The following is a 230686-nucleotide window of genomic DNA, read 5'->3' on the forward strand; positions in this document are numbered from 1 at the left end:
GTCGATTCCGGCACGATCGACTACACGGTGCCCGGGGTGCCCAGCCTGTCGCCGCTCGGCGCGCCGGACGGTGGGGGGGGGGGGGGGGGCGGGGGGGGGGGGCCCCGCCCCGTTTCGCGAACCTTATTCGGCGATATCGACGCCGTCAAAGCGATGGATACCGAGCGGATCCATCGCAAAGCCGGAGACGGTCTTCTGCATCGGCATGAACACCTTGGAGTGGGCGAGCGTCGCCCACGGTGCCTGCTCCTTGAAGATGACCTGTGCCTGTTCGTAGAGCTTGGTGCGCTCGGCCTGGTCGGAAACCGTCTTGGCCTTGTTGATGAGCGCATCGAAGTCCTTGTTGCACCATTCCGCGCGGTTGTTCGAACCGACGGAAGCGCAGCTCAGGAGCACGCCGAGGAAGTTGTCCGGATCGCCATTGTCGCCGGTCCAGCCGACGATGACGGCGCCGTCGTGATCGACCGCGGAAGCGCGCTTGAGGTATTCACCCCAATCGTAGCTGACGATGTTGACGGTGACGCCGACCTTTGCGAAGTCCGCCTGGATCAGCTCGGCGGTGCGGCGCGCGTTCGGCATGTACGGACGCGAGACGGGCATCGCCCAGACGTTCATCTTGAGGTCCTTGACGCCGGCCTCTTCAAGCATCTTCTTGGCCGCGTCCGGATCGTACGGATCGTCCTTCACGTCCTTGTTGTAGGACCACATGGTCGGCGGGATCGGGTTGATCGCCACCTGGCCGGCGCCCTGGAACACGGCGTCGATGATGGCCTTCTTGTTGATGGCCATGTTGAGCGCCTTGCGGACACGCACGTCGTCGAACGGCTTCTGCTGGGTGTTGTACATCAGCGCGCCGACGTTGAGGCCTTCCTGCTCCGCGACCGTCAGGTTCGCATCAGCCTGCAGGCCGGCAATGTCGGCCGGTGCCGGATAGGACATGATGTTGCATTCGCCGGCCTTCAGCTTCTGCGCGCGCACCGCCGGATCGGTGGTGATGGCGAAGACCAGATCGTCGATCTTCTGCTTGCCGCCCCAATAGTCCGGGTTGGCCTTGTAGCGGATGGCGGCATCGGTCTGGTAGTCGACGAAGATGAACGGCCCAGTGCCGATCGGCTTCTGGTTGAACAGTTCAGGCGTCTTGTCGGCCTGCAGCTTGTCGGCATATTCCTTCGAGACGATCGAGGCGAAATCCATGCCCAGCGTCGGAATGAAGGTGATCGCCGGTTCCTTGAGGGTGAACTTCACCGTCAGGTCGTCGACCTTCTCGACCTTGGTGATGTTGTCGCCGAACTGGTCATTGTAATACTGGTAGGCAATGCCCGGTATGTACTGGAACCAGGGGCCATTCTTGTCGACCTGGCGCTCGAACGAGAACACCACGTCGTCGGCGTTCAGGTCGCGGGTCGGGGTGAAGTAGTCGGTGGGCGCGAACTTGACGCCCTTGCGCAGCTTGAAAGTATATTCCTTGCCGTCGTCGGAAATGGTCCAGCTGTCCGCCAGGCCGGGCGAAACCGAGGTCTTGCCGTGATCGAATTCGACAAGGCGATTGAAGACGGTACGCGAGGACGCGTCGAATGTCTGGCCCGCGGTATACGGCGCCGGGTCGAAACCCTCCGGCGACGCTTCAGCGCAATAGACCAGAGTTTTCGCGTTGGCCACGCCGCCCAGGACGCTTGCAGCCAGCAACGCGGCTGCAAAAGTCAATTTCTTCTTCATTGAGCACTCCCTGATGTTCTTCCAAGCCCCTCTATCAGGCTCGCGAAGCGCGCATATAAGCACCGTTTTTCCGGGTTTGGAACACCCCGTTTGCTTACCCCGCGGGAAGCAGGAAAAAAATCCGCGATTTTGCTAAATGGCAGAAAAAATTAGCAGTTTTTTCTATTCACGATATTATTAACGACCGCATTTTTTTATTGATCAGGCGTCAGGCGACAAGGGTGCCGCGCCCAGTATTCATCCGCCGCCGGTGCGGAAAGATGCCGGTTCCGGCCGTGGCCGGCGGGAAAGATTTTCGGCGGCAAATCTTTCGGCATCTTGCCGCAAGGGCAAGACTTGCACCGCCGCCGATAGAGGCAATACATAGATAGACAACTGGCGGCAGCGGAGGGACGTCTCCATCAATCCGGAGGCGGCGCGGTATGGGCCAACGAGAACAGGCGACCAGGGTTGTCGAGGAGGAACGGGTGGCAAAAGCATCGAAGGAGCCGGTGAAAGCGTCGGCCAAGGCGGGGCCTAGGCCAGCCGCCGGCGGCGACGGGCAAGGCAAGGCCGCGACCGCGAAGACGGCGGCCGGCAAGAAAGCACCCGCGGCAAAAGCCGTGGCCACCGCAAGGACCGCCGCGAAGCCGGCGACGAAGGCCGCGCCGGCAAAGGCGCCCGCGACCAAGGCCGGATCGGGCAAGGCCGGAACGGGCAAAACCGCGACGACGAAGAGTTCGCCACCAGTGAAGGCTGCACCGGTCTCGAAGCCAGCGACAGCGGCCAGCCAGCGGCTGCCGAAGGCGCTCACCGAACTCGCCGCCGGCCTGCCGCAAAAGCCCTGGCTCAACAGCTATCCCAAGAACATGCCGGCCAAGATCGGCGCCCTTCCCTACGGTTCCATCGGCGACTTCCTCGTTGGCGCCTGCAAGCAGTTCGCCGGCCAGCCGGCTTTCACGTGCATGGGCAAGTCCATCACCTACGCGCAGCTCGAACAGTCTTCGGCGGCCTTCGGTGCCTACCTGCAGTCCACAGGATTGCAGAAGGGCGCGCGTGTCGCCCTGATGATGCCGAACGTGCTGCAATATCCCATAGCGATGATGGCGGTCGCCCGCGCCGGCTTCACGGTGGTGAACGTCAATCCCCTCTACACGCCGCGCGAACTGGAGCATCAGCTCAAGGATTCCGGGGCGCAGGCGATCGTCATCCTCGAAAACTTCGCCAACACCCTGCAGGCGGTCGTCGCCAGGACCTCGGTCAAGCACGTCGTCGTCGCGGCCATGGGCGACCTGCTCGGCGGCCTGAAGGGCTCGATCGTCAATCTGGTCGTGCGCCGCGTCAAGAAGATGGTGCCGGCCTGGTCATTGCCTGGCCATGTCAAGTTCAACGCGGCCCTCAAGGCTGGCCGTGGCATGGCTTTCAGCCCGGCCACAGTGGCCGCCAGCGATGTCGCCTTCCTGCAATATACCGGCGGCACCACCGGAATCTCGAAAGGCGCGACCCTCTCGCACAGCAATGTGCTGGCCAATGTCGCGCAGAATGCGCTGTGGCTGCAGGACACCTACACCGTCAAGCCAAAGCCGGCGCATCTCAACCTCGTCTGCGCACTGCCGCTCTACCATATCTTCGCGCTGACGGTGAATGCGCTGATGGGCATGCAGATGGGCGGCCAGAACATACTGATCCCCAATCCACGCGACATTCCCGGCTTCGTCAAGGAAATGGGCAAGTATCCGATCCATATCTTTCCGGGCCTCAACACGCTGTTCAACGCGCTGCTCAACAATGAGGACTTCCGCAAGCTCGACTTCAAGCCGCTGCTCTTGACGCTGGGCGGCGGCATGGCGGTACAGAAGGGTGTCGCCGAGCGTTGGAAGGCGCTGACCGGTTGCCCCATCAGCGAAGGCTACGGTCTTTCGGAGACCTCGCCGGTGGCGACGGCCAACAAGTTCAGCTCCGGCGAGTTCACCGGCACCATCGGCCTGCCGCTGCCCTCGACCGAAATCGCCATTCGCGACGACGACGGCAACAACGTACCGCTCGGCGAGGTCGGTGAGATCTGCATCAGGGGACCGCAGGTGATGGCCGGTTACTGGAACCGGCCGGACGAGACCGCCAGGGTGATGACCAAGGACGGCTTCTTCAAGTCCGGCGACATGGGCTTCATGGACGATCGCGGCTACACCAAGATCGTCGACCGCAAGAAGGACATGATCCTCGTCTCCGGCTTCAACGTCTACCCGACCGAACTCGAGGAAGTCGTGGCGGCGCATCCCGGCGTGCTCGAAGTGGCGGCGATCGGCGTGCCGGACGAGCATTCGGGCGAAGTGCCGAAACTGTTCATCGTCAAGAAAGACCCGGCCCTGACCGCCGAGGCCATCACCGCCTTTTGCCGCGAGAACCTGACCGGCTACAAGCGGCCCAGATACATCGAGTTCAGGACCGAACTGCCGAAGACGCCAGTCGGCAAGATCCTGCGGCGGGCGCTGCGCGAATAGTGGGTCTCGCCAACGACGATGCGCCGGACCGGCGCCCGCGCCTCGACCCGGCGGAATTCATCAAGGCGAACATGCGCCTGGCATCGGTGCCGGCGCTTCCCGAAATCTGGCTTTATACCGCCCACCCGGGCAGCGGGCTGAGACGCCTTGTCGATGGCGATGACGCCGATTCGCAGGAGCCGCAACCGCCCTATTGGGCCTATGCGTGGGCAGGCGGTGCCGTGCTGGCGCGCTATGTGCTGGACCATCCGGAGATCGTGGCGGGCCGCCGCGTGCTCGACCTTGGAGCAGGCTCCGGCATTGTCGGGATTGCCGCGGGAAAGGCCGGCGCGCGTGAGGTGATGGCCGCCGAGATCGACCGCAATGGTGTTGCCGCGCTGGCGCTGAATGCAGCGGCCAATGGTGTCACGATCACGATAATGGGGAACGACATCACCACGGGGCAGCCGCCCGCCGTGGACCTGGTGCTCGCCGGCGACGTCTTCTACGGGCAAGGTGTCGCCTTGGGGATGATGCCTTTCCTCGACCGCTGCCTCGCCGCCGGCATCGAGGTGCTGGTCGGCGACCCGGGCCGGGCCTATCTGCCGCGCTCGCGGCTGCGGCTGCTTGCCGAATACAAGGTGCCGGATTTCGGCGAGGCGAAAGACGGTGCGCTGAAGCCGAGCGCTGTCTTTCGCCTCGAGACCGAACCGTCCCTGGCCCTGCCGATCAGACCGTCTCCTTGACCCGCGCCGAAAGGAAATCCGGCAGATCGGCAACCGAATCCAGGATGACATCGGCGATCTCGGCCAGCGTTTCGCGCGTGCCTGTGCCGGAGAGCACGCCGACCGCCAGGCCGCAGCCGCCGGCACGCGCCATTTCGAGATCATGCCTGTTATCGCCGACCATGGCGATCTCCGATGGCTTGAGCCCCGTAAGATCGCAAAAGGCCTGGATGGTGTCGGGAGCGGGCTTGGGGTTGGCCACCGCGTCATAGCCATAGGCGGCTTCGAACAGTTGCGCGACACCCAGCGTGACAAGCGTCTTTTCCGCGCCGCTGGTCGAATCGTTGGTGGCGACGCCAAGCCGGTAGGATCGCCTGTGCAGCAGAGCCAGCGTGTCGGCGATGCCTGGCAGCGCCACCGCCATCGTCGAGCCCTGCACCGAGGTGATCTCGTTGAAACGGGCAACGGCCAGCATCTGGTCTTCGTTGGACAGGCGCGGGAACCACAGTTCGACAACGTCGAGATTGGTGCCGGAGGCAAAGATGGAATCGGGCTTGAAGCGCCGGTTGGCGAAATCGAAGCCCGCGGCCGCGAGCAGCCTGTCGGCTTTCCAGCGGTCGCCGTCGGCCGCGTCCATGGCCATGAAGTCGGCGACGCCGAGCCAGGTCGCGTTGAAGTCGACAAGCGTTCCGTCCTTGTCGAACAATATCCCCTTGATGTCAGCCAAGCGCTTCACTCCGAACCACGCAATTGGTGGATGCGTTCCACAAGGCCCCTGGTCGAGGCGTCCCGGTTTGCGGCGCTTTCCTTGCCTTCCACGACAGGCAGGAGGCCGGTGGCCAATTCCTTGCCGAGTTCGACGCCCCACTGGTCGAAGGAGTTGATGTTGAACAGCGTGCCCTCGACGAAGACGCGGTGCTCGTAAAGCGCGATCAGCCGGCCGAAGGTGCGCGGGTCGAGCTTGCGGTAGAGAATGGTCACCGAGGGCCGGTTGCCGGAGAAGACACGATGCGGCGCGATACGGTCGACATCGGCCGGCTTCATGCCCTTGGCCAGCATCTGCGCGCGCGCCTCTTCCAGCGTACGGCCCTTCATCAGCGCTTCCGACTGCGCCAGGCAGTTGGCGAGCAGCAGGTCATGCTGATGCTTGAGATCAGGCTCGTGGCCGACGGCGGCGGCCAGGAACTCGACGGGGATCAAATCGGTGCCCTGGTGCAGCAGCTGGAAGAAGGCGTGCTGGCCGTTGGTGCCTGGCTCGCCCCAGACCAGCGGCCCGGTCGGCGTCGTCACCGGAGTACCGTCAAGGGTAACGCTCTTGCCGTTCGATTCCATGTCGAGTTGCTGCAGATAGGCCGGCAGCCTGGACAGGCGCTGATCGTAGGGGATGACCGCACGGGCCGGATAGCCGCAGACCACGCGGTGCCACCAGCCGACCAGCCCGAGGAGCGCCGGCAGGTTTTTCTGGAGCGGCGCGGTGCGGAAGTGTTCGTCCATTTCGTGCGCGCCGTCGAGGAAAGCGCGAAAGTTCCTTGGGCCGATGGCGATCATGACCGGCAGGCCGATCGCGCCCCACAGCGAATAGCGGCCGCCGACCCAGTCCCAGAAGCCGAAGACGCGATCCGGCTCGATGCCGAACTTGGCCACCAGGTCGAGCGCGGTAGAGACGGCGGCGAAATGCTTGCCCACGGCCTCCTTGCCGAGCGCCTTCTGCACCCAGTCGCGCGCCGTCTGCGCATTGGTCATCGTCTCGACCGTGGTGAAGGTCTTGGAGGCGATGATGAACAGCGTGGTTTCGGCGGACAGCCCCTTCAGCGTGTCGTGGATGTGAGCGCCGTCGATGTTGGAGACATAGTGGGCGCGCGGGCCGTCATGATAGGGGGCGAGCGCCAGTGTCGCCATCGCCGGACCCAGGTCGGAGCCGCCAATGCCGATGTTGACGATATCGGTGATCTTCTTGCCGGTGGCGCCTGTTGCCTTGCCGGAGCGAATGGCATCGGCGAAGGCGCCCATGGCGTCGAGCACGGATATGACATCCGCCTGGACGTCCTGGCCGTCAACCGTGACGCCCTTGCCGCTCAGGTTGCGCAGCGCCGTGTGCAGAACGGCGCGGTCTTCGGTGATGTTGATCTTCTTGCCGGCGAACATGGCGGCGCGACGGCCTTCCAGATCGGCTGCGGCGGCGAGCTTCTCAAGGAAGTCCATGGTCGTCGCATCGACGGCGCATTTCGACCAGTCGAGCAGGAGGTCGCCGTCAGCGGCGGAGAATGTCTTGAAGCGCTGCGGATCGGCGGCAAAGGCCTGGCGCATGTCGCCCGGGGCCGCGGCGCGATGGTCGCGCAGGGCGGCAAGCTGTTTCTGGAAGGCTGACTGATCCACTGGCGGGGACTCCTGGCTTTTTCGACGCACCATATCAGACCGGATGTTTCCGGCGCGTGTCGTCGCGCCCCAACTATTGAGCCGAAATCCATCCGGTCAATACGCGGCGATGACGCAGCACATCACGATGCGATGACACAATGTATCGAGCAAGGAGGTGGGTATCGAGGAGCGAGGTGGTGTCGAGAGCGAGGGGCCGCGCCTTATTTCGAGCTTGAAGGATCACTGGCATAAATCCCAAAGATCAGAAAAATTGATTGGCGCAACCCCTTGTGCCACGGTTACGTTCGGCTGGTCCAGCCAAGCGAAAAAAGCTGGCCATCGAGGAACATCTTCCATGCCACAGAGAAACGACACGGCGATATGGTCCGGCCTGTTCCGGATTTCGGCCGAATCCGGCCAGACCCTGCAGGCGCAGATCCGCCAAGCCATCGTGGCCGCGATTCTCGACCGCCAGATCGCCGCTTCGATGCCGCTGCCTTCCTGCCGTATCCTGGCCGAAAAACTCGGCGTCGCACGCGGAACGGTGGTGCTGGCATTCCAGCAGCTCGTCGACCAGGGTTTCCTGGTGGCGCGCGAGCGGCGCGGCCATTTCGTCAATCCGGACGTGCTGGCGACACCCGCCAAGCCGCACCAGAAAGCACCCGACCAGGCCAACGAGATCGACTGGAAGGCGCGCCGGCAGATCGCGGCAAGCGACATGCCGCCGCCCGCCAAGCACGAGAACTGGATCAAGTCCTCCTACCCCTTCGTGTACGGCCAGTTCGACCCGGCGCTGTTCCCGACCGCCGAGTGGCGCGAGTGCAACCGCATGGCGCTGGCCGTGCTGGAGATCCGCAACTGGGCGTCCGACATGGTCGACCGCGACGATCCGCTGCTGATCGAGCAAATCCAGGCACGGCTGCTGCCCCGGCGCGGCATCTTCGCCAATCCCGACGAGATCATCGTCACGCTGGGCGCCCAGAACGCGCTCTATATGCTGGCCTCGCTGCTGATGACCAAGGGCTCGAAAGTGGCGATGGAGGATCCAGGCTATCCCGACGCACGCTCGATCTTCCGGCTCGCGGGCGCCGACATCGAGCCGGTGCCAGTGGACCAGTCCGGTATCGTAACCTCTTCTATTCCCAATGATTCCGGCTTCGTCTTCGTCACCCCCAGTCATCATTGCCCGACCATGGTGCCGTTGTCGGCGGAGCGGCGGCAGGATCTTCTGGCGCGCGCCAACCGGCACAACCAGATCATCATCGAAGACGGCTATGACAGCCAGCTTCTCGACGAGGCGCCGCAGCAGGCATTGAAGAGCCTCGACCGTTCCGGCCGCGTCGTCTATGTCGGCTCGATGTCGAAGACGCTGGCCCCGGGGCTGCGGCTTGGCTACATCGTGGCTTCCGCTGGACTGATCGCCGAACTCAGGGCGCTGCGCCGCTTCATGCTGCGCCATCCGCCGGCCAACAATCAGCGCGCCGTGGCGCTCTTCCTGTCGCTCGGCCATCACGAAGCGCTGGTGCGGCGGCTGTCGAGCGCCTTCGACGAGCGGCGCAAGCGGCTGGTCCATGCGATTTCGGCCTTCCTGCCGGAATGGCGCTCGACCGACTCGGCCGGCGGCACGTCGCTGTGGCTGGAAGGGCCCCGCGGCACCGATTCCCGCGGTTTGGCCGAAGCCGCGGCCTCGCGCAGCGTCATCATCGAGCCCGGCGACCGCTTCTTCGACCGCACCGAGAAGCCTTCGCGTTTCATGCGGTTGGGCATTTCCTCTATCGCTCTGCAGCACATCGAGCCCGGCATCCGGGAACTCGCCACCGCAGCCGGACGCAGGCCGGCCGCCGCCTGATCCATCAAGCCGATTTCTCGACCGGAGCCGCTTCTCAGCGGCTCCGGTTTGTTTTAGGTCTGGCACATGTAGCTGGGCCAGCTGGCTCATAGGATGGGCCAGTGCCGGCGGCATAGTCGGCGACAGAGAAGAAGCAGGTTGATGGTGGACCAACCGCCACGAACTCCTGCCGGTAGAGGTGGAGTGCTTCCATGCCAGTGGCTGTCGAAAAGCAGGACATGCCGGCGAACCGTCGTCCACAACGCTCCGGCGACCGCGAAACGGGACGTGCGGTGAAATCAGCCATTCCACCAAACGGGCCACTACACCAAGCCATGGAAGGCGGCAGTTACGGGCCATTGCGCGGAAACGACTGCGAGCGCATTCATGAGGGCGTACTGACGCTTCTGGAAACGGTCGGCTTCGCCAACGCCATCCCGTCCTGCATAAAAGTCCTGACCAAGGCTGGCGCCATCCATGGCGACGATGGCCGCATCCGTTTCCCCCGTGCGCTCATACTCGACACCATCAAGCGAGCCGCGCGGCATTTCACACTGCATGGCCAGGACCCCAAGCACGACATGGTGATCCAAGGCAAGCGTGTCCACTACGGCACGGCGGGTATCGCCGTGCATCTGGTGGATCTCGAAAAGCGCGAGTATCGCGAATCCAAGCTGCAGGACATCTATGACGCCGCCCGCATCGTCGATGGACTGAGCAACATCCATTTTTTCCAGCGGCCGATGGTGGCGCGCGACATCGCCGACCCGCTCGATATGGATTTCAACACGCTCTACGCCTGCGTGATGGGGACATCGAAGCATGTCGGCACGTCCTTCACCGTGCGCGAGAATGTGAAGCCGGCGCTCGAAATGCTCTATGCCATCGCCGGTGGCGAGGAGAATTTCCGCGCCCGGCCATTCGTTTCCAACTCCAACTCCTTCGTCGTGCCACCGATGAAGTTCGCCGAGGATGCCTGCGGCGTGCTCGAGGCCTGCGTCGAAGGCGGCATCCCCATCCTGCTCCTCTCCACCGGCCAGTCCGGAACAACCGCTCCGGCGGCGATGGCCGGCGCGGTCGCGCAGGCAGTGGCCGAAGTGCTGGCCGGCCTGGTGTATGTCAACGCGCTCAAGCCGGGACATCCGGCGATCTTCGGCGCCTGGCCGTTCATGTCGGACCTGCGCACCAACACCATGGCCGGTGGCTCGGCCGAACAGGCGGTGGTAACGGCGGCCTGCGCGCAGATGGCGCAATTCTACGACCTGCCCGGCGGCTCGGCCGCCGGCATGACAGACTCGAAACTGCCTGATATCCAGTCCGGCTACGAGAAAGGCATCACCAATGTGATGGCCGGCCTCTCGGGCCTCAACCTCGTCTACGAATCGGCCGGCATGCATGCCTCGCTGCTCGGCTTCTGCCTGGAAAGCCTGATCATCGACAATGACATGCTTGGCCATTGCTTGCGCTGCGCACGCGGCATCGAAGTGACGGACGAAGCGCTGTCGATCGACACCATCGCCGATGTCTGCCTCAAGGGTCCGGGCCATTATCTTGACAACGAGCAAACGCTCAAGTCGGCCCGGGCAGAGCGTTTTTATCCCGCCTTCGGCGACCGTTCCTCACCGAAGGAATGGAACGAAAAAGGCCGCCCTGATATATTGGCCCGGGCGATCGACGAAAAGAAGCGCATCCTTGCGGAACGATTTCCGCGGCACGTGCCCAAGCTGGTCGACGACAGATTGCGCGCCCGCTTCGGCAACCTGATCCACCTGCCGCGCGCGAGCATGGGCGGCTAGCCAGAAGACCGACATACAGATAGCCACCGACAGAACCAACCATTGGGCAGAACGACAAATGAGCGTCTATCCTATCCAGCAAGCCGCAAATACCGAAGATGCCATCGATCGGCTGGTGGCCTCGCACCGGCCAGGCTACGGCCTGACGCGCCCATTCTACCACGACCAGGATATTTTCGAGCGGGACATGGAACGTCTGTTCCGCCGCCATTGGCACTGCCTGGCGCATGCCAGCGTCATTCCCAATCCCGGCGACTTCGAACTGTTCAAGCTCGGTGACGAGGCGGTCATCCTGTCGCGTGGCATGGATGGCACCGTGCATGCCATGCTCAATGTCTGCCGCCATCGCGGCGCCGAGGTCTGCACCAAAGAGAAGGGCAACGCGAAAGTGTTCGTCTGCCCGTATCATGCATGGAGCTATTCCAATGACGGCTCGCTGCGCGCCGCCAGGCTGATGCCGAAGGATTTCGACCGCACCGCGCACGGGCTGAAGAAGCTCCATGTCCGCGTCGCGACCGGCCTTGTCTTCATCTCCTTCGCCGAGACGCCACTCGATTTTGATCCGATCGAGCAATCTTTGCGCACGAGTTGCGGACAATATGGTTGGGGCGATGCCAAGGTGGCCTATCGCCAAAGCTATCCGCTCGACGCGAACTGGAAGCTCGCCGTCGAAAATTATGTCGAATGCTACCATTGCGGACCGGCACATCCCGAATATTCGCAGACGCACGCGCTGGAAAAGCCCGCGGAGATGATCGAGCAGCTCAATGCCGCGATGGAACAGCGGACCTGCGCTCTCGGTATCGAGATCGGCAGCGGTGATCGCTGGCAGAATTCGGCCGCCGGCCAGGAGGCGATCCACACCTTCCGCTACGCGCTTTACGACGGCGTTTCGAGCGGAAGCCGGGACGGCTCCCCCGTCGCGCCACTGATGGGCCGCTTCACCGACTATGACGGCGGCGTCACCTCCATCCATCTTGGCGGCACGACTTTCCTCGTCTGCTACCCCGACCACGGGATGATCTACCGATTCATCCCGAAAACGGCTCAGACCTGCGAGATGGAACTGATCTGGCTGGTGCGCGGCGACGCTGTCGAAGGCCAGGACTACGATCTGGAAAAACTGACCTGGCTGTGGAAGGTCACCACGGACGAGGACAAGAAGATCATCGAGCATACGGCGCGCGGCGTACGCTCGCACTATTTCGTGCCCGGACCGATCGCGCCGATGGAGTACAACGAGTTGCGCTATATCGGCTGGTATCTCCAGGAGATAAGCCGGGCTTAGAGCGGTTTCAGCGTTTCACGAAAGCGCTCAGTCGGCGCCCAGCCCGAAGCGCTCAACCACCTCGGCGTTGATCAGCTTGGCGTGCAGTGCCATCAGCACGATCTGCGCATCGAGATCGTCGCCGGTTTCGAGAGCGGCCCCGATCCGGCGCTCCGCGTCGAGCCGCTGCTGCGGACCTTGCGCACGCTCGAAGGTTTCCGGTCCGGCGATGCAGTAGCTGAACAGGTTCGCTACCCGCGGATAGGCCTGCGGCGGCGGGCCAGTGGTCCTTCATCAGATTGACGATGGTTAGTTTCACCCCTTCGGGCACAAGGGCGGGATGCAGGTCGGCGCCACGCAAGGCGGCATCGAGCTGCCGCAAATCACCCGAGCGGCCGAACATACCGAGAAAGCCGAGGGAAGAGCGTCGTCCCGCCATTGCTGGTCCAATCCGTTTTCCACCAGTTAGGTGGTTCGGAAGCGGAATACAAAGGAGCCGGAAAATCTAAGCGCGTCGCGTCGAAACGGATTCATGCGACGCGCCTTAGATCTTGTTTCGATGCATGTCGTTTTCCCGAACCGAAGACACTTCCGGGCGACATCCACTAGCCGCCCGTGGCGAGCAGCAACACGCCGGCAACAGCGCATCCCGCAAGCGTCGGCAGCACACCGGTTTTCAACTTCAGGATGGCGACCATGGCGGCCACCGAAAGCAGCGCGGCTCGCCAGTCGATCGACGAAAGCACCGGCACATTCATGCCAAGGCCCGTCATGCGCACTTCGCGGAAGACGACGTGCAAGGCGAACCACAGAGCAAGGTTCATGACGACGCCGACCACGGCGGCGGTGATCGCGCCCAGCGCGGCCGACAGGGCCTTGTTGCCGCGCAGGGCCTCGATGTAGGGCGCGCCGAGGAATATCCAGAAGAAGCAGGGTGTGAACGTAACCCACAGCGTCAGCAGCGCTCCAAGCGATCCGCCAAGCAGCGGATCCAGCGAGCCGGCGTGGCGAAACGCGGCGATGAAGCCGACGAATTGCAACACCAGGATGAGTGGACCCGGCGTGGTCTCGGCAAGGCCGAGGCCATCGACCATTTCACCAGGGGCGAGCCAGCCGAAGGACTGCACGGCTGCCTGCGCGACATAGGCAAGAACCGCGTAGGCGCCGCCAAAGGTGACCACCGCCATGAGGCTGAAGAAGCCGCCAATCTGCGCCCACACGCTGTTTGTCCCGGTGAGCGCCCAGAGCAACAGAACCGGCCCGAGCCAGATCGGCAGCCAGATCGCGATGGTGCGCGGCGCATGCCATCGTGTCGGTCTGGTATGGGCCAGTTCGCCGCGTTCGAACATCAGGTCGACCGCGCCCCTGATATCGGGAGCGTCGTTCTTGCCGTGCGCCGCGCCGGAAAACAGGGCTGGCGCGACACGGTTTCCCACCCATCCCACCGATCCCGCAATCAGGACGATGAGCGGGAACGGGATGGCGAGCACATAGATGCCGAGAAAAGCGCAGAGCGCGATCGCCACCATCAACCGGTTCTTCAAGGCGCGGCGGCCGATGCGGATCACCGCCTCGACCACGACCGCGAGCACGGCGGCCTTGACCCCGAAGAACAGCGCCGCGACCAGCGGGACATCACCATAGAGCGCATAGAGAATGCTCAGGGTGAGCATGACCAGTGCGCCGGGCACCACGAACAGGACACCGGCGACAAGGCCGCCGATCGTCCTGTGCAGCAGCCAGCCGATATAGATGGCGAGTTGCTGGGCCTCGGGACCGGGCAGCAGCATGCAGTAGTTCAGCGCATGCAGGAAACGCTGTTCGCCGATCCAGCGCCGGTCCTCGACCAATTCCTTGTGCATGAGCGCGATCTGACCGGCCGGCCCGCCGAAGCTCAGCAATCCGATCTTCGCCCAGAGTTTCGTGGCTTCGCGGAAGCTCGGGACCGCCGGCGCCTCGACGAGGTCTGCATCATTGCCCGAAATGAGGCTGCTCATGACGGCTTTGCCCCGCCCGGCCAGTTGTGCGTCTCGTCAGTGGCGTCGCGACACCAGCGGAAGAACGCGTCATAGAGCATCGTGCCGGCGTCCAGCTGCTCCAGATCGTCGCGGAACATGCGCGACAGGCCAAGCGAGGCGGCCAGAAATCCGGCTGCCTGGGGAACGAGATCCAGGCGTGCGGTGTCGGCCGCGCGCACGATCGTGGCAAGCCGATCGAGTGCCTGGGATTCCAGCCCGAACTCCTCGATCATCGTGTCGAAGGTGCAGCGCTCGCCGCGATGACTCCAGAACACATTGTCGATGTCGAAAGGCACGGCCTGAAAGCGGTCTGCGACAGCCGGAACTTCAGCGGGTTCGACGAAGAGAAACACCGCGTCGGGATCGATGAAGCGCCGGATCAGCCATGGGCAAGCGATGCGATCGACCTTGGGACGAGCCCGCGTTACCCAGACGGTGCGGCCCTTTTCATCGCGGGACGGTATCTTGTCGGCGCGGACCAGAAGCCCGCCGGCATCGCGCCAGGCTTCGAAGCCGCCTTCGAGGGATTCGGCGGCAATGCCTTCATGCCGCAGCCACGCGGCAACCCCTTGCGAAAGCTTTTGCCCCTTCTGGCAAAGGACGGCCACTTGGCTGCCGGCAAGGTCGTGTGCCCAGGCCGAGACCGTTTTGAAATTGCGCCGGTGAGAGGCCGGCAGCAGGCGCGGGTCGGCGTCGTAGTCTTCATCGATACGGACATCGACGATCAAAGGTGCGCCCGGAAGACCAATCAGACGGGATAGTTGCTGTACGGTGATAGCAGTTGTTGACGGCATGGCGTCCACCTCCTGAAGAAGCCTGGACGCGAACATTGGGCTGACGCCTCACGGGGTCGTCGCGATACACCCCTTGCGATGATGGTGGAATTGTTGGGCTGGCTTGTCAAGGACGGAGCGTTTCCCGGCCTGTGGCGTTGAGAACGGCGGCCTGATCGATCAGGCCGCCGGTCGTCGTCATCCATCATCGCTGATCAGCCAGGAATAATCGATGACTATTCCCGGGAATAATCAATGATTGTCGCGAGGCACTCCCATGGTGTGGGCGACATCCTGATATTTCACCGCCGGCTTCAGCACCATGCCGGTCGAGAACTGGTCGACCATGCCGCGCTGGATCTCCTGCCAGGGCGTCTGGTGCTGGGGATAATGATAGCCGCCATCCTTCTGCAGCTCGGCGCGTCGCCGTGCGATCTCGTCATCGCTGACGAGGATGTTCGCCGTGCCCTTCCGCAGGTCGATGCGGACGCGGTCGCCGGTCTTGAGCAGCGCCAGGCCACCGCCGACCGCGGCTTCCGGCGAGGCGTTCAGGATCGACGGTGAGCCCGACGTGCCGGATTGGCGGCCGTCGCCGATGCAGGCCAGCGCGTGGATACCCTTCTTGATGAGGTAGGCCGGCGGCTGCATGTTGACGACCTCGGCGCCGCCGGGATAGCCGACGGGACCGGCGCCGCGCATGAACAGGATGGTATGCTCGTCTATGCCTTGCGCCGGATCGTCAATGCGGGCGTGGTAGTCCTCGGGCCCGTCGAAGACCATGGCGTTGCCTTCGAAGGCTTCCGGGTCGTTCGGGTTCGACAGATAGCGCTCGCGGAATTCCGGCGAAATGCCGCTCATCTTCATGATCGCCGAATCGAACAGGTTGCCCTTGAAGTTGATAAAGCCGGCATTGGCCTTCAGCGGCTCGGCCACCGTGCGGATGACGTCGGTATTCTCGTTGGCGACGCCATCGCAATTGGCGCCGATCGACTTGCCATTGACGGTCAAGGCATCGGGATGCGGCAGCATTCCGGCCTTCATCAGTTCGGCGACCACGGCAGGCACGCCACCGGCGTGGTGATAGTCTTCGCCCAGATATTCACCTGACGGCTGCAGATTGACGATGAGCGGCACTTTGAGGCCGATGGTCTGCCAGTCGTCATTGTCGAGCGGCACGCCGAGATGGCGGGCGATGGCGTTGAGATGGATCGGCGCGTTGGTCGAGCCGCCGATCGCCGAATTGACGACGATGGCGTTTTCGAAAGCCGCGCGGGTCATGATATCGGACGGTTTCAGGTCTTCGTGCACCATGTCGACGATGCGCTTGCCGGTTTCGTAGGCGATCTGGCCGCGCTCGCGGTAGGGCGCCGGAATGGCGGCCGAACCGGGCAGTTGCATGCCGAGCGCCTCGGCCAGCGAATTCATCGTGGTGGCCGTGCCCATCGTGTTGCAGTAGCCGGTGGACGGCGCCGAGGACGCGACGATGTCCATGAACTCGTCATAGCCGATCTCGCCGGCCGACAGGCGCTGGCGCGATTCCCAGACGATGGTGCCCGAGCCGGTACGCTTGCCCTTATGCCAGCCATTGAGCATCGGGCCGACCGACAGCGCGATGGCCGGGATGTTGACGGTCGCCGCCGCCATCAGCAAGGCAGGCGTGGTCTTGTCGCAGCCGATGGTGAGCACGACGCCGTCGAGCGGATAGCCGTAGAGCACCTCGACAAGGCTGAGATAGGCGAGGTTGCGGTCAAGGGCGGCGGTCGGCCGCTTGCCGGTCTCCTGGATCGGGTGACAGGGGAATTCGAAAGGAATGCCGCCCATCGAGACGATGCCTTCGCGCACGCGCTTGGCAAGTTCGATATGGTGCCGGTTGCAAGGCGAAAGGTCAGAGCCCGTCTGCGCGATGCCGATCAGCGGTTTGCCAGACATCAGCTCGGCGCGTGTCAGCCCGTAATTCAGGTAGCGCTCGAGATAAAGCGCCGTCATTCCCGGATTGTCGGGATTGTCGAACCACTCCTGCGAGCGGAACTTTTTCTTTTTCGTGGGGGCGCCGGCCATCATGGTCTCCGTATTTGTATGACAAATCGATATGACAACGCGCGGATGCAGGCAAGGGGCACGCGTGATCTGAATCCGGACTTTGGTGCGATAGACAGCTATCGAGCCGCACGCTACGACCAATCCGACATCGGCGATGCGGGAGGTTTAGATGGCTTTGGTGATCGAGGGCGAGGAACGTATCGCCGCACCCGTGCAGAAAGTGTGGGAAGCGCTGAACGACCCAGCCGTCCTGAGGGGCGCCATCCCAGGCTGCCAGAGCCTGGAAATGAAATCGGCGACCGAGATGGCGGCAACGGTGGTGCTGAAGATCGGGCCGATCAAGGCCACCTTCAACGGCGAAGTGACGCTCAGGAATCTCAAGCCGCCGCATGCCTACACCATCCAGGGCGAAGGCAAGGGCGGCATCGCCGGCTTCGCCAAGGGCGGCGCCGACGTCACGCTCACCGCCGACGGGCCGGACGCGACGGTCCTCAAATATGCGGCCAAGGCAGAAGTCGGCGGCAAGATCGCGCAGCTTGGCAGCCGGCTGATCGAATCGACGTCGAAGAAACTGGCCGGACAGTTCTTTTCGGCTTTCGGCGAGAAAGTGGGCGGCTGACGCACTCCCCGTGAGGGTTCACTCAAAGACGATACTCGGCACGGCCGCTTCGGCCGCGCCGCGTTCCTCGTTGACCCTGTCCCAGACCTTGGAGGCGATATCGCGGTAGATTCTCGCCTCGGCGCCATCCGGCTTCGAGACGACCACCGGCGTGCCGGCGTCAGAGCTCTCGCGGATCCCCATTTCAAGCGGCACCTCGCCGAGGAAGGTGACGCCCAGCCTCTCCGCCTCGCGGCGCGCGCCGCCATGGCCGAAGATGTCGTAACGCTTGCCGGTATCCGGGGCGATGAAGTAGCTCATGTTCTCGACGATGCCGAGCAGCGGCACATCGACTTTCCTGAACATATTGAGGCCCTTGCGGGCATCGATCAGTGCCAGGTCCTGCGGCGTCGAGACGATGACGGCACCCGCCAACGGCACCTGCTGGGCCATGGTCAGTTGCGCATCGCCCGTGCCGGGCGGCATATCGACGACGAGCACGTCGAGCCGCCCCCATTCAACCTCGCGCAGCATCTGCGTCAGCGCCGACATCACCATCGGCCCGCGCCAGATCATCGGCGTCTCCTCATCGACGAGGAAACCCATCGACATCACCTTGAGGCCGTAGTTCTCCATCGGTTTCAGGATCTTGCCGTCGACCGTCTGCGGCCGGCCATGGATGTTAAGCAGCCTGGGCATCGACGGGCCATAGATGTCGGCATCCAGCACACCGACCCGCAAGCCATTGGCGGCAAGGCCGAGCGCCAGGTTGACGGCCGTGGTCGACTTGCCGACGCCACCCTTGCCTGAAGCAACCGCTATGATCGCCTCGATGCCGGGCACGCCGCGCTTGCCCTGGCTCTGCGAAGCGGGAGCATGCGGAGCCGCCCGCGGTGCCGCAGCGACCGGAGCCGTCGGCGCCGGCCTGGGTGCGGGACGCGATGGAACCGACGCCTCCATGCCGCCGCCTTTCTTTTCAGCCGTCAGCGCGACGACCGCACCGGCGACGCCGGGAATGGCCTTCACCACCCGCTCGGCGGCGGCGCGCAACGGCTCCATCTCCTGAGCGCGCGCGGCGGGAACGGTGATCGAGAAGAACACTTTCGAATCGGCGATGAAAATCTCCGAAACCATGCCGAGGTCGACGATGTTGCCGGTAAAGTCCGGCCCGTTCACCGTCTTCAGGCGCTCGGTGACGATTTCCTTGGTGATGGACATGGCTGTTGTTCCCTGGCGTTCGGCTGCAGCTCACATAGTGCAGATCGCGGACCGCTCCAAGCGCCAGGCATGATGGCGGTCGTCAAGCGGCCTGGGCGACCTATTTCCATGACCAGAGGGAATGACAACCAGGGAAGGAGACGATCATGCTTGCAAACAGCAACGCATCGGTAAACCTCGCCGTGAAGGATCTGGCAAGGGCCAAGGCCCTCTATGAGAGAACACTCGGCCTGGAACAGGTGCACGATGAGGGCGGCGAATTGATCGTCTACAAAAGCGGCGATACCACGATCAATGTCTATCGCTCCGAATTCGCAGGGACCAACAAGGCGACGGCGGTAACCTGGATGGTCGGCGACGCCATCGCCGATGTCGTCGACGCCCTCAAGTCGAAGGGTGTCGTCTTCGAGCATTACGAGATGCCCGGCCTAACGATGGAGGGTGACCTGCATGTCGGCGGCGGCATGAAAGTCGCATGGTTCAAGGATCCGGACGGCAACATCCTCAATCTCGTGGATCGGTAGATCCCGGCGATCGAGGCAGCGCTGCGCGATCGCTTTTTTATGCATGTCGTTGTCCCAAAACCGAAGTCACTTTCGGGCGACATGCATTGGAGGATTGAGCGCGACACCATCTGGCGCGACGCCACCGCGCCGGATAGCTTCCCCCAATGATCGACAAGCTGGAATTCTTCATCGCGCTGGCCAAGGAAGAGCACTTCGGCCGGGCGGCCGAGGCGTGCGGGGTCACGCAGCCGACCTTGTCGGCCGGCATCAAGCAGCTCGAGGGCCAGCTCGGCGTCATGTTGGTCAATCGCGGGTCGCGGTTCCAGGGGCTGACCCCGGAGGGCAAGCAAGTGTTGGTCTGGGCGCGCCGCATCGTCGGCGACTCCAGGACCATGCGCGAGGAGATGCGCGCCGCCCGGTATGGCCTTTCCGGCCGCATCCGGATTGCAGCAATCCCGACGGCATTGGCGATGGTCGCGAGATTGACGACGCCCTTTCGAGACAAGCACCCAGGCGTCACCTTTTCGGTGCTGTCGCGGACCTCGATCGAAGTGCTGTCGCTGCTTGGCAATTTCGATGTCGATGCGGGCATCACCTATCTCGACAACGAACCGCTGGGACGGGTGACCAGCGTGCCCCTCTATGACGAGCGCTACCAATTGATCACCGCAATCGGCAATCCCTATTCCGACCGCGACAAAGTGACATGGTCCGAGATCAGCCAGTTGCCGCTGTGCCTTCTGACGCCGGACATGCAGAACCGCCGCATCATCGACCAGCACCTGGCGGAAGCCGGCGTGCAGGTGCGGCCGACGCTGGAATCGAATTCGATGATCGTGCTGTTCTCGCACATCCGGACCGGCAAATGGTCATCGATCATGCCACTCAACCTTGCGGAAACATTCGGTTTTTCCGAACCGATCCGGGCCATTCCGATCGTCGAGCCCGATGCCAGCCACACAGTCGGGCTGGTCGCCGCGCCGCGCGAGCCGCACACGCCGCTGGTGCAGGCGCTGCTGGACGAGGCGATGGCGCTGGCAGACGATTTCCGCGCCCACCGCTAGGCTAGACAATGCTGAGCGCAGCTCGTCGATAGAAGATTTCTATCGAGCAACGAAACAGCTTTATTGATTTCGCGGGTTTCCTCTGATTTTGTAAAGACTTAGCGATAAAAGCTATCGACCAGGGAGGGCGCTGCATGACGATGCAGCCTGCAAGTACCGAGATCGCATCGCGCACGGCGGCGATTATCCAGGAGTTGAAGGACCTCGAAGGTCCGCTGCTGCCGATCCTCCACGGCATCCAGGAAGAATTCGGCCACGTCCCGCAGGATGCCGTCCCCGTCATTGCCGACGGCCTGAACCTGTCCAGGGCCGAGGTGCATGGTGTCGTGACTTTCTATCATGATTTCCGCGCGCGCCCGGCCGGGCGGCACGTGCTCAAGCTCTGCCAGGCGGAAGCCTGCCAGTCGATGGGTTCGGACGCGGTCGCCGCCAAGGTCAAGCAGTTGCTCGGCATCGACTTCCATGAGACCACGCGTGACGGATCGGTTACGCTGGAACCGGTCTATTGCCTCGGGCTGTGCGCCTGCTCGCCATCTGCGATGCTGGATGGCGAGGTGATCGGTCGGTTGGATGACGACAGGATCGACGAGATCGTCGCCGAGGTGCGCTCATGACCCCCCGTATCTATATTCCCGGCGATTCCGGCGCACTGGCGCTGGGCGCGGAAAAGGTCGCGAAGGCCGTCGCCAAGGAACTCGCGGAGCGCGGCATCGAGGCCAAGATTGTGCGCAACGGCTCGCGCGGCGCCTATTTCCTCGAACCGATGGTCGAAGTGGCGACGGCCAATGGCCGTGTCGCCTACGGGCCGGTGAAACCGTCGGACGTGAAGAGCCTGTTCGACAGCGGTTTTCTCACCGGCGGCCATCACAAGCGCTGGCTCGGCGCACCGGACAAGATTCCGTTCCTGGCCAAACAAACTCGCTTGACGTTTGCACGTTGTGGCATCAACGACCCGCTGTCGCTCGATGCCTACAAATCGCTCGGCGGACTGAGCGGCCTGCGGAACGCGGTGGCCATGACGCCCGCCGACGTCGTCAAGCAGGTCACCGACTCCGGCCTGCGCGGCCGCGGCGGCGCAGGCTTCCCGACCGGCATCAAATGGAAGACGGTGCTCGATACGACATCGGAGCGCAAATACATCGTCTGCAACGCCGATGAAGGCGACAGCGCCACCTTCGCCGATCGCATGATCATGGAGGGCGACCCCTTCGTGCTCATCGAAGGCATGACCATCGCCGGCATCGCCACCGGCGCGACCAAGGGTTTCGTCTATATCCGCTCGGAATATCCGCACGCGGTGGCTGTCATGAACAAGGCCGTCGAGATCGCCCGCAAGGCCGGTGTGCTCGGCGTCAATGTGCTGGGTTCGCCTAACGCCTTCGACATGGAAATCCGCGTCGGTGCCGGCGCCTATGTCTGCGGCGAGGAAACCTCGCTCTTGAACAGCCTGGAAGGCAAGCGCGGCGTGGTGCGCGCCAAGCCGCCGCTGCCCGCGATACAGGGTTTGTTCGGCAAGCCGACGGTGATCAACAACGTCATTTCGCTGGCTTCCGTACCCATCATCATGGACAAGGGCGCCGCCTTCTACAAGGATTTTGGCATGGGCCGCTCGCGCGGCACGATCCCGATCCAGATCGCCGGCAACGTCAAGCAAGGCGGCCTGTTCGAAACCGCTTTCGGCCTGACGCTGGGCGAGATCGTCGACGAGATCGGCGGCGGCACGTCCACCGGGCGCCCAGTGAAGGCGGTGCAGGTCGGCGGACCGCTCGGCGCCTACTTCCCGCGCGCACTGTTCGACACGCCGTTCGACTACGAGGAATTCGCCAAGCGCGATGGGCTGATCGGCCACGCCGGCATCACGGTTTTCGACGATACCGCCGACATGCTGAAGCAGGCACGCTTCGCCATGGAGTTCTGCGCCATCGAAAGCTGCGGCAAGTGCACGCCTTGCCGCATCGGCTCGACGCGGGGCGTGGAAACCATCGACAGGCTCGCCGCCGGTATCGAGCCGGAAAAGAACCTCGCTCTGGTCACCGACCTCTGCAACACGATGAAGTTCGGTTCGCTCTGCGCGCTGGGCGGCTTCACGCCCTACCCGGTGATGAGCTCGATCACGCATTTCCCCGAGGATTTCAAGCCCGCGCCAGCGCGCGTGGCTGCTGAATAGGAGCTGGCAGATGAACATCAAGGCCGACTTCCCAACGCTGATCGAAGAGATTGACTACGGAACTCCGGAGTCGAAGGCGCAAAAACAGGTCACGCTCACCGTCGATGGCCGCAGCATCAGCGTGCCTGAAGGCACGTCGATCATGCGTGCGGCGATGGAAGGCGGGGTGGAGATCCCCAAGCTCTGCGCCACCGACATGCTGGACTCCTTCGGTTCCTGCCGCGTCTGCCTCGTCGAAATCGACGGGCGCGGCGGTACGCCGGCTTCCTGCACGACGCCTGTCGGCGAAGGCATGGTGGTGCGCACGCAGTCGGACAGGCTCGACGCCATCCGCCGGGGCGTCATGGAACTCTACGTCTCCGACCATCCGACCGGCTGGCACGAGAAGGCCGGAACTGGCGCCAGCGAGTTCGATGTGGTGGCGAAGTCCGTCGGCCTGACCGAAAATCGCTACGGCGTTGAGGGCCGCAACCACGTCAAGGAAGAAAATGGCGTCGCGCCGGGCCATGGCTCGCTCGCGGTCGACTACATCGCCCGTGATGAGTCCAACCCCTATTTCACCTATGATCCGGCGCAGTGCATCGTCTGCTCGCGCTGCGTGCGCGCCTGCGAGGAGGTGCAAGGCACTTTCGCGCTGACCATCGAGGGCCGCGGCTTCGAATCGCGCATGGTCGCCGGCATGCACGAGGACTTCATTGCCTCCGAATGCGTGTCCTGCGGCGCCTGCGTGCAGGCCTGCCCGACCGATGCGCTGCGCGAGAAGACCGTGCTCGAAAAGGGCCTGCCGGAGCGCTCGGCCGTCACCACCTGCGCCTATTGCGGCGTCGGCTGCTCGTTCAAGGCCGAAGTGAAGGGCGACGAGGTCATCCGCATGATGCCCTACAAGGAGGGCATGGCCAACCACGGCCATTCCTGCGTGAAGGGCCGCTTCGCTTACGGTTATGCCACCCACAAGGACCGCATCCTGTCGCCGATGATCCGCGAAAAGGTCAGTGATCCCTGGCGCGAAGTGAGCTGGGAAGAGGCGATCGCCCATACGGCCAAGGAATTCCGCCGCATCCAGTACCAGTACGGACGCACCGCGATCGGCGGCATCACCTCCTCGCGCTGCACGAATGAGGAGACCTATCTCGTCCAGAAGCTGGTTCGGCAGGGCTTCCGCAACAACAATGTCGACACCTGCGCACGCGTCTGCCATTCGCCGACCGGCTATGGGCTCGGCCAGACCTACGGCACCTCGGCCGGCACGCAGGACTTCGATTCCGTCGAATTCACCGACGTCGCCGTCATCATCGGCGCCAATCCGGCTTCCGCGCACCCGGTGTTCGCCTCGCGGCTGAAGAAGCGGCTGCGCCAGGGCGCCAAGCTGATCGTGCTCGATCCGCGCCGCACCGAAATGGTCAAGTCGGCCCACGTCGAAGCCGACTACCATTTGCCGCTGAAGCCCGGCACCAATGTCGCCGTGCTGACCTCGCTGGCGCACGTCATCGTCACCGAGGGCCTTTTCGACGAAGCCTTCATCCGCGAGCGCTGCGACTGGGCTGAGTTCCAGGACTGGGCGTCCTTCGTCGCCCTGCCGGAAAACAGCCCCGAAATCGTCGGCAAGCTGTCCGGCGTCGATCCGGAGTTGATCCGCGGTGCCGCCCGTCTCTACGCCAAGGGCGGCAATGGCGCGATCTATTACGGCCTCGGCGTCACCGAGCACAGCCAGGGCTCGACCACGGTGATGGCGATCGCCAACCTCGCAATGGCCACCGGCAATATCGGCCGGCCTGGCGTCGGCGTGAATCCGCTGCGCGGCCAGAACAATGTGCAGGGCTCCTGCGACATGGGCTCGTTCCCGCATGAACTGCCGGGCTACCGGCACATTTCGGGTGACGCGGTGCGCGACATCTACGAAAGCCTCTGGGGCGTGAAGCTCGACGACGAACCCGGCCTGCGCATTCCCAACATGCTGGATGCCGCCGTCGACGGCTCGTTCAAGGGCATCTACATCCAGGGCGAGGACATCCTGCAGTCCGATCCCGACACCAAGCATGTCGCCGCCGGCTTGGCCGCGATGGAATGCGTGGTGGTGCACGACCTCTTCCTCAACGAGACGGCGAACTACGCGCATGTCTTCCTGCCGGGCTCGACCTTCCTCGAGAAGGACGGCACGTTCACCAATGCCGAACGCCGCATCAATATGGTGCGCAAGGTGCTGGAACCGAAGGCGCGCTACGCCGATTGGGAGGCGACGCAGGAACTCGCCCGTGCGATCGGCCTCGACTGGAACTATACCCATCCGTCCGAAATCATGGACGAGATCGCCAAGACGACGCCAAGCTTCGCCAACGTCTCCTTCGACCTGCTCGACCGGGTCGGCTCCGTGCAATGGCCCTGCAACGACAAGGCGCCGCTTGGCACGCCGATCATGCATGTCGACGGCTTCGTGCGCGGCAAGGGCAAGTTCATCCGCACCGAATATGTGGCGACGGACGAAAGAACCGGACCGCGCTTCCCGCTGCTGCTGACCACCGGCCGTATCCTGTCGCAGTACAATGTCGGCGCGCAGACGCGGCGCACCGAAAATGTCATGTGGCACTCCGAGGACAGGCTGGAAATCCATCCGCACGACGCAGAAAACCGCGGCTTGCGCGATGGCGACTGGGTCCGGCTGACCAGCCGTTCGGGCGAGACGACGCTGCGCGCGCTGATCACCGACCGGGTATCGCCGGGCGTGGTCTACACCACCTTCCACCATCCCGACACGCAGGCCAACGTCATTACCACCGACTTCTCCGACTGGGCGACCAACTGTCCCGAATACAAGGTGACCGCGGTGCAGGTCGGCGCTTCCAACGGCCCGTCGGAATGGCAACGCGACTATGACGAGCAGGCCAAGCAGAGCCGTCGCATCGCACCGCTGCAGGCGGCGGAGTAGTCTTGGCCGCGCGCCGCAAAGCGACGACGCAGATATCGCGACTGGCGCACCGCGCCAGCGGCACGGCTGCGGCCAACCGCATGGTGCCGGAAGAGACGCCGGTGGCGTTCTCCTTCGCCGGCACCACGCATGCGGTGATGATGGCGAGCCCCGCCGATTTCGAGGACTTCGCGCTCGGCTTCTCGCTCACCGAAGGCATCATCGCTGCGCCTGATGAGATCGAAGCCATCGAGGTCGAGGATCATGGCGCCGGCATCGACATCCAGATCCGGCTGAAGGACCAGGCCAATACGCGCTTCGAGGCGCGGCGGCGGCGGCTTGCCGGACCGGTGGGCTGCGGGCTGTGCGGCATCGAATCGATCGAGGAAGCGATGCGCTCGGTCGATCCGGTGGGTGCGTCGAAACTTACGCTTGAGGCCGACGATATCACCCGCTCGGTCAAGCTGCTGTCGAAGGTACAGCCGCTGCATACCGAGACAGGCGCCGTGCATGCAGCCGGCTTCTACGTCCCTGGCAAGGGCGTCGTCATGGCGCGCGAGGATGTCGGCCGCCACAATGCGCTGGACAAGCTAGCCGGCGCGCTGGCCAAGGCCAATATCGATGGCGCATCGGGCGCCGTCGTGGTGACCAGCCGTGTTTCGGTCGAAATGGTGCAGAAGACGGCGGCGATCGGTTCAGCCTTCATCATCGCCGTCTCGGCGCCGACGGCCCTTGCCATCCGCACCGCGGAAGAGGCCGGCATGACGCTGGTGGCGCTGGTGCGTGGCGACGATTTCGATGTTTTTACCCACCCCGACCGGGTGATTTCGGGAGTTGCCCAGCATGTCGCATGACGAAGAGCACATCATGAGCACGGGGGAAAAGCTGGTGCGCATGGCCAACCAGATCGCCGCCTTTTTCCACTCCAGGCCACGCGAGGAAGGCGTTGCCGGCGTCGCCGAGCATATCAACAAGTTCTGGGAGCCGAGAATGCGGCGCCAGTTCTTCGAGATGCTGGACAGCGGCGGTGAAGGCTTCGACGAACTGGTCGTGGTCGCTTCGGCCAGGATCAAACGGCCGATCACGCCGGCGGAGGCCGATCTCAAGCTCGGCCTCGCGGCCTCGCCTGGCGACGTCGCCGCGTCGCAAAAGTAACCGCGTCGGCCGCCGGCTACATTCATTTCCGCTAAAATATAAGCTGCCGCAACCGGCGCGGCTCTGCTATGGTTGGCGATCAGAAATCGTCAGGCCGGGCGGACACCCTCGTGAGGCCGATCGAGACCCGATACGCCCTTAGCGGCGAGGTGCGGATCGCCTATCAGGTGGTCGGCCAGGGGTCGTTCGACCTCGTCTTCGTCCCCGGCTTCATCTCCAACCTCGACCTGCACTGGGAAGACGAGGGCTATACCAGGCTCCTGAGGCGGCTTTCGGCCTTCTCGCGGCTGATCCTGTTCGACAAGCGCGGCACGGGTCTTTCCGACCGCGTCGATGTCCATCACCTGCCCAGCCTCGAGACCCGCATGGATGATGTGCGCGCGGTGATGGATGCGGTCGGCAGCGGCCGCTCGGCGATCCTTGGGGCATCGGAAGGCGCGCCGCTGGCGATGCTGTTCGCCGCCACCTATCCGGAGCGGACGCGGGCCCTGGCGCTCTATGGCGGCTATGCGCATTTCCACAAATGGGTGATGCCGCCGGAGCGTCTGGAAGCCTTCATCGCGACGGCCGAGACGGCCTGGGGCACAGGCGCCACCTTGCCCAATTTCGCACCGGGCAGGGTCGACGATACCCGCTTTTCAACCTGGTGGGCGCGCTTCGAGCGGCTGTCGGCAAGCCCTACCGCGGCGGCGACGCTGGCGCGGATGAACGCGGGGATCGATGTGCGCGGCATCCTGGCGGCAATCGGCGCGCCGACGCTGCTGATCCATCGCCGCAACGATGTGCGGGTCGACCTCGACGCCAGCCGCTTTCTGGCCAGGAAGATCCCCAACGCGCGGCTGGTCGAAATCCCTGGACGCGACCACCCGATCTGGACCGGTGATGTCGACCGGGTCGCCGACCTGATCGAGGAGTTCCTGACCGGCGAGCGCGCCGTGGTGGAAGCCGAACGCGTTCTGGCTGCGCTTCTCGTGACTCGGATCTACGACACGGCCCGCCTCGGAGACCGGATGTGGAGCGAACGCAGCCAGCATTTCCATGAGACATGGCGGACCCTTGTGACGCGCCATGGCGGGCGCTGCGCGGACATGCACTCCGAGATGATGATTTCGCGCTTCGACGGCCCTGGGCGTGCCTTGCGTTGCGCGGCGGCGTTGCGGGACGCGGCGCAGCAAATCGGGGTGGCAAGCGCGCAAGGGGCGCATGTCGGCGAGATCGAGTCGCGTGGCCCTCCTGCAGGATTGACGGGCCGCGTGACGATGCAACTCGCCGCTCACGCCGGGCGCGGCGAGATATTGGCGTCGAGGCTGGTCGCCGATCTGGCCGTCGGCTCGGGTCTTCATTTCGTCGATCGCGGGCGTGTGGGCATCGACGAGCTGGACGAGCCGCTGGCGTTTGTGCTTGCGATGTCCGAACAGCACCTGGAGCCGGCCTGCCGGCCCAAGACCAAAGCGGCCGAACCGGCTTGCCTGACCGCGCGCGAGAGCGAAGTCGTGAATTTGATCGCCGACGGCAAGAGCAATGCGGCGATCGCCGCCGAACTCAGGCTGAGCGAGCACACGGTCAAGCGCCACGTCGCCAACATACTGCTGAAGCTCGACCTGCCGTCGCGAGCGGCCGCGGCGGCATTTTCCGCCAGGCAGACTGGCCCGGACGGGCCATGAGAGCCATGGCGCTTTCGGGCGAAGCAGGCACACTGCCATAGGCGCTATCAATCCCCCATGCAGGCCAAGGCGGATATCGCCGGAAAGGCGCTGCGAACGGAGGATGAAATGCCCAAGTCAAAACTGAATGTCAGGTCACTCGTGATCGCGGCGGGCATTGGCGCGCTGTTCACGATCACCCCGGCGAAAGCCGAGGATGCGTCGGCGGCGGCAGCCTACAAGGACATCGAGGCGACGCTCGGCTCGGTGCCGGATATGTTCAAGACACTGCCTGACGTCGCCATCGCCGGCGCCTGGGCCGAGATCAAGGGCGTCCAGCTCAATCCCAAGACCGCGCTCGACGGCAAGACCAAGGAGCTGATGGGGCTGGCGGTCGCGTCGCAGATCCCGTGCCAGTATTGCATCTATTTCCACACCGAGGCGGCCAAGCTCAACGGCGCATCGGACGAAGAGATCAAGGAGACGATCGCGATGGCCGCGATCGTGCGCCACTGGTCGACGATCCTCAACGGCAGCCAGGTCGATCTGGCCACCTTCAAGAAGCAGACCGACGGCGTGTTTGCGGCAGTTAAGGCCAAGTCACAGTGAAAGACACCGCCCGTCGGCGAGCGCCGGGCGACACCTCAAACGCCAAACGCCCGATCTTGAAGACGGGCATAGGGAGGATAAAATGCTGACCAAGACCCAAGCCGTGGATGGCGCGGCGATCAAGAAAGCGATCGAAGGCCGTGACGGCAAGATGCTGTCGAGCTTCTATGCCGATGATGCGCTGGTGCGGGTGATCGACCGCAACAATCCGCCGAGCAAGCCGCGCGAAATCCGCGGGCGCGCGGCGATCACGACGTTCTGGGACGACATCTGCAGCCGAGCGATGACCCACAAGGTCGACACCACCATCGCCCACGGCGACAGCCTGGCATTCACCCAGGCATGCGCCTACCCGGACGGCACCAAGGTGTTCTGCGCGGCAATGCTGGAGCTGAAGAACGGCCTGATCGCGCGCCAAACCGTCGTGCAGGCCTGGGACGAGTAGATCAACCCGCGGCCTGAGCCGCAAGTGATGGAGGAGAACCAACATGTTCAGCGCCAGATGGCAGATCGATGCCAAGTTCGGGCACAAGCAGACGGTGCTCGAGCTGATGCGGAAATGGGAACGCGAGATCGGCTCGCAGGTCGGCCTCACCGAGCTCAAATTCCAGATCATGACCGGATCGATCGGCGCCCGTGAAGCGACGGTCGAGTCGCATCACCAGGTCGAAAGCCTGGCCCAGTTGGAGGCGATGTTCGCCAAGATCGGCAAGATCGACGCGCACGCCAAATGGGGCAAGGAGATGGAGCCCTATGTCGTGTCGGGCACCAGCCTGTGGAACATCTATCGCATCGTGGAGTAGCGGCTGGAGTTCTTCTCCCGTTCACGGGAGGAGATGCCGCAGGCAGATGAGGGGCAGCGCCGGCATCGTAGAAGCTTGCGCTGCCCCTCATCCGGCGCCCGGCCCTTCGCTATGGCTCCGGGCGTTCGTCGCTTCGATCGACAAATCGTTGTCGATTGATCGCCAGCGGCGACCGCTCCTCACCCATGCGCAACCATCACATGGCGCACGGCGGTATAATCCTCCAGCGCATAGAGCGACATGTCCTTGCCGTAGCCGGATTGTTTCAGGCCGCCATGCGGCATCTCGTTGGTCAGCATGAAATGGGTGTTGATCCAGGTGCAGCCATATTGCAGCCGCGCGGCGGTCGCCATGGCGCGCGAGACGTCCTTGGTCCACACGGATGACGCCAGGCCGTAATCGCTGTCGTTGGCCCAGTTCACCGCTTCGTCCACTTCCGTGAAACGGGTTATCGAGACAACGGGGCCGAACACTTCGCGGCGCACGATCTCATCCTCCTGCAGCGCGCCGGCGACGACGGTCGGCTGGTAGTAGAAGCCGGTGCCCTCGCCCGGCTTGCCGCCGGTGGTGATCTCGATGTGCTTCAGCTCCGAAGCACGTTCCACGAAGCTCGAGACGCGGTCGCGCTGGCGCCGCGAGATCAGCGGCCCGATTTCGTTCTCGGCGTCGTCTGATAGATTGTATTTGATGGTCGAGACGGCGGTGGAGAGATCGGCGACAAGCTTGTCGTAGATCTTCTTGCCGGCATAGATGCGGCAGGCGGCGGTGCAGTCCTGGCCGGCATTGTAGTAGCCGAAGGCGCGCAGGCCTTTGACGACGGCGCCAAGGTCGGCGTCGTCGAAAACGATGACCGGCGCTTTGCCGCCGAGTTCCAGATGCGTGCGCTTGACCGATTTGGCGGCGGCCTGCAGCACCTTCTTGCCTGTGGCGACGTCGCCGGTGATCGAGATCATGTTGACCTTGGGGTGGTTGATCAGCGTGTTGCCGACGCTGTCGCCGCGGCCAAGCACGACATTGACGACGCCCTCGGGCAGGACATCGGCCAGGATCGTCGCCAGCTTCAGCGCCGTCAACGGCGTCTGCTCCGACGGCTTGAAAACCACCGTGTTGCCGCCGGCGATTGCCGGCGCCAGCTTCCAGGCCATCATCATCAGCGGATAGTTCCAGGGCGCGATCGAGGCGACGATGCCGATCGGGTCGCGCCGGACCATCGAAGTGTGGCCGGGCAGGTATTCGCCCGCGACCACACCTGGCATAGAGCGCACCGCCCCGGCGAAGAAGCGGTAGCAGTCGACGATGGCCGGGATTTCGTCATTGAGCACCGCATTGATCGGCTTGCCGCAATTCAACGCCTCCAGCGTCGCGAACTCCTGCGCCTCGGTCTCGATGCGGTCGGCGATCTTCAGGAGGTAGCCGGAGCGCTGTGCCGGCGTGGTGCGCGACCACAAGGCGAACGCCTTTTCGGCGGCGCTCACCGCCGCCTCGATCTGTGCCTGGCTGGCCTCGGGCAGATTGAGGATGGTCGCCCCGGTCTTCGGATTGAGGATCGGCTCCTCGGTCTCGGTGCCCTTCTCGAATTTCGAGCCGATCAGCATCTGGGTGTCCATTGGTGTCTCCTTGGGCAGAAGCGAATGGGGTAATTAGTGAGTAGTGAGTAGTTAAAGAGCGGACCAAATCTACTCACTACTCACTACTCACTACTCACTACTTTCATTTGCCCGAACCGGCGATCTGGTCGCCGTCGCGGGTCAAGTAATAGGCAACCAGGATCGGCAGCAGCGTCACCAGCACAACCACCATGGCCACGACATTGGTGACCGGGCGCTGGCGCGGGCGGATCAGTTCCTCCAGCATCCAGATCGGCACGGTCTGCTGCTGGCCGGCGGTGAAGGTGGTGACGATGACCTCATCGAACGAGAGGGCGAAGGCCAGCATGCCGCCTGCGAGCAGTGCGGTGGCGATGTTGGGCAGCACGACATGGCGAAAGGTCTGGAAGCCATCGGCGCCGAGATCCATCGAGGCCTCGATCATCGAACCGGAGGTGCGGCGGAAACGGGCGACCGCGTTGTTGTAGACGACGACCACGCAGAAAGTGGCGTGGCCGAGCACGATCGTCCAGAACGAGAACGGGATTTCGGCCAGCGAAAAGGCCGAGCGCAGCGCGATGCCGGTGATGATCCCGGGCAGCGCGATGGGCAGGATGACCAGCAGCGAGATGGTCTCGCGGCCGAAGAATTTCGTCCGTGACACCGCGGCGGCGCAGAGCGTGCCGAGCAGCAGCGCGATCGCGGTCGAGATGGCGGCGACGCGCACCGACAGCGACAGCGCTTCCCAGACATCGGGCCGGTTCCAGGTGACGGCGAACCATTGCGTGGTCAGCCCGGGCGGCGGCCAGACGAAGCTCTTCTCTTCCGTCGTGAAAGCATAGACGAAGATCAGCAGGATCGGCAGATGCAGGAACAGCAACCCGCAGGCGGCGGCGATCTTCAGGCCGAGGGGAGCGGATTGACCACGGTCAGAGCGCATCGAAAGCCCCCATTCGCTTGGCGCCCCAGAGATAGAAGCCCATGATGACGATGGGCACCACGGTGAAGGCGGCGGCGAGCGGTATGTTGCCGGCGGTGCCTTGCTGCGAGTAGACGGCCTGGCCGATGAAGAGGCGCGAGGTGCCGATGATCTGCGGGATGATGTAGTCGCCCAATGTCAGCGAAAAGGTGAAGATCGAACCGGCGACGATGCCGGGCAGCGCCAGCGGGAATAAGACGTTGCGGAATGTCTGCCCCGGCGAAGCACCGAGATCGGACGAGGCCTCGACCAGATTGCCAGGCACCCGCTCCAGGGCTGCCTGAACGGGGAGGATCATGAACGGCAGCCAGACATACACGAACACGATGAAAGTGCCGGTGAACGACACCGACAGCGAATTGCCGCCGACCACCGGCAGCGACAGCCAGGCGTCGAGCAGCCACAACAGGTTGAGCTTGGCGAGCAGCCAGGTGAGGATGCCTTCCTTGGCCAGGATCAGCTTCCAGGCATAGATCTTGACCAGGTAGCTCGACCACAGCGGCAGCATGACCCCGAGATAGAACAGCGCCTTCCAGCGGCCGCGCGCATAGCGCGCCGCATAGTAGGCGATCGGGAAAGCGATTATGGCGGAGGCAAGCGTGACCAGTGCGGCCATCGTCACCGTACGCAGGATGATGTCGAGATTGGCGGCCTGGAGCAGGTCGCCATAGGTCTTCAGCGTGAATTGGCGATTGATCAGGCCCGAGAACTCGTCGATCGAGAAAAAACTCTGGGCCAGCAGCGCGAACAACGAGCCGATATAGACGATGCCGAGCCACAGCACTGGCGGCAGCAGCATCAGCAGCAGCAGGACTTTTGGCCGGCGCCAGAAGAGGTCGGAGAGCGCACCGCGCATGCCGCCGCTGCCGGGCAGGATGGCGGGCGCCGTGGCACGCGGCATGGTAGCGTCGAGGCTCATACCGGCTCGTCCATCAGGTGCAGATGCTCGCGGTTGAAGGTGAGCATGACCGCCTCACCTTCCGCCGGCAGGGGCGTTCCCGCAGGCACCACGGCGTGCAGTTTCAACCCGTCGGCATCGAGCGCCAGCCTTGTCGTGGCGCCGAGATAGTTGGTCGAGACGAGGCGCGCGGCGACGCCTTCGCCGCTCGCCGCGCGGCCGACACGAATGGATTCAGGGCGCAGGCTGCCCCAGCGGTGCTGGCCGGAATAACGCTGGACGAAATCCGGCGGCAGCACGTTGGAGGAGCCGACGAAATCGGCGACGAAACGCGTGCTCGGCCGCTGATAAATATCCTCGGGCGTGCCGATCTGCATGATCCTGCCATCGTTGAAGACGGCGACGCGATCGGCCATCGACAGCGCCTCGCCCTGATCGTGAGTGACGAAGACGAAGGTGATGCCGAGCGCCTTCTGCAGCGATTTCAGCTCTTCCTGCATGTTTTCGCGCAGCTTGAGGTCGAGCGCGCCGAGCGGCTCGTCGAGCAGCAGCACCTTGGGCTGGTTGACCAGGGCACGGGCGAGCGCGACACGCTGGCGCTGGCCCCCGGAAAGCTGGCCGGGCCGGCGCGCGCCATAGCCAGGCAGCCGCACCAGCGAGAGCGCTTCTTCCGCCGCCTTGTGCCGCTCCGCCTTGCCGACACGCTTGACCATCAGCCCGTAGGCGACGTTGTCGAGCACGTTGAGATGCGGGAACAGCGCGTAGTCCTGGAACACGGTATTGACGTTGCGGCGGTAGGGCGGCACGCCCTCGGCCCGCTCGCCGAAGATCGAGATCGAACCCGCCGTCGGCTGCTCGAAGCCGGCGATGAGACGCAGGCACGTGGTCTTGCCCGAACCGGACGGCCCGAGCATGGCGAAGAATTCGCCGGGCGCGATGTCGAGATCGACAGCGTCGACAGCGCGAACGCTGCCGAAATGGCGCGAGGCTTTTTGAAAGGAAACGGCTGATGTCATGGGGTGTCCTGATCTTTCAGGCTCATCAAATTTTCAGGCGATCGCGCCGCCCCTCGTTCGCCTGCCGGCACCTTCTCCCCGTATAGTGACGAGGAGAAGGAAGCTGGTCGCGATATTGGCGCTTATTCTGCAACGTTGGTAGTTGGCGAAACCATTGATAACAGCGTCTTTCTCCCCGCCTCTATACGGGGAGAAATGTCCGGCAGGACAATGAGGGGCAGCGCCAAGCTCTCAGCAAAGCGCGATTACCGTCCGCCGATGACGCCGATATAGTCCGATACCCAGCGATAATAGGGCACGCACTGGTCGTTCTGGGTGGCGCATTTGGAAACCGGCGTCTTCCAGAACTTGATCTTGTCGAAATTGTCGTAGCCGTTGGTCTTGCAGCCTTCCTCGCCGAGCAGCTCGTTGCCCTTGCAGGCGGCCGGCACGACCGGCAGCGAGCCGAACCAGGCGGAGACATCGCCCTGCACCTTCGGCGCCAGCGAATGCTCGAGCCACATATAGGCGCAGTTCGGGTGTGCCGCGTCGGCCTCCATCATGGTGGTGTCGGCCCAGCCGGTGACACCTTCTTCCGGCACGGTCGAGGCGACCGGCTTCTTGGCGGCGACCAGCGTGTTGACCTGGTACGGCCACGAGCCTGATGCAACGACGCCTTCGTTCTGGAAATCGTCGACCTGGATGGCGGCGTCGTGCCAGTAGCGGCCAACCAGCGTGCGCTGGACGCGCAGCAATTCGAGCGCCGCCTTGTACTGGTCCTCGTTCAATTCGTAGGGATCCTTGATGCCGAGTTCCGGCTTGTGGAACATCAAATAATTGGCGGCATCCGCTATATGGATCGGTCCGTCATAGGCCTGGACGCGGCCTTTGTTGGACTTGCCATCCGGCAGCTTCATCTCCTCGAAGACGACGTTCCAGCTCTTCGGTGCTTCCTTGAAGACTTCGGTGTTGTACATCAGGATGTTGGGACCCCACTGATAGGGGACGCCGTAATGCACCTTGTCGACGGTGAACCAGGGCGCGTCCTTCAGCCGGTCGTCCACCGTCTTCCAACTCGGGATGAGATCGGTGTTGATCGGCTGCACGCGCTTGCCGGCGACGAGCCGCAGCGAGGCATCGCCCGAAGCTGTGACGAGGTCGAAGCCGCCCTCGTTCATCAGCGAGACCATTTCATCCGAGGTGTTGGCGGTCTTGACGTTGACCTTGCAACCGCTCTCCTTCTCGAAGGCGCTCACCCAGTCATAGCCCTTGTCGGTCTCGCCGCGCTCGATGTAGCCCGGCCAGGCGACGATGTTGACCTGACCTTCGCCCTTGCCGAGTTCCTTCACCTGGGCGATGGCCTGACCGGAGAAGGTCAGCGCGACCGTCAAGGCAGTGCACGACTTCAGGAATGAATGCATATCGATCTCCCATTTTGGCACGTGATCCTGAAACCGCTCCGGTTGTCGCCAGATCACGCGCGGACTGAAAAACTTGTCAGCTCGTCCGTTGGACTTGACGCCACTCTGATGGCAGCTTTGGTCCTTCCAACGGAAGGTGCTTTGAAAATCCCGGTTTCGCAAATTCATTTATCAGAAGGCCGATATCGGTTTTTCCGATATACTCCCTCAGGCCAGCGCCGTCACCAGCCAGCAGGCGGCGTTGAAACGAGCCTGACCATCCTTTACGAAAGGGGCGAAGGCAGCAGGCAACACCGTGATAATTTTTTCGGCCGTCGCCTGGTCGGCCTCGCGCAGCGCGGCGGCGAGCGGCCCTAGCCGGGTGGCATACATCATCAGATCCCCTTCGGCGATCTTACATGGTAAGTTCGCCTGTCTGACGTCGATTGACGACCAGCCGCTCGCTTCAAGTATCCGCTTCACCTTGGCGCCGTCGGCAAAGGCAAACTGCCCCGGCGCATCGGGGTCTGGCGCGGGTGCGGTCGGCAGGAAAGGCGCAGCCGCTCGCGCGGCGGTCGTCATGAAATCATTCTCCGCCGGACTGCGCCAGGCAACAAAGGCGAGTTTGCCACCGCGCCTCGCTGCCTGTCTTATGTTGGAGAGCGCGGCCACGGGATCATCGAAGAACATGATACCAAAGCGCGAGACAACAGCGTCGAAGCGACCTGATTCGAACGCATACGTCTGGGCATCGCCCACTTCAAAACTTGCGTTTGCCACCTCTTCCGCCTGCGTGCGTTCTGTCGCCAGAGCGACAAGCGGCTGCGAAATGTCCAGCCCAACACAACGTCCGTTGTTGCCGACGCGGCGCGCCATCGCCAGAGTTGTCGCGCCGGCGCCGCAGCCGATGTCCAGGACGTTGCCCCCTTCCCGGGGATAGCCGGCATCGACTACCAGCCGCTCGAACGGCGCCAGAATCTCGTCAAGGATCGGCTGCATTTCGACCCAGGCCTTTCCGCTGGCGTCGTTCCAGAGCGCGGCTTGCCGTGTGTTTGGCTGTGCGGATCGCGACATAACGGACCTCACTTTTCTGTTGCTCTCACCAATCGTCGCCATCACTTTACGAGTTCAAGCCGACTTGAGGTCAAGCATGAAAGATATGGACATTGCCGAAGTGTCGCGCCGCACCGGCGTACCCGCATCGACACTTCGTTACTACGAGGAGAAGGGCCTAATTGCTTCGATCGGCCGTCGCGGCCTGCGCCGCTTGTTCGATCCGGCTGTCCTGGAACGGCTCGCCTTGATTGGGCTTGGACGCGCGGGCGGATTCGCACTGGACGAGATTTCCGCGATGCTGACGCCCGACGGCCTGCCGAAAATGGATCGGGCGCGCCTGGATGCGAAGGCCAACGAACTGGACCACACCATCCAGCGCCTGACCGCGATCCGGGAGGCTCTGCGTCACGCCGCCCGATGCCCCGCCGCTCGGCCGATGGAGTGTCCGACGTTTCGCCGCGCCGTCAGGCTTGCCGGCGCCGGCCGCTTCGAGGTTGCTCCGCTCGGGCCTTTCAAAGCGGAGCCGGTTCCCGCCACAAAGCGCAAGCGCAAGACTGGCGGCGTCGCCGGGAGCAGACCACACTAGCGGCGCACCGTCCGCTGCGACTGGGCAAGACCCACAAAATCGCGCGCCGCGGCGGCCAAGCCAGATCCCCGCCGCCAGACCATGCCAACCTGCACCACCGGCAAGGAACCGGAAATGTCGCGCGATTCGATGCGGTCGCCCTCCAGCGACCAGGGTCGGTAGACGAGGTCAGGCAGCAGCGCCACGCCGGCCCCGGTGGCGACGAGGCTGCGAACGGCCTCCACGGAACGGGTGCGGAAGGCGACATGCGGCCTGGCGCCGATCGCCGTCAGCAGCTTGCCGGTGTTTTCCTCGATCTCGTCAACGGTCAGCATGATCAGCGGTTCGGAGGCGATATCGCCGATGCCGATAATGTCGGCGCCAGCCAGGGGATGGCCGAGCGGCAGCCACAGCCGGTAAGCCGAGACTTCGAGGATTTCCGATTGCAGTGCGGTGCGGTCGCGCAAATTGGAGGTGACCATGACGGCAATGTCCAGCTTGCCGCCGATCAGGAGATGTTCGAGGTAGTCGCCATTGTCCTCGATGGCCGAGACCTCGACGCCGGGATAGGCGCGGCGGTAGCGTGAAAGCAGGTCCGACAGCACATAGCCGGCGACCAGTGAGGTGACGCCCAGTTGCAGCCGCCCGCCCGCCACGGCCTGCTCGCCGGAAAAAGAACGGCGGGCGTCGGACACATCGGCGAGAATCTTTGTCGCGTGGCGCAGGAACTGGTGACCCTTGTGGGTGATGTTGAGGCCGCGCGGATGGCGCTCGAACAGTTCGACGCCAAGATCGCTTTCAAGTTCCTTGATCGCCTCGGTGACCGACGACTGCGAGATGGAGAGGTTTTGCGCCGCGCGCGATACCGTGCCTTGCTCGGCGACGGCGATGAAGAACTGCAACTGCCGGATGGTGAAGGCCATGGCCGGACTAAACACCGCCGCAACCGCGAAGAAAAGCCGATGGCGACGCTTATCCCATGGCTGGATGTCCCATGGCTGAATGTCTGGCCGTGGCTCAGCCGAGCATCGGCCGGATGCGCCGCCAGCATGCCGGGCCGTAGCGCAAGGCAAGCATGAATGCCGTTTCCAGCGCCAGGACAATAGCGATGATGCGAAAGCCGACGGCGAGCGGGCTCTGGCCGCTGCCATGCAGCGCATAGCCTGTAAGCAGAAATCCGGCATTCCAGAGCGTGGCTCCGGCTACCGTCGCGACCACGAAAGGTAAGGCTGGCAGGCAGAGCGCGCCGGCCGCGATCGGCAAATAGTTGCGCACCGTCGGAATGAACTGCGCCAGCAGGGAAACCCTGACATGGTTGCGGCGATAGGCTTGGCCAAGCTTGCGGTAGGTCTCGGGGCGCAAGAAGACATATCTGCCGAACCGCTCGACCAGCCTGTCGGCGCGATCGATTCCGATCCGGCGGCCGACAGTGTACCAGACGAGACAGCCTGTCGTTGAGGCCAGCGTGGTCACGCCAAGCAGAATTGCCAGCGTCCCATCGTCAGGCGCCGCCGTCATGCCGAGGAACAGCAGCAGCACATGCGAGGGCGGGATCGGCAGAATCTTCTCGGTAAAGGCGAGGCAGAAGACGCCGAACAGGCCGAAGCCGAGAATGGCCGACAATGGTCCCGTCATGCGAAGCGCCAGTCGTAGGTTCCTGACGTCTTGAGCCTGGCGATGCGATAGACCGTCGCCGGCGGGAAGTTGCGAAAGGTGTGGCCAACCCGCGTAACCCCGAGATCGAGCCTGTCGAGCAGCGACTGGTCGAATGGGCAGCGCCGTCCGAGCGTGAACTGGTAGAGCGCTCCGCCGGGGCGAAGGTTGGCGAAAACACCTTCGAGAATGGCAAATGTCCTGCGCGGCGAAATCAGCCGGAAAGGCAAGCCGCTGACGGCGGCGCCAATCGCAGGCCGGTGGAAGAGCGAGAGATGGCGCAGACCGACGGCGTCCATTTCGAAAATCCGGGCAGCAGGAAAACGACGCATGAGCAGTGCGGCGAAATCCGGATCGGATTCGATCAGCGTCAAATCTTCCTCCTTCACCCCGCGCGACAGCAGCGCCCTCGTGAACGGCCCGGTTCCCGGACCGAGTTCCAGCACGGGGCCAGTCTCGGGTCCAATGTCACGGGTCATCAATGCCGCCAGGCTGGAGCTGGACGGCGTGACGGAGCCGACCCTGAACGGCGCGACGGTCCACGCCATGAGAAAAGACAGAGCATCATTTGCGGGCATGGTAACCTCGATCCCGGACAACATCACGCCAACCAGTTTGGTGTGCCCACGTGGTTTCGTTTCAGCGCCATTTGGTTTCGAGCGTCAGGCCCGACCTGTTGCATATTCGGGCCTGACGCCGTCACGTCGGCGCGAGCGATTCGTGCCGACCCGGCGTTGTTTGCCGCGATTGGGTTGCATAGACATTGCGCAATTTCGCTGAGGCAAGAAAGTGCCTGTCGACCGCAGTCCTTCGGCTTTGCCATGTTCACGCAATGTTGGCGCGGTAGCGCCCGACGCGGTGTTCTGAGGGATTGTCGATGCGTATCTTGCTGGTCGAAGACGAACCCGAGATGGTCTCGGCCCTGCGGGCCGCGCTGAAGCGCCACGACATGGTGGTCGATCACGCCGGCACATTGCTGGAGGCGGAGGGGTTCGTTGCCGTCGACAGCTATGACGCCATCCTGCTCGACCGCCAGTTGCCGGATGGCGACGGGCTGTCGCTGGTGCCGAGACTGCGTTCGGCCAGGAACACCACGCCCGTGCTGGTGCTGACGGCGAGAGGCGACACGTCGGACAAGGTCAATGGGCTGGACATGGGCGCGGACGATTATCTGGCAAAGCCATTCGCGTTCGAGGAACTGCTTGCCCGGTTGCGCGCGCTGCTCAGGCGCCCGGCGCCGCTGCAGTCGCAGTTCATCCGGGCCGGCGATCTGGTGCTCGACGTCGGACATCGCGAAGCGTCGATCCGTGCCGAACCGCTCAGCCTGCCGCGCCGCGAACTCCTTGTGCTGGAGGCTCTGATGCGCCGCACCGGCCGCATGGTGCAGCGCGAGGCGCTGATGGAGGCGGTGTTCGGTCTCGACGACGAGATCCAGTCCAACGCGCTCGACACGCATGTCTCGCGCCTGCGCCGCAAGCTCGCCGATGCCAATGCCGGGGTGACGATCAACGGCATTCGCGGCGTCGGCTATCTCCTGCGCGAGACGACATGAGCGCCAAGCGATGAGCCTCAAGCGCCCGCATTCGCTGAAATGGAGCTTGGTGCTGCGCATCGCCTTGCTGCAATGCGCCATGCTGACCCTGATCATCGTCGGCATTCTCGGCGCCATGCTGGCCACCGGCCTTATCCCGCACGATTACGAGGACGGCACGATGGACGTGCTGGCGGATGCGGTGACACGCGATGCCGGCGGCAAGTTGGTTCTGCGCGAGACCTCGGACCTGACGAAGCTGCGGTCGGGTGTTCCCGACCTCTGGTTCATCATTCGAGACAAGCAGGGGCAAAGGCTGCAGGAGGGGACCGTGCCGCCCATCTTCCAGCCTTTCAGCGGACTGCTGGACACGATCAGCGACGCCCGTATCGGCCATGCAATCGGACAAGCCGCGCCGCCGGAGGGAAAGATCCGCTGGACCGACACGATGGCCGGCAACGTCCAGATTTTCAGCGGCACCAAGGGCGGGCTTTCGCTGCTGCGTCTGCTCGGCCAGGCGCCGCAATTCTTCCTGCAGGGCATATTGCCGCTCGCCGGGCTGATGGCGCTGGCCACGCTGTTCGCGACGCCATGGGTGGTGCGTGGCGCTCTGTCGGGCCTTGGCCATGCGGCGGCCGAGGCTGAGCGCATCGACATCGACCAGCGCGGCGTGCAGCTGCCGCTCAAGGACGTGCCGGCGGAAGTGACGCCGCTGGTCAAGGCCGTGAATGCCGCCCTTGCGCGCCTGGACAAGGGCTATGAGCGCCACAAGCGCTTCCTCACCGACGCCGCCCATGAGCTCAGGACACCGGTCGCCATCCTCAACACGCGCCTCGCCTCGCTGCCGGCGACACCGGAGCGGGCACGGCTGCTGCAGGACGCGGCCAGGCTTTCGACGCTGACCGACCAGTTGCTCGACCTGCAGCGCCTCGACCGGCAGACGTCGCCGTTCGAAGCGGTCGATCTCGTGGCGACCGCGCGCGGCGTTATCGTGGACCTCGCGCCGATGGCGTTTTCTGCCGGTTACGAAATGTCGTTCGAGCCGGAACGGGACACGATGTTCGCCACCGGAGACCGCACCGCCATCGAGCGCGCGGTGACCAACATCGTCCAGAACGCCATCGAGCATGGCGGCCGCGCTGGCAAGATCACCGTCGGCGTCACAACGCCCGCCATCATCGAGGTCCGGGACGAAGGCGACGGCGTCCCGCCGGGCGAGCGGGAGCGCATCTTCGAGCCCTTCTATCGGCTGCGCCCGCAGGATCATGGCGCCGGCCTCGGCCTCAATCTCGTGCAGGAAATCATGTATCTCCATGGCGGCCGCATCGATATCCTCGATGGCAAGCCCAGCGGCGCCTGCTTCAGGATGAGTTTTCGCGCTTTACCCGTTTAGCCTTGCCGCCAACCTCGCAAGGCCGCTGGTGCGTTTGACATTGCGGTAAATCGTAACTAACTAAGTTACATGAAGCGCAATAGCCGACTGTCCTCCACTCTGCACATCCTCGTTCACATGGCCGAGAAGCCCGAGCAGGCTCTGACCTCCGAGCAGCTTGCCACCTTCATCCATACCAATCCGGTGGTGGTGCGCCGGACCATCGCAGGCTTGCGCGACGCCGGCATCGTCACCTCGTCACGCGGACATGGCGGCGGCTGGCTGCTCGGGCGCGCGCCCGAGAACATTTCACTGGCCGAGATCAGCCTTGCCCTGGGCGAGACGCTGCTGCCGTTCAGCACCGAGCCGGAAAGCCCGGGCTGTCTCGTCGAGCAAGCGGTGATCGCCGTGCTCGACGATTTTCGCATCGCGGCCGAGAAGCTGCTGGCGGAGAAGCTCAGCCGCATCACGCTGGCCGACCTGACAGCCGATTTTCACCGTCGTTTCGACCTCGTTGGAGTTTCCAGCCATGCAGTATGATCTTGCCGTTATCGGCGGCAGCTTCGCCGGCCTGTCCGCCGCCATGCAGGCGGCGCGGGCGCGGCGCACCGTGCTGGTGATCGACGCCGGCCAGCCGCGCAACCGCTTTGCCGCGCATTCGCACGGCTTTCTCGGCCAGGACGGACGCACGCCTGGAGCGATCCTGGACGATGCAAGGCGGCAATTGCTTGCCTACCCGACGGCCAGGCTTGTGACCGCACGTGCGGACAAAGCCATTGCCAACAGCAGCAGCGATTTCGAAATCACCACCGATGGCGGCGAGACATTCGGCGCCGCACGACTGGTGCTGGCAACCGGCGTGCGCGACATCCTGCCGGAGGTTCCCGGGCTTGCCCAGCAATGGGGCAGAACCGTGCTGCATTGCCCCTATTGCCACGGCTACGAGGTTTCCACCGGGCCGCTCGGCGTGCTCGCGACCGGCCCGATGTCCATGCATCAGGCGCAACTGATTTCCGATTGGGGCGACGTCACGCTGTTCGGCAACGGACTGATCAAGCCCGATGCCGACGAGATGCATGCGCTTGAGAGCAGGAATGTAAGGTTCGAGCCCGCGACGGTCAACGAACTGAGCGATGATGGCTCCGGGGGATTGGTTGTCCATCTCGTCGATGGCCGGAAGGCTGGCGTCAAGGCGATATTCACCGCGCCACGCAACACGATGGCGAGCCCGCTGGCCGAACAGCTCGGCTGCGGCCTCAAGGACGGCCTGCTCGGCCCGATGATATCAGTCGATGACCGGCAGCAAACGACGGTTCCCGGCGTCTATGCCGCCGGTGACGCGGCACGCGCGATGCACAACATCGCCTTCGCCGTCTCGGGCGGCACCTTCGCGGGCGTGTGCGCCCACCAGTCGCTGGTCTTCGGCTAAATTCCGCCGGCGACGCTGAGGCGCGCCCCGGCCTGCGCCAGTGCCGCGGCAATGTCGTGCGGCGGCGCGCGGTCGGTCGCGAGTTCGGAAAAGCCGTCAAAGCCGCAGACCTGGACCAGGCCCTGGCGGCCGAACTTCGTGTGGTCAGTGACGACCAGCGAGCGCTGGCCCCGCGACAGCACCATGCGGGCAAATTCCGCCTCGTCCAGATCAAAGTCCATGACACCCGTCACCGCATCCACGGCGCCGGTGGAGATGATGGCGTGGCTGACCGAGAAGCGGCTGACGAACTCGATGGCCGACGTCCCGAACGCGGCGCCTGAATCGCTGCGCAGCTCGCCGCCGGCCATATAGACCTTGTTGCCGTTGATGGTGGCCAGGGTGCGGGCGATGTCGGACGAATTGGTGACGACCGTCAGGCGCCGGTGGCCGAGCAGTTCGCGCGCCAGGAACGAGGTCGTGGTGCCGGTGTCGAGCATGATCGATTCGCCGTCGCGGATGGTGGCCGCGACCGCGCGGGCAATGCTTCGCTTGGCGTCGGCATGCTCGCGCATGCGCCGTTCGAACGGCGCTTCGCCGACCATCGACGGCAGGCCGACGGCGCCATGCATCTTCAGAACCGAGCCGTCGCCGGTGAGCGGCTTGACGTCGCGGCGTACGGTCTCGAGCGAAACGCCCAACCGGTCGGCCAGGCTGGCGATAGTGACGGTTCCCTCTTCCTGCAGCAGCCGCAGGATCTCGCCATGTCGTTTCGAGTGGTTCATATGGGCATCCCGAAAATGACCGATTCTAAGGCATTCCTAGCGCTTTTAAAGAAATTGCCCATGCTTTCGGACAAAACACCCAAAAAAAGTCACATCTTTTTATTGACAGAAGAGCAACCCCGGCGTGAAATCCATCTTCAACAGGATTCGGAACTGCAGCGGGATGTAATTGGCAGAGCTGCAATTCACTGACCCCAGGCAGCCTGTAACGACTGTGGCGCAAGGAATTTTCAGATCCGCGGGGGCGGATGCCGGGCTCATAAACCTGGCCAAGGGGCTCGTCGGTGCGGTGCGGGATACCGATCCTGGCATCCCGCACCGACGAGATTGTTTGCGTTTCACCCCGCCGTCGTTGCGCCGCCCATGGCGCCATATAGAAGCCCAGCAAACCAGGCCTGCGAACCAGGGATGATCCCGTGATTGCCGAAGACCGCATCCACGCCCTGCCGTGCTGGACGGGCGCCATCGAGATCGCGCCGCTGCCCGGCGGCCTAAGCAACGCCAATTATGTGGTCACCGATGCGGCCGGCAAACATGTGGTGCGTTTCGGCCAGGATTATCCGTTCCACCATGTCTTCCGCGAACGGGAGGTGATGACCGCGCGGGCGGCTCACGCGGCGGGCTTCGCACCGGCGGTCCGTTATGCCGAACCGGGGATCATGGTGACGGCGTTTCTTGGCGCCAGAACCTATCTGGCCGAGGACGTGCGCGCCAATCTCCGCCGCGTCGCGACGCTGATGCGCGGCTTTCACCGCGAGATGCCCAACCATATCTCCGGCGCCGGCTTCATGTTCTGGGTGTTCCACGTCATCCGCGACTATGCGCGCACGCTCGACGAGGGCAACAGCCGCAAGCGCGGTGACCTGCCGCGCTTTCTGGCGTTGGCCGACGAACTGGAGCGCGCCCAGAAATTGCTGCCGATCGTCTTTGGCCACAATGATCTTTTGCCGGCCAACATTCTGGACGACGGCGGCAGGCTTTGGCTGATCGATTTCGAATATGCCGGCTTCAATACGGCGATGTTCGACCTTGCCGGCGTCGCCTCGAACGCGGGCATGAGCGACGAGGAATCCTTCACCTTCCTGACCGCCTATTTCATGAAGGAACCGGACGAGGCGATCCGCCGCTCGCACGCCGCCATGCAATGTGCCTCGCTGCTGCGCGAGGCGATGTGGAGCATGGTGTCGGAGCTCTATCTCGACGCCCCCGGGATCGATTACGTCGCCTACACCGAGGAAAACCTGGCGCGGCTCGACGCGGCGCTGGAAAACTACCGGATAAAATACGGGATCCTGAAATCATGACCTTGCCTAGCCAGGCCGAGATCGTCGTCATCGGCGGCGGCATCATCGGCTGTTCGACGGCCTATCATCTGGCGCGTGACCACAAGGCCGACGTGGTGCTGCTCGAACAGGGCAAGCTGACCTCGGGCTCGACCTGGCATGCAGCCGGCCTGGTCGGCCAGCTGCGCTCGTCGGCCTCGATCACGCGGGTACTGAAATACTCGGTCGACCTCTACAAGGAGCTGGAAGCCGAAACCGGTCTTGCCACCGGCTGGAAGATGACGGGGTGCCTCAGGCTCGCCACCAATGCCGACCGCTGGACCGAATACAAACGGCTGGCGACCACGGCGAAAAGCTTCGGCATGGACATGCAGCTGCTGTCTCCGGCGGAGGTCAAGGCGATGTGGCCCTTGATGGAGACCGGCGATCTCGTCGGCGCCTCCTGGCTGCCGACCGACGGCCAGGCGAGCCCTTCCGACATCACGCAGTCGCTGGCCAAGGGCGCGCGCATGCACGGCGCCAATCTCTACGAGGACGTGCGCGTCACGGGTTTCGAGATGAAGGGCGACCGCATCACGGCGGTGAAGACCAATCAAGGCGACATCGCTTGCGACAAGGTCGTGAACTGCGCCGGGCAATGGGCGCGGCAGGTCGGCGCGATGGCCGGCATCAACGTGCCGCTGCAGCCGGTCAAGCACCAGTATATCATCACCGAGAAAATCGCGGGGCTGGGAACCGACGCGCCGACGCTGCGCGACCCCGATCGGCGCACCTATTTCAAGGAGGAGGTCGGCGGGCTGGTGATGGGCGGCTATGAGCCGAACCCGCAAGCCTGGACGACCAATCTTCCCGGGGGCGACGTGCCCAATGATTGGGAGTTCCGGCTGTTCGACGACGACTACGATCATTTCGAGCAGCACATGGCGCAGGCGATCGCGCGGGTGCCGGCGCTGGAGACGGTCGGTGTCAAGCAGATGATCAACGGATCGGAAAGCTTCACGCCGGACGGCAATTTCATCCTCGGTGTGGCGCCCGAATGCGCCAATATGTTCGTCGGCGCCGGCTTCAACGCCTTCGGCATCGCCTCGGGTGGCGGCGCCGGCTGGGTGCTGGCGCAATGGGTGGTCGACGGCGAGGCGCCGCTCGACCTTTGGGTGGTCGACATCAGGCGTTTTTCCAACTTGCACCGCGACCGGCAATGGGTGAGCGAACGTACGCTGGAAGCTTATGGCAAGCATTACGCGATCGGCTTCCCGCATGAGGAATACACCAGCGGACGGCCGCGCATCGTCTCCCCGCTCTACGACAGACTGAAAGACCATCGCGCCGTGTTCGGCTCCAAGCTCGGCTGGGAACGGCCGAACTGGTTCGCGCCGGAGGGCGTTGAGCCGAAGGACATCTATTCGATGGGCCGGCAGAACTGGTTCGCCGCCGTCGGCGACGAACATCGGCACGTGCGCGAGCATGTCGGTATCTTCGACCAGTCGTCCTTCGCCAAGTACGAGCTGAGCGGGCCCGACGCGGCGGGGGCCTTGGACTGGATCTGCGCCAACGATGTCAGCAAGCCGGTCGGCCGGCTGACCTACACGCAACTCCTCAACTCGCGCGGCGGCATCGAGGCCGACCTGACCGTGTCGCGGCTGGCCGAGGAAAAATTCTACATCGTCACCGGCACCGGGTTCCGCACTCATGATGCCTCGTGGATCAGCGACCATATTGGCCACGGCCTCGATGCCCAGCTCGCCGATGTCACCGAGGATTTCGGCACGCTGTCGCTGATGGGACCGCGCGCCCGCGACGTGCTTTCAGCGGTCACTGATGCGGATGTGTCGAATGCCGGCTTCCCGTTCGGCCATGTGCGCGAGATCACGATAGCCGGTCACACAGTCCGGGCGCTGCGCGTCACCTATGTCGGCGAACTGGGCTGGGAACTGCATGTGCCGATCGCCGCTACCGGCGAAGTCTTCGACGCGCTGATGGCGGCCGGCGGGAAGCACGAGATCCGGCCGGTCGGCTACCGCGCGCTGGAATCGCTGCGGCTGGAAAAGGGCTATCGCGCCTGGGGCTCCGACATCACGCCCAACGACACACCGCTGGAAGCTGGGCTCGGCTGGGCGGTCAAGCTGCGCAAGAACACCGACTTCGTCGGACGGCGCGCACTCGAGAAGATTGGCGGCGCGTCCCTGAAGAAGCGCTTTGCCGGCTTCACGGTCGACGATCCGGAGATCGTGCTCGTCGGACGCGAGACCATCCTGCGCGATAGCCAGCCGGTCGGCTATCTCACCAGCGGCGGCTATGGCTACACGGTGGGAAAGAACATCGGCTACGGTTATGTGCGCAACGCTGACGGAGTAAGCGATGATTTTCTCGCCTCGGGCAGCTATGAACTTGTGGTGGCGATGGAGCGGACGCCGGCTCAAATCCATCTTGAGCCGCTATACGACCCGGCAATGGAGCGCGTGAAGGCTTAACTCACGCGCAAAGCGAGGCCACGGCTGGGGACGGTATCGGCCTCGCCTGGCATTGAGACATATGGTCGTGTTTCCTCGACCCGCGTGACCAGGCCTTGTGCCTCGAGTTCGGCGATGCGCGCGGCAAAACCGTGATCCCACAACGTGTTCTTGACCGTCAGCACGATCACCCCACCCGGCCGGCAGATGCGGATCAGTTCGTCCAGTCCCTCGGCGCCGACATGGCCGGAGGTAAAGACGCCGGCCGAGATGATGCCGGCATAGGTGCTGTCGGCAAATGGCAAGGCGCCGCCGAGCGCCAGACAATGCAGCGCCGAATAGACGCCCTTGCGCGCGGCTTGATCCAGCATGCCTTGCGAGATATCCAGCGCCTCGACCTGGGGATAGCCGCCAATATCGAGCCACTCGCCGATCAGCCCGGTACCGGCCCCGGCGTCGAGCAGCGGGGCTGACCCGCGCGGCAGATGGCGGGCGAGCAAAGCAAGGCAGATGGTCGGGTGGCGGTAGCCGGCTGCCGACATGTCGGCGTCGTAGGTTTGCGACCAGCGGTCGTACAGTGCGGCCACCTCTTCCGGGCGCTTGGCCGCGTAGACCTCGCCGAGCGCGCCTTGATGTTTGCTGTCCGCCACTGTCCACCATCCCTCGTCTCGCCGCGATGATAGCCAAACGGCGAAAATTGTGGAACCGTGCAGCCGAGAAATAACGCGTGGGGACGCAGGCATGGGGACAGACGAGGCGCGGGCAAAACTTGCCGTCATTCCGGTACTGGCCGGCTATACTGGCCCGCTGGAACGGCTCGGCGGCTTGACCAACCTCGTCTTCAAGGCCGGCGATTACTGCCTGCGTATTCCAGGCAAAGGCACCGAGGAATACATCAACCGCGCCAACGAGGCGATTGCCGCGCGTGAGGCGGCAATCGCGGGGGTAAGTCCTGAAGTGCTGCATGCCGACGCCGCCAGCGGCCTGATGGTGACGCGCTACATTGCCGGTGCGGAGACGATGTCGCCGGAGAAGTTCAAGGAGCGGCAGGGCAGCCCGGCCCGAGCGGCCGAGGCCTTCCGCAAGCTGCACGCGTCCGGCGCGGTGTTCCCCTTCCGCTTCGAACTGTTTTCGATGATCGACGACTATCTCAAGGTGCTGTCGACCAGGGATGTCGCCCTGCCCGCCGGCTATCATGACGTGGTGCGCGAGGCCGGCAGCGTACGCTCGGCCTTGGCCGTCCGCCCCTTGCCTCTCGTCGCCTGCCATTGCGACCCGCTGTGCGAGAATTTCCTCGACACGGGCGAGCGGATGTGGATCGTCGACTGGGAATATTCGGGGATGAACGACCCGCTCTGGGACCTCGGCGACCTCAGCGTGGAAGGCAAGTTCGACGCCGCCCAGGACGAGGAGCTGATGCGCGCCTATTTCGGCGGCGAGGCGAGGCCGGCGGAGCGCGGCCGCATCGTCATCTACAAGGCGATGTGCGACCTGTTGTGGACGCTGTGGGGGCTGATTCAGCTTGCCAACGAAAATCCCGTCGACGATTTCCGCGCCTATGCCGACGGCCGCTTCGCCCGCTGCAAGGCGCTGATGGAGACAGAGGAATTTTCGCGGCACCTGGCGGCGGTACGCAAGGGCTAGGCACCAGAAATCTGGCCCCTAGTTCACACCTTTCGGCACGTTCTCCGGCGGCACCGTGGTGTCTACCACCTTCTGGCGGTGGAAGATGAACAGGCCGGCCAGGACGATGATGCCCGAGCCGATCAGGATGCGCGGACCGGGAACGTCGCCGAAGAACACCAGCCCGAACACCACCGCCCACAAGAGCAGCGTGTAGTGCAGCGGCGCCAGCGTCGAGGCCGGCGCCAGTTTCAGCGCCCTGGTGATCATCAGATGCGCCCCGCAGGAAACGATGCCGAGCAGCAGCATGGCGCCGAAATCAAGCGCAGACGGCGTCTTCCAGGCCCCGATGGTGAGGGCGCCGCCGACCGCCAGCGTGCCGATCGTCTGCCATGTCACCAGATTGGTGTCGCTGGTGCCGCGCAGGCGCCGGTTGAGGATGATGGCGAAGGCGAAGGCAAGGCTGCCGACAAGTGCGAAACTCGATGACAGCGAAAACGCGGCAGAGGACGGTTTCAGCATGATCACCACACCGCAGAAGCCGAGCAGGATCGCCACCCAGCGGCGCCAGCCGACCTTTTCGCCAAGCAGGAAATGTGACAGCGCCGCCACATAGATCGGCCCGGCCATGTAGAAGCTCATCACATCGGCAAGCGGCAGGTAGACGACGGCGGCGTAGAACAAGGCGGTGTCCAGTGTCGTCGCCACCACGCGCAGGATCTGCAACCCTGGCCGCTCCAGCTGGAACAGTCTGCCGGCGCCCTGGTTGGCAATCATCGGACCCAGCACGAAGAAAGCGCCGATCGAGCGGATCAGCACCACCTGGCCGACGGAGAAACTGGCGACCAGCCACTTGCCCATCGCATCGTTGAGCGCAAACAGGAAGTCGCCAGCCAGCATCAGCAGGATGCCGGCCAGGAGGACATTCTTGATTGTGGAATTCCGCGCCACGGGTTGCGTCATGCCTGCCCCGATTCCTCCCTCGCCCGAGCCGCGTCGTAGACGGAAGCGCCGGCTTTGACGAGGAGAAATCGGGAAATAGGTAAGACCAGCGTCGGGAATCGGCTGTATCTAGGTGGATATATGCCTGCGATTCACCTGCGACGGCCTGCCGGAGATCGAAAGCCTGGTATCCTGCCTCGTCCGCTCCGCCACCACCTTGCCCCTGGCGATGACGCAGATGCGCTCGGCGCGCAGGCGCAGAGCCTCGATCGGATTGCCGGCATCGAGGATCACCAGGCTGGCGCGCTTGCCGACGCCGAGGCCGAGATGGTCGAGGCCCATGATCGCGGCGTTGACGTTGGTGACCATGTCGAAGCAGCGCGCCATATCGGCTGGGCTCGACATCTGGGCGACATGCAGGCCCATGAAGGCGACGTCGAGCATGTCGGCGGTGCCCAGCGAATACCAGGGATCGAGCACGCAATCCTGACCCCAGCCGACACGGATGCCCAGCGCCAGCATCTCCTTGACCCGCGTCATGCCACGCCGCTTCGGGAATGTGTCGTGGCGGCCCTGCAGCATGATGTTGATCAGCGGATTGGGGATCGCGGAAACGCCGGCTTCGGCGATCAGCGGCAGAAGCTTCGAGACGTAGTAATTGTCCATCGAATGCATCGAGGTGAGGTGCGAACCGGCCACCCTGCCCTGCAGGCCGAGGCGCTGCGCTTCATAGGCGAGCTGTTCGATGTGGCGCGACAGCGGGTCGTCGGTCTCGTCGCAATGCAGGTCGACCATGAGCCCGCGTTTTGCCGCGATCTCGCACAGTTCGGTAACCGAGCGTGTGCCGTCGGCCATGGTGCGCTCGAAATGCGGAATGCCGCCGACGATGTCGACGCCAATGTCCAGCGCGCGAATGGTGTTTTTTCGCGCGGTCGGCGAGCGATAGAAGCCGTCCTGCGGGAAGGCAACCAATTGCAGATCGATATAGGGGGCGACGATTTTCTTGACCTCCAGCAGCGCCTCGACGGCCAGCAGCCGGTCGTCGCAGACGTCGACATGGGTGCGGATGGCGAGCAGCCCCATCGACACCGCCCAGTCACAATAGGCGAGCGCCCGGTCACGCACGGCCTCGTGCGTCAGGAGCGGCTTCAGTTCGCCCCATAGCCCTATGCCTTCGAGCAGCGTGCCCGACGCGTTGATGCGCGGAAGACCGTAGGACAGCGTGGCATCCATGTGGAAATGCGGATCGACGAAGGGCGGTGACACCAGATTGCCATGGGCGTCGACCTCGGTCCGCGCGGAACCGTCGAGCTTCGGCTCGATCGCGGCGATCGTCTCGCCGCTGATGCCAATGTCGGCGATGCCGCCATCCGGAAGCGTGCCGCCGCGCACAATAAGATCGAAATCCATCTGTCATCATCCTGCTTGAAGAATCACTGCCGCATCGTGTCTCAAAAGACACCCCGCCGCAGCGGTTTCTTTCCATGGCGGCGAAAGGTTCCCTCCGGCGGCATCTCCCTCTATAAGCCGCCTTCGTCATCCCGGCATCAAGGATCAGCCGTTGTTTCGCTTCTTCCGCTCGACGGAGAACCAGCGCCTCGTCGCAAGGCTGCTCCGGGAATCGTTCCGGCAACACAGGGCCGGCTACGCCGCCGCCATCCTGTCGATGCTCGTGGTGGCCGGCATGACGGCCGCCAGTGCCTGGATCCTGCGTGAAATCACCAATGAATTCGTCATCGATAAACGGGTCGACCGCGTCAATATGATCGCCGTGGCGGTCGCCGGGATCTTCATCGTCAAGGGCATCGCCAATTTCGTCCAGGCCTACTTCATGAGCCGCGTCGGCAACGCCATCATCGCCGAACGGCAGCGCAAGATCTATGACCGCATCCTGGCGCAAGGCATCGAATTCTACCATTCGACCTCGTCGTCCGACCTGATCACCCGCATGACCAACAATGCCCAGGCGGCGCGCAACGTGCTCGACCTCATCGTCACTTCCTACGTGCGCGATCTGGTGACGCTGGCTGCCCTGATTGGGGTCATGGTCTGGCAGCAGCCGGCGCTGTCGCTGATCTGCTTCGTCGTCGGTCCGTTGGCCATCTATGGCGTCAACCGCATCCTGAAGCGCGTGCGCAAGTTCGCCGCCATGGAGTTCCGGTCGGTCGGCCAGATCGTGCAGGTTATGCAGGAAACCGCGATCGGCGTGCGCGTGGTCAAATCCTTCAACCTCGAAGGCCTGATGCGCAAACGCATGTACAGGGCGGTGGCGGATGTCGAGGATCGGGCCAACAACATCGCCGCGCTGGAAGCGGTGACCAATCCGGTGATGGAAACGCTGGCCGGCCTGGCGATCGCCGGCGCCGTCATGGTCAGCGGCTTGCTGGTCCTGCAGGGCGGCCAGATGCCTGGCAACATCATGGCCTTCATCGCCGCGCTGCTGCTTGCCTATGAGCCGGCAAAGCGCCTCGCGCGCGTCCGTATTTCCCTGGAAAGCGGCATTGTCGGCGTGCGGATGATGTTCGAACTCGCCGACCAGCCGCTGACATTAGCCGAGAAGCCGGATGCAAAGCCGCTTCGGGCCGGACCGGGCGAGATCCGGTTCGACGCCGTCGGCTTCGCCTACCAGAATGGCCCGCCAGTGCTGGACCGGTTCGACCTGACCCTGGCGCCCGGCAAGATGACGGCGCTGGTCGGCCCCTCCGGCGGCGGCAAGTCGACGATCCTGAACCTGATCATGCGCATGTATGACCCGAAGAGCGGCAGGGTGCTGCTTGACGGCCAGGACATTTCCCATGCCACGCTCGCCTCACTGCGGGAAAAGATCGCCTATGTCAGCCAGGATACGTTCCTGTTTGCCGGCACGATCATGCACAACATCCGGCTTGGGCGCGAGGATGCGACCGACGACGAGGTGATCGCCGCGGCCAGGGCCGCCAACGCGCATGACTTCATCGTCGCGCAGGCGAAAGGCTACGAGACGGATGTCGGTGAGAATGGCGGCCTCTTGTCGGGCGGCCAGCGCCAGCGCATCTCGATCGCGCGCGCCATGCTGCGCAATGCCGAAATCCTGCTGCTGGACGAGGCAACCAGTGCGCTCGACGCCGAGTCGGAAGCGCTGTTCCGCGACGCGCTGCAACAGCTGACGGAAGGGCGCACCACAATCGTCATCGCACACCGCCTCTCGACCGTGCACCAGGCCGACACGATCGTGGTGCTGGAAGCCGGCAAGGTGGTGGAAAGCGGGCCGCACAAGATGCTGCTCGGGCAAGGCGGGCTTTACCAGAAGCTGTATGAATATCAGCTGATGCCTTAATGTGGAGCGGCGCAAGTCGAGGACAGGTAGTCCTGCGGAGTTTGTGCCGCAGCGCCTGCCTGACGAGATTCGAACTTTACTCCGGCACGTGCCTTACCGCCCCCTTGTCGGCGCTGGTGGCGAAGGCGGCGTAGGCGCGCAGCGCGGTCGTCACCTTGCGCTTGCGCATTTCCCGCGGCTTCCAGGCGTCCGCGCCCCTGGCCTCCATCGCCGCGCGGCGCGCATCGAGTTCCGCGTCATCGACGGCAAGGCGAATGGTGCGGTTCGGGATATCGATCTCGATCGTATCGCCCTCCTGCACCAGCCCGATCAGCCCGCCTTCCGCCGCTTCCGGCGAAGCATGGCCGATGGACAGGCCCGAGGTGCCGCCGGAGAAGCGCCCATCGGTGACCAGCGCGCAGGCCTTGCCCAGGCCTTTCGACTTCAGATAACTGGTGGGATAGAGCATCTCCTGCATGCCGGGGCCGCCGCGCGGACCCTCATAGCGGATGACGACGACGTCACCAGCCTTGATCTCATTGGCAAGGATCGCCTTGACCGAAGCGTCCTGGCTTTCGAAGACGCGAGCCGGTCCGGTGAATTTCAGGATCGATTCGTCGACGCCGGCTGTCTTCACGATACAGCCGTCGAGCGCCAGATTGCCTTTCAGGACGGCAAGGCCGCCGTCTTTCGAGAAAGGCGTATTGGCCGAGCGGATGACGCCTGTCTCGCGGTTCATGTCGAGCTCGTCCCAGCGGCGGTCCTGGCTGAAGGCGACCTGCGTCGGCACGCCGCCGGGCGCGGCGAGGAAGAAGTCGCGCACATTCTGGCTCGAGGTGCGCGAAATATCCCAATGGTCGAGCGCTTCGCCGAGGCTCGCCGTATGCACGGTCGGCAGGTCGCGGTTGAGCAACCCGGCATTGTCGAGCTGGCCAAGGATCGCCATGATGCCGCCGGCGCGGTGAACGTCTTCCATGTGGACGTCGGACTTGGCCGGCGCCACCTTGCATAGCACCGGCACCCGCCGCGACAGCCGGTCGATGTCTTCCATGGTGAAATCGACCTCGCCCTCGTGCGCGGCGGCCAGAATGTGCAGCACGGTGTTGGTGGAGCCGCCCATGGCGATATCGAGCGTCATGGCGTTCTCGAAGGCGCCCTTCGATGCAATGCTGCGCGGCAATGCACTCTCGTCATCCTGCTCGTAGTAGCGCTGGGCGAGATCGACGATGAGATGGCCGGCCTCGACGAACAGGCGCTTGCGATCTGCATGCGTGGCCAGCGTCGAGCCGTTGCCGGGCAGCGACAGGCCCAGCGCCTCGGTCAGGCAGTTCATGGAATTGGCGGTGAACATGCCCGAACAGGAACCGCAGGTCGGGCAGGCCGAGCGCTCGATGACCTTGACGTCCTCGTCGGAGATCTTGTCGTCGGCGGCCGCAACCATGGCATCGACGAGGTCGAGCGCCTGCGTCTTGCCGGCCAGCACAACCTTGCCGGCTTCCATCGGGCCGCCGGAGACGAAGACGGTCGGGATGTTGAGGCGCAATGAGGCCATCAGCATGCCGGGCGTGATCTTGTCGCAATTGGAAATGCAGACCATGGCGTCGGCACAGTGCGCATTGACCATGTATTCAACGGAATCGGCGATCAGCTCGCGCGACGGCAGCGAATAGAGCATGCCGTCATGGCCCATGGCGATGCCGTCGTCGACGGCGATGGTGTTGAATTCCTTGGCGACACCGCCGGCCTTCTCGATCTCGCGCGCGACGAGCTGGCCTAGGTCCTTCAGATGGACATGGCCCGGCACGAACTGGGTGAAGGAGTTGACCACCGCAATGATCGGCTTGCCGAAATCGCTGTCCTTCATGCCAGTAGCGCGCCACAGGCCGCGGGCGCCGGCCATGTTGCGGCCATGGGTGGTGGTGCGGGAGCGATAGGCGGGCATGAATTTTCCTTGGCTGTCTGGCTGCGCTCGATGCGGAGCGTGGCGGCGCTGAATTTTGATCGCAGGGTTTATAGACCGCCAAGTATGGTCTGGCCACATTTTTGCAATGCGCCAGGTTCTCCTGAAAAAACGAGCGTCTCAGAAAAATTCGATGTCTATGTCGGGTCGGGCGTATCAAGGCCGTCCTTGGGCAGACGGCAAGAAATGGCACCATTCTCGGAGTCAGCCGTTTCATTGTAACAGCAGGAAGCAACCTAGGAGCACGACATGCAAAAGATCACCACCTGCCTGTGGTTCGACGGCCGGGCAGAAGAGGCGATGAATTTCTACGTCTCCATCTTCAAGAATTCGAAGGTTACGAGCGTTCTGCGTTGGCCCGAGGGTCACGCCGATGCGGGCAAAGTGCTGATGACCACGTTCGAGCTCGACGGCGTGCCGTTCCAGGCGCTCAACGGCGGACCGCAATTCAAGTTTAACGAGGCGATGTCACAGTCGATCGACTGCAAGACGCAGGAAGAGGTCGATTACTTCTGGGAGAAGCTTATCGAAGGTGGCGGCGAACCTTCGCAATGCAGCTGGCTGAAGGACAAATTCGGTGTGTCTTGGCAGGTCGTGCCGGAGCAGCTGCCGCGCCTGCTTCTGGATCCGGACAGGGCCAAGGCCGGCCGGGTGATGTCGGCAATGATGCAGATGAGCAAGATCGATATCGCTGAGATCGAAGCGGCGGCCAAGGGGTGATCATAAGAGTAGAGTAGTGAGTAGTTGCTAGTGAGTAGTGCGATGGGAGAACGAGGCGTACCTACTCACTACTCACTACTCACTACTCACTACTCACTACTCACTACTCACTACTCACTAGAATCACGCCGCCTTGTCTCGCACCTGATAATCCTTGATCGTGGCGAAGCGGATCGCCTTCCAGCGTTCGGCTTCGTAGTTCAGCGAGAAGGCGTGCTGGGCGAGGAAGACCGGATCGTTGTCGAGGTCGCGGGCGATGTCGCCGCGATGCGCCTCGATGAAGCGAAGCACCTCGGCCTTGTCGTCGGCCGATATCCAGCGGCAGATGGAAAAGCGCGACATCTCGAATTCGACCGGCAGCGTGTATTCGAAGTTCAGCCGCTCTTTCAGCACATCGAGCTGCAGCGCGCCGACGACACCGACGATGGCCGGCGAGCCGTCTTCCGGCGAGAACAGCTGGACGACGCCCTCCTCTGCCATCTGGTGCAGCGCTTCCTTGAGCTTTTTCGCCTTCATCGCGTCGCCGAGACGGACGCGACGCAGGATTTCCGGGGCGAAGTTGGGCACGCCGCGAAACAGGATTTCCTCGCCTTCGGTCAACGTGTCGCCGATGCGCAGCGTGCCGTGGTTCGGAATGCCGACGACATCGCCGGCAAACGCCTCGTCGGCGGTGACGCGGGTGCGGGCAAAGAAGAATTGCGGCGCCGAGAGTGACATCGGCTTGCCGGTGCGCACCAGCTTGGCCTTCATGCCGCGCTCGAGCTTGCCCGAGCAGACGCGCACGAAGGCGATGCGGTCGCGGTGATTGGGATCCATGTTGGCCTGGATCTTGAAGACGAAGGAAGTCATTTTCTCCTCCGTCGCCTCGATAGTGCGGGTATCGGCCTCCTGCGCGCGGGGCGGCGGGCCAAAGGCGCCAAGCGCCTCGATCAGATCGCGCACGCCATAATTGCGCAGCGCCGAGCCGAAATAGACCGGCGTCAGATGGCCCTCGCGAAAGGCCTCGATGTCGAGCGGACGGCAGGCTTCTCGCGCCAGCTCGAGTTCCTCGATGAAGGCCTCGCGCTCGTTTTCCGGCAGAAGGCCGGCAACGCGGTTGGAATCGGGACCGTTGACGGGGGTGCGTTCCTTCTCGTCATCGCCCTTGCGCACGGCGTTCAGCGCCAGGTGATAGGTACCGGAGAAGGTCTTGCCACGGCCGATCGGCCAGGTGATGGGCGCGGTGTCCAGCGCCAGCTTCTGCTCGATTTCGTCCAAAATCTCGAACGGATCGCGGCTTTCACGGTCCATCTTGTTGACGAAGGTGATGATGGGGATGTCGCGCAGCCGGCAGACCTCGAACAGTTTCAGCGTGCGCGGCTCGATGCCCTTGGCGGCGTCGATGACCATGACGGCCGAGTCGACCGCCGACAGCGTGCGATAGGTATCGTCGGCGAAATCCTCGTGGCCCGGCGTGTCGAGCAGGTTGAAGACGTTGTCCTCATATTCGAAGGTCATCACCGAGGTGACGACCGAAATGCCGCGCTCGCGCTCGATCTTCATCCAGTCGGACCGGGTCTGGATACGGTCCTTCTTGGCCTTCACCTCGCCGGCAAGCTGGATGGCGCCGCCGAACAAAAGCAGCTTTTCGGTCAGCGTCGTCTTGCCGGCGTCGGGGTGGGCGATGATCGCGAAAGTGCGGCGGCGCGCCACTTCCTCTGGGATAGTTTCGGGCATTCTCTTGGGATTTCCGTGTGACAGGCCGGGCTTCTAGCAGCGCAGCGCCGGGCTGTCGACCGGTCCGGCGGCGTGAACACCGCCGGTTGCGGGGCTTGCTCCAGGCTGGCTCGTTCAAGCGGCCTGCCTGAACGACCCCGGAAGCCATCCGGCATGGCACTGCCGCGCCGCGAGATGAAAGGCAAGGGCCGTGCCCCAATCCTGGGCGACCAGCACCATGTCCTGGATGCCGAGCGCGTCGGGGAAGGCATCGAGATAGCGCACATGGTCGAAGAAGCGATGATGTCAAGATGCATAATTTTGCGCTGCCAATGTTGGCAACGGGCCGCCGGAATGGCACTGGGATGAACCGTCCTCCAATCACGAGGCAAAGGAGCGACCATGACCGAGGCGAAACAAGTGATCGTCATCGGCGCCGGCATCATCGGCGCTTCCATCGCCTGGCATCTGACCATTGCGGGCGCGCAGGTGACAGTCATTGCCGAAAGCGAACGCGGCGGCGTGGCGACCCCTAACTCGTTTGCCTGGATCAACGCAAGCTGGGGTAACCCGGAGTCGTATTTCCGGCTGCGCACCCGCGCCATGGCTGAGTGGGCTCGCCTAGCGCGGGACCTGCCCGGCCTGCCGCTCAATTGGTGCGGCGGCCTGTGCTGGGATCTGCCGGCGGCCGACATGGAGACCTATGCAGCGGAGCATTCTGAGTGGGGCTACGGAATCGAGCGCGTCGACCGCGGCGAGGTGGCGCTCATCGAACCCAATCTCACCGAGCTTCCCGATTTCGCCCTGCATGTCGCAGAAGAGGGTGTCGCCGAGCCTGTCGCGGCCACCAAGGCACTGCTGGCCGATGCCGAACGGCGCGGCGCGCGAATCCTCTTCAGCACGGTGACGGCGCTTGTCCAAAGCGTCGGCAAGGTCACCGGCGTGGACACATCGCATGGACTGTTTGCCGCCGACGAGGTGGTGATCGCGGCCGGCGTGGGTTCGCCAGACATTGCCGCGACCGCTGGCATCAACCTGCCGATCGAGACACCGCCCGGGTTGATCGTCCACTCGCGGCCTTACAAGAAACTGCTCAACGGGCTGGTGCTGGCCGAGCGCCTGCACATGCGTCAGACCGCCGAGGGTCGAATCATCGCCGGCTCGGATTTCGGCGGCGCCGATCCCGGCATGGACGCCGAAGCCACGGCGCGTGAATTGTTCGCGGCCATGAAGGCCATGCTGCGCGACAGCGACGGGCTGGAGCTGGATTTCCACACCGTTGGCTACCGGCCGACACCGATCGACGGCTTTCCGATCATCGGCCGCGCCAAAGGCAAGGAGGGTGTCTATATCGCGGTCATGCATTCCGGCATCACTCTGGCGCCGGCCATCGGTCTGTTCGCCACGCGCGAAATTCTTGATGGCAAGCGCGACACGCTGCTGGCGCCCTATGGATTGGATCGCTTCGCTCAATAGCCGGGCGGACGGCGAAAGCCGCTGGTCAAGGGCATCATCGCCCTGGCGATGCCGAGCAGCCGCGCCTCCGACCAGCGTTTGCCGACCAATTGCAAGCCGATCATCACGCTGCACGCCATGATTGAGGTCGTCACTCTACGGCGCCCCCTTTGTCCTGCCGGACATCTCCCCCACGGGTGGGGAGATTGGCAGTTTTCGGCGCTTCGCTCTGTCCTGCAACGCTGGGGATTGGCGAAAGCCATTGAGGCATCCGATCTCCCCCCTTGTCGGGGAGATGTCCGGCAGGACAGAGGGGGGCGCTGTCCCGCGACGTTACTCAATGCGGCGAAAGCCTATCCAACCAGCGCCAGTTTTGCCGCGACCGGAGCGAATGGATGTATGTCGATGCCATCCCTGGTCATGGTGACGAAGCTCGATGGCGGAATCGCCTGCCAGTCGCCGCCCTCGCGATCGAAGGGCTCGGAGACGATGCAGCGGCCGGCCCCTTTGCGGAAAATGGACGTGTAAAGCGTCGGAGCCAGGGCATCGGTGGCATAGCGCACCGCATACAATGCCTGTCCGTCGGAGAAGGCGGCGGTCAGTTTCAGCGCCGGCTCGAAACCGGCACGACGCGAGGCTTCCAGCACCCGGCGGGTGGCGCGCGAGACGGCGCCTTGCGGGTCGGCCGAAAGGCCCTCGTCGATCATGAGCAGAAAAAAGAGTTCGGAATCGGTGGTGCCTTCGCGCTGGTCGAAAACGGCGTCGGACAGCGAGTTCTCCAGCGCGCGGCGGATTTTTTCGAAACCGCCGATCTGGCCGTTATGCATGAACGACCAGCGTTCTGAGATGAACGGATGGCAGTTCATGCGGCTGGTGGCGCTGCCGGTCGAGGCCCTGACATGGGCGAGGAACAGGCTGGACTTGATCTGCCGGCACAAGCTTTTCAGATTGGGATCGGACCAGGCCGGCAGGATATCGCGGTAGAGGCCGGGTTCTGGCCTCTCGCCATACCAGGCAAGGCCGAAGCCGTCGCCATTGGTGGGCGACTTCGCTTCCTGGGCGCAATGGCTCTGGGCGATCAGCGAGTGACAGGGCGCCGTGAGGATGTCTTCGAGAAAGACCGCTTCACCGAGATAGGCCGCCCACCGGCACATCGCTTCTGTCTTCCTTTAGGCGCGATCCGGAAGAGCAGCGGGCTCGTTGATCGCGTGCGTGCCTCTGTTGTGCGTCCGCTCGTAGAGCTCGCGAATGATTCGGCTGGCGGTAGTCTCGAAGAGAAATGGCAAGAAAGCGTGAACAAAAGCTGCTCCCGCCGCCATCAGCAGGCGCGAGGAAAACCAGGCGGCGAAGGCCATATGGCTGAAATAGGTTTCGCCGACCTTGGCCGGATGAGAGGTGAAGATCCTTGCGACCGACATGCTGTTTCCCCTTCAGCGCTTTTCGTTTCGATATGAGTATCCTGACACGCCTCACCGGTTCATTGGTCCCAAAATATCCTTGTATTTTGCTATTCCATGGGACAAATATCCCAATATGAGCTTTGACATCGACCAAATTGATCGAAAACTGCTCGCCGAATTGCAACGTGACGGCACGCTGTCGGTCGACCAGCTGTCGGAGCGGGTGGCCTTGTCGCGCAATGCCTGCTGGCGTCGCGTCAAGCGGCTGGAGGAAGATGGCGTCATCACCGGCCGCGTGGCGCTGGTCGATGCCGAGAAGCTCGGGCTGGGCCTTTCGGTGTTCATCCTGATCCGCACATCCAATCACGACCCCGACTGGCTGCAGAAATTCCGGGCGGCGGTGACCGGTCTTTCCGAGATCATCGGGGTCTACCGGATGTCCGGTGATCTCGACTATGTGCTGCGCGCCCGCGTCGCCGACGTGAAAGCCTATGACCGGCTCTACCAGCGGCTCATCGCCAAGGTGGCTTTATCCGATGTCTCCGCCTCCTTCGTCATGGAGGAGATCAAGGAGACGACGGTGGTTCCTATGGAACTCCGCTAGGCCACAGTAATGCCTGAAAGAAAGCCGTTGATAGCGCCGCGGTCGAGTTGACCGAATCGACATTCGCGCCGATAGGATCGATTTTATGCGCGCAGCCCTTCAAACACCTTCCGTCATCGGTCTCACCGTCGGCTTCGTCAGGTTGCCGCATGGCGAGGGACTTCCGCTTCCCGCCTATGAAAGCGCCGGCGCCGCCGGCATGGATTTGCGCGCGGCGGTGCCTGAAGACCGGCCGCTTCTGATCCTGCCGGGCAAGCGCGCCTTGGTAGCGACGGGGCTGATCCTGGAAATTCCCGAAGGCATGGAAGGCCAGGTGCGGCCCCGCTCGGGCCTTGCCTTCAAACACGGCCTTACCGTCCTCAATTCACCGGGCACGGTCGACAGCGATTATCGCGGCGAGGTGAAGGTGCTGCTGGTCAATCTCGGCGACGAGGATTTCGCGGTGACGCGCGGGATGCGCATTGCCCAGATCGTTTTCGCCGCGGTGACGCAGGTGGCGGTTGAAGAGCGTTCGCTGGCCGGCGGCACGGCGCGTGGCTCGGGCGGATTCGGATCGACCGGCACCGCCTGATGCCTGGCTGTGTTTCGGCACAGTGAACCGTTTTGCCGGGCAGACTGATCCAACATGATTGAAACACGCCCCCTGCCAAAGCTCGTCATCTTCGACTGCGACGGGATCCTGGTCGATACCGAGAACCTCGCCAACCGGCGCCTGGCCGAATGGCTGAGCGACGCCGGTTTTCCAACGACCTTCGAATATTGCCGCAAGAACTTCTCCGGCCGCAGCATGGTCTCGGTGCAGAAGGAGATCGAAGAGACGACCAGCGTCAGGCTCGGCGCCGATTTCGTCGAGCGCTGGAATGCCGGCCTGCCGGATCTGTTCGCTCACGGTGTCGAGGCGATCCCTCATGTCCGGGAGTTCATCGAGGCGGTCCGCGCGGCCGGCATCGCTTATTGCGTCGCCACCTCGGCCAGGATCTCCAAGATGCACATAACGCTTGGCCAGACCGGTCTGTTGCCGCTGTTCGAACATGCCATGTTCAGCGCCACGATGGTGTCGCGCGGCAAGCCGTTCCCCGACCTGTTCCTGCATGCGGCCAAAACGATGGGCTTCCCGCCCGCCGACTGCATCGTCATCGAGGACAGCGTCGCCGGCACGCAGGCCGGCATCGCCGCCGGCATGCGCGTGTTCTCCTATCATGGCGACCCCTATTCGGACCGCGATGGCTTGATCCAGGCCGGCGGCATCCTGTTCGACGACATGCGCGAGCTCGCCGGGCTGGTGCCGATCCACTGATCCGCTGCACTGGACGCCACGAAGCGCTGTGCTACCTTCCGCGCGCCCGACAATGGGGCGCCGCCATGCCAACGTACCTGCTTCGCTTCATCCTCACCTGGGGTGCTGCTGCGGCTTTGGGGATGGCGGCCTCTGCACAAGCCGTCAGCTTCCCTGACCTCGGCAGCGCGCTGCCCGTCACAAGGATGCCACCTCCGTGCCTGTCGAGATGCGCCACATCGACGCTTTCGAGAAATTGGCAGCAGAGAACGAGAAACGCTTCTGAACCAACCGCATTCGTTTGCCCGGCAGCAAACAGCGCGGTAGCATCCGCCCCAACACTCGTTATGGGGGAGCATTCATGGACAAGGGCAAGATTTTTCGCGACCTGCATGCCTCGACCTTCGTCATGCCCAATCCCTGGGATCCGGGCACGACGAAGCTGCTCGGATCCTTCGGCTTCAAGGCACTGGCCACCACCAGCGCCGGCTTTGCCTTTTCGCGCGGCCTGCCGGATGGGGCCGTGACCTTCGACCAGATGATCCATCATTGCCGCGAGGTGACGGGCGCGACCGACCTGCCGGTCTCGGCCGATCTCGAGAAGGGCAAGGGGGACAGCGCCGAGCAGGCCGCCGAAACCATTTTCGCGGCGGAAGCGGCCGGGCTTGCCGGCTGCTCGATCGAGGATCACACCGGCGATCCTGAAAAGCCCATCTACGAGTTTTCGCACGCGGTGGAGCGCGTCGCCGCAGCGGTGGAGGCGGCGCGGGCGCTGAAGCGCGACTTTGTCTTCACGGCGCGGGCCGAGAATTTCCTCTGGGGCAAGTCCGATCTCGACGACACGATCAAGCGGCTGCAGGCGTTCGAAAAAGCCGGCGCCGACGTGCTCTATGCACCTGGTATCGGCGATGTCGAGATGGTGCGGACCTTGTGTTCGTCGGTCGGCAAGCCGGTCAATGTCATGGCGAGGCCCGGCTTCACCATCGCCGACCTCGCCATGGCCGGTGCCAAGCGGATTTCGCTTGGGCCATGGCTGACCAATTTCGCCTACGGCATGCTGGAGACGGCGGCGCGCGAGATCCAGCAGGACGGCACGTTCGGCTTCACCCGCGCCGCCATGCCGTTCGGCAAGCTGCAGGCGCTGTTCGGCAAATCCCAGGGCTAGGATGGGTTCGGCCGCATGAACCTTACCGTTGTCGACATGCATACGGGTGGCGAGCCGCTACGGATCGTCACGGGCGGTTATCCCGCTATCCCCAAGGCCACCATTCTTGAGAAGCGCGCCTATGTGCGGGACAATCTCGACCATTTGCGCAAGTTGCTGATCTTCGAGCCGCGCGGCCACTATGACATGTATGGCGCTTTGCTGGTCGAGCCCGATTTGCCCGGCGCCGACCTCGCGGTGCTGTTCATGCACAATGAGGGCTATTCGACCATGTGCGGCCACGCCATCGTCGCGCTCGGCCGCTACGCCGTCGATCAAGGGCTGGTGGCGAAGCAGGAGCCGTTCACCACCGTGAACATCGAGGCGCCGTGCGGCCTGGTCGTCGCCTCGGTCGCGGTCAACGATGGCAAGGCCGGCGCGGTGTCGTTCGAGAGCGTGCCGGCGTTCCTGTTCGCCGGCGATCGACAGATCGAGCTGACAGGCTATGGCAAGGTCGGTTTCGATATCGCCTATGGCGGCGCCTTTTACGCGCTGGCCGACTGTCATCAATTCGGCTTGGAGTTCGGCCGCGACCGCGTGCGCGATTTCGTCGACGCGGCAACCACGCTGACGAACCGGCTGAAGGCCGAGTTTCCGCTGTCGCATCCCGATCATGATGACCTCGCCTTCCTCTATGGCACCATCCTGACCGATGGAAAGGACGCCTTTTCCGGAGAGGCCACCAGGAATGTCTGCGTCTTCGCCGAGGCGGAGGTCGACCGCTCGCCGACCGGTTCCGGCGTCACCGCCCGGCTGGCGGCCATGCATGCCAAGGGCGAGATCGCCGTGGGGCAGACGCGAACGTTCGAGAGCATCGCCGGCTCGCGCTTTTCCGGGGCGGTGGCGCGAGCAGCGCAGGCCGGCCCGCATGAAGCGATCGTCGCCCGCGTCGGCGGCCGTGCCTATTATTCCGGACGAGCCGAATTCATTGTCGAGCCGGACGACGAGTTGGGGCGGGGATTTCTGCTACGCTGAAGAGATTTAGCGCCGCGACGCGCGTGCGACTTCCCGCGCCGAGATCGCCTTGTGCAGATGCACCATCATGGCGGCGGCGAAGAGCGGCGTCAGCAGGTTGAGCAGCGGCACGGCGAGGAAGGCCGCGACAACCAGCCCGGAGAGAAACACCGTACCGGCATACTGCCTGCGCAGGGCCCGGGCCTCTTCTTCCCCGCGAAAGCGCATGGCGGCGAATTCGAAGAATTCGCGTCCGAGCAGGTAGCCGTTGACGATGAAGAAGGCGGCGATGTTGATGCCCGGCACCAGCAGGAGCATCAGCGCCACGACGTTGCCCAGGATGACGACGCCGAAGAATTTTATCGCCAGCACCAGCGAGCGCAATACCGGCATGGCGCGTCCGGCCGGGTCGCCGGGATAATCGGTGCGCTCGACCACTTCGGCGACATCGTCGAGGAACAGGCCGGCGATCACCGCCGTGACCGGTGCGATCAGAAGCGCCATGCCGAAGGCCAGCGCGATGGCCGCGACGATGCCGCCCAACCAGCCGGCCCAGGACGGCATGCCGGGCAACAATGTTTGCAGCCACGGCAGGGCAAGCCATTCGACAAGGCTGGTCAAGCCGAACCACAGGGCGACCAACGCCAGCAGGGTCAGGCCGAGCGTCTTGATGAACACGGCGCGAAACGGAGGCGAGAGCAGCTCAAGGGCCGCGATGCGGGCAGCGTCGAAAATCACCGTGCTTCACCCCCAGGTCAGCGGACACAGCCACAAGGCAGGACGCCTCCGAGATAGGCGGTGCGGCCCGCGAGCACAAGCGCGGGCCGTTGCTTGCCTTCGTATGTTCCCCAGATCTGCCTATCGGGCTAAGCCCGGCTTACGAACCGGTATGGTCATGGCCGCCACGCCGGCGACGACAAACCCCATGCCGAGCCAGGCCGTGGGCCCCAGGCTTTCGCCGAGGAAGACGGCGCCGATGCCGACGCCGATCGGCACCCGCAGATAGGCCTGAGACGTGGTGCCGACCGAACCCAGCGTGTGGATCAGGCGGAAATAGATGACGAAAGCCAGTGCCGTCGAAAACACGGACAGGCCGAGCAGGGCAAGGATGGAAGCCGTCGAAGGCGCCAGCGTCCATGGCTGGTCGACCGCCAGGCTGAGCGGTACCAGCATGACAGCGCCGCACAGCATCGAACCGGCGGCGGGAAGCATCGGATCGAGGCCCTTGAAGCCTCGGCCGAAAATGGCGGCGCCCGCATAGCACACGGTTGCCGCGACGATGGCGATCTGTGCCCAGAGCTGGTGGCCGATGCCGCCAAGCGCCTGCGTGCCGACGATGAGGCAGATGCCGGCGATGCCGGCGCCAACGCCGACCAGCTTGCGCACGGTCACCGGCTCATGACGGGTGATAAGCGCCGTCAGCAGGAAGGTGAAGATCGGCGAGGTGGCGTTGAGGATGGTGGCAAGGCCGGCGTCGACCGAACGCTCGGCCGCGGCGATCAGCGTGAACGGGACGACGCTGTTGAGGCAGGCCTGGAAGGCGAAGCGGCGCCAGCTTGCCGCATCGCCCGGCATGGCAAGCCCGCGCCAGCGGATAATGGCGAACAGGATGGCGCCGGCGATCAGGGTGCGGGCCGCGATGAAGGTGATGGGCGGGATGGTCTCTACGCCGATCTTGATGAAGGTATAGGAGGCTCCCCAAAGCACCGCCAGCACGCCGAGCAATGCCAGGTCGATGGTCGTGTTGCTTTTGGCAGGCATGGGCTCGCGCCTTCGGACCGTGATTGAACAGGCGCAGATGTAGGCGACATCGCGACGAGATGTTTCGGCCACGGTCGAATTGTCGTAGCGCCTGGCTGGCGCGGCAAGGACAGAAAATCGGTTGCCAGTTTTCAGGGTCATGCTGTAGACCCGCGCGGGCATGGCAAGAAGCCGGCCCGGGTTTTTGGCGGAGACATTGATGCCGGATTATGACGTGCTTTGCATCGGCAATGCGATTGTCGACATCATCGCCCAGTGCGAGGAAGAATTCCTCGAGACCAACGGCATCATCAAGGGCGCGATGAATCTCATCGACACGCAGCGCGCCGAATTGCTCTACAGCCGCATGGGCCCGGCTATCGAGGCCTCCGGCGGCAGCGCCGGCAACACAGCGGCCGGTGTTGCCTCGTTTGGCGGAGGCGCCGCCTTCTTCGGCAAGGTCTCCAGCGATGCGCTGGGCGAAATCTACGCGCACGACATCCACGCGCAGGGTGTCGCCTTCGACACCAAGCCGCTCCAGGGCGAGCCGCCGACGGCGCGTTCGATGATCTTCGTCACGCCCGACGGCGAGCGCTCGATGAACACCTATCTCGGCGCCTGCGTCGAACTCGGCCCGGAAGATGTCGAAGCCGACAAGGCGTCCGGCGCCAAGGTAACCTATTTCGAGGGTTATCTGTGGGACCCGCCGCGCGCCAAGGAAGCGATCCGGCAGACGGCGAAACTGGCGCACGCTGCCGGTCGCGAAGTATCGATGACCTTGTCGGATTCGTTCTGCGTCGACCGTTACCGCGACGAGTTCCTAGACCTGATGCGTTCGGGCACGGTCGATATCGTTTTTGCCAACAGCCACGAGATCAAGTCGCTTTATCAGACGTCGTCGTTCGACGAAGCGCTGGCGCGGATCCGCAAGGATTGCAAGATCGCGGCGGTTACCCGCTCCGAAAGGGGCTCGGTTATCGTGCGTGGCGACGAGACCGTGGTCATCCAGGCGACCGCCATCAAGGAACTGGTCGACACGACGGGCGCCGGCGATCTCTACGCCGCCGGTTTCCTGCATGGCTACACACAGGGACGCGACCTCCAGACTTGCGGCGATCTTGGCTCACTGGCGGCCGGATTGGTGATCCAGCAGATCGGCCCTAGGCCAAGGCAGAATCTGCGCAAAGAGGCCGAGCGGGCGGGGTTGCTGTAACAACGCCCTTTCTCTTCGCCCGCTGTTGGGGAAAGGAGGCAAGCGCGGACCGCTTCTCATCGTCGCGCAGTTGTCACATACCGCCCCTACACGCAAATGCGAGCGTGCCGTGACTGACATTTCGACATGCTAATCGGGGTGTGAAGCAATGCAGGACAGCAACCTGTCGGGTCGCTGCATCTGTTGCCGTCGCACTTTCCACTTTCCGCCGTAACCGTTCAACAACCGGCCGCGGCCAAGGGAGGAGAGCGCGCGGCCAGAAAACAGATGCATGACAAGATTTCAGACCAAGACGACATTCCAGACCAAGACGACCGGCATCACGCAGGACGATTTCGCCGACATGGTGGCGGAAAGGGTCGAGCGTGCGCTTGCCCACTATGACGAAGCCATCAACGGCCCCACAATGGTCTCGGTCGGCAAGATCGCCGGCTCGATAGCGTCCGCCGTCACCTTGCTGTCGCCCAAGCACCAGCGCGCCATCGACGCCATCCATGCCGACCTTCCGGGCCTGGCCCAGAAATTCGTGCGGGCGCTGGCGGCGGAAGCCGCACGCCGCGGCGAAGCCGGCGCCATGACCGCCACGACGCTGTCGGCAGAGGCTGAAACAGTTGCCGCGCTTCCCCAGTCCGACGACCTCGAATCGATGCTGATCGAGGACTGGGCCGGACGCGTCGCCGGCTCGACCTATCTGGAAGAGAACCTGCGCATCGCCCGCTCCACCTTGCACCGCTGGCAGAGGCGCGGCGACGTCATCGCTCTGCGCAAGGGTGGCCGCAAGCACGTCTTCCCGCTGGCGCAGTTCGTCGATGGTAGGCCGGTCGCGGGCATAAGCGACGTGCTGGAGCTGATCGGCAATCCGAGACTCGCATGGCTGTGGCTGACCCGTCCAGCGGCGCACCTTGATGGGCGTATTCCCATCGACCTGCTGCGGCAGGACCAGGCGGAGGAAGTAGTGGAGGCGGCGCGGGCGTTCGCGCCGGGGTGAAGTCGGCGCGCTGTCAGCCCTTTCGTTCCGCGAGCAGGCCGAGATAGTGCTGCAGCACCGCCGCCCCGGCAAGCGACGTGACATCGGCGTGGTCATAGGCGGGCGCCACCTCCACAACGTCGGCGCCGACAATGAGTGCCCGTGCCGGGAGATAGGCCGGGTCGAGGCAATCGATGTCGAAGGTCAGACGCGAGCCCGATCTTCCACGACCCGGCGCTTGCCGTCCGTGAGGCCGTCAATGGCGGCGGCGTGGCGCTGGCCGACAACATCATGGTCGAGGACCTGCTGGCCAGCGGCCAGCTGGTCGCGCCCTTCACGATCCGCCACGCAATTCCACAGAGCTACTGCCTGTGGCAGAAGCCGGGCAACCGCATTTCAATCAGCGTCAGGCTGTTCCGGGATTGGCTGCTGTCGGAGATCGCCAGCCACAAGCAGGTGATGCGGCTGGCGTGAGGCGTCCAACACGGGGGAAGCCCCTCAAGCCCCCGCCGTATAGGCGGCGATCGCCGCCATGTTGACGATATCGCTGTCCTTGGCATTCAGCGACACGATCTGCACCGGCTTGTTCAGGCCGACCAGCAGCGGGCCGATGACGGTCGAGCCGCCCAGTTCCTGCAGCATCTTGGTCGAGATGGAGGCCGAGTGGAAAGCCGGCATGATCAGGACGTTGGCCGGACCGGTCAGCCTTATGAACGGGTATTGCGCCATGGCGCGGGCGTTGAGCGCGACGTCGGCGGCCATTTCGCCGTCATATTCGAAATCGACGCGGCGCTTGTCGAGGATGCGCACGGCTTCCTGGACGCGCTCGGAACGTTCGCCCTGTGGATGGCCGAAAGTGGAATAGGCAAGCATGGCGAGCCTTGGCTCGTAGCCCATGCGGCGCGCGAAGCCCGCCGCTTCCTCGGCGATGTCGGCGATCTGCTCGGCGTTGGGCATGTCGTGCACGGCGGTGTCGGCGACGAGCACCGTCTTGCCGCGCGCGAGCACGATCGAGACGCCGATGACGCGGTGACCGGGCTTGGCGTCGATGACGCGCCTGATGTCGTCGAGCGCGGTCGAATAGTTGCGGGTCACGCCGGTGACGATGCCGTCGGCGTCGCCCAGCGCCACCATGCAGGCGGCGAAATGGTTGCGGTCATTGTTGATCAGCCGCTGGCAGTCGCGGAACAGGAAGCCTTTGCGCTGCATGCGCTCGTAGAGATAGTCGGTGTAGATCGAATTGCGGCGCGACAGGCGCGCATTGATGATCTCGATGCCTTGCTTGTTCAGGTCGATGCCAGCGTGCCTGGCGTTCTCCTTGATGACGTCGTCGCGACCGAGCAGGATGGCGGTGCCGAGCCGCTGGTTCACGTAGGAGACGGCGGCGCGCATCACCTGCTCCTCCTCGCCCTCGGCGAAGACGATGCGCTTGGGCTGGCGGCGCACGCGGTCGTAGATGCGCTGCAGCGTCGAGGCGATCGGGTCGCGGCGGGCGGAAAGCTCCTGCGCGTAACGGTCGAGATCGAGGATCGGCTTGCGGGCGACGCCCGAATCCATTGCCGCCTTGGCCACGGCGATCGGGATGGCCGAGATCAGGCGCGGGTCGAACGGTACCGGAATGATGTAGTTGGGGCCGAATTTCGGCCGGTTGCCCTGATAGGCCGCGGCGACGTCGTCGGGCACGTCCTGGCGCGCCAGTTCGGCTAGCGCGCGGGCGGCGGCGATCTTCATGTCGTCATTGATGGTGGTGGCCCTGACATCCAGCGCACCGCGGAAGATGTAGGGAAAGCCGAGCACGTTGTTGACCTGGTTGGCGTAATCCGACCGCCCGGTGGCCATGATGGCGTCGGTGCGGATCTCGGCAACTTCCTCCGGGGTGATCTCGGGATCGGGGTTGGCCATGGCGAAGATGATCGGGTTCTTGGCCATTGACTGCACCATGGTGGTGGTCAGCGCCCCCTTGGCCGAAAGCCCGAGGAAGACGTCGGCGCCGTCCAGCGCTTCGGCCAGGGAACGCGCCTCCGTCTTGACCGCATGCGCCGATTTCCACTGGTTCATGCCCTCGGTGCGGCCCTGGAAGACAACCCCCTTTGTGTCGCACAGGATAATGTTTTCGGGCGAAAAACCCATCGCCTTCATCAGCTCGATACAGGCGATGCCGGCCGCGCCCGCACCGTTGCAGACCAGCTTCGTGGTCTTCATGTCGCGGCCGGTTATTTCCAGCGCGTTGATCAGACCGGCGGCCGAGATGATGGCGGTGCCGTGCTGGTCGTCATGGAAGACCGGAATGTCCATCAGTTCGCGCAGGCGCTGTTCGATGATGAAGCACTCCGGCGCCTTGATGTCCTCCAGGTTGATGCCGCCGAAGGACGGACCGAGGAAGCGCACGCAGTTGATGAACTCGTCGGCGTCCTCGGTGTCGACCTCGAGGTCGATGGAATCGACATCGGCGAAGCGCTTGAACAGCACCGCCTTGCCTTCCATCACCGGCTTGGAGGCCAGCGCGCCGAGATTGCCGAGGCCAAGAATGGCGGTGCCGTTTGAGATGACGGCGACCATGTTGCCGCGCGTCGTGTAATCGAAGGCCCTGGATGGGTCCTCGGCGATGGCGCGCACGGGCACTGCCACGCCTGGCGAATAGGCGAGGCTGAGATCGCGCTGCGTCGTCATCGGCTTGGTGGCGACGATCTCCAGCTTGCCGGGCCGACCCATGGCGTGGAATTCGAGCGCTTCCTGCGCGCTGACGGACGGACCGTTGTTCTCGGTTTTCCTGGCCATGATGCTTTTGATTTCCTCGCCGGTGCGGCACCTCCTTGAAGCGGGTACCTGTGTGCTTGCGAATTAAGACCACGGGCCGCCGCGTGTAAACCACGAAGCTGGGCAAAGCTGCTTCAAAGCGGAAACGGCCGGTCAGAAGCCGTTTGGCCGCCTCCTTAATGCCGTGATTTCATTCGCGTGCCGGCGCACCGCCGCCCAGCGCCGCAGCAGCCCAATTTCGGGAAACGGCCATTGCGACAGCGGCGGTTGGCTGCTTCCCATCCTCTTCAACAGGTCGGATAGGAACACTGTGAGTTCCTGCCGTTGAGCCCGCACCTTGGCCAGCGTGCGGTTGCGAATCTCATCGCGGGGAATGGCGCGGTCGCGCAACGTCTCGACCGCGCGCCGGATCGCCGCCGGATCGGGCTCGGCGATGATGCAATAGTCCGGATCGAAAAAGACGTCCCGGCCGCCAAGGCTGGGCGTGCTCACCACCGGCAACCCCGCCATCAGATATTCCATGCTGGAGCGCATCGCTCCTTCCGCCGCCGACAGACAGAGACCAACCGCGGCCTGGTTGTAGACGCGATTGATCTCCTGCGGCGGCAGCCAGCCAGTCAGGCCATCGATGATCGGGTTGGCGATATGATGCAGCAGCGATTGCGCCTGCAAGCGCCGGATGAAGGCACGGTTGCCGACCCGCGGCAGCTCGCCGATCGAAAAGGTAATGTGGGCGAGCCTTTCGATATCGAAGGCGAGGTGGTGGCGCTTGGTGTGCGAGATGCGAGCATTATAGACCGCGTCGAACTCGACGGGGACATCCGGCAAGGGCCGAAAGATGTCCTCGCTGACCATCAGATTGTGGTTGGAGAAGATCGCGGTTCCTCCGACGGTGGTGACCAGACGGCGCTCTTCCTCGGTGTTGCAGAGAAAAATCAACTCATGAGCTGGAAACCGCTCGCGGTGCCAGGCGAGGTCGCTGGCGAGCTTTGGGATGAGACGCGGCCGCTCGAGTGTCCAGTTAGGCATCATCAGAAAGGCGGCGCGACGCGACGCTAAGCGCCGGGCGATCGCCACGATCGAGCTGAGCGGCCGTGCCCCGCCGATCGGCGTGTAGATCACCAGCGGATCATGACTGAGGACATGGACAGCTACCCGGATGCTTCCGTCGAGGCCGGAGAAAGGGCCGGTAGTCGGAAGGATGAAAGGAAGCCGATTGGCCGCCAGCTGCTTCAGATTGCCTACACTTTGGCCGGCCTGCCGAGCAGCATTGAGCCAGAAGCGCTCGAGCGCCGAGTCGATCGGTCCCACCATCTCCTCGAACGTTTCGTGCCCGTCTCTGTCCATGACGCCCCCGCCATTATCGCCCAAGATGACAGATATTCGCGATCGCCGCGTCGGGCAATGCAGCTGAACAGCCGTTCCATGAAGACGGCTCGCGGTCTTCCCCTGCTTTTCGATGGTCCGGCATTAAACCCCGCTATCACATCTGCTAGCGTGCCGCGCCATGAACATGCACAGCCCGAACGAGCCCGACGCCGCCCCCGAGGCGATGACGCCGCCGCAGCCCGGCGTTGCCGCCGTCACGCCGATGATGGAGCAGTTCATCGAGATCAAGGCGGCCAACCCGGATTCGTTGCTGTTTTACCGCATGGGCGATTTCTACGAGCTGTTCTTCGACGATGCCGAGAAGGCGAGCCGGGCGCTGGGCATCGTGCTCACCAAACGCGGCAAGCATCAGGGCCACGACATTCCAATGTGCGGCGTGCCGGTGCATGCGGCCGACGACTATTTGCAGAAGCTGATCAGCCAAGGCTTCCGCGTTGCCGTCTGCGAGCAGATCGAGGATCCGGCCGAGGCCAAGAAGCGCGGCTCCAAATCGGTCGTGCGCCGCGACGTGGTGCGGCTGGTGACGCCGGGAACCATCACCGAGGACAAACTGCTGGCGCCGTCGGAATCGAGTTATCTGATGGCGTTGGGTCGGGTGAAGGGCGGCAGCGAGCACAGCTTTGCAATTGCCTGGATCGACATCTCGACTGGTGCTTTCCGCGTCGCCGAGACCACCGCCGACCGGCTGCTGGCCGACATCTTCCGTGTCGATCCGCGCGAACTCATCGTCGCCGAGCCGGTGTTCCATGATCCCGACCTGAAGCCGGTGTTCGACGTGCTCGGCCGTGTCGCCAGCCCACAGCCGCCGAGCCTGTTCGATTCGGCCTCGGCCACGGGGCGGATCGCGCGTTTCTTCGAGGTGGCGACACCGGACAGTTTCGGCACGTTTTCGCGCGCCGAATTGTCGGCGATCTCAGGCGCCATCGCCTATGTCGAGAAAACGCAAAAGGCCGAGCGGCCGCCGCTGTCGCGGCCCGAGCGCGAGGAGCAGGGCTCGACCCTGTTCATCGATCCGGCGACGCGCGGCAATCTCGAACTGCTGCGTACGCTGTCCGGCAGCCGCGAGGGTTCGCTGTTCAAGGCGATCGACCGCACGGTGACCGGCGGCGGCGCAAGGTTGCTCGCCGACCGGCTGATGGCGCCGCTGACCGACCCGGCGGCCATCGGCGCGCGGCTGGACTCCGTCTCGTTCTTCCGCTCCGAGGTCAGGCTTTGCCAGGCGGTGCGGATGAGCCTGAAGAGCGTCGCCGACATGCCGCGCGCCCTGTCCAGGCTGGCGCTCAACCGGGGCGGGCCACGCGATCTCGGCGCGCTTCGCGCTGGTTTCGAGGCGGCCGGTGCCATCGCCGAAACCTTTGCCGCGACCGCCCTGCCCCAGGAGTTGGCCGGCGCGATGGCCGCGATCAAGGCGCTGCCCAAGGCGCTTGCCCAACATCTCACCCAGGCGCTCGGCGAGGAACTGCCGCTGCTCAAACGCGACGGCGGCTTCGTTCGCGGCGGCTACCACCCGGACCTCGACGAGATGCGGGCGTTGCGCGACGAGTCGCGAAAAGTGATTGCCGGACTGGAGCGGTCGCTGATCGAGGAAACCGGCATCCGCTCCCTGAAGATCCGGCACAACAATGTGCTGGGTTACTACATCGAGGTGACGGCCAATCATCACGCCGTCATGACTGGCAGCGATGGCGCCAAGGCGCGCTTTATTCACCGCCAGACCATGGCCAACGCCATGCGTTTCACCACGACCGAACTCGCCGAGCTCGAGACCAAGATCGCCAATGCCGCCGACCGGGCACTGAGCATCGAACTGGCCGCCTTCGATGCGCTGACGGCGGAAGCGGTCGACGCGGCCGAGGCGATCCGCGCCGGCGCCGACGCGCTCGCCGTGCTCGACGTGTCGGCAGCGCTTGCGCTTCTGTCGGAAAGCGAGGCCTGGTGCCGGCCGGTGGTGGATTCCAGCCTTGCCTTCGAGATTTCAGGCGGGCGGCATCCGGTGGTCGAACAGGCGCTGCGCCGTTCGGGCGAAGGCCCATTCGTCGCCAACGATTGCGACCTCTCGCCGGAGGGCAATGCCAAGAACGGCGCGATCTGGCTGCTGACCGGCCCCAACATGGGTGGCAAGTCGACGTTCCTGCGGCAGAACGCGCTGATCGCCATCCTGGCCCAGACCGGCTCCTTCGTGCCGGCGACATCGGCCCATATCGGCGTTGTCGACCGGCTGTTCTCACGCGTCGGCGCGTCGGACGACCTGGCGCGCGGCCGCTCGACCTTCATGGTCGAGATGGTGGAGACGGCGGCGATCCTCAACCAGGCCGGCGAACGGGCGCTGGTGATCCTCGACGAGATCGGCCGCGGCACCGCCACCTTCGACGGGCTGTCGATTGCCTGGGCGGCGGTGGAGTATCTGCACGAGAAGAACCGCTGCCGGGCGATCTTCGCCACCCACTTCCACGAAATGACGTCGCTCGCCGGCAAGCTGGCGCGGCTTTCCAACGTCACCATGCGGGTCAAGGAGTGGGAAGGCGACGTCGTTTTCCTGCACGAGGTCGGCAAGGGTGCCGCCGACCGCTCCTACGGCGTCCAGGTAGCCCGCCTTGCCGGCTTGCCGGAAGCGGTGGTGGGCCGCGCGAAGGAAGTTCTGCATCAGCTTGAGGAAGGCGAGGTTTCCGGCAAGGCCAACCGGCTGGTCGACGACCTGCCGCTGTTTTCGGTGGCGATGAAACGGGAAGCGCCAAAGCCGGTGAAGAGCGACGCGCTGGGCGCGGCACTCGGTGAGATCAATCCCGACGAGATGACCCCCAAGGAAGCGCTGGAGGCGCTTTACCGGCTGAAGGGGCTGGCGGGGAAATAGTCAGATCATTTCCAGTCCGCGCTTGCGCGTCGGTGGGGGGAATGCACGGTCGAGATCGGCGAGGTCATCGGCCGTAAGCTTTATGTCCAGCGCGGCAAAATTCTGGCGGACGTGCTCCTGGCTGCTGGCCTTGGGAATGGCGATAACGCCGTCCTGATGCATCACCCAGGCCAAGGCGATTTGCGCAGGGGTCGCATTGTGACGGGCGGCGATGGCGTCAAGCCTGCTGTTGCGCGCCAAAGCACCCTGCTCCACCGGCGAATAGGCCATCAGCGGAATGCCGCGCTGGCGGCTCCATGGTGCAAGGTCGAATTCGGGGCCGCGCCGGATCAGATTGTAGAGCACCTGATTGGTCTGGACATTGCCGCCCGAGCGCAAACCGGTGAGCTCTTCCATTTCATCGGTATCGAAATTGCTGACGCCCCAGTGGCGGATCTTGCCGGCCTTCTTCAACGCCTCGAAGGCCTCGACCGTCTCGCCCAAAGGCACGCTGCCCGGCCAGTGCAGGAGATAGAGATCGATGCGGTCGGTGCGCAGCCGCTTCAGGCTTTTCTCGCAAGCCGCCGGCACGCCGGTGCGCGAAGCATTGGACGGCAGCACCTTGGAGACGAGAAAGAGTTCTTCGCGCCGGCCGGCGATGGCTTCGGCCACCACCTCCTCGGCGCCGCCGCTGGCATACATTTCGGCGGTGTCGATCAGCGTCATGCCGAGGTCCAGCCCAAGCTTCAAGGCATTGACCTCCCCGGCTCGACGGCGGGCATCCTCGCCCATTTTCCAGGTGCCCTGTCCCAGCACCTGGACGGCTTCGCCCGAAGGCAGCTTGGTGGTTCTTGTCGTCGTGGGCATGGGGGCTCCTGGGTAAGCGATCGAGGCGCATGGCATCACAAGCATACGGAGAAATCCAGGATGGAGCTCGGGTTCTCCGGTCGCCGCCGTTGATGCCTTACTTCACCGGATGGGCGGCGAGCCAGTCCTGCATCTGCTTGATTTCGGCTTCCTGCGCGGCGATGACGTTTTCGGCGAGTTTGCGGATTTCCGGATCCTTGCCGTTGGCCAGTTCGACCTTGGCCATGTCGATCGCCCCCTGATGATGCGGGATCATGCCGCGGACGAAATCGACATCGGCGTTGCCGGTATATTGGGAGGCCATCATGTCGGTATGCATCTTGTCCATCGCCGCCTTGTAGCCCGCCGTGGAAGGGCTTTCCGCCCCCATGGCCATGGCACCCATGTCGTGCTTCATCTCCTCGCTCTGCGCCGGCACGCTTTCGAGGAAAACGGCAAGCAGCATTCCGGCGGCCATCAGCAGCAGCACGAGTTTTTTAGCCAAGGTCATTCATGGTCTCCTGTCGGTTGGGTTTCGTATCTGGGGTTAATCTCAGAGTTTCAACGTTCTCAGGCGCAATGCGTTTGCGATCACGGAAACCGAGGACAGGCTCATCGCCGCCGCCGCCAGCATCGGCGACAGAAGCGTGCCGGTGAGCGGATAAAGCACGCCGGCCGCGACCGGCACGCCAAGCACATTGTAAAGGAAGGCGAAGAACAGGTTCTGCCGGATGTTGCCGATGGTGGCCTGCGCCAGGGTTCGGGCGCGGACGATGCCGTTGAGGTCGCCCTTGACCAAGGTGATGCCGGCGCTTTCGACCGCGACATCGGCGCCCGTTCCCATGGCGATGCCGACATCGGCGGCGGCAAGCGCGGGCGCATCGTTGACGCCGTCGCCGGCCATGGCGACCGCGGCACCCTTGCCGCGCAGTTCCTCGACCAGCGCTGCCTTCTGTTCCGGCAACAGACCTGCCCGAACCTCGTCTATGCCGAGATGTCCAGCGATCGCCCTGGCCGTGCGCTCATTGTCGCCGGTCGCCATGATGATCCGCAGCCCGCTGCCATGCAGCGCCTTGATCGCCTCGGCCGTGGTCGCCTTGACCGGATCGGCGACGGCGACTATGCCGGCCAGCTTGCCGTCGACAGCGACGAACATCACCGTCTTGCCATCGCCCTGCAAGGCTTCCACCCTGGCCAGGGCCCCGGAAACGTCGATGGCGAGATCGGCCATCATCGCGGCATTGCCGAGCGCGACCTTCTTGTCCGACACCGTGCCGGAAACGCCTTTGCCGGTAACCGCCTCGAAGCTGCCGGCCTCGGCGATCTTCACGCCGCGCTGGCCGGCTCCGTCGACGATGGCCTCGGCCAGCGGATGCTCCGACCCTTTTTCCAGGGCCGCGGCGCATCTCAGCAATTCGTCCTCGGAAAAGCCGCTGGCAGCCACGACATCGGTCAATTTCGGCCGGCCCTCGGTCAGCGTGCCGGTCTTGTCGACGATCAGCGTGTCGACGGAGGCGAAGCGCTCGAGCGCGGCGGCTTCCTTGATCAGCACGCCGGCATGCGCGCCGCGCCCGGTCGCGGTCATGATGGACATCGGTGTGGCGAGACCCAGCGCACAGGGACAGGCGATGATCAGCACCGAAACCGCCGAGACGATGGCGAAGATCAGGCTGGGCTCGGGGCCGAAGATCGCCCAGGCGACGAATGCGGCGATCGCGACCAGGACGACGGTCGGGACAAAGTAGAAGGAAACGCGGTCGGCCAGGCCTTGGATCGGGGCGCGCGAGCGCTGTGCCTTGGCGACGAGTTCGACGATGCGCGACAGCGTCGTCTCGGCGCCGATCCGTTCGGCGCGCATGATCAGCGAGCCATTCTTGTTGAGCGTGCCGCCGGTCAAGGCGTCGCCTTCGGCCTTCTCGACTGGCAAGGGCTCGCCCGTAATCATCGATTCATCGATGGAGGAGCGGCCTTCGAGCACCGTGCCGTCGACCGGGACGGCATCGCCGGGACGGATGCGCAGGCGATCGCCGGTCTTGACCTCGTCCAGCCCGACATCGATCTCGGCGCCGTCCTCGGCGACCCGCCGCGCGGTCTTCGGCGCGAGGTCGAGCAAAGCTCGGATCGCCGATCCGGTCTTCTCGCGGGCGCGCAGTTCCAGCACCTGGCCGAGGAAGACCAGCGCGACGATGACGGCGGCCGCCTCGAAATAGACCGGCACCGCACCGCCATGGCCGCGAAACTGATGCGGAAATATGTCCGGGAAGAGCGTGGCCATGACGCTGTAGAGATAGGCGGCGGCGACACCCAGCGAAAGCAGCGTCCACATGTTAGGGCTGCGGTTGAGGATCGAGTCCCAGCCGCGATGGAAAAACGGGAAAGCGGCCCACAGCACCACCGGGCTCGCCAGGACCAGTTCGATCCAGACCTTCGCGCGCTCCTCGACCAGGCCCTCAAGCGACAGGCCTATCATCGGCGCCATGGCGACGATCAGCAGCGGGACCGACAGCACCGCGCTCACCCAGAGGCGTCTGGTGAAGTCGACCAGTTCGGGATTCGGCCCTTCATCGCCCGTCGGCACGCCCATGGGCTCGAGCGCCATGCCGCAGATCGGGCAGGAGCCGGGCTTGTCGCGGATGATCTGCGGATGCATGGGGCAAGTGTATTGCGTGCCCTTGGGCATCGGCGCCGGCGCCGGCCTGTCGCCGAGATAGGTTTGCGGCGCTGCCTCGAACTTCGCCTTGCAGCCGGCGGAACAGAAATAGAAGCCCTGGCCTTCATGGCGGACGAAATACCTGGCGTCGGCGCGGTCGACGATCATGCCGCAGACAGGGTCGACGGCGGTCCGGTAGCGGTCCGGCTCGGCCTGGAACTTCGAATGGCAGCGCTCGCTGCAAAAATGATAGAGGCGGCCGCCATGCTCGAATGTCGGCTTGCCGGTGGGCGGCTCCACCGTCATGCCGCAGACCGGATCGCGCAGAACCGCATCCGAATCTCCGCCCGTGCCCTTTGCCGCGCAGCAGCCGCCATGAGCGCCATGCGTGTGATGATCGTGATCTGAATGCGTCATTTCTAATGCCTCGATGCACCTGCTTCGAGGCAGAGGTAGTGCTTCCAGTAACTGGAAGGTCAAGGGCTGTTTTGAATTCGGTTCTCCGAACCCAGCGGATTGACCAAATGGCGAAAACTGTACACAACCGCGCGCCCACACTAAAAAGCGCGCCGCTTCTAATATATCGTTCGCCGCCCATCCCGCTGGACCTTTGTCGACAATGAAGTGCCTGGTCATAAACCTAGATCGGTCCCCGGACCGACTTGCACACATAAGTGCAGAGTTCGCCCGGATCGGCGTCGCGTTCCAACGCGTTGCGGCGGTCGATGCACGTAGCCACCCTGAACTCGGGCAGCAACCGCAACATCCGATTTATGCGTCCCGGCGTTTGTTGGCCAGCGAGGTCGCCTGCCTGCACAGCCACCGCGTCTGCTGGACGATGCTGGCGCAGGACGAGGCTCGCTACGGCGCCATCTTCGAGGACGACGTGGTTTTTTCAGCAAAGGCCGGTCCGTTGCTTGCTGACGACGGCTGGATTCCGCCAGATGCCGACATTGTCAAATTGGAAACGTACTTCAAGAAGACCCTCATTCACCGACGAAGGATCGCCACCGGTCATGGTTTTTCCGCGTTCAGGCTCTACAAGAACCATCCGGGGACCGGGGGTTACATCATCTCCAGACAGGCCGCGCGCGATCTCCTCGAAGCGACCGAAACGATCAATATCACCGCCGACGATCTACTTTTCACCCCGGCGTTCGGAGTCTCGTCCAGCAAGACGATCTACCAGCTCGTCCCTGCGCTGTGTGTGCAGGACCAGTTCGTCAGCGACCGACTGCCAAGCCTGCTTGGGGAGGAGCGGGATGCCGCAAGAACCGGCAATGAGCTTGTCGCGAAACGCAGAAGGCCGGCGGCTGAAAGAATTATGAGCGAAGGCGGACGGACAGTGCGGTGGGTTCTCGGCTTCTGCAGAGGCCGGCGACACATCGTTGTCCCCTTCGAGACGACTGGGAAGCCGACTAATCTTGCCTGACGGCCGCCAAGTCCATATCCGGCGCCGCAGGAATGCGCTTGAGCTCCGCCCGAAGGCAAGCCCGACCGACATCTATGGCAGGAAGCTCCAAAGCCTGCCAAGATAAATATAAAGCTTCGCGTTGCTTCCACCTTGCCGTGTGGCGAGCGGACACAGAAATTGAATCCTGCTCTATCCAAAATATCGATAGTGATTCCAGCCAGGCGATGGTAAACATCCGTGTTTCCCTGTTTATTGACAAAAAACCAAGTCCTTCTCATAAATAAAAGACTCTGGTTCCGCATGTGCTATAGAGCGCCATAAGAAAAAAGTTTTGTTGAAGAAATGAAGTGTCTGGTCATCAACCTCGATAGATCCCCCGACCGGCTTGCCCATATGACGGCGGAGTTTGCGCGCATCGGCCTCGGATTCGAGCGGGTTGCCGCAATCGATGCAAGGGACCGGCCAGACCTCGCGCTGCAGCGCCAGCATGCACGATATGCGGTGCGACGTCTGTCCGGCAGCGAGATCGCATGCTTGCACAGCCATCGCGCCTGCTGGGCCATCATCGCGCAAGACGACGCGCCGTACGGCGCCGTCTTCGAGGACGACATGGTGTTTTCCGCGAAAGCCGATAGGCTGCTTGCCGATGCGAGCTGGATCCCCGCCGACGCAGATGTCGTCAAGCTCGAGACATTCTTCCACACAACCGTGATCCAGCGGGAGAGGTTTCCCGTCGGCGGCGGGTTTTCCCTGTTCAGGCTCCGCAAGAACCATATAGGGACGGGCGGATACCTGCTCTCCCGGCAGACGGCACGCGCCCTTCTCGAGACAACCGCCGATGTCAATGTGGCGGTGGACAATCTCATCTTCGATCCCACATTCGCGATCTCGACCGGCAAGACGATCTACCAGCTTGTTCCGGCGCTCTGTGCGCAGGACCAGTTCGTGGGCAACAGGTTGCCGAGCCTGCTCGAACAGGGTAGGGAGGCCGAGTGGGTCGCAAGCGGGCTCGCCAATGGACACAGGATACGGGCACTCGCGCGTATCCGCAGGGAGGCCAGCCGGGCAGCGCGGCAGATCACCGATCTGTGCAGGCTACGGCGGCAGATTGTCGTCCCGCTCGCTCCAGTCGAGGCAAACGACTAGAGCGTTTGCGGGATTGACAGCAGGCCCATACCCAGCGCCGCGAAAACACGCTATAGACGCCGCCCAAAAGGCAAGGCCGACCGGTATCTATGGCAAAAATCTCCCTGAAGCTCGATGAACTGATCGACGGCGAAGCCTTGCGCCGCGAGATGACCGCGCTGACCACGGCCAGCGCCGGCGACGGTTCCAGCAAGGCCATCCGCACGGCCGTCCTTCAGCTTCTCAAGGGGCGTCTCGCCGAGGGCCGCAAGACAGCCGAGGCCATGCTGAGGCAAGATGGCGGCGGCAATGCCTGCGCCGAACGGCTGTCGCACCTGATGGACGAGCTGATCCGCTCGCTCTACGATTTTGCCGCAACCCATGTCTACCGGGTGAAGAACCGATCCTCGGCCGAACGCATGGCGGTCGTTGCGGTCGGCGGCTATGGCCGCGGCACGCTGGCGCCGGGATCCGACATCGACCTTCTGTTCCTGCTGCCTTACAAGCAGACGCCGTGGGGCGAACAGACGGTCGAATATATGCTCTACATGCTGTGGGACATGGGGCTGAAGGTCGGCCATGCCACCCGCAACATCGATGAGTGCCTCAGGCTGTCGCGCACCGACATCACCATCCGCACCTCGATCCTGGAAGCCCGTTTCCTGTGGGGCGAACGCAAGCTCTATGACGAGTTGATGCTGCGCTTCGACCATGAGGTGGTGCGCACGACCGGCCCGGAATATGTGCAGGCCAAGCTTGCCGAACGCGACGAGCGCCATGCCAAGGCCGGCGAAAGCCGCTATCTGGTCGAGCCCAACGTCAAGGACGGCAAGGGCGGCCTGCGCGACCTGCAGACGCTGTTCTGGATCGGCAAGTATTTTTACCGGGTGCGCACCGGCGAGGAACTGGTCGAAAAAGGCGTCTTCACCGAAGCCGAGTACCGCGAGTTCCAGAAGGCCGAGGATTTCCTGTGGGCGGTGCGCTGCCACATGCACTTCCTCACCGGCAAGGCCGAGGAGCGGCTGCATTTCGACATTCAGCGCGAGATCGCCGAACGGCTCGGCTATACGACCCATCCCGGCCTGTCGGCGGTCGAACGCTTCATGAAGCACTATTTCCTCGTCGCCAAGGATGTCGGCGACCTGACCCGCATCTTCTGCGCCGCGCTGGAGGAGGAGCAGGCCAAGCATGTTCCCGGCTTCAACCGCATCTTCCTCACCTTCCAGCGCCGCAAGCGCAAGCTTGCCGGCACGTCGGACTTCATCGTCGACAACCATCGCATCAACATCGCCGACGACGGCGTCTTCGAGCGCGACCCGGTCAATCTTCTCAGGCTGTTCTGGTTTGCCGACAAGCACGGGCTGGAATTCCATCCCGATGCGCTGAAACTGCTCACCCGTTCGCTCGGCCTGGTCAACAAGTCGCTCAGGCGCGACGAGGAAGCCAACCGGCTGTTCCTCGACATATTGACCTCGGACCGCAACGCCGAGCTCAACCTGCGGCGGATGAACGAGGCGGGATTGCTGGGCCGGCTGATCCCGGATTTCGGCAAGATCGTCGCCATGATGCAGTTCTCGATGTACCACCACTACACGGTCGACGAGCACCTGATCCGCTGCATCGGCGTGCTGGCCGAGATCGAGCGCGGCGACGGCGAGAAGGTGCATCCGCTGTCGCATGCGCTGATGCCCGGGCTGAAGAAAAGCCGCGAGGCGCTCTATGTCGCCGTCCTGCTGCACGACATCGCCAAGGGCAGACCAGAGGACCATTCCGAGGCTGGCGCCAGGATCGCAAGGCGGATCTGCCCGCATATGGGGCTTTCGCCGGCCGATACGGAAACTGTCGCCTGGCTGGTCGAGAACCACCTCGTCATGTCTATGACGGCGCAGACCCGCGACCTCAACGACCGCAAGACGATCGAGGACTTCGCCTCGATCGTGCAATCGGTCGAGCGGTTGAAGATGCTGTTGATCCTCACCGTTTGCGACATCAGGGGCGTCGGACCGGGCGTGTGGAACGGCTGGAAGGGCCAGTTGCTGCGTACGCTCTACTATGAGACCGAACTGCTGCTGACCGGCGGCTTTTCGGAAGTCTCGCGCGCCCAACGCACGGCGGCGGCGCGCGAACGCCTGGCCGAGGCGCTCGCCGACTGGCCCGACAAGGCGCGCAAGCGCTATGTCGGGCTGCATTATGAAAACTACCTCCTGACCGTGGACCTGCCGGACCAGCTTCGCCACGCCGAATTCATCCGCGAGGCGGACGCGGCGGGCAACAAGCTCGCCACCATGGTCAAGACCCACCAATTCGAGGCGGTGACCGAAATCACCGTGCTGGCGCAGGACCACCCCCGTCTTCTCTCGGTCATCGCCGGGGCATGCGCCGGCGCCGGCGGCAACATCGTCGACGCGCAGATCTTCACCACGTCGGACGGCCGCGCGCTGGACACGATCCTGATCTCGAGGGAATTCGACCGCGACGAGGACGAACGCCGGCGGGCCGAGCGTGTCGGCCGGCTGATCGAGGACGTGCTGTCGGGCAAGAGCTGGCTGCCGGAGATGATCGAGAAACGCACCAAGCCAAGGCGCGGATCCAAGGTCTTCAAGATCCCGCCACGCGCCGAAATCCGCAACGCGCTATCGAACCGGTTTTCGGTGATCGAGGTCGAGGGGCTCGACCGCCCCGGCCTGCTGTCGGAAATCACCGGAACACTGTCCGACCTGTCGCTCGACATCGCATCGGCGCATATCACCACCTTCGGCGAGAAGGTCATCGACACTTTCTATGTCACCGACCTGACCGGCCAGAAGATCGACAACCCGGCCCGCATCGCCACCATTCGCAACCGGCTGATTGCGACGCTTGAGGGTGTAGCGCTCGAACGCGGCGGCAAGGCCAAGGCAGCCGCCGAGTGACGGCAATCATCCCCGTCTTCCGATCCCACAAGCAGTTTGCGAACGCATGAGTCTCGTCAAGAAATTCGCTACCGTCGCGTCCGGCACTCTGATGAGCCGTGCGCTCGGTTTCGGCCGCGAGATGCTGATGGCGGCCGCACTCGGCACCGGACCGGTCGCGGACGCCTTCAATGCCGCCTTCCAGTTCCCCAACACCTTTCGCCGGCTGTTCGCCGAGGGCGCGTTCAATGCCGCCTTCGTGCCGCTGTTCGCCAAGGAGATCGAGACGCACGGCACCGATGGTGCCAAGCGTTTTTCCGAAGAGGTGTTCGGGGTGCTGTTCACCGCGCTCCTGGCGCTGACCATCGCTATGGAACTGGCGATGCCGCTGATAGTGCGCTACCTGGTGGCGCCGGGCTTTGCCGACACGCCGGGCAAGTTCGAGACGACCGTCACGCTTGCGACGATTATGTTCCCTTATCTGATCTGCATGTCGCTCGCCGCCATGATGGCGGGCATGCTGAACTCCTTGCGGCGCTATTTCGCCGCGGCAATCGCGCCGGCGTTCCTCAACATCATCCTCATCAGCGTGCTTGGCTATGCCTGGTACCACGGACTGGATGCACACGCTGTCGGCTTCGGCCTGTCCTGGGGCGTGCTGGCGGCCGGCGTCGTGCAACTCGCCATCGTCTGGGTGGCGGTGCGCAATGCGGGCATCTCGATCGGCTTCCGCCGGCCTCGGATGACGCCGAACGTGAAGCGGCTCCTGATCCTGGCGCTGCCGGCGGCGATCACCGGTGGCATCACCCAGATCAACCAGCTGATCGGAACGGCCATCGCCTCGGCGCAGGACAGTGCCGTGTCCTCGCTGGCTTATGCCGACCGCGTCTACCAGTTGCCGCTCGGTGTCGTCGGCGTCGCGGTGGCGATCGTGCTGTTGCCCGAACTGTCGCGGGCGCTGAAGTCAGGCAATCTGATCGAGGCAGCCAATCTGCAGAACCGCTCCGTCGAATTCACCCTGTTCATGACCTTGCCGGCGGCGGCGGCGCTCTGGGTAATGGCGGAGCCGATCGTGCGGCTGGTCTATGAGCGCGGCGCGTTCGCCGCCAACCATTCGACACCTGTCGTGGCGGCGATCCTGGCGATCTTCGGTCTCGGCCTGCCGGCCTTCGTGCTGATCAAGGCCTTCACCCCAGGCTATTTCGCCCGCGAGGATACGCGCACGCCGATGATCTTCGCCGCAATCTCCGTGGCGGTGAACGTCGCCACCGCGCTGACGCTGTTCCCGAGGATGGGTGCACCCGGCATCGCCGTGGCCTCCGCCGTCGCCGGCTGGGTCAACGCGCTGATGCTGCTTGCCGTGCTGATCCGGCGCGGCCATTGGGGCCGCGACGTCCCGCTGTTGAGGCGCATCCCACGGCTGGTGCTGTCGGCGGTGGTCATGGGTGTCGCCCTCTATTTCGCCGAACATTTGTTGGCCACAAGGATCGGCCCCGGCTCGCCGCTGGTCGTCAAGGCGACGACAGTGCTGGCATTGGTGGCCGGAGGGGCGCTGCTCTATTTCGTCACCGCTTTCGCCACCGGCGGCGCCGATTTCGGCATGATCCGGCGCAATGTGGGGCGCCGGAGGACAGAAGCCGGCCCGTCCGTGGCAAAATCAGAACTCGACGAATAGATCGGCCGAGCATCCCGCCTGGCCGGTCTTGATCCCGCCCGCGCTCTCGTCCATAAGCGCGCCGTCGCAGACTTTCGCCGCGCGCGGTTTCCAGCCGCACGATTGGCTCCGAAAAGTCCGCAACTTTTCGGAATCACGCTTATACGGCCCTCCACAAGCCATGAGGAAAACCATGTCCGCCTTCAAGCCACTCGTCTTCTCCGGTGTTCAGCCGACCGGCAATCTGCATCTCGGCAACTATCTCGGCGCCATCAAGAAATTCGTCGCCCTGCAGGATACGTCCGACTGCATCTATTGCGTCGTCGACCTGCATTCGCTGACCGCCCAGCTTGTCCATGACGACCTTGCCGACCAGACGCGGTCGATCACCGCGGCGTTCCTCGCCTCCGGCATCGACCCGAAGAAGCACATCGTCTTCAACCAGTCGCGGGTGATGCAGCACGCGGAGCTCGCCTGGATCTTCAATTGCGTGGCGCGCATAGGCTGGATGAACAAGATGACGCAGTTCAAGGACAAGGCCGGCAAGGACCGCGAGAACGCCTCGCTGGGCCTGCTTGCCTATCCCTCGCTGATGGCGGCCGACATCCTGCTTTATCGCGCCACCCATGTGCCGGTGGGCGAGGACCAGAAGCAGCACCTGGAACTGACACGCGACATCGCGCAGAAATTCAACAACGATTTCTCCGACCGCATCGCCGGTCTTGGCGTCGGCGTCGAGATGAGGATAGGCGAGGAGACGGTGAACGGCTATTTCCCGCTGACCGAGCCGGTCATCGGCGGGCCGGCAGCGCGCATCATGTCGCTGCGTGACGGCTCTAAGAAGATGTCGAAGTCGGACCCGTCGGACCTGTCGCGCATCAACCTGACCGACGATGCCGACGCCATCTCGAAGAAGATCCGCAAGGCCAAGACCGACCCGGAGGCCTTGCCGAGTGAGGTCGACGGGCTGGAAAGCCGGCCCGAGGCGGAGAACCTGGTCGGCATCTATGCCGGTCTCGCCGAGATGTCGAAGGCCGATGTGCTTAAGGAATTCGGCGGCCAGCAGTTCTCTGTGTTCAAGCCGGCGCTGGCCGATCTCGCGGTGGAGAGGCTGGCGCCGATCGCCACCGAGATGCGCCGCATCCAGGGCGACCGCGCCTATGTCGACGCCGTGCTGCGGGATGGCGGCGAACGCGCCGGCGTGCTCGCCGAAACGACGATGAAGACGGTGCGCGACATTATCGGGCTGCTGCAGGGCTGATCGCGGCGCACAACACTGGCACAAGGCCGGCGGCTTGCCGCCGGTCAGCGGCGGTGGCAGATTGCGGCCGAAAAGACACCGAGTAGATAGACATGGTCTCCAAACGCCTCAGCCGCGAAGCCGGTCACCGCAGGAAATTCCTGACGATCATCGACGACACGCCGGAATGCGAGCGCGCCGTCGCCTACGCCTCGAAGCGGGCGCAGAGCACCAGCGGCACGCTGGTGCTGCTCTATGTCATCGTACCGGACGACTTCCAGCACTGGCTGGGGGTCGAGAAGATCATGCGCGAGGAGGCGAACGCCACGGCGCGCGCGGCGCTGGACGGCTACGCCAACAAGGTGCGGCAGAAGCTCGGCATCGAACCGGAGATGGTGGTGCGTGAGGGCAAACCGACGGAAGAGATCCACAAGCTGATCGAGGAAGACCAGGACATCGCCATCCTCGTGCTGGCAGCCGGCGCCGGCAAGGAAGGTCCGGGACCGCTGGTCGGTGCCGTGGCAGGCAAAGGTGCTGCCTTTCCGATCCCGGTGACCGTGGTGCCGCAGAATTTGTCCGATGAGGAGATCGACAGCCTCGCCTGAAGTGTATCGACATTCGGGTGATGCCGGCCTGCAAATGGCGGCTTCCTGCGCTTCCGGTGCTCACGTGCTTCAAGTACGCTCCGCTCCGGTTCTCGGAAACCATCATTTTCGACTCGGCCTGACCCGAATCTCGACACACTTCACAGTGCTTGGCATGAGTCGCAAAAACATTCCGCCAGCCAGCCGTTCCGGCGATGCGTTTCGCTTGAATGTCCCGCCGATAGAGCCTATTTAGAACTATTCCAAACTAGTTGCCCAAAACGGGCATGGAGACGGCCATGTTCATCCAGACCGAGTCGACGCCCAATCCGGCGACGCTGAAATTCCTGCCCGGCAAGGAAGTGCTCCTAGAAGGCACCGCCGATTTCCGCGATGCCGACAGTGCGGCCATTGCCTCGCCGCTGGCTGGGCGGCTGTTCGAAATTCCAGGCGTCACCGGCGTGTTCTTCGGCTACGATTTCATCACCGTGTCCAAGGACGGCCCGGACTGGCAGCACCTGAAGCCGGCGATCCTCGGTGCGATCATGGAGCATTTCATGTCCGGTGCGCCTGTCATGGCCAAGGCCGGCCCCGCCGCCGAGACCAGCCAGACCGGTGAATTCTATGACAAGGCCGACGAGGAACTCGTCATCACCATCAAGGAGCTGCTCGACACGCGGGTGCGCCCGGCGGTGGCGCAGGACGGCGGCGACATCACCTTCCGGGGCTTCGAGAACGGCACCGTGTTCCTGCACATGAAAGGCGCCTGCGCCGGTTGCCCGTCTTCGACGGCGACGCTGAAGCACGGCATCCAGAACCTGCTTCGCCATTTCGTGCCGGAAGTGCAGCAGGTCGAGCAGGTCTCTTAGACGGCAATTTCCCACCCACGGACAACAAAAAACCGGGCCGAATTGCCCGGTTTTCTGTTTGGGACGTCCGTTGTTGCCTAGACGGTCCGCGTATGAAAGGCGACTTCCAGTTTAACCACGATATGCCGGAAAAGCGGACAGGCTTTCCGGGATCATGGTCTAAAGAACGATGACCTTGGCGCCGACCTCGGCGCGATTGTAGAGGTCGATGACGTCCTGGTTCATCAGCCGGATGCAGCCCGACGACATGGCCTTGCCGATCGAGTTCCATTCCGGGCTGCCGTGCAGGCGGTAGCCCATGTCACCGCCCTTGTTGAACAGGTACATGGCGCGCGCGCCGAGCGGGTTCTTCAGGCCCGGATCCATGCCGCCGGCGAACTTGGCGAGTTCGGGCTGGCGCTTGATCATCTGCGAAGGCGGCGTCCAGGTCGGCCATTCGCGCTTGATGGCAATATGGGCGGTGCCGTGCCATTCGAAGCCCTCGCGGCCGACGCCGATACCGTAGCGGATTGCCCGGCCATCGCCCTCGATGAAGTACAGGAACTTGTTCTGCGTATCGACGATGATGGTGCCGGGCTTTTCCTTGGAGTCGTAACTCACTTCCTGGCGATGGTACTTCGAGGGCACCTTCTCGATCGGGATACGTGGCAGCTGGTAACCGGCATCGGTCACCGCGCCATAGTCGTTGGAGAACATCTGCCCGCCGATGGTGCTGCAACCGGCAATAGCAGTGGACAGCGCTAATGCGGCGATTATTGCAAGCGACTTCATGCGCATGTGGTGATCCGGTGCCCCGCCCAAACTAGAGCGGCACGAGTCGGCCGCTTTCTCGCCATCATTCATGCTGGCATTTGCTTTGCTTGCCAAGCACACGATGCCTATATGCGGGGACTTACGTGCTGGTATGCGTATCACTATGGCATTTCGGCAACATACTTCACCGGATTGTGAAGGAAATTCAATGGGCCTGAATCGCAGGCCCGCGAAACTCGAGGATCCGTCATGAATGTCGGCGACGCCGCTCACCGCTCAGGCCTGCCGGCCAAGACCATCCGCTACTATGAGGAGATCGGCCTGATCGCGCCCGCGCGCGCCGCCAATGGCTATCGCGATTATACGAGTGACGATATCCACCGGCTGGCCTTCCTGCGCCGCGCGCGCAATCTCGGCTTTTCGATAGACGATTGTCGCCAGCTGATGGCGCTCTACAAGGATCGCGGTCGCGCCAGCCACGACGTGCGCGCAATCGCCGCCGCCCACGTCACCGCCATCGAGGAGAAGGTGCGCGAGCTGCAATCGATGCGCTCGACGCTGCAGAAGCTCGTTCACGCCTGCCATGGCGACGAGCGGCCGGACTGCCCGATTCTGGATGACATGGCGGGGGCGGCGTTGGCCGGCGGCAAACCCAACCGCGGGAGCGATAGACCACCTGTTGAAGACGGTGGCCTGGGCGAAGGCGGCGTTAGCCGCCTTGCCACGCGTTCGTGAAAGCCGCCAGCGTTGGTTCGTGTGGTATATTGCACGCTCTGATATGAGCGTAGGGTAAAAGCACTGCCGCTGGTCGCCGGCCGGCGACCCCAATGACCGGAGAGAGCGCATGACTCGCGACCAGATGCTCGCCCACCTTCGCGCCGCCGATGCGGTCGCCCGCGAGGCTGCCGCGCACGGCCACCATCCGTTCGGCGCGGTGCTGGTCGGCCCCGACGACGCAATCCTCATGCGCCAAGGCAATATCGACACCATGCATCACACCGAGACCGAACTTGCTCGGCGCGCGGCGGCAGCCTATCCGCCGGAGTTTCTCTGGACATGCACTCTGGTTTCGACCGGCGAGCCCTGCGCGATGTGCACCGGAACGCTCTACTGGGCGAATATCGGCCAGCTGGTCTATGGCTTCGAGGAGACCGAGCTTCTCGCGCTGACCGGCGACCATCCCGAAAATCCGACGATGAGCCTTTCCGCGCGAATTGTGCTCGGCTCTGGACAGAAGAAGATCGAGGTCCACGGCCCCTTCCCCGAAATTGAGGATGAACTTGTATCGGTGCACCGTCGCTTCTGGCAGCGGTAGGGTTCTTCGGCCCACGTCCCGCGAAAGGGCATAAAGAGCGAACCGAACATAGGCGCAATGCGGACCACTGCTACATCGACTCGCCCTTCGTTCGAATGACGCCAACCCGTCAACCCTGCGATATCCTGGTCAAAGCTGACGGCGAACTCCCAAATCCCCAAATTTGCCGCCGCCAGTCAGGCTCGGCGGTTTTGCCCGTATTGATGTCCCCCCAAACCGCCGAGCCGCCCCGGTCAGCCGGCAAACTCCCTCGGGTAAGGTCTATCAAATACATAACCGCCCCCTAAAGGCGATTATGTACTTTACAAACACGGCGTGTCGGTGCTAGTGTGAAACCACACTAGAGGCACGGCAATGAGCATCCTTTCCGAACCGCATTTCCACAACGAAGACGCTGCTTTTGAGCGGTTGGAAGCGATTGTTTGGCCGGAAGGTCCAGTCTGCCCGAAGTGCGGAAACTGCGAACAGACGCGCATTACTCGCGTCACTGGCGCGACCGCTCGCACAGGCCTTCGCCGTTGCTTGGAGTGCAAGAAGCAGTTCACCGTGAAGGTCGGAACCGTATTCGAGTCCAGCCATGTTCCGTTGAATAAATGGTGGCAGGCGGCGCACCTTCTCGCGTCCAGCAAGAAGGGTATCAGCGCCCACCAACTGCACCGGACTTTGCAGGTCACCTACAAGACCGCTTGGTTCATGGCACACCGTTTGCGTGAAGCTATGCGTTCCACTGACTTCAGCCCGATGGGCGGCAACGGCAAGACTGTGGAGGCCGACGAAACCTACATCGGTCGTTTGGCCGGCACCGAAGTCCGTCGCGGCGGTGGCGCTCACAAGAACACTGTTCTTACTCTTGTCGAGCGCGGCGGCATCGCCCGCTCTTTCCATATTGACAGCGCTAAGGTGAAGACAGTCATGCCGATCGTTGTCGCGAACATCGCGAAAGAGACCGCCATGATGACCGATGAATGGGGCGGCTATAGGTATCTGAGCGGCGAGTTCGCTTCTCATGACACGGTCGTGCATTCCAAGGACGAATACGTTCGCTACGAAGGCGCAAAGACCATCCACACGAACACCGTCGAAGGCTTCTACAGCATCTTCAAGCGCGGCATGAAGGGTGTCTATCAGCATTGCGCTGAACACCATCTGCACCGCTATCTCGCTGAATTCGACTTCCGCTATAGCAATCGCATCGCTTTGGGTGTTGATGATGTCAATCGCGCCACAAAAGCTATGAGCGGCATTGTTGGGAAAAGGTTGAAATACAGGGACTCGTCTCCGGCGTCGGTCTGAAGCAGGGACAGGGAAAGACCATGGTCACGCGCAAGCCAACCGGCGTCGAATATCGGTTCAAGATCGACGCCTACACGCCTGAAACCATGCCTATGGCACGGTTGGCAGAATACATGGCAGAGCTAGCCGTCATCCTTGGTGAACAAGGGGCGGTCCATTTCACGCGCCTTGAGCGTGGCAGCACAGTCATGGTCCAAAAAATCGAAGCTGAGGCAGCACCCAAGGTTCGAGATCGCGTTGCGCGCGTGAAAAGGCAGCAGGACGCGCCAGAGGAAGCGCTGAGAGCCTTTCGCACTATGAACAGGCTGTTGCGCGAAGATAACGGCGCGGCGGTGCTCAAGGAAAAGACCGGCGTCATTATCGAGTTCCCTGGTATCAAGGACGAGAAAGAGAAATATCCGCCGGTTAAGCAGCACGGCACGCTTGACGGCATTCTGGTGGCGGTTGGCGGCGCGGAGACCGTGCACATTCGTCTACGGGTAGAGAACGAAATCATAGCTGGTATATCCACAACTGATCGTCAGATAGGCAAGGAACTTGCTCGTCGTTTCGATGAGCCGGTTCGCTTGACTGGAATGGGGACTTGGCACCGCAACGATGAAGGGCGCTGGGATCTCGTAAACTTCAAGGTTGAAGGCTTTTGCGCCCTAGAGACGGGCACTCTAACGGAGGCCCTCACTGAAATTAGAGAGCTGCCTTACCGCTTCGAACACGGCGCATTCGATGAACTAGAAACGCTCCGCCACGGGCCTCCGCAAGCAAATGGTAGTCATTGACGCAACTACATTGATGTTGCTTCTCCGCCCGGGCGTCGGCGCCCCGCGCGGACATGATGGTACGCCGATAGAAAAGCCAACCGAACGTCTCAATTTTCTAGTTGAGAGTTTGGAAAAGTCCCGAACGAAGATCATTATCCCAACACCTGCTCTGAGCGAGGTACTCGTCCGCGTCGTTCCAGCCGAAGCGGAAAAGCTTGTGGAGCATATTAACGCCAAAGCGATCTTTCGGATTGAATCATTCGATGCTCGGGCCGCGATTGAAGTAGCTGCGATGACGAGAAACGGTACCGATGGTGGCAAGCGCCCTGCGAAGCGAGACGAGGTATCGACCTACGCTAAACTGAAATATGATCGGCAGATTGTAGCCATCGCACTCGTTACGAAGGCGTCAGCGATCTATTCCGATGATGGCGGCATTCGAGCGATAGGAACCCGTGCGGGAATCAAAGTCATAGGATTGGCCGATCTCGAACTTCCGGCAGAGGATGCGCAACTGAAACTCAAACTGGATGGAACCCCGGAGGCCCATGATGGCAGCAAAATCGAACCTCAGCCCGCCGCCGTCAGCATCGAATCCAACACAGTCGAGAGCGTTCTTGGAGACAGCCCGGGAAATTGAGGCCGACGAAAAGAAGTCAGCGGCTGACACGCTTATGGGCAAGCTGGCGCATACGCCACCAGACCCAAAGAAGCCAAAGCCAGCGAAAAAACGTGGCGTATCCAAGCGCTAAGTCTTGGTGATCCAAAACCGGCGTGTCGGACCACTGCCGTTCCAGTGCGGCTTGCCGCCATACATCTTTGCGATTCCTGTTGTGTCGTTGATGTAGCTCCAAGCTTTCCACCCCAGCGCGCGGTTGAGTTCCTCCAACGACGCGCCTTGCGGTCTAGCGCGGTGAAGTAGCTCGTACATCTTCCTGCGCTTGGTGCCTTCGCGTGGCTTGTCAGCCATGACCATTGCCCCTCTCACCAACCAACGGAGAAATACCGATGCTAGAAGCTTTCAGAAAAGCTCCCGGTGAAACTGTGATGATCAAGCGCCCTTCAACCGCAACGCTGCCTGATCAAAGGTATGGACAAGTGCGTTCTTGGCTTCGTCCATTACTTTCTGGCTGTATGGGTCATTGGGCGCGTATGAGTGGAAGTCCGTCAACAAAGCGTCCTTCATGAACTTGATATAACCCGCCGGATCGCGTTCCTTCAATGCGAGTCCCACGATCTCGGATCGCATAAAGATTTCAAGCGCGATAATTCTACCCTGCAAATGCTCGGTCATTGTCTCTCCCCTCTCCTAAAAAACCTGGCAAAGGGTACTCTCAAGGCTCATGTTTGCAAAGTACATAATCGCCCCCCCTAAAGGCGATTATATATTTGACAGACCCAATCGGACGTGCGATAACGATTCCAAGGAGTTACCGCAATGTCCGTTCTTTCCCGCCCCTACTTCCATGACGAAGCCGCCGCGTTCGAACACGTCGAGGGTATGCTGTGGCCACAGGGTCCGGTTTGCCATCATTGCGGCTCCATGGAAAAGCACTACGCATTGAAGGGCGGTCGCACCAAGCCTTCCAAGAAGAACCCGCACGGCTTGGAAATCCACGGCCTCTACAAGTGCAGCGATTGCCGCAAGAAGTTCACGGTTCGCATGGGCACGATCTTCGAGGAAAGCCATTTGCCGCTCCACATCTGGTTGCAGGCTTTGCACGCCATGTGCGCGAGCAAGAAGGGCGTCTCAGCTCATCAACTGCACCGCGCTCTAGAAATCACCTACAAGTCCGCTTGGTTCATGTGCCATCGTATTCGCGAGGCCATGCGCTCTGGCGACTTCACGCCCATGGGCGGCGCTGGCAAGACCGTAGAGGCCGACGAAACCTATATCGGTCGCCTTGCCGGTACTCCGGTGAAGACTGGCGGCGGCGCACACAAGAACACTGTCGTTACGCTAGTAGAGCGTGGTGGCCGCGCTCGTTCGTTTCACGTCGATACCGCTCGCATTGGCACGATCCTGCCGATTGTCCGCGCCAACATCGCCAAGGAAAGCGCGTTGATGACGGACGAGGCTGGCATGTATCGCCGCGTGGGCCAGGAATTCGCTTCTCACGATGTAGTCACGCATTCCAAGGACGAATACGTTCGCTACGAAGGCGAAAAGACCATCCATACGAACACCGTGGAAGGCTACTATTCGATCTTCAAGCGCGGAATGAAAGGCGTCTATCAGCATTGTGCCGAGCACCATCTGCACCGCTATCTGGCAGAGTTCGACTTCCGCTATTCGAACCGCATCGCGCTTGGCGTGGACGATAACGTTCGTTCTCTCATTGCCCTGCGCGGTGCCAAGGGCAAGCGCCTCACGTATCGATGAGATCACGTCCGCCCGACACCTGCATTATCGCAAACCAGTGCAGCTTGAATTACCTCTGTGGCAAAACAAAAGACGCCGCAAGTAGTTGATTTTGCATGGCTAACGCCGAATCGGACGGGCCGGTACATTAAAAATGTTGGCATGTCAACGACCAATGAGTTACAATGCATGTCCACAAAGATGATTCGCTGCTATGCACTTGCCCTCGAAAAAATCACTTAACTTTTCCTATCCCGTTGAGCGTGGGCTCCAGCGGTTTAGGGAGCTTATTATCTACATTTCCGATAAATCGAAGGACGATCCAGATTTTGGGTCTGTCAAGCTAAACAAGATCCTCTACTTCGCCGATTTTATCGCCTACGAACGTTTTGGAGTCCCGCTAACTGGGATGGTCTATCAAAAACTTACCAACGGGCCGGCTCCTCGTGCGCTCTTGCCAGTTCGCGCCGAACTGATCGAAGAGGGAGCAATCCGCTTAGAATCAGTTCCGACTTTTAGCTTTGTGCAATTGCGAACTGTCGCGTTGCGTAAGGCGATCACCGACTTGTTCTTTGCGGATGAGATTTCCCTCGTAGATGAAATCATAGCGGACCTGAGTGGCCACAATGCCACGGATGTCAGCCTGCGAAGTCATGACCTTCGGTGGAAAGCGGTTCAGTTGAATGACCCCATTCCATACGACTTCATATACCTCGATACCAACCAGCTAACCGACGACGATATACGTCGTTCGAAAGAGCTAGCGGGTGAATTTGGCTGGCGCTAGTTGGACGAGAACGACTGGGAAATCGTTGAGGAACGGGCCTACACAGCATCTCTGCTAAAATGCGGAGACATCACGGCTGTTGAGATGGCTCTCTATGGCGTCGACTATGGTCTTCGACGCAATCCATTGAGCTTTCCCGTCGTTCCAGGTTTAGCTGAAACATATTTCGCCAAAACTCGTTTGAGGGTGATCGAGGGTAGTGTCGTTCCGTCTTTAAGGATGTGGTTCCGGCCGAATCCGCGAGATCGGATAGTGTTCAAACTCTATGTCGAGCCATGCGCGCCCGGGGAGATGAAATTTGGCGAAAGCTTCTGGGATACAAAAGACGATGATGGCTTCCCGTTCTAAGAAATCGCAGATCGATAAGTTCCGCGAGCTAGCGCGGGAGATCGAAACCGTCGATTCCGAAGAGCCTTTGAATGAAGCGCTTAGGAAGGTCGCAAAGGTGCCGCCTCCGAAGAACGACAAGAAGCCATCCGATGAGCGGTGAGGGAAGCCGCTTGGCACTCACCGCGCTAACCTTCGCGATAGTCGCATGTGCTTTTTTCCTGACGAGCAATATGAATCCAGGCCAGCGCGTTGTCGCGCTCGTTGCCGTAGCTGTTTTGAGCCCGATTTTGATCGGTTTTCTCTACATGATTTCCATTCTCATGCAGCTTGATGGCCACTCGATGTAAATAGGTGGCGCGAGCCATCGGGAAAGATGGGTCTGTCAAATACATAATCGCCCCCCCTAAAGAAGGTTCAAACCGTGAACAAAGTCTGGCATGGTGCCTGGCATGCCAATCATCTCGCCGATTCCCCTGAACCCTCTGATCGACGGTCGCCAGTCCGAGCGCGCCATGCTGGTGCGGCGGGGCGTGCAGCGGTTGCTGATGCAGATGGGCGCGCATGTGCTGCCCGAGTTGTCGCTGGCCACCGGCCGGCGCGCCGATCTCGTGGCGCTGACGCGGCAGGGCGATATCTGGATCATCGAGATCAAATCCTCGATCGAGGATTTTCGCGTCGACCGCAAATGGCCTGATTACCGGCTGCATTCCGATCGCTTTTTTTTCGCCACACATCCCGGCGTGCCGGCCGAAATCTTTCCCGAGGAATGCGGCTTCATTCTCTCCGACGGCTATGGCGCCGAGATTTTACGAGATGCGCCCGAGCACCGCATGGCGGCGGCGACGCGCAAGGCGCTGATGCTGCGCATCGCGCGCGCCGGCGCGGCGCGGCTGCTGGCGGCGGAACTGGCGGGTGTCGCGGTGCCGGTGCTGGAGGGGGAGAGCGAGTAATCGCAGCCCTGAAATTGACGCCCGCCAGATGCTCCAGCCCGGAACGGCTACTCCGTCTCTTCCTCGCCACCCACAGCCGGGGCCATCAGCAGCACCGCGGCACCAAGCAGCGCGGCGATGAAGGAACCGGCAAGGATGCCGACCTTGACCGCGTCCTGCAGCGCCACGTCGTTGGCGAAGGCGAGCAGGCCGATGAACAGGCTCATGGTGAAGCCGATGCCGCACAGGAGCGAAATGCCGATCATGTGCGGCCAGCCGGCGTTGGCCGGCAGGTCGGCGAGGCCGAAGCGGATGGCGAGCGCGGAGGAGCCGAAGACGCCGACCAGCTTGCCGACGACGAGACCGGCTGCGACGCCCAGCGTGAGCGGCTCGATCAGGGCGCTAAAACTCAGGCCGGTGAGCGAAACGCCGGCATTGGCAAAGCCGAAGATAGGGATGACGATAAACGCCACCAGCTTGTGCAGGCCGTGCTCGAGCCGGTGCAGCGGCGAATGGTCAAGGTCGTGGCCGATGCCGGCCGAGCGTTCGAGCGGAATGGTCAGCGCAAGTGCCACGCCGGCCAGCGTGGCATGGACGCCGGACTTCAGCACCAGTACCCACAGGATGGCGCCAAGCATGAGATAGGGCACAAGGTTCATCACCCGCATACGGTTGAGCAGGACGAGCACGGCAATCACGGCGAAGGCCGCGCCGAGATAGGCCAGCGACAGGCCGCTGGTGTAGAATATGGCGATGATGATGACGGCGCCGAGGTCGTCGATGATGGCAAGCGCGGTCAGGAAGACCTTCAACGAGGCCGGCACGCGGCTGCCGAGCAGCGACAGGACGCCGAGCGCGAAGGCGATGTCGGTGGCGGTCGGGATCGCCCAGCCGGACAGTGCGGCCGAATTGTTGCTGTTGATGGCGACATAGACCAGCGCCGGCATCACCATGCCGCCGGCCGCCGCGATGCCGGGCAGCACCCTGCGCGGCCAGGTCGAGAGCTGGCCGTCCAGCATCTCGCGCTTGATCTCCAGCCCGACGAGCAGGAAGAACACCGCCATCAGCCCATCATTGACCCAGTGCGAGACGCTGAGCGGGCCGAGATAGGCGTGGAGAACCGAGAAGTAGGTCCCGGCGAGCGGCGAGTTGGCGACGATCAGGGCAAGGGCGGCGGCCACCATCAGGATGATGCCGCCGGCCGCCTCGCTGTCCAGGAACTCGCGGAAAACGGAAACCGGCCGTCGCTTCAAATCCTGCATGTCGCCTCCGTCATGCCGCCTGCCGGCGTGCGTCATTTGCAATGATGCGCAAAGTCCGGCCGCCGGGCAAGCAGGGGACCCTTTTTCAGCCCTCGGAGACTGTTTCGAACTCGCTCTGACGAGTCATTCGGCGGTGGTTTCGAGGACCGCAGCGAGCGGACATTCGTCCGTGGGCAACGGAAGGGCAGAAACGCCGCCAGATGGCCGCCAGAGCAGAATTTCCAAACAGTCTCTCAGCGCGGCGCGCGCTTGGCCAGGATCCGCTGCAGCGTGCGGCGATGCATGTTGAGCCGGCGTGCGGTCTCTGAAACGTTGCGCTCGCACATTTCGTAGACGCGCTGGATATGCTCCCAGCGCACGCGGTCGGCCGACATTGGGTTTTCCGGTGGCGCGGCGCGCTCGCCGGTGGTGCGGGTCAACGCCGCAAAGACATCGTCGGCGTCGGCGGGTTTCGACAGATAGTCGACGGCGCCGAGCTTCACCGCCGTCACTGCGGTGGCGATGTTGCCGTAACCGGTCAGGATGATGGTGCGGGAGTCCTCACGCTTCTCGCGGATGGCGGCGACGACGTCGAGGCCGTTGCCGTCGCCCAGCCGCATGTCGACCACCGCATAGGCGGGCGGATTGGCGCGCGCCTTGCCCACGGCCTCCTCGACGCTCTCCGCCGTCTCGACCACGAAACCCCTGGTTTCCATGGCACGGGCCAGACGGGTCAGGAACGGCTTGTCGTCATCGACGATCAGAAGCGAGGTGTCCTCGCCTTCAACCATAGGCCCACTGTTCTCATCGCCTGTCATCGTCTCGAAAATTCCTGCTGCCTTATTTTTACGCAGATATAGTTTTGCGGGGCCATTGTCCAATTTACGCAGTGTCAAACATGGTGGCTGGGGCCGATTCCGGGTTCAGGAAGACGCTTCTCGGCCACGAAATCCGCACCACGGCCCCTTCACCGAGGCCGCTCGAATTGCGAAAGTCGAGCGTGGCGCCCGAACGTTCGAGCAATGTCTTGGCGATAAACAGGCCGAGCCCGAGGCCGCCTCCGGCTTCCGTGCCCTGGCGTGTCGACATGTAGGGCTCACCGATGCGGTCGATGATCTCGGGCGGGAAACCCGGGCCGTCATCGGTGATCGAGAAGGAGACCGTCGCCTCGTCCCAGCTCCAGCGCACGGTGACGCTCTTGCGGGCGAAATCGACGGCGTTCTCGACCAGATTGCCGAGACCATAGATGACGCCGGGATTGCGGCGCCCGACCGGCTCCGGCCCGGTCCGCTCGCCAGGGCGAAGCTTGATCGAGATGCCGAAGTCGCGATGCGGCGCGGTCACCTCCTCGACCAGCGAGGTCAGCGGCAGGCGGGACAGGTGTGCCTCGCCCTCCGACGACAGGCTGGTCAGGCGCTTGAGGATTTCACGGCAACGCTCGCTCTGAGAGCGCAGCAGCTTCACGTCTTCCCCGTATTTCGGATCGCTGCCGAGCGCCTTTTCCATCTCCTTGGCGACGAGCGTGATGGTGGCGAGCGGGGTGCCGAGTTCGTGCGCCGCCGCCGCCGCCAGCCCGTCGAGCGCGGAAAGGTGCTGTTCGCGCTGCAGCACCAGTTCCGTGGCGGCGAGCGCGTTGGCCAATAGCCGCGCTTCGGCGGCCACCCGGAAGGCGTACATGGCGGTGAAGGCAATGGAGGACAGCACCGCCATCCACATGCCGGCGACATAGATGAAGGGCATCACCAGGGGCGCGCCTTCGTACCAGGGCAGCGGCAGATGGCGAAAGACCAGCAAGGTCGCCGCGATCATCACCAGCCCGCCGAGGATGGCGGTGAGGCGAAGGGGCAGCGACGTCGCCGAAATGACGACGGGTACGGTCATCAGCAGCGAGAACGGATTGGTCAGGCCGCCGGTCATGTAGAGCAGGCCGGCAAGCTGCAGGCTGTCGAAGACCAGGATGCCGAAGGCGGCGAACGGGGTGAGCCGGTGCGCGGCCGGAAAGCGAAAGGCCAGAAACAGGTTCATCCAGGCCGAACAGGCGATGAGGGCAAAACACAGACTGACCGGCAGCGGAAACTTCAGGCCGTAGGCGACGACGAGCACGGTCACGCTCTGGCCGACAATGGCCAGCCAGCGCAGCCGGATCAGCGTGTTGAGGCGCAGTCGCTGGCTTTGCTGGAAGTCGGGCGTGTTCAGGATGTTGATCATGGCCATGGATTACAGCCGCAAACCAGCAAAGGCTAGGTCCCGCGCGGCTTGGCGCGGGCGGTGGCGGCGGCGAGCAATGGGTTTTCCGGCCAGACATGCTTGGGATAGCGGCCGCGCATGTCGGCGCGCACATCGGTCCAGGAGCCGCGCCAGAAGCCAGGCAGGTCTCGCGTCGTCTGGATCGGCCGGTGCGCCGGCGACAACAGTTCAAGCGTCAAGGGGACGGTGCCGTTGGCGATCGACGGATGGCGGTCGAGGCCGAACAATTCTTGCACGCGCACCGCCAGAACCGGCCATTCGCCGTCATAGCGGATCGGCACATGGCTGCCCGACGGGGCATCGAAATGAGTCGGCGCCAGTGCTTCGATCTTGCGTTGCAGGTCATGCGGCACGAGCGACGCCAGCCCGGCCGCGACAGTTCCGGGATCGATGGCGGCCAGGGAGGCCGCACCGGACAGAAAAGGCAGCAGCCAGTCGTCGAGGCGCGCGATGAGCGCTTCATCCGACATGTCGGGCCAGGGCTCGCCCAAGCCCTTGTGCAGCCAGGACAGCCGGTGGCGCAGCGTCTGCGCCTCCTTGCTCCAGGTCAGAAGGGAAAGCCCATGCTCGCGCAGGGCCTCGATGATGGCGCGGTCGGCATCGGCGCCGGCCGGCGGCGGCAACATGCGTTCGGCGAGCGTGATGGCGCCAAGGCGCACGGTTTCGCGCACCCGCACGGCGCGCCTGTCGCGATCGAAACTCGTCTGCCGGCGCGTTTCGATCCTGCCGCCAAGTGCTGCCCGGATGTCCTCCTCACTGCTTGCCGCAGCCGCCGTAATGCGGGCATTCTGCGCTTTGCCCTGCAGGTCCGCGACGACCAGAAACGGCTCGCCCGCCAGCGGGTCGCCGGCGTCGAGCATGGCGCCGGAACCGTTGGCCAGCACGAAACGGCCGCGCTCGCCGCGCGCCTTGGCGACGCGATCCGGCCAGGCGTGGATGAGCAGGGTTCCGGCTGGAACAGCTCCGCTGGTCTTCGCACCGCCTACATGCCTGGCCAGGCGCTCGGCAAGCTGGCGCGCCGACGTGGCACGCGGCGATCTTTCCGTGCGAAAGCGCATCAGTCGCCGTTCGAGGTCGGCACCGTCACCGCCAAGGCCACGCTCGGTCAGCAGCACGGCAAGCATGGCCGCCTCACCACCATGACCGCTGCTGGCCGCCTCGGCGACCATATGCGCCAGCCGGACCGGCAGAGCGAGCTTGCGCATCGCAGCGCCGGCGTCCGTCAGCCGCCCTGCTTCATCGATGGCCCCAAGCGCCCGCAACAGCGCCCGTGCTTCATTGAGCGCGGGAGCCGGCGGCGGATCGAGGAAAGCAAGACTGACTGGATCAGCGACACCGAAGGCGGCGCAGTCGAGCAGCAGACCCGACAGGTCCGCCTCGAGGATTTCCGGGGGTGTGAAGGCGGGAAGTGCCGCCGTCTGCTCGGCACGCCATAGCCGGATAGCGACGCCCGCCTGCGTGCGGCCGGCGCGGCCGGCGCGCTGATCGGCGGAGGCCTTGCTGACGCGCACGGTTTCCAATCTGGTCAGTCCGCTGGCCGGCTCATAGCGCGGCAGCCGCGACAGGCCGGAATCGATGACGACGCGCACGCCGTCGATGGTGATGGAGGTCTCGGCGATGGAGGTCGCCAGCACCACCTTGCGGCGGCCTGGCGGCGCCAGCTTGATCGCCGCGTCCTGCGCCTTGCCGTCGAGCTGGCCATAGAGCGGCACGATATCGGTGTCGGCGCCGACCTTGCCGGCCAGCCGCTCGGCGGTGCGCTCGATCTCGCGCTGGCCGGGCAGGAAAGCAAGCACGCTGCCGCTCTCCTCGGCAAGGGCGGCGCGGATCGCCTTGGCCATGGCGTCCTCGATCGGCACACCGGCCGGCCGCTCGTCGTATCTGACATCGACGGGGAAGGCGCGGCCCTCGCTTTCGATCACCGGCGCGCCCGACAGGAGTTTCGCGACCCGTGCGCCGTCGAGCGTTGCCGACATCACCAGCAGACGCAGATCCGGCCGCAGCGCGCCTTGCACATCGAGGGCAAGAGCGAGACCGAAATCGCCGTCGAGCGAGCGCTCGTGGAATTCGTCGAAGATGACCGCCGAAACGCCGGGCAGTTCAGGGTCGTCGAGAATCATGCGCGCCAGCACGCCCTCGGTGACGACCAGGATTTTCGTCCGCGCCGAGGTGCGGTTTTCCATGCGCATGGCGTAGCCGATGGTGGCGCCGGGCTCTTCCCCCAGCAACTCGGCCATGCGGCGCGCGGCGGCGCGGGCGGCAAGCCGGCGCGGTTCGAGCAAGACGATCTTGCCCCTGCCCAGCCAGGGCGCATCGAGCAGCGCCAATGGCACCAGCGTGGTCTTGCCGGCACCGGGTGGCGCCACCAGCACGGCGCTGTTGCCAGAGCCGAGCGCCTCGCTCAGCGCCGGCAGCACGGCGGATACCGGAAGTTCCGGCAAGGGTTTGGTCGTCATTACGTCCGCATATCAGCGGTCGCGGGCGCCGTGCAACTTTATCGCACCAGGCCTGGTTAGAGCCGTGCGCGGGAAAACGGATTCCAGCGCACCGTGCCCAGCCGCACTTCCTCGCGCACCATGGTCAGCAGGCCCGATCCGCCGACGACGGCGAGGCCGACAAGCGACAGCCAGTCCGGATATTCCTGGAAGAACAGCGCGCCGAGGATGACCGCCCAGACGATCTGCGAATAATGCGTCGGCGCAATCCGGTTGGCCGGAGCGTATTTGGCGGCCAGCAACTGCAGCAATTGTCCACAGGCGGTGAAGGCGCCCGCCATCACCAGCCATGCCAGCTGTTTTCCATCCGGGACGGTGAAGGAGGTCGCGGCGGCGCCGATGCCGTTGAACAGCAGTCCATAGCCGATCAGCACGCCGAGCATGGTCGTGCGTTTTTCCTGCTGCGCCAGCGACCGCATCAGGATGACGTTGGTGGCGGCGAGGAAAGCGATGGTGAAAGCGGCAAGGTGACCAAGGTGCAGCTCGCGAAAGCCCGGCCTGACAACCAGCATGACGCCGGCAAAGCCGGCGACCACCGCCAGCCAGCGCCAGGGCCCGACCTTTTCCTTGAGGATCACCGTGGATAGAATGGTGACGCAGAGCGGCGCCAGAAAGATGAGCGCATAGGTCTCGGCCAGCGGAATGGTGGTGAAAGCATAGACGCTGAGCACGCCCGACGCGATGCCGGCCCAGGCCCGCGCCTGCACCGCCCAGGGACGTTTGGCACGCCAGAAATCACGCCAGCGCTCGTTGGCCGGCCGGCTGAAGAAGAGGAAGCAGCCGGCAAACAAAGTCGAGAAGAAGCCGATCTCGAACACCGTGAATTGGCCGCCCAGGCTCTTGATAACGGCATCGCTGCCCGAATAGCTTGCATAGGCGATCAGGGCGAGCAGGATTCCGTTCGGCACGTTTTTCATTTCCGGGAGAGAAAGTTGAAAATACTGGCGCTCGGTGCCCATCCAGACGACATCGAGATCTTCATGTTCGGTACGATGGCCGCCTATGCCGCGCAAGGCGCAGAACTCACTTTTGCCGTGGCTACCGATGGTGCCAGGGGCGGCAACAGCGATCCCGCTGTGCTGGCTCGTGTCCGGCGCGAGGAGGCAATGGCCGCGGCCGCGCTGCTCGGGGCGGCAGCCCGCTTCCTCGACTTTCCCGATGGCGGGCTGGTGGCCGACGCCGCGCTGATCGATGCACTGAAAACACTGATCAGCGAGATCGGGCCGGACCTGGCGATCACGCACGCGCCCAACGACTATCATGCCGACCACCGCGCGCTGTCGGACGGCGTGCGCATCGCTGCTTCGTTCGGGGTTCCGGTGCTGCATGCCGATACGATGGGCGGCACCGGATTCTCGCCGACGCACTATGTCGATATTTCCGCCCATGCCGACATCAAGGCCAAGGCGATCCGCATGCACCAGTCGCAGGACCCGGACCGCTTCGTTGACATTGCACTGACGCAAAACCTTTTTCGCTCGGGCCAATGCAACGGCGCGCAAGGTTCGCTGGCCGAAGCCTTCCGCTTCGAGCCGACGTTTCCCTTCGGCGACATCCGCGCGCTGCTGCCGCCGGCGCCACCGATCCGGACGGTGATGGTGAGCACCAAGCAGGTCGACTGAACCCGCGGACGATCGGCCAGGGGTATCCCGTTCCGCGCTCGTCCGCCTGATGCCCGGCGCTTTTCCCAACATTTTCAGAGACCGGCTTCTGCATGTTGCGGCGCAGCAACGAATTCGCTTGCCTTGTTTAGTAAAAATTGCATCACTAAACAAATTACTAAACATCCGCGACGCGACGACGCCGCCATGTTTGGGCCTCTGAGGAGAGAGGTTGAGGGATCTTGAGACCGTCATCCGGACGTGTTTCGCAAATGGGAGGAAGGCATGAAATCGAGCTTGAAACTGGCGTTGGGACTGACCTCGGCGATCGCAGCGTCGACAGCCGTCTCGAGCGCCGCGCACGCTGAAGACCTGACGCTGTGCTGGGCCGCCTGGGACCCAGCCAACGCGCTGGTCGAACTGTCCAAGGATTTCACCAAGGAAACCGGCATCGGCATGAAATTCGAGTTCGTGCCGTGGACCAACTATGCCGACCGTTTCCTCAATGAGCTGAACTCGCATGGCAAGCTCTGCGACCTGATCATCGGCGACAGTCAGTGGATCGGCGGCGCCGCCGAGAACGGCCATTACGTCAAGCTGAACGACTTCTTCGACAAGGAGAAGATCAGCATGGACGACTTCGTGCCGGCGACCGTAGTCGGCTATTCGGAATGGCCGAAGAACACGCCCAACTACTGGGCGCTGCCGGCCATGGGCGACGTCGTCGGCTGGACCTACCGCAAGGACTGGTTCTCCAAACCCGAACTGCAGAAGGAATTCAAGGAAAAGTATGGCTGGGACCTCGGTCCGCCGGCCACTTTCGACCAGCTGAAGCAGATCGCCGAATTCTTCCAGAAGCGGCAGGTCGACGGCAAGACGGTCTATGGCGCCTCGATCTACACCGAGCGCGGCTCGGAAGGCATCACCATGGGCGCCATGGACGTGCTCTACAGCTACGGCTTCCAATACGAGAACCCGAAGAAGCCCTACGAGATGGAAGGCTTCGTCAATTCGCCAGACGCCGTCAAAGGCCTGGAATTCTACAAGGCGCTCTACGATTGCTGCACCCCTCCGGGCGCCTCGAACAGCTACATGGGCGAAGGCGTCGATGCCTTCAAATCCGGCCAGGTGGCGATGCACATGAACTTCGCCTTCACATGGCCGGGCCTGCAGAAGGACGAGAATGTCGGCGGCGACAAGATCGGCTATTTCGTCAATCCCAAGGGTCCCGGCGGCGCCCAGTTCGCCCAGCTCGGCGGCCAGGGTATTTCGGTGGTCTCCTATTCCGACAAGCAGGAATCGGCGCTGAAATACATCAAGTGGTTCGCCAACAAGGACGTCCAGGCCAAATGGTGGTCGCTCGGCGGTTATTCCTGCCTCAACGCGGTGGTCAAGGACCCGAAATTCCCGGCCAGCCAGCCCTATGCGCAAACCTTCCTCGACTCGATGGCGATCGTGAAGGACTTCTGGGCCGAGCCGAGCTACGCACCACTGCTGCAAGCCTCGCAGAAGCGCTTCCATGACTATGTCGTCGCCGGCCAGGGTTCGGCCAAGGATGCTCTCGACGGCCTGGTCAAGGACTGGACGCAGGTCTTCCAGGACGACGGCAAGATGTAGCCGCGACAACCGCAAGGCTCTTCCCGAGCCATGACGCCGCGTCCCGTGCCGCCCTTGGCACGGGACGCGGTTCAGATAAATTCCATGACAGAGACGAACGAAGTGACCGAAGCAGGACTGAACATGCTCAATCGGACCGCGGAGACCGTTGCCCGGGCGACCCCGGAACCTTTGGCCCGCAAGGTCCGGGGCATCAGCGACAAGGGCCTCGCCTGGCTGTTCATCTCGCCGACGATCCTGTTGCTGCTCGCCATCAACATCTTCCCGCTGTTCTGGGCGATCTACCTGTCGTTCACCAATTTTCGCGCGAACCGGCCAAACGAGGTGGTGAAGAACCTCGGCTTCGCCAATTACCAGCGCATCCTTGGCGACCAGGACATCTGGATCGCCATGCAGACGACGGCGCATTTCGTGTTCTGGACCATCCTGTTGCAGACGCTGATCGGCTTCACGCTGGCCTGGCTGATCGACCGCAAGTTTCGCGGCCACGCTTTCTGGACGACGCTGATCCTGGTGCCGATGATGCTGTCGCCGGCGGTGGTCGGTAATTTCTGGCGCTTCCTCTACGAGCCGCAGATCGGCCTGTTTTCCTATGTCATCTCGTTCGTGTCGGGCATTCCGCCGACAAGCATCCAGATGCTTTCCAACGTCTCGCTGGCGCCGTGGTCGATCATCATCGTCGATACCTGGATGTGGACGCCCTACGTGATGCTGATCTGCCTCGCGGGCCTGCGCTCGATCCCCGAATATATTTATGAAGCGGCCGAGGTCGACCGCGCCTCCAACTGGCGGCAGTTCTGGTCGATCACCCTGCCGATGGCGCTGCCCTTCATCATGCTGGCGGTGCTGTTTCGCGGCATCGAGAACTTTAAGATGTTCGACATGGTCAACCTGCTCACCGGCGGCGGGCCGGGCTCGACCACCGAAGTCGCCTCGATCACGCTGAAACGGCAGGCCTTCGAGAGCTGGCGTACCGGCTATTCCTCTGCCTTCGCCATCATCCTGTTCGTCGCGGTGTTCGGTCTCGCCAACATCTACGTCAAGGCGCTCAACAAGGTGAAGCAGAGATGAGCCTGACCACAGCCCATTCGGTCGTCGCGCCCTCGTCGAATTCGAAGCGCATCGCCGGCGCCATCATCATCGCCTACGCGTTGATCTCGATCGTGCCGCTCTTGTGGATCTTCGCCACCAGCTTCAAGACGCCGCCGGATTCGATCGCCTACCCGCCCAAGATCGTGTTCCAGCCGAGCATCGAGGGCTACTGCAACCTGTTCACGACGCGCACCAGGCAGACGCCTGAATATATCAACTCGCTCGGACCGGCGACGGGCTTCTGCGACGAGACCGTGCGCAAGCGCAACATGGTGATCGCCGGACCATCCAACTTCCTGCCGCGCTTCATCAATTCGCTGATCATCGCCTTCGGCTCGACCTTTTGCGCCGTCTTTCTCGGCACATTGTCGGCCTACGGCTTCTCGCGCTTCAAGGTGCCGCTGGCCGACGACCTTCTGTTCTTCATCCTGTCGACACGCTTCATGCCGCCGATCGCGGTCGCCATTCCCATCTACCTGATGTACCGCGAGCTTGGCCTGTCGGACACCGCGCTCGGCATGATCCTGCTCTACACGGCGGTCAACGTGTCGCTCGCGGTGTGGCTGCTCAAGGGCTTCATCGACGAGATCCCGCGCGAATATGAGGAAGCGGCGATGATCGACGGCTACACGCGGCTGCAGGCCTTCTGGCGCACCGTGCTGCCGCAGGCGACCACCGGCATTGCCGCGACGGCCATTTTCTGCCTGATCTTCGCCTGGAACGAATATGCCTTCGCCGCACTGCTGACTTCCGGCACGGCACAAACAGCGCCGCCCTTCATCCCGACCATCATAGGCGAAGGCGGCCAGGACTGGCCGGCCGTGGCGGCCGGCACGACGATCTTCCTGGTGCCGATCCTGGTCTTCACCATCCTGCTCCGCAAGCAACTGCTGCGCGGCATCACCTTCGGTGCGGTGCGCAAATGATTAGTGTGGAAGGGCGCGACCTTGATTCAGCCAGGCTCCCTTCCTCTCCCTCCGGAGGGGGGAGAGGTGGCGCAGCGGAGCAGCGACGGAGTGGGGGAACCACCTGGCAACCATCTCTCCCTTTGAACGGCGAAAAGGGAGGAAGCTACGCATGAGGCGCTCCGCCATCTCCAGGAAATCGCGCTGGCCCCGCTGGGCCAGGCGCGGGTTGATGGAAAACATTGCCACGGCGCTGATCGCCATCGGCTTCCTGATGCTGTTCCAGCCCTTCGCGCTGTCGCTCTATACCTATTCCTTCATCACCATGCTCGCCGGCACGGTGATGTTCATCATCGTCTCGAAGTTCCCGGAATAATCATGGCCGAAATTCGCGTCCAACATCTGAGAAAGGCCTTCGGCGATTTCGTCGCCGTCCAGGATTCCAACTTCGTCGTCGAGGACGGCGAGTTCTTCGTCATGCTGGGGCCATCGGGCTGCGGCAAGACGACGACACTGAGAATGATCGCCGGGCTCGAACTGCCGACCGGCGGCCAGATCCTGCTCGGCGGCGACGACGTCACCATGCTCAGGGCCCGCGAGCGCGACATCGCCTTCGTCTTCCAGCTGTTCGCGCTCTATCCGCACATGAATGTGCGCAAGAACATCGGCTTCCCACTCTTGGCGCAAGGCATGCCGTCGGCCGAGCTCCGCACCCGCGTCGAGGAAACGGCGAAGCTTCTGCGCATCGACCATCTGCTCAACAAATCCGTATCCGGCCTTGCCGGCGGCGACCGCCAGCGCGTCGCGCTCGGCCGCGCCATCGTGAGGCGGCCGAAATGCTTCCTGATGGACGAGCCACTCGGCACGCTCGACACTGAATTCCGTGACCTAATGGTCCATGAGCTGCGCGAACTGCACAACCGCATCCACGCGACGACCGTGTACGTCACGCATGACCAGATGGAAGCCATGTCGATGGCCGACAAAATCGCAGTGATGAACCATGGCGTCATCGAGCAGTTCGGCAGCCCCCGCGAAATCTACGACCGCCCCGCTACCATGTTCGTGGCCGACTTCATCGGCTCGCCGCCGATGAATTTTTTGAAATTTGGCGGTGGACTCACAAAAGGCGCGAAGGAGGTGGTCGTCCAAGGGGCGACAGTGGCAGTGCCAGAGGTGCGCGAGGACGTAGCACCTGCCGACATGGCGCTCGGCATTCGCCCCGAACACATCCGCTTCGACGATGCATCCAAGCTGCGCGGCGCCATCTACGGCACCGAATATCTCGGCACCACCCAGATCGTCGCGGTGGAAACGGCGGACGGCATCATCAAGGCGCGGGTGCCGGCCGAAATCCGGCTCAATGCTGGCGACCATGTCGGCCTCACACTGAACGGCGCGCGGCTGTCGCTGTTCGAAAAAGGCTCCGGGCGCGCGGTGAGAACGGCGATCCACGACACCGCCTCTCAGGGGAGAGCGCAGCATGGCTGACGTGCACATCAAAGGCGTGACCAAAAGCTTCGGCGACCATGTCGCCGTCAGCGGGCTCGACCTGCATATATCGGACGGCGAATTCGTCGTGCTCTTGGGGCCGACCGGCGCCGGCAAGACGACCACGCTGCGGCTGATTGCAGGGCTGGAACGGCCGGATGCAGGTACGATCGAGATCGGCGGCCACAATGCCACGACCCTGTCACCGGCCGAGCGCGACACAGCCTTCGTCTTCCAGCAATATTCGCTCTATCCGCATCTGTCGGTGTTCGACAATCTCGCCTTCCCACTGCGCTCGCCGGCGCGGAAAATACCGGAAGACCAAATCCGCCGCCGGGTCGAGGAGGTCGCGAAGATGGTGCGCATCCATCACAAGCTTGCCAACCGTTCGACCAAATTGTCGGGCGGCGAAATGCAGCGTGTCGCCATCGGCCGCGCGCTGGTGCGCAAGCCTTCCATCTACCTGATGGACGAGCCGCTGTCGTCGCTCGACGCCAAGCTGCGCGCGGATCTCAGGCTCGAATTGAAGCGCATCCAGTCCGAGCTCGGTGCCACCATGCTCTACGTCACGCACGACCAGATCGAGGCGATGACCATGGCCGATCGCATCGGCATCCTCGCCGACGGCGTGCTGGTACAGATCGGTTCACCACGAACCATTTATTCGGAACCGGCAAATCTGCATGTCGCGGCAAGGCTCGGCCAGCCGGCGATCAATCTTTTACCGACGGGGCTACTTCCCGATGGCGGCGCGCCGGCCGGCACCAGGACAATCGGCGCGCGCACCGAGCACCTGGCGATCGAGAAGGCCGTGAATGGCCATGCTGATGGCGTCGTCGACTGGGTCGAGCATCTCGGCGATCAGAACCATCTGCACGTGACGGTGGGGCCGAAGAAGCTGGTGACGCTGACCGATCCCGACACCGATCTGGCGCAAGGCGACAAGGTGGTGATCCGCTACCGCTCGCCGCTCTATTTCGGCGCCGACGGACAACGATTGATGTGAGCGGCTTCGGCGCCCGCCAAGGCGACGCCGGCTTCCGATTGAGATTGCGAATACGGGACGAATTCGATGAAGCACTTTTTCAACCGCAGGGAAACGATCGTCACCGAGGCCCTGGACGGCCTGTTGCGCACCATTGGCTCAGGCGACCTCGCGCGCCTCGACGGGTATCCCGAGATCAAGGTCGTGCTGCGCGCCGATTGGGACAAGTCCAAGGTTGCCGTCGTCTCCGGCGGCGGCGCCGGGCACGAGCCGTCGCATGCCGGCTTCGTCGGCAAAGGCATGCTGACGGCGGCGGTCTCGGGCGAGATCTTCGCCTCGCCGAGCGTCGAAGCGGTGCTGGCGGCCATTCGCGCGGTCACCGGACCAGCCGGTTGCCTGCTGATCGTCAAGAACTACACCGGCGACCGGCTCAATTTCGGCCTCGCTGCCGAGAAGGCGCGCGCCGAAGGTTTTGCCGTCGAGATGGTGATCGTCGCCGACGACATCGCGCTGCCCGACATCGCCCAGCCGCGCGGCGTTGCCGGCACATTATTCGTGCACAAGATATCAGGCCACCTGTCGGAAGCCGGCAAGGACCTGGCATCCGTCGCGGCGGCCGCGCGTGCGGCGGCAAAGGATATCATCTCGCTCGGAATGTCGTTGTCGTCCTGCTCCATTCCCGGCCAGCCGCACGAGGACAGGTTTGGCGAAAACGATGGCGAGCTCGGCCTCGGCATCCACGGTGAGCCGGGCGTCGAGCGCATCGCGGTGCAGAGTGCCGACAAGCTGGTGGCTGTCATGGCGGAGCGCCTCGCGGGGCGGCTCGACACGAAGGCCGATCATGCCTTGCTGATCAACAATCTCGGCTCCGTGCCGCCGCTCGAAATGTCGCTGGTTGCCAATGCGGTGCTTGCCTCACCGCTGGCAAAGACAGTGAAGTTCACAATCGGTCCCGGATCGTTGATGACGGCACTCAACATGAACGGGTTCTCGCTGTCGCTGATCCGGCTCGATGCGGCACGCGAGGTTGCCTTGCTGGCGCCGGTCGGCCCGCACGCCTGGATGCCCGCCAAGCCGCTCGTTGCGCCCGCTGTCGTACCGATGGCGAAAGCAGCCGGACAAAGCGCGGCACACAGGGCCAGCCAGGATGCCGGCACCAGGCGCTTGATCGTCACGGTCTGCGAGAAGCTGATTTCGCTCGAAGCGGCATTGAACGGACTGGACGCGAAGGCGGGCGACGGCGACACCGGCTCGACGGTGGCGACCGGCGCACGAAGCGTTCTTGATCGGCTCGACACGCTGCCGCTTGCCGACCCCGCGGCGACCCTAGCTGCAGTGGGCGACATATTGAGCGCATCGATGGGCGGCTCCAGCGGGGTGCTGCTGTCGATCTTTTTCACAGCGGCGGGGCGGGCCCTGGACGGTGGCGCCGGTGTGCCCAAGGCCCTGCTCGCCGGGCTTGAACGCATGACCTTCTACGGTGGCGCCAAACCCGGCGATCGCACCGTGGTCGATGCGCTGGAGCCGGCCTTGAAGGCCCTCGACGGCAACGGCCTTGGCGACGCGGCGACAGCAGCCCGGCGCGGTGCGGAGGCCACTGCGGCCATGGAGAAGGCAAAAGCCGGGCGGTCCGCCTATGTCGGTGCCGGATTGCAGGGCGTGCTCGATCCCGGTGCTCATGCCGTGGCAGAGGTGTTCGCGGCCGCCGCCACACTGCTTGTCACGGCCTGACGCATGCACCAGTTGTCGAACGACCGTTCTTTCGCTACTGCCGGCAAGGTGCAAACCGGGAATTCGGGCGACATGACGGCGCTGGACCTTTCGAGGCTTATCACGGCCGCCGCGGATGCGATTGCCGCGCACGCCGAGGAATTGACCGCGCTCGACCAGGCGATCGGCGACGGCGACCACGGGCTGAACATGAAGCGCGGCTTCGACGCCGTACGGGCCGAGGCCGACGTGTTCGCCGCGAAGCCGCTGCCGGACGCCCTGAAGGCAATTGGCACCAAGCTGGTGATGACGGTGGGCGGCGCTTCCGGCCCGCTGTTCGGCACGCTGTTCATGGCGCTCGGCAAGGAGATTTCGGTGGAACCCGACCGCGCCAATCTGACGGTTGCCTTCGGCAAGGCGATCGAAGCGGTGGCCGCGCGCGGCAAGTCGCAGGTAGGACAAAAAACCATGCTCGATGTGCTGCGGCCGGTGCATGACGCCTTGGCCGGGGAAAGGACGGCGGCTGAAATAGCCAACGTCGCCGACGCCGCGGCCGAAGCCACCGTGCCTATGAAGGCACTGCGCGGCCGCGCCTCGTTCCTCGGAGACCGCTCGATCGGCCATATGGATGCCGGCGCGCGCTCGACCGCGCTGCTGGTGCGCACGCTGGCGCAAATCATCGGGGGCAAGGCATGAGCAATGTCGGGATCGTGATCGTGTCGCATTCGCCGCTGGTCGCCGAGGGCACGGCCGACATGGTACGCCAAATGGTCGGCGACGAGGTGCCGCTTGCGTGGTGCGGCGGAAACGGCCATGGCGGGCTCGGCACCAATGTCGAGGCGATCATGGGCGCCATCGACAAGGCCTGGTCGGACGCCGGCGTCGCCATTCTTGTCGATCTCGGCGGCGCCGAGACCAATTCGGAAATGGCGGTGGAATTGATCGGCGAGCCGCGTGCGCACAAAATCATCGTCTGCAACGCGCCGATCGTCGAGGGCGCGGTGATGGCGGCGACCGAGGCATCCGGCGGCGCCTCGCTCCGGGAAGTGGTGGCGACGGCGCATGAATTGTCACCATCGTGAGCGAACGGGATTTTTGAACACATGTCCGCAACCGCCGAAGCGACCGTCCTGATCACCCACGATGTGGGCCTGCACGCGCGTCCTTCGGTGAAGTTCACCAAGCTCGCCAAGAGCTTTGCCGCCGAGGTGGAGATTGCACTCGCCGCCAACGGCCCATGGTTCGATGCAAAAAGCATCGTCAAGGTGATGGCGGCCAAGGCGCCGAAGGGCACGGTGCTGCACATCAGGGCCAATGGCGATGGTGCCGATGATGCTATCCGCGCGCTGGTCGAACTGGTGCAGCGCGATTTCGACGAGGACGCCGGCCATGTCCGCTCGGCTTGAGGCCGATCCGCGCCTGCGCTCACCCGCTGGGAACGCGTGCCATGCGCATTGAGGGTGTTCCTGCCTCGGCCGGCTATGCCGAGGGACCTCTGTTCGACCTCGGCCAACCCGCGGGCGTTTACGTTAGCAAGGCAAGCTCCGTCGAGGAGAGGACGTCCCTGGAGGCCGCGATCGGCAAGGCGGTGAACCGGCTCGCGGCCATGGTCGGGACCGCCGAGAAAGATGCGGCCGACATACTCGAATTCCACATCGCCATGCTGGAAGACGACGCGCTGAGCGGGCCGGCCTTCGCATCGATCGCTTCCGGAACACCCGCCGACACGGCCTGGCGGCAGGCGCTCGATGCCGAGATCGCCGGCTACGAGGCTTCGGACCAGGATTATTTCCGCGCCCGCGCCACGGACCTTCGGGATATCAGGGACCAGGTGCTGCGTGCCCTGACCGAGGACAGTGACCAAGCCGCGCCGTCCGGCGCCATCCTCTACGGCGAGGACATCGCGCCGACGCGCTTTCTCGAAACCGACTGGAGCCATGGCGGCGGCATCGCTCTGAAGGCAGGCAGCACCGCCAGCCATGTCGCCATGCTGGCGCGCTCGCGTGGCGTGCCGATGGTCGTGGGCCTGCGCGAGCCGCTCACCGCCGTTGCCGACATGGCACTGCTCGACGCGGAGCACGGCAGCATCGTCCTGGCGCCCTCGCCGGCCGAGATCGGCTCGTTCCGGCAGTCATCCTCTTCCTTCACCGCCGGCCAGGGTAAGGCACGGACTTTTCTGGCGCGGCCGGCCCTGACAAAAACCGGCACGGCGGTGCGCGTACAGGTCAATATCGCCGATCCTAGGGATGTCGACGCCATCGACATCGCGACCTGCGACGGTGTCGGCCTGATGCGCACCGAATTCCTGTTCGGCAAAACGCTGCCGGATGAGGAGACGCAGTATCGTGCCTATCGCAAGGTGCTGGAATGGGCCGGCGAAAAGCCGGTGACGATCCGTACCGTCGATGCCGGCGGCGACAAGCCGGTGCCAGGCTTCACCGTCGAGGAAGGCAATCCATTCCTTGGCCTGCGCGGCATCAGGCTGTCGCTGGCCAGGCCCGATATATTCCGGATTCAAATCAGGGCATTGCTGCGCGCCGCGCCACACGGCAATCTCAAAATCATGTTTCCGATGATCGCCACATCAGCAGAGTATGAAAGCGCCGCCGCCTTGTTCGCCGAGGAGCGGGTAGCCCTTGCCGCGCGCGGCATCGCGCACAAAATGCCGCCGCTCGGCATCATGGTCGAAGTGCCTTCGGTGGCCATCGCGCCGGAGGCGTTTACCGGCGTCGCTTTCCTGTCGATCGGTTCCAACGATCTGACGCAATATGTGATGGCGGCCGCGCGCGACAGTGCCGCTGTGGCACACCTGAATTCAGTCCGCCATCCTGCGGTGTTGAGGCTGATCGCCTCGGTCGCGGCCTTTGGACGGGAGACCGGGGTTGCCGTCAGCCTGTGCGGCGATGCCGGCGGCGACCCGGCCTCTATTCCCTCGCTGCTGGAAGCCGGTCTGCGCGATCTTTCCGTGGCGCCGGCGCAACTCGCCATGGCCAAGGCGGCCATAGCCGACGTTCCGGTCTAGGCATGGCCGACATCAAACCCGAACCCGGTTCCGAAGAAGCGATCCGCGCCTACAAGACGATCCTGTCGCAGGTTATCGACCAGCGGCCGTCCGGCATGCGCCAGCGGCTCGCCGATGCGCTTGGCAAGCACCGCAGCTTCGTCACGCAGATTTCGAGCCCGAGCTACTCGACTCCCATTCCGTCGAAACATCTGCCGGCCATCTTTTCCGTCTGCCATTTCAGCCAGGTCGAGCGGGACCAGTTTCTTGCCGCCTACCATCAGGCACATCCCGGGAAGATCTCGGTCGCCGCGGGCGCGCGCAAGACAAGGCACGTTTCGCTCATCGTGCCGGATTTCGGCGACGACAAGCAGAATGCGGCGCTCGACCGCGCGATCAACGAATTCATCCAGAAGGTCACCAGCATCACCGGCAAGAGCGGCTGAACGACCCCTTGATGCCAGGCTATTTCGGGAGAAGACGGCCATGAAGAAATTCATGAACTCGGTGGACATGGTGCTGACCGAGAGCCTCGACGGGTTCGCGGCCGCCCATGCCGACATCCTAGTGCTTGGCGAGGAGCACAAATTCATCCGCCGCAAGATGCTCAAGCCGGGCAAGGTGGCGCTGATCTCCGGCGGCGGCTCCGGCCACGAGCCCCTGCATGGCGGCTTTGTCGGCCACGGCATGCTGGACGCCGCCTGTCCCGGCCAGGTGTTCACCTCGCCGACACCGGATCAGATGCTGGCGGCCGCGCAAGCCGTCGACACCGGCGCCGGCTGCCTGTTCATCGTCAAGAACTACGAAGGCGACGTGATGAACTTCGAGATGGCTGCCGAGACGTCCGATGGCGTGCTGCAGGTCATCACCAATGACGACGTCGCCGTCGAGAATTCGTCCTACACAACCGGGCGGCGCGGCGTGGCGGGCACGCTGGTGGTGGAAAAGATCGTCGGCGCCGCGGCCGAGCACGGGGTGGCGTTGCCGGCGTTGAAGGCGCTGGGCGACCGCGTCAACGACGCCACCCGCTCGATGGGCGTGGCGTTGACCAGCGGCACCGTGCCGGCTGCCGGCAAACCGACCTTCGACATCGGCGATGGCGAGATGGAATTCGGCGTCGGCATCCATGGCGAGCCCGGCCGCCGTCGCGACAGGCTGAAAAGCGCCGATGCGATTGTCGAAGAAATCTGCGCTGCGATCCTAGGCGATCTCGACGACAGGGCGAAAGGACCCGCGCTGCTGTTCGTCAACGGCTTCGGCGGCACGCCGCTGATGGAGCTCTATCTGATGTACAACAGCGCCCGCCGGATTTTCGAGCAACATGGCGTGACGGTTACCCGGTCGCTGGTCGGCACCTATGTCACCTCGCTCGACATGGCCGGCTGCTCGATCACGCTGAGCCTGCTCGACGACGAACTGACGGAATGGTGGGACGCACCTGTCCACACCGCCGCGCTGCGCTGGGGCCTATAAAGCTGGCTTCAGCCGCGCATTTCTGCAACCATTCCGGACAATCCACTTAACGATGGATTTGTCCGGATCGATGCTGCCGCCTCTTACTCCAGCTGAAGAAAAACTGCTGCTGCGCTTCGCCGATCCGGAAGCTGCGGCGGTCGGGGACAATTTATCAGCGAAGGCGCTGTTTGCCCTGCTCGACAATGCCGAATTCCATGGCGTCCTCCCGATCATGCTGCGCAAGCTCGGGGAGCGTGGCGATGCGCACCTGCCGTCGGATACTGGTTTGCGAGACAAACTCGACGACCTGCGCCAGAGGGCGACGATCGCCACCGGCCAGTCGATGCTGCTTCAGTACCATGGCGACCGCATCATGAAGGGAATGGCGGCGGAGGGTATTCCGGCGCGGATCGTCAAGGGGCCGGTCTTCGCGCGAAAACTCTATCGCAATGTATCCGACCGGCCTTTCACCGACATCGACATCCTGGTCGAGTCCGCCAACCTTGCGCGGGCAAACCGAGTGATTGCGGCATGCGGCTTCGAGCTTGCCAGCAACGAGGCCGAATCCTACCGGCTGCAGGAATTCAAATGGCTGGAAAAGGAGAATTCCAGCCTGCTGGTCGAGTTGCATGGCGACCTTGTGCACGACACCGGCATGCGGCGGCGCCTGTCGCTGGGTTTTCGCGAGCTTGGCATCATCGATGGCGACGCGACGGATACGCCGGCCGCCCTTCTGACAATCGCCATCGTGCATGCCGCCGGCGGCCATAAATTCCACCGTCTGCAGCTTTGCGTCGACGTGCTGCAAGGTGTGAGGGCGCTGCAATCCCCGGTTTCGGAAACCCGCCTGCTCGACGCCGCGCGCATGACCGGCATCGAACTCGAACTTGCGATCGTGCTCAACGTAACCGGGCGGCTGTTCGACGAACCGCATGCGCTGGCACTCGCCGGGCGAATAAAGCCCGACCTGTCGATCCGACTGGCCAAGAAGCTGATCACGACCAACACGCTGCTCAGGGTCAATTCCCGGGAGAAGATCGGCTCGCGGCTACGCCGCGATGCCTTTCGCTGGATCCAGCGGCTGGCCAAGGCCAGGCCATACGCCGCTTGAGCGGACCGTCAGTCCCGTGATGCCAACCTAGCGGTTATCAGCGCCGCCGCATCGGCCGGACGCACGCCTACTTGCAGGGTAAAGGTCGGCACCGACGACACCAGTCCGCGGATCGCCGCCAACCTGCGCTTCTGCAGCGGCAGCAGACCGGTCGCGCCGGTGCGGACATTGTCCATCGCCAGCGCCACCATCGCGTCGGTCCGGGCCATGGGCGCGAGCCGGGTCTCTTCGTCGCCGGATCGCGCAAGATGCAGGAGCGCTGCAACCGGACGGGCGGTCGGACTTTCGATTTTTACGATCCCACTCAGCTTTTCCAGCGAAACAGCCTGTTCGCCATTGCGGTCCCATGACAGACCGAGGCATGGCGCCACAAGCGGGATCATCCGCGCGGTCTTCTCATGGATCTTGACATGGCGCGGCAAACCCCAGGCGGCAGGCGTGGGGGAAGCGAGATTCAGGATCATGGCGTCGTCGGAGCACAGGCCGAATCCTCGCGTTGCCAAGGCCAGCGATGTGGTGGTCTTGCCGGTGCCGCTCGGGGCATGGACCAGCACGACGGCGTCGCGGCCCGGCAGCGTCAGCCCGGCCGTGTGCAGCATATGCTGGCCGCCTGCGTCGAGTGCTGCGTCCAACACCAGCATCGATGGCGTCCAGGCGGCCTTCGCACCGGGGCGAACCCGGAGTTCGGCCCAACCCTCCTCGTCATTGACGACAACGGCTTGGCGTTCGGGAAAGACGAGATGGACCGTGCCGCCATCCGCGATCATCCGGCAGTAGCCGTCCTCCGGTATCTCGCCCTCGAAGACGAGCGATCCGCCGGGCGCTTCGTCCAGAACGTCCGCCTCTGTGATCTCGAGACGAAAATCCGGCTCGACGGGACCTGTGACACGCAAGGTGCCCAGCATCCCGTCGAAATCCTGCCACAGGCCGGGGCGCTCGGCCCATATGCCGAGGATCTGGCCATTGAGGTCATAGAATACTGAAGGTCTGGTCAAGCGGAGCGCACCTTCGTGGCGGCGGTGGCGGGGTGACGGTAGATCTCGACCATGCCGGGAAGGCTGTCACTGACCACCGGCTTGCCGTCCAGGCACACCCAGCAATGCGCCGCCAGCCGCGACGCTTGCAGCGACTTCGGATCGACGCCGAAACGCAGCTGCGGATCGAAACCGGCAAGGCGCAGGAAGCGATGGCCGAGCAAGCCCTCCCGCAAGCATCTGCGGTCACGCATCAGCCAGGGATGACGCACGGCACGGTTGACGCGGGCGACAATGTAGGGGGCAGGCAGGCCGCGATAGGGCGCCGGCGAGGCGAGCGGCGCCCATTTCAGCACGTCCTCGAAGCTGCGATTGGCAATGAGAATTGGCATCAGCCGCGCGCTTGCCCAGAGATGACAGCGGAACAAGGCGCGCAGGAGAGGACCGTCCACCATCAAGCGGTGCCTTCAGCCATCAAGCCTGGAGCAGCGAGAATGCCTTCCGAGACCAGATCGCTGGCCAGCGCCGCCATGTCCTCGTCAAGCGTGCCCTTGTCGATTTCGAACTCCTCGCAAAGCAGGCCGACGATCTGGCCGAGGCTGCGCGCGCCATCCACCTTGTCGAGAAAGGCTTCGGTCGTCCCGTTGCAGGTATAAAGCTGGCCGCTGCGCGCCAAAAGCACAACCGCGCCGTCGCCGACATGCTGAACCGAGGCATCGTCCGCCAGTCGCAGAACCGTTCCAGAGGCAATTTCCATAACGGACCCCAAAAGCCATGCAAAACCCGGAAATGAGATAGCGCGGTGGTGGGGCGCTGTCTATTGGTCGGCCGGGATGGCTCGCGTGGCTTTATTTTGCGGACATACTCTCGTGAGGCCGCAACATCCATCCAGAGTCGAAAATCGTCCCAGAAATAGTCGCCGGAAAGGCGCGCCAGGCAAGCATGCTGACCGGCGGCACCGTTGCTTTTCTTCCCTGAGGTAAGGTAAGAACTCCTCGGGTCTTGGGGAGATAGCGTATGCGTTACAATTGGGAGCGGGCTCCGACGACTTTCGAACGTCATCGAAAAGCTCTGGCGACAGCCATTTTGATCTTCGGCGGCGTCGGTCTCATGCTGATGGCCTTGCCGATCTAGCGCCGTCGACATTCGCCCAACGAATCCGGCTTGTTAGACGGCAATCGACGAATTGTTCAGCGGGTTGTTCGGTCACCGCTATGAAGCGGCGATCGCACCCTTAAAAAAGCCCTGGCTGAAGCGCTGCACCAGCACGACGATCACCGCCGGCTTGCCGGCCGGTGTTCACAGGATCCGACAGGCTGTAGGAGGTCGGACGGTTCCTCGAGCCTGGCCTCGATCGACCATTGATGGCGCATGCGCTCACATCCTCTCGCTCGATATCGTCGGACAGCGGGCATCCCGGTCAGGACAAGACCGGTTCAAACGAAAATCAGGGAAGACAGCGCCGGAAAAAACAGCATAGGCTGTTTGCAAAGACGGCAAATGGTTTCCGGGAGGGTACGGATGGCTTCACGCTATCACGAGATCTATGACGGCTGGAAACGCGACCCGGAAAAATTCTGGGCCGACGCGGCCGGCGCCATCGACTGGTATTCGCCCTGGAACAGGGTGTTCGATGCCACCGCCGGCGTCTACGGCCGCTGGTTCACCGGCGCGACCTGCAACACCTGCTACAATGCCCTTGACCGGCATGTCGCCGGCGGGCGGGCCGACCAGATCGCGCTGATATACGACAGCGCCATCACCGGCACGGTGAAAAAGTTCACCTATGCCGAACTGAAGCGCGAGGTGGTGGCGCTGACCTCGGTGTTAAAGAACCGCGGCGTCGGCAAGGGTGACCGCGTCATCATCTACATGCCGATGGTGGCGGAAGCGGCCATCGCCATGCTCGCCTGCGCCCGCATCGGCGCGGTGCATTCGGTCGTGTTCGGCGGCTTTGCCTCGCATGAGCTTGCCACCCGCATTGACGACGCAAAACCGAAACTGATCATCTCGGCCTCCTGCGGCCTGGAGCCGGGGCGGGTCGTCGCCTACAAGCCGCTGCTCGACAAGGCGATCGAGATGTCCCGCCACAAGCCGGACGCCTGCCTGATCCTGCAGCGCGATCAGCTGCGCTGCGATTTGAAGGACCATTTCGACATCGACTATGCCGACGCCGTCGCTCGTGAGCGCGCAGCCGGCGCCAATGTCGACTGCGTGCCGGTGCTGGCCACCGACCCACTCTACATCATCTACACGTCAGGCACGACGGGCCAGCCCAAGGGCATCGTGCGGGACAATGGCGGCCACATGGTCGCGCTGAAATGGACGATGGAAAACGAGTTCGGCGTGAAGCCCGGGGAAGTGTTCTGGGCGGCGTCCGATGTCGGTTGGGTGGTCGGCCATTCCTACATCGTCTACGGCCCGCTGCTGCATGGCTGCACCAGCATCCTGTTCGAAGGCAAGCCGATCGGCACGCCCGACGCCGGCACCTACTGGCGCGTTATCGCGGAACATGGCGTGATTGCGTTGTTCACCGCGCCGACTGCCTTCCGCGCCATCAAGGGGCAGGATCCCAAAGGCGAGTTCGTACCGAAATACGATCTGTCGAAATTCCGCACCCTGTTCCTGGCCGGCGAACGCGCCGACCCCGAAACCATCAAATGGGCGGAGCAGAAGCTGAACGTGCCGGTGGTCGATCATTGGTGGCAGACCGAGACCGGATCGCCGATGACGATCAACCCCGCTGGGCTCGGCCTGTTGCCGGTGAAGTACGGCTCGCCCGGGGTACCGATGCCCGGCTACGATATCCGCGTGCTCGACGATGCCGGCCATGAGGTGCCGCGCGGCACGCTCGGCAATGTCGTGGTCAAGCTGCCGCTGCCCGCGGGCTGCCTGCCGACCCTGTGGAACGCCGATGCCCGCTTCCGCCAGGCCTATCTCGATGAGTTCCCCGGCTTCTACAAGACGGCCGATGCCGGCATGATCGACGAGGACGGGTATCTCTACGTGATGGCCCGCACCGACGATATCATCAACGTTGCCGGCCACCGATTGTCGACGGGCGCCATGGAAGAGGTGCTGGCCGCCCATCCCGATGTCGCCGAATGCGCCGTCGTCGGCATCGCCGATGCGATGAAGGGCCAGATTCCGCTCGGCTTCGTGGTGCTGAACGCCGGTGTCGCGCGCGACGGCGCCGCCATCGAGAAGGAGGTCGTCGCGCTGGTGCGCGAGCGCATCGGCCCGGTGGCCGCCTTCAAGACCGTGGTGACGATCAAGCGCCTGCCCAAGACGCGCTCGGGCAAGATCCTGCGCGGCACCATGCAGAAGATCGCCGACAAGGAAGCGTGGACGATGCCTGCAACCATCGACGACCCCGCCATCCTCGATGAGATCACCGCTGCCCTGACGGAGCGCGGAATCGGCGTGTAAGGAGCACTGCCGGGACCTGACTGGAGCTACCGTTGCGCGATGTTGCGACGCAGCGAACTTTGTGATGACCGCTGGGCGCAATCGTAGATTGTGCGATGCAACATTCCGCCCTACAGTTCCCGCGGGGGGCCATTCGATTGGATCGCATGGCTCAGAAAAAAATAACCTTTGGCGGTATCGACATCCTGCGGTTTCTCGCCGCCGTGCTGGTCATGGTCTATCACTACGGCTTCTGGGTCTGGGCCTATCCCGACGGCATCTCGGCGCAAGCGACTGGTGGCGTTCCGGCGCAGCCTGGGATCGGCGCCTGGGTCGGGTCCGGCTGGGTCGGCGTCGAGATCTTCTTCGTCATCAGCGGTTTCGTCATTGCCTTCAGCGCCGAGAATTCGACGCCGCTGCGGTTTTTCGAGGCAAGGGTCAAAAGGCTGGCGCCGGCGGTCTGGATTTGTGCCCCGATCACCGCGGCGCTGTTGCTGCTGATCGGCTTGAGCTGGCCGACCGATGCGGTGGTTCGGCTCGTGCGCACCGGCCTGTTCGCGCCTTATGGTCCCTGGGTGGACAGCGTCTACTGGACGCTCGGCATCGAAATCGCCTTCTACGCCATCGTCTGGATCCTGCTGCGGCTCGGCCGTTTCCATCTGATGGAAAGGGTTGCGATCGTCATCGGCATGATCAGCACGCTGTTCTGGTGCCTTTATTATCCGCTCGGCTGGTCCGCCTTCGCCGAGACGCGGTGGCTGCAGCTCGTGCTGGTGCATCATGGCTCATTCTTCGCGGTCGGCGTGCTCATCTGGCTGATGCGGTTCAAGGCGGTGACGGCGTCTCGCCTTGGCTTCTGCCTGCTGTTCCTCGGCGGTGGGGTGCTGCAGATCGCCAGCTCCGTCGACGTCCATAGCATCAAAGTCGGAGCCGTGATGCCGTACGGGCCGCCAATCTTGATCTTCCTCGTGGCCATCGCGCTGATGGCGTGGTCGCTCACGCTTGATCTCAGATGGAGCGGCTGGCGCCGGATCGGCCTGATGACCTATCCGCTCTATCTGATCCACGACGTCATCGGCGCGGCGATGCTCGGCGCCATGGTGCGCTCCGGGCTGCCTTATCTCCTGTCGATGGCAATGGTCGGCGCGACCATGATCGCGGCAAGCTGGCTGGTGGCAACCGAGGCCGAACCGCGCATCCGGCTGCTGCTCGACCACACGCTTTTCCGTTACCGGCTGAAGGCGGCATAGCCTCGAGCTATACGCCGCTCCGCCTCATGTCCGGCCGCATGAACGGCGGCCGGACGGTGCCGAAACTTTTGTGCGATTTCGGAATGAGAACCGCTGCGCGGGTTCAAGACATGATGGCAACGGCCTTATCTCAGACCGCCGCCTTCGAACGCACTTCCGACTTGTCGAGATAATAGCTCGAGTACTTGTCGAAGAATTTCTCCGACGCGCCGAACGACCCGTATTTGGCGAGCTTCTTCAGGTCGACCTTGTTCAGCACCGCGCCGACGATCTTGTTGGCGACATAGGGCTCGGATTCCAGCATCGAGCGCACCATGGCGCGCGGCGTGCGGCCCCATTCGGTGACGAGCACGAAGCCGTCGACCAGCGGCGCGAAGGCCTTGGCGTCGACCACCGGGCCAAGCGGCGGCAGATCGACGACGATGTATTCGAAGGTCTCCTTGGCGTTTTCGATGAAACGACGCATGCCGGCCGAGGAGAGAAGCTCGCTGGTGTGCGAGAAATGGCCGCGCAGCACAGCCGGGATGATCGCCAGCTTGGTCTGCCTGTCGATCTTGCCGACGGACTGCCAGGTCTGGCCGCTCACCACCGCTTCCATCAAGCCTTGCTCGGCTTCCATGCCGAGGCTGCGGCTAAGGCCCGGATTGCGCAGATCGCCATCGATGAGCAGCGTCCTGGAGCCATTGGCGGCGAGCAGCCCGGCGAGATTGGCCGCGACCGTCGACTTGCCTTCGCCGGGCAGGACCGAGATCACGCCGATGACGCGGCTCCCTTGCCCTTCCATCACCACATCGAAGGCGATCTTGGCGCTGCGCAGCGTTTCGGAGAACATCGATGCCGGAGCGTCGATGCTCACCCGCATCCGTGCGCGCCTTTCGATGGCGGCCGGCGACCTGGCGACCTTGAGATCGGGTTCGGCTGGCTTGTCTTCCTTGCTCGGTTTGCTGCCGATGGTCGGCAGGTACCCGAGGAATTTGAGGCCGACGCGGTCGCGGACCTCCTCGCCGGTCCTGAAGAACCGCTCGTTGAACTCGTTGAGGCCGCCGAAGCCGGCGCCCATCAGAACCCCGAGCACCAACGAAAGGCCGAGCACGATGACGGTGCGCGGGCTCGAGGCGGCAAGCGGCGTCGACGCATCCGAGATGATGCGGATCTTGCCGACCGGGAAGGATTGCTGCTGCGCGGCTTCCTCGTAGCGTCCGAGGAACGTCTGGTAGAGCGTGGAGAGTGCCGTCGCCTTCTGATCGAGATCACGCAATTGGACCTGCGACTGGTTGTCGATCGAACTCTTGCCCTGCGCGGCGGCGACATTGGCCCTGAGCGCGGTCTCGCGCGCCAACGCCACCTCATACTCGTTGCGGTAGCTTTCGGTGAGCTGCTTCAGTTCGCCGAAGATCTGCGTCGAGATGTCGGCCTTCTCCTTGGCGAGCGCCACCGCCTGCGGATGCTGCGGGCCGAAATTCGCCTCGACATCCTGCTGCCGTTTGGCGACCGTGAGATAGCGGGTCTTCAGCGCCGCAATGACCGAGCTGGCTGGCTGGTCGCTGGATATGGCGGCATCCTTGAAAGCGTTGTCCGAGCCGCTGTCGACGATCGACTTGTATTGCTGGTAACGGGCGCTGGCACGCGCGGTGTCGGCCTGCGCGACGATGAGCTGGGCGTTCAGGTCGGCGAGCTGCTTGTCGCTCATCAGCTGGCCGTCGCTGTTGGCGGACAGGCCGTGTTCGGCCCTGAATTTCTCGACCGCCAGCGATGCCTGCTGCGAGCTCTCGCGCAGCTCCGTCAATCGGCCCTGCAGCCAGACCGCCGCGCGCTCGGTGGCGTCGAAGCTGGCATCGAGCTGGTCGGCGAGATAAGCGTCTGCATAGGCCTTGGTGATGGCCTTCGCCAATGCCGGATCCGTCGCCTGGTAGCCAAGCGCGATAACGTAGCTTCGCCCGACGCGATCCGCCCGGATCTCGTTCTGCAGTTTGAGGATGGCGTAGTCGCGGCGCGACGTGGCGATCAGCGCATCGCGCGCGGCGGGGTCGAGCTTGGTGATGTCGCCGACACCCGGCATGACCGGGCTGCTCGGACGAACATACTGGATCAGACCGCGGATCAGGCCAACGCCCTGGGCAAGGGCGGACTGGGGCGGGTTCATGAACGTGTCGTTCTGGTCGAGCTTGAGCTTGTCGACGACCACGGCGGCAAGCCGCGTCGAGGTCAGGATCTCGATCTGGCTCAGAATCGCGGAATCGGTCTGCATCGTCGTCGATGCCGCCGAGATGTCGTCGACGATCTTGTTCAGACCTTCATCGATCAACACGCTGGAAACCGACACGAATTTTGGCGGCGTGGTCTGCAGATAGAGCATGCCCAGGAAAAGGCCGATGATGGCGCACACGCCAACCACCTTGGCCTGCCGTGCGGCCATGCCAAGCAGCCGCTCGATGTCGATGAAGTCGTCGCCGTCTCCTGCTTCCGAATTCGGCAATGGCATCCTCTTGTCGAGAGGAAAATTGGCATAATTCATCTTCGGTCCAATTCTGGCTTGTCTCGCTCGCAGGCCCCGGAGAGATCGGGAGCATTGGCAGGCGCGACACACGCTTGGTGCCGGACAGCGCGGAGCCGGCCGGCGCCTCCGCCGTCAGCCACCCGACAATACTCCCGAAAGATGGGCATTATGCGGCTTCTTCCTGGCGTTCATGCGTCCGGACGAACTCCCGGAGCATCTCGAAAACCGGACCCTTCATGTCGTCGCGCGCCAGCGCGAAGGCGATATTGGCCTGGATGAACCCTTCCTTGGACCCGCAGTCGAACATGCGCCCCTTGAAAGGCTGGGCAAAGAATGGCTGCTCCTGCGACAGGCGAACCATGGCGTCGGTCAGCTGGATCTCGTTGCCGGCGCCGCGCTGCTGGTTGCCCAGAAGCTGGAATATCTCGGGCTGCAGGATATAACGGCCATTGATGTAGAAATTCGACGGTGCGTTGGCCGGCGCCGGCTTTTCGACCATGGCCGTCACCTCGAAACCGCCGCCAATGTCGGCGCCACGGCCGACAATGCCATATTTGTTGGTCTCGGTGGGATCGCAACGCTCGACGGCGATGACGTTGCCGCCGGTCTGCGCATAGAGGTCGGTGATCTCGGCCAGGCATCCGCGCCCGCCGAAGGAAACCATGTCAGGCAAAAGCAGGGCAAAGGGCTCGTTGCCGATGACCTCGCGGGCGCACCAGACGGCATGGCCGAGGCCTTGCGGCGACTGCTGGCGGATGAAGGAGGTGGCGCCGGCCACCGGCAGCATGCTTTCGAGCGCCTCCAGCTGAGTCTTCTTGCCAGTTTGCTCCAGGGTTCCGATCAATTCCGGATGCAGGTCGAAATAGTCCTCTATGACCGCCTTGTTGCGGCCGGTGACGAAGACGATGTGCTCGATGCCGGCCTCGAAGGCCTCGTCCACCGCATATTGCACGACGGGCCTGTCGACGACGGGAAGCATTTCCTTCGGCATCGACTTGGTCGCCGGCAGGAACCGTGTTCCAAGCCCCGCCACCGGTATCACGGCCTTCCTGATTTTCTTCATCGCAAATTCCTTCTGAGGAGATCGACTACAGTCCATTCACAGGCCACGAAAAATCCCTCCATGTGCCTGCATCTTCACCTCCCCGCCCCGACGGCAAACTGTGCCGCTACTCTTCGCAACCGCACGGCGATCGGCATGCCCATATGCCTGACCGCCGCCGGGTCGCTGAGCGCCGTCCGGATCGCCTTGAGCGGGGACCGCGCCTTGATGTGCTGGACCATCGCCAGGAACGAGGCCGCCTTGCGCAGGCTGCGGCCGCGCCGGGCGAATGCCGCCTGCGCGGCCACGTCCATCGAATGGGTTTGAGCGAAAATCTCGTCGGCCTTGCGCATCGCCTCGACATGATGAGGCTCGAGCACGCGCGAGATGGAGCCGCTGCGGATATGATAGGCATAGCCGATTTCAGGCTCCACCACGCATCTGCCGCCCATGGCCAGGGCTTCGGCAAACAGGATGTAGTCCTCGCCGATCCTCAGCTTCTCGTCATAGCGAAGCCGGTTTTCGTCAAGGAACCGGCGCAGGAAGATCGGCTTGAGATAGCCGAGATTGAACTTCGATTCGAAGACGACGTTGCCGGCGATGTAGGTCGCCAGCGAAATCTCGCGCAGGCCTTCCAGATACCGGCGCGGGAACATCGCGTCCTCGACCACGCCGTCCTCACGGACGACCTGGAGATTGTCTACGGCGATCTCGGCGCCCGCTTTTTCGGCGCGGCCGATCATGGCGGCGACGCGTCCGGGAAAGACGGCGTCGTCGGCATCGAGAACCGCTATCCACCTGCCGCGGGCGGCGTCGAGCCCGGCATTCCTGGCCCCTCCGGGGCCCCTGTTCTTTTCCAGCGCCACGACGCGCACGACATGCTCGGGATAGGCCCTCGCCACATCGAGCGTGGCGTCACGCGACTTGTCGTCGACGACGATGATCTCAAGGCTGACGCCCTTCTGGGCGATGGCGCTGGCGACCGCCCTATCAAGTGTTGCCTCGGCATTGTAGGCGGCGATCACAAAAGAAACATCGGGTACGGACGAAACGTCAGGCTGCACGCTTGCCTCCTTCCCCTGGTGAAGGCTGGCCATAGAGGCGCAGTTCGCGGACACCGACAAGACCGCTGACAACGCCGACATGCATGATGCCGCGCAACACGCTGCGGTTCCTGCGGACCGGACTGGCTGCAACCGGAAGTGCCGCGGCGAAGCAAAAAGCGGCCTTTGCCGCGGCAAGGCCGGCCTGCTTTACTCGCGCGATGCCGCTGGCGCCGCGGCCCAGGAGATGACCGTGAGTCTGGCCAACCCGGAAGCGGCGGCGGCTGAGCCAGTCGAATGCGGCCCTGGCCCTCGGCACCGCCTCGTCCACCCATGCCTCCGGCGCAAAGGCGATCCGGCCGCCTGCCTTGTGCATCTGGTCGAAGAATTCGGTGTCCTCGCCGCCGGTCTGGCCGCGCGCCAGGCTGAAGCGGCGGCCGCGCAAGCTGTCGGATGCCATGCGCAGCAGGACGTTGCAGGTGTAGCCGGTGCGGATTTCGCCGTGCACGCGGACCGGCAAGGTGGAATGGAAATCGCCGCGGCGCATCCATTCCGGCGCATCCGGACGATAGAGCGCGCGCACCGGGCCGAGAACCGCGGCGGCGCCGCTTTTTTCGGCCGTTGCCACCAGTTCGGCGAGCCAGTGGGCCGTAGCGGTCTCATCGTCGTCGATGAAGGCCAGGAAATCGGCCTCGCTGGCCTCGAGACAAGCGTTGCGAGCGATCGAGATGTTGCGGGCCGGGCAATGCCGGTAGCGGACCGGCAACTTCAATTCCTGCGACAGCACCGTCACCAGGTCCCTGGCGCTCGGCGTGTCGTCATTGTCGGCGACGATGACGCCGACCTCGAAGCCGTCAGGCATGGCCAGGGCGGCAAGCGAGCGCAGCGTGTCGGCCAGTTCCGGCCGCCGGAATGTGCACACGCCGATGTCGATGCTGCGATGCTTGACCTCAACCGCCATCACGCCGCCCTCCGCCGCGTGCCGAGGCCGAGAAGCTGCAGCCAGAAGCCGACGGACCAGCCGAAATGCATGACCATCGCCGAGACGCCGGCAAGCGCGATATCGGCATTGCGCTGGCTGATGGCCGCCACCAGGCCGTAGCCCAGGCAAACCGCCACCCACAGCACCAGAGGCAGCGCCGCGATCCAGTGCAGGAAGGAGAAGGCCGCCAGCAGAACCACCGGGAAGACCGCCAGCGGCACCATCTGCCTAAACTTCGGGATCACACGATGTTTCAGCACATTCTTGGCGCGGCCGCGGCCATAGCCGAGATACTGGACATAGAGGCCGCGCAGCGAGGTCCGCGGATAATAGACCATCTGCGTCCTGCCGCTCATCCAGATCCTGTAGCCTGCCCGCCTCAGCCGATAGTCGAGTTCCGCATCCTCATTGTGGCTGAACGTCTCGTCATAGCCGCCGACGGCCTGGAAGGCCGATATCCGCATCAGTGCGTGATGGCCGTGGTCGACCCACTCCCCGGCGGAGAGATGGCGATGCTTGGAGCCGCCGGTGCCGAGCTTGGAGTTCTGCGCCGCCGCCGCCGCTTTCTGCACCGTGCCGCTGCCGCTGGTCAGCATCGACACCACGACCGAATCCGCGCCGGTCGCCAACGCCTCCTCGACCAGTCGGTCGCAATAGTCGTCGGGATAGCCGCCATGGGCGTCGATGCGGATAAGATAGTGCGTACCCTGGCCAAATTTGGCCACCGCCAGGTTGATCGCGGCGCTCTGGATGCGCTTTTCGTTGTGAAGCAGGATGATGCGAGGATCGTTCCTCTGGCGCTCGCCGACAATGGCCAGCGTGCCGTCAGTGCTGCCGCCATCGGCAACGACGATCCGCGCGCCAAGCCGTTCCGCCGCCGGGCAAAGCTGGTCGAGCAGCGCGCCGATATGAGTCGCCTCGTCGAGACACGGGATCACGATCAGGGTGGAGGCAAGCGCTTGCGTCATCGGGCGATGTCCATCCTATGCCAGGGCCTCGGTCGCGAGCGGCCCGCGCACGTTGGTCAGGCGGCGCAGTTTTTCGACCAGGGCGCCGCAGTCGCTGCGATCGTAGCTCCACATCCTCGGATTGTGGGCCAGCACGCGCGCCTTCAGCCTGCCGAAGCGGTGCTGTTCCATCCCGCCAAGCGCGGTTTCGAGCGCCTCGGGCGTGGCCTGCGGCAGCAAAACGCCGATATCGCGCTGCCGAAGGAACCGTCCGGTCTCGGTGTTGTCCATCGAGATCGGCACCGCGCCGAAGCGGCAGCCTTCATAAAGGCGGTTGGGCAGCAGCCATTCGGAGTTCTGTCCCTCCTCGAAGAAATCGATCGCCCAGGAGAAATGGACGTCGTGATAGATCGCCGCCATGTCCTCCGGGTTGCGGTACGGCCCGCGAAACGACATGTAAGGTTCGGCATCGACGAAGGCATGGAAATCCGGGAACTCGGAAAGTGCCGGGCGGCCGCGCAGCACGATTTCGAACCGGCCTTCCATGTGACGCGTGAAACCGGCCAGCAGTTCGAGCGAACGGCGGCACCGGAGCGCCCCGAACCAGCCGATCCGCCACGGCGGGGCGAGAGGTCCTTCCACCGCCTCGCGCTCGGCCGGCAGAATCGCCGCCGCCTCGAAATATTTGTTCTCGACCAGTTCCACCGGCGCCGCGACCTGGCGGAAAGGCTTGAAATAATTGGCGATGAAGGCGGGCGAACTGGTCACCAGCAGCCGCACATCCCGCGCCAGATGACGCTCGGTGGCGCGCAGCGCCTTGCCCAGGACATCGTCGCGAAGCACCAGGCGGTGAATGTCGAGACATTCGTAGACGATCGGGACAGCGGCGCCGAAAGCCGACCGGGCGCGGCGGGCCAGCGCCAGCATCTCCAGGTTACGCGCGATGATGATGTCGGGCTTCGGCACGTCCCTGAGCTTCGAACCTATCGAAACCGCTGTTTTTGCCACCGCCACCAGGCGCTGGGCGAATCGCCCGTCGCGCGTCGCGCCAAGGTCGATTGGCCGCAAGCCTTCGATGTCGGCAATCGGAGTGGCGGCGCGGCGGAAGCCCGCCAGGGTAACCCGGGCGCCACCTGTCCTGAGCATCGTGATCCGCCGGCGAACCGCCGGGTCGGAAACATCATGTACCAGGTACAAGACATGCAGCATGAAAACTCGACCGCTGTTTGACCCACCCAGGGGAAGCCTAGTACAGCTCTTGCTGCATCGCAACATTTTTGGCGCACCGTTCCACGTTTTCTGTTGCACTGCAAAATTATTGCCGTAGTTTGTGGTCGGCGGCGGTTGTGGATTTCGGGGCTCCGAAATCCGCGCAAAGATCAGGAATCCTGAATTTGGAAGCCAATCCATTCGATCCGCCGGAAGGCTCACTGCGCAAATCGGTCGGCCGTGGTGCCGTCGTGACCGCAATGGCGCAATCGGTGCGGGTCGCTACGCAGATCATTTCCGTCATCGTGCTGTCGCGACTCCTGTCGCCGCAGGATTTCGGCGTGGTCGCCATGTGCGCTCCTGTGCTCGCCTTCATCGCCCTGTTCCAGGACTTCGGCCTGACCCAGGCGACCATCCAGAAATCGGGCATCCGGCATGAGGAGGTGAACTACCTCTTCTGGATCAATGTCGCCGTCAGCGCGGTCCTCGCCTGCGTGCTCGCGGGCGCGGCACCCCTGGTCGCCGCGTTCTATGGCGAGCCGCGCGTCGCCGGTCTGGTGGCGGCACTGGGATTGCAGATCCTGGCTTATGGCCTGGGCGCCCAGCATCTGGCTCTGCTGACGCGTCGCATGCAGTTCGGTCGCCTGGCGATCATCGACGTCGCCGGGGCCGTCGCGGGGCTGGCCGTCTCGATCGCCTGGACTTTCATCGACCGTTCCTACTGGGCGCTGTTTGCCGGCACGCTGACCGGCGCGGTGCTGCCGACGCTGTGCTACTGGGCCAGCTCGCGCTGGCGCCCAGGCATGCCGCGCAAGGTCGTCGGGATCAGCGAGCTGATCAATTTCGGTGCCGGGATCACCGGTTTCAATTTCGCCAATTTCTTCGCCCGCAATCTCGACAACGTGTTGATCGGCAAATACTGGGGCGAGGCCCAGCTCGGACTCTACGACCGCGCCTACAAGCTGCTCCTGTTCCCGCTCAGCCAGATCACCAATCCGCTGTCGAAGGTGATGGTGCCGGCGCTGTCGCGACTGAAGGACGAGCCGGACCGCTATCGCAGCGCCTATCTGCGCGTGATGCCGCTGATCCTTCTGGTGGCGCTGCCCGGCGTCGCTTTCGCCACCGCGATGTCGGATGTGCTGATCCCCTTCGTGCTCGGCGAGCAGTGGCGCGCCAGCGCCTCGATCTTCCTGGCGCTCGGCTTTGCCGGCCTGCTGCAGCCGCTCAACAATCCGGCTGGTTGGCTTTTCGTCAGCCAGGGCCGCTCCGGCGACTTCATGCGCTGGGGCATCATCACGGCGGTGACCTCGGTGCTTGCCTTCGCGCTCGGCCTGCCCTACGGCGCGCTGGGCGTGGCGGTCGCCTATGCGGTCAGCGAGTATCTGCGCACGCCCTTCCTATGGCTCTATGTCGGCAAGAGCGGACCGCTGCAAGCCAGCCATGTGCTGCGCACGGCAGCGCCGTTCGTGCTTGGCGCGCATCTGGCGCTTGGGGCGGTCTGGCTGGTCAAGCCGATGCTGCCGCAGCAGCATGTCGTCGCCTTGGCAAGCGGCGTCATCCTGGCCTACGCGATCACCATCGTCGTCGCGCTGACCTTCGCCGCCGGCCGCGAAGCCTTGCGGGAGGCCTTGAAAATGCTGCCGGCAAGGGCGCCGGCGGCGACGCCGCGCGAGGCGCAATAATTTCGGCGCCTTTGTCGTCTATCCCATATCCCACCCGAGCATCAGGCCTGATCCATGCACTACCGATCGATCTCCGACATGAACGACGCCATCGTGAGCAACCTTCATCGGCTGCCACGCGACATCGACCTGGTGGTCGGCGTTCCCAGAAGCGGCGTGCTGGCGGCGACGCTGGTCAGCCTTGCGGCCAACATTCCGATGACTGACCTGGACTCCTTCCTCGAAGGCAGGGTCTACACGTCAGGCATCACCAAGCGCCGCGCGGCCCTGGACCGCAAGGTTTCGGACATGCGCAAGGTGCTGGTGATCGACGACAGCATCGCCGGCGGTAATGCGATGCGCGACGCCCGTGCCCGCATCAAGAGCGGCGGTGTCGAGGCTGACTACACCTTTGCCGCCGTCTTCGGCCTGGAGCCGGAGCATCAGGAGACCGATCTGGTGTTCGAGGTCGTGCCGCATCCGCGCATGTTCCAGTGGAACTTCATGCATCATAAATTCCTGGCGCAATGCTGTGTCGATATAGACGGGGTGCTGTGTCTCGATCCGACCGAGGCCGAGAACGACGACGGGCCGGCCTATGAAAAATTCCTCAGCGAGGCGCGGCCGCTTCATGCCGTAACCCACAAGATCGGCTGGCTGGTCACCAGCCGGCTCGAGAAATACCGTGCATTGACGGAGGCGTGGCTCGCCAAGCACGAGATCAAGTACGACAAGCTGATCATGCTCGATCTGCCGAGCAAGGCGGAGCGCCAGCGGCTTGGCGCGCATGGCAGTTTCAAGGCCGATTTCTATCGCAAATCCGACGCCATCCTGTTCATCGAAAGCGAACATGCCCAGGCGCTGAGGATTGCCAAACTGTCGGGGAAACCGGTCCTGTGCGTCGAGACGCACATGGTCAGTTTTCCCGATGCGCTGTCGCTGCCAGCACTTGGCCAGGCCGCGCGAAACCTGCCGGCGAGGCTGCGCCAGGTCAACTCGCAGGAGGGCCGCAAGAGCGCCGCCAAGACCATTGCCCGCGCCCTGCTCGGTGCACGCGGCTATGAAACGCTGAAGAACAGGGTCAAGCGCCCAGCCTGATGCAGAACCGAACGGGTCGCTGCTTGGCTACGCGGCCTGGCGTGCGCGCTGCTGCACCGCTCTGTCCAGTATCGAGAAGAAGGTGACGAACTGACGGTCGGGGTCGAGTTCCGGCCGGCCGGCGAAGCCGCGCGCGAGGGCCGAGACCCGCTGATATTCCTTGTTGTCGTTCCACAAGAGCCTGACGGCCGCGACCCATTCGGCGAGCGGGGCATCATAGTCGAGCACCGTGCCGCCAGGGCCGACCGCTTCCGGCAAGCCACCGCGGCGCGAACCGACGACCGGAATGCCGCTGCAATGGGCTTCCGAGGCAACCCGCCCCCAGGCCTCCTCCCATTTGCTGGGCGCCAGCAGGATCCGGGTGCGGCCATAGACCGTCTTCATGTCACTGGTGCGGTTCTCCAGCGTGACATTGCCGAGCGGCGTGATCGTCTGTTCGATGCGTGCCCGGTGATCGTCCGCCAGCTTCCAGCTTTCGACGAACAGGAACGGGATTTCGGGGCACGCGGCGGCGATCCGCACCGCAAGCTCGAAGCCCTTTTCCTCATAAGGGTTGATCAGGGTGACGAACTGGCCTGAAGTCGGCGTGCTGTAGTGGGCCGGATTGATGGTCGGAGGGATCACCGCCGCCTCGATGCCGAACTCCCTGGCGTAGGTACGCGCGGTGAATTCGGAATTGGCGATATAAAGCGCCGAATGCAGGTCGCGCAGGTCGCCCCCAAGCTCGTGAAACTCGACGTTGCGGAGGTAGACGACCAGCGGCACGCCCTTGGCCTGCAACGCCTTGCCGAGTGGAACCGACTTGTGACACTGAACCACCGCCACATCCGGCTTGACCCTGTTGACGGCGAAGGCCGCCGCCTCCCACGGAAACCACGCCCGAATCACTGGGTAGCCGGGAAAACTGTCGACGACCGCCGGCTGGCGCAAAAGCTTCATCTTGGCACGCGCCTTGAAGCCGAAGACACCATCGCCAAACAGCGCGGCGAGCACCGCGGCCTCATGCCCATGCTCGATCAACTGCTCGGCCAGATGATGAGTGCTCGACTGGACGCCGCCGCTGAACTCCGGTGGGTAGCCATTGCCGCCTGCAAAGAGAACTTTCATGGTCCTGGCTCCTCGTCTATCGCGTTTCAATGCCCACGGCCGATGAACGGCAGCGTCAAGTGCAGCCTCACGCAGTCTTTGGCGGATCAAGCGTCGCGAACGGATTTGTGCATGGCTGCCATCCGGTGAACCGGATGGGATCACTAGGCGAACTGCGCGAGGCGTAGTCCGTCAACATGTGAAATTCGGCCACGACCCAGCGGTCGAAATGCCGGAGGTCGCGCTGCTTCCGCTTGGGCAACAACTTGCGTGCCTGGCCGAGCTTCGCCGTCTCGAGCAAAGTGACGGCGTCGCCCAGTTTTTCGCTGGGAAACAGCCACGGATTGCGGTTGCGGAACTCCAGCACGAACTGCTGCAGGTGCTCGATGCGCATGTTCAACCCGCCGAGGTATTTTTCGAGCGTGACGCGAACCAGGTCCTCGTCCGAAAACGAAGACACCGCCGCGAAGGCCACGCCAGTCGATGCAACTCCACCAGCCATGATGGCCAAGACCGAGCGCCGTGAGATTTCCATCATCGGTTACCTCCTTCCCTTCCCGTCACGCCATCCGGCTCGCCGCGCGCAGGGACAAAGCTGCCGCGGTCAGGCTCGGGTTGGCGCAGGAGCAGCTTGGATAGGTGCTGGTGCCGACGACGACCAAGTTTCTCAGCCGGTGATGGATCATGTTGCTGTCGATCACCGAATCGGCCGGGCCGGTGCCCATCCGCAACGTGCCCTGGACGTGCGATTCCGTTGGCCGGATGCCGCGGTCGAAGAGCCGTTCGACAGGCAACGGGGCAAGCAGTCCAGGCAATTTGTCCAGCGCCCGGGCCATGCCTTTGACGGCATAGTCCGACGGCGCCTTGAAGGAGACGAAGGCGTTGTCATCCTCGTCGAGGGTGACGAAATTCTCGTGATCGAGCAGGTTCTCGGTGACCACGACCAGCGGCAGCGCCTGGCGCAGCCGGCCCTTCTCTGCGCGCATCCCGTGCTGCCAGCGGTTCTCGAAATAGACGAGGGCCGCCGCGTGCTCGGACCGGTGCGGACCGTCATAGAGGCCGAAATTCAGGCCGGTGGTGATGGTGCTGCCGTCGAAATTGTCGACGCCGTCGAGATAGACCTCGAAATTCCAGCCATAGGATTCATGCAGGCCACGCCCGACGAATTCATCGCCCAGGCCCGAGCGCAGCATGATCGCCGCGCTCTGGATGGCATTGGCGCCGAGAACGAAGAGGTCGCCGCTGACCTGATATTCCCTGCCCTCATGCACGAAGGCGACCGAACGGACCGTGCCGCCGACATGGTCGAGCCGCCGCACTTCGGAGCCGAGGCAGACCGAAACGTCGGGATGCTCGAAGACATGCATCAGGCCGTTATTGGCGGTGAACTTGGCATCGACCGGGCACAGCCAGCAGCGCAGATTGGCGCAGCAGGAGCTGCGTTGCGCGGTCGGCACGCGCGCCCGTGCGGTCGGCATGACGAAATGCTGGTCGGGCTGGGCCGCCTTCATCATCCTGTCCGGCGTCGACATGCGATGCGGTGGCTGCGGAAAGGGCTTCGAGCGCGGCAGCATCGCCGCCATGTCGGGATCGCCGGAGATCGACATGATGTCTTCGGCGTCGCAATAGAACGGCTCGACATCGTCGTAGCTGATCGGCCAGTCATTGCCGACGCCGTAGGTGCTTTTCAGCCTGAAATCATTGGGGTGGAATCTTGGCGTCTGCGCGAACCAGCAATTGGTCCCGCCACCCAGCCCGATCGTGTAATTCCACGGCTTGTCGGAATTGGTGCTGTAGGTCGTCTCGTCGTCTATGTCGGTGTTGACGTTCTGGTCAAGCTGCCATTCATGCGTGTTGTGGCGACCCCACTCCAGAACCAGGATGCGCGCCTTACGCCGCCTGGCGAATTCATGCAGGAAGAAAGCCGAACCGAAGCCGGAACCGATCGCGACAACATCGAAATGATCTTTGGTGACTTGCTCGGGCTTTACGTCCAGCACCATCAGCTACAATTCCTTCTACGCCGGGCGTTTGGCCCGATCCTGCTTTCGGCTCTCCGCGCCCGATCTCATGCCGCCATTCTGCCGATCGAGTGATATTCGATGCCGTGGCGCGCCACGACCTTGGGATCGTAAAGGTTGCGGCCATCGAAGATGACCGGCGTGGTCAGCGCATCCTTCAGCGCATCGAAGGACGGTGCGCGAAAACTCTTCCATTCGGTGGCGATCAGCAGCGCATCGGCGCCGCGCAGGGCCGCCTCCTTGGTTCCACACAACAGCAGGTCGTCGCGCAGCCCGTAGATGGCCTGGCATTCCTGCATGGCCTCGGGATCATAGGCCTGCACGGCCGCGCCGGCGTTCCAGAGCGCCTCCATCAGCACGCGCGCGGGCGCCTCGCGCATGTCGTCGGTGTTGGGCTTGAAGGCCAGGCCCCACAGCGCGAAGGTCTTGCCCTTGAGGTTACCCTTGAAATAGCGGTGCACCTTGTCGAACAGAACGGATTTCTGGTCATTGTTGCGCTCCTCGACGGCGCGCAGCAGCTTGGCGTCGTACTTGACGCCCTCGGCGGTCTTGATCAGGGCGCGGACGTCCTTGGGAAAGCACGAGCCGCCATAGCCGAGACCCGGATAGATGAAGTGATAGCCGATGCGCGGGTCGCTGCCGATGCCCTGGCGCACTTCCTCGATGTCGGCGCCGAGTTGCTCGGCGAGGTTGGCCATCTCGTTCATGAAGCTGATCTTGGTCGCCAGCATGCAATTGGCGGCGTATTTCGTGAATTCGGCGCTGCGCACGTCCATCACGATCATCTTCTCGTGGTTGCGGTTGAAGGGCGCATAGAGTTCGCGCATCACCGCCTCGGTTTCCTCGCTCGACGTGCCGACGATGATGCGGTCGGGCTTCATGCAGTCGGCGACCGCGGAGCCCTCCTTGAGGAATTCGGGATTGGAGGCGACGTCGAAGCTCAGATCCTCGCGGCCCCGCTTCTTCAGCGTCTCGGCGATCCTGGCCTTCACCTTTTCGCAGGTGCCGACCGGCACGGTCGACTTGCCGACGACGATCTTGGCGGTATCCATCTCGCGGCCGATGGTCTCGGCGACCGCCAGCACATATTTGAGGTCGGCCGAACCATCTTCGCCGGGCGGCGTGCCTACCGCGATCATCTGGATTTCGCCGTGCCTGACGGCGGCCGCCGCATCGGTGGTGAACTTGATGCGGCCGGCGGCGTGATTCTCCCTGACGATGGTTTCAAGACCCGGCTCGAAGATCGGAACGAGGCCCTGATTGAGCCGCTCCACCTTGTTTGCGTCGATATCGACGCAAACAACCTGGTGGCCAACCTCGGCAAGCACCGCCGCCTGCACCAAGCCGACATAGCCAATTCCAAACACCGTCAAGTTCATTCGGTTTCATTCCCATCCAGGGCAGCGGACCGCTTCTCGGCCCTGCCGGTTCAATTCGTCTTTCCCAGCTCTTTTACACTACACACCAGCGATTCCGGAAATTGGCAGGGCTGACCCAGCGCGGTGAACGCGGCCCGCTCGACCTGCAGCGAAAGCTTGCGGCCCGGGTCCGCAAACGCTCCCATCCAGCCCTTCATGGTGTCGCTACCCCAAAGGCTGAAGAAGATCTTCTGCGCATGGCTGGGCAGCTTCGCGGGATCGGTGATGGTGTTCACCAGCTGGCCGTTGAGATACCAGCGCAGGCTATCTTTCTCCCAGACGAAGGCATAGTCGTTGAAGGCACTGTCGGTGCCGCCCGGCACGTCGACCAGCTTCTCGTTCTTGCCCTTGCCGGCGATATAGGCGTTGACCTGCACCTTGGAGGTGTCCTTGGTCAGGATCTCGAAGTCGATCTCGTCCCAGGGCTGCTTGTCGGATGGGCCGATATAGGAGAAGAAAGCCGCGTTGAGGCCGGGGCCGGTGTCGGTCTTCATCCGCGCCTCATAGGTACCATAGCCGAAACGCTGCTTGGTCTGGATCTCGCCGCAGGCGAACTCGCGATCCTTGGTCTTCTGCTTCGCGAATCCGAGCGAAAGAACGCCATCGGAAAGCTTGACCAAGCCTTTCGACCAGGTGCAATTCTGATGGCTGCCGTTCGTCCAGCCGTCTGAAACGTACCAGCGCTCGCGGTCGAAATTCTTGAAATCGTCGACGAAAGAGGGCGCGGACTGGATATCCTGCGCATGAGACGGGGTTGCCGGCAGGCTGCCAAGAGCGACCAGCAGCAAAGCGACCGCCAGACCAGACCGCCGCCAGAAATGCAGGGCTGAAGGGGCGTCTATTGCTGTCGTGGACATGGTCTTTGGATCCGAATTCATGAGTGACTCACCTTTGCGCTGTGTCCCCAACCCAAAGTCGACGTTCGAACCGCTTCCAAACGGGCCAACCTTGACCTTTTCAATAACCCGCCCGACGTCCAGCCTTGCATCACCTTCGCCGTAACGGTCCCGCGCCGCCGCCTTCAATTTCGGCCGACTCCCGCCTGCCTGGCGGGGTCGACCGCCGCCGGATCGGTGCTCGTATTCTCGTCGAAGACCACGTCCAGCGAATGACGGAGCTCGCGCATCCTACCGCCCTGGCGCGACAGCGCAGCGATGCGGCGCTCGCTGTTCAGGATCGACTGCGTCAACGCGCTGACTTCGGACGAGCGGCGATCGGAGGCGAAGCCGTTTTCCATGGCTTCGACCAGAAAGGCCGCGTTGGTCGCCTCCTTGCGGTAGCGGCTCTCCAAGCCGGTTTTCTCCGCCTCGATCTCGGCGGCGATCTGCTCGAACAGCTTCGCCAGCCGGTCCAGGCGCGCAACGTCGGTCTGCCTGTCGCGGGCCGGATCCCTTGATCTGAAGCCGAATATCGAGGCCATGAACTTAAATTCCCGTCATCGCCGGCTTCCTGGACCGGCTTTCAGGCCAGGCCACTGGCCGATCCCCGCAACCGGGGCTGAAAACTCGTAACCGCGTCGCCCAACTCCTCTGACGAAGAGAGACTTCGCACCAGTCCGATCGGGGGCCAGTTCGGCTGGTCGTTTAATTTGTTGCACCGCAACATAGACTGCCATCCCCAGAGCCGCGAGGCAACCACCCAATTCATAAACTCATAAATCCGATGGAAATGGTTGCGTGGCGGCCTCGCGGTCGGCAGGTAACACCGCGCCTTACCGTCCTTTGCCGGTACTGGTTCCAGCCATCAGGAAACGGAGCGGCGGCACGTGCTTGTTCCTGGAGACCAGGCCAACACTGCGAAACAGCGCCTCGATCTTGTCGGACGCCACGCCCTGGACGATGGGGACGAGGTTGGATTGGCTTGCGAAGGCGTAGGCCGCGGCAGAAGCCAGGCCCCGCTCGGCCTTCACGTCGAGGAAATTGCGCAGCCGGTATTTGTCGCGCACATGCCGCTCGTGCCGCCGTAGCACTGCTTTCGACCCTTCCGGCAGGCTGTCGATCGCCAGCAGCGCCAGATCGGCATCGGCCAGCCGCTTCAGATCCTGCGTCTTGTGGCGGCCGCTGAGTGAATCGGCACGCACGATGGCCCCGTAGCCGCAGGAACGTATGACCTTGAACCGTGCCCCGTGGGCGACCGCTCGCGCGTAAAGCTCGTAGTCCTCGCCCAGTCGCAGGCTCTCGTCGTAGCGCAACCCATGGCGGTCGAGAAAGGCACGGCTGATCACCGGCTTCAAGAAGCCGAGTTCGCCTCTTTGGACGCGGCGCCGGGAGATGTTGCCTTCCACGAATCCTTCGAAATCGAGGAATTCCGGATCGGCGGCAAAATCCGGGGCGACGATTTTGGTTGCATCGCCAGCCGCGTCATCCCTGATGAGCATGATGTTGTCGGCGGCGAAATCCCAATCGGCGCCGACAAACAGGTTGCGAAACCGGCCCTCGAGGAAGAAATCGTCGGCGTCCAGAATGCTGATGAACGGGGCTCGTGAACCGGCGATCGCCGCATTGCGGGCAAAAGAAGGGCCGCGATTGACGTCGAGGCGCATCACCGCAAGCCGGCCGCTGCCATCGTCGGCGGAGCGTGCGACCTCGGCCGTATTGTCCGTGGAGCCATCGTCGACGACGACGACCTCCCCGACTTCCGGTTCGCGCAACGCGGACGCGATGGCGACGGCGATCGTTCGCGCCGCGTTTTTGGCCGCGATGATCACGCAGACTTGGGATTTCGTCATCGACATGGAATTGCCTCTTGCACAGGTTCCGATCTGCCCTCGCCCTGTACGCGTTCGATATTCGCCGCCTTCACGGGCCGGCCGGCCGTTCGAAGATGCGGCGGCTGATGTCCGCCGACGCCGCCCAACCGGCCTCGGAAAGGTAACGGACCGGAGCCCGGCCGCACAATTCCCACAACACCGTGCGTCGCTGCGGCCAGCGCAGCGACGACAGCCATGGCGCGATGACCATGTTGAGCAGGTCTTCATTGCCGATGCGCGACAGGATCGGCTTAGCCCGCTCCGACAGAAGCGTACCGGTGCCGCCGAGCAGCACATCGGCGGAACGCAGGCCGAGCAGCAGCGTGTCCTCCAGCCCCTGGCTCACCGCCGCATCGAGCACACGCTGCTGATCGGCGTGGCCGAGACGGCTGGCGCTGGCCCTGATATCGCAGACGTAGCCGGCGCAAGGCTCCCGGTTGAACAGTGCCTTGGCGACGCTGATGCAGGCCAGCATCAGCGTGTCGGCAGCCGACGTGAACGGGACTTCGGCGCCGGTGATCTCGACCAGCCGCTTTCGCCGCAGGAACCCGTCAGCATCGCGCGGACTGGGCGAGCCGGGCTGCTGAAGCCGGTAATGAAGGTCGACAGTGGATGATTTCGACCCATTGCCACGGATCATGTGCTGTTCGCCGAGGAAGCGGACCCACCAGACCGAACGCGACTTGCCCGATACTTCGTAGCCGATCGAGCGTAACGCTTCGCGTGCCTTCAAGAACCCGGCAGGCGAAACCAGAATATCGATATCGCCCGAGGGTTTCATGAAATGATCGTCGTAAAGCAGATGCTGCTGGAACGGCCCTTTCAGGAACACGAAATCAATCCGCCTGTCGAGCAGCGCCTCGTGAATGGCGATCGAATCCATTAGGCAGGCGGCGTTCATCGACACCGTCCTCCTGCGATAGGTTTCGAGCCACTGGAACAGTTCGGCCGGCCTCTCATGCGCCGGCGTACGCGACAGCGCCTTCAAGACGAAGGTACCGACCTTGTTCAACCTGGCGATATCAGTGACGACAGCGTCGGAAAGGCCCGGCGTCCACGTTTCACCGGCCGAGGCGGCCGGCCCCGCGAAATACAACCGTAAGCAGGCCCGCACATAAGCGATCTCGTCGGCGCAGTCGGTGGCGCGCAGTCTTTCATAGGAGCTTTCCGGCAAGGCCATTGAGCGCACAGTCTCCAAAAAGCGGTTTGCGCGAAGCGTATGCTGCAGCTGCTAAGCAAAGCATCGTCAAAAACGGCGGCGCCGTAAAGCCTTTCCTTTCGCAGTGCGAAATTTTACAACCATAGCGTTTGCCGGCTTCGCGGAAGGGGACGAGATGTATGGACGAATTCCTACCCTAGCGCAGCGCTTCGGCCGGGCCATCGATGGGATCAGCTGAAGTTGAGTATCTTTCGGCGTTGTCCAATGGCAATGGCCAAGCATGGCTTCCTATTGTTTATGTAAAATCAATGGTTTACGGAATCTCCTGTGACGAGGGGCAATCACACCCGGCTTCATCTCGAAAGAGGTGGATTTCTTACACGCGGGGTGACGTCCGCAACCCATAATTGATTAACGACCGGTAAATCAGGCTTGACTCATAAATGTTGCTGTGCAGCTATTGCGATGCAGCATGAAAGTGCTGACGGCAATCGACAGGCCGTTTCCAGTCCTTATGGAGAGTAAAATGGAACAGAATGTTGAAAAGCATGAGTACGAAACGCCAAACCTGACAGTACATGGTTCAATCGAAACCATTACCCAAGGCGGTGGTGGCAGCACGGCAATCGACGCGTCGTTTCCCGCGCACACCCCGATTGGCGACCTGACGTTCTCCTGAGACCAGCCTGATTCTGGAGGAATGACGTTGGGCCTCCGGGATCGAAGACAATGAAATGGAGCCGGGGATGAAAATCCCCGACTTTCCATTGAACCTGATGACGCGTAGACCGTGTGTTGCAAACGAGGTTTTAGGATGAACTGGAACCCATCCGAGCACGATTGCGTAAAGGCCACCAAGGACGCCGTTGCTTGCGAATTCGGCGATGGCCTCGCGCTTCTCAACCTGAAGTCCAATATCTATTACAGCCTCAACGGTGTCGGCGCCTTCATCTGGGAATTGATCCAGGAACCCAAGCCGATCGCGGACATCCGCAGCGCCGTCCTCGCTCGCTACAATGTCGACGCCGAACGCTGCAAGGCCGACGTCGACGCATTGCTGAAAGGCCTGGCGGAAAACGGGCTTGCGAGGCTTGAGCATGAGGCACTCGTCTAGGCAGGCGTCGCAGAAGGCCATGGCTGTGCGGCAAAGAGCTGTGACGCAGAGAAATCCCCGGCCGATGAAGCAGCGGCCTGGCAGGCGCAGCCTGGCCAGGATCTTGTCCTTGAGCGGCTCGGAAGCGCTTTTCCTGTGCCGCTGCCTGCTGGTGGTCACGACCGTCCGGCTCGGGCTGACATTGTTCTCCTACAACCGGGTGCGTGGGATGGTGACGCGGCTCAACGCGCACCAGTGTGCCAGCATGGGCGAGTTGCGGCTCGTCGCCTGGGGGGTTGCCGCCGCAGCACGGTTCGTTCCGGGCGCCACCTGCCTGACCCAGGCGCTGTCGGGCCAATACCTCCTCGCGCGCCAGGGCAATGCGTCGAACATCCGCATCGGCATCGAGCGCGGCACGGGCGAGCAATTGAAGGCGCATGCCTGGCTGGTCAGCGATGACCACATCGTGCTTGGCGGATCCGTCGATGGTTTCGCCCACCTGATCGACCACGGCAGCCGATGAGCGGCGTAGCCGGAATCCTGCTGCGACAAGGCCCCGCGCCGGCTGAAGCGGCGAGCGACATCCAGCAGATGCTGGCGCGCATGCGCCATCGTGGTCCCGACGGAATCTCGTGGTGGCAGGACAGCGGCGTCGCGCTTGGCCATGCCTGGCTCAACACCACCGACGAAACCGGCCCCGGCCCGCTGACCATGGCCGGCGGCAAGCTGGCCATCACCGCCGATTGCCGGCTCGATAACCGCGACGAGCTGCTCGCAAGGCTCGGCATCAGGGACAACTCAGTCGCCGATGCGGCGTTGCTGATGCGGGCCTATCTGCGCTGGGGTGAAACGTGCCCCGTGCATCTGCAAGGCGACTTCGCCTTTGCCATCTGGGATGCCGAGCGGCAGCTTTTGTTTTGCGCGCGAGACCATTTCGGGGTCAAGCCTTTCTATTACCACGCAGCGGAACGCCGCTTTGCCTTTGCCTCCGAGATCGGGCCAATGCTCGGCCTCGACGGGGTCGGTGCGCGCCTCAGCGAGCACCGGATTTCGGGCTTCCTGGCCGGGCTGCCCGATGACCCGCAGTCCACGCCCTACAGCGACATCTTCGCCCTGCCGGCGCGTCACAGCCTCACCGTCGCCGCGCAACGTCTGGTGCTGCGCCGGTACTGGCAGATCGAACCATCGCAGCGAGCACGGCGGCCTGATGCCGCGGAGGAATTCGCCCATCTGTTCGCGCAATCGGTCCGCAACCGCATGCGAGGAAGTCCGTCGATCGGCGCGATGCTGAGCGGCGGCCTCGATTCATCCTCGATCACCTGCGTGGCGGGAGTGCAAAATGCGGCCGAGCGCAAGCCGAGGCTACCGACCTTCTCGCTCGTGTTCGAAAAGGGTTCGTCGATGGACGAGCGCCCGTTCATCGATGCCGTGCTCGATCAGCAGAAGGCCGATCCCACGTTCATCCCAGTCGGCAATTATGCACCCTTCGCTGAATTCGAACGGGTGCTGGAGGAACAGGAAGGCACGTTCCTGGCGCCGGGCCTGACGCTGACCCGCGGTATCTATCGGACGGCTGGCGCCAAGGGCATCAAAGTGCTCCTCGACGGCCATGGCGGCGACGAGGTCGTTTCACAGGGACATGGCCATCTGCACGAGCTTGCCAATGGCGGCAGGTGGCTGGACCTTTGGCGCGAGGTCCGCAGCGCCTCCAACACCTATGGCGACAGCACGCTCGGCCTGTATTTCCAGTTCCTGACCATCTACGGGCCGGCCTGGCGGATCGCCAGGCTGAGACAGCTGGGGAACCGAGCCCTGAACAGGATGCGCAGGCCTGCCCGATCGAAGCGTGGCCGCAGCTGGCGCGACCTGATCAATCCGGACCTTGCCAGGCGAACCGAGCTCATCGACCGGTTCCATCGGGCTGGCTACATGCCGCCCGGCGTCCAAGCCAGCGACGCGCTCAGCCACCGCTGGATCCTGTCCAACGGCTATGTTCCGCACTCTTTCGAAGTTTTGGACAAGGCCGCCGCCAATTTCGGCGTCGAGCCGCGGTATCCCTTCTGGGACAAGCCGCTGGTGGAATTCTGCCTGGGGCTGCCGGGCGAGGAGAAGCTCCGTCATGGGTTTGGCCGCTACGTGCTGCGCCGGGCCATGGAAGGCATCCTGCCGGCGGCGGTACAGTGGCGGCGCGACAAGATCGATTTCACCGCCAATCTGGTCAACGGCATGGTGCGCAACCATCGCGACCTGCTGGAGCAGTTGCTGGTCGGCGATGCGGGTCGCATCGCACCCTATGTCAACCTGCCGGAAGTAAACGCCGCCTATGCGCGGCTGCTGCGCCAGCCGGACCAGGCGGCACCGCTCGATGTCCAGTATGTCTGGCGCTCGGCGTCGCTGTCGCTGTGGCTGCGGCAGGTCCAGCATGGCGGGAGCCCCGCATGATGTCTCGCCATGAGCCGTTCGCCGGCGATCTCGACCGTCTTCCCAACCGCGACAGGACAGCGGGAGAACGAAGTTACTACCGCGCCTACGGCCTGCTCATCGCGTCCGACGTGTGGCTGCCCGAACTGGAGCCGGCGGACCCGGCAACGGCCGACATCGAGATCGTCATCGGCCCGATCGATATGCCCGAGCCTTCGGCGAAGGCAGCGACCGTCTTCCGTTTCGAGCCTGGCCGGCAGTATCTGGCCTGGGAGGCCGTCGGCGCATTCCTGATCAGCGACGCCCGCCGCATCGATGTCCAGCCGGCGCCCGGCGTCGACGACGCCTTGCTTGCCTTCCCGTTGCTGGGGCCGGTGCTGGCGCTGCTGCTGCACCAGCGCGGCCTGCTGGTGCTGCATGCCAGCGCCATCGCGGTGGCCGGCAGGGGCGCCATCTTCATGGGCGACAAGGGCGCCGGCAAGTCGACGACGGCAAGCGCGCTGATCCGGGCCGGACACGACCTGCTCACCGACGACGTCGTGGCGCTCGATCTCACCAACCCGGACGAACCGATGATCGTTCCGGGATTTCCGCAGATCAAGCTTGCCGCCGATGCCGCGGCGGCAATCTCGCTTGGGCAAGCGCAAGTGCGACCGCAAGTGCATCCGGCAATCGAGAAGATGCAGCATCGCCTGCACGGCGCCTTCTCCGGCAACAAGGTGCCGGCGGCCAGGATTTACATCCTCGAGCGCGGCGAAGGGGCCGGGATCACCCTCCTGCCTCAAATCGCCGCCTTGCCAGCTATCATCAAATTCTCCTACGTGACGCGGTTTGGCCGCGCGGCGCTCTCCGGCGATTTCGCGGCGATGCATCTTCGCCACTGTTCAGCGATCGCTAACCATGTCGGCGTGTGCCGGCTGGACGTTCCGACGGGCATCGACAGGATCGGCGAGGCTGTGGCGCTGATCGAAAAGGAATTGGCTGGCGATGCCTAGGTCATCGGTCTTCAGCCTGTCGCTGTTTCGCGATGTCGCGACATTCGGCGCGGTCATTGCCCGGATCGGTGGACGACGAACCTGGACGGCGCTGCTGTTCCTGATCCTCGGCAGCCTGACGGAAGGCGTTTCCATCCTGCTGCTGGTGCCGCTGCTGCACCTGGTCGGCCGTGCCGACCAGGATTTCGCGGTAAGGCTGCCCAATATCGAGTTTGTGCGCTGGCTGGTGCCCGGCGGAACGCTGCAGCTGACGACGGTGCTTTGCGCGCTGGTCGGGCTTGTTGCCGTGCAGGCAGCCTTCAACCGCTTCAAGTCGGTGTACATGGCAAGGCTGCTCTTCGATTTCATCAACCGCTTGCGCATGAACCTGTTCGAGAGCATCGGCAAGGCGCGCTGGGGCGTGTTCACGCGCATGCGCGGCTCCGATCTCGACCATGCCCTGACCGGCGACATAGACCGTGTCCAGGGGGCGGCTTTTGCCCTGCTGATGCTGGTGCAGATCGCGGTGCTGCTGGCGGGCTATCTGGTGATTTCCATGTTCATCTCGCCGGTCATGACGGCGTTTGCCGTCGTCATCGGCATCGTCATGTTCATAGCGCTGCAGCCATTTCGCTCGCGAGCCACCGCCTTCGGCCGGATCCTGACGACCAATCGCCAGGACCAGTACCGCACGGTCTCGGAATTTCTCGGCGGCATCAAGGTGGCCAAGAGCCTGAACGTCGAGGCCAGCTATTTCGCGCAGCTGCAGGTCACGCTCGAAAAGATGAAGGCCGACAATATCGCCTATGTCCGCAACTCTTCGATCGGCACCGCCGTGTTCCAGGTGGCGAGCGTCGTGGGCTTGAGCGTCTTCATCTATGTGGCGTTGGTCCGCTTCCACCTGTCGCTGGCCGAGATCGTCGTGCTGCTCCTGGTCTTCATGCGCATCGCGCCGCGCTTCATGGACATGCAGACGCAGGCCCAGCAGGTGCTGATCAACCTGCCCGCCTATACGGCAATGCGCAACCTGCAGGCGCGTTTCGACGCCGAACGGGAGCCTGGCCACGTCGAATCCACGGATGCCCGCAAGCTGACCCTCGATACGGGGCTGAACATTCGCGACGTCTCCTTTGTCTATGACGACGGCGCCGGCAAGGCAGTGGTGAGCGACATCACCTTCGGCCTTCCGGCCGGCAAGGTCACGGCGCTCATCGGCCCGTCCGGGTCAGGCAAGAGCACGATCGCCGACATGCTGCTCGGGCTGCTCGAGCCGACCACCGGCAAGATCCTCGTCGACGGCGTCGAGCTCGATGCCGGCAATCGCCGCCGCTGGCGCGATCAGGTGGCCTATGTGCCGCAGGACGTGTTCCTGCTGCATGATACGATCGCAGCGAACCTGCGCCTTGCCGCGCCCCAGGCCAGCGAGGACGACTTGTGGAAGGCACTGCGCGCCGCTCACGCCGGCGATTTCGTGGACCGACTGGACCTGAGGCTGAATACCGTGGTCGGCGACCGCGGCGTGCGCCTCTCGGGTGGCGAGCGCCAGCGCATCGCGCTGGCACGCGCGTTGCTGCGCAAGCCGTCACTGCTCATCCTGGACGAGGCGACAAGCGCGCTCGACTGGCAGAACCAGTCGCTTATCGCCCGGTCGATCGACGGCCTGCGCGGCGCAATGACGATCCTGACCATCGCGCACCGGCCGTCGATGATCGCCTTCGCCGACTGGGTGGTGGCGATGGAGGATGGTCGTGTGGTGGAGGTCGGGCAATATCAGCGGTTGAAGGCGAAGCCGGGGAGCCGGTTGTCCCGGATGCTGTCGGGAGAACAGTCGGAAACCCAACCCGCCGATGTGGCCTGAGGACGATGATGTCCCCGTGGATCTAATGCAGCCCCCGCCGGACGCTGCCCAGCTTCTCGCCCTCGGGCACTTCGGTGGAGTTCTGCTTTCTCTCGGCTTCGCGCAGCCTGTCGGCCAGCGTTGGCGCGCTCCTGGCGATCATGGCATAGACGACCGCGAAATAACCGGCCTGGATGACCACCGCGCAGATGATGACACGCAGCAGTGTCGTGCCAAGCGAAGCTCCACCCAGCCAGGACCAGGCGACGACGATCGCGAGCGCGAACAGCATCCCAACGATGAATTTTGGAAGCGACATACCCAACAGCCCATAAACCGGCTCGGGTATATCCAACGATAGCCCCACCCGAGCGCCGTCCCTTGTGATGCGGGCTTGTTAAACCACCCGCTCTCGACCGGTTGCTTCCGGCCTTTCAACCTGTCGCCACCGTGACAGGTATAATTTGCAATTCTATTAAGGCGAGCAGAAGGCGGCAAGGGCAACCGCACATATTTTTGATTGCGCTTACGCGTTCGATTCTGCCATGCTGCAACGCACCCGGCCGCATTTCACTCAACCTGCAGCCATTGCAGATCTGGAGTACAACCCATAATATTAGATGGTATTTTAGGTGAATAGTCCAGAATATAGCATCGTCAGTAAGGACTCGTATGCTCTGGATCCCGACACTGGGAACGCGCCGCCCACAAAACGCCCTAAAAACGCCCGGATTTTTTTATGCTTGCCCATTTATTGTCACAAATGTGCTAAACATTTCGAAATTTGTGCAGCGCGAGCTTATTATTTAGTCAATTCATGACGCGACTATTTCAGTGGCGTGGGAAATTGTGTGTTGCGCTGCAGCATTTTTTTGGTATCGTGCGGTAAACCATTCGTTCAACGCATGGAGTTTCCGTATGAGGGATATTGCCAAGTCGGCCACGGCGGGGTTTTCGCAGGCCGACACCGACTTTCCGCCGCCGATCGGCGGCCTCATCAAGCGGAGTTTCGACATCGTCGGTTCGCTGGCTGGACTGATCGCGCTCAGCCCGCTGTTCATCATGATAGCGCTGCTCGTCAAATTCTCCGATGGCGGATCGGTTTTCTATGGTCACCGTCGAATCGGGCGCGGCGGACGGCTCTTCTCCTGCCTCAAGTTCCGCACCATGGTTCCGGACGGCGACAAGGTGCTGGCAGCCTATCTCGCGACCAATCCAGAGGCCAATGCGGAATGGATAGCGACCCGCAAGCTGAAGAACGATCCACGCGTCACCCGCGTCGGAACGGTGCTGCGCAAGCTGAGCCTCGATGAATTGCCGCAGATCATCAACATCCTCCAGGGCGACATGAGCCTTGTCGGGCCTCGCCCGGTGGTCCGGGACGAACTGGAAATCTATGGCAGCGCGGCTGTCTATTATCTGAAGTCCCGGCCCGGCCTGACCGGCCTGTGGCAGGTCAGCGGCCGCAACGACGTTTCCTATGACAGCCGCGTCGCGTTCGACCGCCACTATGTCGAGAACTGGTCGCTGTTCGAGGACGTTCGCATCATCATCAGAACAGTGCCGGCCGTCTGGATGTCGCGCGGCTCTTACTGATCGGCCGGCAGGATCAAGGCATCCGGCGGCAAGCTCATCGGGCGATGGGGCTAAAACGGATCGGAACGCTCAGTTGAAGATAGACATTTTCGAAGCCTTTGGCAGCGGCCCGTTTTCCGGCCGCTCGCGGCTCGTGGCGACCTGCCTTGCGATGTCGCTTGCTTTTCCCCAGATGGCCGCCGCCGACGATTACCGTCTGGGCTCCCAGGACAAGCTCACCATCCGCATCGCCGAATGGCAGACCGTCGAAAGCACGTTCCGCGACTGGTCGTCGGTCAATGGCCAATATACGATCGGCCCGGCAGGCACGCTGTCGGTGCCTTTCGTCGGCGAATTGCCGGCGGCCGGCAAGACCACGGCGGAGGTCGCTGCGGCGATCTCCGAGGCGCTGCAGCACAAGCTCGCTTTGTCGGACAAGCCCGAAGCCTCGGTCGAAATGGCACAGTTCCGCCCCTTCTACATTTCGGGCGAGGTGCAGAATCCCGGGCAATTTCCGTTTGTGCCCGATCTTACGGTGCTGAAAGCGATCAGCGTCGCCGGAGGCATCAGGCGCAACGCCGACTACGGTCCCCAGCTCGGCAAGGACCTGGTCACCGCCAAGGGCAATTTCGATATCTCCGACGACCAGCGCGTTCGGCTGATCGTCAAGCGCGCCCGCATCGACGCCGATATGGCCGGCAAGACGAGTTTTGAGGCACCCAAGGAGGTCGAAGGCGATCCGCGACTGCCGACCATCGTCGCCGACGAGATGACAATCCTTACCGCCGACCAGAAGGCGCTGAAGCTCAAGCTCGAGGCGCTCGACGATCTCAAGGGTGTGCTGCAGGCCGAGATCGAATCGCTGCAGAAGAAGATCGTCAACCAGCAGAAGCAGGTCGACCTGGCGCAGCAACAGCTGGCCAGCATCGGTCCACTGGCCCAGAAGGGCCTGGTGGCCAATGCCCGGCTTCTGGATTCGCAGCAGTCCGTCACCGACCTGCAGGGCAAGATCCTGGACTACGAGACAGCCATCCTGACCGCCAAGCAGGCGATCAGCAAGGCGACGCAGGACGCCATCGACGCCCAGAACACCTTGAGTTCGAGCCTCGCCGCCGATCGCCAGCAGACCGAAGCCGACCTGAACGAGGCCGCGCTGAAGGTGAATATGCAAAAAGGCCTGATAGCCCAGGCCACGGATCCAGCGACGACGGCCGCCATCACCAACGACCAGCAACCTACCTTGCTCTATTCGCTGGTGCGCAATGTCGACGGCAAGACCAGCGAAATCGCCGCCAAGGAAGACACACCGGTACTGCCTGGCGATGTGATCAAGATCAAGCTGGCGCCGCTGGCCAGCCAGTAGAGACGCGGAAGGTCGCGCGGCCAGCCGCGTTCGATCCATAGCGCAAGGGCCTTGAGCCTCCGCCAAGCCTGCTTGGCGGAGGTTTTTGCTGATATATTTTCAGCACCGGAAACCAGAATGGCTGTTGACGCAATCCCGAACGGAACCGCTACGCGGTTTTCCTGCGATGGCTTTAGCGGACTCTCATCATTACTCGGCTGCCGCGGGACGGTGAGGCCAGGCTGCCTGTCCGGCCTTGGCATCCGCCGGCTCGAAAGCCGGCGACCATCGCGTGCGGGTGACCGGCAGCCTCGCCAGCTTGAAGAAGCTGAAATACATCAGGAATGAACCCATGATGTAGGGGTTGAGTATCTCGACCTCGACGAAGGAGCGGATGAGCAGCAGCACCATCACGCCGATCAGAACCACCGATTCGGCCTGCCATGTCTTGAAGACCACCGCCGCGATGTGGCCGAGGAGCGTGCGCAGCATGATCAGCGATATCAGCACCGCCCCGGTGAAGCCGAGTTCGACAAGGGCTTCGACATAGGTGTTGTGGAAATGGAAGCCGGTGCGGGTGCTGATGTAGAATTCGTTCCACAGCCGCTCCGCCTCGGCAAAGCCCTGCACCCAGTAGGCGGCATAGCCGACGCCAAGGATCGGCGATCGCATCGCGGCGTTCCAGCCCTGCTCCCACAGATAAGTCCGCCCGGTGAGCGTCGAATCCTTGCCGAAGATGCCAAGCACGAAGTCCATGAGCCCGAGATTGAGGGCGACGATGGCCACCACGACGATCATGCCGGCGCCGACCAGGAAGATCACCCGGCGGTAGCGTCGCGACAAAAGCTTGCTCATCGCAAGAAGCGCCACCAGCGCCAGAACCGCCGGTATCGAGGCCATCGAGGTGGCGGAATGCGAGACGACCAGCACATAGGCCGACAACAGCACGACCGGCACGGTCAGCATGAAACTCAGCCGGCCACGCCGAAGGAAAGCAAGGAACACGACCGAGAAATAGATGCCGAGCGAGCCGACGAAGCCGATCTGGTTCTTGGAGGCGAAGGCGCCGACGAAATTATAGGTGCCGTCGAGGACGTCCTCGGAATAGGCGCCGACTTTCAGCGAATAGAGCAGGACGAAGAATATGCCGACCAGGGCGCCTATTGTCAGGGTGCGCACGCTGACGGTGCGTGCGGCGACATAGGCGCAGGCGATATGGGACAAGTACTGGACCGCCGTTCTGGCGGTGACGCCGGGCGCCTGCGACCAGAATATGGAAAAGCAGACATAGGCCGCGAAGAGCAGCGGCAGCCAGGCGCTGGACAGTTGCCGCAGGAAACGCCGGTAGTCGACCAGGATAAGCGGAAGCCAGACGGCATAATAGGCCAGGATCAGCACCTGGCCGAAAATGACGGAATAGGAGAACGCCCAGATCGAAACGGCAACGGCAAAGCTGCCATAGACCGAATTCTTCTCGGGATCGACGAGCAGGGATTTGGGAATTTTCATCTCACGGTCCCGTCGACACGACCCAGGACCGGCAGGCCGCAAACCAGCCGGCATATCCGCAAACAGGGTCGTACAAGAAACGGCGCCTCCATTGTGCAGTGCAATATAACCTATCGCACCCCGTGCTCAATGGCAAATCCGGTCACCTTGTCTTACAGCGCGGCGATCGCCGAGAGATCTCGGCCGTGGACGGGCCAATCGGTCATGTGCTCCGACTGCCCATCAGGAACGAGGCGCGTCCCTTGAGGTTTCCTTAGTCCATGCGCATGCCTAAATCGGCCTCGCCGTGGTGGGTATGGTGGAAGCGCTGCGCGACCAACTCGAAGGAACCGCGCCATAATCCGGCCGATTGGCCCAGACGATCCGGCCGCATGCCGGCTTGAACTCGGTCGGCGGTCACCTCACAGTCCCAGGACCGGCCAGCACGCGGGCGGCTTCAGCCAACATGACCAGGGGGAACACATGCCAATGAATTTCGCGGGGCGCTTCTCAGGCCGGTCGGCGGTCATCACCGGGGGCGCCTCGGGCATCGGACTGGCGGTCGCGCAGAGGATCGTCGACGAAGGCGGGCGCGTCTGCGTCTGGGATCGCGATCCCGCACAGATCGAACAGGCGAAAGCCATTGTTCCCGGCCTGCGTGGAGTGACGTTGGACGTTGCGGATGCGGCAAGTGTGGAGGTCGCCGCACGATCGACGATCGACGCCTTCGGCGCGGTCGACATACTGGTCACCAGTGCGGCCATCACCGGCCCCAACATGACCACCTGGTCCTATTCGGTCGAGGACTGGCGTGGGGTCATCGACATCAACATCAACGGCGTCTTCTACTGCAACAAGGCGCTGGTGCCACACATGCTTGAGCGCAACTATGGCCGCATCGTCAACATTGCCTCGATCGCCGGCAAGGAAGGCAATCCCAACGCTTCCGCCTACAGCACCTCGAAGGCGGCGGTGATCGGCCTGACCAAGTCGCTCGGCAAGGAACTCGCCAAGACCAAGGTGACGGTCAATTGCGTGACGCCGGCCGCCGTTCGCACCGCGATCTTCAAGCAGATGAAACAGGAGCACATCGATTTCATGCTCTCCAAGATACCGATGGCGCGGTTCGGCGAGGTCGAGGAAGTGGCGGCGCTGATCTCATGGATCGCCTCGGAGGAATGCTCGTTCACCACGGCCGCTGTGTTCGACGTCTCGGGCGGCCGCGCCACCTACTGATGCACTACAAATCCGCGTGAGCAGGCAACGATATGCCATCGCCGACGTATAGTCGGTGATGGAAGGTGTAGAAACGGCAAACATTTCAGACAGTTCCACGGGTGTGACCTTCCGCTGCGACCTCTGCGTCCAAGGCGAGGAATTCCCCCACTTCTGGGAACATACGGTCGGCAGCGGCCACGCGACGCTCGCCCTGCGCGCGGACTGGCAGGCGCAGATGCGCCGGGCGCATGACGAACTCGGCTTTCGCCATGTCCGTTTTCACGGGCTGCTCGATGACGACATGGGCACGCTCATCGACCAGGACGACAAGCCGCTCTATTCGTTCTTCAATGCCGATCAGATCTTCGATTTCCTGCTGTCGATCGGCATGCGCCCCTTCGTCGAGCTGAGTTTCACGCCGACGATGCTGTCGTCGTCCGGAAAGATCGTCTTCCGTTATCGCGCCAATGTCAGCGCGCCGAAGGACTACGACCAGTGGTCGACGCTGATTTCGAAGCTCGTCGCTCACTGGGTTGATCGCTACGGCCTCGACGAGGTGCGGCAATGGTTCTTCGAGGTCTGGAATGAACCCAATCTCGAGGCGTTCGGCAGCGGCAAACAGGAGGACTATTTCAAGCTGTATGCCTACACGGCAAGAGCTATCAAATCCGTCGACACGCAGTTGAAGGTCGGCGGACCAGCCACAGCCGACAATGCCTGGGTCGATGAGTTCATCGCATACTGTGGCCAGAACGGTCTTCCCGCGGACTTCGTCAGCACGCACCATTATCCGACCGATGCCTTCGGCCAGCCTGGCGACGACACCGAAGCCCAGCTCTCGAAAAGCATGCGAAGCGTCCTGCGCGAGGAGGCGCGCACCGCGCGACGGCAGGCAGGCGACCGTCCGCTCTACTACACCGAATGGTGCACATCGTCGAACCCGCGCGATCCCATGCACGACGAGCCCTATGCCGCCGCCTTCATCGTCAAGACGGTCATGGAGGCGAGAGGGCTGGTTCAGGGCTACAGCTACTGGACCTTTTCGGATATTTTCGAAGAGAATTATTTTCCATCCCTGCCCTTTCATGGTGGTTTCGGCCTGATGAACCTTCACGGCGTAGCCAAACCGGCTTACCGTGCCTTCGAAATGCTGCATGGCCTTGGAACCGAAATCCTCTCGACTCAAGGCAATCATCCCACCGTCGACAGTTGGTGTGTGCGCGACGGAAATTCGTTGACCGTGCTGATTTCCAACTTCGCCTTGCCGCGGCATCCGATCGCGAACGAGACCGTGCAGATTCAACTTGAGAATGCACGGCGGCCCGACATGGTAACCATCCGACGCGTCGATGCGGTAAATGCCAACCCCAAGGCGCTATGGGTGACAATGGGAAGTCCCGATTACCTGAGCCGAGCAATGGTAGAGCATTTGCATGCGGCCTCGGCGATGCCGAAACAACCGCAAGCGATCGCCTTCAGCGATCATGCCGTTCTGTTCGATGTCACCGTACCTGCGCAGGGCGTTGCTGCCATCAGGCTGGAGTTTTTATCGATTGCTTAGAGCAGATCCCGCCGCGCTGGCCGATGACGAACTGCTGGACCGCTGTCAACGCGCCGCCTTCGGCTATTTCCTGGAGAACGTGAACCCCGACAATGGGCTGGTCGCCGATACGTCGCGGCCCAGTTCGCCGTGCAGCATCGCCGTCGTCGGTTTTGCCCTGTCCTGCTATCCGATCGGCGTCGAACGTGGCTGGATAACGCGCGACGCGGCTGCCCGCCTGACCCTTGCGGCGCTACGCTTTTTCCAGACCAGCACGCAAGGCAGCGGTCACGACGTCACCGGCCACAAGGGTTTTTACTACCACTTTCTCGACATGAGGAGCGGCTTGCGCGTTTGGCGCTGCGAACTGTCGATGGTGGATACCGCCCTGCTGATCGCCGGCATGCTGGTGGCGAGCGCGTATTTTTCCGACGACAACGACGACGAAGCCGAAATCCGCCTCCTGGCCGAGGCGCTCTACAGGCGCGTCGACTGGCGATGGGCGCAAGGCAGCAGCCCGACGCTCCGCCAGGGCTGGAAGCCGAGGAGCGGCTTTCTGCATTATGGCTGGGAAGGCTATAACGAGGCGACGATCCTCTATGTGCTGTCGATGGCTTCTCCGGACCGCCCGACCTCGGACGACAGCTACGAGGCCTGGACGGCGACCTATCAATGGGAAAACATCTACGGCCACGACGTGCTCTATGGCGGGCCGCTGTTCATGCACCAGTTCTCGCATGCCTGGATCGATTTCGCCGGCATCCGCGACGCTTTCATGCGGGAGAAGAATTCGGACTATTTCGAAAACAGCCGCCGCTCGACATACCTTCACCGCGACTACGCCCGGCACAACCCTTACGGCTTTGACGGCTATGGCGAGAATTTGTGGGGTCTTTCGGCCGGAGACGGACCGGGCGGCTTCCGCGCCAGCGTGGAGCGGCGGACCCACCCGTTTTCCGGCTATGCCGCGCGCGGCGCGCCTTTCGGACCGGATGACGGGACAATCGCGCCATGGTCCTATCCGGCGTCGCTGCCTTTCGCGCCGGACATTTGCCTGGCGGCGCTGCGTCACCTCGTCGATCGTTATCCGGAGGTTCTCGACGATTTCCGCCTGCCGAGCGGTTTCAACCCGACATTGGCCAACCGCCGCAAATTCGGCCGCAACGGCTGGGTCTCGGAAGGCCATTACGGGCTCGACCAGGGCATCGCGGTGATGATGATCGAAAACCACCGTTCCGGACTGATCTGGGGGCTGATGCGTTCCAATCCCCATATCCGTCGCGGCCTGGGCAAGGCGGGTTTCACCGGCGGATGGCTGTCGCGGCCGGTACCCGGAGGGCGCGATGTCGCGTGAACCGAAGAGAGCCGCCGTCTTCCCTGTCGACAGCAATGATGTCGAACTGATCAGGGGCGCGCATCCCGCGCACTGGAAGAACCCGACCCCGAACGGCCCCTACAATCTCGTCGTCATCGGCGCCGGGCCGGCCGGGCTGACCGCCGCGCGTGACGCCGCGAGCCTTGGCGCGAAAGTCGCGCTGATCGAACGCGGGCTGATCGGTGGTGCCTGTGTCAATGTCGGCGGCATCCCGTCGAAGTCGATCATCCGCACGGCCAGGCTCTATGCCGATATGCGCGATGCCGAGAGCTTTGGCGGCGACCCGCCAGACCACCTTCGTGTCGACTTTCAACGGGCGATGACACGGATGCGGCAGATACGGCAGCGGATCAGCCGTGCCAATGCGGCCGTTTCCGTCGCAGCCGAGGGCATCGACCTCTATTTCGGCGAAGCGCGCTTCGCCGGACCGGACACCGTCGTGGTCGCGGACAGGACCCTGCATTTCAAGAAGGCATTGGTCGCGACGGGCGCGCATGCGAGCGGGCCCGCGATTCCGGGGCTTGCCGAGGCCGGTTATCTCGACAACGAGACCATGTACGACCTTACGCAATGCCCGCCGCGGCTCCTCGTCATCGGCGGCGGGCCGCTCGGCTGCGAGACGGCGCAGGCTTTCTGCCTGCTCGGCGCCAAGGTCATCCTGGCGCAGAGCGATCCGATGTTCCTGCCCGGCGAGGAGCGCGACGCCGCGCAGATCCTTTCGGATGCGCTGGCGCGCGAGGGGATCGAGGTGCGGCTGAACACCGAAGTGGTGGCGGTGCGGATGGAGGGCGAGAAGAAGGCCGCCGACCTGATGCGGGATGGCGACACGACGACGATTACGGTCGATGAGATCATCACTGGCGTCGGCCGTTCACCTAACGTCGATGGCCTGGGCCTCGATGAAGCCGGCGTGGCCTATGACGCCAGCGGCATCAAGGTCGACGATTATCTGCGATCCACCAACCCAAATGTCTACGCGGCGGGCGACGTCTGCCTCGAATACAAGTTCACCCACACCGCCGAGGCAACAGCGCGCATCGTCGTGCGCAATGCCCTGTTTCGCGGCCGCGAAAGGCTCAGCGAACTCGTTATCCCCTGGTGCACCTATACCGATCCGGAGATCGCCCATGTCGGTCTCTATCCCCTGGAGGCGCGGCGCAACGGCATTCCGGTCAAGACCTATACGGTCCTGATGCACGATGTCGCCCGCGCCGTGATGGACGGCGAAGAGGAAGGGTTCGTCAAGATCCACGTCAGGGAGGGATCCGACCGCATCTTGGGGGCGACGGTCGTCGCCAGCCATGCCGGCGAGATGATCAATGCCGTGACCCTCGCTATCCGTTCGGGCATGGGATTGCATGCGTTGGCCGATGTCATCCATCCCTTCCCGACACAGGCGCAAGGCATCAAGATGGCGGGCGACGCCTACCGACGGACACGGTTCACTTCATTGCGCAGGCGCCTGGCGGCCCGCTGGCTGGCCTGGTCCAGGCGATAAGCCTTTGCGCTCGGTCCCAGCCGGATCCGCATTGCGACCGATCCGCAAGGCAAGCGCGCCGGGCATCAGACTGTGATCCAGCGCTTGACGAAAGCACGGTTCGGCTAAACAAGTCGAAGCTGATTTCTGTGGCTGCGGGGGCCTCGTTAATGTCGTCCGAGAAAGAGCTTGCGCAACTCCTGGCGCGAAGCGTCGGGCGTCCGCCTTGAGCGCGCGGCCCGATGCCGACATGCCGGCGCGCGGCAGCGGGCGACGCGTGCTGATCGTGTGCCATGAGCCGGCGTTTCCGCCGACTTCCGGCGCGGATCTGCGCAACTATCGCAATGCCGTGGCGGCGGCCGCGTTCGGACCGGTCTGCCTGGCCTCGGTGCGGCCCAGGGCCATCGCCATGACGGCGCCCAATCCGCTGATCCGCACCGAGGCGCTGTCGATCGAGGGAGAGCCCCGGACGGCTTCCATCGGATGGTGGCGTATAAGGGAGGAGCATCGCATTTCGCGCGCGGCCCTGGCGCGGCTGGAAGCACTGATCCTCGAATTCCGCCCTGACACCGTGGTGGTCGAGAGCATCGGCCTGTTCAAGCTGCTGCGGCCTTTGCGATCGCTGGCAAAGCAGCTCATCCTCGACATGCACAATGTCGAGTCCGACTTGTCCGCGCAGATGAAACGCGCCGAAGCGACCGCATCGCGCCTTTCCGTTGCCGCATCGGTGCCTGGCATCAGGCATCTCGAAAGAAAGGCGCTCGCCCTTGTCGACAGGGTCTGGGTCTGCTCGAACGAGGATCGCGAGAAGCTGATGCGCTTTGGCGGGCGCGCGATGCCCATCGATGTCGTTCCCAATGGGATTCCCAACGTCGAGGCGATTCCCGATGTGCTGCCCCCGGAACCGTCGGCCAATAGCGGCTTTCCGGTGATCCTTTTCATCGGTCATCTCGGCTATCCTCCAAACGTCGACGCCGCCCTGCGATTGGCCCGGACCATATTGCCCCGCATCCGCCAGGCCTTGCCCGACGCGAAGCTGGTTCTCGCCGGACGCGGCCCGGAACCGGCCGTGCTGGCCCTGCGCGGGTTGCCCGATGTCGAGCTCGTTGAAGATCCCGAAAGCGTGGGGCCGCTCCTGTCCAGCGCGCATCTCAGCATCATCCCGCTCAGGGCGGGCGGGGGCACGCGCATCAAGATTCTGGAGGCGATGGCTTGGGGGGTGCCGGTGATCGCGACACCGCTCGCGGCCGAGGGCCTGGGCCTGGTCGAGAACGACGAGGTGCTGCTGTCGGCCAGCGACGAAGGCCTGGCCGCCATGGCCGTCCAACTTTCACGCGACGCCGGGCGCCGGGCAAGGCAGCGCGTGCGCGCCCACCAGGCCGTATGGGCAAGGTTTGGCCCGCAGGCGATCCGCGATGCCGTCCGTGCCGGACTTGCCCTGGACAATGACGGCGATGACGACCAGCCGTCTCAGATCACCCCATGAGCCGCCGATTATCCCGCCGATCCTGCACCGGGCGTGGAAGACGGACAGCGTTCCCGAACGCTTCCAGGCCTATGCCGAGAGATGGAAGGGCCTTGGGGCCGCAATGTCCTACCGGTCCGTTCGCACACGCCACGCGGAGCCCGGTTGCCAGGGTCAGTCGTGCAGATCCCGCGCAATCGGCGGACCGACCGAAAATCCGGAGAACGTGACTTCGAAACCTTCACGCTGCGGCGAACAGCACATCAACCCGACATCGACCATCTTCGAGGTCGGGAAATAGGCGAGCCGCACCGGCTTCCAATGGCCGTCGGAAGCGTCCAAATACTGGACGCGGACCGCCTCGCCGTGGCGGGTCAGGCGGATCCTGACGCCGTCAGGGCCGGCGGCAATGGCCACCAACGACCAGTCCGAGGTGTCGTTGGTGACGACGACGGAGAAATAGGCAAGGCCATCGGTGTATTCGATGCCGGCCTTGATCCAGTGCCTTTCGCTCAGCCGGACCATCAGCCCGGCCTGGTCGTAAAGCACCTCGTAGTCGCCCTTGACGGTCACTTCGGCAGTGAAATCGCCCTCGACCCGCCGATACAGGAAGTGGCCGTTGTCGCGCCAGAAGCCATAGAAGGTCTCACGCCAGAAATCGGTCTCCTTGCCGGTGCGCACGCGCACGCCATCACCTTCGATGGCATGATGCGGCGGCGGGTTGAGCCAGGTCAGGTCCTGCAATGTCATCCCTTTGCACCGGTCCGTTTCCAGAGGAGGTGACGGTCCGCCGGCGGTCGGCCGGCGCGCCAGATCATCCCGCGAACGTATAGGCGGTCTTTACCGTGGTGTAGAACTCCATGGCATAGCGGCCCTGTTCGCGCGGACCGAAGCTCGAGCCCTTGCGACCACCGAAAGGAACGTGGAAATCGACGCCCGCCGTCGGCAGGTTGACCATCACCATGCCGGCTTCGGAGTTGCGCTTGAAATGGGTGGCGTGCTTGAGGCTCGTGGTGCAGATGCCCGAGGTCAGGCCGAACGGCGTGTCGTTGGCAACGGCAAGCGCCTCGTCATAATCCTGGACGCGGATGACACTGGCGACGGGGCCGAAAATCTCCTCGCGCGAACTGCGCATGGCGTTGGTGGCCTCGGTCAGCAGCGCAGGCTTGAGATAGAAACCCGGCGTCTTGCGGTCGAGCCGTTCGCCGCCGAAAGCGAGCGTGGCGCCTTCGCGGACGCCGATGGCGATATAGTCCTCGTCCTGCTTGAGCTGGGTGGCGTCGACGACCGGGCCGATCTGGGTCTGCGCGTCGAGCGCGTCGCCGATCACCAGCTTTTCCATGCGCTCCTTGAGCGCGTCGACGAAACGGTCGTGGATGCCTTCGGTGACGATCAAACGCGACGAGGCCGTGCAGCGCTGGCCGGTCGAGAAGAAGGCGCCGTTCAGCGCGCAATCGACAGCCACCGCGAGATCGGCATCGTCGAGCACGACCAGCGGATTCTTGCCGCCCATTTCAAGCTGGAACTTGCGCATGTGCTCGACGCTTGCCGCCGCGACGCGCTTGCCGGTTCCCACCGAGCCTGTGAAGGAGATGGCGTTGACGTCGGGGCTGTCGAGCATCGCCTGGCCGACCACCGAGCCCTTGCCCATGACGAGGTTGAGCACGCCCTTGGGCAGGCCGGCGCGATGCAGGATGTCGACGATGGACCAGGCGCTTTCGGGAACGAGCTCGGCCGGTTTGAAGACGATGGTATTGCCGTGGGCCAGCGCCGGAGCGATCTTCCAGGCGGGAATGGCAATAGGGAAATTCCACGGTGTGATGATGCCGACCACGCCGACCGCTTCGCGCGTGATCTCGACGCCGACGCCCGGCCGCACGCTTGGCACCATCTCTCCCGACAGGCGCAATGTTTCGCCGGCAAAGAAATCGAATATCTGGGCGGCGCGGATCGTCTCGCCAATGCCCTCGGCCAGCGTCTTGCCTTCCTCACGCGCCAGATTGCGGCCGAGTTCGTCCTTGCGCGCCATGATCTCGTCGGCCGTCTTTTTCAGCACCGCATGGCGCGCCAGCGGACCGGAGCGGGACCACGCTGGAAACGCCGCCTTGGCCGCCGCTATCGCCTGGCCCGCCTGTTCGACCCCCGCCGAAGCATATTCGCCGACGACGTCGCCGGTATCCGAGGGGTTGATGTTGCGGGAGCCGGCATCGCCGACCCATTCACCATCGATGAGGTTTTTTCGAAACGCTGTCATGTCCTTGCCTTCCTGGCTGTTGGCCGCGCGGCGGCATCTGTCTGAAGTGGTATTTGCCAGACAATTGGCTTGCGGGAAAGCACGCACTGGGCCTGGAGACCGCGACAAAAGTCCCCGGGCCTGCACCCACGCCTTCGCGGCAGCGGCGACGGAGCCGCGTCGCCGAGCAATCCGGCTAACATGGGCGGGCAGCGCTCCGGGTCAAGGCCGGATTGCCCTGTACAAGCATGTCCACAATCTTGATTTGCCTGGTGTGGCGTGTCATGCGTCGTCAAGATGGCAGCAATCGAAACGACGATCCAGCGCGCCGGCGCCACCGGCAACGTCAAGGCTACCCGCGAAGACTGGCTGAAGCTGGCGCTTGAAACCCTGATCTCGGACGGCGTCGAACGCGTCCGTGTGCTGACGCTTGGCCAGCAACTCGATGTCTCGCGCTCGAGCTTCTACTGGTATTTCAAGAGCCGGCAGGATCTGCTCGACCAATTGTTGGACCACTGGCGGCAGACCAATACCCGATTCATCGTCGAGCGTGCCGCACGCCCTTCCACGACTGTCATTCGCGGGGTGATGAGCATTTTCGAATGCTGGGTGGACGAAAAGCTGTTCGATCCCCGGCTGGATTTCGCCATCCGGGCATGGGCTCGCCGCTCCCCCACCATCCGGCGTGCGCTCGACGAGGCCGACGAAGAACGCGTCACTGCCATCCGCGGCATGTTCTTGCGTCATGGCTATGAGGAGGAAGACGCGTTCGTTCGCGCTCGCGTGCTCTATTTCATGCAGATCGGCTACTATTCGCTCGAACTCAACGAACCGATGAGCAGTCGCCTGCCGCATGTTGCCGCGTATCTGCGCAGCTTCACCGGCCAGGAGCCTTCGGCTGCGGATGTCGAGGATTTTTCGCGCTACGTCGCGAAAGCGGTCTCCGGCGGCCGGTAGCCCGAAGACTCCGAACTCGTGATCCCGATAGCGCTTCGCCATGGAACGAAGAACAGGCGGCGATAGGATGGTAGGTTCCGGCTAAAGCGTAAACGACCAGAACAGGCAGGCCAGCGTGGCGGCGGCAAAGATCACGAAAAACAAGCTGCGCAGCAGTACGTTGCGGCGCAACTCGTTCATGACGAAGTGGCAACCGACGACCGCCACGGCAAACAGGAACCGCCAGTTCAACAACGCCAGAAGAGCGCTGCCCTGACCGAAGGCCCATCGGGCGAGCAGGCCGCCGACGATGGTGGCGAACAGCACAATGACAGTCCAGAAGATCGCATCGGCGGCATGGAGGAGGACGATACTGGCCGCGCGGATCGGCAGGATCATCATCAACAGCGCGCTGAAGAAGAAAATTGCCGCAAGCGGAATGAACGTTCCGGCGTCGGCGATGCCGTCGAGACGCTTGACGCCGATCGCCCCATAGGGATAGCCGTGACGGGCCACCGCAAGGCTCAGCGCCATGAGCAAGGCGGTCAAGACGGAGACGAGTGCGAAGGTCGTGAGGGCTTTGCTCATGGGGTTCCTGTCCCGAACGAATCAGACAGGAACCGGTGTAACCGATGGTCGTAAATTGCGCGTAAGCTTTCACCCGCCGCCGGCATCCCGAAGGGGATAACCGTCAGGGCAAAGCCACTCGGCGACGACCAGGTCGACCGCAGCGCGCGCCGTCCGCCTCCGGCAGATCAGCTCCAGGCGTGCAGCGGCGGATTCTCGCCGTTGAGGAAATATTTGCCAAGGATCGAATATTTCCAGCGCACCGGATCGTGCAGCGTGTGCGTGCGGGCGTTGCGCCAATGGCGATCGAGATTGTGCTCGGCCAGCGTCGAGCGCGTGCCGGCCAGTTCGAACAGCTTGTTCGTTGCGGCGATGGCGATTTCGGTCGACAGGATTTTTGCTTCCGCGGTGACGATCTGGGCATGCGCGACCGTTTCGGCTGTCGGCTCGGCCACCGCCTTGTCGATGGCATGGCCGGCCTTTTCGAGCAGCGCCTGCGCCGCGTGCAGGCGCAGCGTGAGGTCGCCGACAGCCTGGATGGTGTAGGGATCGTCCCAGGCATTGTCGAAGCCGCTGTCGATCCAGGCGCGGCTCCTGGTCCTGACAAAGTGAACCGTCTCGTCGATCGCCGCCTGGGCGATCCCGGTGTCCACCGCCACCTGGATTATCTGGAAGATGGCGCCGTCGGCGGTCGGCTTGTCGTAGCCCTTGTAGCCCGGCACCAGATACGTCTTCGGCACCTTGACGTTGTCGATGATGACGGTGCCGGAGAGCGTCGTGCGCTGGCCGAAGCTCGACCAGTCGTCGATAACGGTCAGGCCGGGCGCACCACGGTCGGCGATGGCATACCAGGCGCGACCTTCGTCATCGAGCGCCACGATCGGCACCAGATGGGCAAGCAGCGCGCCGGACGAATAGAATTTGCGGCCGTTGACGACGACATGGTCGCCGGCGTCGGTGAAGCGGGTCTCGAAATCGGCGGCGCGCTTCGAACCGAACTCGGAAAAGGCGTTGCCGAACCGGGTGCCCTTCAGCGCCTCGGTGAACAGCAGCTTCTGCTGTTCCACATCCGACACGGTGCGGATGGCCGCGATGACGCCGAGATGGTTCTGCGCGACCTGGCCGATTGAGGAATCGGCCGCCGAGATGATCTCGATCACCTTGACCAGCGTCGCATAGGACAGTTCCGGCCCGCCGAATTCCTTCGGCACATTGATCGACCACAGGCCGCTTTGGGAGAAGGCGTCGAGCTCGGCAACCGGCCAGATACGCTCGCGGTCGCGCGTGGACGCCCCCTTGACGAATTCGGCGGCGAGCGCATGGGCGATGGCGATCGCCTCCGCATCGTCCCTGATGATGTGTGCTGGTGCCGAGGGCCTTGCGACCGGCGGTACGGCGGCGGAAGCATGGTCTGTCTTGACGGTCGAGACGGTCATTTCATTGCTCCTTCAAATTTCGGTTCAGGCAACGGCGTGGAGACGGGATGGCTTGGCGGCGGGCGACGGCTGCTGGCCGAGATAGAGCGCCCTGATATCCTCGCGCTGGCGAAGATCGGCGGCCGCGCCGGACAGGACCGAGACGCCGTTTTCGAGCACAGTGGCGTGGTCGGCATAGCCAAGCGCGACCGCCGAGTTCTGCTCGGCGACCAGGATCGACAGACCGGTCTCGCGGTTGAGTTTTTTCAGCGTCTGAAAGATGTCTTGCACGATGAGCGGGGCAAGCCCCATCGAGGGCTCGTCGAGAACCAGCAGGCGCGGCCGCGACATCAGCGCACGGCCGATGGCAGTCATCTGCTGTTCGCCACCGGAGGTGAGGCCGGACAATGTCCGGCGCTTTTCCCTGAGACGCGGAAAATAGGAATAAACCCGTTCGAGATCCGCGTTGATTTCGGCTCGGCGGCCGCTGCGGCCGATGCCGCCGGCGACCAGGTTTTCCTCGACGGTGAGGCTCTTGAAACAGTGACGGCCTTCCAGCACCTGGACCAGCCCGGCGCGTACGAGATCGCCCGGCTTGCGGCGCGAGACATCCGAGCCATCATAGCGGATGGAGCCGGCGTTGACCTGGCCGCGCTCTGCCGGCAGCAGGTTGGAGACGGCCTTCAACGTCGTGGTCTTGCCGGCGCCGTTGGCACCGAGCAGCGCCAGAATCCCACCCCGCCTGATCTCGAAGCTGACGCCATGCAGCGCCGTGATGGCGTTGATATAGGTGGCGTGGACCGCGTCCACGGCCAGGATGATGTCGTCGTTCGGCATGGCTGTTTCCGTGCTTTGCGGATGGGCCGGGCGCCGCGGATGGTGTCCACGGCACCCGGCCCGGAGATCAGTTGGTGGTGACGGCGTTGGCATCGTCGGCGGTGCGCAGCTTGATGCTCTTCTCGGCGGCATAGGCCTCGGCCGAGTTCTCGATGATCGGCCGCAGCAGCGCCCAATCCGGCGCGATCCAGTCGGAAACGACGTTCCACTTCTTGCCGTCCCACTGCTGGAAGGTCACGTAGCCCTCGCCCTCGTGGTTGTCCCAGCTGACATTGATCGAGTGGAACAGGTCCTTGGCCCCGAGCGCCTCGACCTTGGACGGGTCGAGCTTGAGATGTTCGAAGCCCCAGCGGACTTCGTCGCCGGTCAGCGTGCGATGGCCGAACTTCTCCTGCGCGACGCGGATCGCCTCGACATTCAGGATGCCGTTGACGATGCCGAGATTGTGGTAGACAGAGCCGATGCGCGACTTGTCTTCGAGATTGCCCTTGCCGGCGCCGTAGACGGTCTTCACGATCTCCTGCACCACCGGATAGGTGTTGCCCGAGGCCTGGGTGGTGATGGCGGTGTAGCCCTTGGCGGCATCGCCGGCGGGGATGACGTCCTCTTCCGAATTCGACCAGACATTGCCGACGATGTGGTCGACGGGATAGCCGACCTTGACCGCCGTCTTCAGCGCCACCGGGTTCATCACGCCCCAGCCGCGCAGGACGACGAAAGCAGGCTTGGCGCGGCGGATGGTCAGCCATTGCGACTGCTGTTCGTTGCCGGGATGCGGCACCTCGATCTGCTGCACGGTGAAGCCATATTTCTGCGCCAGCAAATCATATATCGGGATGGTCTCCTTGCCGTAGGGCGAGCCGTGATAGAGCACGACGATCTTCTTGCCCTTGAGCTTGTCGATGCCGCCTTCCTTGGCGGCGATATAGTTCACGATGCCTGACGTCTCGCTGTAGGGGTTGAGCAGCAGCGGGAAGACGTAAGGGAAGACGCGCCCGTCGGTCGAGTCGGTGCGGCCATGGTTGACCGTAATCAGCGGCACCTTGTCGGCGGTGATACGGTCGATCATCGCATAGGCGATGCCCACTGAGAGCGGGTTCCAGGCAGCGGCACCCGCATGGCTCTTCTGCCGCTCGTAGCATTCGACGCCGCGCTCGACCTCATACTGGGTCTCACACTCGTCCCAGGTCAGCTTGACGCCGTTGACGCCGCCGTCGCGGATGTTGATGAGGTTGAGATAATCGATGAAGCCGCCGAAGAAGCCGGTGCCGCCGGCCGCGTAGGGTCCGACGCGATAGCTCTGCAGCGGGAAATATTGTTCGTCGGCATGAGCTGATGGCAAGGCCACCGACACAATCATCGCCGCGGACAAAGCCGCCGCCTTGATGGTGCTGAGGAAGGTCATGGCTAGGTACTCCCGGTATGGGCCGTCTTTGGTCCGGCCTCTGGTTCATCTTCGAATAGGATTCTGGAGTGCGAGGGCTCAGGTCGGTTGCCAAGCGAACAGGAGCCGTCTTCGGATCCTGTCCCACAGGGCCACCAGCCCGTCGGGTTCGAGGATCAGAAACAGGATGATGAGGACGCCGAGCACGATGCGCTGGCTCATGTCGAGCACGCCCGAATCGAAGACATCGCCAAGCAGGAAGCCGCCGAGGCGCGACAGTGCGAGCGGAAAGACCACGATCAGGGCGGCGCCGAAGAATGCGCCGCGGATCGAGGCGAGGCCGCCGATGATGATGATGAACATTATCTGGAACGAGCGGTCGAGATCGAAGCCATCCGGCTCGACGGTCCTGAGATAAGCGAACGCCCAGATGACACCGGCGACGCCTATGACGAAGGACGAGATGGCAAAGGCCAGAAGCTTGGTCTTCAAGACCGGGATGCCGATGATGCGGGCGGCGGTCTCGTTGTCGCGGATGGCGATGAAGCTTCGTCCCGTCTGCGACGACACTAGCCGATAGGCGAAGAAGGTCAGGATGACGACGATGGTCAGCGCAAAGAAATAGCGGCCGACGGGGCCATCGAGTGTGAAGCCCGAAATCGAAAGCCTCGGCGCGTCGGTGACGCCGGATGCAGAGTTGTTGGAAAACCAGCTGAACTTGGTCAGCGCCCATTGCACGAAGAACTGCGCGGCAAGCGTCGAAACCGCGAGGTAAAACCCTTTCAGCCGCAGGCTCGGCAAGCCGAAGACGATGCCGATCGCGGCGGCCACGATGCCGGCGAGGAAAATGCTGCCGATCAGTGGCAGGCCTTCGACGCGCAGGTTGAAATTATAGGCGGCAAAGACGCCTGCCGCCATGAAAGCGGCGCTGCCCAGCGAAACCTGGCCGGCATAGCCGGTCAGGATGTTGAGGCCGACACCGGCGAGGCTGAGTGCCAGGAACGGCAGCAGGATGGCCTCGAACAGGTAGCTCGAGCCGATCAGCGGCACGACGCCATAGGCGAAGGCGAGCAGGAGTACGGGGGCCACCCATTTCGGCAGCACCGTCACGGCGGAAAAGTCGCTTGCAATCGCGGCCATGGCTCAGACCCTTTCGACGAGCTTTTGGCCGAACAGGCCGGAAGGACGGATCAGGAGGAAGACAAGCGCGACGACATAGGCGAACCAGCTCTCGATGCCGCCGCCGAAATAATCGCCGATATAGACCTCGGCGAGCTTCTCGCTGGCGCCGATCAGGAGCCCGCCGACAATGGCGCCAAGAATGGAATCGAAGCCGCCAAGCACCAGCACCGGCAGCGCCTTGAGCACCACCAGCGACAGCGAGAACTGCACCCCTAGGCGGGCGCCCCAGAGCAGCCCGGCGACCAGCGCGACCAGGCCGGCCGCCGCCCAGACGGTGGCCCAGATCAGTGGCAGACGCAGGCCAACCGCGAGTGCGGCGAACTGGTCGTCGGCGACGGCGCGGAAGGCGAGGCCGATGCGGGTGTAGCGGAAGAACAGCGACAGCAGGAGAACCATGCCGGCCGCGACCACCGCCGCAAAAATATCGAACTGGCTGATCAGCACGCCGCCGACTTCCAGCGGCACATCCTCGATGCCGAGGTCAAGACCATGGACCTGCGTGCCCCAGATCAGTTGGGCGGCGCCCTCGATGATGTAGGACAGTCCAAGCGTCGCCATGAACAGGGTGATCGGCGGCTTGTTGGTTAGCGGCCTCAGCACCGTGCGCTCGATGGCGATGCCGATCGCCACCATGATGGCGAACGTTGCCACCAACGCCAGTGCAAACGGAACACCGCGTTCGACAAGGCTGACGAAGGTAAGGGCGGCGAACAGCAGCATCGCGCCTTGGGCGAAGTTGAGCACGCCCGAGGTCTTGTAGATCAGCACGAAGCCGATCGCGACCAGCGAATACATGACGCCGGAGAGCAGCCCGCCGACGAGCACCTCGATGAAGAACTGATAGTCGAAGTCGGCGATCATATGCCCGCCCCGTCCTCATTGTCTGAGGCGACGCCCAGATAGGCATCGATGACGCGCTGGTCGTTGCGGACCTCGTCGGGTGTGCCGTCGGCAATCTTGCGGCCATGGTCGAGAACGGCGACACGGTCGGACAGGCCCATGACGACGCCGACATCGTGTTCGATCAGGACGACGGTGGTGGCAAAGCGGTCACGCGCGGCGCGCACGAAAGCAGCCATTTCGCTTTTCTCACCTGATGTCATGCCGGCCATCGGTTCGTCGAGCAGCAGCAGGCGCGGCTCCGCGACCAGCGCCCGGGCGAGTTCGACCCGCTTCCGCAGCCCGTAGGGCAGCGTGCCGGCAAGACGATCGCGCACGGCGGTGAGGTCGAGAAATTCGAGAATCTGATCGGCGCGGCTGCGTGTCTCACGTCGCTCGCCGCGCGATCGTCCGATGCCGAGCACCTGGCCGGCGAAGTTGGAACGGACCTTGTAGGCAAGGCCGGTGGCGACATTGTCGAGGACGCTCAGTCCCTTGAACAAAGCAAGGTTCTGGAAAGTCCGGGCGACGCCGAGATGCGCCAGCCGCTGCGTCGGCACCTGCGCATAGTCGATTCCGGCAAGCTGGACCTGGCCGCGATCCGGCCGGTAGACACCGCTGATGACATTGATCAGCGAGCTCTTGCCGGCGCCGTTCGGGCCGATAATGGCGCGGATTTCACCTGATCGAACAGACAGATCGATGTCGGCCAGCGCGACGACGCCGCCGAACGACAGGCCGATGGCCTGGAGTGAAAGCATCGGAGATGTGGCCACCGCAGTGCCTGTTACCGGTGCGGTATGACCTTCGGACGGCTGCAGCGCCGAGGGCAGGCCGCGCGCGAAAACTTCCGGCGCATAGACCGAGGCTTCCATCACGCCTATGGCATAGCTGGGCAACGGCATTCCAATCGTCCTCGATTTCGCCCGCAGGCGCACGAATTCTCGATGCCGCCCGAAAAGATCGAGCGCGCTTGAAAACCTTCATTCGGGTGCTGGCCGGATTACCCGGCCAGCCTTGGAGAGATGACTATTCCGCTGCCAGCGAAGCCGCCTGCCCGGCATCCTCCAGCTCGCGAACGAGCGGGATGACATGCTTGCCGAAATACTCGACCTCTTCCTGGAAATGCAGGAAGCCGAGCAGGATGAGATCGGCGCCGGCGCTCTTCAAATCGACGATGCGCTCGGCAACCTGTCTCGGTGTGCCGATCAGGTTGGAGCGAAAACCGTCATTGTACTGGACGAGGTCGTCGAAGGAGGACTTCGCCCAATTGCCCTCGCCTTCCGGCGAGGCCTTGCCGGCGTTCTTGACCTCGTGGCCGAAGGCGTTGACCGCTTCCGGATTGGCACTGGCGATGATCTCGGCAAGCACCGCCTTGGCCTCGTGCTCGGTCTCGCGCACAATGGCGAAGGCGTTGACGCCGACCTTGACGGAATGATTGCTGGCCTTTGCCTTGGTCTTGAGATCATCGACCTGTTTGGCGATTTCGGCCGGCGTGTTGCCGTTGGTGAAATACCAGTCGGAGACGCGTGATGCCATGTCGCGTGCCGCGCGCGACGAGCCGCCCTGGAATATCTCGGGCAGCGGCCGCGGCGGCTTCGGTTTCAGCGAGTATTCGTTGAAGCGGTAGAAGTCGCCTCGGAAGGTGAAGCTGTCTTCAGTCCATATACCGCGCAGCGCACGGATGAATTCCTCGGAGCGACGGTAGCGCTCATCATGGTCGAGCCAACGCTCACCGATGGCGTGGAATTCGCCACGGAACCAGCCGGAGACGAGATTGATGGCGACACGGCCGTTGGTCAGGTAGCTGATGGTGGCAATCTGCTTGGCCGCCAGCGCGGGATTCCAAGGGCCGGGCAGGATCGCGGCGATCACCTTCAGCGTCGTGGTGGCGGCCAGCAGGTCATGGCTGAATGCCACCGATTCATGCTGCTCGTCGGCGCCGTAGCCGGCGGTGAAACGGATCTGGCTCAGCGCGTAGTCGAAACCGGCCTTTTCGGCGATCTGTGCCAGCTTGCGGTTGTACTCGGCTGAATGGCTGGTGCGCTGCTCGATGTCGGAGATCACCAGGCCGCCCGAAACATTGGGCACCCAGTAGGCGAATTTGACCGCTTCGGTTCCTGCATGTGCCATGAATTGTCTCCCAGTCAGGCTGTTGATCGGTCCAGCCGCAGCCAGATGTCGGTATTTATTATGTTTATGGAATTTATATACAAAGGAGGATTTTCCGTTTTTGGCGCACTTGCGGGACGGAAATACCAATTTTGCCCAGCCATGCCGGCTTGCGGTTGTCAGCCCGCGACCGCAACGCCCCCGGCATTGGGGCCAACCGCTCCGCCTGAAGAAGATGTGTCGAGCAGCCCCGCGATCTCGGCCGAGACCCTTTGGGCATGGCGAGCGACCTCCGGCAGGCCCATGAGTTCGCCAAAGGTGCCTCGCGCCAGCGGACCGGCGACGAAAAGCCCGGCAACCGCCTTGTCATCGCCACCGACGGCGCGACTATCGAGGCCGGTCTCGATACCGAGCCCGTATGCGTCCGCCCTGATCAGACTGGCCTCAGTCAGGGAACGCAGCGCCGGATTTGACTGGAGCGCCTGCCCATGGGCCGGCCCTGTCGTGTTGATGACGGCATCGAAGCTTGCCGTCTCGATGTGCGTCTGTCCGCGCCGTTGGAAGCTGACCGCGAGGCTGTCGCCCTCGTCGTTCGACGCGACAAGCCGGGCTGCAATGGTGTCGAATGTGCCGGCGGTCTGACGGCGGTCGAGCACGGAAGCCACCTGCGGTGCGATCCTGAAGCGATGCACGTCCCAAAACACGCGCAGCTGGCGGACCAGCCTTGCCCGCTCTGGCGGAGCGAGGGCGGACCACAGCACCGGCCCTTGCATGCGCAATTGGTCAAAGACCGACTGCCAGTTGACGTTGGCGGCTCGCGCCGCGGCCAGCGTGGCGCGAATGTTCTTCAGCAGGCCAAGTGCGGATGTGGCCGGCACCGACGCAAAGTCGCCGAAGGGCTCATGTCTGATATCCGGGTGGGCGCGCGAACGCAGTCCGCGGCGCGACAGCGCCAGGATGCGGCCGCGATGACCCCGGCGGTCAAGCTCGGCCACCATGTCGGCCGAGGTCAGTCCGGAGCCGACGATCAGGACCGACGCCTCCGGCCCGATCCCAGCGAGTGCCGACGGCGTGTAGGGATCGGCGATGAAGCCAGGTGCTTCAGCCAACAGGGCAAGTGCTGCCGGGATGGCCGGCAGAGGATGAGTCGCGGCGAGCACGACGATGTCGGCCGCGACAGGTCCGGCTAAGGTCTGTACGGTCCAGCCCGCGCCGTTGGCTCGAATTACCCGGGTGGCCTGAGCTTCGACATGACGGATAGCGCCCGAGTCGAGCCAAGGTGCGAGCTGCTCGGCGACATAGCGACCGAACACCCGCCGGCGCGGAAATACGTCGCCGTTCTTCCACAGCGCATCCGGGTCCCGCTCGATTTCGCCACTGCCCTCCAGCCAGCGCGCAAAATGCTGCTGGTCTTCGGGAACCATGCTCATCCGGACGGCCGGGACGTTGACGCGGTGCGACGGCTCATCGCTGGAATAGGCAAGACCGCCGCCGAGCGCGGAACGCGGTTCGATCACCGAGATCGACAGGCGCTCCGGCCCATGCGCCCGCGCAAGGTGCCAAGCGACCGCCGCGCCGGAAAAACCACCGCCGATTATGGCGACGCGCGATCGGCGGACCGGAGGCAGCGCGTTCACGAGGCGCTGGCGAGCGACTTCGGCCGATGGTCACCGGCAATGGTCTCGCCGAACGGCCCGGTATTGACCGACGACCCGGCCGACTTGACCGGATGATCGGTCGGCAGTTTCGGCAGCACCAGTTCGCCGAAGCGATAGGCTTCCTCCAGATGCGGGTAGCCGGACAGAATGAAGGTGTCGATGCCGAGGCGACGGTATTCATCGATGCGCTCGGCAATCGTATCCGGGTCGCCGACCAGTGCCGTTCCCGCACCGCCGCGCACCAGGCCGACGCCGGCCCATAGATTGGGCGCGATCTCGAGCTTGTCACGGTTGCCGCCATGCAGCGCGCTCATGCGCGCTTGGCCGACCGAATCCATGCGGCCGAACACTTTCTGCGCCGAAGCGATCGTCGCGTCGTCGAGCCGACTGATCAGGCTGTCGGCGGCGGCCCAGGCCCGTTCAGTGGTTTCACGGGCGATGACATGCAGACGAATGCCGAAGGAGAGTTTGCGGCCGGCCTTGTCGGCCAGTTCGCGCACGACATCGAGCTTGCGTCCGACGTCGGCCGGGGGTTCGCCCCAGGTCAGATATTTGTCGATTTCCTGCGCCGCGACTGCCGATCCAGCATCCGATGAGCCACCGAAATAGAGCGGCGGATAGGGCGCCTGCACCGGCGGGAACAGCAACCTTCCGTCCTCGATGCGGAAATGCTTGCCCTGGTGCTCGACCGTCTCGCCGCTCAGCACCCGCTTGTAGATCCGGAGGAATTCCTGCGTCACCTCATAGCGCTCGGTATGCGAGAGAAAGATCCCATCGCCCTTGTTTTCCAGCGGATCGCCGCCGGTGACGACATTGATCAACAGGCGGCCGTTGGAGATGCGGTCGAGCGTGGCTGTCATGCGCGCGGCAAGCGTCGGCGACTGCAAGCCGGGCCGCACGGCGACGAGGAAACGCAGCCGCTCTGTCAGTGGCGCCAGCGCCGAGGCAATCACCCAGGAATCCTCGCAGGCCCGGCCGGTCGGCAACAGCACGCCGTAATAGCCAAGCGTGTCGGCCGCTTTCGCCACTTGCGACAGATAGGGCAGATCGACGGCCCTGCCGCCCTCGGTCGTGCCGAGATAACGGCTGTCGCCATGCGTCGGCAGGAACCAGAGAACCTTGATGCGGTCGGGGACATCTTGGGTCATGCCTTGCCTCCTGTGGTTCGGTGGTAGCGGCCCGGCTCCGGCACGGTTGAGAGTAAACGCGGAAATGCTGGCATGGCGTGGTCCTGTGCAGGAAACAGATCGCCCATGCAGATTGCTTATTCTATAAATTCTGTAGAGTTAGTTTATTCTAAATCCGCGCACGCAATTGGAAATTCTTCCTCATGCCCGCCGCCTGGAAGCGGAGAGGACCGGCTCGACCGCGTTGACGTTGTCCTTGCGCCGCCTTGGAAAGGGTCGGCGGCCTCCTTCCAGGCGTCGAGTGAATTGGCCCCCCCCCATTGTCGACAGGGACGCCTCCGCATTGGGTGCATTCCAATTTACGTTCCAATATACTCCGATCATTTCTGGTGAACGAACGCTACGGATTTGCCATGGACCTTGACCCTTCGACCCTCAATCGGGCTTTGCCGTTGCGCGATCAGATCTATCAGAAGATCCGCAACCTGATTGTCGTCGGACAGATGAAGCCAGGGGAGGTGATCAACGAGGTGGCCATCGCCGAAGCGCTCGGCGTTTCGCGCACCCCGGTGCGGGAAGCGGTGAAGCGCATCAGCGACGAAGGCCTGGTCAATATCCTGGCGCAGACCGGCACCTATGTCGCGCCGATCAGCCGCGCCGACCTCGAGGAGGCCTACGTCATCCGGCGGGCGCTGGAAATGGAGAGCGCCAGGCGCGCGGCCATCAAGCTCACGCCGGCATCCGCCGAATTGCTGGAGGACAATATGGCGGCGCACAAGCTCGCCATCGCGCGCGGCCGATATGCCACCGCGATCCAACTCGACGATGTCTTTCATCGCACCATCGCCGAAATCTGCGGCCTGCCGATGATCTGGCGAGCGGTCGACATCTCCAAGGCGCAGATGGACCGCGGCCGCTATCTCGCCATTCCAAAGCCCGGCTATGGCGAACAGACGATCGAGCAGCACGAAACCATTCTCGATGCCCTGAAGCGGCACGATGCCGAGGGCGCCGCACAAGCGATGGAACACCACCTCGAAACCTCGTTCCGCAACACGCTCGAAGTCGCCGCGGACCTTCTCGGCTGAAGCCTTCTCGGCGTCTGGCAGCGCTGCGGCCCCCGGGACGCTTGACGTCAACGCTTAATTAGCTTTCCAAGCGGGCGCAGTCGTTTGCCAAGCCCGCGCATGAAGCGTAAGATCAGCCATCGGCCGCCGTTTGTCCGGATGCAGCCGACAGTAAGAGGGTACATGCTCTTGCCCGATAGGGAGAAGAGCCATGCCTCAATCCACCTTTCGCAACCATGTTCTGAAAACCCTCACGCCTGAGGATTTCGGGCTTTTACGGCCGTCGATGCATCACGTCGAACTGGCCATCAAAGCCCGACTGGAGATCGCGCATCAGCCGATCGAGCATGTCTATTTTCCCGAAACCGGTATCGCGTCGGTGGTCGCCGCCATGACCGGAGGGCGGCAAAGCGAAGTCGGCATCATCGGCCGCGACGGCATGACCGGGGTAGCGGTCGTTCTCGGCCAGGACCGATCTCCCAATGAAACCTATATTCAAGTCGCCAGCAACGGCTGGTGTCTGCCGGTTGAACGTCTGCGCATTGCGATTGCCGAGAGCCAGACCCTTCGCCCGTCGCTGCTTCGCTACGCCCACGCATTCCTGATCCAGTCGTCGCGGACGGCGTTGGTCAACGGCCATTCCAAAATCGAGGAACGGCTCGCCCGCTGGTTGCTGATGGTCAACGATCGCGCTGAAGGAGATATCATCTACCTGACGCATGAATTTCTGGCGACCATGCTTGGCTCCAGGCGCCCGGGCGTTACCACCGCCCTCCAAATGCTCGAATATCGGGGGCTGGTTCATGCCAAGCGCGGCGAGATCACGATCGTCGACCGTACCGGAATGATAAAACTCACGGATGGTGCCTATGGCGAGGAGGAGCAACAGCACTTCAGCGCAGGGGCTGGCTGATTGTCTGGAACCGGACATAGGCTTGAAGACCACCGAAGTCCTGCCGTAAACCATGTTGGTCAGGGTTCAGGGAGGAATTCTCGATGACCAACTCTTTTCACTCCATCACGGTTGAAAGAGCCGCCGAAGCCTATGTTCTTTCCAGGGGCAAGGCACGCTTTCTCTCCATTGCGCAGGCAATACGCGCCATCCGAACACTCATACCCGCATGCAGGGCTACCGACGGCGAGTTGGAGGAGTTGCTGGCGACCGCATCCCTCGTTCACGGCGTACCCGTGGCGTTCGACACAAACTCGGCCGATGGCGTAGCGCCGCAACTCCATTCGTAGGGGGCGGAGATGCCTGCGCTCGCGCAGACGCCTACCCTGTCGGACGTTCGCCAAGCGATTGTCCGCTGCCTGATCGACACCGTCGACAGGCCGTGCATTTCGATATCCGAGGTGAGCCACGAGGTGAGGAGAATGTTCCCGCTTTGCGAACTCACGGATTGGGAACTTGGCGATCTCATTGCGCGAAGCGCGATCGACGCGGGATTTGCCGTCGAGTTCGGCGCTGACGTTCCGTGATCGCGCAAATCAGGGATCGCCAATGGTTGAACAGGGCGGAGATGTCCCGCCGAAACAAAGCGTTTCCTTGCCCTGGAAGGTAACTGGTGGAGCCAATCGGGATCGAACCGACGACCTCTTGAATGCCATTCAAGCGCTCTCCCAACTGAGCTATGGCCCCACTCCCGGCAGTCAGCCGGCGCCGTTTCCGGCGAGAGATCGGCGCGGGTTGGAAGACCGCGCCGTTAGTGCAGGCGGCTTCTAACCCCGCCATTCCCAGATATCAAGCCTTCATCGGCGGCTTTTTCTTCACAGGGCGTGAAAGCCGGCAAACGCTCACGTTCGAAGCCTTTGTCAGACTTCGTCGTCGTCGTCGCCGACGCCGATCATGTCGGAAACGTCGTCGTCTTCTTCCTCTTCGTCGGCAAGGAAGGTGTCATCCTCGTCGTCGCCGAGGTCGACGTCATCCTCGTCGTCACCGAGATCGGGAAGATCGTCGCTCTTGGCGTCGTCTTCCGCCTCTTCGAGCGAGACGACCTCGACGCCCTCTTCCTCCTCGGCGTCCACTTCCTTCTCGGCCACTTCCTCTTCCTCCTCGATGGCGGCGATCTTGCCTTCCTCGAAATAGGAGCGCGGATAGGTCTTGCCCGTATAGGGCGAGACGATCGGGTCTTTGTTCAGGTCGTAGAATTTCCGGCCCGTTTCCGGGTCGATGCGTTTTGTGCCAAGTTCGGTTTTTGCCACGGCAAGCCTCGTCGATAAAAGAGTGGTCCCCTTAACCACAGTTTGCAGCGCTGTCAAAGCGAAAAGCCGGCGTCACAAAACCAAGCACTGAAAGGCCTCGCGCCAAGTGACGAGCATGGGGATGACCATTTCGTCCCGCCGTGATACGAGACCGCCGCAACAAATGAAAAGCGTCGGCACGCCGGCAATCCGTCCAGGGAAATTCCATGTCTCACGCCGCCGCTGCCAAGCCGGCCACTGCCCGCAAGTCACCAGCCCTTTCCGGCACGGCCCGTGTGCCGGGCGACAAGTCGATCTCGCACCGCTCGTTCATGTTCGGCGGGCTCGCCTCCGGCGAAACCCGCATCACCGGCCTGCTCGAGGGCGAGGATGTGATGCGCACGGGCGCGGCCATGAAGGCGATGGGCGCGCATATCGAGAAACGCGGCGCCGAGTGGGTGATCCGCGGCACCGGCAACGGCGCGCTGCTGCAGCCGGAAGGTCCGCTCGATTTCGGCAATGCCGGCACTGGCTCGCGGCTGACCATGGGGCTCGTCGGCACCTACGACATGGAGACGACCTTCATCGGTGACGCCTCGCTGTCGGGCCGGCCGATGGGTCGCGTGCTCGAACCGCTGCGCCAGATGGGCGTGCAGGTGCTCAAAGCCACGCCCGGCGACCGCATGCCGATCACGCTGCATGGGCCGAAGCACGCCGCCCCGATCACCTACCGCGTGCCGATGGCCTCGGCGCAGGTGAAGTCGGCGGTGCTGCTGGCCGGGTTGAACACGCCAGGCATCACCACCGTCATCGAACCTGTCATGACGCGCGACCACACGGAAAAGATGCTCAAGGGCTTTGGCGCCAACCTGTCGGTCGAGACCGACGAACGCGGCGTGCGCCACATCTTCATCGAAGGCCAGGGCAAGCTGACCGGCCAGACCATCGCCGTGCCGGGTGACCCGTCCTCGGCCGGCTTCCCGCTGGTGGCGGCGCTGATCGTGCCGGGTTCCGACATTGTCATCGAAAACGTGCTGATGAACCCGACCCGCACCGGGTTGCTTCTCACGCTGCAGGAAATGGGCGGCCAGATCGACATCTTGAACCCGCGCAATGCCGGCGGCGAGGATGTCGCGGACCTGCGCGTTCGTTACTCCGAGCTGAAAGGCGTCGCCGTGCCGCCCGAGCGGGCGCCGTCGATGATCGACGAATACCCGGTGCTGGCCGTTGCCGCCAGCTTCGCCGAGGGCGAGACGCTGATGCAGGGGCTGGAGGAACTTCGGGTGAAGGAATCCGACCGGCTGTCGGCGGTCGCCAACGGGCTGAAGCTCAACGGCGTCGACTGCACCGAGGGCGAAGCTTCGCTTGCCGTGCGCGGCAAACCAGGCGGCAGGGGATTGGGCGGCCACCCCAACGACCGGGATACGACGGTGCAGACCCATCTCGACCACCGCATCGCCATGAGCTTTCTGGTGATGGGCCTGGCGACTGAAAAGCCTGTAACCATTGACGACGCGGCCATGATCGCGACGAGCTTTCCGGAGTTCATGGACTTGATGAAGGGGCTGGGCGCGGAGATCGAGCGATAGTGGCAATCGCAAACCTTGGGGATTGGCTGGCGACATCCCGTGCTTCGTCATTCTGGGGCGAAGCAAGGAGCGCAGCGACGCGGCGCAGATCCCAGGATGACGAAGTCGTGGGGGCCTATTTCCATGCGTAAGGCGTCTGCCCGCCAATGACCCACCCCTTCACCATCGCCATCGACGGACCGGCCGGCGCGGGCAAAGGCACGCTCGCCCGCCGTCTCGCCGATCACTACCGCCTCAACCTGCTCGACACCGGCCTGACCTATCGCGCCGTCGCCCATGCGCTGCTGCGGCTGGGCCTACCGCTCGACAATGTCTCGGCGGCAGAAACCGCCGCCCGCCAGGTCGATCTGGCAAAGCTCGACCGCGCGGTGCTGTCGGCGCATGCGGTTGGCGAGGCCGCCTCGAAGGTCGCGGTTTTCCCTACGGTGCGGCGCATCCTGGTCGAAAAGCAGCGCGACTTCGCAAGGACGCCGCCGGGCGCGGTGCTGGACGGGCGCGACATCGGCACGGTCGTGTGCCCCGACGCCGACATAAAACTCTATGTGACGGCAAGTGCCGAGGTGCGCGCCAAGCGCCGGCTGGCTGAGATCGAAAGCATCGGCGGCACTGCCGATTTCGCCGAAATCCTTGCCGATATCCAGCGTCGCGACGAGCGCGACATGGGCCGGGCGGACTCGCCGCTGAAGCCGGCGGCCGACGCGCACTTGCTTGATACCAGCGAAATGGCTATAGAAGCCGCGTTTCTCGCGGCCATGTCCGTCATCGACGACGTGCTGGCCAAGAGAAACAAGGCCTGATCCGGGTTTCATGCTGCTTCCGGTTGCCGGAGGCGAAGAAAATACCCATATCGGGCACGAACCAGCCTGCCTGCATTCTTCATGCGCCGGAATTGCCGCTTGAAAAGCGGCCCAGGGCTTTTGCAGCCCGGAACGCCGGCAGGCCAACGCAACGCTAACCCACGGCGCCCGCCCCGCGAAAAATGCGGGGTACTCCAGGAGAAACAATGTCTGCTGCAAATCCCACTCGCGATGATTTCGCGAGCCTGCTCGAAGAATCATTTACCACCGGTCATTCCGGCGAAGGCCAAGTCGTCAAGGGCACGATTCTGGCGATCGAAAAAGACATGGCCATCATCGATGTCGGCCTCAAGGTCGAAGGCCGTGTGCCGCTGAAGGAATTCGGCGTCAAGGGCAAGGATTCGACGCTCAAGGTCGGCGATACGGTCGAAGTCATGGTCGAGCGCATCGAAAATGCGCTGGGCGAGGCCGTGCTGTCGCGCGACAAGGCGCGCCGCGAGGAGAGCTGGGTCAAGCTCGAAGAGAAGTTCACCAAGGGCGAGCGCGTCGAAGGCGTCATCTTCAACCAGGTCAAGGGCGGCTTCACCGTCGACCTCGACGGCGCCGTGGCCTTCCTGCCGCGCAGCCAGGTCGATATTCGCCCGATCCGCGACGTCTCCCCGCTGATGCACAACCCGCAGCCCTTCGAGATCCTCAAGATGGATCGCCGCCGCGGCAACATCGTCGTGTCGCGCCGTACCGTGCTTGAGGAGAGCCGCGCCGAACAGCGTTCGGAAATCGTGCAGAACCTCGAGGAAGGCCAGGTTGTCGAAGGCGTCGTCAAGAACATCACCGATTACGGTGCGTTCGTCGACCTCGGCGGCATCGACGGCCTGCTGCATGTCACCGACATGGCATGGCGCCGCGTCAACCATCCGACCGAAATCCTCAACATCGGTCAGACGGTCAAGGTGCAGATCATCCGCATCAACCAGGAAACCCACCGCATCTCGCTCGGCATGAAGCAGCTCGAGAGCGATCCGTGGTCCGAGATCGGCACCAAGTTCCCGATCGGCAAGAAGATCAAGGGCACCGTCACCAATATCACCGACTACGGCGCGTTCGTCGAGCTGGAGCCGGGCATCGAGGGCCTTATCCACGTTTCGGAAATGTCGTGGACCAAGAAGAACGTGCATCCCGGCAAGATCCTGTCGACAACGCAGGAAGTCGACGTGGTGGTGCTCGAAGTCGATCCGGCCAAGCGCCGCATCTCGCTCGGCCTCAAGCAGACGCTCGAGAATCCGTGGCAGGCTTTCGCCTCGAGCCATCCGGTCGGCAGCCAGGTCGAGGGCGAGGTCAAGAACAAGACCGAGTTCGGCCTGTTCATCGGCCTCGAAGGCGACGTGGACGGCATGGTGCACCTGTCCGACCTCGACTGGACCCGTCCGGGCGAGCAGGTCATCGAAGAGTACAATCGCGGTGACATGGTCAAGGCGCAGGTGCTCGACGTCGACATCGACAAGGAGCGCATCTCGCTCGGCATCAAGCAGCTGGCCAAGGACACGGTCGGCGAAGCCGCGACGTCAGGCGAACTGCGCAAGAACGCCGTCGTTACCTGCGAAGTCATCGGCGTCAAGGATGGCGGTCTGGAAGTGCGGCTGGTCGACAGCGGCATCGAGACCTTCATCAAGCGCTCCGACCTCAGCCGCGATCGCGACGAGCAGCGCCCCGAGCGCTTCACCGTCGGCCAGAAGGTCGACGCCCGCGTCATCGCCTTCGACAAGAAGACCCGCAAGTTGCAGGTCTCGATCAAGGCGCTGGAAATCGCCGAAGAGAAGGAAGCCGTCGCACAGTACGGCTCGACCGACTCCGGCGCTTCGCTGGGCGACATCTTGGGTGCCGCGCTGAAGAAGCAGGGCAACTAAGGATTAACCGCTTGCCGCACGATTTTCGTGCGGCTTGAACAAAGACCCCGCCGGAGCGATCCGGCGGGGTCTTTCTTTACGGCAAGATAAACTTCCTCGCGTATTTGGCAGTCGTCCCGGGGAAGCCTTCCATGAGCAATGACCACGACAGGGCCGCAGCGCAATCTTCGTGGCTGCCGCGTCTTTATATGAGCGCACCGGCCCTTTTCTGCTTCTGCGGCATGGTGACGGTGATGATCGTCCTCTGGTCCCTGGGCTTCCGGCTCAATGCCGATGCGGACGACCTTCTCAAAATACACGAGATCCGCACCTTGCTCGAGACCGGGAATATCTTCGACCGGACAATGCCCGGCATTGCCCAGCCCGAGCCCTACATCTCGCACTGGCCATGGATCGTGGACCTGCCCTATGCCGCATTTGCGTGGCTGCTCGCGCCGTTCGCCGGCTTCGAGCCGGCGCTGATGGCAGCAAGCTTTGTCGTGCCGCTGCTCCTGTTTGTACCCGCGCTCTACTTCTACAACCGGCTGATTGTCGCGATGGGCTTTGCCTATCCGGCCATTGCATTGCCGTTGGCCTTGATCTTCGCCGCGCGCACCTTCTTCGAATACGCGCCGGGGCGGATCGACTATCACAATCTGCAGATATTGCTTCTGCTTGCCGCCCTGGTCCTGTTGCTGTCGCGGAATCGCCTTTCGCCCTTCGTCAACGGCTTGCTGACAGCCCTGGCAATCGCGATCAGCGCCGAGTTCGCACCGTTCTTCGCCCTGGTGATGGCCGTCTACGCCTTCGACTGGATCGCCGGCCGCGACGAGAGTGCGACAGGGATCACCGGCTTTGGAGTGGCCCTGGCGATCGGCGCGATCGGCCTGTTCGCCGCTACCGTCGCGCCCTCGGCTTATGCCGCGGTCAAATGCGATACCTATTCCGCGCCGCATGTGCTGGCGCTGACCGCCGCCGGGCTCTCATTCGCCGTCGTACCTCGGCTTGTCGGCACGCGTGGCGGCTGGGCAATGCGGGCCGCGCTTCTGCTGGTGTTCGCCGCCATCAGCCTGGTGGCGCTGGTGAAACTGTTTCCGCAATGCCTGGACGGCCCTTACGCGTCGATGGACGCCTATGTCCGCGACAACATGCTCAACAGAATTCTTCAGGAATTGAGCCTGTTTCGGCGCCCCGATTTCGTCCTGTCGTCCGGCTTTCCCAGCATGTTGCTGCTGTTCGTCGGCGCGCTCGCGCCGGTCGGCATCTGCACCGGGTCGCATGGCCGCAGCCGGCCTCTGGTCATACTGGCCCTGTTTTCGCTGCTCGGATTGGTGCTGGCGATCGACTATCTCCGCTACTTCCGCTATCTCCCGATTTTCTCCGGCATCGGCCTGATCTTCGTGCTGGAGAGCCTGCTGCCGCAAGGTTCGGGGTTGCGGCGCTACTTGAAATCTCCCGTGCCGGCGCCATCGCGCAAATACGCATTGATCCTGCCCGGTCTGGTTTTGTCCGGGGCCATGGCGCTGTACCATCTGGGGGTCAGACCCTCCCAAGCGGCGATACCCGCCGCCGAATTCGCCGACAGTTGCGACCTCGATCATTTCGGAGCGCAACGGGGTTGGCCGTCGGGCGCCATCGTCTTTTCGCCACCGCTCATCGGATCGCATTTCGTCGCGCTGGCCGACGGCCCCAAGGTGGTGACGATCCCAAACCACCCTTCGGCCAAAGGCATCGAACGGAGCTACCGCTTTCTCGACCCCATGACCGCCGACCCGCGTGCGATTCTCGACGCGTCGAAGGCGACACATGTCGCGATCTGTGCCTGGCGAGGCGCGCCGTCGCCAGGTCTCGAAGCCGCCTACCCTTTCGCGGCGGCCCTGATGGAAGGCAAGCCGCCGGCTTGGTTGAGGGAGTGTCCCACGGACGCTTCATCGCCGCTGCGTATCTACAGCTACCGCAACGCCGATGGATCCGACGCCGGCTGCCCGGCTTCGACGCTCTCCGCTCAGGCCCTGCCGTAGAGCGGCACCAGCGTTCCGCTCATTGCCTGATTGGCCGGCGAGGCGAGATAGGCGATTGCCTCGGCCGCTGCTTCGAGGCTGACCCATTTGGTGAAATCGGCATCCGGCATGTCGGCGCGGTTGGCCGGCGTGTCGAGCGTCGATGGGGCCACCGCGTTGACCAGGATGCCCTGGGCCTTCAATTCTTCCGCCATCGCCACCGTCATGGCCGCGACTGCCGCCTTGCTGGCCGTATAGGCGACCATGCCGGCGCCGCGGCGCGGGTCGAGCCCGGCGCGTGCCGTGACATTGACGATGCGACCGGCGGTATCCGACGCCAGCATCGAGCGGATGGCGGCGCGGCTGCACAGGAAGGCGGTGCGGGCGTTGGTGTCCATCATCTCGGCAAACGACGCCGATTCGATCTTCTCCACCGGCGCCATGGCAAAGCCGCCGGCCAGATGGATCGATCCCCACAAGGCAGGAACCTGGCTATAGAACGCCTCGACCTTGGCGGGGTCCGAGAGATCGACATTGTGCGCCAGTTTGACATTATCGTGCGTGGTGAAGGGGAAGTGCTGAGGTGCCGCGGCATGCGCGTTCGGCACGTGGCAGATCGCGCCCTGTTCCAGCAGTCTGCCGACCACCGCCCCACCGAGCGCGCCGGTTCCACCGGTCACAACGATGTGCCTGCCTTCAAGTGTTTCCGTCATCCTGGACCGCTCCTGTCATTTTTATGACTTTTGTCGTTGGTTTGCCGCGCCGACGCGAAGCGTCGCCCCTTTCAGTCGATCACTCAACCGATATCTCGACATGGCAGCCGTCACGTCTTTGCATGCGTCAGGGCATCGCCGAATAACGAAGCCGCCCGGAAGCGGATCAGGTCTTGCAAAAACCAAGCCGGCAAATGGTCCACTTCCTGTCGGCAAGGACGGCCCGGATGTTTCAGACGACCGTGACTTCGATGACGCGCGGCAGCCCCGTTGCCCGGGCGTGCCTGAGCGCCTGTGGCAAGGCGTCGATGTCGGCCAGCCTTTCGGCACCAATGCCATAGGCTTCGGCAAGCTTGCAGAAATCCGGCGGCGCCGGCGACACGCCGACAGGTTCCACGCCGACATCGAGCATCGAGGTCTCGATCTCGCGATAGCCTCTGTTGTTCCAGACCACGAAGATGACGGGCGCTCCAGAATCGAGCGCCACCGCTATCTCCGGCAAGGTGAACTGGAAGCCCCCGTCGCCGGTCAGGCAGACAACCGGCGCATCGGGCACGGCAAGTGCCGCACCGATCGCCGCCGGCGGACCGTAGCCAAGCGCGCCAAAGCCGGTCGCGGCATTGAACCAGCCGCCGGGCCGGTCGTGGTCGTAATAGAGGTTGGCGGCGTAAATCGGCTGGGTCGAGTCGCCAACGATGATGGCACCGGGCAAAGCGTCGCGGATCATTTCCACGGCACGCACCTGCGCCGCATAGGCCGGGCTCAACTCGGCAAAAGCGGCCTTTCGCGCCGCCGCGGCGCGGCCATGGCCATCTTCGCCAGCGCTGTGGGCGGGATCGATCGCCGCAAGCAGCGCCTCGATCGCCTCGGCGCAATCGGCCTGGATGGCGACCGTCACCGGACGCCGCGCAAGCTGGTCGGCGCCGATGTCGATACGGATCAGGTTCGAAGGCAGTACGAAGCCACCGTCGCCATAGCCGTCATAGTCGGTCGGGCCGAATTCGGTACCGGCGGCGATCACCAGATCGGCCCCGGCCATGAGCGCGCGAACCGCCTTGAGGCTTGGGCTTGCCGGCACGCAAAGCGGATGGCCATGCATGAGACCGCGCGCGTTGGTGGTCTCGACAACCGGCACGCCCAGCCTTTCGGCAAGGCGCCGCAGCGCCGCATCGGCTTTCTTGGCGCCGCCGCCTGCAAGGATGAGCGGGCGGCGTGCGGTGGCGACGAGTTCGGCAGCCCTGGCAATGGCGGCACGCTCTGGCGCCGGCGGCCCGGCATTGCTCAAGGCTGCCGACAATCCGTCCGCCGGCTTGACCATGATATCGGTCGGGATCTCTATATGCACAGGGCCGGGCCGAGACGAGGAAAACAGGGCGAAAGCCCGCGCCAGCGCACCGGGCAATTCGCTGGCCCCGGTCACGTGTAGCGACAACAGCGCTACCTTCTCCATCATGCCGCGCTGATCGGGCAATTCGTGCAGGAAGCCAAGCCCCTTGCCGAGCGTGTCGGTGGCGTTGACGCCGGAGATCACCAGCATCGGCACCGAATCGGCGCGCGCCTGGCCCATGGCGGTGATGGTGTTGGTCAGCCCCGGCCCGGTGATGACGAAGGCGACGCCCGGCCTGCCGCCGGCGCGCGCATAGCCGTCGGCCATGAAGCCGGCGCCCTGTTCGTGGCGCGGCGTGATGTGGCGAATCTTCGAGCGCGCAAGACCGCGATAGAGTTCGACCGTGTGGACGCCGGGAATGCCGAACACGGTGTCGACGCCATGCGCCTCGAGCAGCGAAATGAGCGCTTCGCCCACAGTGGTCATTGGTTTTCTCCCCTATCTCTTTGTTTCTACGCAATTCCCAAGGGGGAAGCGCTGCGCGCTTTTCCCGGGAAAACCGCTTCTCATTTTTCCAGGAATTGCTCCAGCGGCGCGAGGCCGAGTTCGGACTCGACAGCCTTGATGCCAATCGCCGCCAATTCGCCGGGCGAGAACATCTCGCCGGCCAGGCAGCCTTCGATCCAGAGCCCGTCGATGATCGCATTGATCGCGATGGCATGGTGGCGCAACTGGGTTGCGTCCGGCTTGTGCTGTTCGGCGGCGAGCACGTCGGCCACAACTGCTTCCACCTCGTTGCGAAAGCCAAGGTAGCCTTCGCGGTGGGCACGGGCCAGGGCGGGATCCGCACTGGCGCGGCCGATGAAGGTTGCCCAGAGCGAAAACACCCGCGCGTCGATGATCGGCGCATTGAGATTGGCGGTGATGAAAGCCGCAAGACGCTGGCGCGGCGAGGCATCATCCATGACCAATGCCGCCTTCGCCTGCTCGGTCATGCGGTCGACCAGCGCCGTATAGGCTTCCTGCAGCAATTCTTCCTTGCCCGGGAAATAATGCCGGATCAGCCCGGCGGTGACGCCGGCACGCAATGCGATGGTGCGCAGGCTGGCGCCTTGAAGGCCATATTCCGCCACGCTGTCCAGAGTCGCCTCTATCAGATCCTGCCGCCGCCGCTCCTCGCCCTCGCGACGGAACTTACGGCGCCCATTCATTGGCGCAGGATCGGTCGCGTCAGGCATGTCGGCCCGCCTTCGCAGGCGATGCAGAGCGCGTCCGCCTCGAAGATCTCAACCGTGCATCCGGCGGCTTCCATGGCGGCCTTGGTCCTGGGAAAGCCCGCAACGGCAATGACCTTGAGCGGGCTGGTCGGCAGTACGTTGAGACTGAGGCCGTTGGAAGCCGCGAACTCCTCGGCGTCGCCTTCGACCAGCCGGATGCCGCGTGCCTTCAGCGTCTGATAGAAAGGGGCCGGTAAAAGCGGTGAATAGACCAGCGCCAGGTCGTCGGCCAGCGGGCTGATAACCGACATCAGATGCAGGCACGCCTCCTCGCCCTGCCACAGCGGCAGATCGAAGCCGTAGACGGAAATCCCCAGCGGCGACAGCAGGTTGGAAACCTGCTGGATGCCTTCCTGGTTGGAACGGACACCGCGCCCGATCGCCAGCGTGCGGGCATCCACCCATACACAGTCGCCACCTTCGACCTGGCCAGGAGCCTCGACGCGACCAAGGATCGGAATGCCCAGCCTTCTGTAGGTTTCTTCATGCAGCGAAGGCTCCCTGGCGCGCAGCGGCTTGCCCATGGACAGGATCAGCGCACCGCGGTCGGTCATCAGCGAAGGGTCGTGCGTGAACACCGAATCCGAAAGTCCGTCGGCCTTGTCCTCGATCCATTCGATCTCGGCGCCGGAAGCCGCCACCAGTTCAGCCAGGGCTGCGTGCTGCGAGGCAGCTTTCGCCGGGTTGAATCCCGGACCATAGTGCCAGGCAGCCCGGTCGGCGTCGCGCATGGCGTTGGCGGCCGACCGCATCAGCACGCGCCGCAGCGGCGCCGCCATGGACTGAGATCCGAAAGCGCTCATCGATGCCCTTTTTAAGCTGAAAAAAACCGAGAAAATTTCATGAGAGGTTATTTATACACTTGCACAACAAGGCCGCAAGTGCCGTAATGAGCGGGATTGACGGGCTCGCTCTGTTGGGTCCATGCTTGAGGTCTGGAGCGAGGCAGTACAGCGTATGTTGATTAGCCGGATAGACGTTCGACGAACCGCCGGCGGCGATATGGAGGTCATTTGGTGAGCGCTGTGGCAGCTGCCAAAGTCCCATCCGGCGAGGCGCAGGACGGCGCCGCAGAAGCCATCCATGTCGAGAACCTGCACAAGAAATTCGGTCAACTGCATGTGCTGAAGGGCGTATCGCTGTCGGCGCGCGACGGCGAGGTCATCGCCATCATCGGCGGCTCGGGCTCGGGCAAATCGACGCTGCTGCGCTGCATCAACTGCCTGGAAAACCCGACCAGCGGCATCATCCGGGTCAATGGCGAGGAGATCAAGCTCAAGGCGGACAGCCATGGCCATACGATTCCGGCCGACCGCAGGCAGATCGAACGCATCCGCTCCAAGCTCGGCATGGTGTTCCAGAACTTCAACCTGTGGAGCCATATGACGCTGATCGAAAACGTCATCGAGGTTCCCGTTCATGTGCTGGGCGTCAAGCGCGACCAGGCTGTCGCCCAGGCCGAAAAGCTGCTGGTGCGCGTCGGTCTGGCCGAGAAGCGCGACGTCTATCCTGCGTATCTCTCCGGCGGCCAGCAGCAGCGCGCCGCGATCGCTCGCGCCTTGGCCATCAATCCGCGCGTCATGCTGTTCGACGAACCGACCTCGGCGCTCGATCCCGAACTGGTCGGCGAAGTGCTGAAGGTGATTGGCGATCTGGCCCGTGAAGGCCGCACCATGGTGCTGGTCACCCACGAAATGAAATTCGCCCGCGAGGTCGCGACCCACGTCGTCTACCTCTACAACGGGTTGGTCGAGGAGGAAGGCCCGCCGGAGCAGATCTTCGGCGCGCCCAAGTCCGAAAGGCTAAAGCAGTTCATCCGCAACATCGGCTAGGGACAGGCCGGGACGGAAGAAAACCGGGAACCAACAACAAACTGGGAGTTCTGAAATGAAGACTGTTCTGAAGACATTCGCCACGGCGCTGCTGCTCGGCGTCGCCGCCATGGGCGTGGCCAAGGCCGATCCGGTCAAGATCGGCGTCGCCGCCGAACCCTACGCGCCCTTCACCTCGCCAGATGCTTCGGGCAAATGGGTCGGCTGGGAGATCGACTTCATCGACGCCGTCTGCGCCGAAGAGAAGCTCGACTGCGTCATCACCCCTGTCGCCTGGGACGGCATCATCCCGGCACTGACTACCAAGAAGATCGACCTCATTGTCTCGTCGATGTCGATCACCGACGAACGCAAGAAGACCATCGACTTCTCCGACAAGTACTATAACACCCCGACCGCGATCATCGGCCCCAAGGACCAGAAGTTCGGCGCCACGCCCGACGATCTCAAGGGCAAGGTCCTCGGCGTCCAGGTGTCGACGGTGCATGCCGTCTACGCCAAGAAGCATTTCGGCCCCACCGCATCCGAGATCAAGGAATACCAGACGCAGGACGAAGCCAACAACGACCTCGCCGCGGGCCGCCTCGACGCGGTGCAGGCCGATTCCATCGCGCTCAAGGAGTTCCTCAAGACCGACCAGGGCAAGGCCTGCTGCGATCTCAAGGGCATGGTGGCCCCTGACGACGAGGTGCTCGGACCGGGCGTCGGCGCCGGCGTGCGCAAGGAAGACACCGCCCTGAAAGAGAAGATCAACGCCGGCATCAAGGCGATCCGCGCCAACGGCAAATATGACGAGATCTCGAAGAAATATTTCGATTTCGACATTTACGGCGGCGCCACGCAGTCGAACTGAGACCCTCGCATCGGCTGGAGGACAGGGCGCTGACGCCCTCGTCCTCCAGCCGGCCTGTCCACGCATGCTTGCCGCCGGCTGCTGGTGCCGGCGGACAGAGCCAGCAATCCGGGGGCGAAGCTGATCGAATCCTTTCTTCCGGCCTCCGCGGCCGGCATCGTCGAACTGCTCTCGCCGGCTCCCGTCGGCTGGGGCGGGACGCTCTTGCTCGGGCTCCTGCATTCGCTAGAGATCGCCGTCGGCGCGACCATCGTCGGCCTGCTGATTGGAACCTGCGGTGCCTATGGCAAGCTTTACGGCGGACCCGTGGTGCGCGACCTGTTCGCGGTCTACACCACCGTGGTGCGCGCCGTGCCGGAACTGGTGCTGATCCTGCTGCTCTACTATGCCGGCACCGACCTGATAAACCAGGTGCTGACGGCGATGGGTTACCAGCGTGTCGACATCAGCGGGCTGGTGGCCGGCATCGCCGTGCTCGGCTTCGTCCAGGGCGCCTATTCGACGGAAGTCATCCGCGGCGCGATCCTCGCCATCCCGCAGGGCCAGATCGAAGCCGCCCGCGCCTTCGGCATGTCTCCCGGCCTTCTGTTGCGGCGCATCACGCTGCCGGCGATGCTGCCTTTCGCCATTCCGGGCCTCGCCAATCTGTGGTTGATCGCCACCAAGGACACCGCGCTGCTGGCTGTCGTCGGCTTCTTCGAACTGACGCTGGCGACACGACAGGCGGCGGGTGTCACCAAGGCCTATCTGGTTTTCTTCCTCGCCGCCGGCGTGCTCTATCTCTGCGTGACGCTGGTTTCGAACCTCCTGCTTGGCCGCGCGGAGAAATGGGCGCGGCGCGGCATGCCTTCGATCAAGGAGGCACGTTGATGACCAGCGAAACGGTCATCATCGACACGGCGGCGCGCGCATCGCTCTGGCTGCAGCCGCATCGCATCGTGCTGATCCTGATCGCGCTGGGGCTGGTGGCGTCGGCCGCCTTCTTCATGCGCTGGGACTGGCTGCCGCAATATTGGGAAATGGGCCTGATGGGCATCTGGCGTGCCCTGTGGATCCTGGCCGTCACCTGTACGCTCGGCTTCATGATCGCCGTGCCCGTCGGGCTGGCGCAGGCGGCCGGCTCGATCTGGGTCGCGGCACCTGCGAAAGTCTTCTGCACCATCATCCGCGGCACGCCGCTGCTTCTGCAGCTATGGCTGCTCTATTACGGGCTGGGCTCGCTTTTCCCGCAATATCCATGGATCCGCGAATCCTGGATGTGGCCCTATCTCAGGCAGGCCTGGCCGTACGGCGTGCTGGCGCTGACCTTGTCCTTCGCCGGCTACGAGGGCGAAGTGATGCGCGGCGCCTTTGCCGGCGTGCCCAAGGGGCAGCTGGAAGCCGCCCGCGCCTTCGGCATGAGCCGATGGAAGATCTTCCGCCGCATCTGGCTGCCGCAAGCCTTCTACCGGGCGCTGCCGACGCTGACCGGCGAGACCGTGCTGCAGCTGAAATCGACACCGCTGGTGGCAACCATCAGCGTGATCGACATCTTCGCCGTCTCGTCCAAGGTGCGGCAGGACACCTATCTCACCTACGAGCCCTTGCTGCTCCTGGCGTTGATCTATATGGCGATCACCGGCATTCTGGTCTTCGCCTTCAGCCGGATCGAGGCACGAATCCCGGTCAAGATCGGTTAGATCCAAGTGAGTGGTGGGTAGGGATTGGTAAGTAGGAAGTGGCTGCCGCGCACTCCACAACTCACCACTCACCAACCCCTACTCACTACTCACTAAGGGCAATCGCCATGCAACTCAGTCTCGACCAGGCAAAAGGGCTGTGCCGGATGGCGGCACTTGGCGCCGGCGCCAACGAGGAAGCAGCGCAATCGCTCACCGCCTCGATCATCGCAGCCGAGGCAGAGGGACTTGCAGCCGTCGGGCTCACACATTTCATCGACTACCTCGAAGCACTCGAGGCCGGACGCATCGACGGCAATGCCGATCCTGTGATCACCCGGCCGGCGCTGGCCGTCTATCTCTCGGACGCACGCGGCGGGCTGGCGCATACCGGCTTCGACCGCACCATCGACGACCTCGCCAAGGCGGCAAGACTGTTCGGCGTCGCCATCTTCTCGCAGAAGAACGCCTACACCTGCGGGGCGCTTGGCTACTTCACCGGCCGGCTGGCCGCGCAGGGCCTGGTGTCCTTCGCCGCCACCAATGGTCCGGCCGTCCTGGCCGGCTCAGGCTCGGTCAAGCCGGTCTATTGCACCAACCCGATGTCTTTCGCCGCCCCCGCCGCCGACGGGGCGCCGCTGGTCATCGACCAGTCGTCGAGCGCCACCGCCTTCGTCAACATCCGCAAGGCCGCCGAGGAAGGCAAGAAGATCCCCGAAGGCTGGGCGCTGGACGCCAGCGGCAACCCGACCACCGATCCGGCGGCGGCCATGAAGGGCGCCATGCTCGCCTTCGGCGGCCAGCGCGGCGCCAACATCGCGCTGATGGTCGAAGTGCTGGCGGCCGGCCTGTCGGGCGCCAACTGGTCACTCGACGCGCCATGGTTCAGCGGCGGCCCGGACAGCCCCGGGACCGGCCTGTTCGTGCTTGCCGTCGAGCCCAAGCTGCTCGACCCGGGCTTCGAGCAGCGCATGAAAGACCAGCTTGACCGGCTGCGGCGGCGCTTCGGCGTTCACGTGCCAGGCCGCGCCCGCGCCGAAGCGGCCGAAAAGGCGCAGGCGCGCGGCATCACCGCGCCCAAGGCAGTGATCCAGCGCATCTCCGAATTCGCCGAACGCTACTCGGCCTGATTTCTTCTCCTTTCTTTGCAGACGATTACTTGGCCGCCCCGCCTGACGCGCGGTTGTGCGCGTTTTTTTTCGCGCGCGTCCTGAACCTTTTTGAGCGCCCGGGCGACCAACGTTTGTCCAGGGCAAGGTGAGCTTGCCCGATCCAGACCGGGGAACAGCAAAATCAAAATCGAAAGTCTGCTTCGCGTGAAAGGCATCGCCCTTCGCGTCCCGGAAACCCAACCTCAAATCAAGGGAAATCATCATGACCAACACCAAGACCACCATGCTGACCGCCGTCCTCCTGCTCGGTTCCTTCATGGGCGCCACGCAGGCTGCCAATTTGAAGGCCGCACCGGTCAAGCCGGCCAACCCGGGCGTCATTACCGCGCCGGGTGGCGGCGCCACCGAGGACCACTACTGCAAGAACGGCCATGCGAAATTCGCCAACTGCAGCGCCGATTTCGTCGCCGCCTGCAAGAAGGTTGGTGGCACCATGTCGGATGTTCAGGGCTGGGGTGGGCGTACTTGCTTCACGCCCTCCTGATACCGTCTCAGGTCAGGCCGCTCGTCGGCCCCTGACACCTCATGGATGTCATCCGGGAAACCCCGCTTCGGCGGGGTTTCCTGCGTCTGTCGCTCGCAGGGCCAAGACATGATTGATGCGCTTGTCGCAGGAATACCGGGCCTTGCTTTTTCTTGGAATCGCGCAAAAAACAAGGATGACGCGACGACGCGTCACCCTTTGCCTTTGGCGCAAAACGGACTATGAAACGGCTCAGCCAAGCCATCTGGAACGCGCGCCGGAGCCCGCCATGACCGAAATCCTGCAGACCCCAAAGCTCGTCGTCGTCTTTGGCGGGTCAGGCTTTGTCGGCCGTCATGTCGTGCGGGCGCTAGCCAAGCGCGGCTATCGCATCAGGGTCGCCTGCCGGCGGCCCGACCTTGCCGGCCATTTGCAGCCGCTCGGCAATGTCGGCCAGATCCAGCCGGTGCAGGCCAATGTGCGCGTGCGCTGGTCGGTCGACCGCGCCGTGCAAGGTGCCGACCATGTCGTCAATCTCGTCGCCATCCTGCATGAGAGCGGCCGGCAGAAATTCTCCGCCGTGCACGAATTCGGTGCTCGCGCCATCGCCGAGGCGGCGCGCTCCGTCGGCGCCGGGCTCACCCATATTTCGGCGCTCGGCGCCGATCCGGATTCCGAATCGGATTATGCGCGCACCAAGGCGCTCGGTGAAAAGGCCGTGCTGGAGACGATCGCCGATGCCGTGATCTTGCGGCCGTCGATCAATTTCGGGCCGGAGGACAGCTTCTTCAACCGGTTCGCGAATATGGCGCGTTATTCGCCGGTGCTGCCGCTGATCGGCGGCGGCCAGACCAAGTTCCAGCCGGTCTATGTCGGTGACGTGGCGGAGGCTGTCGCGCGTTCGGTCGACGGCAAGATCGATGGCGGCCAGGTTTACGAGCTCGGCGGCCCCAACGTGCTCACCTTCAAGGAGTGCATGCAGGAACTGCTCACGGTTATCGAGCGCAAGCGCCTGCTGGTGCCGGTGCCGTGGTGGATGGCAAACATCCAGGCCTCGATCCTTGGCCTGTTGCCCAATCCGCTGCTGACCAAGGACCAGGTGATGCAGTTGCGCGAGCACAACGTCGTTTCGGACGAAGCCGCCAAGGCCAACCGGACACTGGCGGGGCTCGGCATCCAGCCGCAATCGATCGCGACGATCCTGCCGAGCTACCTCTGGCGCTTCCGCGCCGCCGGCCAGTTCCAGCAGCGTAAGCCCGCGGTATAAGAAGCGTCGGCCCTCAGCGAGGCCGAGGCGTGACCCGCATCGGCAGACCGCCTTGCGGCTGCGTGGTCAATTTCTGCACCGGCCAGGGTTTTGTTTCAGCGGTCGCGTCGAAGCGGAAGCGTGACAAGAGGATGGCGAGCGCGATGATCGCCTCCTGCATGGCGAAGCTGGCGCCGATGCAGACGCGCGGGCCGGCGCCGAAGGGCAGATATTGGAAGCGGTCGATCTTTTCACGGTTTCCCGGATGGAAGCGTTCGGGCAGGAAGGCGTCGGGCCGGTCCCACAGCTTCCTGTGGCGGTGAACGACCCATGGCATCACCAGCACGGCGGCGTGCTTGGGGATATAAAGATCCTTCCACATTTCCGGAACGATCGGCTCGCGATTGATCGATGGCGCCGGCGGGTAGAGCCGAAGCGCCTCGTCGAAAGCGGCGCGTGTCAGCGGCATGGCGTCGAGCCACTTCGCCGGATCGGGCTCGCGCGCCAGCACCCGGTCGATCTCCTGTTCGACCCGGTCGCGCTCCCAGGGCGATTCGGCCAGGCAATAGAGCGTCCAGCCGAGCGCGCGCGCCGTGGTCTCGTGGCCGGCGCCGATGAAGGTGATGATGTTGTCCTCGACTTCCGGGCGCGTCAGTCCGTCGGGGCCTTCGGCCTTGAGCAGCAGCGTCAGGAAATCCTGCGGCACGGCATCGGGGTCGCGCCTGAACTTCTCTTCGCGCATCTTGACCGTGTCGGTCACGATCTTGCGGAAATAGGCCATGGTCTTGCGGCCGCGGATACGGGTCAGCCGCGGCAGCCAGTCGGGCGCGCGCAGCAGGTCGAGCGGATCCACGCGGCCCATGGTTTCGAACAGGCGGTCGATCTCGTTGGCGAAACTGCCGGGCTCGCCCGCGATCTCGCCGGAAAACAGCGTCTCGGCCAGGATGTCATAGGTGAGCAGCGTCATGTCATGGGCGATATCGGACGTGCCGCCGGCCTCGTAACGGGTGACGAACTCCAGCGTCCGTTTCAGCATCGGCTGGGCGAAGCCGAAAATGTGGCGTGGCGTGAACACCGGCGCCATTGCCTTGCGCGACCGCTTCCACACCTCGCCCTCGGCCGTCAGCAGGCCGTCGCGCAGGATCGGCCTCAGTATCTTCTGGCGCACCGTCGCCATCTTGTAGTTCTTGGCGTTGTCGACCAGCACATGGCGGATCAGGCCCGGATCATTGGCGATGACCAGCGGCCCACCAGCGCCCTTGGCAGAAATCCAGGGTTCGTTGTAGGTCGGCTCGCCCCAGAGTTCGAGCGGGTTGCGATAGACGATGCGGATCATTTCCAGCGTCGAAGGCGGCGACGTGCGCGGCTTCGGGGCGGGAGGAACGAATGGGGCGGGCTGCGTGTCCATGAAGTGCTCCGCTGTTCCCATCAATGTAGTGGCTGCCACCTCGGGCGTCCATGTCACCGAACGGCAAACCGGACCGATGACGGCGGGAACGCCAGGGCGGACAGTCTGTTCATCCGATCGTGACCATTCCGTCACGGGTCCAACCTTGCCCGTTGGAACGCTCTGCCGTAGTGGCAGTCACCGACGGATACCCCCCGACAAAGGAGCCTGCCTTGAAGCACCAGTTGAACATCATCATCGGCAGCACGCGGCCCGGCCGCGCTGGCCCGGTTTTCGCCGAATGGCTGGAGACGTTCGTACGCGAACACGGAAAATTCGAGCCAGTGCTGACCGACATAGCCGCGTTCAACCTGCCGGTCCTGGATGAACCGCATCATCCAAGGCTCGGCAATTATCAGAACGACCACACCAAGGCCTGGTCGAAGGCGATGGATGCCGCTGACGCCTTCGTGTTCGTGGCGCCGGAATACAATTACTTCGCCGCACCCGCGATCATCAACGCGATCGACTATCTCGCCCGCGAATGGAAATACAAGCCCGCTGCGATCTTCAGCTATGGCGGTGTCTCCGGCGGCCTGCGCGCGGCGCAGGCGCTGAAGCCGCTGCTGACCTCGGTCGGGATCATGCCTATCCCGGAAGGTGTCGCGCTGCCGCTGTACCAGAAACTGCTCGACGAGAACGGCGCCTTCGATGCCAGCGAGCAAGTGCGGAGCGGGACCAAGACCATGCTGGACGAACTGTTGCGCTGGAGCGAGGCGTTGAAACCGATGCGCGCCGCCTGAGAGAGCCGCCTCAGCGCGGCTTGCTTGCGCCATAAAGAGGTGGAATGGTCGGCAAACGACTGAGCCGGGGGCGGTTCGACTGCGTTTGCTGTTTGCCATGCTGCTGATGCTTGCGACCACCGCTATCGCGGCGGCCGAGCGGCACGTGGCCATTGGTCATGGCCAATGACGACTACCGGCTGGTCCGGCCGCTTGCCAACCCCGCCCAAGGCGGCGAAGCGATGGAAGCGGCGCTGAGGAAACTTGGTTTCGCTGGAGCTCGACCAGACGGGCCGGCTGGCGCCCAGGGACAAATCCACGGTCAAATATTTGCGCGGCCTCCTGGCTAAATTCAACGCCCGAAAAAAATAGCCGGCTGCCGGCTCGGCATTCGCGCCGGAAATGCCTGCAAACCTTGGAAAAACCGCCTTTAGCGCCTATATCTACCCCATATCAGAAGCGCGATTCGGGGCCGATTTTTCGCGCTGTAAAAGCGGCATCTAGACAACAGGTTTTCATGAGCGACCAGACCGAGAACACAAACGGCGCTGAAGCCGAATACGGCGCCGATTCCATCAAGGTTTTGAAGGGGTTGGACGCCGTCCGCAAGCGGCCGGGCATGTATATCGGCGATACCGATGACGGCTCGGGCCTGCATCACATGGTCTACGAAGTGGTCGACAACGCCATCGACGAGGCGCTGGCCGGCCATGCCGACCTGGTTTCGGTGACGCTCAATCCCGACGGTTCGGTGACGGTTATCGACAATGGCCGTGGCATTCCAACCGACATTCACCCCAGCGAAGGCATTTCGGCGGCCGAAGTGATCATGACGCAGCTGCATGCCGGCGGAAAGTTCGACCAGAACTCCTACAAGGTGTCTGGCGGTCTGCATGGCGTCGGCGTCTCGGTGGTCAACGCGCTGTCGGCCTGGCTGAAGCTCAAGATCCGCCGCAACGGCCAGGTCTTCGAGATGAGCTTTACCCACGGCAATGCCGATGCGCCGCTGAAGGCGATCGGCAGCTACGAGCAGGACAAGCGCCCAGGCACCAATGAGGGCCGCAGCGGCACCGAGGTCACCTTCTTTCCGTCGTCCGAGACCTTTACCATGGTCGAATTCGATTTCGGCACGCTGGAGCACCGGCTGCGCGAACTCGCCTTCCTGAACTCCGGCGTGCGCATCGTTCTGACAGACGCCCGTCATGCCGACGTCGTGAAGCATGAACTGCACTATGATGGCGGCCTGGAAGAGTTCGTCAAATATCTCGACCGGGTCAAGAAACCGCTGATCGGAAAGCCCATCTCCATCAGGGCCGAGCGTGACGGCATCACCGTGGAAGTGGCGATGTGGTGGAACGACAGTTACCACGAGAATGTGCTGGCCTTCACCAATAACATCCCGCAGCGCGATGGCGGCACCCATCTGGCCGGTTTTCGCGGCGCACTGACCCGCCAGATCACTGGCTATGGCGAATCTTCGGGGCTGACCAAGAAGGAAAAGGTCTCGCTGATCGGCGACGATTGCCGCGAGGGCCTGACGGCGGTGCTGTCGGTCAAGGTTCCCGATCCGAAATTCTCGTCGCAGACCAAGGACAAGCTGGTCTCGTCGGAGGTTCGTCCCGTGGTCGAGGGACTGGTCAACGAAGCGCTCGGCACGTGGCTCGAAGAGCATCCGACCGAGGGCAAGGTGGTCGTCGACAAGGTGATCCAGGCCGCGGCGGCGCGTGAAGCGGCGCGCAAGGCTCGTGACATCACCCGCAAGACCTCGCTCGGCGTCACCTCGCTGCCCGGCAAGCTGGCCGATTGCCAGGAACGCGACCCGGCGAAGTCCGAAATCTTCATCGTCGAGGGTGACTCGGCCGGCGGCTCCGCCAAGGGCGGCCGTTCGCGCCAAAACCAGGCAATCCTTCCCCTGCGCGGCAAGATCCTCAATGTCGAGCGGGCCCGCTTCGACCGCATGCTCTCGTCCGACATGATCGGCACGCTGATCACCGCGCTCGGCACCTCGATCGGTAAGGACGAATTCAACGCCGACAAGCTGCGCTACCACAAGATCATCCTGATGACCGACGCGGACGTCGACGGCGCCCATATCAGGACCTTGCTGCTCACCTTCTTCTTCCGGCAGATGCCGGAGCTGATCGAGCGCGGCCACCTCTACATCGCCCAGCCGCCGCTCTATAAGGTGACGCGCGGCAAGAGCTCGCAATACATCAAGAATGAGAGCGCCTTCGAAGAATTCCTGATCGATTCGGGGTTGGAGGAAGCGTCCCTTACGCTCGGCTCAGGGGAAGTGCGGACCGGACAGGATCTGCACGGCGCCGTCGCCGATGCGCTTGCCGTGCGCCAGCTCATCAACGGCTTGCACACGCGCTATAACCGCGACGTCGTCGAGCAGGCGGCGATCGCCGGCGGGCTCAATCCCGAAATCTTCGCCGATCTTGGCCGCGCCAACGCGATGGCGGAGCGGATCGCGCAACGCCTCGACATCATTGCCGAGGACACCGAGCGCGGCTGGACCGGCCGCATGTCGACCTCGAACGAGGGCATCGGCGGCTATGTCTTCGAACGCACCGTGCGCAGCGTCAAGGAATACGCCCATCTCGACATGGCGTTGATCAATTCCGCCGACGCACGCCAGCTCGATCGCTACGCGCAGCGCCTCAGCGAAGTCTACGGGGCGCCGCCGGTGCTGCGCCGCAAGGAGGTGTCCGAAACAGTCTCGGGACCGCTGGCGCTGCTCAACGCGGTCTTTGCGACCGGCCGCAAGGGGCTGACCATGCAGCGCTACAAGGGTCTCGGCGAAATGAATGCCGAGCAGCTCTGGGAAACCACGCTCGACCCGAACGTGCGTTCGCTGCTGCAGGTCAAGGTCAACGATGCGACCGATGCCGACAGCCTGTTCTCGCGGCTGATGGGTGACGAGGTGGAGCCTCGGCGCGAGTTCATCCAGGACAACGCACTGTCGGTCGCCAACCTGGATATTTGAGGTTTCGCACAGCCTTTTTGACAGATTGGCATAGCTCGTGCCCGCGCCAATAATGAGGATGCGCCGGAACAGAAGGCCTTCGAAGACATTGTGACAGTGTCCATCACAATTTCTTGCAGGAGGCTTTTCATGGGACGCGGCATTCTACTCTGGTTGCTCGGCATTCCGATTCCGATCATCATCCTCATCATGCTGTTCGTACGGTAGGGGGCGTCGATGCAGTCCACCCTATCGGCTGTCGACGTATCCGCTTCCACGGAATCGTCCTCCACCGCCGTCAGCTGGGGACCGATCATCGCCGGCGCTTTCGCGGCCTCGACGTTGACGTTCATCCTCATGCTGCTCGGCTCAGGCCTTGGGCTCAGCATGGTTTCACCATGGTCGGGCTCTGGCGCGTCAATCACCACCTTCGCGGTTTCCACCGCCGTCTGGCTGGTGATCGTGCAGTGGCTGTCCGCCGGTGTAGGCGGCTACCTTGCGGGCCGGTTGCGGACCAAATGGGTCGGCATCCACACCGACGAAGTCTATTTCCGTGACACTGCGCACGGCTTTCTCGCCTGGGCGCTGGCCACCTTGCTGGTCGCCGGCGTGCTTGGCTCGGCACTTTCCGCCGCGATTGGTTCAGGTGTGCAGGCCGCGTCCACCGTGGCCTCGGGAGCCGCCATGGGTGCGTCGGCCGGCGCCTCGGCGAATGCCAGCGGTGCATCGACCGACAATGCGACCTCCTATCTGGTGGATTCGCTGTTCCGCCCTGCCGATCCGGCCAAGCTCGCCACCGCCAATCCTGCCGACGAAGCCGCCGCGGCCGGGCAGGCCTCGCGGATCCTGATTGCCGGCGCCGTCGCCGGCGAGGTTTCGGCGGAAGACAAGACCTATCTTGCGCAATTGGTCGCCGCGCGCACCGGCCTTTCCGAGGCTGATGCCAAGACGCGTGTCGACACGGTGCTGGCGAAGGCGCAGGACGCAAAGGTCAAGGCGAAGCAGGCGGCCGACACGGCAAGGAAAGCAAGCGCCACTTTCGCGCTTCTCGGCGCCTTGTCGCTGGTCATCGGCGCCTTCATCGCCAGTGCGGCCGCAGCGCTCGGCGGCAGGCAGCGCGATGAAGAGGAAGCGGTGTTCCTGACCAACGGCTGAAGGCAGCATCACGCCAAAATTACAGAGCCCGGCATCGACCGGGCTCTTTCTATTCGACGATCAAGACCGACCGGTCAGTGATCCATCGCCTTGACGATTTCCTCGGTCATCTTCTTGGCGTCGCCGAGCAGCATCATGGTGCCGTCCTTGTAGAACAGCGTGTTGTCGATGCCGGCATAGCCGGACCCGAGCGAGCGCTTGACGAACAGGCAGGTGCGGGCCTTGTCGACGTCGAGGATCGGCATGCCGTAGATGGGCGACGACTTGTCGTCGCGCGCGGACGGGTTGGTGACGTCGTTGGCGCCGATGACGTAGGCGACGTCGGCCTGGGCAAACTCCGAGTTGATGTCCTCGAGCTCGAATACTTCGTCGTACGGCACGTTGGCTTCGGCGAGCAGCACATTCATGTGGCCGGGCATGCGGCCGGCGACGGGGTGGATGGCATATTTGACGTCGACGCCGTTGGCCTTGAGCTTGTCGGCCATTTCACGCAGCGCATGCTGCGCCTGGGCGACCGCCATGCCGTAACCCGGCACGATGATGACCTTCTGCGCGTTCATCATGAGGTAGGCGGCATCGTCGGCCGAACCCTGCTTGACGGTGCGCTCGATGCCGTCATCGGCCGCAGCGGCGGTCTCGCCGCCGAAGCCGCCGAGGATGACCGAGATGAAGCTTCGGTTCATGCCCTTGCACATGATGTAGGACAGGATCGCGCCCGACGAGCCGACCAGCGCGCCGGTGATGATCAGCGCCAGATTGCCGAGCGTGAAGCCAAGGGCGGCGGCCGCCCAGCCGGAATAGGAATTCAGCATCGATACGACCACCGGCATGTCGGCGCCACCGATCGGGATGATCAGGAGCACGCCGAGCACCAGCGAGGCGGCAACGATCAGCCAGAACACCAGTTTCGATTCCGTGGTGACCAGCAGCACGATCAGCACGATCAGGGCCACGCCAAGGGCAGCGTTGATGACGTGACGGCCGCCGATCATGATCGGCTTGCCCGACATGCGGCCGTCGAGCTTCAGGAAGGCAATGACTGAGCCGGTGAAGGTGATGGCACCGATGGCGACGCCAAGGCTCATCTCGACCAGCGCCTGGGCATGGATGTCGCCATCCGTGCCGATGCCGAAGCTTTCCGGCGCATAGATGGCCGCGGCCGCCACCATGACGGCGGCAAGGCCGACCAGCGAGTGGAAGGCGGCGACCAGTTGCGGCATCGAGGTCATGGCGATGCGGCGCGCGGTGACGGCGCCGACGCCACCGCCAATGGCGAGGCCAAGCACGATCAGGCCGAAGCGACCGGCGGACGGGGTTGCCAGCGCCAGCGTGGTGGCAATGGCGATGCCCATGCCGATCATGCCGTAGAGATTGCCCTGCCGGCTGGTGGTCGGATGCGAGAGGCCGCGCAACGCCATGATGAACAGGACGCCGGATACCAGATAGAGGAAGGAGGCGAGATTGACGGTCACGTCACTTGTCCTTCTTCTTGTACATGGCCAGCATGCGCTGGGTGACGAGGAAGCCGCCGAAGATGTTGACCGAGACCAGCATCAGCGCGACGAAACCGAAGCCGGCGGCGACGCCGGAGGCCGCGATGCCGACGGCGAGCAGCGCACCGACGACAATGACCGACGAGATGGCGTTGGTGACGGCCATCAGCGGCGTGTGCAGTGCCGGGGTCACCGACCAGACGACGTAATAGCCGACGAAGATCGCCAGGATGAAGATGGCGAAACGGAAGACGAAGGGATCGATGGCCCCGCCCGAGAGCGCATGCGCGGCATCACCGGCCGCCTCTGCACCGCCTGGGGCATTGGCCAGGTTCTGCACCGCGAGCCGAACGGCAGCGCTTGCCTGGTCGAGCTGATCCAAGGCTTTCTGCAAGGTCTGGTCCATCACGCGGTCCCTTTCGGCTTCGGCGAGGGTGACTTGGATGCGGCGGTCTTCCCGGGCGCGGCCTTCCTGGGCGCGGCCGTGGCATCGGCGACCATGGTCGTGGCCGGGATCGCGGCCGGCTCGACATAAGGCTGCTGGTCGGCCTTGGCGAAGGCCGGATGAACGACCTTGCCGCCGTCGGTCAGCATGGTTGCCTTGACCAGATCGTCGTCGCGATTGATGGCAAGCGTCTTGGTCGTCTTGTCGACGAGCGTCTCGACGAAGGCGAACAGGTTCCTGGCATAAAGCAGCGAGGCGGATGCCGCGATGCGACCTGGCACGTTGAGATGACCGACGATCTTCACATTGTTGACCGTGGTGACGATCTTGCCGGCCTCGGCGCCCTCGACATTGCCGCCACGCTCGACGGCGAGGTCGATGATCACCGAGCCCGGCTTCATCGAGGCGACCATCGCCGCCGACACCAGCTTCGGCGCAGGCCGGCCGGGGATCAGCGCCGTGGTGATGACGATGTCCTGCTTGGCGATGTGTTCGGCGGTCAGCGCCGCCTGCTTGGCCTGGTACTCCTTCGACATTTCCTTGGCGTAGCCGCCGGCCGTCTCGGCGGCCTTGAACTCCTCGTCCTCGACTGCGAGGAACTTCGCGCCGAGCGAGGCGACTTGTTCCTTGGCGGCGGGCCGAACGTCGGTGGCGGTGACGACGGCACCGAGACGGCGCGCGGTGGCGATCGCCTGCAGGCCGGCAACGCCGACGCCCATGATGAAGACCTTGGCCGCCGGCACCGTGCCAGCCGCCGTCATCATCATCGGCAGCGCCCGGTCGTATTCGGCGGCTCCGTCGATCACCGCCTGGTAGCCGGCAAGATTGGCCTGGCTGGACAGGACGTCCATCGATTGCGCGCGGGTGATGCGCGGCATGAACTCCATCGAGAAGGCGGTGACGCCGGCTTTGGCCAAGGCCGCGACAGCCGCATCGTTGCCGTAGGGATCCATGATGGCGATCACCGCGGCGCCGGATTTGTAACTCTTCAGCTCGGCATCCGTTGGCCGGCGAACCTTCAGCACGACATCGGCATTGGCGACATCCGAGGCCTTGCCGATGACAGCACCCGTCTTGGCAAACTCTTCGTCGGGGATACGCGAGCGGGTGCCGGCTCCGGCTTCGACGATCACGTCGAAACCCAAGGCCGTCAGCCGCTTCACCGTATCGGGCGAAGCCGCGACACGCGGCTCGTTCGCGTCGAGCTCACGAGGGATGAAAACCGTCTGTCCCACCGCATGATCCTTTCGGCCGGAACCTGTCTGCGCGAAGTGTCGACCGGGATATCCGGCGACGTCAACCGCAAGAGCGTTTTGGAAGGTCTATCGCAGAATGAAGGCGCCGACTGCCAGAATAAGCACGAACAGGATCAGCGCAGAGAAGAAGCCGCCCGCGAAGAAGCCGAAAGCCATCGCCAGGAGAAGCGCGCCGCAGAAGAGCGAGCCATATTTGGCCAGCGCCAGGAAGCCCGCATAGGTGCGGTCATGCTCGGCATAGTCCATCTTCGCGCCCAGTTCTACAGGACCGCTCGGCGTGTGCTCAGCCATAGGAATACCCCTTCGAAGACATCTTTCAGGCACATACCGAAAAGCTGGGCGCAGGGCAATGGCGCTATTGCCGCATCGCAGCCGACAACTCCCTCAAGGGAAAATTGAAACTGGCGGCCGATGCCCGCGGGATGGCTTTTGCGCGAGCCCTGCCCAGCGTCTCAGCCAGCAAGGTGAGGAAAAAGCCCGAGCAGCCCAACGACAATCAGATAGAGCGCGACGATGTAGTTCATGAGCCGCGGCATGATCAGGATCAGCACGCCGGCGATCAGCGAGATAAGCGGTGTGAGCGCGAGCGAGTGGATGGTCATGACCGTATTCCTTCCCACGAACAATGCGACAGGAGCCCGGGGCGAAATGCCCGTTGGGCAGGATCGCGGCGACACTCGATGGCGATGCCGCTACCTATAACGGCGAAGCTGCGGGAAGGTTCAGATGCAAGGACGACGCCCGTTCAGGCAGCATCGCGGTAGTATTTCGCCGTCGGCACTATGGACAGCGGCGTCAGCCGGTTGATGGCCGGATTGGCGAACATCATCCGCTGTTCCACGGCTGTCGACTTAAAGAACGGAAACCGTTCGAGTGTCTGGCGCAAGTTTTCGCCGCACGGGATTTCGAACAGAGCGATCGGCGCAAGGACTCCCGGGAACACCTTGCCCTCTGTCCTCTGAACGGCATGAAAGATACGAGCATAGTAAGCGGAGTGCTCGATCTTGACCGGCGTTAGCACTGCGGTAAGCCCAAAGTAAGAAGCGGCCACCATGCCAAGCCTGAGCGTCAGAAAAGGCAGAACTCCGGGCGCGGGCGCACTGTCGGGATCGGTTGCGAAACGAGTCCCGTCGATGAACGTCTCTCCGCGGGCAAGCCGCTCGGCCAATATTTCGGGATAGGCGTCAACGGACGGCGAATGAGGGTGCTCTCTGGAAATGTAGTGAAGCCGTAACGTGCTGACCAGGTGTCCATCGAAATAGACGCCGAACCGATAGGAATTCGGCAGATTGTCCCAGCGATCCTCGAACATCCCGCTGGCGATCGGGCCGCACATGCCCGATTGCAGGTAGGATTGATAGCGAAGGCGGTAGATCGCCTCCAGATCCTCGCCTCCAGTGATGAGACGGTAGTCGACATGCTCCAGCAATTGCATGATCGACTGGTTCAGCGCCGACCCAGCATTGGAGCTGGCGCCAGCCCGCGCATCGTTTCTCGCAGCATCCATTCTCAAGTCCTCGTATCCGCCGTGAACAGGCTATTCGAGTTGAAATGAGACACAAGCCGAAAATTGGATCCCACTGGTTTACCACTTGTTAACCTTAACAGCTGGAGATCTATGGTTGCGGAGTGGTTGCTGAAGGGGCAGCCTGGACGTTCTAATCCAAGCCTTCATTCCTATGAAAGGCGCTGCAAACTCGGGCGTGAAAAGCACTGGAGCGTTCCGCTTTGACAGATGCGCCGATCCGGTCAAACCTTTTCGCTTCTTCAAAATCGGCCAAAACTACTGCGCGTCTTGGTTGGATTTGTTCGCCGCCGATAAAAATATTCTGGTTCGCACCAACCGCACGACCCAAGCACGCGCTTTATCAACTTCGATTGGCAGAATTTGCGACGAAAGCTAGCCGACTGTGCGCTTGGCGGCGAGACGCAGATCCGCGGCAAACGGCCAGGTGACGTTCGACATCGTCTCGATGCCCGACGCGCTGAGCGCCGCGCCGAACAGGAAGCCTTGGACAAGATCCGGCTTCACCGAATGCATGAGGACCTTAAGCTGCTCGAATGTTTCCACGCCTTCGATGGTGACGGTGAGCCCCAGGACACGGGTCAGGTCGACGACGCCCTTCAACAGCTCGAGCGAGCGCGGATTGTGGGTGACGTCCATCACGAACGACCGGTCGATCTTGATCTTGTCGAGCGGAAGCTTGTGGAGATAGCTCAGGCTTGAATAGCCGGTGCCGAAATCGTCGAGGGCGATGCGGACGCCAAGCTGCTTCAGTTCCTCGATATACTGGCGGGTCAGGGATTTGTCGTCGAGCAGCGCGGTTTCCGTGACTTCGATCTCCAGGCGGCTAGCATCGAGGCCGGAGTTAGCCAACGCATCGCGCACCTTTTGGATGACGTCGCGGCTGCGGAAATCCCTGGCCGAGAGATTGACCGAGACGCTGGTCTGGTCAGGCCATTTGGCGCATTCGGTGCAAGCTGCATGCAGCACAAAGGTGCTGATCTCGGAAATGATGCCCATCTCCTCGGCCAGGGGAATGAAGATGCCGGGAGAAATCGGTCCGAGATCGGGATGGTCCCAACGGCAGAGCGCCTCGCAGCTGGCGATGCGCATGGTGTTCATCGCCACGATGGGCTGGTAGACGACCCGCAGTTCCCTGCCTTCCACGGCGCTGCGCAGATCCGCCTTCATCAGCTGGCGATTGCGGAATGCGGCATCCATTGCCGCCTCGAACAGCCGCCACCCGTTCTTGCCGAGTTCCTTGGCCTTGTAGAGCGCCAGGTCCGCCTTGACGATCATGGCGTCGACATCGGTTCCGCCGACCTTGGACAGCACCGCGCCGGCGCTGGCCTGGATCCGCAACCCGTGGCCCGCCACGTCGACCTCTCCCTGCAGCTCGGCGAAAATCTGGTCGAGCAGGCTCTCCAGATGGCTTTCGTCATCGATGCGGTCGAAGAACAGCATGAACTCGTCGCCACCGAAGCGGCTGACGGTAAGGCCTTGCCCGGCGATGGCCGCCAGCCGGTCGGCCACGGCGTAGATCAGCCCGTCGCCGACGGGATGGCCGAGCGTGTCATTGACGCTCTTGAAATCGTCGAGGTCGATCACGGCGAGGCCGCACAGGCGATCCCGGTCGCCGGAGGCCATCAGCTCGCCGACCAGTTCGTGGAAATAGGCGCGGTTGGGAAGGCCGGTGAGATTGTCGTAGCGCGCCATGAAGCGGATCTTTTCCTCCGCTTCGACGCGCGCCGTGACATCCTCGAAGGTGATCACGCCGAGTTCCTGGCTGCCTTCACGCGCGGAGAATTCGTAATGCTGGCCGTTGGCGAGCGAAACAAGCACCTTGCGGTCCCTGCCCTCGCGCAGCGCGCGCGTCAGCTGCGCCTCGACGTAGCGGCAGTCCTTCGGCGCCAGCATGCCGCCGGCGACGCCGCGCATCAGAAGCCCGTGGATGGAGCGCCCGAGCAGCGCGTCGGCCGATTTCAGCGACATCAGGTGGGCGGCCTCGGCATTGGCGACCGCGACGCGCCCATCAGGGCCGAGCATGACCAGGCCGTGCGACATGGTGTTGAGCGCGCGGTCGAACTTGCGCGTTATGCTTTTCGCCTGCTTATGGCCGATGACCGCCGAAAACAGCACATTGCGAACATGGTCGGCGCTGTTGATGGTAATGAACGTCATCGGGAAGATCATCAGACCAAGGACGACGGACGGGGCATCCAGACGCAGCAGGAGCGCAAGCGCCGCCGGACCAATGAAGGTTACAGAAAAAATCCGCACCATGCGCGGAGACCCGTAATTACGGGCGACAACCGTGACCAGGGTCGCCAGGGTCAGCGACATTGCCGCCAGTTCGGCGAATGGGTCGGGATACACATAGATCGACACGAAGCACAGCGCACCCAATCCGAGGCCCTGCAAGCAGCCCTTGAGGATGTAACTGCGCTCCAATCGGTGTGCGTGTTCGACGTCGGCAATCACGCCCCCCGTCTTCAGGAAGCTGCGAATACCGAAATAACGCAGAAGGCTGATCGGCAGTAGAATAAAAGAAAAGGCCAGAAACAACGGATTTTGCGTGCGCAGATAAATCATGAATCCGAGGATCCAGTAGCACGCGCCACCGATCACCAACATGTGCGCGTTGTCGAACAACGACCGCACAAATTGGATATAGACATCCGCGGGGATGCTTTCGGTCTTTGTTTTGCCCATATGATCGGCCCAACGCTAAGCCTTGTCATGCCACAACCGCCTTAAGAAAGGCTTAGACAGAGGGGCTTAAGCTACGGCTTCGGTCGGCCCGCCTCGGCAAGAGGACCTTGCAGCAGGCTTCGGGCATGGGTGAGAAATCACTCAGCGGCACTGAGAACCGGTACCGGCATGACTTGGATCAGTCGCTGGAGCAGTCTGGAGCGCTCGCCCGCCGCCTTTTCGGCGCTTGCCTGCCGGACGTGGCCATAGCCGCGGATCAGCGCCGGGACCGAGACCAGGGCTACCGCGGCCTCGATCTTGCCCGGCGCCAGCGAACTGGCCACGAGCTGTAGATCGGCCTCGTACTGCGCCAGCAATTGCCGCTCCATGCGCCGCTCGGCGGTGTAGCCGAACAGGTCGAAGGCCGTGCCGCGCAGGCCCTTCATGGCAGCCAGCAGGCGAAAGCCTTTCATCATCCAAGGGCCGAAGCTCGATTTCCTGGGTTTGCCGTCATTGCCGCGACGTCCCATGATCGGCGGGGCGAGATGGAATTCAAGTTTCTCGTAGCTCTGGAACTGCATGCCAAGCGCGGCGGCGAAGGAGCCGTCGGTATAGAGCCGCGCAACCTCGTATTCGTCCTTGATCGCCATCAGCTTGAACAGGCTTTTGGCGGCAGCTTCGGTCACGTCGGTCGAGCCCGGCACGGCCTTCGTTTCTGACCCTCGCAGCGTCGATATCCTATCGGCGTAGCGCTTGCCGTAAGCAGCGTTCTGATAGGCCGTGAGGAAGGCAACACGGCGGGCGATGATATCGTCCAGTGTCTCAGCGACCGGACCGGCCTGTCCGGCCTTGTCGCCGAGGGTTGCGGACGGCTGGGCGATGAGGCCGCGCACGAAATCCGGCTGATGCGCGGCGCGGCGGCCCCAGCGGAAAGCAGCGATGTTCATCGCCACCGCTTCGCCATTCAATTCAATGGCCTTTTCGACGGCTTCGGCCGAGAGCGGCAGACCGCCGAACTGGAAGGCAAAGCCGAGCATGAACATGTTGGCGCCCAGCGAATTGCCGAACAGGGCTGTGGCGGTGCGGGTGGCGTCGAAGAAATGCGCCTTGTCGTCACCGGCCGCTGAGCGGATCGCCTTCTTCAGGCGCTCGATCGGCAGCGAGAAATCGGCTGATCGAGCAAATTCGCCCGGCATGATCTCGGCGGTGTTGGCGAGGAATATCGTATGCCCCTCGCGTACCGCCGTCAGCACCTTCTTGGCGCCCGACACGACGAGATCGCAGCCGAGCACGAGGTCGGCCTTCCCCGCCGAAACGCGGATGGCATTGATGTCTTCCGGTGTGCGGGCGATGCGGACATGGGTGAACACCGAACCGCCCTTCTGGGCCAGGCCGGCCATGTCGATCATGCCGCAACCCTTGTCCTCCAGATGCGCCGCCATGCCGAGCACGGCACCGACGGTGACGACGCCGGTGCCGCCGACGCCGTCGATGATCGCCGCCCAGCCCTCGGCGCCGAGCGGGAATTCGGCTGGCATCGGCACGCCTTCAAGCGGGTTGGTCCCGCCGGCCAGGCCCTCGGCCTTGCGGATCTTGGCACCGTGCACGGTGACGAAGGACGGGCAGAAGCCGTTGACGCAGGAGAAATCCTTGTTGCAGCTCGACTGGTCGATCTTGCGCTTGCGGCCGAATTCGGTTTCGACCGGCTGGATCGAGACGCAGTTCGATTGCACGCCGCAATCGCCGCAGCCTTCGCAGACCAGTTCATTGATGAACACCCGCTTGTCGGGATCGGGAAAGGTGCCGCGCTTGCGACGACGGCGCTTTTCGGCGGCGCAGGTCTGGTCGTAAAGCAGGATCGATACGCCCTTGACGTCGCGCAGCTCGCGCTGGACGAGGTCGAGGTCGTCGCGGTGGTGGATAGTGGCGCCAGCCGGGAATTCGGCCTTCCCGGCATATTTGTCGGGTTCGTCGGTGACGATGGCGATGCGGTCGACGCCCTCTGCCCGTACTTGCCTGGCGATCATGTCCACCGTCAGCCCGCCCTCATGCGGCTGGCCCCCAGTCATGGCGACGGCGTCGTTGTAGAGGATCTTATAGGTGATGTTGGCCTCGCTCGACAGGGCGAAGCGGATCGCCAGCGTGCCGGAATGGTTGTAGGTGCCGTCGCCTAGATTCTGGAAGATGTGGTCGCGCCTGGAGAACGGCGCCTGGCCGAGCCATTGCGCCCCCTCGCCGCCCATGGCGGTAAAGCCAACTGTGTTGCGATCCATCCACAGCGCCATGAAGTGACAGCCGATGCCGGCGGCGGCGATCGAGCCGTCCGGCACCTTGGTCGAGGAATTGTGCGGACAGCCCGAACAGAAGAAGGGTGTGCGCGAGCCGATGTCGGTGGCATCGGCCAGCATCGCCTGGAACTGACGTAGCTTCGCGACCCTGGCCGAAATCTCTTCGGATGGGCCGATGGTCCTCAGGATTCTCTCGCCGAGCGCAATGGCGATCTCGTTGGGGTCGAGCGCCCCCTTGGCCGGAAACAGCCAGTCGCCGCGCTCGTCCTTCTTGCCGACGATGGCCGGCTGCGAGGCCGTGCCATAAAGGCTTTCGCGCAGTTGCACCTCGATCAGCGAGCGTTTCTCCTCGACGACGACGATGGTGTCGAGACCGCGCGCGAAGTCGGCGATGTGCTGCAGGTCGAGCGGCCAGGGGCAGCCGACCTTGAACAGCCGCACGCCGATGCGGTTGGCGGCCTGCTCGTCGATGCCGATATCCTCCAGCGCCTGGCGGACATCGAGATAGCTCTTGCCCAGCGTGATGATGCCGAGTTTCGGATTGCGGCCGCCCGAATAGACGAGCCTGTTCAGCCCATTGGCATGGATGAAGGCGGAGGCCGCGGCACGCTTGTGTTCATGCAGCCGTTCTTCCTGGCCGAGCATGTCGATCTCGTGGCGGATGTTGAGGCCGCCCGGCGGCATGTCGAAATCCGGGACGACGATGTTCAACCGTTCGAGCGAGGCGTCGACCGAAGCCGTCGATTCGATGTTGTCCTTGACGCATTTGATCGCCGCCCAGGTGCCGGCGAAGCGCGACATGGCAAAGCCGTACAGGCCATAGTCGATGATCTCCTGGACACCGGCCGGGTTGAGGATCGGCACCATGGTGTCGACGAAGAGGAATTCCGTGGCGTGCGCATTGGTCGAGGATTCGGCCATGTGGTCGTCGCCCATGAGCGCAAGGACGCCGCCATGTCTGGACGAGCCGGCGAGATTGGCGTGGCGGAACACGTCGCCCGAACGATCGACGCCCGGCCCCTTGCCGTACCAGACCGAAAAAACGCCATCATGGGTGCCCTCGCCCAGCAGTTCCGTCTGCTGCGAGCCCCAGCAGGCGGTGGCGGCCAGCTCTTCGTTGAGGCCGGGCTGGAAAACGATGTCGGCCCCGGCGAGCTGCTTTTTCGCCTTCCACAGCTGCATGTCGAGGCCACCGAGCGGCGAGCCGCGATAGCCGGAGACGAAGCCAGCCGTGTTCAGGCCGGCGCGGCGGTCGCGCTCGCGCTGCATCAGGAGCATGCGGATGACCGCCTGCGCGCCGGACAGGAAGATGCGCTCCTTTCCAAGATCGAACTTGTCGTCGAGCGCGACATCGTGCAGCGTCATCAGGCATTTCCTCTGCGAAGGCCGCGCGGGGCAGCAGCCAACGTCGGGATCGGATGACGCATCCTTTCTCCCCTTGCAAGGCAGGTCAAACAAAATCGAAAGGACCGGCCAACGCGCGACAAGCAGTTCGGCGGGCGCTGGATCACGTATGAAACGGTGCGCCGACAGCGCGATGGCATACGAAAATTCCAGCCGAAATCGATGCCGTCGGAAGGTGTCAGCCGGCTTTCGAGCAGTCCGGCTTCGGCTCGCCCGGCAGCTTGCCGTCGGGATGACCGACGAGGTCGGGATTGGCCGTGTAGAGCTGGTCGATGACCAGCGGTCGATCGGGCAGGATGGACTGGTCTTCCGTCGACATCAGCGTGGTGTCGATCTCCTGCAGGACCGCGCCATCGGCGCCCTTGATGCTGATGGCGATGGCATAGGGCTTGTTCCTGACAACGCAGGTCAGCGCCGGGCTTTCCAGGCTCACCTTGTCGAGCTTCGGCCAGATCTTCTGCTCGACCACGAAGGGATCGCCACCGGCGGGGTTCTGGAAACTGGCAACCGCCACCTGACCCTCGCCCATCGGCCGCAAGGGTCTCAGCGTCACGACATAGGTCGCCCTGGCGAGGCGGTAGTTGAAGACGAATATCTTGCCGGAAACTTCAAACAGCTTGCCTTCACCGCCGGTATCCCGGCAAGCGCCAAGCGTCATCGCCGCGATCAGCGCCGCGCCAGCAACCGTCGAGCGGGAAAGAATTCTAGGCATTCCTGACCTCATTGGCCGCCATGCGGCGGCGATAGTGACGGCTTGCCTTCTGCCTGTTGCCGCACACCGCCATGTCGCACCAAAGGCGGCTGGAATTGCGGCTTCTGTCGACGAACAGCCAGGTGCAATTGGGACAGATCCTGAGCCTCGCGACGGTGTCGTCACGCAGCAGGGAAAGCGCCGAAACCGCCAGTGCCGCCTCGAAGGCGATCGGCGTCGCCGGATCGCCGAACGGCCGTCCCTGCGCCCCGATCTCGGTCCCGCCGGCGGCCAGGCCGTCGGCGCAGGACCGCAGGAATTCGGGCAGATCGGCGGTGGCGACCGCGCCTTTCAACACAGCGCCTCGAAACAGCCTATCGGTCGTCTCGCGGATCGACAGCACGACGGGCGCGATTGCCGCCGGCGAGGACACCGCCAGCCGCCTGTCGCCAAGCTCGGCGGCGCGAAAGCCGCTAGCCGCGTCGGCGAAGCGGGCGATTTCGGCCGGATCGTCGAAGCGGTCGAATGTGCGCTCCGGATCGCCGCGCAGCACGACGGTGTTCGCCGTGTCGAGCGCGAGCAGGCCGCCGGTGAAGCGGTGAGGAGTCCAGGCAACTGTCATTTCCGGAAATCTAACCGATAAATCGCGTTTGACAAGTTAGATTCGGCGATGCAAACCTCGGATGCGCAGGGTATCGTCGCCTTTGTCCGCTCCGCGCTTGTCCTATTCCCTCTTGGGCGGGATGCTTCTGGTGTTGTCGAGCATGCTTTACTTCTTCCAGCAGGTGCTGAACGGGCTGCATTCGGGTGCGCTCTATGCGTTGCTCGCCTTCGGCTATGTGCTGACCAACGGCATTCTGCACCGCACCAACCTCGCCTATGGGGCGCTGTTTGCCTTTTGCGGCCAGGCAATGATCCTGAGCGTCGCCTTCGGCTACCAGGTGCTGTGGCTGACGCTGCTTGCTTCGGTGCTGTTCGGCGTCCTCGCGGCGTTCCTCTATGCGGCGCTCATCAGCCATGTCCTGTCGCGCAGCGTCTTCGAGCCGTTGGCTGACCGCTCGCCCAACGCCATCGTGGTGACGACGCTCGGCATCCTGCTCGTCCTGTCGGAAGCAAGCCGCATCGCCGCCGACACGCATGATCTGTGGCTGCCGCCGACGCTGGCCGAGCCCGTCGTTTTAGCCGAAGGCTCCGGATTCAAGGCGACGCTGACGCTGATCCAGGTGCTCGACTGCGCCGTGGTCGTGGCGGCGGTCGCCCTCGCCACCTGGGCATTTGCCCGCTCAAGCTTCGGCCGGTGCTGGCGCGCCGTCTCCGACGACCCCAGGGCCGCCGCGCTGTGCGGCGTCGACGTGCTTGGCGTGTTCCGGCGTGCCGTGCTGTTCGGCGGCTTCTGCGCCGCGCTGGCCGGGGTCATGGCCAGCCTCTACTATGGCAATGTCAGCTTCGGTTCCGGCCTTGTCTACGGCCTGAAGATCCTGTTCGTGACGGCGGTCGGCGGTTATCTCTCGCCGCCGAAGGCGGCGCTGGGCGCAGCCGCTTTCGGCATGGCCGAATCACTGTGGGCCGGCTATTTTCCGGTCGAATGGCGAGATGCCTGGATGTATCTGTTCCTGGTTGCCATGCTGATCCTGATCGGCGCCGGCCGCGACACCGGCAAGGTCGTCTGATCCCGTCAGACTTTGGTTGCATGACGTCTCGTCAGGCCGCGGTTTTCCACCGTGCCGCGAGCGCCGATGGCCTGCATCCTTCGTCCCCGTGTTGACCAACCGGACCACGCACTGCATACGGTTGGGCCAGGCGGCGCGACGAAAGGGGCGATCGCGCGTCACCGCATCAGGGAGGAATGCATGGCAGGGCTTCTCGCTCTATCCAGAACGATCGATCGTATGAACGAGTTCATCGGCAAATCGGTATCCTGGCTGATCCTGCTGGCGATCCTGGTGAGTGCGGCCAACGCGGTCATCCGCAAGGTGTTCGACACCTCGTCCAACGCCTGGCTGGAGCTGCAATGGTACCTGTTCGGAGCCGCCTTCATGCTGGCCGCCGCCTACACGCTGAAACAGAACGAGCATATCCGCATCGATATCGTCTACGGCCTGTTTTCACGCCGCGTGCAGCACTGGATCGACCTCTTCGGCCACGTCTTTTTCCTGATGCCGTTCGTGACGCTGATGGTGTTCTATTTCGTGCCCTACGTGTCGCTGTCGTTTCACAGCGGCGAGATGTCGACCAACGCCGGCGGCCTGATCGTGTGGCCGGCCAAGGCGATCCTGCTGGTCGGCTTTTTCCTGCTCGCGCTGCAGGGCATTTCCGAGATCATCAAGAAGATCGCCATCATGCGCGGCGTCATTGAGGATCCCAACCCATTCATTTCCGTGCACGAACAGGCTGAACTCGAAGCCAAGGCGCTCGCCGAAGAGGTGCGTTCGTGATGGAGTTCATCGCCCAGAACATGGCGCCGATCATGTTCGCCTCGCTGATCCTGTTCATGCTGATCGGCTATCCCGTCGCCTTTTCGCTCGCCGCCAACGGCTTGATGTTCTTCTTCATCGGCGTGCTTCTGACGCCCTATTCGGGCGGAGCGATCAATCTCGCATGGCCGCTGCTCTATGCGCTGCCGGACAATTTCTACGGCAGCCGGGTTATGTCGAACGACACGCTGCTGGCAATCCCGTTCTTCACCTTCATGGGCATCGTGCTCGAACGATCGGGCATGGCGGAAGACCTGCTCGACACGATCGGCCAGTTGTTCGGGCCCGTCCGCGGAGGCCTCGCCTACGCGGTGATCTTCGTCGGCGCACTGTTGGCCGCGACCACAGGCGTGGTGGCGGCGTCCGTCATCGCCATGGGACTGATCTCGCTGCCGATCATGCTGCGCTATGGTTATGACCGCCGGGTGGCATCCGGCGTCATCGCTGCCTCGGGCACGCTCGCCCAGATCATTCCGCCGTCGCTGGTGCTGATCGTTCTCGCCGACCAGCTCGGCCGCTCTGTCGGCGACATGTATGCCGGCGCCCTGATCCCCGGCCTGGTGCTGACCGGCCTATACACGCTCTACATCGTGATCATGTCGATCGTCCGGCCAAAGTCGATGCCTGCCCTGCCGCTTGAGGCGCGGACGCTCGGCCATGGCGTGGTGTCGTTGCTGATCGCGTTGATAGCGGCCATTGCGATCGCCTATGCGGCCTACCGTTACCTGGTGCCCGCTCATGGCGACAACGCCGATATTCTCGGCGCGACGGTCGGCGTCATCTTCATCTACATCGTCGCGATCCTCGACCGCAGCCTGAACATCAACATGATGTCGCGGCTGGCGCAGCAGGTCGTGATCGTGCTGATCCCGCCGCTGGCGCTGATCTTCCTGGTGCTGGGCACCATCTTTCTCGGCATCGCCACCCCAACCGAGGGCGGCGCGATGGGCGCGGTCGGTGCGCTGGCGATGGCGGCAATGAAGGGCCGGCTGTCGATGGACGTGATCAAGCAGGCGCTGGCCTCGACGACGCGGCTGTCGTCCTTCGTGCTGTTCATCCTGATAGGCGCGCGGGTGTTCTCGCTGACCTTCTACGGCGTCAACGGCCAGATCTGGGTCGAGCATCTCTTGACCTCGCTGCCGGGCGGCGAAGTCGGCTTCCTGATCGGCGTCAACATGCTCGTCTTCTTCCTCGCCTTCTTCCTCGATTTCTTCGAACTGGCCTTCATCATCGTGCCGCTGCTGGCGCCGGCGGCCGACAAGCTCGGCATCGACCTGATCTGGTTCGGCGTGCTCCTGGGCGTCAACATGCAGACCAGCTTCATGCATCCACCATTCGGCTTCGCGCTGTTCTACCTGCGCTCGGTCGCTGCCCGCGTGCCCTATCTCGATCGCCTGACCGGCAAGCAGATCGCGCCGGTGACAACGGGCCAGATCTATTGGGGCGCGGTGCCATTCGTCTGCATCCAGGTGATCATGATCGGCCTGACCATCGCCTTCCCGCAAATGGTGATGCGCTACAAGGGCACGGCCGTCGATTCCGGCACGATCGACTACACGGTGCCCGGGGTGCCCAGCCTGTCGCCGCTCGGCGCGCCGGACGGTGGCGGCGTGCCTGCCAATGGCGGCGCCGCACCGACGGCGCCCGGCACGCCCGATCTGTCGCAGCCCCCGAATTTCGGCGATGCGCCGTCGGCCAAGCCGGCTGCACCCGCGCCGGACCTGTCGCAACCGCCGAGCTTCAATTGATGGAAACGATGCCATGAAAGCCGTGCGGTTGGAGGCAGTGGGCAGCATCTCGTTGCGCGAGATCGCCAAACCGGTCCCGGGCCCGGACGACCTCCTGGTGCGGATCGAAGCCTGCGGTGTCTGCGGCACCGACCGGCATCTTTTCCACGGCGAGTTCCCCTGCAGGCCGCCAGTGACACCCGGGCACGAATTCTCCGGCATCGTCGAGGCAATCGGCACCGCCGTCTCCGGCTTTGCCGTCGGCGACCGCGTCACCGGCGACCCCAACATCGCCTGCGGGCGCTGCGGCCATTGCCATGCCGGCCGCGTCAATTTGTGCGGCAATCTCACCGCCATCGGCATCCACCGCGACGGCGGCTTTGCCGACTATGTGGTGATTCCGCAGAAACAGGCCTTTGTCCTTCCCACCGATCTGAAGCCAACTCATGGTGCTTTCTGCGAGCCGCTCGGCTGCTGCCTGCACGGCGTCGACCTTGCCGAGGTCAAGCCAGGCAGCTCGGTGGTGGTGCTCGGCGGCGGCGTCATCGGCCTGCTTACCGTGCAACTGGCGCGGCTGGCCGGGGCGACCACCATCATCCTGTCGACACGGCAAGCCTCGCGGCGCGCGCTTGCCAGCGAACTCGGTGCGACGGCGACGGTCGATCCCGCCGCCACCGATGTGATCGATGCCATCGCCGGTCCGGCCGGCCTGATGCCCGGTGGCGCCGACGTGGTGTTCGAATGCGCCGGTGTGCGCGAGACCGTCGAGCAGTCGATGAGGCTGGCAAGGGCGGGCGGCACCGTCGTTATCGTCGGCGTGACGCCGCAAGGCATGAAGGTGGAATTCGAGCCCTTCGACCTGTTGTTCCGCGAACTCAAGGTAGTGGGCTCATTCCTCAATCCCTACACGCATCGCCGCGCCGCCGAGCTTATCGCGTCGGGCGTGATCGAGATCGATCGGTTGATCTCCAGGCAAGTCACGCTCGAAGAGGCGCCAGGGGTGATCGCCAACCCGCCGGCTCCTGGTGAAGTGAAGGTGCTGGTGGTGCCAGCTATGGGCTGAGGTTCAGGCTTCGCGGCATTTGGCAATTGCCGTCGCCGTCGAGCAAAGAAAAGCCCCGGGGAACAAAAATGCCCCGGGGCTTTCGAAAAGCAAAGTGCGATCGCCTACAGCTTGCCGTTGCGCTGCTGGACCATCATGAAGGTGTCGTAATTGTATTCGGCCACCTGCGCCCAGAGATAGTGCTCCTTGCGGAAGCCCTTGATCGATTCCCAGATCTTCTTGAACGGCGCGTTCGAGGCTTCCATTTCGGCGTAGACCTCGTTGGCCTTCTCGAAGCAGGCGGCCATGATCTCCTGGCTGAATGGGCGCAGTTTAGCGCCGCCGGCCACCAGCCGCTTCACCGCCGGAGGGTTCACATAGTCGTATTTCTGCAGCATGTTGGCGTCCGCGGCCTGGGCGCACGTCCGCAGCAGCGACTTGTAGGTCGGCGAAAGCTCGTCGTATTTCGCCTTGTTGAACATCAGGTGGACGGTCGGGCCGCCTTCCCACCAGCCGGGATAGTAATAATAGGGCGCGACCTTGTAGAAGCCGAGCTTCTCGTCGTCATAGGGGCCGACCCATTCGGCGGCGTCGATGGTGCCTTTTTCCAGCGCCGGGTAGATGTCGCCGCCGGCGATCTGCTGCGGCACCACGCCGAGCTTCTGCACCACTTTGCCGGCAAAGCCGCCAATGCGCATCTTGAGGCCGGAGAGGTCGGCGACGGTGTTGATCTCCTTGCGGAACCAGCCGCCCATCTGCACGCCGGTGTTGCCGCCCGGCAGGCCGAACAGACCTTGCGTGGCGAGAAACTCATTGAACAGGTCGATGCCGCCGCCATGGTAGTGCCATGCATTCATGCCGCGCGCGTTGAGCGAAAAGGGCACCGCCGCACCCAGCGCCCATGTCGGGTCCTTGCCCCAGTAATAATATGCCACCGTGTGGCAGGCCTCGACCGTGCCGGCCGTGGTGGCATCGGCGGCCTGCAGGCCGGGAACAAGCTCGCCCGCGGCAAAGACCTGGATCTGGAAATTGCCGTCGGTGGCTTCCGACAGCATCTTGGAGAACACTTCGGCCCCGCCATAGATGGTGTCGAGCGACTTCGGGAAGGACGACGCCAATCGCCATGTCACCTTGGGGTTGGACTGGGCGATTGCCGGTGCGGCGAGCGTGGCCGCCGCCGCGGCTGCGCCGACGCCGGTGACGCCGGCCTTGCGGATAAATGAACGACGATCCATGCAGTTCCTCCCTTTTGGACCAACAAACCGACGTTCGGGAAATCCTCGGCTCCCGCATCGGTTCGCTCGAAACAATACACGGGCAAGGAGTCGAGTCCAGCACGCCGGCCGGATTTGATGGCGAAGCCATGCGACCCTGCAACTATAGTCTAACAGGCGGTTTCGTGGCCCATGCGACACGCTGAGACTTGGCTGGAAAAATGGCCGGGGATCGCTTATTTTAAAGGCAGGATATCCCTTGCCAGATGGAAGACAGACCCAAAATGCAGCAGCCGCTCGTCGCCATATCGACCGACGTCCGTCAGTTCGACAACTACACCTGGCATGCCGCCCCTCAACAATATCTGGAAGCAGCAATCGTAGGTGCCGGCGTTTTCCCACTGCTCGTGCCATCGTTCGGCGACCGGCTGGACTTCGACGAACTTCTGTCGTCGGTCGACGGCGTCATGCTGACGGGCTCGAAATCCAACGTCGACCCCTCGCTCTATGGCGGCGATGCCAGCGAAGCGAACGGCCCCTATGACACCGCGCGCGACGCCACGACGCTGCCGCTGATCCGCAAGGCGATCGAGCGCGGCGTGCCGCTGCTTGCCATCTGCCGCGGCATCCAGGAATTGAACGTGGCGCTCGGCGGCACACTGGGCACCGAGATCCAGGAGCGCGAGGGGTCGCTGGACCACCGTGCGGCGGTGAGCGACAAACAGGATGAGCGCTTCGCTATTCACCAGACCATTTCGATCAAGGCAGGCAGTTGCCTGGCCGGCGTGTTCGGCGCCGGCGACATCAAGGTCAATTCCTTGCATCGCCAGGCGATTGACCGGCTGGGATCGAAGCTCGAGATCGAGGCTGTCGCCACCGACGGCACGGTCGAAGCGGTTTCGGTCAAGGGTGCCCGCGCCTTCGCCGTCGGCGTCCAGTGGCATCCCGAATACTGGGTCAAGTCGGACAGCAATTCCGCCAAGATTTTTCGCGCTTTCGGCGATGCGGTGCGCCTGCATGCCGCCGCGAAAGCCGGCGCGCGGGCGGCGGCGGAGTAGTCAGTTTCCAGGTTTCAGGCCACCGTCTGATGCCAGCGACAGCAACGGCAGGGCCGGCGCGTAGGATTCGTAGCCATCGCCATCAGCCACGGCAAAGGTGACGATCGGATCGATGCCGTTGGCGCTGAAGGCAACGGTTCCGTCGTTTTGCTCGCGCCAGAATTTAGCCCGCTCGAGGCCCGGCAGGAGCCGTCGGCAATTCGGCGCCACCGTCAGCAGCGACAGGCCATCCGAGACCGAGGCGCCGCGCGTGACCGCGCATGCGCCTTCGTCGCCATTGGCAATCAGTCTGTAGGCATTGGAAGGCGTGGCCTCATTGGCAATGCTTTCCCCGCTGCCGTCATGAAACAGCTGAACGCCGCCAAACAGCGCGGCTGCACCGATCAATGCGAAAAGCGTTTTCATCATTCCTCATCCAGCACACAGGATGAAGAATGATTTCAAAGGGTTAAGCGGACGTTAATAAGTGTGGCAGTGCCACCGCTCAAGGGCGAGCCTTCACATGCGCCGTCTCGGGCACTGGTGTCAGCGGCCTGCGGTCGCTGAACCACGACACCAGATTGTCGACGCACAGATCGGCCATGGCGCGGCGTGTATGCTCCGAGGCCGAGCCGACATGCGGCAACAGAGAGGCGTTTGGTAAGTCGAGCAACGCTTTGGGGACATTCGGCTCGTCGGCGAAGACATCGAGCCCGGCCGCGGCGATGGTGCCGTCGGCGAGAGCGGCCGCAAGGGCCGCCTCGTCGACGGTACTGCCGCGGCCGATGTTGACGAAGACGCCGTTCGCGCCGAGCGCCGACAGGATCGCGGCATTGACCGCTTTCTGTGTCGAAGCACCGCCGGGCGCCACCGAAATCAGCGTGTCGACTTCCTCGGCCAAGCCCTTCAGCGTGTCATGGTATTGGTAGGACAGGCCTTCGACCCGGCGCCGGTTGTGATAGGCGATCGGCAGGCCGAAGGCCTCCAGCCGCCGTGCAATGGCTTGTCCGATGCGGCCCATGCCGAAAATACCGACGCGGCGCGCGCGCAAGGTCAGCCGGCTCAGCGGATAGTTGCCCTTCTTCGCCCAGCTGCCGTCACGCAGCCAGCTTTCGGCACGCGGCAGATCGCGTACCGTGTTGATCAGCAGCCCGATCGCGGTGTCGGCGACCTCTTCGGTCAGCACGTCGGGCGTGTTGGTGACCATGATGTTTTTCGCCGCCGCATGGCCGACATCGACCGAATCATAGCCGACGCCGAACGAGGCGATGAGTTCGAGCTTCGGCAACGCGTCCATCATCGCCGCACTGATGCCGGCAAAGGATGCGATGCCGCGCACCGTGCGGCGCATCTCGTCGGTGACCAGCGCGGGATCGGCGCGCTCGATGCCGATGCGATTGAACGTCCGGTCGATACGCGCGACGGCGTGGTCGCTGAAATCGGCCGGCACCAGAATGGCAACGGCTCCCAATTGTTCGGCCTTGGTCATGCACGCTCCACCGGCTTGCCGGTCGACTGGCGCACATGCAGTTCCGGCTTGATCAATTCCTGCGAGGGCCGCACCGTCTGTCCGTTGAGCTTGTCGAGCAGCGCGCTGGCGGCGCGGCGGCCAACCTCGCGCTGGCCGTTCCAGACGGTGGTCAGCGCCGGCGTGGCTATCGCCGCCTCTTCGAGGTCGTCATAGCCGGTGACGGAGATGTCGACGCCCGGCACAAGGCCGGCACGCGCAATGCCGTTCATCAGGCCGATGGCGACGAGGTCGTTCCAGCAGCAGGCCGCAGTCGGCCTGTCCTTCAGCGCCAGGAACTGCCCGGCGGCCTCGAAACCGGCCTGCTTGGTGCGCGGGCCTGATATGCGCCAGGACGGCCTGACGTCGAGTCCGGCTGCCTCCATGGCGTTCACATAGCCCTGGTAGCGATCGCGGCCGGTCGAGGTCTGGTCGGTGCCGCCGATCATGGCGATGCGCTTGTGGCCGAGCGAGATCAGATGGTTGGTGGCGAGGCCCGTGCCATAGGCATCGTCGCCGCGAAACACCGGTACGTCGGCGCCCTCGACGGTGCGTGCGATCAGCACCGCCGGCAGCCCATTCTCCTCGGCCATGACGATATCGGACGCCGGCGTGCCGATAGCCGGCGACATGATGACGCCATCGGCGCCGAGCTGCAGCAATGTATCGATGAAGGTGCGCTGTTTTTCGAGCTGATCGTAGTGATTGGACAGGATGAAGGTCTGTCGGCTGCGGTCGAGCTCACTCTCGATCGAGCGCAGAATCTCGGCGAAGAACGGGTTCATGATGTCGTGGACGACGACACCGACAATGCCAGAGCGCGAGGTGCGCAGGCTGGCGGCGCGGCGGTTGTAGATATAGCCGATGGCGCGCGCATGTTCCTTGATGCGGTCGCGCGTCGAGCCGGCAACCAGCGGGCTGTCGCGCAGTGCCAAGGATACGGTGGCCGTGGACACGCCGAGCGCATCCGCGATCGTCGACAGCTTGATCTTCTGTGCCAGCCTTTCGCTCCCCGTCGTTTTTTAAACTGTTTAAGGGCGGCCTTATGCCATCGATCCGGGCCAAATCAAAGTTTTTTTGCCAGCGCCTCGGCCTCGACATCCGAGGCCGCACGGCTGCGCAGCCTGAGCCGATGTTCGCGATGGACGATGTAGAGGCCGCTGGCGACGATGATGGCGGCGCCGACCAGCGTCCAGCGGTCGGGGAACTGCTTGAAGACAAGCCAGCCCGAAATGATCATCCACACCATTTGCGAATAGGGATATGGCGCGAGCGCTGTGGTCGTCGCCAGCCGATAGGCTTGGACCAGCAACCAGTGGCCGACACCGCCGAACACGCCAAGCATGAGCAGCACGGACCAGTGCCAGCCATCATGCGGCAGGGAAAATGAAAACGGCAGCAAGGGCAGCAGCAGGACCGTCGGCGCCAACGCCGAGAACAGGATCAGGCTCTCCGGAGTCTCGGTCGCCGACATGCGGCGCGTCATGATGACATAGAAGCAGTTCGACAGCATCGAGCCGAGCGCGAAGAGATGTCCGATGCCGAAAACGCCGACACCGGGCCGCGTGATGATCAGGACTCCGGCGAAAGCGGCCAGGATAGCCAGCCAGCGCCGCCATCCGGCCCATTCGCCGAGCAGCGGCCCGGCAAGGGCGGTGATCACCATCGGCCCGAAGAAATAGATCGACGTCGTCTCCGCCAGTTGCAGGGAGCGCAGCGCCAGGACATTGAACATGGTCGAGCCGAACAGGAACGCGCCGCGCATCACATGCGCCGGCAGGTTGACCGGCCGAAATCGCATCGGTTCGCGCCAGCCACGCAGCAGCGCCCCAACCAGCACGACGTGCACGGCAAAGCGCACCCAGGCGACGATCAGGACGGAGACGCCGGCCAGGACGAGATATTTGCTGCTGGTGTCGAGGAAGGTGAAGAAGACATAGGTGGTCAGCATGCACAGGATCGCCACCGGCGGCGTCGCGCTTTCGACATATCTTTGGGAAGGATTCACGTGCAGGCCGGGGAAAAGCTGGGCTGGAACCCCACCTTTGCGGGAATTGCGGCTTGCCGGCAAGCCAATTGTCGCCCGCAGCCGCGCCTAAGCTCGCTGGTACAACAACAGTCGGCGTCAGGCTTAGCCTTCGGGCGCTACGCGTGCATGCGGGCGCCCTTGGTTATCTTGTCGACCACCTTCTTCTCGGCACGCAGCGCTATGCCGACCACCTTGGCATCTTCGGGCGCGAACTCGGCAAAGACGGCGCGGTTGGCGGCATCGAAGCCGGTCGAGAACATCTCCTCGACATAGAGCGAGGTGGTGACGCCGCGTTCCAGCGCACGCCGATGGATCGCACTCATCGTTGCCTGGTCGGCCGAGAGCACGATGACCGGCTGGATCGACAGGGGATTGTAGAGATTGCCAGCGCGGTCGCGATAGGGCTCGCCGATGATGTCGGGGAATTGCGCGACAATGCCGCTGGTCAGGAAGGCGGTGACGTTGAGTTTCTGCCAGACGGCCAGGTCTTGCCGCAGTACGATTGCAAATTTCGTATCGAACATGAGAAAACAAGCCATTCAAAGTCAGGCCCCGTGTAACGAGGCTGAAGGAGACGATGTCGTTCGATCTAGACCGCCAGGCCTTCGAGGGTCTTGGACGTTTGTGCGCCGATGCCGCTGAAAACTGCATCATCTCCGCTCCCGACCCCGTGGGGATGGAGCGCATCGAGGCGCGGTTTCACGGCAGCGCCTTCGATCCGCATCGCCACGACACCTACGCGATCGGGGTGACGCTGCGCGGCGTGCAGACCTTCCGCTATCGCGGCGCGGCACGGCTGAGCCTGCCCGGCCAGGTCATCGTGCTGCATCCGGACGAGTTGCACGATGGCGGCGCCGGCACGGAAGAAGGCCTGCGCTACAGGATGCTCTATCTTGAGCCGTCACTGATGCTCGACTGTCTCGGCGGCACGGCGCTGCCCTTCGTCAGGGACGGCGTGGTGACGGACGAGGCCTTCTGCGCGACCCTGCTGTCGGCGCTCGGGCCGTTGGAGCAGGAACTCGACGAGCTGTTCGTCGACGACTTCCTGGCGCGACTGATGCAAAGTCTGAACCGGCATGCCGGCAAGCCGGCAAAGCCAATAGCCGGGACGGCGTGGCGGGCGGCGACACTGGCGGGTGAGTATCTCACGGAAAACCTCGACCGGCCCGTGCATTCGGGTGAGTTGGAAGCCGTCACGGGTCTCGACCGCTATGCCCTGTCGAGACATTTCCGCGCGGCCTTCTCGACCAGCCCGCATCGTTTCCTGGTAATGCGCCGGCTTCAGCGCGCGCGCAGGATGATCGCCGCCGGCGTGCCCTTGGCACAGATCGCGATCGAGGCCGGCTTCAGCGACCAGAGCCACTTCAACAGGCAATTCAAGAAAGCGTTCGGCATGACGCCGGGCCGTTGGTCGTCCTTGATCCACGGAAATACCGCGGCCGCCTGACGGCCGGAGAGATCAGTCATCCGACTCGGCGTCGTCGTCGATCAGCACCAGTTCCTCGTTGGAGAGGTTGGCCTCGATGCGGGCGAGCAGCTTGAACAGCGCCTTCTGGTCCTTCTTGTCGAGGCCCTTAAGCGCCTGCTTTTCGGTCTTCTTCACCGACTTCTCAATGGCGCGGATGGTTTCACGGCCGGTATCGGTGAGGAAGATATGGGCTTGGCGGGCATCGGAGTCGGACGCGCGTTTCTCCAGAAAACCCTGTGCCTGCAGCCGGTTGATGGTCTTGGTGATGGTCGGCGGACGCACGCCGAGGCGACCGGCGAGATTGCCCGGCGTCTGGCCGTCCTCACGGTCCAGCGCCAGCATGATCTGGTCCTGGCCGGCGTAAAAGCCATGCGCCAGGAGCCGTGCCGCCAGCGCGGTCCTTGCCAGCCTTGCCGCTGAATGCAGCCGGCTCATCGTTGCAGTCTTGTCCGCCTTGGCCATGGTCATCCCTCTTCGGCCGTACCGGTGCGCACAGCATAGACGCAGCCGGCCGGTTGGCAATCGACGATCGAAAAAGATTCCGGCATCCGAAACAGCTTTGCCGGCAAGCATTTGCGGTGTCCGCCGTGGTGATGCCAGATGTTTATTTCAGTTAGATGACAAACGAGTTTCGGGTGAAGGGAATTCGGAGCGACCGCTGCGTGAATGCGATCCGACGACCGGACAGCCCTGGCAAGAGGCCCGTTGATCATTCCGCCGCCGGGGACGGCGGCCGCTTCCGCGGCCATGATGCCGGGACAATCCCGGTCGGCAGCTTTGGCCCATGGTTTGCCCCGTGCAAAAGCCCGGCGCACATCCTATATGGAACCGACAATCCCTTTTCGCGGCCTGAATTTCAGGGCCTAGTCATTTCGAGGCAAGCCATGAGCGAAGCGCAGACACAGATTCCCGTAACCGTCCTCACCGGCTATCTCGGCGCCGGCAAGACGACGCTGCTCAACCGCATCCTGTCGGAAAACCACGGCAGGCGCTACGCCGTCATCGTCAACGAATTCGGCGAGATCGGCATCGACAACGACCTGATCGTGGAATCAGACGAGGAGATCTACGAGATGAATAATGGCTGCGTCTGCTGCACGGTGCGCGGCGACCTGATCCGTGTCGTCGAGGGCCTGATGCGGCGGCCCGGCCGCTTCGACGCCATCGTCGTCGAGACCACGGGTCTCGCCGATCCTGTGCCGGTGGCGCAGACCTTCTTCATGGACGACGACGTGCGCTCCAAGACCAAGCTCGATGCCGTGGTGGCCCTGGTCGACGCCAAGCACCTGCCGCTCAGGCTCAAGGATTCCAAGGAAGCCGAGGACCAGATCGCCTTCGCCGACGTCGTCGTGCTCAACAAGACCGACCTCGTCACCCCGGAAGAACTTGCCATGGTCGAGGCGACGATCCGCGCCATCAACCCTGCCGCCAAAATTCACCGCACGACGCGCGCCGGCGTCGCCCTGTCGGAAGTGCTCGACCGCGGCGCCTTCGACCTGTCCAGGGCGCTGGAGAACGATCCGCATTTCCTCGAAGCGCATGATGAACATGATCACCATGACCACGATCATGATCATCACGACCATGATCATCATCACCACGATGGGCACGACCACCACCATCACGCTCATCCGTCCGACATCCATGATGTGACGGTGCAGTCGGTGTCGCTGCGCGGCGGCGAGATGGACCCGAAGAAATTCTTCCCATGGATCGAGAAGGTCACCCAGATGGAAGGCCCTAACATCCTGCGGCTGAAAGGCATCATCGCGCTCAAGGGCGATGACGAGCGCTATGTCATCCAAGGCGTGCACATGATCATCGAGGGCGACCACCAGCGCGCCTGGAAGGACGGCGAAAAGCACGAAAGCCGGCTGGTGTTCATCGGACGCGAACTCGACGCTGAACGGCTGAAGAAGAGCTTTGACGCCTGCCAGGCCTAGGTTCAGCCACACGATTCAAAGCTTGAATTGTGCGATACGTACACATATCATGTGTACGTATCGCGATGAGGAATGACCATGCCTAGACCTGCGGACAACAAGACCGAGCGCTACCAAATCCGCATTCCCCCTTCGGAGAAGGCGATGATCGCGCGCGCCGCTGCGCTCTCGCACAAAGACATGGCAGACTTCATCCTCGATAAGATCGTGCCTGCGGCGCAGGCGGTGATTGATGCGGCTGAAGTGACGAAGGTGTCCGACCGCGACTTTAAGCGCATCCTGGACCTGCTGGAACACCCGCCAAAACCCAACGCCAGGCTCAAGGCGGCGATTGCGGCCTTGCCGGACACTTTGTGACTCTTCCGTCCTGGCACGAGGAGCCAATAGCAAAACGCCACGATCGAGCGTCCTTCGATTGTGGCGACCTGCAGATGAACGAATTTCTGCAGCGGTTCGCGCGACAGAGTCATGATCAGAATGCGGCCAAGACCTTCTGCGCGATCGGCGATACAGCTTCGGAACGTGTACTCGGTTTTTATACGATCGCGCCGTCCGCCGTCGCTCATGAAGCCGTTCCCGCAGCCCTGACGAGAGGCTTGGCACGACACGAAGTTTCCGGCTTCAAGCTTGGCCGTCTTGCCACCGATCGCACCGTCGCCGGGCAAGGCCTCGGAGGTCAGTTGCTTGCCGCGGCGGCATTGCGCTGCCTGCGGCTTGCGGGAGAAGGGGGCGGCATTCTGCTCATCATCGACGCCAAGAGCGAGCGGGCGGCAAAGTGGTATGCAAGCTACGGCGCCGAGCGTCTCACAGGATCGGATTTGACTCTGGTGATGCCGTTGGCAGCATTCGCTGCGGATCTACGAGCCAAGGGGCTGCTTTGACGCCTGCCCCTTCATCACTTGCCAATCCCGATGGTTGTCGGAACCGCAAACGTCGAGTAAGCCGCCTCTACAATTCTAATCCAGTCGAACAAAGATAACCCATGCCCACAGTTGCCCCGCTTGATCTCGAAGGCCATTGCGTCGCCGCCGTCTTCCTCGGCGACGTGCCGCATTTCGCGCTGGCCGATGGTGCTGTCCATCGGCTCGACAATGGCCACAAGACGGTGCAGGCCAATGACGGGCTGCTTGCCGCCTTCCATGACGCGGCCAACGACCGGCTGATCACCGGCGGCGAGGACGGCAAGGTTTTTGCCGTGAAAGCCGGCGGCGAGACCCAGGAGGTGGCGAACGCGGGAAAAAAATGGATCACCAGCGTTGCCGCCGGGCCGCAAGGCGCCATCGCGTATGCCACGGGCAAGACCGCCTTCGTGCGCTTCGCCGATGGCAAGACCCGGGAATTTGCCCATCCGCGCTCGGTCGAGGGGCTGGCGTTCTCGCCCAAGGGCATGCGCTTCGGCGTCGCCCGTTACAATGGCGCGACGCTGCATTTCCCCGCCGCCGAGGGCAAGCCGGTGGAGCTGGAATGGGCGGGCGCGCACACCGGCATCACCTTCTCGCCGGACGGCGCCTTTCTGGTCACCACCATGCAGGAAAACGCCCTGCATGGCTGGAAGCTGGCCGACGGCAAGCACATGCGCATGAGCGGCTATCCCGGCAAGGTCAAAAGCCTGTCATGGAGCGTGAAAGGCAAGTGGCTGGCCAGTTCCGGCGCGCCGGCGGCGATCGTCTGGCCGTTTTCGGGCAAGGACGGCCCGATGGGCAAGGCGCCGCTGGAGCTCGGCACGCGCGGCAATGCCATGGTGACGGCGGTCGCCTGCCATCCGAGCCAGGACGTCGTCGCAGTCGGTTACGACGACGGCATGGTGATGGCCGTGCGCTTTTCCGACGCCAAGGAAGTGCTTTTGCGGCGACCAGGCAAGGGCGCCATCACCGCGATGATGTGGGACAGGGAAGAACGCCGCGTCGCCTTCGGCAGCGCCGCCGGCGACTGTGGCGTCATCGACATCACGGCCTAGCCGGGATGGCCGATCACTCGGCCCCGCAGGAGACCTTGCCGGTCAGATCGACGGGCTTGCCGTCGCTTTCCTTGTCGGCCGTGCTGTCATAGACAGCGAGCTTGTAATGCCCGTCATAGACGCCCTCGTCGCTGGCCCTGGTCAGGATCGTTAATTCGACCGAACTGTAGATCTTGGCGACCTGCTGCTCGTGGTAGATGTTTAGCCGCAGTTCCTTGTCGTCGAGCCAATACTGGGTGAGGTTCGCATCCTCTAACACCGTCTTGCGCAATGGATCACCCGTGGGCCTTGCCTTGATTTCGAGGTCGCCGCGGAAATTGAAAGTCGGGCCGCCCATGCCCGTGGTGACGCCGGCATCAACCTGGAATTTGACCTGCGGATCATCGACGGTGCACCAGATACCGCCGGTCGCGAACGCCGTACCGGCCGACAGGAAGAGCATGGTCACGCAGATGATCGTCCGCATTCTTTCCCCCGCTTGTCGTTGCCGACAGCATTGGCGCCGACTTCGCAAGCGGGGTCAAGCGCCCGCCGCAGGCGACTGAGCCAATGCAGAACGGACGCACGGCCAATTGCCGTTGCGGAGGTGGATTGGGTAAGTAGGAATGAGCCAGAGGGATTTTCATGCACGGCAGCGATAGTTCAAAGACCATCGGCGGGATCAGCCGCGACCGCATCGCGCAATTGCGCGAGACGGAAGGGGCAGCCTTTCGCGAGGCGCGGCCGAGATCACAAACCAAGGTCGGCAACGGCCTGCCCGGCTTCTTCGGCGGCGTGCCGATGCACTGGATGAACGATTGGCCGACACCGTTTCCGATCCTGGTCGACAGCGCCCGAGGCGCCACGATCACCGACATGGACGGCAACAAGCTCGACGATTTCTGCCTCGGCGACACCGGTTCGATGTTTGGCCACTCGCCTCCACCGGTGGCGCGCGCCATTCGCCGCCAGGCCGGGCGCGGCCTGACCTATATGCTGCCTTCCGAGGATGCGCTGGCCATCGGGCCGCTGCTGCAGCAGCGCTTCGGCCTGCCGTTCTGGCAGATCGCGACCACGGCGACCGACGCCAATCGCTTTGCGCTGCGCGTCGCCCGCGCCGTCACCTC

213 protein-coding genes, 1 tRNA gene and 3 pseudogenes (1 of these 217 cut by a window edge) are annotated in these 230686 nt (G+C 63.4%); 115 read left to right on the top strand and 102 right to left on the bottom strand.

The window, feature by feature from the left end; translation table 11 throughout:
- Positions 1-123: 123 nt before the first annotated feature.
- Entirely contained in the window at positions 124-1716 is a 1593-nt protein-coding gene (locus tag LB555_RS11510) for an ABC transporter substrate-binding protein (RefSeq protein WP_224584240.1), read from the bottom strand.
- A gap of 467 nt (positions 1717-2183) precedes the next feature.
- Here LB555_RS11510 and LB555_RS11515 point away from each other — a divergent pair, with 467 nt between their 5' ends.
- Positions 2184-4196, top strand: a complete 2013-nt coding sequence (locus LB555_RS11515; RefSeq protein WP_224682915.1) for a long-chain fatty acid--CoA ligase — start codon at positions 2184-2186, stop codon at positions 4194-4196.
- Entirely contained in the window at positions 4196-4921 is a 726-nt protein-coding gene (locus LB555_RS11520) for a class I SAM-dependent methyltransferase (protein WP_224682916.1), read from the top strand. Before LB555_RS11515 ends, LB555_RS11520 begins: the two co-directional genes overlap by 1 nt.
- On the opposite strand, the gene LB555_RS11525 is transcribed toward LB555_RS11520, so the two are convergent.
- Both LB555_RS11525 and pgi read right to left on the bottom strand, forming a co-directional pair.
- A complete protein-coding gene (locus LB555_RS11525) occupies positions 4905-5627 on the bottom strand; it encodes an HAD family hydrolase (RefSeq protein WP_224682917.1) in 723 nt (240 codons plus the stop codon). The two genes, LB555_RS11520 and LB555_RS11525, sit on opposite strands and share 17 nt — an antisense overlap.
- A 5-nt stretch (positions 5628-5632) precedes the next feature.
- Positions 5633-7276, bottom strand: coding sequence for a glucose-6-phosphate isomerase (pgi, locus tag LB555_RS11530; protein WP_411970769.1), 1644 nt, complete (start codon positions 7274-7276; stop codon positions 5633-5635).
- Positions 7277-7613: 337 nt separating this feature from the next.
- Between pgi and LB555_RS11535 the strand changes: the two genes are divergently transcribed.
- From LB555_RS11535 to LB555_RS11545, 3 genes are all read left to right on the top strand, one after another.
- The gene (locus tag LB555_RS11535; protein WP_015314107.1) at positions 7614-9107 is read left to right on the top strand and encodes a PLP-dependent aminotransferase family protein; all 1494 of its coding nucleotides are present in this window, start codon (positions 7614-7616) and stop codon (positions 9105-9107) included.
- 191 nt (positions 9108-9298) lie between these two features.
- A complete protein-coding gene (locus tag LB555_RS11540; RefSeq protein ID WP_140660581.1) occupies positions 9299-10882 on the top strand; it encodes a trimethylamine methyltransferase family protein in 1584 nt (527 codons plus the stop codon).
- A 58-nt stretch (positions 10883-10940) separates the two neighbouring features.
- Complete coding sequence (locus LB555_RS11545; protein ID WP_224682919.1) at positions 10941-12170, top strand: aromatic ring-hydroxylating oxygenase subunit alpha; 1230 nt, start codon at positions 10941-10943, stop codon at positions 12168-12170.
- 27 nt (positions 12171-12197) lie between these two features.
- Here LB555_RS11545 and LB555_RS11550 read toward each other — a convergent pair.
- The 4 genes and pseudogenes from LB555_RS11550 to LB555_RS11565 form a co-directional block, all read right to left on the bottom strand.
- Positions 12198-12588, bottom strand: a pseudogene (locus tag LB555_RS11550) (hypothetical protein).
- 166 nt (positions 12589-12754) lie between these two features.
- Positions 12755-14146, bottom strand: coding sequence for a chromate efflux transporter (gene chrA, locus LB555_RS11555; protein WP_224682920.1), 1392 nt, complete (start codon positions 14144-14146; stop codon positions 12755-12757).
- A complete protein-coding gene (locus tag LB555_RS11560; RefSeq protein WP_224641692.1) occupies positions 14143-14961 on the bottom strand; it encodes a chromate resistance protein ChrB domain-containing protein in 819 nt (272 codons plus the stop codon). Before LB555_RS11560 ends, chrA begins: the two co-directional genes overlap by 4 nt.
- Positions 14962-15192: 231 nt before the next feature.
- Entirely contained in the window at positions 15193-16998 is a 1806-nt protein-coding gene (locus LB555_RS11565) for an IlvD/Edd family dehydratase (RefSeq protein WP_224682921.1), read from the bottom strand.
- A 151-nt stretch (positions 16999-17149) separates the two neighbouring features.
- Between LB555_RS11565 and LB555_RS11570 the strand changes: the two genes are divergently transcribed.
- Entirely contained in the window at positions 17150-17599 is a 450-nt protein-coding gene (locus LB555_RS11570) for an SRPBCC family protein (RefSeq protein WP_140614856.1), read from the top strand.
- 18 nt (positions 17600-17617) lie between these two features.
- Here LB555_RS11570 and LB555_RS11575 read toward each other — a convergent pair whose 3' ends face one another.
- Positions 17618-18796 carry an Mrp/NBP35 family ATP-binding protein gene (locus LB555_RS11575; RefSeq protein WP_140723125.1) on the bottom strand — a complete coding sequence of 393 codons (1179 nt, stop codon included), beginning with the start codon at positions 18794-18796 and terminating at the stop codon, positions 17618-17620.
- 146 nt (positions 18797-18942) lie between these two features.
- Here LB555_RS11575 and LB555_RS11580 point away from each other — a divergent pair, with 146 nt between their 5' ends.
- From LB555_RS11580 to LB555_RS11630, 11 genes are all read left to right on the top strand, one after another.
- A complete protein-coding gene (locus LB555_RS11580) occupies positions 18943-19320 on the top strand; it encodes a VOC family protein (RefSeq protein WP_224682922.1) in 378 nt (125 codons plus the stop codon).
- 146 nt (positions 19321-19466) lie between these two features.
- Positions 19467-20366 carry a LysR family transcriptional regulator gene (locus LB555_RS11585; protein ID WP_015314117.1) on the top strand — a complete coding sequence of 300 codons (900 nt, stop codon included), beginning with the start codon at positions 19467-19469 and terminating at the stop codon, positions 20364-20366.
- Between the two features lie 134 nt (positions 20367-20500).
- Complete coding sequence (locus LB555_RS11590; RefSeq protein WP_224682923.1) at positions 20501-20980, top strand: formate dehydrogenase subunit gamma; 480 nt, start codon at positions 20501-20503, stop codon at positions 20978-20980.
- A complete protein-coding gene (locus LB555_RS11595) occupies positions 20977-22533 on the top strand; it encodes a formate dehydrogenase beta subunit (RefSeq protein ID WP_140786990.1) in 1557 nt (518 codons plus the stop codon). Before LB555_RS11590 ends, LB555_RS11595 begins: the two co-directional genes overlap by 4 nt.
- 10 nt (positions 22534-22543) lie before the next feature.
- Positions 22544-25456: a formate dehydrogenase subunit alpha gene (gene fdhF, locus LB555_RS11600; RefSeq protein WP_140614861.1), complete on the top strand. Its 2913-nt coding sequence runs from the start codon at positions 22544-22546 to the stop codon at positions 25454-25456.
- 2 nt (positions 25457-25458) lie between these two features.
- The gene (fdhD, locus tag LB555_RS11605) at positions 25459-26289 is read left to right on the top strand and encodes a formate dehydrogenase accessory sulfurtransferase FdhD (RefSeq protein WP_015314121.1); all 831 of its coding nucleotides are present in this window, start codon (positions 25459-25461) and stop codon (positions 26287-26289) included.
- Complete coding sequence (locus LB555_RS11610) at positions 26279-26590, top strand: formate dehydrogenase subunit delta (protein WP_015314122.1); 312 nt, start codon at positions 26279-26281, stop codon at positions 26588-26590. Before fdhD ends, LB555_RS11610 begins: the two co-directional genes overlap by 11 nt.
- Before the next feature lie 110 nt (positions 26591-26700).
- Positions 26701-28254: an alpha/beta fold hydrolase gene (locus LB555_RS11615; protein WP_041163239.1), complete on the top strand. Its 1554-nt coding sequence runs from the start codon at positions 26701-26703 to the stop codon at positions 28252-28254.
- 108 nt (positions 28255-28362) lie between these two features.
- Positions 28363-28842 carry a carboxymuconolactone decarboxylase family protein gene (locus tag LB555_RS11620; protein ID WP_015314124.1) on the top strand — a complete coding sequence of 160 codons (480 nt, stop codon included), beginning with the start codon at positions 28363-28365 and terminating at the stop codon, positions 28840-28842.
- A gap of 82 nt (positions 28843-28924) precedes the next feature.
- Positions 28925-29287 carry a nuclear transport factor 2 family protein gene (locus LB555_RS11625; protein WP_015314125.1) on the top strand — a complete coding sequence of 121 codons (363 nt, stop codon included), beginning with the start codon at positions 28925-28927 and terminating at the stop codon, positions 29285-29287.
- Between the two features lie 43 nt (positions 29288-29330).
- The gene (locus LB555_RS11630; protein ID WP_015314126.1) at positions 29331-29645 is read left to right on the top strand and encodes a hypothetical protein; all 315 of its coding nucleotides are present in this window, start codon (positions 29331-29333) and stop codon (positions 29643-29645) included.
- 179 nt (positions 29646-29824) lie between these two features.
- On the opposite strand, the gene LB555_RS11635 is transcribed toward LB555_RS11630, so the two are convergent.
- The 6 genes from LB555_RS11635 to LB555_RS11660 form a co-directional block, all read right to left on the bottom strand.
- A complete protein-coding gene (locus tag LB555_RS11635; protein ID WP_015314127.1) occupies positions 29825-31252 on the bottom strand; it encodes a gamma-aminobutyraldehyde dehydrogenase in 1428 nt (475 codons plus the stop codon).
- Positions 31253-31355: 103 nt separating this feature from the next.
- A complete protein-coding gene (locus LB555_RS11640) occupies positions 31356-32171 on the bottom strand; it encodes an ABC transporter permease (protein WP_015314128.1) in 816 nt (271 codons plus the stop codon).
- Positions 32161-33111, bottom strand: a complete 951-nt coding sequence (locus LB555_RS11645; protein WP_174361977.1) for an ABC transporter permease — start codon at positions 33109-33111, stop codon at positions 32161-32163. Before LB555_RS11645 ends, LB555_RS11640 begins: the two co-directional genes overlap by 11 nt.
- 14 nt (positions 33112-33125) lie before the next feature.
- The gene (locus LB555_RS11650) at positions 33126-34124 is read right to left on the bottom strand and encodes an ABC transporter ATP-binding protein (RefSeq protein ID WP_015314130.1); all 999 of its coding nucleotides are present in this window, start codon (positions 34122-34124) and stop codon (positions 33126-33128) included.
- Positions 34125-34369: 245 nt separating this feature from the next.
- Positions 34370-35524 carry an ABC transporter substrate-binding protein gene (locus LB555_RS11655; RefSeq protein WP_015314131.1) on the bottom strand — a complete coding sequence of 385 codons (1155 nt, stop codon included), beginning with the start codon at positions 35522-35524 and terminating at the stop codon, positions 34370-34372.
- A gap of 207 nt (positions 35525-35731) precedes the next feature.
- Positions 35732-36577, bottom strand: coding sequence for a class I SAM-dependent methyltransferase (locus tag LB555_RS11660; RefSeq protein ID WP_015314132.1), 846 nt, complete (start codon positions 36575-36577; stop codon positions 35732-35734).
- A gap of 76 nt (positions 36578-36653) precedes the next feature.
- On the opposite strand from LB555_RS11660, the gene LB555_RS11665 reads away from it, so the two are divergent.
- Complete coding sequence (locus LB555_RS11665) at positions 36654-37145, top strand: helix-turn-helix domain-containing protein (protein WP_015314133.1); 492 nt, start codon at positions 36654-36656, stop codon at positions 37143-37145.
- Here LB555_RS11665 and LB555_RS11670 read toward each other — a convergent pair.
- The 3 genes from LB555_RS11670 to LB555_RS11680 form a co-directional block, all read right to left on the bottom strand.
- A complete protein-coding gene (locus LB555_RS11670) occupies positions 37142-38047 on the bottom strand; it encodes a LysR substrate-binding domain-containing protein (protein ID WP_015314134.1) in 906 nt (301 codons plus the stop codon). The two genes, LB555_RS11665 and LB555_RS11670, sit on opposite strands and share 4 nt — an antisense overlap.
- 94 nt (positions 38048-38141) lie before the next feature.
- On the bottom strand, positions 38142-38759 hold the full coding sequence (locus LB555_RS11675; RefSeq protein ID WP_015314135.1) for a DedA family protein: 618 nt from the start codon (positions 38757-38759) through the stop codon (positions 38142-38144).
- Entirely contained in the window at positions 38756-39355 is a 600-nt protein-coding gene (locus tag LB555_RS11680; RefSeq protein WP_015314136.1) for a class I SAM-dependent methyltransferase, read from the bottom strand. Before LB555_RS11680 ends, LB555_RS11675 begins: the two co-directional genes overlap by 4 nt.
- A 299-nt stretch (positions 39356-39654) precedes the next feature.
- Between LB555_RS11680 and LB555_RS11685 the strand changes: the two genes are divergently transcribed.
- The 4 genes from LB555_RS11685 (at position 39655) to LB555_RS11700 (ending at position 43109) form a co-directional block, all read left to right on the top strand.
- Complete coding sequence (locus LB555_RS11685; RefSeq protein WP_015314137.1) at positions 39655-40329, top strand: response regulator transcription factor; 675 nt, start codon at positions 39655-39657, stop codon at positions 40327-40329.
- A gap of 10 nt (positions 40330-40339) precedes the next feature.
- Positions 40340-41701, top strand: coding sequence for a sensor histidine kinase (locus LB555_RS11690; RefSeq protein ID WP_224682924.1), 1362 nt, complete (start codon positions 40340-40342; stop codon positions 41699-41701).
- A gap of 69 nt (positions 41702-41770) precedes the next feature.
- Positions 41771-42220 (top strand): RrF2 family transcriptional regulator, encoded by a 450-nt coding sequence (locus tag LB555_RS11695; RefSeq protein WP_140660563.1) that lies wholly within the window; start codon positions 41771-41773, stop codon positions 42218-42220.
- The gene (locus LB555_RS11700; protein WP_224682925.1) at positions 42210-43109 is read left to right on the top strand and encodes an NAD(P)/FAD-dependent oxidoreductase; all 900 of its coding nucleotides are present in this window, start codon (positions 42210-42212) and stop codon (positions 43107-43109) included. The genes LB555_RS11695 and LB555_RS11700 overlap by 11 nt, the downstream gene beginning before the upstream one ends.
- Here the strand turns inward: LB555_RS11700 and LB555_RS11705 are convergent.
- Positions 43106-43873: a DeoR/GlpR family DNA-binding transcription regulator gene (locus LB555_RS11705; RefSeq protein WP_140660561.1), complete on the bottom strand. Its 768-nt coding sequence runs from the start codon at positions 43871-43873 to the stop codon at positions 43106-43108. The genes LB555_RS11700 and LB555_RS11705 overlap by 4 nt on opposite strands.
- A 416-nt stretch (positions 43874-44289) precedes the next feature.
- Between LB555_RS11705 and LB555_RS11710 the strand changes: the two genes are divergently transcribed.
- Positions 44290-45177 carry a phosphotransferase gene (locus LB555_RS11710; protein ID WP_224593362.1) on the top strand — a complete coding sequence of 296 codons (888 nt, stop codon included), beginning with the start codon at positions 44290-44292 and terminating at the stop codon, positions 45175-45177.
- The gene (locus LB555_RS11715; protein ID WP_224682926.1) at positions 45174-47627 is read left to right on the top strand and encodes an FAD-dependent oxidoreductase; all 2454 of its coding nucleotides are present in this window, start codon (positions 45174-45176) and stop codon (positions 47625-47627) included. The genes LB555_RS11710 and LB555_RS11715 overlap by 4 nt, the downstream gene beginning before the upstream one ends.
- On the opposite strand, the gene LB555_RS11720 is transcribed toward LB555_RS11715, so the two are convergent.
- A complete protein-coding gene (locus tag LB555_RS11720) occupies positions 47624-48256 on the bottom strand; it encodes a class I SAM-dependent DNA methyltransferase (RefSeq protein WP_224682927.1) in 633 nt (210 codons plus the stop codon). The genes LB555_RS11715 and LB555_RS11720 overlap by 4 nt on opposite strands.
- A gap of 91 nt (positions 48257-48347) precedes the next feature.
- Here LB555_RS11720 and LB555_RS11725 point away from each other — a divergent pair, with 91 nt between their 5' ends.
- Positions 48348-49250: a phosphotransferase family protein gene (locus LB555_RS11725; RefSeq protein ID WP_224584274.1), complete on the top strand. Its 903-nt coding sequence runs from the start codon at positions 48348-48350 to the stop codon at positions 49248-49250.
- Between the two features lie 18 nt (positions 49251-49268).
- On the opposite strand, the gene LB555_RS11730 is transcribed toward LB555_RS11725, so the two are convergent.
- Both LB555_RS11730 and LB555_RS11735 read right to left on the bottom strand, forming a co-directional pair.
- Entirely contained in the window at positions 49269-50192 is a 924-nt protein-coding gene (locus LB555_RS11730) for a DMT family transporter (RefSeq protein ID WP_140714204.1), read from the bottom strand.
- A gap of 108 nt (positions 50193-50300) precedes the next feature.
- Entirely contained in the window at positions 50301-51581 is a 1281-nt protein-coding gene (locus LB555_RS11735; RefSeq protein ID WP_224682928.1) for an amidohydrolase family protein, read from the bottom strand.
- Between the two features lie 151 nt (positions 51582-51732).
- Here LB555_RS11735 and LB555_RS11740 point away from each other — a divergent pair, with 151 nt between their 5' ends.
- A complete protein-coding gene (locus LB555_RS11740; RefSeq protein WP_140660555.1) occupies positions 51733-53487 on the top strand; it encodes an ABC transporter ATP-binding protein in 1755 nt (584 codons plus the stop codon).
- Positions 53488-53563: 76 nt separating this feature from the next.
- Here LB555_RS11740 and ilvD read toward each other — a convergent pair whose 3' ends face one another.
- A complete protein-coding gene (gene ilvD, locus LB555_RS11745; RefSeq protein WP_140614885.1) occupies positions 53564-55408 on the bottom strand; it encodes a dihydroxy-acid dehydratase in 1845 nt (614 codons plus the stop codon).
- A gap of 267 nt (positions 55409-55675) precedes the next feature.
- On the opposite strand from ilvD, the gene LB555_RS11750 reads away from it, so the two are divergent.
- Positions 55676-56146, top strand: coding sequence for a VOC family protein (locus LB555_RS11750; RefSeq protein ID WP_015314150.1), 471 nt, complete (start codon positions 55676-55678; stop codon positions 56144-56146).
- A 123-nt stretch (positions 56147-56269) separates the two neighbouring features.
- Here LB555_RS11750 and LB555_RS11755 read toward each other — a convergent pair whose 3' ends face one another.
- Positions 56270-57862 carry a peptide chain release factor 3 gene (locus LB555_RS11755; protein ID WP_140723180.1) on the bottom strand — a complete coding sequence of 531 codons (1593 nt, stop codon included), beginning with the start codon at positions 57860-57862 and terminating at the stop codon, positions 56270-56272.
- Positions 57863-58021: 159 nt separating this feature from the next.
- Positions 58022-58144 (bottom strand): annotated as a pseudogene (locus tag LB555_RS11760) (alpha/beta fold hydrolase); the annotation flags it as partial.
- Positions 58145-58243: 99 nt separating this feature from the next.
- Between LB555_RS11760 and LB555_RS11765 the strand changes: the two are divergent.
- Positions 58244-59317, top strand: coding sequence for an NAD(P)/FAD-dependent oxidoreductase (locus LB555_RS11765; protein ID WP_015314152.1), 1074 nt, complete (start codon positions 58244-58246; stop codon positions 59315-59317).
- Here LB555_RS11765 and LB555_RS11770 read toward each other — a convergent pair.
- The 3 genes from LB555_RS11770 to LB555_RS11780 form a co-directional block, all read right to left on the bottom strand.
- Positions 59311-59451, bottom strand: a complete 141-nt coding sequence (locus LB555_RS11770) for a hypothetical protein (RefSeq protein ID WP_157163613.1) — start codon at positions 59449-59451, stop codon at positions 59311-59313. The two genes, LB555_RS11765 and LB555_RS11770, sit on opposite strands and share 7 nt — an antisense overlap.
- A 198-nt stretch (positions 59452-59649) precedes the next feature.
- Positions 59650-60450, bottom strand: coding sequence for a class II glutamine amidotransferase (locus tag LB555_RS11775; RefSeq protein WP_015314153.1), 801 nt, complete (start codon positions 60448-60450; stop codon positions 59650-59652).
- Positions 60451-60465: 15 nt separating this feature from the next.
- Positions 60466-60714: a DUF6356 family protein gene (locus tag LB555_RS11780; protein ID WP_015314154.1), complete on the bottom strand. Its 249-nt coding sequence runs from the start codon at positions 60712-60714 to the stop codon at positions 60466-60468.
- Positions 60715-60829: 115 nt separating this feature from the next.
- Between LB555_RS11780 and LB555_RS11785 the strand changes: the two genes are divergently transcribed.
- From LB555_RS11785 to LB555_RS11805, 5 genes are all read left to right on the top strand, one after another.
- Entirely contained in the window at positions 60830-61300 is a 471-nt protein-coding gene (locus LB555_RS11785) for an Lrp/AsnC family transcriptional regulator (protein ID WP_015314155.1), read from the top strand.
- Between the two features lie 85 nt (positions 61301-61385).
- Positions 61386-61871, top strand: a complete 486-nt coding sequence (gene dut, locus LB555_RS11790; protein WP_140614889.1) for a dUTP diphosphatase — start codon at positions 61386-61388, stop codon at positions 61869-61871.
- 54 nt (positions 61872-61925) lie between these two features.
- Entirely contained in the window at positions 61926-62597 is a 672-nt protein-coding gene (locus LB555_RS11795; RefSeq protein WP_015314157.1) for an HAD family hydrolase, read from the top strand.
- Positions 62598-62937: 340 nt separating this feature from the next.
- Positions 62938-63741, top strand: a complete 804-nt coding sequence (locus tag LB555_RS11800; protein ID WP_140614891.1) for an isocitrate lyase/phosphoenolpyruvate mutase family protein — start codon at positions 62938-62940, stop codon at positions 63739-63741.
- A 15-nt stretch (positions 63742-63756) separates the two neighbouring features.
- Positions 63757-64755, top strand: a complete 999-nt coding sequence (locus LB555_RS11805; RefSeq protein ID WP_224584282.1) for a proline racemase family protein — start codon at positions 63757-63759, stop codon at positions 64753-64755.
- Between the two features lie 6 nt (positions 64756-64761).
- Here the strand turns inward: LB555_RS11805 and LB555_RS11810 are convergent, their stop codons facing one another.
- Both LB555_RS11810 and LB555_RS11815 read right to left on the bottom strand, forming a co-directional pair.
- Positions 64762-65472, bottom strand: coding sequence for a sulfate transporter family protein (locus LB555_RS11810; protein ID WP_140714222.1), 711 nt, complete (start codon positions 65470-65472; stop codon positions 64762-64764).
- Between the two features lie 120 nt (positions 65473-65592).
- Complete coding sequence (locus LB555_RS11815; RefSeq protein ID WP_224682929.1) at positions 65593-66495, bottom strand: DMT family transporter; 903 nt, start codon at positions 66493-66495, stop codon at positions 65593-65595.
- A gap of 199 nt (positions 66496-66694) precedes the next feature.
- Here LB555_RS11815 and LB555_RS11820 point away from each other — a divergent pair, with 199 nt between their 5' ends.
- Positions 66695-67687: an adenosine kinase gene (locus LB555_RS11820; protein ID WP_224682930.1), complete on the top strand. Its 993-nt coding sequence runs from the start codon at positions 66695-66697 to the stop codon at positions 67685-67687.
- 271 nt (positions 67688-67958) lie between these two features.
- Positions 67959-68675: an antitoxin Xre/MbcA/ParS toxin-binding domain-containing protein gene (locus LB555_RS11825; protein ID WP_140660543.1), complete on the top strand. Its 717-nt coding sequence runs from the start codon at positions 67959-67961 to the stop codon at positions 68673-68675.
- A gap of 13 nt (positions 68676-68688) precedes the next feature.
- On the opposite strand, the pseudogene LB555_RS11830 reads toward LB555_RS11825, so the two are convergent.
- Positions 68689-68808, bottom strand: a pseudogene (locus LB555_RS11830) (arginase family protein); the annotation flags it as partial.
- 8 nt (positions 68809-68816) lie between these two features.
- Here LB555_RS11830 and LB555_RS11835 point away from each other — a divergent pair.
- The gene (locus tag LB555_RS11835) at positions 68817-69128 is read left to right on the top strand and encodes a hypothetical protein (protein WP_224682931.1); all 312 of its coding nucleotides are present in this window, start codon (positions 68817-68819) and stop codon (positions 69126-69128) included.
- A gap of 24 nt (positions 69129-69152) precedes the next feature.
- Here the strand turns inward: LB555_RS11835 and LB555_RS11840 are convergent, their stop codons facing one another.
- Positions 69153-71432, bottom strand: coding sequence for an NADP-dependent malic enzyme (locus LB555_RS11840; RefSeq protein ID WP_224682932.1), 2280 nt, complete (start codon positions 71430-71432; stop codon positions 69153-69155).
- Positions 71433-71564: 132 nt separating this feature from the next.
- The gene (locus LB555_RS11845) at positions 71565-72758 is read right to left on the bottom strand and encodes a glycosyltransferase (RefSeq protein WP_224682933.1); all 1194 of its coding nucleotides are present in this window, start codon (positions 72756-72758) and stop codon (positions 71565-71567) included.
- A gap of 160 nt (positions 72759-72918) precedes the next feature.
- Between LB555_RS11845 and mutS the strand changes: the two genes are divergently transcribed.
- Positions 72919-75651 carry a DNA mismatch repair protein MutS gene (gene mutS, locus LB555_RS11850; RefSeq protein WP_224682934.1) on the top strand — a complete coding sequence of 911 codons (2733 nt, stop codon included), beginning with the start codon at positions 72919-72921 and terminating at the stop codon, positions 75649-75651.
- Here the strand turns inward: mutS and LB555_RS11855 are convergent, their stop codons facing one another.
- From LB555_RS11855 to LB555_RS11865, 3 genes are all read right to left on the bottom strand, one after another.
- Positions 75652-76497 carry an aldo/keto reductase gene (locus LB555_RS11855; RefSeq protein ID WP_140614899.1) on the bottom strand — a complete coding sequence of 282 codons (846 nt, stop codon included), beginning with the start codon at positions 76495-76497 and terminating at the stop codon, positions 75652-75654.
- 97 nt (positions 76498-76594) lie between these two features.
- A complete protein-coding gene (locus tag LB555_RS11860; protein WP_140614900.1) occupies positions 76595-76987 on the bottom strand; it encodes a DUF305 domain-containing protein in 393 nt (130 codons plus the stop codon).
- 42 nt (positions 76988-77029) lie between these two features.
- Entirely contained in the window at positions 77030-79543 is a 2514-nt protein-coding gene (locus LB555_RS11865; RefSeq protein ID WP_224682935.1) for a heavy metal translocating P-type ATPase, read from the bottom strand.
- A gap of 202 nt (positions 79544-79745) precedes the next feature.
- Between LB555_RS11865 and LB555_RS11870 the strand changes: the two genes are divergently transcribed.
- Complete coding sequence (locus tag LB555_RS11870) at positions 79746-80558, top strand: glycosyltransferase family 25 protein (protein WP_224682936.1); 813 nt, start codon at positions 79746-79748, stop codon at positions 80556-80558.
- On the opposite strand, the gene LB555_RS11875 is transcribed toward LB555_RS11870, so the two are convergent.
- On the bottom strand, positions 80545-80775 hold the full coding sequence (locus LB555_RS11875) for a hypothetical protein (protein WP_224682937.1): 231 nt from the start codon (positions 80773-80775) through the stop codon (positions 80545-80547). The genes LB555_RS11870 and LB555_RS11875 overlap by 14 nt on opposite strands.
- A 107-nt stretch (positions 80776-80882) precedes the next feature.
- On the opposite strand from LB555_RS11875, the gene LB555_RS11880 reads away from it, so the two are divergent.
- The 6 genes from LB555_RS11880 (at position 80883) to LB555_RS11905 (ending at position 88903) form a co-directional block, all read left to right on the top strand.
- On the top strand, positions 80883-81686 hold the full coding sequence (locus tag LB555_RS11880; protein WP_140875650.1) for a glycosyltransferase family 25 protein: 804 nt from the start codon (positions 80883-80885) through the stop codon (positions 81684-81686).
- Positions 81687-81775: 89 nt separating this feature from the next.
- Positions 81776-84577, top strand: coding sequence for a [protein-PII] uridylyltransferase (locus tag LB555_RS11885; protein WP_140821556.1), 2802 nt, complete (start codon positions 81776-81778; stop codon positions 84575-84577).
- A 46-nt stretch (positions 84578-84623) separates the two neighbouring features.
- Positions 84624-86231: a murein biosynthesis integral membrane protein MurJ gene (murJ, locus tag LB555_RS11890; RefSeq protein WP_140614904.1), complete on the top strand. Its 1608-nt coding sequence runs from the start codon at positions 84624-84626 to the stop codon at positions 86229-86231.
- A gap of 172 nt (positions 86232-86403) precedes the next feature.
- Positions 86404-87471, top strand: a complete 1068-nt coding sequence (gene trpS, locus LB555_RS11895; protein WP_015314174.1) for a tryptophan--tRNA ligase — start codon at positions 86404-86406, stop codon at positions 87469-87471.
- 92 nt (positions 87472-87563) lie between these two features.
- Entirely contained in the window at positions 87564-88055 is a 492-nt protein-coding gene (locus LB555_RS11900; protein ID WP_010913128.1) for a universal stress protein, read from the top strand.
- Positions 88056-88333: 278 nt separating this feature from the next.
- Positions 88334-88903 carry a NifU family protein gene (locus LB555_RS11905; protein ID WP_015314175.1) on the top strand — a complete coding sequence of 190 codons (570 nt, stop codon included), beginning with the start codon at positions 88334-88336 and terminating at the stop codon, positions 88901-88903.
- Positions 88904-89062: 159 nt separating this feature from the next.
- On the opposite strand, the gene LB555_RS11910 is transcribed toward LB555_RS11905, so the two are convergent.
- Positions 89063-89680, bottom strand: a complete 618-nt coding sequence (locus LB555_RS11910; RefSeq protein WP_224524262.1) for a L,D-transpeptidase — start codon at positions 89678-89680, stop codon at positions 89063-89065.
- A 225-nt stretch (positions 89681-89905) separates the two neighbouring features.
- On the opposite strand from LB555_RS11910, the gene cueR reads away from it, so the two are divergent.
- From cueR to LB555_RS11935, 5 genes are all read left to right on the top strand, one after another.
- Positions 89906-90391 (top strand): Cu(I)-responsive transcriptional regulator, encoded by a 486-nt coding sequence (gene cueR, locus LB555_RS11915; RefSeq protein WP_224682938.1) that lies wholly within the window; start codon positions 89906-89908, stop codon positions 90389-90391.
- Between the two features lie 109 nt (positions 90392-90500).
- Positions 90501-90971, top strand: coding sequence for a nucleoside deaminase (locus LB555_RS11920; protein ID WP_224682939.1), 471 nt, complete (start codon positions 90501-90503; stop codon positions 90969-90971).
- Between the two features lie 354 nt (positions 90972-91325).
- On the top strand, positions 91326-92264 hold the full coding sequence (locus LB555_RS11925) for an IS1595 family transposase (RefSeq protein ID WP_224682940.1): 939 nt from the start codon (positions 91326-91328) through the stop codon (positions 92262-92264).
- A 20-nt stretch (positions 92265-92284) separates the two neighbouring features.
- On the top strand, positions 92285-93040 hold the full coding sequence (locus LB555_RS11930) for a hypothetical protein (protein WP_224682941.1): 756 nt from the start codon (positions 92285-92287) through the stop codon (positions 93038-93040).
- A gap of 10 nt (positions 93041-93050) precedes the next feature.
- Entirely contained in the window at positions 93051-93662 is a 612-nt protein-coding gene (locus LB555_RS11935) for a hypothetical protein (RefSeq protein WP_224682942.1), read from the top strand.
- A gap of 108 nt (positions 93663-93770) precedes the next feature.
- Here the strand turns inward: LB555_RS11935 and LB555_RS11940 are convergent, their stop codons facing one another.
- Both LB555_RS11940 and LB555_RS11945 read right to left on the bottom strand, forming a co-directional pair.
- Positions 93771-93992, bottom strand: a complete 222-nt coding sequence (locus LB555_RS11940; protein WP_224682943.1) for a hypothetical protein — start codon at positions 93990-93992, stop codon at positions 93771-93773.
- An 81-nt stretch (positions 93993-94073) separates the two neighbouring features.
- Positions 94074-94316 carry a hypothetical protein gene (locus tag LB555_RS11945; protein ID WP_224682944.1) on the bottom strand — a complete coding sequence of 81 codons (243 nt, stop codon included), beginning with the start codon at positions 94314-94316 and terminating at the stop codon, positions 94074-94076.
- Between the two features lie 144 nt (positions 94317-94460).
- Here LB555_RS11945 and LB555_RS11950 point away from each other — a divergent pair, with 144 nt between their 5' ends.
- From LB555_RS11950 to LB555_RS11960, 3 genes are all read left to right on the top strand, one after another.
- A complete protein-coding gene (locus LB555_RS11950) occupies positions 94461-95405 on the top strand; it encodes an IS1595 family transposase (RefSeq protein WP_015314182.1) in 945 nt (314 codons plus the stop codon).
- 193 nt (positions 95406-95598) lie between these two features.
- Positions 95599-96171: a Panacea domain-containing protein gene (locus tag LB555_RS11955; protein ID WP_015314181.1), complete on the top strand. Its 573-nt coding sequence runs from the start codon at positions 95599-95601 to the stop codon at positions 96169-96171.
- A gap of 298 nt (positions 96172-96469) precedes the next feature.
- Positions 96470-96661, top strand: a complete 192-nt coding sequence (locus LB555_RS11960; protein ID WP_157163616.1) for a hypothetical protein — start codon at positions 96470-96472, stop codon at positions 96659-96661.
- 25 nt (positions 96662-96686) lie between these two features.
- Here the strand turns inward: LB555_RS11960 and LB555_RS11965 are convergent, their stop codons facing one another.
- Entirely contained in the window at positions 96687-96893 is a 207-nt protein-coding gene (locus LB555_RS11965; RefSeq protein ID WP_157163615.1) for a hypothetical protein, read from the bottom strand.
- Positions 96894-96950: 57 nt separating this feature from the next.
- Between LB555_RS11965 and LB555_RS11970 the strand changes: the two genes are divergently transcribed.
- On the top strand, positions 96951-97451 hold the full coding sequence (locus LB555_RS11970; protein WP_181172924.1) for an MmcB family DNA repair protein: 501 nt from the start codon (positions 96951-96953) through the stop codon (positions 97449-97451).
- A gap of 47 nt (positions 97452-97498) precedes the next feature.
- Here the strand turns inward: LB555_RS11970 and nhaA are convergent, their stop codons facing one another.
- The 5 genes from nhaA to LB555_RS11995 all read right to left on the bottom strand — a co-directional run bounded on the left by nhaA (position 97499) and on the right by LB555_RS11995 (position 104321).
- Positions 97499-98692 (bottom strand): Na+/H+ antiporter NhaA, encoded by a 1194-nt coding sequence (gene nhaA / locus LB555_RS11975; RefSeq protein WP_224682945.1) that lies wholly within the window; start codon positions 98690-98692, stop codon positions 97499-97501.
- Between the two features lie 233 nt (positions 98693-98925).
- A complete protein-coding gene (locus tag LB555_RS11980) occupies positions 98926-99489 on the bottom strand; it encodes an ActR/PrrA/RegA family redox response regulator transcription factor (RefSeq protein ID WP_015314185.1) in 564 nt (187 codons plus the stop codon).
- Between the two features lie 64 nt (positions 99490-99553).
- Positions 99554-100885 carry an ActS/PrrB/RegB family redox-sensitive histidine kinase gene (locus tag LB555_RS11985; RefSeq protein ID WP_140614913.1) on the bottom strand — a complete coding sequence of 444 codons (1332 nt, stop codon included), beginning with the start codon at positions 100883-100885 and terminating at the stop codon, positions 99554-99556.
- A gap of 26 nt (positions 100886-100911) precedes the next feature.
- Positions 100912-103374 (bottom strand): ATP-dependent helicase HrpB, encoded by a 2463-nt coding sequence (gene hrpB, locus LB555_RS11990; protein ID WP_224682946.1) that lies wholly within the window; start codon positions 103372-103374, stop codon positions 100912-100914.
- A 56-nt stretch (positions 103375-103430) separates the two neighbouring features.
- Positions 103431-104321, bottom strand: coding sequence for a DMT family transporter (locus LB555_RS11995; protein WP_140786928.1), 891 nt, complete (start codon positions 104319-104321; stop codon positions 103431-103433).
- Positions 104322-104345: 24 nt separating this feature from the next.
- Between LB555_RS11995 and LB555_RS12000 the strand changes: the two genes are divergently transcribed.
- The 15 genes from LB555_RS12000 (at position 104346) to LB555_RS12070 (ending at position 118381) form a co-directional block, all read left to right on the top strand.
- Positions 104346-105035, top strand: coding sequence for a PIG-L deacetylase family protein (locus tag LB555_RS12000; protein ID WP_224593278.1), 690 nt, complete (start codon positions 104346-104348; stop codon positions 105033-105035).
- Between the two features lie 264 nt (positions 105036-105299).
- A complete protein-coding gene (locus tag LB555_RS12005; RefSeq protein WP_015314190.1) occupies positions 105300-106631 on the top strand; it encodes an ABC transporter substrate-binding protein in 1332 nt (443 codons plus the stop codon).
- Between the two features lie 123 nt (positions 106632-106754).
- Positions 106755-107702, top strand: a complete 948-nt coding sequence (locus LB555_RS12010; RefSeq protein WP_041163577.1) for a carbohydrate ABC transporter permease — start codon at positions 106755-106757, stop codon at positions 107700-107702.
- Positions 107699-108649, top strand: coding sequence for a carbohydrate ABC transporter permease (locus LB555_RS12015; protein WP_015314192.1), 951 nt, complete (start codon positions 107699-107701; stop codon positions 108647-108649). Before LB555_RS12010 ends, LB555_RS12015 begins: the two co-directional genes overlap by 4 nt.
- 151 nt (positions 108650-108800) lie before the next feature.
- Positions 108801-109004 carry a hypothetical protein gene (locus LB555_RS12020; protein WP_140821580.1) on the top strand — a complete coding sequence of 68 codons (204 nt, stop codon included), beginning with the start codon at positions 108801-108803 and terminating at the stop codon, positions 109002-109004.
- A gap of 2 nt (positions 109005-109006) precedes the next feature.
- Positions 109007-110119: an ABC transporter ATP-binding protein gene (locus LB555_RS12025; RefSeq protein WP_224682948.1), complete on the top strand. Its 1113-nt coding sequence runs from the start codon at positions 109007-109009 to the stop codon at positions 110117-110119.
- Positions 110112-111125, top strand: coding sequence for an ABC transporter ATP-binding protein (locus tag LB555_RS12030; RefSeq protein ID WP_140723247.1), 1014 nt, complete (start codon positions 110112-110114; stop codon positions 111123-111125). The genes LB555_RS12025 and LB555_RS12030 overlap by 8 nt, the downstream gene beginning before the upstream one ends.
- Before the next feature lie 66 nt (positions 111126-111191).
- Positions 111192-112835 carry a dihydroxyacetone kinase subunit DhaK gene (locus tag LB555_RS12035; RefSeq protein ID WP_224682949.1) on the top strand — a complete coding sequence of 548 codons (1644 nt, stop codon included), beginning with the start codon at positions 111192-111194 and terminating at the stop codon, positions 112833-112835.
- Positions 112836-112907: 72 nt separating this feature from the next.
- Positions 112908-113510 (top strand): dihydroxyacetone kinase subunit DhaL, encoded by a 603-nt coding sequence (dhaL, locus tag LB555_RS12040; protein ID WP_224641616.1) that lies wholly within the window; start codon positions 112908-112910, stop codon positions 113508-113510.
- A complete protein-coding gene (gene dhaM, locus LB555_RS12045; protein WP_015314198.1) occupies positions 113507-113896 on the top strand; it encodes a dihydroxyacetone kinase phosphoryl donor subunit DhaM in 390 nt (129 codons plus the stop codon). The genes dhaL and dhaM overlap by 4 nt, the downstream gene beginning before the upstream one ends.
- Positions 113897-113917: 21 nt before the next feature.
- Positions 113918-114220, top strand: a complete 303-nt coding sequence (locus LB555_RS12050; protein ID WP_015314199.1) for an HPr family phosphocarrier protein — start codon at positions 113918-113920, stop codon at positions 114218-114220.
- Between the two features lie 41 nt (positions 114221-114261).
- Positions 114262-115836 (top strand): phosphoenolpyruvate--protein phosphotransferase, encoded by a 1575-nt coding sequence (gene ptsP / locus LB555_RS12055; RefSeq protein ID WP_224682950.1) that lies wholly within the window; start codon positions 114262-114264, stop codon positions 115834-115836.
- A gap of 2 nt (positions 115837-115838) precedes the next feature.
- Positions 115839-116261 (top strand): hypothetical protein, encoded by a 423-nt coding sequence (locus tag LB555_RS12060; protein WP_224682951.1) that lies wholly within the window; start codon positions 115839-115841, stop codon positions 116259-116261.
- A 40-nt stretch (positions 116262-116301) separates the two neighbouring features.
- Positions 116302-117288 carry a dihydroxyacetone kinase subunit DhaK gene (dhaK, locus tag LB555_RS12065; protein ID WP_224682952.1) on the top strand — a complete coding sequence of 329 codons (987 nt, stop codon included), beginning with the start codon at positions 116302-116304 and terminating at the stop codon, positions 117286-117288.
- A 70-nt stretch (positions 117289-117358) separates the two neighbouring features.
- A complete protein-coding gene (locus LB555_RS12070; RefSeq protein WP_224682953.1) occupies positions 117359-118381 on the top strand; it encodes a nucleotidyltransferase family protein in 1023 nt (340 codons plus the stop codon).
- An 8-nt stretch (positions 118382-118389) separates the two neighbouring features.
- On the opposite strand, the gene LB555_RS12075 is transcribed toward LB555_RS12070, so the two are convergent.
- The 3 genes from LB555_RS12075 to LB555_RS12085 are packed head-to-tail and all read right to left on the bottom strand — an operon-like array spanning position 118390 to position 120112.
- The gene (locus tag LB555_RS12075; protein WP_224682954.1) at positions 118390-119376 is read right to left on the bottom strand and encodes a serine kinase; all 987 of its coding nucleotides are present in this window, start codon (positions 119374-119376) and stop codon (positions 118390-118392) included.
- On the bottom strand, positions 119373-119810 hold the full coding sequence (locus tag LB555_RS12080) for a lasso peptide biosynthesis B2 protein (RefSeq protein WP_140614927.1): 438 nt from the start codon (positions 119808-119810) through the stop codon (positions 119373-119375). The genes LB555_RS12075 and LB555_RS12080 overlap by 4 nt, the downstream gene beginning before the upstream one ends.
- Positions 119810-120112, bottom strand: coding sequence for a PqqD family protein (locus LB555_RS12085; RefSeq protein ID WP_015314206.1), 303 nt, complete (start codon positions 120110-120112; stop codon positions 119810-119812). The genes LB555_RS12080 and LB555_RS12085 overlap by 1 nt, the downstream gene beginning before the upstream one ends.
- A 764-nt stretch (positions 120113-120876) precedes the next feature.
- On the opposite strand from LB555_RS12085, the gene LB555_RS12090 reads away from it, so the two are divergent.
- Entirely contained in the window at positions 120877-122784 is a 1908-nt protein-coding gene (locus LB555_RS12090) for a propionyl-CoA synthetase (RefSeq protein WP_224682955.1), read from the top strand.
- 146 nt (positions 122785-122930) lie between these two features.
- Positions 122931-124013 (top strand): acyltransferase family protein, encoded by a 1083-nt coding sequence (locus LB555_RS12095; protein WP_224682956.1) that lies wholly within the window; start codon positions 122931-122933, stop codon positions 124011-124013.
- 130 nt (positions 124014-124143) lie between these two features.
- Here the strand turns inward: LB555_RS12095 and LB555_RS12100 are convergent, their stop codons facing one another.
- The 6 genes from LB555_RS12100 to LB555_RS12125 form a co-directional block, all read right to left on the bottom strand.
- Complete coding sequence (locus LB555_RS12100) at positions 124144-126528, bottom strand: polysaccharide biosynthesis tyrosine autokinase (protein ID WP_224593251.1); 2385 nt, start codon at positions 126526-126528, stop codon at positions 124144-124146.
- Between the two features lie 148 nt (positions 126529-126676).
- A complete protein-coding gene (locus tag LB555_RS12105) occupies positions 126677-127573 on the bottom strand; it encodes a UTP--glucose-1-phosphate uridylyltransferase (protein WP_140714278.1) in 897 nt (298 codons plus the stop codon).
- 74 nt (positions 127574-127647) lie between these two features.
- On the bottom strand, positions 127648-128616 hold the full coding sequence (locus LB555_RS12110) for a glycosyltransferase family 2 protein (RefSeq protein WP_224682957.1): 969 nt from the start codon (positions 128614-128616) through the stop codon (positions 127648-127650).
- Positions 128606-129556, bottom strand: a complete 951-nt coding sequence (locus tag LB555_RS12115; protein ID WP_140875672.1) for a glycosyltransferase — start codon at positions 129554-129556, stop codon at positions 128606-128608. Before LB555_RS12115 ends, LB555_RS12110 begins: the two co-directional genes overlap by 11 nt.
- The gene (locus LB555_RS12120; RefSeq protein WP_224682958.1) at positions 129556-130545 is read right to left on the bottom strand and encodes a glycosyltransferase family 2 protein; all 990 of its coding nucleotides are present in this window, start codon (positions 130543-130545) and stop codon (positions 129556-129558) included. The genes LB555_RS12115 and LB555_RS12120 overlap by 1 nt, the downstream gene beginning before the upstream one ends.
- 15 nt (positions 130546-130560) lie before the next feature.
- Positions 130561-131733: a glycosyl transferase family 1 gene (locus LB555_RS12125; RefSeq protein WP_224682959.1), complete on the bottom strand. Its 1173-nt coding sequence runs from the start codon at positions 131731-131733 to the stop codon at positions 130561-130563.
- Positions 131734-131918: 185 nt separating this feature from the next.
- On the opposite strand from LB555_RS12125, the gene LB555_RS12130 reads away from it, so the two are divergent.
- Entirely contained in the window at positions 131919-133415 is a 1497-nt protein-coding gene (locus LB555_RS12130) for a lipopolysaccharide biosynthesis protein (RefSeq protein WP_140614933.1), read from the top strand.
- Between the two features lie 54 nt (positions 133416-133469).
- Positions 133470-134492: a phosphoribosyltransferase family protein gene (locus tag LB555_RS12135; protein WP_224682960.1), complete on the top strand. Its 1023-nt coding sequence runs from the start codon at positions 133470-133472 to the stop codon at positions 134490-134492.
- A gap of 27 nt (positions 134493-134519) precedes the next feature.
- Here LB555_RS12135 and LB555_RS12140 read toward each other — a convergent pair whose 3' ends face one another.
- The 8 genes from LB555_RS12140 to LB555_RS12175 form a co-directional block, all read right to left on the bottom strand.
- A complete protein-coding gene (locus LB555_RS12140; protein ID WP_140821600.1) occupies positions 134520-135599 on the bottom strand; it encodes a glycosyltransferase in 1080 nt (359 codons plus the stop codon).
- 67 nt (positions 135600-135666) lie between these two features.
- On the bottom strand, positions 135667-136116 hold the full coding sequence (locus LB555_RS12145) for a hypothetical protein (RefSeq protein WP_015314218.1): 450 nt from the start codon (positions 136114-136116) through the stop codon (positions 135667-135669).
- Between the two features lie 22 nt (positions 136117-136138).
- Positions 136139-137581 (bottom strand): GMC oxidoreductase, encoded by a 1443-nt coding sequence (locus LB555_RS12150; protein WP_140723282.1) that lies wholly within the window; start codon positions 137579-137581, stop codon positions 136139-136141.
- Positions 137582-137646: 65 nt separating this feature from the next.
- A complete protein-coding gene (locus LB555_RS12155; RefSeq protein WP_015314220.1) occupies positions 137647-138978 on the bottom strand; it encodes a UDP-glucose dehydrogenase family protein in 1332 nt (443 codons plus the stop codon).
- A 50-nt stretch (positions 138979-139028) separates the two neighbouring features.
- The gene (locus LB555_RS12160; RefSeq protein ID WP_224682961.1) at positions 139029-139895 is read right to left on the bottom strand and encodes a family 16 glycosylhydrolase; all 867 of its coding nucleotides are present in this window, start codon (positions 139893-139895) and stop codon (positions 139029-139031) included.
- Between the two features lie 143 nt (positions 139896-140038).
- On the bottom strand, positions 140039-140437 hold the full coding sequence (locus tag LB555_RS12165) for a hypothetical protein (RefSeq protein ID WP_224682962.1): 399 nt from the start codon (positions 140435-140437) through the stop codon (positions 140039-140041).
- Positions 140438-140728: 291 nt separating this feature from the next.
- Positions 140729-141751 (bottom strand): glycosyltransferase family 2 protein, encoded by a 1023-nt coding sequence (locus tag LB555_RS12170; protein ID WP_015314223.1) that lies wholly within the window; start codon positions 141749-141751, stop codon positions 140729-140731.
- Between the two features lie 64 nt (positions 141752-141815).
- Complete coding sequence (locus LB555_RS12175; protein ID WP_140614938.1) at positions 141816-142946, bottom strand: nucleotidyltransferase family protein; 1131 nt, start codon at positions 142944-142946, stop codon at positions 141816-141818.
- Positions 142947-143451: 505 nt separating this feature from the next.
- Here LB555_RS12175 and LB555_RS12180 point away from each other — a divergent pair.
- The 6 genes from LB555_RS12180 (at position 143452) to LB555_RS12205 (ending at position 149271) form a co-directional block, all read left to right on the top strand.
- Positions 143452-143604 carry a lasso peptide gene (locus LB555_RS12180; protein ID WP_015314225.1) on the top strand — a complete coding sequence of 51 codons (153 nt, stop codon included), beginning with the start codon at positions 143452-143454 and terminating at the stop codon, positions 143602-143604.
- A gap of 135 nt (positions 143605-143739) precedes the next feature.
- Positions 143740-144039 (top strand): PqqD family protein, encoded by a 300-nt coding sequence (locus LB555_RS12185; protein ID WP_015314226.1) that lies wholly within the window; start codon positions 143740-143742, stop codon positions 144037-144039.
- Positions 144040-144148: 109 nt separating this feature from the next.
- On the top strand, positions 144149-144541 hold the full coding sequence (locus LB555_RS12190; RefSeq protein ID WP_224584338.1) for a lasso peptide biosynthesis B2 protein: 393 nt from the start codon (positions 144149-144151) through the stop codon (positions 144539-144541).
- The gene (locus tag LB555_RS12195; protein ID WP_224682963.1) at positions 144538-146460 is read left to right on the top strand and encodes a lasso peptide isopeptide bond-forming cyclase; all 1923 of its coding nucleotides are present in this window, start codon (positions 144538-144540) and stop codon (positions 146458-146460) included. Before LB555_RS12190 ends, LB555_RS12195 begins: the two co-directional genes overlap by 4 nt.
- Positions 146457-147434: a serine kinase gene (locus LB555_RS12200; RefSeq protein ID WP_224682964.1), complete on the top strand. Its 978-nt coding sequence runs from the start codon at positions 146457-146459 to the stop codon at positions 147432-147434. The genes LB555_RS12195 and LB555_RS12200 overlap by 4 nt, the downstream gene beginning before the upstream one ends.
- Positions 147427-149271 carry an ABC transporter ATP-binding protein gene (locus LB555_RS12205; RefSeq protein ID WP_224682965.1) on the top strand — a complete coding sequence of 615 codons (1845 nt, stop codon included), beginning with the start codon at positions 147427-147429 and terminating at the stop codon, positions 149269-149271. The genes LB555_RS12200 and LB555_RS12205 overlap by 8 nt, the downstream gene beginning before the upstream one ends.
- Before the next feature lie 22 nt (positions 149272-149293).
- Here the strand turns inward: LB555_RS12205 and LB555_RS12210 are convergent, their stop codons facing one another.
- The gene (locus tag LB555_RS12210) at positions 149294-149569 is read right to left on the bottom strand and encodes an exopolysaccharide production repressor exox (RefSeq protein ID WP_224682966.1); all 276 of its coding nucleotides are present in this window, start codon (positions 149567-149569) and stop codon (positions 149294-149296) included.
- A 599-nt stretch (positions 149570-150168) separates the two neighbouring features.
- On the opposite strand from LB555_RS12210, the gene LB555_RS12215 reads away from it, so the two are divergent.
- Positions 150169-150846: a sugar transferase gene (locus tag LB555_RS12215; protein ID WP_015314232.1), complete on the top strand. Its 678-nt coding sequence runs from the start codon at positions 150169-150171 to the stop codon at positions 150844-150846.
- 85 nt (positions 150847-150931) lie between these two features.
- On the top strand, positions 150932-152188 hold the full coding sequence (locus LB555_RS12220) for a polysaccharide biosynthesis/export family protein (protein WP_181173994.1): 1257 nt from the start codon (positions 150932-150934) through the stop codon (positions 152186-152188).
- A 189-nt stretch (positions 152189-152377) separates the two neighbouring features.
- Here the strand turns inward: LB555_RS12220 and LB555_RS12225 are convergent, their stop codons facing one another.
- The gene (locus LB555_RS12225) at positions 152378-153676 is read right to left on the bottom strand and encodes an O-antigen ligase family protein (RefSeq protein WP_140791599.1); all 1299 of its coding nucleotides are present in this window, start codon (positions 153674-153676) and stop codon (positions 152378-152380) included.
- Positions 153677-154138: 462 nt separating this feature from the next.
- Here LB555_RS12225 and LB555_RS12230 point away from each other — a divergent pair, with 462 nt between their 5' ends.
- From LB555_RS12230 to LB555_RS12250, 5 genes are all read left to right on the top strand, one after another.
- Complete coding sequence (locus LB555_RS12230; RefSeq protein ID WP_015314235.1) at positions 154139-154891, top strand: SDR family NAD(P)-dependent oxidoreductase; 753 nt, start codon at positions 154139-154141, stop codon at positions 154889-154891.
- 58 nt (positions 154892-154949) lie between these two features.
- Positions 154950-156434, top strand: coding sequence for a GH39 family glycosyl hydrolase (locus tag LB555_RS12235; protein ID WP_224682967.1), 1485 nt, complete (start codon positions 154950-154952; stop codon positions 156432-156434).
- Positions 156427-157767 (top strand): glucoamylase family protein, encoded by a 1341-nt coding sequence (locus LB555_RS12240; RefSeq protein ID WP_224682968.1) that lies wholly within the window; start codon positions 156427-156429, stop codon positions 157765-157767. The genes LB555_RS12235 and LB555_RS12240 overlap by 8 nt, the downstream gene beginning before the upstream one ends.
- Positions 157757-159286 carry a mercuric reductase gene (locus LB555_RS12245; protein ID WP_224682969.1) on the top strand — a complete coding sequence of 510 codons (1530 nt, stop codon included), beginning with the start codon at positions 157757-157759 and terminating at the stop codon, positions 159284-159286. The genes LB555_RS12240 and LB555_RS12245 overlap by 11 nt, the downstream gene beginning before the upstream one ends.
- 205 nt (positions 159287-159491) lie before the next feature.
- On the top strand, positions 159492-160751 hold the full coding sequence (locus tag LB555_RS12250) for a glycosyltransferase family 4 protein (protein ID WP_224682970.1): 1260 nt from the start codon (positions 159492-159494) through the stop codon (positions 160749-160751).
- 153 nt (positions 160752-160904) lie between these two features.
- Here LB555_RS12250 and LB555_RS12255 read toward each other — a convergent pair whose 3' ends face one another.
- The gene (locus LB555_RS12255; protein WP_140875692.1) at positions 160905-161480 is read right to left on the bottom strand and encodes a DUF1349 domain-containing protein; all 576 of its coding nucleotides are present in this window, start codon (positions 161478-161480) and stop codon (positions 160905-160907) included.
- 64 nt (positions 161481-161544) lie between these two features.
- A complete protein-coding gene (locus LB555_RS12260) occupies positions 161545-162984 on the bottom strand; it encodes an aldehyde dehydrogenase family protein (protein ID WP_224682971.1) in 1440 nt (479 codons plus the stop codon).
- A gap of 276 nt (positions 162985-163260) precedes the next feature.
- On the opposite strand from LB555_RS12260, the gene LB555_RS12265 reads away from it, so the two are divergent.
- Positions 163261-163920, top strand: a complete 660-nt coding sequence (locus tag LB555_RS12265) for a TetR/AcrR family transcriptional regulator (protein ID WP_181171369.1) — start codon at positions 163261-163263, stop codon at positions 163918-163920.
- An 81-nt stretch (positions 163921-164001) separates the two neighbouring features.
- Here the strand turns inward: LB555_RS12265 and LB555_RS12270 are convergent, their stop codons facing one another.
- The 10 genes from LB555_RS12270 to ssuD form a co-directional block, all read right to left on the bottom strand.
- On the bottom strand, positions 164002-164487 hold the full coding sequence (locus LB555_RS12270) for a hypothetical protein (RefSeq protein WP_015314243.1): 486 nt from the start codon (positions 164485-164487) through the stop codon (positions 164002-164004).
- A gap of 167 nt (positions 164488-164654) precedes the next feature.
- A complete protein-coding gene (locus LB555_RS12275; RefSeq protein ID WP_140614959.1) occupies positions 164655-165902 on the bottom strand; it encodes an SfnB family sulfur acquisition oxidoreductase in 1248 nt (415 codons plus the stop codon).
- 24 nt (positions 165903-165926) lie between these two features.
- Positions 165927-166718 (bottom strand): ABC transporter ATP-binding protein, encoded by a 792-nt coding sequence (locus LB555_RS12280; RefSeq protein WP_140614961.1) that lies wholly within the window; start codon positions 166716-166718, stop codon positions 165927-165929.
- Between the two features lie 67 nt (positions 166719-166785).
- Positions 166786-168123: an ABC transporter substrate-binding protein gene (locus LB555_RS12285; RefSeq protein WP_224682972.1), complete on the bottom strand. Its 1338-nt coding sequence runs from the start codon at positions 168121-168123 to the stop codon at positions 166786-166788.
- A 78-nt stretch (positions 168124-168201) separates the two neighbouring features.
- Complete coding sequence (locus tag LB555_RS12290) at positions 168202-169242, bottom strand: branched-chain amino acid ABC transporter permease (RefSeq protein ID WP_224682973.1); 1041 nt, start codon at positions 169240-169242, stop codon at positions 168202-168204.
- Positions 169243-169245: 3 nt separating this feature from the next.
- On the bottom strand, positions 169246-170145 hold the full coding sequence (locus LB555_RS12295; protein WP_015314248.1) for a branched-chain amino acid ABC transporter permease: 900 nt from the start codon (positions 170143-170145) through the stop codon (positions 169246-169248).
- A complete protein-coding gene (locus tag LB555_RS12300; protein ID WP_015314249.1) occupies positions 170142-171068 on the bottom strand; it encodes an ABC transporter ATP-binding protein in 927 nt (308 codons plus the stop codon). The genes LB555_RS12295 and LB555_RS12300 overlap by 4 nt, the downstream gene beginning before the upstream one ends.
- A 124-nt stretch (positions 171069-171192) precedes the next feature.
- Positions 171193-172296, bottom strand: a complete 1104-nt coding sequence (sfnG, locus tag LB555_RS12305; RefSeq protein WP_224682974.1) for a dimethylsulfone monooxygenase SfnG — start codon at positions 172294-172296, stop codon at positions 171193-171195.
- 158 nt (positions 172297-172454) lie between these two features.
- On the bottom strand, positions 172455-173912 hold the full coding sequence (locus LB555_RS12310) for an FAD/NAD(P)-binding protein (RefSeq protein ID WP_140614969.1): 1458 nt from the start codon (positions 173910-173912) through the stop codon (positions 172455-172457).
- On the bottom strand, positions 173909-175081 hold the full coding sequence (gene ssuD, locus LB555_RS12315; protein ID WP_224622923.1) for an FMNH2-dependent alkanesulfonate monooxygenase: 1173 nt from the start codon (positions 175079-175081) through the stop codon (positions 173909-173911). The genes LB555_RS12310 and ssuD overlap by 4 nt, the downstream gene beginning before the upstream one ends.
- Before the next feature lie 392 nt (positions 175082-175473).
- On the opposite strand from ssuD, the gene LB555_RS12320 reads away from it, so the two are divergent.
- The 4 genes from LB555_RS12320 (at position 175474) to LB555_RS12335 (ending at position 177606) form a co-directional block, all read left to right on the top strand.
- A complete protein-coding gene (locus tag LB555_RS12320) occupies positions 175474-176148 on the top strand; it encodes a GntR family transcriptional regulator (RefSeq protein WP_140614973.1) in 675 nt (224 codons plus the stop codon).
- Positions 176149-176338: 190 nt separating this feature from the next.
- On the top strand, positions 176339-177040 hold the full coding sequence (locus tag LB555_RS12325; protein WP_015314253.1) for a Crp/Fnr family transcriptional regulator: 702 nt from the start codon (positions 176339-176341) through the stop codon (positions 177038-177040).
- An 83-nt stretch (positions 177041-177123) separates the two neighbouring features.
- The gene (locus LB555_RS12330) at positions 177124-177369 is read left to right on the top strand and encodes a hypothetical protein (RefSeq protein WP_015314254.1); all 246 of its coding nucleotides are present in this window, start codon (positions 177124-177126) and stop codon (positions 177367-177369) included.
- 9 nt (positions 177370-177378) lie between these two features.
- Positions 177379-177606 (top strand): hypothetical protein, encoded by a 228-nt coding sequence (locus LB555_RS12335; protein WP_015314255.1) that lies wholly within the window; start codon positions 177379-177381, stop codon positions 177604-177606.
- Positions 177607-177690: 84 nt separating this feature from the next.
- Here the strand turns inward: LB555_RS12335 and LB555_RS12340 are convergent.
- Positions 177691-177766: transfer RNA gene (locus tag LB555_RS12340), tRNA-Ala, on the bottom strand.
- Between the two features lie 173 nt (positions 177767-177939).
- The gene (locus tag LB555_RS12345; RefSeq protein WP_140614975.1) at positions 177940-178329 is read right to left on the bottom strand and encodes a TIGR02300 family protein; all 390 of its coding nucleotides are present in this window, start codon (positions 178327-178329) and stop codon (positions 177940-177942) included.
- 206 nt (positions 178330-178535) lie between these two features.
- Between LB555_RS12345 and aroA the strand changes: the two genes are divergently transcribed.
- From aroA to LB555_RS12365, 4 genes are all read left to right on the top strand, one after another.
- Positions 178536-179897, top strand: a complete 1362-nt coding sequence (gene aroA, locus LB555_RS12350) for a 3-phosphoshikimate 1-carboxyvinyltransferase (RefSeq protein ID WP_140821633.1) — start codon at positions 178536-178538, stop codon at positions 179895-179897.
- 146 nt (positions 179898-180043) lie between these two features.
- The gene (cmk, locus tag LB555_RS12355) at positions 180044-180694 is read left to right on the top strand and encodes a (d)CMP kinase (RefSeq protein WP_140614979.1); all 651 of its coding nucleotides are present in this window, start codon (positions 180044-180046) and stop codon (positions 180692-180694) included.
- A gap of 206 nt (positions 180695-180900) precedes the next feature.
- Positions 180901-182598, top strand: a complete 1698-nt coding sequence (gene rpsA / locus LB555_RS12360; RefSeq protein ID WP_015314259.1) for a 30S ribosomal protein S1 — start codon at positions 180901-180903, stop codon at positions 182596-182598.
- A gap of 131 nt (positions 182599-182729) precedes the next feature.
- Positions 182730-184598, top strand: a complete 1869-nt coding sequence (locus LB555_RS12365; RefSeq protein WP_224682975.1) for a hypothetical protein — start codon at positions 182730-182732, stop codon at positions 184596-184598.
- On the opposite strand, the gene LB555_RS12370 is transcribed toward LB555_RS12365, so the two are convergent.
- From LB555_RS12370 to LB555_RS12385, 4 genes are all read right to left on the bottom strand, one after another.
- A complete protein-coding gene (locus LB555_RS12370) occupies positions 184583-185290 on the bottom strand; it encodes an SDR family NAD(P)-dependent oxidoreductase (RefSeq protein ID WP_140614983.1) in 708 nt (235 codons plus the stop codon). The genes LB555_RS12365 and LB555_RS12370 overlap by 16 nt on opposite strands.
- 232 nt (positions 185291-185522) lie before the next feature.
- A complete protein-coding gene (locus LB555_RS12375) occupies positions 185523-187103 on the bottom strand; it encodes a 5-guanidino-2-oxopentanoate decarboxylase (RefSeq protein WP_224682976.1) in 1581 nt (526 codons plus the stop codon).
- Between the two features lie 80 nt (positions 187104-187183).
- Positions 187184-187855 carry a TetR family transcriptional regulator C-terminal domain-containing protein gene (locus LB555_RS12380; protein ID WP_015314263.1) on the bottom strand — a complete coding sequence of 224 codons (672 nt, stop codon included), beginning with the start codon at positions 187853-187855 and terminating at the stop codon, positions 187184-187186.
- Positions 187825-188697, bottom strand: a complete 873-nt coding sequence (locus tag LB555_RS12385) for a dimethylarginine dimethylaminohydrolase family protein (RefSeq protein ID WP_041163247.1) — start codon at positions 188695-188697, stop codon at positions 187825-187827. Before LB555_RS12385 ends, LB555_RS12380 begins: the two co-directional genes overlap by 31 nt.
- Positions 188698-188910: 213 nt before the next feature.
- Here LB555_RS12385 and LB555_RS12390 point away from each other — a divergent pair, with 213 nt between their 5' ends.
- The 7 genes from LB555_RS12390 to LB555_RS12420 all read left to right on the top strand — a co-directional run bounded on the left by LB555_RS12390 (position 188911) and on the right by LB555_RS12420 (position 195139).
- Positions 188911-189726, top strand: a complete 816-nt coding sequence (locus tag LB555_RS12390) for an ABC transporter ATP-binding protein (protein WP_015314265.1) — start codon at positions 188911-188913, stop codon at positions 189724-189726.
- A gap of 55 nt (positions 189727-189781) precedes the next feature.
- A complete protein-coding gene (locus tag LB555_RS12395; protein WP_015314266.1) occupies positions 189782-190579 on the top strand; it encodes a transporter substrate-binding domain-containing protein in 798 nt (265 codons plus the stop codon).
- A gap of 204 nt (positions 190580-190783) precedes the next feature.
- On the top strand, positions 190784-191449 hold the full coding sequence (locus LB555_RS12400; RefSeq protein ID WP_041163582.1) for an ABC transporter permease: 666 nt from the start codon (positions 190784-190786) through the stop codon (positions 191447-191449).
- Entirely contained in the window at positions 191449-192258 is an 810-nt protein-coding gene (locus tag LB555_RS12405; RefSeq protein ID WP_015314268.1) for an ABC transporter permease, read from the top strand. The genes LB555_RS12400 and LB555_RS12405 overlap by 1 nt, the downstream gene beginning before the upstream one ends.
- A gap of 107 nt (positions 192259-192365) precedes the next feature.
- The gene (locus LB555_RS12410; protein ID WP_140875723.1) at positions 192366-193367 is read left to right on the top strand and encodes an Ldh family oxidoreductase; all 1002 of its coding nucleotides are present in this window, start codon (positions 192366-192368) and stop codon (positions 193365-193367) included.
- Between the two features lie 244 nt (positions 193368-193611).
- A complete protein-coding gene (locus LB555_RS12415; RefSeq protein WP_015314270.1) occupies positions 193612-193893 on the top strand; it encodes a hypothetical protein in 282 nt (93 codons plus the stop codon).
- Between the two features lie 268 nt (positions 193894-194161).
- Positions 194162-195139, top strand: coding sequence for a complex I NDUFA9 subunit family protein (locus LB555_RS12420; protein ID WP_015314271.1), 978 nt, complete (start codon positions 194162-194164; stop codon positions 195137-195139).
- 13 nt (positions 195140-195152) lie between these two features.
- Here the strand turns inward: LB555_RS12420 and LB555_RS12425 are convergent, their stop codons facing one another.
- Positions 195153-196526, bottom strand: coding sequence for a cytochrome P450 (locus LB555_RS12425; RefSeq protein ID WP_140660055.1), 1374 nt, complete (start codon positions 196524-196526; stop codon positions 195153-195155).
- A gap of 212 nt (positions 196527-196738) precedes the next feature.
- Here LB555_RS12425 and LB555_RS12430 point away from each other — a divergent pair, with 212 nt between their 5' ends.
- The 3 genes from LB555_RS12430 to LB555_RS12440 all read left to right on the top strand — a co-directional run bounded on the left by LB555_RS12430 (position 196739) and on the right by LB555_RS12440 (position 201410).
- The gene (locus LB555_RS12430) at positions 196739-197308 is read left to right on the top strand and encodes an NADPH-dependent FMN reductase (protein ID WP_140714338.1); all 570 of its coding nucleotides are present in this window, start codon (positions 196739-196741) and stop codon (positions 197306-197308) included.
- 496 nt (positions 197309-197804) lie between these two features.
- The gene (gene gyrB / locus LB555_RS12435; protein WP_140615003.1) at positions 197805-200276 is read left to right on the top strand and encodes a DNA topoisomerase (ATP-hydrolyzing) subunit B; all 2472 of its coding nucleotides are present in this window, start codon (positions 197805-197807) and stop codon (positions 200274-200276) included.
- 216 nt (positions 200277-200492) lie between these two features.
- Positions 200493-201410, top strand: coding sequence for a membrane protein (locus LB555_RS12440; protein WP_015314275.1), 918 nt, complete (start codon positions 200493-200495; stop codon positions 201408-201410).
- Between the two features lie 74 nt (positions 201411-201484).
- On the opposite strand, the gene LB555_RS12445 is transcribed toward LB555_RS12440, so the two are convergent.
- The 10 genes from LB555_RS12445 to LB555_RS12490 form a co-directional block, all read right to left on the bottom strand.
- A complete protein-coding gene (locus tag LB555_RS12445) occupies positions 201485-202882 on the bottom strand; it encodes an NAD(P)(+) transhydrogenase (Re/Si-specific) subunit beta (protein ID WP_015314276.1) in 1398 nt (465 codons plus the stop codon).
- Between the two features lies 1 nt (position 202883).
- Entirely contained in the window at positions 202884-203309 is a 426-nt protein-coding gene (locus LB555_RS12450) for an NAD(P) transhydrogenase subunit alpha (RefSeq protein WP_015314277.1), read from the bottom strand.
- Positions 203309-204583, bottom strand: coding sequence for a Re/Si-specific NAD(P)(+) transhydrogenase subunit alpha (locus LB555_RS12455; protein WP_140723378.1), 1275 nt, complete (start codon positions 204581-204583; stop codon positions 203309-203311). The genes LB555_RS12450 and LB555_RS12455 overlap by 1 nt, the downstream gene beginning before the upstream one ends.
- An 87-nt stretch (positions 204584-204670) precedes the next feature.
- The gene (locus LB555_RS12460) at positions 204671-204895 is read right to left on the bottom strand and encodes an aa3-type cytochrome c oxidase subunit IV (RefSeq protein WP_015314279.1); all 225 of its coding nucleotides are present in this window, start codon (positions 204893-204895) and stop codon (positions 204671-204673) included.
- 161 nt (positions 204896-205056) lie between these two features.
- Positions 205057-205206 (bottom strand): DUF3096 domain-containing protein, encoded by a 150-nt coding sequence (locus LB555_RS12465; RefSeq protein WP_224682977.1) that lies wholly within the window; start codon positions 205204-205206, stop codon positions 205057-205059.
- Positions 205207-205349: 143 nt separating this feature from the next.
- Entirely contained in the window at positions 205350-206111 is a 762-nt protein-coding gene (locus LB555_RS12470) for an N-acyl amino acid synthase FeeM domain-containing protein (RefSeq protein ID WP_015314281.1), read from the bottom strand.
- A gap of 393 nt (positions 206112-206504) precedes the next feature.
- Positions 206505-208820, bottom strand: coding sequence for a putative bifunctional diguanylate cyclase/phosphodiesterase (locus LB555_RS12475; RefSeq protein ID WP_015314282.1), 2316 nt, complete (start codon positions 208818-208820; stop codon positions 206505-206507).
- 137 nt (positions 208821-208957) lie between these two features.
- On the bottom strand, positions 208958-212452 hold the full coding sequence (locus LB555_RS12480; RefSeq protein WP_224682978.1) for an indolepyruvate ferredoxin oxidoreductase family protein: 3495 nt from the start codon (positions 212450-212452) through the stop codon (positions 208958-208960).
- 217 nt (positions 212453-212669) lie between these two features.
- Positions 212670-213203, bottom strand: coding sequence for a hypothetical protein (locus LB555_RS12485; RefSeq protein ID WP_224682979.1), 534 nt, complete (start codon positions 213201-213203; stop codon positions 212670-212672).
- Positions 213196-213804: a CGNR zinc finger domain-containing protein gene (locus LB555_RS12490; RefSeq protein ID WP_140660061.1), complete on the bottom strand. Its 609-nt coding sequence runs from the start codon at positions 213802-213804 to the stop codon at positions 213196-213198. Before LB555_RS12490 ends, LB555_RS12485 begins: the two co-directional genes overlap by 8 nt.
- 142 nt (positions 213805-213946) lie before the next feature.
- On the opposite strand from LB555_RS12490, the gene LB555_RS12495 reads away from it, so the two are divergent.
- From LB555_RS12495 to LB555_RS12510, 4 genes are all read left to right on the top strand, one after another.
- Positions 213947-214852 carry a branched-chain amino acid ABC transporter permease gene (locus tag LB555_RS12495; RefSeq protein WP_224683095.1) on the top strand — a complete coding sequence of 302 codons (906 nt, stop codon included), beginning with the start codon at positions 213947-213949 and terminating at the stop codon, positions 214850-214852.
- A gap of 180 nt (positions 214853-215032) precedes the next feature.
- Entirely contained in the window at positions 215033-215617 is a 585-nt protein-coding gene (locus LB555_RS12500; protein ID WP_015314287.1) for a TRAP transporter small permease subunit, read from the top strand.
- Positions 215617-217404 (top strand): TRAP transporter large permease subunit, encoded by a 1788-nt coding sequence (locus LB555_RS12505; RefSeq protein ID WP_224683096.1) that lies wholly within the window; start codon positions 215617-215619, stop codon positions 217402-217404. Before LB555_RS12500 ends, LB555_RS12505 begins: the two co-directional genes overlap by 1 nt.
- A gap of 13 nt (positions 217405-217417) precedes the next feature.
- A complete protein-coding gene (locus LB555_RS12510; protein WP_224682980.1) occupies positions 217418-218446 on the top strand; it encodes a zinc-dependent alcohol dehydrogenase family protein in 1029 nt (342 codons plus the stop codon).
- Positions 218447-218550: 104 nt separating this feature from the next.
- Here LB555_RS12510 and LB555_RS12515 read toward each other — a convergent pair whose 3' ends face one another.
- Positions 218551-219660, bottom strand: coding sequence for a TRAP transporter substrate-binding protein (locus LB555_RS12515; protein WP_027142806.1), 1110 nt, complete (start codon positions 219658-219660; stop codon positions 218551-218553).
- A gap of 245 nt (positions 219661-219905) precedes the next feature.
- Between LB555_RS12515 and LB555_RS12520 the strand changes: the two genes are divergently transcribed.
- Complete coding sequence (locus LB555_RS12520) at positions 219906-220697, top strand: gamma-glutamyl-gamma-aminobutyrate hydrolase family protein (protein ID WP_224622904.1); 792 nt, start codon at positions 219906-219908, stop codon at positions 220695-220697.
- Here the strand turns inward: LB555_RS12520 and LB555_RS12525 are convergent, their stop codons facing one another.
- The 5 genes from LB555_RS12525 to LB555_RS12545 form a co-directional block, all read right to left on the bottom strand.
- On the bottom strand, positions 220698-221102 hold the full coding sequence (locus LB555_RS12525) for a hypothetical protein (RefSeq protein ID WP_224682981.1): 405 nt from the start codon (positions 221100-221102) through the stop codon (positions 220698-220700).
- Positions 221103-221181: 79 nt separating this feature from the next.
- A complete protein-coding gene (locus LB555_RS12530; protein ID WP_224682982.1) occupies positions 221182-222165 on the bottom strand; it encodes a 2-hydroxyacid dehydrogenase in 984 nt (327 codons plus the stop codon).
- The gene (locus LB555_RS12535) at positions 222162-223184 is read right to left on the bottom strand and encodes a LacI family DNA-binding transcriptional regulator (RefSeq protein ID WP_140788605.1); all 1023 of its coding nucleotides are present in this window, start codon (positions 223182-223184) and stop codon (positions 222162-222164) included. The genes LB555_RS12530 and LB555_RS12535 overlap by 4 nt, the downstream gene beginning before the upstream one ends.
- Positions 223185-223249: 65 nt before the next feature.
- Positions 223250-224134, bottom strand: a complete 885-nt coding sequence (locus tag LB555_RS12540) for a DMT family transporter (protein ID WP_263489080.1) — start codon at positions 224132-224134, stop codon at positions 223250-223252.
- Between the two features lie 194 nt (positions 224135-224328).
- Positions 224329-224736: a DUF2000 family protein gene (locus LB555_RS12545; RefSeq protein WP_015314296.1), complete on the bottom strand. Its 408-nt coding sequence runs from the start codon at positions 224734-224736 to the stop codon at positions 224329-224331.
- 53 nt (positions 224737-224789) lie between these two features.
- On the opposite strand from LB555_RS12545, the gene LB555_RS12550 reads away from it, so the two are divergent.
- Positions 224790-225659, top strand: coding sequence for an AraC family transcriptional regulator (locus LB555_RS12550; RefSeq protein WP_224682984.1), 870 nt, complete (start codon positions 224790-224792; stop codon positions 225657-225659).
- A gap of 12 nt (positions 225660-225671) precedes the next feature.
- On the opposite strand, the gene LB555_RS12555 is transcribed toward LB555_RS12550, so the two are convergent.
- Together LB555_RS12555 and LB555_RS12560 are read right to left on the bottom strand one after the other, a co-directional pair.
- Positions 225672-226142: a MarR family winged helix-turn-helix transcriptional regulator gene (locus tag LB555_RS12555; protein ID WP_015314298.1), complete on the bottom strand. Its 471-nt coding sequence runs from the start codon at positions 226140-226142 to the stop codon at positions 225672-225674.
- 2 nt (positions 226143-226144) lie between these two features.
- Entirely contained in the window at positions 226145-226429 is a 285-nt protein-coding gene (locus LB555_RS12560) for a hypothetical protein (RefSeq protein ID WP_140714357.1), read from the bottom strand.
- 135 nt (positions 226430-226564) lie between these two features.
- On the opposite strand from LB555_RS12560, the gene LB555_RS12565 reads away from it, so the two are divergent.
- From LB555_RS12565 to LB555_RS12580, 4 genes are all read left to right on the top strand, one after another.
- Positions 226565-227623: a CobW family GTP-binding protein gene (locus tag LB555_RS12565; protein ID WP_140723405.1), complete on the top strand. Its 1059-nt coding sequence runs from the start codon at positions 226565-226567 to the stop codon at positions 227621-227623.
- 78 nt (positions 227624-227701) lie between these two features.
- Positions 227702-227980, top strand: coding sequence for a DUF1778 domain-containing protein (locus LB555_RS12570; protein WP_015314300.1), 279 nt, complete (start codon positions 227702-227704; stop codon positions 227978-227980).
- Positions 227977-228504: a hypothetical protein gene (locus LB555_RS12575; RefSeq protein ID WP_015314301.1), complete on the top strand. Its 528-nt coding sequence runs from the start codon at positions 227977-227979 to the stop codon at positions 228502-228504. Before LB555_RS12570 ends, LB555_RS12575 begins: the two co-directional genes overlap by 4 nt.
- 101 nt (positions 228505-228605) lie before the next feature.
- Complete coding sequence (locus LB555_RS12580) at positions 228606-229580, top strand: WD40 repeat domain-containing protein (protein WP_140723408.1); 975 nt, start codon at positions 228606-228608, stop codon at positions 229578-229580.
- Positions 229581-229593: 13 nt separating this feature from the next.
- Here LB555_RS12580 and LB555_RS12585 read toward each other — a convergent pair whose 3' ends face one another.
- A complete protein-coding gene (locus LB555_RS12585) occupies positions 229594-230046 on the bottom strand; it encodes a hypothetical protein (RefSeq protein ID WP_224682985.1) in 453 nt (150 codons plus the stop codon).
- A gap of 158 nt (positions 230047-230204) precedes the next feature.
- Here LB555_RS12585 and LB555_RS12590 point away from each other — a divergent pair, with 158 nt between their 5' ends.
- Positions 230205-230686: the 5' portion of an aspartate aminotransferase family protein gene (locus LB555_RS12590; protein WP_224682986.1), read on the top strand. The gene runs 898 nt beyond the window's last position; 482 of the gene's 1380 nt are visible here — the first part of the coding sequence; its start codon is at positions 230205-230207; its stop codon lies beyond the right edge, outside the window.

The organism is Mesorhizobium sp. BR-1-1-10 (assembly GCF_020165595.1).
GTDB classification, from domain to species: domain Bacteria; phylum Pseudomonadota; class Alphaproteobacteria; order Rhizobiales; family Rhizobiaceae; genus Mesorhizobium; species Mesorhizobium australicum.

Excerpts from the sequence above, each read along its gene's own strand:
- LB555_RS11510 (WP_224584240.1), bottom strand. The coding sequence starts at position 1,716 with ATGAAGAAGAAATTGACTTTTGCAGCCGCGTTGCTGGCTGCAAGCGTC.
- LB555_RS11535 (WP_015314107.1), top strand. The coding sequence starts at position 7,614 with ATGCCACAGAGAAACGACACGGCGATATGGTCCGGCCTGTTCCGGATT.
- LB555_RS11540 (WP_140660581.1), top strand. The coding sequence starts at position 9,299 with ATGCCAGTGGCTGTCGAAAAGCAGGACATGCCGGCGAACCGTCGTCCA.
- LB555_RS11545 (WP_224682919.1), top strand. The coding sequence starts at position 10,941 with ATGAGCGTCTATCCTATCCAGCAAGCCGCAAATACCGAAGATGCCATC.
- chrA (WP_224682920.1), bottom strand. The coding sequence starts at position 14,146 with ATGAGCAGCCTCATTTCGGGCAATGATGCAGACCTCGTCGAGGCGCCG.
- LB555_RS11560 (WP_224641692.1), bottom strand. The coding sequence starts at position 14,961 with ATGCCGTCAACAACTGCTATCACCGTACAGCAACTATCCCGTCTGATT.
- LB555_RS11565 (WP_224682921.1), bottom strand. The coding sequence starts at position 16,998 with ATGGCCGGCGCCCCCACGAAAAAGAAAAAGTTCCGCTCGCAGGAGTGG.
- LB555_RS11570 (WP_140614856.1), top strand. The coding sequence starts at position 17,150 with ATGGCTTTGGTGATCGAGGGCGAGGAACGTATCGCCGCACCCGTGCAG.
- LB555_RS11575 (WP_140723125.1), bottom strand. The coding sequence starts at position 18,796 with ATGTCCATCACCAAGGAAATCGTCACCGAGCGCCTGAAGACGGTGAAC.
- LB555_RS11580 (WP_224682922.1), top strand. The coding sequence starts at position 18,943 with ATGCTTGCAAACAGCAACGCATCGGTAAACCTCGCCGTGAAGGATCTG.
- LB555_RS11585 (WP_015314117.1), top strand. The coding sequence starts at position 19,467 with ATGATCGACAAGCTGGAATTCTTCATCGCGCTGGCCAAGGAAGAGCAC.
- LB555_RS11590 (WP_224682923.1), top strand. The coding sequence starts at position 20,501 with ATGACGATGCAGCCTGCAAGTACCGAGATCGCATCGCGCACGGCGGCG.
- LB555_RS11595 (WP_140786990.1), top strand. The coding sequence starts at position 20,977 with ATGACCCCCCGTATCTATATTCCCGGCGATTCCGGCGCACTGGCGCTG.
- fdhF (WP_140614861.1), top strand. The coding sequence starts at position 22,544 with ATGAACATCAAGGCCGACTTCCCAACGCTGATCGAAGAGATTGACTAC.
- LB555_RS11610 (WP_015314122.1), top strand. The coding sequence starts at position 26,279 with ATGTCGCATGACGAAGAGCACATCATGAGCACGGGGGAAAAGCTGGTG.
- LB555_RS11620 (WP_015314124.1), top strand. The coding sequence starts at position 28,363 with ATGCCCAAGTCAAAACTGAATGTCAGGTCACTCGTGATCGCGGCGGGC.
- LB555_RS11625 (WP_015314125.1), top strand. The coding sequence starts at position 28,925 with ATGCTGACCAAGACCCAAGCCGTGGATGGCGCGGCGATCAAGAAAGCG.
- LB555_RS11630 (WP_015314126.1), top strand. The coding sequence starts at position 29,331 with ATGTTCAGCGCCAGATGGCAGATCGATGCCAAGTTCGGGCACAAGCAG.
- LB555_RS11635 (WP_015314127.1), bottom strand. The coding sequence starts at position 31,252 with ATGGACACCCAGATGCTGATCGGCTCGAAATTCGAGAAGGGCACCGAG.
- LB555_RS11640 (WP_015314128.1), bottom strand. The coding sequence starts at position 32,171 with ATGCGCTCTGACCGTGGTCAATCCGCTCCCCTCGGCCTGAAGATCGCC.
- LB555_RS11645 (WP_174361977.1), bottom strand. The coding sequence starts at position 33,111 with ATGCCGCGTGCCACGGCGCCCGCCATCCTGCCCGGCAGCGGCGGCATG.
- LB555_RS11650 (WP_015314130.1), bottom strand. The coding sequence starts at position 34,124 with ATGACATCAGCCGTTTCCTTTCAAAAAGCCTCGCGCCATTTCGGCAGC.
- LB555_RS11655 (WP_015314131.1), bottom strand. The coding sequence starts at position 35,524 with ATGCATTCATTCCTGAAGTCGTGCACTGCCTTGACGGTCGCGCTGACC.
- LB555_RS11660 (WP_015314132.1), bottom strand. The coding sequence starts at position 36,577 with ATGTCGCGATCCGCACAGCCAAACACACGGCAAGCCGCGCTCTGGAAC.
- LB555_RS11665 (WP_015314133.1), top strand. The coding sequence starts at position 36,654 with ATGAAAGATATGGACATTGCCGAAGTGTCGCGCCGCACCGGCGTACCC.
- LB555_RS11670 (WP_015314134.1), bottom strand. The coding sequence starts at position 38,047 with ATGGCCTTCACCATCCGGCAGTTGCAGTTCTTCATCGCCGTCGCCGAG.
- LB555_RS11675 (WP_015314135.1), bottom strand. The coding sequence starts at position 38,759 with ATGACGGGACCATTGTCGGCCATTCTCGGCTTCGGCCTGTTCGGCGTC.
- LB555_RS11680 (WP_015314136.1), bottom strand. The coding sequence starts at position 39,355 with ATGCCCGCAAATGATGCTCTGTCTTTTCTCATGGCGTGGACCGTCGCG.
- LB555_RS11685 (WP_015314137.1), top strand. The coding sequence starts at position 39,655 with ATGCGTATCTTGCTGGTCGAAGACGAACCCGAGATGGTCTCGGCCCTG.
- LB555_RS11690 (WP_224682924.1), top strand. The coding sequence starts at position 40,340 with ATGAGCCTCAAGCGCCCGCATTCGCTGAAATGGAGCTTGGTGCTGCGC.
- LB555_RS11695 (WP_140660563.1), top strand. The coding sequence starts at position 41,771 with ATGAAGCGCAATAGCCGACTGTCCTCCACTCTGCACATCCTCGTTCAC.
- LB555_RS11700 (WP_224682925.1), top strand. The coding sequence starts at position 42,210 with ATGCAGTATGATCTTGCCGTTATCGGCGGCAGCTTCGCCGGCCTGTCC.
- LB555_RS11705 (WP_140660561.1), bottom strand. The coding sequence starts at position 43,873 with ATGAACCACTCGAAACGACATGGCGAGATCCTGCGGCTGCTGCAGGAA.
- LB555_RS11715 (WP_224682926.1), top strand. The coding sequence starts at position 45,174 with ATGACCTTGCCTAGCCAGGCCGAGATCGTCGTCATCGGCGGCGGCATC.
- LB555_RS11725 (WP_224584274.1), top strand. The coding sequence starts at position 48,348 with ATGGGGACAGACGAGGCGCGGGCAAAACTTGCCGTCATTCCGGTACTG.
- LB555_RS11730 (WP_140714204.1), bottom strand. The coding sequence starts at position 50,192 with ATGACGCAACCCGTGGCGCGGAATTCCACAATCAAGAATGTCCTCCTG.
- LB555_RS11735 (WP_224682928.1), bottom strand. The coding sequence starts at position 51,581 with ATGGATTTCGATCTTATTGTGCGCGGCGGCACGCTTCCGGATGGCGGC.
- ilvD (WP_140614885.1), bottom strand. The coding sequence starts at position 55,408 with ATGCCCGCCTATCGCTCCCGCACCACCACCCATGGCCGCAACATGGCC.
- LB555_RS11750 (WP_015314150.1), top strand. The coding sequence starts at position 55,676 with ATGCAAAAGATCACCACCTGCCTGTGGTTCGACGGCCGGGCAGAAGAG.
- LB555_RS11755 (WP_140723180.1), bottom strand. The coding sequence starts at position 57,862 with ATGCCCGAAACTATCCCAGAGGAAGTGGCGCGCCGCCGCACTTTCGCG.
- LB555_RS11765 (WP_015314152.1), top strand. The coding sequence starts at position 58,244 with ATGACCGAGGCGAAACAAGTGATCGTCATCGGCGCCGGCATCATCGGC.
- LB555_RS11775 (WP_015314153.1), bottom strand. The coding sequence starts at position 60,450 with ATGTGCCGGTGGGCGGCCTATCTCGGTGAAGCGGTCTTTCTCGAAGAC.
- LB555_RS11780 (WP_015314154.1), bottom strand. The coding sequence starts at position 60,714 with ATGTCGGTCGCAAGGATCTTCACCTCTCATCCGGCCAAGGTCGGCGAA.
- LB555_RS11785 (WP_015314155.1), top strand. The coding sequence starts at position 60,830 with ATGAGCTTTGACATCGACCAAATTGATCGAAAACTGCTCGCCGAATTG.
- dut (WP_140614889.1), top strand. The coding sequence starts at position 61,386 with ATGCGCGCAGCCCTTCAAACACCTTCCGTCATCGGTCTCACCGTCGGC.
- LB555_RS11795 (WP_015314157.1), top strand. The coding sequence starts at position 61,926 with ATGATTGAAACACGCCCCCTGCCAAAGCTCGTCATCTTCGACTGCGAC.
- LB555_RS11800 (WP_140614891.1), top strand. The coding sequence starts at position 62,938 with ATGGACAAGGGCAAGATTTTTCGCGACCTGCATGCCTCGACCTTCGTC.
- LB555_RS11805 (WP_224584282.1), top strand. The coding sequence starts at position 63,757 with ATGAACCTTACCGTTGTCGACATGCATACGGGTGGCGAGCCGCTACGG.
- LB555_RS11815 (WP_224682929.1), bottom strand. The coding sequence starts at position 66,495 with ATGCCTGCCAAAAGCAACACGACCATCGACCTGGCATTGCTCGGCGTG.
- LB555_RS11820 (WP_224682930.1), top strand. The coding sequence starts at position 66,695 with ATGCCGGATTATGACGTGCTTTGCATCGGCAATGCGATTGTCGACATC.
- LB555_RS11825 (WP_140660543.1), top strand. The coding sequence starts at position 67,959 with ATGACAAGATTTCAGACCAAGACGACATTCCAGACCAAGACGACCGGC.
- LB555_RS11840 (WP_224682932.1), bottom strand. The coding sequence starts at position 71,432 with ATGGCCAGGAAAACCGAGAACAACGGTCCGTCCGTCAGCGCGCAGGAA.
- LB555_RS11845 (WP_224682933.1), bottom strand. The coding sequence starts at position 72,758 with ATGGACAGAGACGGGCACGAAACGTTCGAGGAGATGGTGGGACCGATC.
- mutS (WP_224682934.1), top strand. The coding sequence starts at position 72,919 with ATGAACATGCACAGCCCGAACGAGCCCGACGCCGCCCCCGAGGCGATG.
- LB555_RS11855 (WP_140614899.1), bottom strand. The coding sequence starts at position 76,497 with ATGCCCACGACGACAAGAACCACCAAGCTGCCTTCGGGCGAAGCCGTC.
- LB555_RS11860 (WP_140614900.1), bottom strand. The coding sequence starts at position 76,987 with ATGACCTTGGCTAAAAAACTCGTGCTGCTGCTGATGGCCGCCGGAATG.
- LB555_RS11865 (WP_224682935.1), bottom strand. The coding sequence starts at position 79,543 with ATGACGCATTCAGATCACGATCATCACACGCATGGCGCTCATGGCGGC.
- LB555_RS11870 (WP_224682936.1), top strand. The coding sequence starts at position 79,746 with ATGAAGTGCCTGGTCATAAACCTAGATCGGTCCCCGGACCGACTTGCA.
- LB555_RS11875 (WP_224682937.1), bottom strand. The coding sequence starts at position 80,775 with ATGTTTACCATCGCCTGGCTGGAATCACTATCGATATTTTGGATAGAG.
- LB555_RS11880 (WP_140875650.1), top strand. The coding sequence starts at position 80,883 with ATGAAGTGTCTGGTCATCAACCTCGATAGATCCCCCGACCGGCTTGCC.
- LB555_RS11885 (WP_140821556.1), top strand. The coding sequence starts at position 81,776 with ATGGCAAAAATCTCCCTGAAGCTCGATGAACTGATCGACGGCGAAGCC.
- murJ (WP_140614904.1), top strand. The coding sequence starts at position 84,624 with ATGAGTCTCGTCAAGAAATTCGCTACCGTCGCGTCCGGCACTCTGATG.
- trpS (WP_015314174.1), top strand. The coding sequence starts at position 86,404 with ATGTCCGCCTTCAAGCCACTCGTCTTCTCCGGTGTTCAGCCGACCGGC.
- LB555_RS11900 (WP_010913128.1), top strand. The coding sequence starts at position 87,564 with ATGGTCTCCAAACGCCTCAGCCGCGAAGCCGGTCACCGCAGGAAATTC.
- LB555_RS11905 (WP_015314175.1), top strand. The coding sequence starts at position 88,334 with ATGTTCATCCAGACCGAGTCGACGCCCAATCCGGCGACGCTGAAATTC.
- LB555_RS11910 (WP_224524262.1), bottom strand. The coding sequence starts at position 89,680 with ATGCGCATGAAGTCGCTTGCAATAATCGCCGCATTAGCGCTGTCCACT.
- cueR (WP_224682938.1), top strand. The coding sequence starts at position 89,906 with ATGAATGTCGGCGACGCCGCTCACCGCTCAGGCCTGCCGGCCAAGACC.
- LB555_RS11920 (WP_224682939.1), top strand. The coding sequence starts at position 90,501 with ATGACTCGCGACCAGATGCTCGCCCACCTTCGCGCCGCCGATGCGGTC.
- LB555_RS11925 (WP_224682940.1), top strand. The coding sequence starts at position 91,326 with ATGAGCATCCTTTCCGAACCGCATTTCCACAACGAAGACGCTGCTTTT.
- LB555_RS11930 (WP_224682941.1), top strand. The coding sequence starts at position 92,285 with ATGGTCACGCGCAAGCCAACCGGCGTCGAATATCGGTTCAAGATCGAC.
- LB555_RS11940 (WP_224682943.1), bottom strand. The coding sequence starts at position 93,992 with ATGGCTGACAAGCCACGCGAAGGCACCAAGCGCAGGAAGATGTACGAG.
- LB555_RS11945 (WP_224682944.1), bottom strand. The coding sequence starts at position 94,316 with ATGACCGAGCATTTGCAGGGTAGAATTATCGCGCTTGAAATCTTTATG.
- LB555_RS11950 (WP_015314182.1), top strand. The coding sequence starts at position 94,461 with ATGTCCGTTCTTTCCCGCCCCTACTTCCATGACGAAGCCGCCGCGTTC.
- LB555_RS11955 (WP_015314181.1), top strand. The coding sequence starts at position 95,599 with ATGCACTTGCCCTCGAAAAAATCACTTAACTTTTCCTATCCCGTTGAG.
- LB555_RS11965 (WP_157163615.1), bottom strand. The coding sequence starts at position 96,893 with ATGTATTTGACAGACCCATCTTTCCCGATGGCTCGCGCCACCTATTTA.
- LB555_RS11970 (WP_181172924.1), top strand. The coding sequence starts at position 96,951 with ATGCCAATCATCTCGCCGATTCCCCTGAACCCTCTGATCGACGGTCGC.
- nhaA (WP_224682945.1), bottom strand. The coding sequence starts at position 98,692 with ATGCAGGATTTGAAGCGACGGCCGGTTTCCGTTTTCCGCGAGTTCCTG.
- LB555_RS11980 (WP_015314185.1), bottom strand. The coding sequence starts at position 99,489 with ATGACAGGCGATGAGAACAGTGGGCCTATGGTTGAAGGCGAGGACACC.
- LB555_RS11985 (WP_140614913.1), bottom strand. The coding sequence starts at position 100,885 with ATGGCCATGATCAACATCCTGAACACGCCCGACTTCCAGCAAAGCCAG.
- hrpB (WP_224682946.1), bottom strand. The coding sequence starts at position 103,374 with ATGACGACCAAACCCTTGCCGGAACTTCCGGTATCCGCCGTGCTGCCG.
- LB555_RS12005 (WP_015314190.1), top strand. The coding sequence starts at position 105,300 with ATGAAATCGAGCTTGAAACTGGCGTTGGGACTGACCTCGGCGATCGCA.
- LB555_RS12010 (WP_041163577.1), top strand. The coding sequence starts at position 106,755 with ATGCTCAATCGGACCGCGGAGACCGTTGCCCGGGCGACCCCGGAACCT.
- LB555_RS12015 (WP_015314192.1), top strand. The coding sequence starts at position 107,699 with ATGAGCCTGACCACAGCCCATTCGGTCGTCGCGCCCTCGTCGAATTCG.
- LB555_RS12020 (WP_140821580.1), top strand. The coding sequence starts at position 108,801 with ATGAGGCGCTCCGCCATCTCCAGGAAATCGCGCTGGCCCCGCTGGGCC.
- LB555_RS12025 (WP_224682948.1), top strand. The coding sequence starts at position 109,007 with ATGGCCGAAATTCGCGTCCAACATCTGAGAAAGGCCTTCGGCGATTTC.
- LB555_RS12030 (WP_140723247.1), top strand. The coding sequence starts at position 110,112 with ATGGCTGACGTGCACATCAAAGGCGTGACCAAAAGCTTCGGCGACCAT.
- LB555_RS12035 (WP_224682949.1), top strand. The coding sequence starts at position 111,192 with ATGAAGCACTTTTTCAACCGCAGGGAAACGATCGTCACCGAGGCCCTG.
- dhaL (WP_224641616.1), top strand. The coding sequence starts at position 112,908 with ATGACGGCGCTGGACCTTTCGAGGCTTATCACGGCCGCCGCGGATGCG.
- dhaM (WP_015314198.1), top strand. The coding sequence starts at position 113,507 with ATGAGCAATGTCGGGATCGTGATCGTGTCGCATTCGCCGCTGGTCGCC.
- LB555_RS12050 (WP_015314199.1), top strand. The coding sequence starts at position 113,918 with ATGTCCGCAACCGCCGAAGCGACCGTCCTGATCACCCACGATGTGGGC.
- ptsP (WP_224682950.1), top strand. The coding sequence starts at position 114,262 with ATGCGCATTGAGGGTGTTCCTGCCTCGGCCGGCTATGCCGAGGGACCT.
- LB555_RS12060 (WP_224682951.1), top strand. The coding sequence starts at position 115,839 with ATGGCCGACATCAAACCCGAACCCGGTTCCGAAGAAGCGATCCGCGCC.
- dhaK (WP_224682952.1), top strand. The coding sequence starts at position 116,302 with ATGAAGAAATTCATGAACTCGGTGGACATGGTGCTGACCGAGAGCCTC.
- LB555_RS12070 (WP_224682953.1), top strand. The coding sequence starts at position 117,359 with ATGCTGCCGCCTCTTACTCCAGCTGAAGAAAAACTGCTGCTGCGCTTC.
- LB555_RS12080 (WP_140614927.1), bottom strand. The coding sequence starts at position 119,810 with ATGGTGGACGGTCCTCTCCTGCGCGCCTTGTTCCGCTGTCATCTCTGG.
- LB555_RS12085 (WP_015314206.1), bottom strand. The coding sequence starts at position 120,112 with ATGGAAATTGCCTCTGGAACGGTTCTGCGACTGGCGGACGATGCCTCG.
- LB555_RS12090 (WP_224682955.1), top strand. The coding sequence starts at position 120,877 with ATGGCTTCACGCTATCACGAGATCTATGACGGCTGGAAACGCGACCCG.
- LB555_RS12095 (WP_224682956.1), top strand. The coding sequence starts at position 122,931 with ATGGCTCAGAAAAAAATAACCTTTGGCGGTATCGACATCCTGCGGTTT.
- LB555_RS12100 (WP_224593251.1), bottom strand. The coding sequence starts at position 126,528 with ATGAATTATGCCAATTTTCCTCTCGACAAGAGGATGCCATTGCCGAAT.
- LB555_RS12105 (WP_140714278.1), bottom strand. The coding sequence starts at position 127,573 with ATGAAGAAAATCAGGAAGGCCGTGATACCGGTGGCGGGGCTTGGAACA.
- LB555_RS12115 (WP_140875672.1), bottom strand. The coding sequence starts at position 129,556 with ATGGCGGTTGAGGTCAAGCATCGCAGCATCGACATCGGCGTGTGCACA.
- LB555_RS12120 (WP_224682958.1), bottom strand. The coding sequence starts at position 130,545 with ATGACGCAAGCGCTTGCCTCCACCCTGATCGTGATCCCGTGTCTCGAC.
- LB555_RS12125 (WP_224682959.1), bottom strand. The coding sequence starts at position 131,733 with ATGCTGCATGTCTTGTACCTGGTACATGATGTTTCCGACCCGGCGGTT.
- LB555_RS12135 (WP_224682960.1), top strand. The coding sequence starts at position 133,470 with ATGCACTACCGATCGATCTCCGACATGAACGACGCCATCGTGAGCAAC.
- LB555_RS12140 (WP_140821600.1), bottom strand. The coding sequence starts at position 135,599 with ATGAAAGTTCTCTTTGCAGGCGGCAATGGCTACCCACCGGAGTTCAGC.
- LB555_RS12145 (WP_015314218.1), bottom strand. The coding sequence starts at position 136,116 with ATGATGGAAATCTCACGGCGCTCGGTCTTGGCCATCATGGCTGGTGGA.
- LB555_RS12150 (WP_140723282.1), bottom strand. The coding sequence starts at position 137,581 with ATGGTGCTGGACGTAAAGCCCGAGCAAGTCACCAAAGATCATTTCGAT.
- LB555_RS12155 (WP_015314220.1), bottom strand. The coding sequence starts at position 138,978 with ATGAACTTGACGGTGTTTGGAATTGGCTATGTCGGCTTGGTGCAGGCG.
- LB555_RS12160 (WP_224682961.1), bottom strand. The coding sequence starts at position 139,895 with ATGAATTCGGATCCAAAGACCATGTCCACGACAGCAATAGACGCCCCT.
- LB555_RS12165 (WP_224682962.1), bottom strand. The coding sequence starts at position 140,437 with ATGGCCTCGATATTCGGCTTCAGATCAAGGGATCCGGCCCGCGACAGG.
- LB555_RS12170 (WP_015314223.1), bottom strand. The coding sequence starts at position 141,751 with ATGTCGATGACGAAATCCCAAGTCTGCGTGATCATCGCGGCCAAAAAC.
- LB555_RS12175 (WP_140614938.1), bottom strand. The coding sequence starts at position 142,946 with ATGGCCTTGCCGGAAAGCTCCTATGAAAGACTGCGCGCCACCGACTGC.
- LB555_RS12180 (WP_015314225.1), top strand. The coding sequence starts at position 143,452 with ATGGAACAGAATGTTGAAAAGCATGAGTACGAAACGCCAAACCTGACA.
- LB555_RS12185 (WP_015314226.1), top strand. The coding sequence starts at position 143,740 with ATGAACTGGAACCCATCCGAGCACGATTGCGTAAAGGCCACCAAGGAC.
- LB555_RS12195 (WP_224682963.1), top strand. The coding sequence starts at position 144,538 with ATGAGCGGCGTAGCCGGAATCCTGCTGCGACAAGGCCCCGCGCCGGCT.
- LB555_RS12200 (WP_224682964.1), top strand. The coding sequence starts at position 146,457 with ATGATGTCTCGCCATGAGCCGTTCGCCGGCGATCTCGACCGTCTTCCC.
- LB555_RS12205 (WP_224682965.1), top strand. The coding sequence starts at position 147,427 with ATGCCTAGGTCATCGGTCTTCAGCCTGTCGCTGTTTCGCGATGTCGCG.
- LB555_RS12210 (WP_224682966.1), bottom strand. The coding sequence starts at position 149,569 with ATGTCGCTTCCAAAATTCATCGTTGGGATGCTGTTCGCGCTCGCGATC.
- LB555_RS12215 (WP_015314232.1), top strand. The coding sequence starts at position 150,169 with ATGAGGGATATTGCCAAGTCGGCCACGGCGGGGTTTTCGCAGGCCGAC.
- LB555_RS12225 (WP_140791599.1), bottom strand. The coding sequence starts at position 153,676 with ATGAAAATTCCCAAATCCCTGCTCGTCGATCCCGAGAAGAATTCGGTC.
- LB555_RS12230 (WP_015314235.1), top strand. The coding sequence starts at position 154,139 with ATGCCAATGAATTTCGCGGGGCGCTTCTCAGGCCGGTCGGCGGTCATC.
- LB555_RS12235 (WP_224682967.1), top strand. The coding sequence starts at position 154,950 with ATGGAAGGTGTAGAAACGGCAAACATTTCAGACAGTTCCACGGGTGTG.
- LB555_RS12245 (WP_224682969.1), top strand. The coding sequence starts at position 157,757 with ATGTCGCGTGAACCGAAGAGAGCCGCCGTCTTCCCTGTCGACAGCAAT.
- LB555_RS12255 (WP_140875692.1), bottom strand. The coding sequence starts at position 161,480 with ATGACATTGCAGGACCTGACCTGGCTCAACCCGCCGCCGCATCATGCC.
- LB555_RS12260 (WP_224682971.1), bottom strand. The coding sequence starts at position 162,984 with ATGACAGCGTTTCGAAAAAACCTCATCGATGGTGAATGGGTCGGCGAT.
- LB555_RS12265 (WP_181171369.1), top strand. The coding sequence starts at position 163,261 with ATGGCAGCAATCGAAACGACGATCCAGCGCGCCGGCGCCACCGGCAAC.
- LB555_RS12270 (WP_015314243.1), bottom strand. The coding sequence starts at position 164,487 with ATGAGCAAAGCCCTCACGACCTTCGCACTCGTCTCCGTCTTGACCGCC.
- LB555_RS12275 (WP_140614959.1), bottom strand. The coding sequence starts at position 165,902 with ATGACCGTCTCGACCGTCAAGACAGACCATGCTTCCGCCGCCGTACCG.
- LB555_RS12280 (WP_140614961.1), bottom strand. The coding sequence starts at position 166,718 with ATGCCGAACGACGACATCATCCTGGCCGTGGACGCGGTCCACGCCACC.
- LB555_RS12285 (WP_224682972.1), bottom strand. The coding sequence starts at position 168,123 with ATGACCTTCCTCAGCACCATCAAGGCGGCGGCTTTGTCCGCGGCGATG.
- LB555_RS12290 (WP_224682973.1), bottom strand. The coding sequence starts at position 169,242 with ATGGCCGCGATTGCAAGCGACTTTTCCGCCGTGACGGTGCTGCCGAAA.
- LB555_RS12295 (WP_015314248.1), bottom strand. The coding sequence starts at position 170,145 with ATGATCGCCGACTTCGACTATCAGTTCTTCATCGAGGTGCTCGTCGGC.
- LB555_RS12300 (WP_015314249.1), bottom strand. The coding sequence starts at position 171,068 with ATGCCGTTGCCCAGCTATGCCATAGGCGTGATGGAAGCCTCGGTCTAT.
- sfnG (WP_224682974.1), bottom strand. The coding sequence starts at position 172,296 with ATGGCACATGCAGGAACCGAAGCGGTCAAATTCGCCTACTGGGTGCCC.
- ssuD (WP_224622923.1), bottom strand. The coding sequence starts at position 175,081 with ATGACCCAAGATGTCCCCGACCGCATCAAGGTTCTCTGGTTCCTGCCG.
- LB555_RS12320 (WP_140614973.1), top strand. The coding sequence starts at position 175,474 with ATGGACCTTGACCCTTCGACCCTCAATCGGGCTTTGCCGTTGCGCGAT.
- LB555_RS12325 (WP_015314253.1), top strand. The coding sequence starts at position 176,339 with ATGCCTCAATCCACCTTTCGCAACCATGTTCTGAAAACCCTCACGCCT.
- LB555_RS12330 (WP_015314254.1), top strand. The coding sequence starts at position 177,124 with ATGACCAACTCTTTTCACTCCATCACGGTTGAAAGAGCCGCCGAAGCC.
- LB555_RS12335 (WP_015314255.1), top strand. The coding sequence starts at position 177,379 with ATGCCTGCGCTCGCGCAGACGCCTACCCTGTCGGACGTTCGCCAAGCG.
- aroA (WP_140821633.1), top strand. The coding sequence starts at position 178,536 with ATGTCTCACGCCGCCGCTGCCAAGCCGGCCACTGCCCGCAAGTCACCA.
- cmk (WP_140614979.1), top strand. The coding sequence starts at position 180,044 with ATGACCCACCCCTTCACCATCGCCATCGACGGACCGGCCGGCGCGGGC.
- rpsA (WP_015314259.1), top strand. The coding sequence starts at position 180,901 with ATGTCTGCTGCAAATCCCACTCGCGATGATTTCGCGAGCCTGCTCGAA.
- LB555_RS12365 (WP_224682975.1), top strand. The coding sequence starts at position 182,730 with ATGAGCAATGACCACGACAGGGCCGCAGCGCAATCTTCGTGGCTGCCG.
- LB555_RS12370 (WP_140614983.1), bottom strand. The coding sequence starts at position 185,290 with ATGACGGAAACACTTGAAGGCAGGCACATCGTTGTGACCGGTGGAACC.
- LB555_RS12375 (WP_224682976.1), bottom strand. The coding sequence starts at position 187,103 with ATGACCACTGTGGGCGAAGCGCTCATTTCGCTGCTCGAGGCGCATGGC.
- LB555_RS12380 (WP_015314263.1), bottom strand. The coding sequence starts at position 187,855 with ATGCCTGACGCGACCGATCCTGCGCCAATGAATGGGCGCCGTAAGTTC.
- LB555_RS12385 (WP_041163247.1), bottom strand. The coding sequence starts at position 188,697 with ATGAGCGCTTTCGGATCTCAGTCCATGGCGGCGCCGCTGCGGCGCGTG.
- LB555_RS12395 (WP_015314266.1), top strand. The coding sequence starts at position 189,782 with ATGAAGACTGTTCTGAAGACATTCGCCACGGCGCTGCTGCTCGGCGTC.
- LB555_RS12405 (WP_015314268.1), top strand. The coding sequence starts at position 191,449 with ATGACCAGCGAAACGGTCATCATCGACACGGCGGCGCGCGCATCGCTC.
- LB555_RS12410 (WP_140875723.1), top strand. The coding sequence starts at position 192,366 with ATGCAACTCAGTCTCGACCAGGCAAAAGGGCTGTGCCGGATGGCGGCA.
- LB555_RS12415 (WP_015314270.1), top strand. The coding sequence starts at position 193,612 with ATGACCAACACCAAGACCACCATGCTGACCGCCGTCCTCCTGCTCGGT.
- LB555_RS12420 (WP_015314271.1), top strand. The coding sequence starts at position 194,162 with ATGACCGAAATCCTGCAGACCCCAAAGCTCGTCGTCGTCTTTGGCGGG.
- LB555_RS12425 (WP_140660055.1), bottom strand. The coding sequence starts at position 196,526 with ATGGACACGCAGCCCGCCCCATTCGTTCCTCCCGCCCCGAAGCCGCGC.
- gyrB (WP_140615003.1), top strand. The coding sequence starts at position 197,805 with ATGAGCGACCAGACCGAGAACACAAACGGCGCTGAAGCCGAATACGGC.
- LB555_RS12440 (WP_015314275.1), top strand. The coding sequence starts at position 200,493 with ATGCAGTCCACCCTATCGGCTGTCGACGTATCCGCTTCCACGGAATCG.
- LB555_RS12450 (WP_015314277.1), bottom strand. The coding sequence starts at position 203,309 with ATGGACCAGACCTTGCAGAAAGCCTTGGATCAGCTCGACCAGGCAAGC.
- LB555_RS12460 (WP_015314279.1), bottom strand. The coding sequence starts at position 204,895 with ATGGCTGAGCACACGCCGAGCGGTCCTGTAGAACTGGGCGCGAAGATG.
- LB555_RS12465 (WP_224682977.1), bottom strand. The coding sequence starts at position 205,206 with ATGACCATCCACTCGCTCGCGCTCACACCGCTTATCTCGCTGATCGCC.
- LB555_RS12470 (WP_015314281.1), bottom strand. The coding sequence starts at position 206,111 with ATGGATGCTGCGAGAAACGATGCGCGGGCTGGCGCCAGCTCCAATGCT.
- LB555_RS12475 (WP_015314282.1), bottom strand. The coding sequence starts at position 208,820 with ATGGGCAAAACAAAGACCGAAAGCATCCCCGCGGATGTCTATATCCAA.
- LB555_RS12480 (WP_224682978.1), bottom strand. The coding sequence starts at position 212,452 with ATGACGCTGCACGATGTCGCGCTCGACGACAAGTTCGATCTTGGAAAG.
- LB555_RS12485 (WP_224682979.1), bottom strand. The coding sequence starts at position 213,203 with ATGCCTAGAATTCTTTCCCGCTCGACGGTTGCTGGCGCGGCGCTGATC.
- LB555_RS12490 (WP_140660061.1), bottom strand. The coding sequence starts at position 213,804 with ATGACAGTTGCCTGGACTCCTCACCGCTTCACCGGCGGCCTGCTCGCG.
- LB555_RS12495 (WP_224683095.1), top strand. The coding sequence starts at position 213,947 with ATGCTTTACTTCTTCCAGCAGGTGCTGAACGGGCTGCATTCGGGTGCG.
- LB555_RS12500 (WP_015314287.1), top strand. The coding sequence starts at position 215,033 with ATGGCAGGGCTTCTCGCTCTATCCAGAACGATCGATCGTATGAACGAG.
- LB555_RS12505 (WP_224683096.1), top strand. The coding sequence starts at position 215,617 with ATGGAGTTCATCGCCCAGAACATGGCGCCGATCATGTTCGCCTCGCTG.
- LB555_RS12510 (WP_224682980.1), top strand. The coding sequence starts at position 217,418 with ATGAAAGCCGTGCGGTTGGAGGCAGTGGGCAGCATCTCGTTGCGCGAG.
- LB555_RS12515 (WP_027142806.1), bottom strand. The coding sequence starts at position 219,660 with ATGGATCGTCGTTCATTTATCCGCAAGGCCGGCGTCACCGGCGTCGGC.
- LB555_RS12520 (WP_224622904.1), top strand. The coding sequence starts at position 219,906 with ATGGAAGACAGACCCAAAATGCAGCAGCCGCTCGTCGCCATATCGACC.
- LB555_RS12525 (WP_224682981.1), bottom strand. The coding sequence starts at position 221,102 with ATGAAAACGCTTTTCGCATTGATCGGTGCAGCCGCGCTGTTTGGCGGC.
- LB555_RS12530 (WP_224682982.1), bottom strand. The coding sequence starts at position 222,165 with ATGACCAAGGCCGAACAATTGGGAGCCGTTGCCATTCTGGTGCCGGCC.
- LB555_RS12540 (WP_263489080.1), bottom strand. The coding sequence starts at position 224,134 with ATGCTGACCACCTATGTCTTCTTCACCTTCCTCGACACCAGCAGCAAA.
- LB555_RS12545 (WP_015314296.1), bottom strand. The coding sequence starts at position 224,736 with ATGTTCGATACGAAATTTGCAATCGTACTGCGGCAAGACCTGGCCGTC.
- LB555_RS12550 (WP_224682984.1), top strand. The coding sequence starts at position 224,790 with ATGTCGTTCGATCTAGACCGCCAGGCCTTCGAGGGTCTTGGACGTTTG.
- LB555_RS12555 (WP_015314298.1), bottom strand. The coding sequence starts at position 226,142 with ATGGCCAAGGCGGACAAGACTGCAACGATGAGCCGGCTGCATTCAGCG.
- LB555_RS12560 (WP_140714357.1), bottom strand. The coding sequence starts at position 226,429 with ATGGCCGCGGAAGCGGCCGCCGTCCCCGGCGGCGGAATGATCAACGGG.
- LB555_RS12565 (WP_140723405.1), top strand. The coding sequence starts at position 226,565 with ATGAGCGAAGCGCAGACACAGATTCCCGTAACCGTCCTCACCGGCTAT.
- LB555_RS12570 (WP_015314300.1), top strand. The coding sequence starts at position 227,702 with ATGCCTAGACCTGCGGACAACAAGACCGAGCGCTACCAAATCCGCATT.
- LB555_RS12580 (WP_140723408.1), top strand. The coding sequence starts at position 228,606 with ATGCCCACAGTTGCCCCGCTTGATCTCGAAGGCCATTGCGTCGCCGCC.
- LB555_RS12585 (WP_224682985.1), bottom strand. The coding sequence starts at position 230,046 with ATGCGGACGATCATCTGCGTGACCATGCTCTTCCTGTCGGCCGGTACG.